We start from the raw sequence: 163432 nt of genomic DNA on the forward strand, positions 1-163432 counted from the left end.
CGAGCGCCGCACCCGCCGCTGGCAGACCCTCTGGCTGGACCACGGCACGGACCCGGCCGACGCGGACTACGTCTACGTCCTCATGCCGGGCGCTTCCCGCCGGGACGTCGCACGCCGCGCCGCCGACCGCCGCCGCCTCACGGTCCTCGCCAACGACGACCGCTGCCAGGCGGTCGCCGTCCCCCCGCTCGGCCTCACGGCCGCGAACTTCTGGCAGTCCGGCACGGCGGGCCCGCTCACCGCGACGGCGGGGGCGAGTGTGCTGATCCGCCGCAGGGGCCGTACCGCTACCCTCTGCGTGAGCGAACCACCGCGCACGGGAGAGCCCCTGGAGATCATCTGGGACCACCCGGTGCGGGCGACGGTACGGGCCGACGAGACGGTCGAGATCGTCGCGACAGGCCGCCGACTGCACCTCCGCGTCACTCCAGGGGTGGTATGTACCACCCATGAATGTGAGGTGACTCTCAGCTGACGGCTTTGTGCGACTCCTACAAGCATCAGGCCCCCTGAGCAGTCGAAATGGCTGCATGTGGTGAGGGTTCTGTTCAGTGCTACCAGGAAAACGCGTTGGAGACTGTACGGAGTCGACGGCTCGCAATCCTTGGTCGGCTTCGTAGAGTCGCTACATGACCGTTTTGGATGAGGCGCCGGGTGAGCCGACGGACGCGCGCGGGCGAGTGGCCGAACTGCACGAGATCCGTGCGCAGGCACTGGCCGGGCCGAGCGAGAAGGCGACGGCGGCGCAGCACGCCAAGGGCAAGCTGACGGCACGGGAGCGCATCGAGCTGCTTCTGGACCCGAATTCCTTCCGCGAGGTCGAGCAACTGCGCCGGCACCGGGCCACCGGCTTCGGCCTGGAGGCCAAGAAGCCGTACACCGACGGTGTCATCACCGGTTGGGGCACGGTGGAGGGCCGCACGGTCTTCGTCTACGCGCACGACTTCCGGATCTTCGGCGGCGCGCTGGGTGAGGCCCACGCGACGAAGATCCACAAGATCATGGACATGGCCATCGCGGCCGGTGCCCCGCTGGTCTCCCTGAACGACGGCGCCGGCGCCCGCATCCAGGAGGGCGTCAGCGCCCTCGCCGGGTACGGCGGCATCTTCCAGCGCAACACCAAGGCGTCCGGGGTCATCCCGCAGATCAGCGTGATGCTCGGCCCGTGCGCGGGCGGCGCCGCCTACAGCCCCGCCCTCACGGACTTCGTCTTCATGGTCCGCGACACCTCGCAGATGTTCATCACCGGCCCGGACGTCGTCAAGGCCGTCACCGGCGAGGAGATCACCCAGAACGGCCTCGGCGGCGCCGACGTGCACGCCGAGACGTCCGGTGTCTGCCACTTCGCCTACGACGACGAGGAGACGTGTCTCGCCGAGGTCCGCTACCTCCTCTCGCTGCTCCCGCAGAACAACCGGGAGAACCCGCCGCGCACCGAGTCCGGCGACCCCGCGGACCGCCGCGGCGACACCCTCCTCGACCTGGTCCCGGCGGACGGCAACCGTCCGTACGACATGGCCAAGGTGATCGAGGAGCTCGTCGACGACGGCGAGTGCCTGGAGGTCCACGAGCGCTGGGCGCGCAACATCATCTGCGCCCTGGCCCGCCTGGACGGCCAGGTCGTCGGCATCGTCGCCAACCAGCCCCAGGCCCTCGCCGGCGTCCTGGACATCGAGGCCAGCGAGAAGGCCGCCCGCTTCGTGCAGATGTGCGACGCCTTCAACATCCCGATCATCACCCTCCTGGACGTACCCGGCTTCCTGCCGGGCGTCGACCAGGAACACGGCGGAATCATCCGCCACGGCGCCAAGCTGCTCTACGCCTACTGCAACGCGACCGTCCCGCGCATCTCGCTCATCCTGCGCAAGGCGTACGGAGGTGCTTACATCGTCATGGACAGCCAGTCCATCGGCGCCGACCTCACCTACGCCTGGCCGACCAACGAGATCGCCGTGATGGGCGCCGAGGGCGCGGCCAACGTCATCTTCCGCCGTCAGATCGCCGACGCCGAGGACCCCGAGGCCATGCGGGCCCGCATGGTCAAGGAGTACAAGGCCGAGCTGATGCACCCCTACTACGCGGCCGAGCGCGGTCTGGTCGACGACGTCATCGACCCGGCGGAGACCCGCGAAGTCCTCATCCGCTCCCTCGCGATGCTCCAGACCAAGCACGCCGACCTGCCCTCCCGCAAGCACGGCAACCCGCCGCAGTGACCCGAGGAGCCACGTCCATGTCCACTGCCGACATCCGCGTCGAGAAGGGCCACGCCGAGCCCGAGGAAGTCGCCGCCATCACGGCCCTCCTCATGGCCCGCGCCGCCGCCCACCCCGCCGAGATCGCCCCGACCCACGGCGGCGGCCCCGTCCGCGCGGGCTGGCGCCGCCTGGAACGCGAGCCGGGCTTCCGAGCACCGCACAGCTGGCGCTGACCTGAGCCCACGAAGAGGCCCCCTCCACCAGGAGGGGGCCTCTTCGCATCGCACGGGCGCTGTATGACGCCGGGCGGGGCAACGTGCCCAGGGGCGCGGGGCTGTGTCGATGTGCGGCTCCGCCGCGTGGGCGCGACCAGCCACGGACCACCCGCACCCGGCAACGAACCGCCCCCGGCAGCCCGGTGGCCGCAGGGGGCGTCGCGCATGCCCGCAGGCTGCGCGCGGCTAGCGCAGCCGCGCCATCAGGGCATGCTCCACGAGAGTGATGAGCGCGGACTTCGCATCGGCCCGATGCCGCGCGTCCGTCGTGATGATCGGCGTGTCCGGACCGATCTGCAGCGCCTCCCGGACCTCGTCCGGGTTGTACGGCTGCTGTCCGTCGAAGCCGTTCAGCGCGATCACGAACGGCAGACCGCTGTTCTCGAAGTAGTCGACGGCGGGGAAGCAGTCGGCGAGCCGCCTCGTGTCGACCAGAACGATCGCGCCGATGGCGCCGCGCACCAGGTCGTCCCACATGAACCAGAAGCGGTCCTGGCCGGGCGTACCGAAGAGGTACAGGATCAGGTCCTGGTCGAGCGTGATGCGTCCGAAGTCCATGGCGACCGTCGTGGTCGTCTTGTCCCCCGTGTGGGTGAGGTCGTCGATGCCCGCGGACGCGGATGTCATCACGGCCTCGGTGCGCAGCGGATTGATCTCCGAGACGGCGCCGACGAACGTCGTCTTGCCCACGCCGAATCCGCCCGCCACCACGATCTTCGCGGAAGTGGTGGAGCGGGAAGGCCCTCCGCTAGAGCTTGCGAAGTCCACTGAGCACCCTTTCGAGCAGTGTCACGTCTGGCTGGCCGCCGGCGTTCTCGTCGCCGCCGGGCTGATGGATGGCGACCAGGCCCGCCTCCGCCAAGTCGGCGACGAGAATCCTGGCCACACCGAGAGGGATCGTCAGGAGGGCCGAGACCTCGGCCACTGACTTGATCTCCCGGCAGAGGTTGCAGATCCGCTGATGCTCGGGCAGCTGGCCCTGCATCTGGTGCGGCTGTGCGGTGGTGTGCACCAGCGCCTCGATGGCGAGCTGGTACCGCGGCCTGGTGCGGCCGCCCGTCATGGCGTACGGGCGCACCAGGGGGTTGTTCGACGCCCCGGCGGGCGCCGGCTCAGGGGTGCGGCGCTGCGGCTGCACGGGCTGAATACGCGGAGCGTGCGGCTGGTCGTACGGCGAAGGGCCGGGGCCCTGCGGCGCGTACGGCTGCCGGTGGCTCGGCACGGAGGGGTAGCCGTATCCGTTTGCCGAGCCGTCGTTCTGACCCTGGCCAGGGCCGTACGACCAGTTGCCCGAAGACGGACCGCCTGGGGGTGTTGCCACTTTTTCCTCCTCCGACTGTGCCTGGCATCCATCACTGTGGAGCCGCGTCCCGAAACTTTACGGCCACGGGACGCCAAAACGCACCGTCTGTCCTTTAGTTGAGAAGGCTCCCTTGGAGCTCAGCCCGCAGATCCGGCGTCAGAACCGTGCCCGCACGGTCCACCAGAAGGGCCATCTCGTACCCAATGAGACCGATGTCCGCCTCCGGGTGTGCGAGAACCGCGAGGGACGAGCCGTCGGAAATGGACATGATGAAGAGGAATCCCCGCTCCATCTCCACAACCGTCTGGTTCACGCTGCCGCCCTCGAAGATGCGCGAGGCACCGGCGGTCAGCGAGGTCAGGCCGGAGGCGACGGCCGCGAGCTGATCGGCACGGTCGCGCGGGAACCCTTCGGACATCGCCAGAAGGAGTCCGTCGGCGGAGACCACCACCGTGTGGGACACCCCCGGGGTGTTGTCCACGAAGTTGGTGATCAACCAGTTCAGGTTCTGCGCCGCCTGGCTCATCGGGCTCACACTAACGCTCCTGGTTGTAGGTGCTGTCAGGACCACGGTGTTCATTCCTTGTGTCCTGGCCGTTCGTTTCACTGCCTGCGCTGCGGCCCCGTTCGACGCCGCGCCGCAGGTTGCTCAGCCTGCCCCGGACGTCCTCCGGGGCGCGGGAGACCTGTGGGCCTCCCTGGGGAGTGGTTTCGGCGGCGCCCTCGACCAGGTTGGCCTTGGGTACCCGTCGCGGCAGGCCCGAGGAGGTCACCCCGCCCGCCTTGGGCTTGCGCAGCGCCGAGGCCTGCTGCCAGCGGTCGTCGTTGGCCGACCGCCAGTTGTCCGGGCCACCCGCCTCCGGGGCGGCGGCCGGCGCCTCCTGGCCCGCGCGCCCCGCGTCGCCCGCGCCGCTCGCGGTGGATCCGCGGCGGGGAAGACCGGCGTCGGTCATCTGGTGGGCGGCGGAGGGGGCCGGACCCGGACGGTCGAAGCCTACGCGGTCCGCCTCGTTCACGTCAGCGGCCTGCACGGATTCCGCCTCCGGAGCACCCGCGGGGTACTGGTCCGGATAGCCGTTCTGGTAGCCGTCCTGCTGGGGCCAGTCGTCCTGGTAGCGCCGCTGCTCGAAGGCCGAGTAGGCCTCCTGGGCGCCGGCGCCCGCCGACTGGTGCCCGTTGCGGCTCTGCTCCGCAAAGGAGGGGTCCGGGTAGCCGCCGCCCGCCGGGTAACCCTCGCCCTGCGGCATGCCGCCGCCCGGCGCGTAGTACTGCTCGTCGTACGACGTCTGCTGCTGATCGGCGTACGACGATCGCTGGTCGTACCCTCCGGCCTGTCCGGTCTGCTGCTCCTGGTAGCCGCTCTGACCCTGGTCGTACACCGGCTGCTGTCCGGTGAACTGGTCCTGGTACCCGGGCGTCGCGGCCTCCTCGCGGCCGCCGTGGTCCGCCGGACCGGGCAGCTCGGGGTTCGACTGGGCCTCCAGGGCCGCGCGGCGCTCCTCGCGCATCAGCGAGCGGCCGACCGGGTCGAGCTCGCGTATGTCGTCGGGGACCTCGGCGTACCGGCTGTCGTCGAAGCCCAGCTCGGCGGCGGTCCGCATGGGCTGACCGACCTGACCGAAGCTCTCGCCGCCCTGGAAGTTCTGCTCCGGGATGATCTGCGAGACCGTGAACTCGTCACGCGGCTGCTGCTCGCCACCGCCACCGTGCGTGATGGCGTCCGGGAGCATGACCAGCGAGGTGGTGCCCGCCTGCTCGCCGGAGGGGCGCAGCTGGACGCGGATGCCGTGCCGGTCCGACAGCCGGCCGACCACGAACAGGCCCATGCGCTGCGAGATCGCGGCGTCCACGGTCGGCGGGTTGGCCAGCTTGTGGTTGATGTCCGCGAAGTCCTCGGCGGTCAGGCCGATGCCCTTGTCGTGGATCTCGACCATCACGCGGCCGTCGGGCAGCCGGGTCGCGGTGACGCGGACCTTGGTCTGCGGCGAGGAGAACGTCGTCGCGTTCTCCAGCAGCTCGGCCAGCAGGTGCACGAGGTCGGTCACGGCGCGGCCGTGGATCTCGGCCTCCGGGACGCCGGACAGCTCGATGCGCTCGTACTGCTCCACCTCGGAGGAGGCGGCGCGCAGCACGTCGACCAGCGGCACCGGCTGGTCCCAGCGGCGGCCGGGCTCCTCGCCGGCGAGGACCAGGAGGTTCTCGCCGTTGCGGCGCATACGGGTGGCGAGGTGGTCCAGCCGGAAGAGGTTCTCCAACTGGTCCGGGTCGGCCTCGTTGTTCTCCAGGTCGGTGATCAGGCTCAGCTGGCCCTCGATCAGCGACTGGTTGCGGCGCGACAGGTTGGTGAAGATCGCGTTGATGTTGCCCCGCAGCAGGGCCTGCTCGGCGGCGAGCCGGACCGCCTCGCGGTGCACCTGGTCGAAGGCGCGGGCGACTTCGCCGATCTCGTCGGTCGAGGTGATCGGGATCGGCTGGACCCGGGTGTCGACCCGGCCGGGGTCGGTACGGGAGAGCTGGTCGACCAGCATCGGCAGGCGCTGCTCGGCGATGCCGAAGGCGGCGTTGCGCAGCTGGCGCATGGAGCGGCTCATCTGGCGGGCCACCATGCCGGCCAGGATGAACGCGGCGAGCAGCGCGATGACGACCGCGGCACCCGTGATGTAGGCGTCCCGCTCGGCGTCGTCCGCGATCGTGGACGCCTCGGACACCGCCTTGTCGGCCAGGTCCGACTCGATCTTCTGGTACGCGTCGAACTTGAGGGTGTTGACCGCCCACCAGTTTTCCGGCGTGATGCCCTGCTCGGCCAGGTCGGCCCGGGCACTGGGGTCCGTCGAGTCCAGCCGGGCCAGCTCCGAGATCATCGTCGTCGGGTTGGCCGGCGGCGGCACGTAGTCCGGGTCCTTGGCCTTGGCCTCCTTGGCCATGGCCGCCCCGTCCGTCTTGAGCTGCGCCTCGGCGTCCTCGAGCTTCTGCGCGTCCGCCTCGGTACCGCCGCCGATGTACTCCTCGATGGCGATGCGCTCCAGGTAGGCGTACGAGGAGAGCGCGACGCGCTGGCTGGCGAGGTGGCTGGGCTCCGGGCCCGGCTTGACCAGCATGTGCATACCGATGGAGCGCTCCAGGGAGAGCGCCGCCTTGGTCAGCGAGATCGCGTAGACGGTACGGCCGTAGGAGGTGATGTTGCCGGTGCCCAGACCGAGCTCGTTGGCGAACTCCATCAGGGGGTGGGCGATCCCGGTGTAGCCCTCCTCGGTCTCCACGCCCTTGAGTTTGGAGGTGTACGCGGCCACGCGCAGCGTCTGGAGCTTGGGCTCCTGCTCGCGGAACACCTTCAGCCGGCGCTCCAGGCCCGCCTTGCCGGGCATGTCCTGGGCGGCCTCGTCGAACGCGTCGGCCGCCTCGTCGGTCGCCTGCCGGGCCTTGGTGACGGTCGCGTCCTCCTGGCCCTTGCCCTGCAGCAGCGGGGCGGCCGTGAGGTCGCGCTCGTTGTAGAGGGCGTTGGCGTAGCCGAGGGAGGCGCGCACCAGGCGCGCGGTGCTCTCGGCGTCCTCGGCGTCCGACCAGGTGTCGATCGAGCTCTTCACCTGGAAGCCGCCCATGACGAGGCCGACCAGCACGGGGATGAGCAGGATCGCGTTCAGCCGGGTGGTCACCCGCCAGTTGCGCGGGGAGAAACGGCCGCCGCTCGGGGCGGGTTCGGCCTTGGTTTCCGAAGCGGGCACGGGGGCGGGCGCCGCTGTGCGCGGCGGCGGGGTGAAGTTGCCCCGGGCCGATGGCTCGGGACTGTTCTTGCTTCGCCTCACTCGACCAACAACCTCTCGGCGGTCGGCACCTATGTCGTGCCGCTGTGTCTCAGAGCCCAGTCCGTCATCGGGTACGCACTACTGCTGAGTACGTCTTTGACCATTGGGCAGTTCTGGCATTCCAGCACGGCGACCAGCGCTCTTCCAAACAGTGGAACGCGGGGGTTACACGTGATGTAAGGCCCGCGTAAAACGGTCATAAAGAGCGAGGCCCGTCAAAAGACGGGGCGTTCGTGCGCGCAGCGAGACCAGTTGACCGCGTCGCGTGTCGGTACCACCCGATTCCTCTGCCGAAACGTTATGAACGGCGGGGCCGACCGTGTCAAAGGACACAGTCGGCTCCGCCCCGCCTACGACAAGTGCCGTAGACCCCTGCCGACTTGGCCGCGGCCGCCCGCGGACCTACCGCAATCGTGCCATCAGCGCGTGCTCCACCAGCGTGATCAGCGCACTCTTCGCGTCGGCGCGGTGCCGGGCGTCGGTCGTGATGATCGGGGTGTCCGGACCGATCTGCAGCGCCTCGCGCACCTCGTCCGGGTTGTACGGCTGCTGGCCGTCGAAGCCGTTGAGCGCGACGACGAACGGCAGGCCCGAGTTCTCGAAGTAGTCCACCGCGGGGAAGCAGTCGGCCAGCCGCCGCGTGTCCACCAGCACCACGGCGCCGATGGCGCCGCGCACCAGGTCGTCCCACATGAACCAGAAACGGTCCTGGCCCGGCGTGCCGAACAGGTACAGGATCAGGTCCTGGTCGAGCGTGATGCGGCCGAAGTCCATGGCGACCGTGGTGGTCGTCTTGTCCCCGGCGTGCGTCAGGTCGTCGATCCCGGCGCTGGCGGAGGTCATCACTGCCTCGGTGCGCAGCGGGTTGATCTCGGAGACGGCGCCCACGAACGTGGTCTTGCCGACGCCGAAGCCGCCGGCCACCACGATCTTCGCGGAGGTGGTCGCCCGACCCCCGTCAGAGCTTTCGAAGTCCACTGAGCACCCTTTCGAGCAGTGTCACGTCCGGCGCACCGCCGTTGTTCTCGTCGCCGCCAGGCTGGTGAATCGCGACGAGCCCGGCCTCCGCGAGGTCCGCGACGAGGATCCGGGCCACGCCGAGCGGCATCGCCAGCAGGGCCGACACCTCGGCCACCGACTTCACCTCGCGGCACAGGTGGCAGATGCGCTGGTGCTCGGGAAGCAGCCCCATGAGCGCTGCCGGGTCGGCCGTCGTGCTGATCAGCGCCTCGATGGCGAGCTGGTAGCGCGGCCTCGTCCGGCCGCCGGTCATCGCGTACGGACGTACCAGCGGCTGGTCGCCCTCGTCCTCGTACGGCTCCGCGTACGGATCATGAGAGGCGGTGGGCGGGGTCATGAATCCTCCGGGCGGGACAGCAGGTTGGTCAGTCGTGCCGTCTGACGAGGCCGGTGGGGGGATTGTGGCGGCCGGACGGTGATTTGGTAACACGGGTGGTGCCGGGGCCGTTCAGTGGAGCAGACTTCCTTGCAGTTCAGCGCGCAGGTCGGGCGTGAGTACCGCCCCCGCGCGGTCGACCAGGAGTGCCATCTCGTAGCCGACGAGGCCGATGTCGCACTCCGGGTGGGCGAGGACGGCCAGGGACGAGCCGTCCGAGACGGACATGAGGAAAAGGAACCCGCGTTCCATCTCCACGACCGTCTGTGCCACGTTGCCGCCCTCGAAGATCCGGGACGCCCCGGCGGTCAGCGAGGTCAGCCCCGAGGCGACGGCCGCGAGCTGGTCGGCGCGGTCGCGCGGAAAGCCCTCCGACATCGCCAGAAGGAGTCCGTCGGCGGACACGACGACGGTGTGGGACACCCCTGGGGTGTTGTCCACGAAATTCGTGATCAACCAGTTGAGGTTCTGTGCCGCCTGGCTCATCGGGCTCAACTAACGCTCCTGCTGGTGAGTGGGCCGCGGATAGCTGCCGGTCTGGTTGGTCCCGGCCTGACGGCCCTGTGCGATTCCCCGACGGAGATTGGTCAGCCGGCCGCGCACTTCGTCGGGCGCACGCGATACCTGCGGACCGTTCTGGTGCGACTGCTGCTGAGCCGTGCCCGGGACGAGGTTTGCCCTGGGCACCCGGCGCGGCAGGCCGGATGTGGTGATCCCGCCGGCCGCCGGCTGCCGGACGCGCTCGGCCTGCCGGACGAGGTCGTCGTTCGGCGAGCTGCGCCAGGAGGAGGTGGCGGGCCGCTGAGGGGCTGCCGGGGTCTGGGGCTGGGGGGCCTGCGGCTCCGGGGCCGCGGCCGGGGGGCCCTGCTGGGCCCTCGCCTCGCGGTCGCCGTGGAACCAGTTGGTCTCCAGCGTGTCGTACAGCGGCGTACGTCCGTCACCGGGGCCGGAGGCAGGGGGCAGGGCCCATCCGTCACCCGGCCGCTGCGCGGCGGTGCCGTTGGAGTTCCCGTTGGTGTTCCCGCCCGCGGGCTCCTGGTGGGCCGGACGCTGCTGCGGGGCCGGCGGCTGCGGAGCGCCGAAGTCGTTCCCGCCGTGCGCGCCGTTGACCTGCGGGCGCTCGAACTGGCCCGTGGCGGCCGGGTTCTGACGCTCTGGCAGGCGGTGCTGCCCGGTCGAGCCGTTGTCGAAGCCCTGGGCGCTGGTGAACGGGCCGGTCGAGGCCGGGCTGGTCGGGCCGGCCTGACCGGGCTGTCCGCCGAAGACGTCCGAGCGGACGAAGGCTCCGCCGTTCTGCTGCGGGGCGGCCGCCTCGGGCCGCGCGAACTGGTCGTTCTGCGGGGCGGCGTGCATTCCGCCCTGGCCGTACTGGTCCTGGCCGGTCTGGTTCTGGCCGTACTGGTCCTGGCCCGTCTGGTTCTGACCGGTCTGGTTCTGGCCGGGCTGGTTCTGGCCGGGCTGGGCGAACCGCCCCGTGTTCTGCGGGTCGTCCCGACGAGGTGCCGGGGCGTCGAAGTCCGGGCGGGCGAACTCGGCCGTGGCACCGGGTCCCTGGGACTCACCGAGCCGGGGGACCGCCGGCATCTCTGCGGTCGAGCCCGGCCCCTGCCGGTCGTCGAAGCGCGGCGTGCGGTCCGTACGCGAGCTGTCCGACTCCTCGTGGCCGCGCGGGGCGTCCAGCGAGGCGCGCGGCACGGGCGGCTGTGCGTTCTCGTCGCTCCAGCTGGGTGTACGGGGCTGCGGGTTGCCGCCGGGCAGCTCGGCCCGCGGACCACCGCGCGGCGGCAGCTGCGGGCGACGGGCCTGCTCGGCGTCGCCGTTCCCGTTGCCGCGGCGCTTGCCGCGCTGCGGGGGCGCGGAGGGACCGCGTCCGCCGCCGAAGGCGTCCTGGCCGTCCTGCGGCGCGTTGCCCTGCGGGGGGTTGCCCTGCGGCGCGTTCATGCCCGCGGCCTGCAGGCCCTGCGGAGCACCGGGCGCCTGACCGGCACCGGCACCGGCACCTGCACCGGCGCCCGCGCCGGCCGGAGCCGGGCGGTTCTGCTGGTTCGGCCCCGCCGGGGACTGCGGCCCGCGCGCGCCGCCCGGCGCACTCGGGCGACCGCCCGCGTCACGCCCGGGCAGTGCGGCCCGCGGCCCCTGACCGGCACCGAGCCGGCCACCGCTCGGCGCACCGGCGCCGAGGGCACCGCCACCGCCGCCGCCGAAGGCACCGCCGCCACCGAGGGCGCCGCCGCCCTGGCCGCCACCACGCCGGGCCGCCGCGACACCGGCCGCGGCCTGCGCGGCGGCCGGACCGCCGTTGCCCGAGGCGGGCTGCCCCGGCTTGGGCTGCGGCTTGCGGCCGCCCTGGGCGACATCGACGGGCAGCATGACCAGCGCGGTCGTACCACCGGAGTCGGACGGGCGCAGCTGGATGCGGATGCCGTGGCGCTGCGAGAGGCGGCCGACCACGAACAGACCCATGCGGCGGGAGACGGAGACGTCCACGGTGGGCGGCGAGGCGAGCCGCTCGTTGATCGCGGCGAGGTCCTCGGGGGAGAGGCCGATGCCGGTGTCGTGGATCTCGATCAGCACGCGGCCGTCGGGCAGCGCGTGACCGGTGACCTTGACCTTGGTCTGCGGGGAGGAGAACGAGGTCGCGTTCTCCAGCAGCTCGGCGAGCAGGTGCACGAGGTCGTTGACCACGCGGCCGGCGACCTCGGTGGTCGGCACGGAGGACAGTTCGATGCGCTCGTACTGCTCCACCTCGGAGGCGGCGGCACGGAGCACGTCGACCAGCGGGACCGGACGGGTCCAGCGGCGGCCGGGCTCCTCACCGGCGAGGACGAGGAGGTTCTCACCGTTACGGCGCATGCGGGTCGCGAGGTGGTCGAGCTTGAAGAGCGAGGACAGCTGGTCCGGGTCGGCCTCGCGGGACTCCAGTTCGGAGATCAGCGACAGCTGGCGCTGGATCAGACCCTGGGAGCGGCGCGAGAGGTTGGTGAACATCGCGTTGACGTTGCCCCGCAGCAGGGCCTGCTCGGCGGCGAGGCGGACCGCCTCGCGGTGCACGTCGTCGAAGGCCGCGGCCACTCGGCCGATCTCGTCCCGGGAGTGCACGCCGACCGACTCCACCGAGGTGTCGACGTCCTGCGGGTCAGTCTCGGAGAGCTGCTTGACCAGCTCGGGCAGGCGGTCCTGGGCGACCTTGGTCGCGGTGTCCTCCAGGCGGCGCAGCGACCGGATCATGGAGCGGGCCACGACGAAGGCGCCGACCAGGGAGACGCCGAGCACGAGCAGGATCAGCACACCGGAGATGATCGCTTCGCGCTCCGACTCGCTGCGCAGCTCGCGGGCCTGCTGCTCCATGTCCTCCAGCAGCTTGAGCTCGATGTTCTTCATCTGCTGGATCTTGGTGGAGCTGTCGTCCAGCCAGTCCTGGTAGGACCGGGTCTTCAGGTCCGCCAGACCGTTGACCTGGCCGAGCGCGCGGCCGGCGTACTGGTCGGACGACTCGATCACCGGGTTGCCCTCGGAGATCGGCTTGAGGAGTTCCTCGGCGCCGTCGCCGTAGATGCTGGTGAAGCTGCGGACCTCGGAGGTCTGGCTCTGCAGCGCCGACTGGGCGTAGAGCCGGTCGTTCTCGGAAAGCTTGCCCTTGCTGGTGGTGTTCGCGGGCAGGGCGGCCGCCAGGACCGCGCGCTGGATCGACGCGTACTCCTTGGCCGAGGAGAAGGCCGACAGGGCGCGCGTGCGCTGGATCATGTCGGGGTTGCTGGTCGCCTCCGCCATGTCCTGCGAGAGGTCGAGCAGGTGGGTGATCAGGCGGTGGTACGCCTCGACGGTCTGGGTCGAGTTCTCCTTGGCCTGATAGGCGGTGCTGCGGATCTTGTTCAGGTCGTTCAGGTCGCTGGCGAGGCCGACGAGGCTGTCGCGGACGCCGACGAGGTTGCCGTCCTTGCTGGCGGCGTCGATCTCCTCGGAGCTGTCGAGGAAGTTCTTCAGGGCCCGGTCGGTCTTCTCCCGGTCGCCCTTGACGGCGATCGCGCTGGACGTCGAGCCGTGCGCCAGGGGACCGGCGGACTGGTCGCGCTCCTCCTGGAGCGCGGCGGCCAGCTCGGTGGCCTGCTTGGTCATCTCGGTCAGCAGCTTCATGTTGTCGAGCTGCTGGATGTCGTCCATCGACTGGTTGATGCGCAGCGCGCCCAGCGAGGTGGCCGCGACCACCGGAAGCGCGAGCAGCGACACCAGACGGGTGGAGATCCGCCAGTTGCGCAGGGCTATTCGCGGGCCGGGGCCGGTCGAGCCCTTGGACGGCTTCGCGGGCGGCTTCTGGCCGGCGGCGGACGACGTCCCGGCCTGACCGGGGCGGTCGCCGTTGTCGCCGGACTGGGCCTGGCCCGGGTTCTGGGCGTGCTGGGGCGAGGAGCTGACGGCCTTGGGGCCAGTCCCGCCGTGCTGCGGCTCCGGCTCCGCCGAAGCGCTGCCATCCCTCTTGAAACGTCCCTGCACTAGCGTCGCAACCTCTGGACCAGGCGCCCGTCCGCGTGAACGGCTGGGCACGGTGTCGGCGTCATAGGGGCGCCCTGAATACGCCCCCGTGGTGGTCGTGAGTGACCGGCGCTGGTTCCCCCATCTCGCCGCCGCTCGGCGCTGGTGTGCGCCCCCTGTGCGCCGGCTCGATCCCGCAGCGGTCCGTGGAATTCCAGCACAGTGCCGGATCTCCAACAAGGCCCATGGGTCGCCCCGTGACATAGATGACAGCACGTGAGGGCGGGGTCACCGGACGTAGAAAATGATCACCCGCAAAACGGACGTATGTCCGCGAGTCGGCGACACCAGGTAGGTGTCCCAGTCGACATGATCAGGAGCGGAATGATGGGTTCAGGTGGGCAATGTCGCTTTCGTCGCAGTGTTGCGTGAGCCTGAATTGACCGGTTTGACCCTTGATAAGTGAGCAAACTCACATGCAGATCAGGAGCCTCGCTCGGGTTGGCGGGGAATCCCATGTTTAGCCTGACGCTTTACAGAGAAGGCAAAACCGACAACCCGCGCCCTCGCAAGGGTTCTTGCAGCCCTCCGGCGCCCGGACACGACAGGGTCTCGTACAACCGTGAAGACGACGATGATGTTCCACAAGATCGCCAACCCGCGACGCACGACGCTGGCGCACCTCGACGGTGCCGACGACCTGCGGACGCCGGAGCAGCCGGAGCACGCCGTCGAGCTCCCCGCCCAGACCGCCAATCCCCGGCGCACGACGCTCATGGAGATCCCCGTCGCGGCCTCCGCCGCAGAGTAGTACGCCACCCGGCCGCCGGACGTTCAGGGCGGCCGTACGGGCACACGGGCGCCCGCGCGCCGAACCGCCGCCCCTCGGGGGCACGGAACGTATTGCGCGAGGCGCCCGCCCTCTGCCGCGTTAGCCTGGAGCGTCAGACTCCAGCCAGCTCAGCAAGGGGCCAAGCAACCCGTGCGCATCGCCAGGTTCTCCATCGACGGGAACGTCGCCTTCGGCGCGGTCGAGGGCGACCAGCCGGACCAGCTCGTCCTCGACATCATCAAGGGCATCCCGTTCGCGGACTTCGAGCTCTCCGGCACCAAGGTGCCCCTGAGCAAGGTGCGGCTCCTGCCGCCCGTACTCCCCAACAAGGTCGTCGCCTTCGGCCGCAACTACGCCGAGCACGCCCGCGAACTCGGCAACGAGGTGCCCGACGCCCCGTTCGCCTTCTTCAAGCCGTCCACCTCGGTCATCGGCCCCGGCGACGCCATCCAGTACCCCTCCTTCTCCGAGGAACTGCACCACGAGGCCGAGCTCGCCGTCGTCATCGGCCGCATGTGCCGCGAGGTCCCGCGTGAGCGCGTCAAGGACGTGATCTTCGGTTACACCTGCGCCAACGACGTCACCGCCCGCGACGTGCAGCGCCGCGAGAAGCAGTGGGCCAGGGCCAAGGGCTTCGACTCCTCCTGCCCGCTGGGCCCCTGGGTGGAGACCGACCTGGACCCGGCCGATCTCACCATCCAGCTCACGGTCAACGGCGGCCAGCGTCAGCTCGGCCGCACCAGCGAGATGATCCACTCGATCGAGGATCTGATCGTCAACATCTCCGAGGCGATGACGCTGCTCCCCGGCGACGTGATTCTCACGGGCACCCCGGCCGGCGTCGGCCCCCTCAACGTCGGCGACGAGGTCGCCGTCACCATCGAAGGCATCGGCACTCTCACCAACAAGGTTGTCAAGCGTGGCTAGCGCATCCGCCCCAGCAGTCCGTGTCCGTTTCTGCCCCTCGCCCACCGGCAACCCCCACGTGGGCCTGGTCCGCACTGCCCTGTTCAACTGGGCGTTCGCCCGGCACCACCAGGGCACGCTGGTCTTCCGCATCGAGGACACCGACGCGGCCCGCGACTCCGAGGAGTCGTACAACCAGCTCCTGGACTCGATGCGCTGGCTGGGCTTCGACTGGGACGAGGGCCCCGAGGTCGGCGGCCCGCACGCGCCGTACCGCCAGTCGCAGCGCATGGACATCTACAAGGACGTCGCGGCCAAGCTCCTCGACGCCGGGCACGCCTACCGCTGCTACTGCTCCCAGGAGGAGCTGGACACCCGCCGCGAGGCCGCCCGCGCCGCCGGCAAGCCCTCCGGCTACGACGGCCACTGCCGCGACCTGAGCGACGCCCAGGTCGAGGAGTACGTGGCGCAGGGCCGCGAGCCCATCGTCCGCTTCCGGATGCCCGACGAGACGATCACCTTCACGGACCTGGTCCGCGGCGAGATCACGTACCTCCCCGAGAACGTCCCGGACTACGGCATCGTCCGCGCGAACGGCGCCCCGCTCTACACGCTCGTCAACCCGGTCGACGACGCCCTGATGGAGATCACCCACGTCCTGCGCGGCGAGGACCTGCTCTCCTCCACCCCGCGCCAGATCGCCCTGTACAAGGCGCTGACCGAGCTGGGCATCGCCAAGGAGACCCCCGCCTTCGGTCATCTGCCCTACGTCATGGGCGAGGGCAACAAGAAGCTCTCCAAGCGCGACCCGCAGTCGAGCCTGAACCTCTACCGGGAGCGCGGCTTCCTCCCCGAGGGCCTGCTCAACTACCTCTCCCTGCTCGGCTGGTCGCTCTCCGCGGACCAGGACATCTTCTCGATCGAGGAGATGGTCGCGGCCTTCGACGTCGCGGACGTCAACCCCAACCCGGCCCGCTTCGACCTCAAGAAGTGCGAGGCGATCAACGCCGACCACATCCGCCTGCTGGAGGTGAAGGACTTCACCGAGCGCTGCCGCCCGTGGCTGAAGGCCCCCGTCGCCCCCTGGGCGCCGGAGGACTTCGACGAGGCCAAGTGGCAGGCGATCGCGCCGCACGCGCAGACCCGCCTGAAGGTCCTCTCCGAGATCACGGACAACGTCGACTTCCTGTTCCTGCCGGAGCCGGTCTTCGACGAGGCCTCCTGGAACAAGGCGATGAAGGAGGGCTCGGACGCCCTGCTCCGCACCGCCCGCGAGAAGCTGGACGCGGCCGACTGGTCGTCTCCCGAGTCCCTCAAGGAGGCGGTCCTGGCCGCCGGTGAGGCCCACGGCCTCAAGCTCGGCAAGGCCCAGGCCCCCGTCCGGGTCGCCGTCACGGGCCGCACGGTCGGCCTGCCCCTCTTCGAGTCCCTGGAGGTCCTGGGCAAGGAGAAGGCGCTGGCACGGATCGACGCGGCGCTGGCGAGGGCGGCGGCGTAACGCACGGATGCGTGAAGGGCGGCGGCCGCGAAGGCCGCCGCCCTTCGCCGTACCCGCCCGGGCCCCGCCGACCGGCGCCGCCGGCGTCGCCCCGGCAGACTGGACGCATGCGCCGTGAGGACATCGACCCACGCTTCTTCGGTGACCGGTTGGCCTACAACCGGGCGGTTGTCGTCGAACAGCCGCGGCGCTGGCTCGTGGTCGCGGGGCACGAGGCCCGGGACGACGAGGGCGGCATCGCCGCCGTGGGCGACATCCGCGGCCAGATCCGGCTGACGTTCCGGCGCCTGGGCGAAACCCTGCACACAGCCGGGTTCGCCCTGAGCGACCTCGTCCAGATCAGGATCTTCACCGTCGACATCGAGGCGGTGACGGCCAACTACGACGCCGTGCTGAGCGTGCTGGCCGAGGAGGACTGCCGTCCGGCCAGCCTGCTGGCCGAGGTCCGGGCCCTGTCCGATCCGCGGATGCTCATCGAGATCGAGGGCCTCGCCGCCCAGTAGGCGTCCGTCCGTCTCCCGGCCCGCTTCCCCACGCCCCGCTCGGGTGGACTGAAAGGCGCGGTCTCTCTCAGCCGACCTGATCCAAACGACAGGCCCTAGGCTGGGCCTCATGCCGATCGAAGCCGTGGTCTGGGACGTCGACGACACCCTCTTCGACTACACAACCGCCGACCGCGAGGGCATGCGCGCCCATCTGGTGGCCGAAGGGCTCCTCGCCGGGTACGGAACGGCCGAGGAGGCCCTCGTGCGCTGGCGGGAGATCACCGAGCAGCAGTGGGCCCGCTTCGCGGCCGGCGAAGTCGACTTCGTCACGCAGCGCCGCGACCGCACCCGGGTGTTCCTGGGCCGGCCGGAGCTGACGGACACCGAGGCCGACGACTGGTTCCAGCGGTACGTCACGCACTACGAGGCGGCCTGGTCCCTCTTCCCGGACGTGCTGCCCGTCCTCGACGCCCTCGCCGCCAGTCACCGGCACGCCGTGCTCTCCAACTCCAGCCTGACCGTCCAGGACCGCAAGCTGCGCGTCCTCGGCGTGCACGACCGCTTCGAGGCCATCCTGTGCGCCGCCGAGCTGGGCGTCTCCAAACCCGAGCCCGGGGCCTTCCTCGCGGCCTGTGACGCCCTCGGCCTCCCCCCGCGGGAGGTCGCCTACGTCGGCGATCACCCGGAGATCGACGGCCGCGGCGCAGCCGACGCCGGGTTGCTGTCGGTGTGGATCGACCGCGGCGGCGTGTACGCGACCGTCGACCCGCCCGTCGGGCCGCGCCGTATCGCCTCGCTCTCCGAACTCCCCGCGCTCCTCGGCGCGGATACCCGTTTTGGAGCCCCGTCCACCTTCGGGTAATGTTCTTCCTGCGCCGCCGAGGAGCGGGCCGAAAGGGCCGGGAACCGGAAGCGCAACGCTAGAACAAGATCCCCGCGGGGCTTGCGTTCCAGTGGCCTATGGTGTAATTGGCAGCACGACTGATTCTGGTTCAGTTAGTCTAGGTTCGAGTCCTGGTAGGCCAGCTCGCAGAGCTTATCTGCACCGCGGATCACATCCGCAAAGCCCCCGTTGTGTAGCGGCCTAGCACGCCGCCCTCTCAAGGCGGTAGCGCCGGTTCGAATCCGGTCGGGGGTACAGATCCTTCCCGCGAGGACAGCCGGGTCGCACCCGCTGTTCTTGATGCAGGATCGCTAGGGCCCCCGTTGTGTAGCGGCCTAGCACGCCGCCCTCTCAAGGCGGTAGCGCCGGTTCGAATCCGGTCGGGGGTACAAACTGGTCTAAACCACATTGGTCTATGGTGTAATTGGCAGCACGACTGATTCTGGTTCAGTTAGTCTAGGTTCGAGTCCTGGTAGACCAGCTCGGATCTGCGGCGGTGTAATATTCAACGCTCGCAAGATCCTCGCCCCCGTTGTGTAGCGGCCTAGCACGCCGCCCTCTCAAGGCGGTAGCGCCGGTTCGAATCCGGTCGGGGGTACGAGTCCGAAGGGGGCTCCCGCTCAGGCGGGAGCCCCCTTCGGCGTTCACTCGATGCCGTACCGCCGTGCCGACTCCTCCTCCTGGGCCAGCCGGTGCAGTGCCCGCAGCACCGGCTCGAAGAGCACCGCCGACGCGACCGCCGTCTCGACCTTCTCCGCCTCCGAGCCGTGGGTCTCCATGAAGTCCAGCTCCCGCCGGGCCACCTCGTGCATCAACTCCGCGTACGGTGCCATCAGTTCGGCGTCCCAGGGGTAGTCCAGCCGCCTCAGCGCGGCCACCGCCACCACCAGCGAGCGGTGCACGGGGGAGAGGGAGGCCAACTCCCGGGAGGTCTCCCAACCCAGCATCTCCAGCAACCGGTCCACCTCGACCCGTGCGGCGACCACGGACGGATCGTCCTCGTCCGGCTCGGGCCCCTGCGGCAGCGCCCACAGGGCGGCACCGAGCCGGACGGTCCGGCCCAGGGAGTCGTCGTCCACGTGGCCGAGCACCTCACGCGCCGTGGCCACCGGCACCTTGCCCACCTGGATCAGTGCCCGGACCAGGCGCAGCCGGCGCAGATGGTCCGCGTCGTACTCGGCCGTGGTCGCGTTGACCTGCCGGCCGGGCGGCAACAGGCCCTCCCGCAGGTAGTACTTGATCGTCGCGGTGGACACACCGCTGCGCTTGCTCAACTCGGCCAGCCGCATCCCTTGCGCCCTTCCTCGGATACCGGCACTATCCAAGCACGGGATCATTGGAGAGTTACGCTCACCAACAGGGGAGGCCTGGATGGCCGGCAAGTCGGGCACCGCGGTCCGCACCACCGCCGCGGCCGAGGGCGACGTGGTCGTACTGCTGATCGGCATGCGGATCAACCACTTCTGGGCGGTGCACCACTGGCTGCCGGTGCTGCTGGCCATGCCGCGCATGCTCCGCGAACTGGCGAAGAGCCCGGAGCGCGGTCTGCTGGGGCACGTCCTGCTGACGGCCTCGCCGCGGACGTACTACGTCGTCCAGTACTGGGAGTCCAAGGAGAAGCTCTACCGGTACGCCCACTCGCCCGACATGTTCCACCACCGGGCGTGGGCGGTCATCAACCGCAAGGAGCGGCAGGGCAAGGCGCGCGGGCACGTGGGGCTGTGGCACGAGGCGTACGTCGTGCCCGAGGGTTCGTACGAGTCGATCTACGCGGACATGCCGGCCTTCGGGCTGGCTGCGGCGCACGGACAGGCGCCGCTGGAGCGGCGTGGCAAGCGCGCCGAGGACCGGTTCGCGTACCGGTCGGGGGAGCGGGCGGCGTCCGAGGAGGCGTGAGGGCGGCCGGGCCCGCGGGAGACGTGAGGACGGGGAAGGGCCCGCCGCGGCGTTGAGGCGGGCCCTTCCCCGGTCACGTACCGAGGTGTGGGCGAGGTCAGCCCGTGCGGCGCAGGGCCTCGGAGAGGCGGCCGGCGGCGTCGATGATGGCCTGGGCGTGCATGCGGCCCGGGTGGCGCGTCAGGCGCTCGATGGGGCCGGAGACGGACACGGCGGCCACCACCCGGTTGGAGGGGCCGCGCACCGGCGCGGAGACGGACGCCACGCCCGGCTCCCGCTCGCCGATGGACTGCGCCCAGCCGCGGCGCCGCACGCCGGACAGGGCCGTCGCCGTGAAGCGGGCGCCCTGGAGCCCGCGGTGGAGGCGTTCGGGCTCCTCCCAGGCCATGAGGATCTGCGCCGAGGAGCCGGCCTTCATGGTGAGCGTGGAGCCGACCGGGACCGTGTCCCGTAGGCCCGAAAGGCGCTCGGCCGCGGCCACGCAGATGCGCATGTCGCCCTGGCGGCGGTAGAGCTGGGCGCTCTCGCCCGTGACGTCGCGCAGGTGGGTGAGGACCGGGCCCGCCGTGGCGAGCAGGCGGTCCTCACCGGCCGCCGCGGCCAGTTCGGCCAGGCGCGGGCCGAGAATGAACCGGCCCTGCATGTCGCGCGCCACCATACGGTGGTGTTCCAGCGCCACGGCCAGGCGGTGGGCCGTGGGTCGTGCCAGTCCGGTCGCACCGACCAACCCCGCGAGGGTGGCCGGGCCGGACTCCAGAGCGCTCAGGACGAGGGCCGCCTTGTCCAGAACGCCGACGCCGCTACTGTTGTCCATGAAACGATACTCCCGTCTCACTCTGTGAAACGCAAGTTCAATTTTCCGTGGAACCCGCCACTCTGGATGGCACGAAGTCACAACGGCCCGTGACGAATGGGCCTGGTGGCGGTTGCCCGGAAACACAGGGGTGAGGGCACCGCTTCCCCAAGATCTCTAGTTGGGTCGGCGCTTCGCCGTCGGCCGGAGGGAAAGCGATGGGTAGGACACTCGCGGAGAAGGTCTGGGACGACCATGTCGTCCGGCGCGCCGAGGGCGAGCCCGACCTCCTCTTCATCGATCTGCACCTGCTGCACGAGGTGACCAGCCCGCAGGCCTTCGACGGCCTCCGCAAGAGCGGCCGCCCGGTGCGCCGGCTCGACCTGACCATCGCCACCGAGGACCACAACACCCCGACGCTGGACATCGACAAGCCCATCGCCGACCCGGTCTCCCGGGCGCAGCTGGAGACCCTGCGCAAGAACTGCGCGGACTTCGGCGTCCGGCTGCATCCGCTGGGCGACGTAGAGCAGGGCGTCGTGCACGTCGTCGGCCCGCAGCTCGGCCTGACCCAGCCCGGCACCACCGTGGTCTGCGGCGACTCGCACACCTCCACGCACGGTGCCTTCGGCGCCCTGGCGTTCGGCATCGGCACCTCCCAGGTCGAGCACGTGCTGGCCACCCAGACGCTGCCCATGACCCGACCGAAGACCATGGCGATCACCGTCAACGGCGAACTGCCCGACGACGTCACGGCCAAGGACCTGATCCTCGCGATCATCGCCAGGATCGGCACCGGCGGCGGCCAGGGCTACGTCCTGGAGTACCGGGGCGAGGCCATCGAGAAGCTCTCGATGGAGGCCCGGATGACCATCTGCAACATGTCGATCGAGGCCGGCGCCCGCGCGGGCATGATCGCCCCCGACGCGACCACCTTCGCCTACCTCCAGGGCCGCCCGCACGCCCCCGAGGGCGCCGACTGGGACGCGGCGGTGGAGTACTGGAAGACGCTGCGCACGGACGACGACGCCGAGTTCGACGCCGAGGTGGTCATCGAGGCCGCCGAGCTGGCGCCGTTCGTCACCTGGGGCACCAACCCGGGCCAGGGATCGCCGCTGTCCGCCGCGGTCCCCGACCCGGCTTCGTACGAAGACGCTTCGGAGCGCTTCGCCGCCGAAAAGGCCCTGGAGTACATGGGGTTGGAGGCCGGGCAGCCGCTGCGCTCCATCAAGGTGGACACCGTCTTCGTAGGTTCCTGCACCAACGGTCGCATCGAGGACCTGCGAGCCGCCGCCGAGATCGTACGGGACCGCAAAGTCGCCGACGGTGTACGGATGCTGGTCGTACCCGGTTCCGCGCGGGTGGGTCTGCAGGCCGTCTCCGAGGGCCTGGACGTGGTCTTCAAGGAGGCCGGCGCCGAATGGCGGCACGCGGGCTGCTCGATGTGCCTGGGCATGAACCCGGACCAGCTGGCCCCGGGGGAGCGCTCCGCGTCCACCTCCAACCGCAACTTCGAGGGGCGGCAGGGCAAGGGCGGCCGCACCCATCTGGTGTCGCCGCAGGTCGCGGCCGCGACGGCGGTCCTGGGCCATCTGGCCTCCCCGGCCGACCTGACCGCCGCCGACGTCCCCACGCCCGCTGGAGTCTGAGAGTCATGGAAGCATTCACCACGCACACCGGCCGGGCCGTCCCGCTGCGCCGCAGCAACGTCGATACCGACCAGATCATCCCCGCCCACTGGCTCAAGAAGGTGACGCGGGACGGGTTCGAGGACGGGCTGTTCGAGGCCTGGCGCAAGGACCCGGAGTTCGTGCTCAACCGGCCCGAGCGGGAGGGCGCCACGGTCCTGGTCGCCGGCCCCGACTTCGGCACCGGATCGTCCCGTGAGCACGCCGTCTGGGCGCTGCAGAACTACGGCTTCAAGACCGTCGTCTCCTCCCGCTTCGCCGACATCTTCCGCGGCAACTCGCTCAAGAACGGCCTGCTCACGGTGGTCATCGACCAGAAGATCGTGGACGCGCTCTGGGAGCTGACGGAGAACGACCCGCAGGCCGAGGTCACGGTCGACCTCGAGGCCCGTGAGGTCCGCGCGGAGGGCATCACCGCCTCCTTCGAGCTGGACGAGAACTCCCGCTGGCGGCTGCTGAACGGGCTGGACGACATCTCGATCACCCTCCAGAACGAGGCGGACATCGCCGCGTACGAGGCGAAGCGCCCGTCGTTCAAGCCGCAGACCGTCCAGGTCTGACCCAGGGCCTTCTCAGAGGCGTCCCGCAAGGTCGAGTTTCGGCCACCCAACACCCCGGCTGTACCCCCGATCGGCCCGATCGGGGGTACGGCCGTTTCTGCTGCCGGCCGCGTGTGTGTGTCACGGCTGTGTCGCTCAACTCCCCACGTTAGAGGCGTGGTTGCCGGGGTACGCGAGTCACGGAGGCGCGGCTTCCGTGTGTGCTCGGAAGGCCGTTTGAGGCGGCAGTTGCCCCCTGCGCAGGCGACAACTCGCCCCAGATGGCACAATCTGTGCATGGAACACGACGGCCAACTCGAGCTCTATACGGCGGTCGCGGTCCGGCTCAAGGAAGCGCACACAAGAGTGCGCGCACTGCAAGTCCCGGAGGGCGTACGGATGGCGCTGACCCGGAAGCTGCTGGTCATTACGGCCGCGGCCAAACACGATCTCGCCGGTGCGGCAAGGCGCCTGGATCGGTTCACCGCCGACCTCGACGAGGGGCGATTCCCCGAAGAGGAAGGCTGAACAGGCCGGGACGGCCCGAGTCCGTTGCGGCACAAGGGTGATTAGCCCGTTTCGTGTTTGATTTGCGGTATATATCTGCCTAACGTGCGAAAAAGCTTGAACACATTCGTTCTGGCGATGTCTCCGAAGGGGAAGACGTGAACAAGGCGCAGCTCGTAGAAGCGATTGCCGACAAGCTGGGCGGCCGGCAGCAGGCCGCCGACGCTGTCGACGCGGTCCTGGACGCCCTCGTCCGTGCAGTGGTCCAGGGCGACCGGGTGTCGGTCACCGGCTTCGGTTCCTTCGAGAAGGTCGACCGTCCGGCCCGCTACGCCCGCAACCCTCAGACGGGTGAGCGGGTTCGGGTCAAGAAGACCTCCGTGCCGCGCTTCCGCGCGGGTCAGGGCTTCAAGGACCTGGTGAGCGGCTCGAAGAAGCTCCCGAAGAACGACATCGCGGTCAAGAAGGCCCCCAAGGGCAGCCTGTCCGGCCCGCCGGCCACCATCTCCAAGGCCGCGGGCAAGAAGGCCGCCGCCAAGAAGGCCACGGGCGCCGCGAAGAAGGCCACGGGCGCCGCGAAGAAGACGACCGGGGCGGCCAAGAAGACGACCGCGAAGAAGACCACCGGGGCGGCCAAGACGGCGACGGCGAAGAAGGCCCCCGCCAAGAAGTCCCCCGCCAAGACCACCACGGCGGCGGCGAAGAAGTCCACGGCCAAGAAGGCCCCCGCGAAGAAGGCGACCGCCAAGAAGGCCCCGGCCAAGAAGTCGACCGCCCGCAAGACCACCGCCAAGAAGGCCACCGCCCGCAAGAAGTAGCAGGTAGCAGCCGGAAGCAGCAGGCGACCAGGCACAGGGGCACTCACGCGCCGGGCCGGACTCCCTCTCGGAGTCCGGCCCGCGGCGTGTTCGGGGCCCGGGTCAGAACGTCTGGAGCGTCACCAGCGTGATCCGGCGCTCCGTGCCCGCGCCCTCGGTCTCGATCCGCACCCGTTGTCCGGGCCGCAGCAGTCTCAGGCCCCCCGCGTCGAACGCCGCCGCGTCGAAGGGCACGGGCGTGCCGTCGTCGAGCAGCACCTGCCCGCTGCGGCTTTCGGGGTCGTACGTGTATGCGGTCGCCTGCATGTCGGCAGCCTACTGCCCGGCGATCAGCAACCGCGCCGCCACCGCGGCCGTACGGGGCCCCACTCCCAACGCCAGCGCGATGCGCAGATCGCCCCCGGTGTCGACGTCCTGCCGTACGGAATCCACCGCGCCGAGGCGCAGTTCCACCGCGCCGGACGCGCGGTGCCGGGCCCGGGAATCCGTACCGAAAACGGGGGCCAATTCACGGCCGGGTCCCGCGGCCAGCAGGGTCGTTCCGATTCCGGCCGCGTCCGGCAGAAAAGCGCGCGGGAATTGTGACGCCGCCGCCAGGACCCGCGCCAATTCCGCCGGCCGCAGCGCGGGCAGATCGGCGTTGAGCGCGGCCACCGGGCTTTCGGGACGTGCCGCCCGTACCGCGGCCGCGCCGTGAGCCAGGGCGACGTTCAGGCCGCCGCCGGGCTCGTCCGGGACGACCCTCGCGCCCAGCGCCGCCAGCTCCCTTCCGGCGCGCGCGTCGTCCGTGACTACTGCCACATCCGCCACCGCCGGGCAGGCCAGCGCGGCTCCGACGGTGTCCTGGGCGAACGCCAGCGCGAGGTCCGGCCGTACCCCGCCGTCCGCGGTGTCCGACAGCCTGCTCTTGGCCCGGGCGAGGGGCTTCACGGGTACGACCAAGGTCCACTGCACGGGTGTTCCGTCCTTCTCTCGTCGCTGTCATTGTCACCTGGGGGACCTGGCGGTTCACTCTCCGGGGCGTACGGTGTTCTCGACAGACGGGCGGCCCGGGGCGACACTTGTCCGGCCCCAGGCCCTGGAGGAAAGGTGTCAGCGTGCCCCGCCGCAGAATCGGCTTCTGGTACCGCTTCGCCGCGGTGATCTGCAAACCGCCGCTGGTGGTTCTGATCAAGCGGGACTGGCGGGGAATGGAGAACATTCCGGCCGACGGTGGATTTATCACCGCCGTGAACCACAATTCGCACGTCGACCCCTTCGCGTACGCGCACTACCAGTACAACACCGGGCGCGTCCCGCGATTCCTGGCGAAGAGCGGCCTTTTCAAGAAAGGATTCGTCGGTGCCGCGATGCGGGGCACCGGACAGATCCCCGTCTACCGCGAGAGCACGGACGCGCTGAGCGCCTTCCGGGCCGCGATCGACGCCGTGGAGCGCGGAGAGTGCGTCGCCTTCTACCCCGAGGGCACCCTCACCCGCGACCCGGACGGCTGGCCGATGACCGCCAAGACCGGTGCCGCGCGCGTCGCCCTGCAGACCAAGTGCCCGGTGGTCCCGGTCGCCCAGTGGGGCTGCAACGAACTGCTCCCGCCGTACGCCAAGAAGCCCAGCCTCCTCCCGCGCAAGACCCACCGCGTGCTGGCGGGTCCGCCGGTCGACCTGTCGCGGTTCTACGACAAGGAGATGACCACGGAGCTCCTGAAGGAGGCCACCGAGGTCATCATGGCCGCCGTCACCCGCCAGCTGGAGGAGATCCGCGGCGAGAAGGCGCCCGAAACCCCCTACGACCCGCGCCGGGAGCGGATCGAGCAGCGGCGCCGGACCCAGGCACAGAACCTCCAGGCGCAGAAGCAGACACAGATCCAGCAGCCACAGATCCAGCAGACACAGAACCAGCAGGCGCCGAACGAGCAGGCACAGTCCCGGCAGTCGCAGCAGGCAGAAGGGCAGAGCACGTGAGCAACCCGGTCAAGGCGGCCGTCTTCGGCACCGGATCGTGGGGCACGGCCTTCGGCATGGTCCTCGCCGACGCGGGGTGCGACGTCACCCTGTGGGGGCGCCGCGCCGAACTCGCCGACGCCGTCAACTCCACCCGGACCAACCCGGACTATCTGCCCGGCGTGGAACTCCCCGCGGGCCTGCGGGCCACCACCGACGCCGCCGAGGCCGCGCGCGACGCCGACTTCACGGTCCTCGCGGTCCCCTCCCAGACGCTGCGCGCCAACCTCGCCGACTGGACGCCCGTGCTGGCGCCCGGCACGGTCCTGGTGTCCCTGATGAAGGGCGTCGAACTCGGCTCCGCGATGCGGATGAGCGAGGTGATCGACGACGTCGCCAAGGTCGGCGCCGAGCGCATCGCCGTGGTCACCGGGCCCAACCTGGCCCGGGAGATCGCCGCCCGCATGCCGGCCGCCGCCGTGGTCGCCTGCCCGGACGAGTCCGTCGCCCAGCGCCTCCAGACCGCCTGCCACACGCCGTACTTCCGCCCGTACACCAACACCGACGTCATCGGCTGCGAACTCGGCGGCGCCGTCAAGAACGTGATCGGGCTCGCCGTCGGCATCGCGGACGGCATGGGCCTCGGCGACAACGCCAAGGGCTCCCTCATCACCCGCGGCCTCGCCGAGACCACCCGCCTCGGCGTCGCCCTCGGTGCGGACCCGCTGACCTTCTCCGGACTGGCCGGTCTCGGCGACCTGGTGGCGACCTGCTCCTCGCCGTTGTCCCGCAACCACACCTTCGGCACCAACCTGGGCAAGGGCATGACCCTCCAGGAGACCATCGCGGTCACCAAGCAGACCGCCGAGGGCGTCAAGTCCTGCGAGTCGGTGCTCGATCTGGCCCGCAGGCACGGCGTCGACATGCCGCTCACCGAGACGGTCGTCGGCATCGTGCACGAGGGCAAGCCCCCGGTGGTCGCGCTCAAGGAGCTGATGTCGCGCAGCGCGAAGCCGGAACGACGCTGAGCGACGCCGGGCGGCACCGGAACGGAACCTGGACGTCCACCCGCGCCACGCGGCCCCGCCGACGCTGTCTCGCGGCCCTACGGGCGGGTACTCTCAACGCGATATGAGCACCGAGAACCTCCCCCAGAGCCCCGAGCAGCCGCCTCGCAAACCGCGTGTGGCCGTCGTGTTCGGCGGGCGCAGCTCCGAACACGGGATCTCCGTGGTCACCGCCGGCGCCGTCCTCGCGGCCATCGACCGGACGCGGTACGACGTCCTGCCGATCGGCATCACCAGGGACGGCCGCTGGGCCCTCACCGCCGACGAACCGGAACGCATGGCGATCACCGAACGCCGTACGCCCGACGTAGAGGAACTGGCCGAGTCGACCGAGGGCGGCGTGCTGCTGCCCGTCGACCCCGCCAACCGCGAGGTCGTCTACAGCGAACCCGGCTCGGTGCCCAAGGCGCTGGGTGAGGTCGACGTCGTCTTCCCCGTGCTGCACGGCCCGTACGGCGAGGACGGCACCCTCCAGGGTCTGCTGGAGCTGTCCGGTGTGCCCTACGTCGGCGCGGGCGTGCTCGCCTCGGCCGTCGGGCAGGACAAGGAGTACATGAAGGCGGTGTTCACCTCTTACGGGCTGAAGGTCGGCCCGTACGTGGTGATCCGGCCCCGCGAGTGGGAGCAGGACCGTTCCGGCGCCCGCAAGAGGATCGTGGACTTCGCCGGCGACCACGGCTGGCCCCTGTTCGTGAAGCCCGCGCGCGCGGGTTCCTCGATCGGCATCACCAAGGTCGACGACCTCTCCGGACTCGACGAGGCGATCGAGGAGGCCAGGCGCCACGACCCGAAGATCCTCGTGGAGGCGGCGCTGCGCGGCCGGGAGATCGAGTGCGGGGTGCTGGAGTTCGAGGACGGCCCCCGCGCCTCCGTCCCCGCCGAGATCCCGCCGCCCTCGGAGCACGCGTACTACGACTTCGAGGCCAAGTACATCGACTCGACGCCCGGCATCGTGCCCGCCCCGCTCACGCCCGAGGAGACCGCCGAGGTCCAGCGGCTCGCCGTCGAGGCGTTCGACGCGGCCTCCTGCGAGGGCCTGGTGCGCGCGGACTTCTTCCTCACCGAGGACGACGAGTTCGTGATCAACGAGATCAACACGATGCCCGGCTTCACGCCGATCTCCATGTACCCGCAGATGTGGCAGGCGAGCGGCGTGAGCTACCCGGAGCTGGTGGACCGGCTGGTCCAGGCGGCGCTGCGGCGGTCGACGGGACTGCGCTGACGTCCTGCTTCACGCACGGCCCGGAAGGCGGTCCCCTCGGGGATCGCCTTCCGCAGTATGATCAGCGGGTTTCCCCGGCCCACCACCCGTCGGTGGCAGCGCCTTGTCCGGGTTCCGGAACAGCTCGGTGACCTTGTGCCCGGGCCGGGAACCACCGCCGACCCGCTGTCGTCTGCTGAGGAGCAGCCTGCGGCGGCGATCAGCAGAGCGAGAGCGAGCGGGCGGAAGGGGGTCAGAGATGAACGACCGGGCAGGTCAGAGTACGGGTGATGCCGTCCACTTGCTGGACCTTGGCGACCACCATGCGACCCAGGTCGTCGACGGTGTCGGACTGGGCGCGGACAATGACGTCGTAGGGTCCTGTCACGTCCTCGGCCTGGATGACTCCAGGGATCTTGCTGATCGTCTCGGCGACGGTCGACGCCTTGCCGACCTCCGTCTGGATCAGGATGTACGCCTGTACCACGGAACCTCCAGAGCGGCCACGAGGATCATGTGGGGAAGAGGAACGCCACGGTATCGCGTCACCGCTCTTCGCGGGGAGACCCGCGGGGCGCGGGCCCCGCGCGCCGGGGTACCGCAATGACACGAGTTGACGATCACGCCGACCGCGGTGACGGTCATTTCGACCGTAACGAGGACAGAGATGACGCGCGACCGGGCACGGACAGGTACAGGGACGGAAGGGGAGCCAAGGCGATGAAGGGCACTGTTGGTGAGCTGGGGGAGTTCGGGCTCATCAGGGAGCTCACCTCCCGTCTCACCACCACCCCGGCGGTCCGGGTCGGCCCCGGCGACGACGCCGCGGTGGTGGCCGCGCCCGACCGCCGGGTGGTGGCCAGCACCGACATCCTCGTGGAGGGGCGGCACTTCCGCCGGGACTGGTCCACCGCGTACGACGTGGGCCGCAAGGCGGCGGCGCAGAACCTCGCCGACATCGCCGCCATGGGCGCCGTGCCGACCGCGCTGCTGCTCGGCCTGGTCGTACCCGCCGAACTGCCGGTGACCTGGCCGACCGAGCTGATGGACGGGCTGCGCGACGAGTGCCAGGTCGCGGGCGCCTCCGTGGTCGGCGGCGACGTGGTGCGCGGCGACACCATCACCGTCTCCATCACCGCGCTGGGCGACCTGCGCAACCAGGAGCCCGTCACCCGCGGCGGCGCCCAGCCCGGCGACCTCGTCGCGGTGACCGGCTGGCTCGGCTGGTCCGCGGCCGGGTTCGCCGTACTGTCCCGGGGCTTCCGCTCGCCGCGCGCCTTCGTCGAGGCCCACCGCCGCCCGGAGCCGCCGTACCACGCGGGACCGGCCGCCGCGGGCCTCGGCGCCACCGCGATGTGCGACGTGAGCGACGGACTGATCGCCGACCTGGGCCACATCGCGGAGGCCAGCAAGGTCAGGATCGACATCCGCTCCGGCCAGATCGACATCCCGTCCCAGATGAACGACATCGGCCAGGCCGTCGGCGTCGACCCCATGCAGTGGGTGCTCACCGGGGGAGAGGACCACGCGATCGTGGCCACCTTCCCGCCGGACGTGAAGCTGCCCGCCCGCTGGAAGGTCATCGGCGAGGTCCTCAACCCCTCCGCGCTGCCCCAGGTGACCGTCGACGGGGCGCCCTGGACCAGCAAGGGCGGCTGGGACCACTTCGGTGAGGACGTGGAGTCATGACACCGCCCCTGGTTCTCACCGTGGCCGGCTCCGACTCCGGCGGCGGCGCCGGCATCCAGGCCGACCTGAAGACGATGCTCGCCCTCGGCACCCACGGCATGAGCGTGCTCACCGCGGTGACCGCGCAGAACTCGCTGGGCGTGCAGGGCGCCTGGGAGCTGCCCGTGGACGCCGTGCGGGCCCAGTACCGCAGCGTCGTGGACGACATCGGCGTCCAGGCGGTCAAGACCGGGATGCTGTCCTCCGCGGAACTGGTCGAGGCGGTCGCCGAGTTGATCGGCGGCACGGACGCCCCGGCGGTCGTCGACCCGGTCGGAGTCTCCAAGCACGGGGACGCGCTGCTGGCCGCCTCCGCGTTGGACTCCGTACGCGCCAAACTGCTGCCGGCGGCGACCGTCGCCACGCCCAACCTCGACGAGGTCGGCCAACTCACCGGCGTACGGGTCGAGTCGGACACCGATCTGCGCCGGGCCGCGGCGGCCGTGCTGGAGTACGGGCCGCGCTGGGTGCTGATCAAGGGCGGCCACCTGGCCGGCGACGCCGTCGACCTGCTCACCGACGGCTCGGAGGAGCACTGGCTGAGCGCCCCGCGCCTCGACAACCGGCACACGCACGGCACGGGCTGCACCCTCGCGTCGGCCGTCGCCTGCGGTCTGGCGAAGGGGCGGCCGGTACCCGAGGCGGTCGCGGCGGCCAAGGAGTACGTCACCGGGGCGATCGCGGCCGGATTCGGGCTCGGCGCCGGCATCGGTCCGGTGGACCACGGCTGGGCGCTCGGGCGGGCCCAGGGCTGAGCGTCCGGGCGGGGTGGGCGCTCCCGCGTGAGGTGGAGGGCTACGGGGGCGCCGTCGACCGTGTGGGGCCAGGCCCTAGCGGCCGGGCAAGGTTTCCGGTACGGCAAAAAGCCGGCCCACCCGAGGTGGACCGGCTTCATGCAGCGGACCAGGCAGTGGCCGCGCGCTCAGCTGACGCGTCAGCGCGAGACCTTCCCGGCCTTGATGCACGAGGTGCAAGCGTTCACGCGCTTCGGCGTCCCGCCGACCACGGTACGCACACGCTGGATGTTCGGGTTCCAGCGACGGGACGTACGGCGGTGCGAGTGCGAGATGTTGTTGCCGAAGCTCGGCCCCTTGCCACAGACGTCGCAGTTGGCAGCCACGGGTCACTCCAAAGACTTCAGATGCACTTACGGTTGACCCCGGCATGCCGGGATCAAGGTTCCGGAGCCGCGAACGGTCCGGGGTCTGAGTGGCGGTGCCAGGGGGAAGAGCCCGATCGGGATCGGGCAACCGGAGCAGCATACAACGGCTGCTCCCGTACAACGAAACTACCATGGCAGCTCAGGGGCCCGCCCCCGGCCCTCTTCCGGTGGGCACCCTCCCAAGGTCTACGCTGCCTGCCACGTCCAGCAGCTCAGGGAGGCGCAGGTGGCGCAGGTGCCGCAGAGGTTCTTCGACGCTCTGGCGGTGCGTACCTGGTGCGGTCTGTCGCTGCGCGCGCTGGGACGGGCACGCGAGGAGATCGACGCGATCAACGTCTATCCGGTCGCGGACGGGGACACCGGCACCAACCTCTATCTGACCGTCGAGTCGGCCGTCGCCGCGGTGGAGGCGGTGTTCGCGGCGCACGCGGTGGACGCGGTGGACGCCGGGGAGCCGGACGCGGGCGGCGGGCCCTCGCTGGCCGATGCCGTGGGTGCCATGGCGCACGGCGCGCTGATCGGCGCGCGCGGCAACTCCGGGACGATCCTCGCGCAGCTGCTGCGCGGCATGGCCCAGGTGCTCACCGCCGGTGGTGAACCCGCTCACACCGATGGTCCGGGCCTGCGGCTGGCCCTGCGGCACGCGGCCGAATCCGCCCGGCAGGCCGTGGCCCACCCGGTCGAGGGCACCGTCCTGACCGTCGCCTCGGCCGCCGCCGACGCGGCGGACGACGCGGCCGACGGTACGGAGGGCGACTGCGCGGCGGTGGCCCGGGCGGCCTACGAGGGTGCCCGCGCGGCGCTCGCCGCGACCCCGGGCCAGCTGCCCGTCCTGGAGCGCGCCGGAGTCGTCGACGCCGGCGGACACGGCCTCGTGACGGTCCTCGCGGCCTTGGTGGAGACGTTCACGGGCCGTGCGCCGGATCCGAAACCGGTCGCCGTGCCGCACGCGCGCGTGGCGCACGGCGGCGAGACGGCCGGGGAGTGCGCCGCGGAGGACGACGAGAGCGGCCCGGCCTTCGAGGTGATCTACCTCCTGGAGGCCGGGGACGCGGCCGTGGCGCGGCTGCGGCAGCGGCTCGACGCCCTCGGGGACTCGCTCGTGGTGGTCGGCGGCGACGGACTGTGGAACGTCCACGTGCACGTCGACGACGCGGGCGCCGCCGTGGAGGCGGGCGTCGAGGCCGGGCGGCCGTACCGCATCCGGATCACCCACTTCGGGCACGGCGACGCGCACACCGCCGGAACCGGGCGCCCGCCCCGCGAGCGCACCCAGCGCGCCGTGGTGGCGGTCGTGCCGGGGGAGGGCCTGGCCGGGCTCTACACCGAGGCCGGCGCGACCACCGTGCTCGCGCGCCCCGGGGAACCGCCCGCGAGCGGGGAACTCGTCCAGGCCGTACGGCGGGCGCACGCGCGTGAGGTCGTCCTGCTGCCCAACGACGCCGAACTGCGCCACACCGCCGCCGCGGCGGCAGAGCAGGCCCGCACCGAAGGCATCCGGGTCGCCCTGATCCCGACCCGCTCCGCGGTCCAGGGCATCGCCGCGCTCGCCGTGCACGAGCCCGAGCGCCGCTTCGACGAGGACGTGGTGGCGATGACCTCGGCGGCCGGCGCCACCCGCCACGCCGAGGTCGCCGTCGCCGAACGCCAGTCGTGGACCACGGCCGGCATCTGCCAGGCCGGCGACGTACTCGGCCTCGTCGACGGCGACGTGGCCGTGATCGGCGCGGACGTCACGGAGGTCGCCGAGACCGTCCTGGACCGCATGCTCGCGGCCGGCGGCGAGCTGGTCACCCTGGTCCTCGGCGACGAGGCCCCCGAGGCCGTCACCGCCCACCTGGAGGCCCGCGTCCGCGAGGCGTATCTCGCCGTCGACACGGTGGTCTACCGGGGCGGCAGGCAGGGCGCGCTGCTGCTGATCGGTGTGGAGTAGGGCGGCCGGTACCGCCGGCTCCCCGGGAGGTGTGCGGCCGACAACGCCGGTTTCCGGGGAGGTGCGGGGCCATTGTCAGTGGCGTGGTGTGCAATGGATCTCGTGCCCGCACTGCGAGAACCCCTGAAGAAGGTACTCGGCCCCGCCACCGCGAAGGTGATGGCCGAGCATCTCGGCCTGCACACCGTCGGCGACCTCCTCCACCACTACCCCCGCAGATACGAGGAGCGCGGCCAGCTCACCCACCTCGCCGACCTGCCGATGGACGAGCACGTCACGGTGGTGGCCCAGGTCGCCGACGCCCGCCTGCACACCTTCGCCTCGTCGAAGGCGCCGCGCGGCAAGGGGCAGCGCCTCGAAGTGACCATCACGGACGGCCACGGCCGCCTCCAGCTGGTCTTCTTCGGCAACGGCGTCCACAAGCCCCACAAGGAGCTTCTGCCGGGCACCCGCGCGATGTTCGCGGGCAAGGTCTCCGTCTTCAACCGCCGACTGCAACTGGCCCATCCGGCGTACGAGTTGCTGCGCGGCAGTGGTGATGACGACGGGACCGAGAGCGTCGAGTCCTGGGCGGGCGCCCTCATCCCCCTCTATCCGGCCACCGCCAAGCTGGAGTCCTGGAAGATCGGCAAGGCGATCCAGACGGTGCTGCCCAGCGCGCAGGAGGCCGTCGACCCCCTCCCCGGCTCCCTGCGTGAGGGACGTGGCCTGGTCTCCCTCCCCGAAGCCCTCCTGAAGATCCACCGCCCGCACACCAAGGCGGACATCGAGGACGCCCGCGCCCGCCTGAAGTGGGACGAGGCCTTCGTCCTCCAGGTCGCCCTCGCCCGCCGCCGCCACGCGGAGACCCAACTCCCGGCCGTCCCCCGGAAACCGAGCCCGGACGGCCTGCTCACGGCCTTCGACGACCGTCTCCCCTTCACCCTCACCGACGGCCAGCGGAAGGTCTCCCGGGAGATCTTCGACGACCTCGCCACCGACCACCCGATGCACCGGCTGCTCCAGGGGGAGGTCGGCTCGGGAAAGACGATGGTGGCCCTGCGCGCCATGCTCGCCGTCGTCGACGCGGGCGGGCAGGCCGTGATGCTGGCGCCCACCGAGGTGCTCGCCCAGCAGCATCACCGGTCGGTCGTCGAGATGATGGGGGAGCTGGCCGAGGGAGGGATGCTCGGCGGCGCCGAACACGCCACCAAGGTGGTGCTGCTGACCGGCTCGATGGGCGCCGCCGCCCGCCGTCACGCCCTGCTCGACCTGGCCACCGGCGAGGCCGGCATCGTCATCGGCACGCACGCGCTGATCGAGGACAAGGTCCAGTTCCACGACCTCGGCCTGGTCGTCGTCGACGAACAGCACCGCTTCGGCGTCGAACAGCGCGACGCCCTGCGCGGCAAGGGCAAGCAGCCGCCGCATCTGCTCGTCATGACCGCCACGCCGATTCCGCGCACCGTCGCCATGACCGTCTTCGGCGACCTGGAGACCTCCGTCCTGGACCAGCTCCCGGCCGGCCGGTCCCCGATCGCCAGCCATGTCGTCCCGGCCGCCGACAAGCCGCACTTCCTCGCCCGGACCTGGGAACGGGTCCGCGAGGAGGTGTCCAACGGCCACCAGGCGTACGTCGTCTGCCCGCGCATCGGCGACGAGGGCGACGACCCGAAGAAGGGCTCCAAGCCGCCCACTGAGGGTGACGCGGAGAAGCGGCCCCCGCTCGCCGTCCTCGACGTCGCCGAGCAGCTGGCGAAAGGCCCGCTCCAAGGCCTCAAGGTCGAGGTCCTGCACGGCCGTATGCAGCCCGACGACAAGGACGCCGTCATGCGCCGCTTCGCAGCCGGGGAGACCGACGTCCTCGTCGCCACCACCGTCATCGAGGTCGGCGTCAACGTCCCCAACGCCACCGCGATGGTGATCATGGACGCCGACCGCTTCGGCGTCTCCCAGCTCCACCAACTGCGCGGCCGCGTCGGCCGGGGCTCCGCCCCCGGCCTGTGCCTGCTGGTCACCGAGATGCCCGAGGCGAGCGCGGCCCGGCAGCGGCTGGGCGCCGTCGCCGGCACCCTCGACGGCTTCGAGCTCTCCCGCATCGACCTCGAACAGCGCCGCGAGGGCGACGTACTCGGCCAGGCCCAGTCCGGCGCCCGCACCTCCCTGCGCGTCCTCGCCGTCATCGAGGACGAGGAGATCATCGCCGAGGCGCGGGAGGAGGCGGCGGCGGTGGTCGCCGCCGACCCGGAGCTGACCGGCCTGCCCGGGCTGCGGACGGCTCTCGACGCACTGCTGGACGACGAGCGGGAGCAGTACCTGGAGAAGGGCTGACAGACTGGGACCGGACACCGTCCGCACACCCGAGCACACCGACAAGGACCCGAAGATGACCCGCGTGATCGCCGGCAAAGCCGGCGGACGCCGCCTCGCCGTCCCGCAGGGAACCGGCACCCGCCCCACCTCCGACCGCGCGCGCGAGGGACTCTTCTCCACCTGGCAGTCCCTGCTCGGCGGCCCGCTGGACGGCGAGCGGGTCATCGACCTGTACGCCGGTTCCGGCGCCGTCGGCCTGGAGGCGCTGTCCCGGGGCGCGGGGCACGTCCTGCTCGTCGAGGCCGACGCCCGCGCCGTCCGTACGGTCCGGGAGAACGTCAAGGCGCTCGGCCTGCCCGGCGCCGAGGTCCGGGCGGGCAAAGCGGAACAGATCATCCGTACCCCGGCTCCGGCCGAGCCCTACGACATCGTCTTCCTGGATCCGCCGTACGCCGTCTCGGACGACGATCTTCGGGAGATCCTGCTCACACTCCGCACTCAGGGGTGGCTCACCGGGGAAGCGCTCGTCACCGTGGAGCGCAGCACCAGGGGTGGCGAATTCCGCTGGCCCCAGGGCTTCGACGCGATCCGGGCCCGTCGCTACGGCGAGGGAACGTTTTGGTACGGTCGCGCCGCCTCTACGTGCGAAGACGCACGATGACCGGACCGGAGAGCGAGGGAACTCAAGTGCGCCGCGCCGTCTGCCCCGGGTCGTTCGACCCGATCACCAACGGACATCTCGACATCATCGCCCGGGCCTCCAGCCTTTACGACGAGGTCTACGTCGCCGTGATGATCAACCAGGCCAAGAAGGGCCTGTTCGAGATCGAGGAGCGGATCGACCTCATCCGCCAGGTCACCGCCGAGTACGGGAACGTGCGCGTGGAGTCCTTCCACGGCCTCCTCGTCGACTTCTGCAAGCAGCGCGAGATCCCGGCCATCGTCAAGGGCCTGCGCGCGGTGAGCGACTTCGACTACGAGCTGCAGATGGCCCAGATGAACAACGGCCTCTCGGGCGTGGAGACCCTCTTCATCCCCACCAACCCCACCTACAGCTTCCTGTCGTCCTCCCTGGTCAAAGAGGTGGCGACCTGGGGCGGCGACGTCTCCCACCTCGTGCCGCCGCTGGTCCTCGAAGCCCTCTCCGAGCGCCTGAGGCAGGACTGACACCGCCCTCGTACAGCTGCCGGAGACTGACAAGCCGTCACCCGGTGTCCCCCGGACACCCCAGGGTCGTACAGTCGTCCCGTCCGTCTCCAACACAGCTGTAGAGAGTGGCGAGCACACGGTGGACGTGCAGAAGAAGCTCGACGAGATCAGCGCGATGGTCTCCGGCGCCCGCGCCATGCCCATGTCGGCCTCGTGCGTGGTCAACCGCGCCGAACTGCTCTCGATGCTGGAAGAGCTGCGCGCCGAGCTGCCCGGATCCCTCGCCCAGGCCCAGGAGCTGATCGGCGACCGCGACCAGATGGTCGCGCAGGCCCGCCAGGAGGCCGACCGGATCATCGAGAGCGCGCAGGCCGAGCGCGGTTCGCTGATCTCCGACACCGAGGTCGCCCGCCGCTCCCAGGCCGAGGCCGACCGGATCCTCGCCGAGGCCCGCCAGGAGGCCGAGGAGGTCCGCGCCGAGGCCGACGAGTACGTCGACTCCAAGCTCGCCAACTTCGAGGTCGTCCTCACCAAGACCCTCGGCTCCGTCGGCCGGGGCCGCGAGAAACTCCTCGGCACCGGACCCGGCCTCGACGAGAACGGCTACGAGGACGAGGACGCCCCCGAGCGCAGCCACGACCCGGAGACCCTGCGCCGCGACGCCGACACCTACGTCGACACGAAGCTCGGCGCCTTCGAGGCCGTGCTGGCCAAGACCCTGGACGCCGTCGGCCGGGGCCGCCAGAAGTTGCACGGCCGGATCGCGACCGACGACCTCGGCGCCCTCGCGGACGACATGAGCACCGTCCAGCACTCCAGCGACGCGGACTACCTCGCCGGCCTGGCCGGCCTCTCCGACGCCTCCGCCGGGCAGCCGCACCAGCGGGAGTACGGCGAGCAGCAGCCGGCAGCGGCACAGGTACCGGCGCAGGCCGTGCCGGAGATGCCGGCGCAGCAGCCGGCGTACGGCTACGCCCAGCAGCAGCCCGATCCCTACGCCGGCTACCAGCAGACCTACGGCGACCGGCAGGACCCGTACGGCTACCAGCAGCAGACGGCGGACCCGTACGCCTACCAGTACGACGCCCAGCAGCCGGCGTACGACGGCCAGCAGGGCTACGCCCAGCCCCAGCAGCCCCAGCAGGCTCAGCCGCAGGCACTCGACGAGACCAGCCTCTTCGACACCAGCATGATCAGCGCCGAACAGCTGAGGGCCTACGAACAGGGCCGCGGACTCTAGCCCCGGGCGTCGTCCCGGGCGTCGTCCCGGGCCGGATTGGGCCGAAAGCGAATGGTCCAGTATCCTGGCTCTTCGGTCGCGCGTACGTCCGCGATCGCCGCTGCCCGGGAACACCGAAGGGCGGCACCCCCACACTCACGAAGACCGAAAGCAGGAATGGTTCTGAACGCGCGCCTCGACCACCGCAACCCCCTCGTGTTCGACACACACGAGCTGGGACGGCGGCCCGGTGCGCTCCAGCGCCTGACCCGCACGGTCGACGCTCCCAAGGACTTCGGTATCCAGGGAGTCATCGGAGTACCGGAAGGCGCCCCGGTGGAACTCGATCTCCGGCTCGAGTCGGTCATGGAAGGGGTGCTCGTCACGGGCACCGCCCGTGCCAAGGCCGAGGGGGAGTGCGTAAGGTGTCTGGAGCCGCTCGAGCAGCAGCTCGAAGCGGACTTCCAGGAGATGTTCTCGTACCCTGACGCCGACGACCGGGGCCGCCCTGTGGCGGAGCCGGCCGACGACGCCGAGGAAGACGAGGACAGGCTCTTCGTCGAGGACGGACTGATCGGCCTCGAACCCGTGCTGCGCGACGCGGTGGTGCTCGCACTGCCGATGCAGCCGGTGTGCCAGGAAGACTGCCCGGGTCTGTGCTCCGAGTGTGGAGCACGCCTGGCGGACGACCCGGACCACCACCACGACGCCGTCGACATTCGTTGGGCGGCTTTGCAGGGACTCGCCGGTTCACTCGGAGACGGCGAGAAGGACGAGATGAGCGGCGCCGAACCTGGCGTCGACGAGAAGCAGGAGAAGTAGCCGTGGCTGTTCCGAAGCGGAAGATGTCGCGCAGCAACACGCGCCACCGCCGGTCGCAGTGGAAGGCTGCGGTCCCCACCCTGGTTGCGTGCGAGCGCTGCCACGAGCCCAAGCTGCAGCACATCGCGTGCCCGGCTTGCGGCACTTACAACAAGCGCCAGGTCCTCGAGGTCTGAGCGGCTGGTGAGAGGCACTGTGTCAGTCCCCAAGAAGGCGGAAGACGCCAAGGCGGACCCACCCGCCAAGAAGAAGGCGGACACCCAGGCCTCGTCCCACACGCTTCTGGAAGGGCGGCTCGGCTATCAGCTCGAGTCCGCCCTTCTGGTGCGTGCGCTGACCCACCGTTCCTACGCGTACGAGAACGGCGGTCTGCCGACGAACGAGCGGCTGGAGTTCCTCGGTGACTCCGTCCTCGGCCTCGTCGTCACGGACACGCTGTACCGCACCCACCCCGACCTGCCCGAAGGCCAGCTGGCCAAGCTGCGGGCCGCGGTGGTCAACTCGCGTGCGCTGGCGGAGGTGGGCCGCGGGCTCGACCTCGGCTCCTTCATCCGGCTCGGCCGCGGTGAAGAGGGCACGGGCGGCCGGGACAAGGCATCCATCCTCGCCGACACCCTTGAAGCGGTGATCGGCGCGGTCTATCTCGACCAGGGCCTCGACGCGGCCTCCGAACTGGTGCACCGCCTGTTCGACCCGCTGATCGAGAAGTCCTCGAACCTCGGCGCCGGCCTGGACTGGAAGACCAGCCTCCAGGAGCTCACCGCGACCGAAGGGCTCGGCGTCCCCGAGTACCTGGTCACGGAGACCGGCCCGGACCACGAGAAGACCTTCACTGCTGCCGCCCGCGTCGGAGGCGTCTCGTACGGCACCGGCACCGGCCGCAGCAAGAAGGAGGCGGAGCAGCAGGCCGCGGAATCCGCGTGGCGGTCCATCCGGGCCGCGGCGGACGAGCGCGCCAAGGTGACCGCAGCCGAAGCGGCGGCACAGCCCGCCGCCGAAGCGGCGGCACAGCCGAGCGCCGACGCCCCGTCGGCCTCCGCCTGATCCGTCCGATCCATCTGATTCATCGCACGTTCCGAACGCCCGCTCCACGCCAGGGGCGGGCGTTCGGCTCGTCCACCGGCCCATCCGAGGGGATGCCATGCCCGAGTTGCCCGAGGTCGAGGTCGTACGGCGTGGCCTGGAGCGCTGGGTCGCCCACCGCACCGTCGCCGACGCCGAGGTGCTGCACCCACGCGCGGTACGCCGGCACATCGCCGGCCCCGACGACTTCGCCCAGCGCCTCAAGGGCCACCGCATCGGCACGCCCAGCCGCCGGGGCAAGTACCTGTGGCTGCCCCTGGAGGACACCGGGCAGGCGATCCTGGCCCACCTCGGCATGAGCGGCCAGCTGCTGGTGCAGCCGCACGAGGCACCGGCCGAGAAGCACCTGCGCATCCGCGTCCGCTTCACCGACGCCCTGTCCACCGAACTCCGCTTCGTCGATCAGCGGACCTTCGGCGGCCTGTCCCTGCACGACACCACCCCCGACGGGCTGCCAGACGTCATCGCGCACATCGCCCGCGACCCCCTCGACCCGCTCTTCGACGACGAGGCGTTCCACCTCGCGCTGCGCCGCAAGCGCACCACGATCAAACGGGCCCTGCTCGACCAGTCACTGATCAGCGGCGTCGGCAACATCTACGCCGACGAGGCCCTGTGGCGCTCCCGCCTGCACTACGAACGCCCCACCGCGACCTTCACCCGCCCCCGCACCGCCGAACTCCTCGGCCACGTCCGCGACGTGATGAACGCGGCCCTCGCGGTGGGCGGCACCAGCTTCGACAGCCTCTACGTCAACGTCAACGGCGAGTCCGGCTACTTCGACCGGTCGCTCGACGCGTACGGCCGCGAGGGCCTGCCCTGCCGCCGCTGTGCCACACCGATGCGCCGCCGGCCGTGGATGAACCGCTCCAGCTACTTCTGCCCGAAGTGCCAGCGGCCGCCCCGCCCGGCCTAGGAGAGAACGCCTAGAGCTGCCGGGCGTCGTACCGCTCACGCGACGCGAGCACCTCGTCCATCCGCCCCTCCAGGCACTGGATGAGCGCGATCAGCCGCCCGGCCACCGCGTGTCCCAGCCCCGTGAGTTCGTAGTCCACGCGGGGCGGGTTGGTGGGCTGGGCCTCGCGGTGCACCAGACCGTCGCGCTCCAGCGCGTGCAGGGTCTGGGCCAGCATCTTCTCGCTGACGCCGTCGACGCGGCGCCGCAGCTCGTTGAACCGGAAGGAGCCCTCGTACAGCGCGCCGAGCGTCAGCGCGCCCCAGCGCCCCGTGACGTGCTCCAGGGTGCCGCGCGAGGGACAGGCCCTGGAGAACACGTCGTACGGGAGGTCCTGCTCCTCCGTGCGCTCCTGCGTGGTCGACATGCGCCCAGCGTACGTGAGCGCAGCGCTGAGCCGCAGGTCGCGCTGAGCCCCGGACAGCGCTCCGACGCTGCCCGGGGTACTGCTAGTAGCCGAAGAAGTGGTGGGCCGGGTCTCTGACCTGCGGCCACGTAATCGATCAACGCTGCGACCTGCGACTTAGCTGTCGGTGGTTGTCAGCGTTGGTCGTCGTTGAGCGCCCCCGCACGGCCCAGAGACGGCCCGAGCGGGGGTGTCGTGGCGTGCCCCTCGATGCTGTACCTCGCTGCCTGTACCAGTTAAAGCTTGATGAGGGTGGGGCGGGCGTCTGGGCGCCCGTACTCCAGGATGCGCGGCAGCACCTCACGCATGCGAGATAGGTCCGCCTCCGGCGCACGAAGCACTGCCTCGACGACAGGATCGGTCAAACCGAGACCGGCCAACGATGCAGGGTCCAAGGTCACCCGCAGTACATCGCCGCTCAGCTCTACTTCGCGTACGCAGCCGTAGGCGGTTCCCTGGTCAGGCGTGACAAGACAGTGGGTATCCATACCGAGGGACACTTCTTGGGCGCCGGGCTCGTCGAAGTCGCACATGAACAGCAGGGAGAAGCCGTCCCCGTCATCCGACTCGGCCAGGCCAGCCATCACGCAGTCATCCTCATCAGGGTCATCGAGCCCGCAAGCAACTTGTGCCGTGAATCTGTACGTCATGCACGAGTTTTAGCACTGGCGACCGATAGCCGTGATCACGAGCGACGCGAGGTCGGTGGAGCGGCTTTGGGCTGGAGCTGCTTTGGGGCGAGTGATCTTGGCCCCGTAAGCTGATGGCGAGTCGGGCAGTCTGTGGACCTGCCCGTTAAAGCACGACGTTGGGGCCAAGATCTTAGAGGCTCGCCCCAAAGTGGCTGCCTAAAGCCGTGGAGCCGACCGCCCCAGCCACAGAGGGGTTTCCCCATCCCACGCCCCCCGCAGTCGCCTGCGCGCCGCCGGGCGCGGCCAGCCGGGGCGAAGACAGGAGGCGGGCCGCGCCGCAGAGGCGGCGCGCTCCCGCGCCGTGCGCGGGGGCCTTGATGAGGTAGAGAAACCTGTAACTCGTGCCATGGCGGCTTCGTGCTTCCGGCTATGCGCGGTCCAGCTCCGATTGCAGGTCCTTAAGTACAGACTCAGGGTCCCCGTTGTAGACAAGGTGCGGCTCGTCGGGCTTTGGAGCCACGAACCGCTTGCGGTAGCGGATCAGGTCGCTTTCCGCGAAGTAGATCGAGTTCGGATCGTCCTCGTGCCGAGCATTGCGCTTGCTCACGCGGGACCACAGCTCTTCGTGACTGACCTCTAGGTAGACCACCACCGAGATCGCGCCACCTTCGGTAGCGACCGATCGCCAGTGGGCACGGTCTTCCGGCGTCCAGAAGCCATGGTCGACCACCACGTCGTGACCGGCTTGCAGCTCCTCGCGGAGCTGGACGGCAGTCTCTTCGAGGATCGGCCGCTCAAGGGTCGGGAACGTCCCTCGGGGGAAGTCGACTCCGTACACCCCATGTCGGCGGAACATCTCCTCGTCCGGGCAAAGTCTGACGAACCCTCGCGCTGTCAGCGCACGGGCCAGAGTCGTCTTCCCTGAGCCGGGAAGTCCCACCATGAGGACACAGAACGGTTGGCGAGCGCCGTTCACTGGGTGACTTCCGATTCCGTCTGCCACGTACGACCGGGGCCGCCCAGGTCGACGCCGTACTCAACGACGGAGCCTTCACTGTCGACGAACCTCGCAGTCATGACGACCACCGGGTCCCGCGGGGCCTTCTCGGGGTCCAGTTCCAACAGCTCCGCGTCCTCGGGAGTGAGCAGTCGAGCCGACGCGGTGTCGAACCGGTGCGTGATGGGGCGGCCCGTTGCCTGCGCGATGAGTTGCAGCGATGTCCCCCCGGTCAGTCGCTCGCTGCTCGTGAGCTGCGGAATCAGCTCTCCGTACCGGACGGGAATCCATGACGTCGAGTGCGCGACGATGCCGTGTCGGTCGCGGTAGACCCGGCTGCGCCGGATCACGTCCGAGCCGGGCTTGAGGTCCAATGCCTGGGCCACTTCTGCGGGCGCCGGCACCACCGAAGCCTGATGCGAGTCGGACCGTTCGCCGGTTCCCCAACTTGACCCGGTACGGCGGCCTCGGTCCTGACGCTGAGACCCGGAAGACATGGGCGCAGGGCGGTCCAGGACTTCGGTTCCGATGCCGTGGATACCCCTGACAAGCCCCTCGTTACGCAGCTTCCGCAACGCCTTCTCGGCAGTCGCGGCGCTGACGCTCCACTCCTGCGCGAGGGTCTTGATGCTGGGCAGAAGCGAGCCCGGCTGGAGTTCGCCGGACGTGATCAGCTCCGCGTAGTGGGCGGCAATCTGCGCATAGGGCGCTCGATTGTCTGCCTGGTCGGCCATTGCGTCAGCTCCCTTGTCTCAGTGGCTACTTCCCTAGCGTACCGCTTGACACCCTAAGATGCCCTAGGGAACCCTAGGGATGTAGCACCGCATGAATGAGAGATCCGGCACCACCAACGCCTGCCCAGGGACGGCGCCTCAACCGCCAAGAAGAACCGCCGCCCCTGGCTCCCTCGAAGGGAAGTCCCATCATGCCCGTGATGCCTGTTGGCTCGCACCCGGCGCGGTTACCCGCCCCGCTGTCCCGCCGTGAAGACGCCGTGGTCGTCCCTTCGCCGTGCTGGGCCTGCGGCGCGTCGGGAGGACTCGACTGGATCAACGTGGACGGCATCGGCGTCCTGTTTCACGGTCGGGAGCGCTGCCCGGTGGCCGTGCCCTTCGTCTGGAAGACGGGCAAACCGCTGGCTTCGCTCTCCGGGGCGGTGGCCGCATGACCTCCGCAACGATTACCGGGAATGAGCGGCTGCGTGGCGCCATGGTCGCCGCGAACGTCACGATCGAGGGTCTGGCCGATCACCTCGGCGTCGACCCGAAGTCGGTCGACCGCTGGCTGAACTCGGAGCGGACTCCGCACGCCCGCAATGCGGAAGCCGCCGCCAAGCTCCTCGGCGCGGACGCCTACCACCTGTGGCCCAAGCTCGTGGAGCGTCACCGCTCCGCCCCGACCGCTCAGGATGAGGTCGTCGCCTGCTACCCGATGCGCAGCACCGTCCCCTACGGTCTGTGGCGCTCTACCCTGGCCAACACGACCACGGTCATCGACCTGGCCGTGTCCAACCTGCTGTTCCTGGCCGACGCGGTCTGGGACCTGCCCACACTGCTGGCTGACAAGTCCGCCGCCGGTGTCCGGGTCCGCATCGTCACCCCGGAGAGTCCGGCCGGGCCGGTCACCGGACTGGGTGACGTGTTCCCCTCGCTGTTGGCGGTCCCCGGCCTGCGGCTGTCGACCCACCCCGGACTGCGGGCCGACGTGATGCGCGCAGATGATGACCTGCTGGTCACGACGCCGATCGACGGGCTCACCCCGGCTCTTGCTCCGGTCCTGCACCTGCGTCGCCTGGGGTCGGCCCCGATGGTCGGCGGCTACCTGGCCACCCTCGATCACCTCTACGCCACGGCCACACCGACCCGGCCCGCCACCTCGCACCTGCGGGCGGTGGCCGCGTGACGCACCTGCCCGTTCCCACGGCTGCCGTCGCTGACGTGGCGTCGGCCGTGGGCACCGACCCCCTGACCCTCGCTGACCTCCTGCGGGTCGCCAACGCTCCGGGCTTCGACCGCTGGCGCGAGCAGATCCGCCGCACGGGCGGCTGCTCCAACCCGATCCACCTGCAAGGTTCCACGGTCACCCGCGACGCCAAGACCGGTGACGTCCTCTACTCCTACTCCACGGAGCAGGAGCCGGGCGGACGCCTCCGGGTAGCCTGCGGCAACCGCCGGGCCTCCCGCTGCCCCGCCTGCGCCTGGACCTACGCCGGGGACACCTATCACCTGATCCGCGCCGGGATCACCGGTGATGAGGGCAAGGACGTGCCCGCGACCGTGCGGGATCACCCGCGCGTCTTCGCCACCCTCACCGCGCCCTCCTTCGGCCCGGTCCACAACCGGCCCGCCTCGGGACGTTGCCGCTGCGGAGCCCAGCACGCCGAGACTGACCCCGCCCTCGGCACCGCCCTGGACCCGAAGCGCTACGACTACGCCGGATCGGTGCTGTGGAACAACCATGCCGGGGACCTGTGGCGCCGCTTCACCGTCTACCTGCGCCGGGAGATCGCCGCCCGCGCGGGCATCACCCAAGCCGCCCTACGCGAGGAATGCCGGGTCTCCTTCGGCAAAGTCGCCGAGTTCCAGAAACGCGGGGCTGTCCACTTCCACGCCGTGGTGCGCCTCGACGGCCCGGACGGCCCCGACACCTCCCCGCCGGCGTGGGCCACCATCGCTCTCCTGGATGCCGCGATTCGGGCCGCCGCCGCCCGCGTCGCCGTACCGGTCCCGGCTGCCGGGGACTTCCCCGCCCGCACCCTGCGCTGGGGAACGCAGGTCGATGTCCAGCCCATCGGCGCCCTGGGCCACGAGGAACTGACCGAACAGGCCGTCGCCTCCTACGTCGCCAAGTACGCCACCAAAGCCGCCGAGACCACCGGCACCGTTGACCGCCGCATCGGGGAGCTGGCCGAACTCGACCGGCTCGACCTGCCCGCGCACACGCGGCGGCTGATCGAAGCGTGCTGCCTCCTCAATGACGCCTACCCGGATCGGCTGCTGGCCCGGTGGGCTCACATGCTCGGCTTCCGCGGGCACTTCTCCACCAAGTCCCGCCGCTACTCGACCACCCTGGGCGCCTTGCGTCAGACCCGCGCCGACTACCGCGCCCGCCAGGAACGCCGCGAACACGGGCTCTCCGAAAACCTCGATGACACCGAAGGCTCCACGTTCGTCCTCGCTCACTGGACCTACGCCGGACAGGGCCACTCTCCGGGTGAATCGTGGCTTGCCGCCTCCATCGCCCGAGACCTGCGCCTGAACCGCGAGACAGCACGCGAAGCAGTCGCTGACCTGCACGACATGGACGACATGGACGACATGGAGGTGTGGGCATGAAGCGCTCGCTGCCCGACCGCTACCTGACCCCGGTCGACCTGGCCGACCTCCTCGGCGTCCCGGTCGAGACCGTCTACCAGTGGCGCCGCAAGCAGACCGGACCGCGCGGTTTCCGTGTCGGCCGGCACCTTCGCTTCGACCCCGAAGACGTCCGCGTCTGGGTCGAGAACCAGATGGAAGAGGCAGCCTGATGGCCGGACACGTCCAAGACCGCTGGTACAAGGTCGAGGCCGACGCCGACGGTAAGACCATCAAGACCAAGACCGACCGCTTCGGCGTCGGCCTGCGCTACCGCGCCCGGTACGTCGGGCCTGACGGCTCCGAGAAGTCCAGGAGCTTCCCGGACAAGCAGAAGCGCAAGGCGGAACAGTGGCTCGCCAACATCGAGGCCGACATGTCGCGTGGCGACTACGTTGATCCGAACTCGGGGAAGGTCACGTTCGAGCAGTTCGCCACCGAGTGGATGGCAACACAGATCACGGACCCTCTGACCCGTGAGTCGGTCGAGAGTCGGCTACGGCTCCACGCGATCCCGCATCTGGGCACTCGGCCGATGAGTTCGTTCACGCCCTCGCATCTGCGCCTCTGGCTGCGCACGCTGGAAGACCGTGGGCTCTCGGCTGGCTACCGGCGCGGGATCTTCGCCCACGTCTCGACGGTGTTCACCGCCGCTGTGGAAGACCGGATCATCCGCGTGAATCCGTGCAGCGCGCGCTCGGTCAAGGCTCCGCGGCTTGAGCCGCGCAAGGTCAAGCCCTGGTCCGTCGGCAAAGTCACGGCAGTTCGCGCTGCCTTGCCCGACCGCTATCAGGCCCTGGTGAACGTGGCGGCCGGGCTTGGCCTGCGGCAGGGGGAGGCCTTCGGCCTGGCGGTGGAAGACGTCGACTTCCTTGGCGGTGTCGTGCACGTCGTGCGACAGGTCAAGCTGTTGCAGCGCCACCGGGCGGTGTTCGCTCCGCCAAAGAGCGGGCGAGAGCGTGACGTGCCGCTGCCGGAATCCGTCGCCTTCGCGTTGGCTGGTCACCTGAAGCGGCATCCAGCGACGAGGATCACCCTGCCGTGGAAGACGCTCGACGGTCCGCCGGTCACGGCCTCGCTGCTCTTCACCGGTACCGAGGGCCTGGCGCTGAATCGCAACCGCTTCAACGACCGTGTGTGGCGGCCAGCTCTCCGGGGTGCCGGCGTCGACGCTGACCGCAGCAACGGCATGCACGCCTTGCGCCACTTCTACGCGTCGGTGCTCCTGGACGCGGGGGAGAGCATCAAGGCTCTCAGCGAGTACCTGGGCCACCATGACCCCGGCTTCACCCTGCGCACGTACACGCACCTGATGCCGTCGAGCGAGACGCGAACCCGGGCCGCCGTTGACCGCGTCTTCGGGGATGAGGAGTCAGCGAGTGACGGCCCCGAGACGGCCCCGGGGGTCTCCTAGGTCTCTGACCTGCGGTTATCTCAGTAGCCGAAGTTCTGAGTCCACCACGGACCGCCGGAGCCGAAGTGGACTCCGACCCCCAGGGTCTGGAAGTCGCAGTTCAGGATGTTGGCCTTGTGGCCCGGGCTGTCCATCCAGGCATCCATCACGGCCTGGGCGTCGGCCTGTCCGCGGGCTATGTTCTCGCCGCCGAGGTTGCTTATCCCGGCCGCCTCGGCCCGGTCCCAGGGGGTCGCGCCGCTGGGGTCGGTGTGGTCGAAGAAGCCCTGCTCGGCCATGGCCTCACTGAAGTCCTCGGCCAGTTCGCGCAGCGCGCTGTTCGCGGCCACCGGGCTGCAGCCCGCCTTGGCCCGCTCGTCGTTGACGAGCTTGAGCACCTGGGCCTGGGCGACGGCCTCGTCCGACACGGCGGCGGGCGCGCTGGGCTGCCCGGGCTTCTTGTCGGCCGGACGCGAGGGCGTGGGCTTCGGCTTCGTGCTGGGGGTCGTCTCCGGCTTCTTCGTCTTCGCCGGCGTCTCGGCCGGGGCGGCTGGCTTCGACGCCGATGCCGAGGGCGAGGACGGCGCGGGGGAGGAGGACTCGGGCGAGGAGGACTCGGCGGACTCGGAGGGCGAGGAGGACTCGGCGGACTCCGAGGGCGACGACGACCGGTCGGTGCCGCGGCTCGTGGAGGCGTCGCCGCCGCGGTCGGCCTCTGCGCTGCCGGAGGTGCCGCCCTGCTCGGACGGGGTGTTCGTCGGGGCGTCCTGGGACTGCACCCGGTCGCCCCCGCCGCTGCCGCCCATCCGGTAGTTGTCGAGCCCGGGCACCGCGCCCGTGGCCACCGCCACCGTGCCGATGGCGACCGCGGCCGAGACACCGAGCAGCCCCGTGCGGACCGGGGTGACGCCCTTCTTCTTGCGGCGGCGGTGCGTGCCCGCGCGCTGCGGACCGTCGTCGGGGGAGAAACCGTCGCTCGGGAAGGGGACCGTGCGGCCGGCCCGCGGGTGGCCCTCGCCCCCGTCGCCGTCCGGGTCGTCCGGCGCGAACAGGTAGGCGTCGCTCTTGGCACGGACCTCGGCGTACGCCTCGGGGTTCAGGTAGGGCGCGATCCCCATGGTGGGGCGGGCGCCCGCGTCCGGGGCCTGCTGGTCACGGCCCTGTCCCGTCGTGCCGTCCGGCTGATGGCCCCCCGCGGCGCGGCCCGTGGCGGCGCGGCCGGCGGCGGAGCGTCGGTGGCGTCCCATGTTCTGGCCTTCCTCGTCCTCGCGCTGGACGTGTCCTCGCGGTCGACGTGTCCTCACGATCAACACGGAACTCACACGAACGAGTGAGTTTCAGGTGAGTTTCATTGGGTGGGGACGGTACCGCATGGCGCCAGGGGGTGAAGTGTCCGGCGAGACATTGACTGGTTAGGTTGCAGTCATGAGCGAGGATGTACGGCTGGTCGCGTGGGTGCGCGGACAGGTTCAGGGTGTGGGTTTCCGCTGGTTCACGCGGGCCAGGGCGCTGGAGCTCGGCGGGATGAGTGGCTTTGCTCTCAATTTGGCCGACGGGCGCGTCCAGGTCGTCGCGGAGGGCCCGCGCGAGCGCTGCGAAGGACTGCTCGACTGGCTGCACGGTGACGACACGCCCGGACGAGTGGACGGTGTCACCGAGATCTGGGACACACCCCGCGGGGGCTACGAGGGCTTCGCCATCCGCTGACACCGGACCGCGCGAAGGCCCCCCAGAGCCCGGTACGACCGTCCGGGGACAGGTGTCCGCAGTGGAAACGGGCAGGTGGTTGCCAAGAACGACGTGTCGTGGCAGGCTCCGCACGCAGGATGATCGCCACGCCCCCAGGGGCCCGCAGGAGTCGCCGCGTCGCCGCTTCCAGGCCGTGTGCCCCCGGGTCCCCGTCGATACGGGGCGTGATCGTGTTGACCGTCAAACTTTTTGGTGAGACGCTGAAAGCCCCGCGCACCTTAGCTGTTTGGCATGGTTGAACGGCAGGAAAAACTCCAAAGTGCCAAGCACCGCGGGTGCGATCCCTACACGACCCACACCGCTTCGGTCGGTCACTCATTGTGGAGGACCATCCATCATGGCAAAGGCGCTTCTCGGTTACGTCGGCGGCTCCGATCCTCGACTCCTCGCCGAGATGCGACGGCTCCAGCAGCGCGTCCAGGACCTGGAATCCGAGCTCGGACGGATCCAGGCGGAGAAGGACGCGTTGGCGGCTGCCGCTTCTCACGACAGGATCATGGAGAGCATGGAGAGCGTTGACGCACACCAGGCGGAGCCTGCGCTCACCTGATCACTGCATCGCTCCATCACGGCACGGCAGTGGTTGGGCCCGTCCGTACAACCGCTCAGGTGTCAGAGTCTGCAAGGGACGCTTCGGCGTCCCTTCTTTCTTTCCCGCCCCCGTCTTCGCCGTCCGGCCCGCCCGGTCCTCCCCCGCGCATCCTTTCACCCTCTTCAACGTCTGATGTGCCCTGCACGTTCACCGGTGAAACCGCGGTGGTTCACCGGTTCATGGAGTGAGACACCCGTGAAAGGTAGAGTCCGACGGCGTGCACCTGAAGGCCCTGACCCTCCGCGGGTTCAAGTCGTTCGCCTCGGCGACCACGCTCCGGTTCGAGCCGGGCATCACCTGCGTCGTCGGTCCGAACGGTTCGGGCAAGTCCAACGTCGTCGACGCGCTCAGCTGGGTCATGGGCGAACAGGGCGCCAAGACGCTGCGCGGCGGCAAGATGGAGGACGTCATCTTCGCCGGCACCACCGGCCGCCCGCCGCTCGGCCGGGCCGAGGTGTCGCTGACCATCGACAACTCCGACGGGGCCCTGCCCATCGAGTACGCCGAGGTCACCATCACGCGGATCATGTTCCGCAACGGCGGCAGCGAGTACCAGATCAACGGCGACACCTGCCGCCTCCTCGACATCCAGGAACTGCTCTCCGACTCCGGCATCGGCCGCGAGATGCACGTCATCGTCGGTCAGGGCCAGCTCGACTCCGTCCTGCACGCCGACCCGATGGGCCGCCGCGCCTTCATCGAGGAGGCCGCCGGCGTCCTCAAGCACCGCAAGCGCAAGGAGAAGGCGCTCCGGAAACTGGACGCGATGCAGGCCAACCTCGCACGCGTGCAGGACCTCACCGACGAACTGCGGCGCCAGCTGAAGCCGCTGGGCCGGCAGGCGGCGGTGGCGCGCCGGGCCGCCGTCATCCAGGCCGACCTCCGGGACGCGCGGCTGAGGCTCCTCGCCGACGACCTCGTACGGCTGCGCGAGGCACTCCAAGCCGAGATCGCCGACGAGGCCGCGCTCAAGGAGCGCAAGGAAGCCGCCGAGCGGGAGCTGGGCCGGGCGCTGCGCCGCGAGGCGGACCTGGAGGACGAGGTGCGCAGGCTCGCCCCGCGCCTCCAGCGCGCCCAGCAGACCTGGTACGAGCTGTCCCAGCTCGCCGAACGGGTGCGCGGCACGATCTCGCTGGCCGACGCGCGCGTGAAGAGCGCCACCTCCACGCCGCCCGAGGAGCGGCGCGGCCGGGACCCGGAGGAGCTGGAGCGCGAGGCCGCCCGCGTCCGCGAACAGGAGGCCGAACTCGAAGCGGCCCTGGAGGCGGCCGAGCACGCTCTGGAGGACACGGTCGCCCACCGCGCCGACCTCGAACGCGAACTGGCCCTGGAGGAGCGCCGCCTCAAGGACGCCGCCCGCGCCATCGCCGACCGCCGTGAGGGCCTGGCCCGGCTCAGCGGCCAGGTCGGCACCGCCCGCTCCCGCGCCGCCTCGGCCCAGGCCGAGATCGAGCGCCTCGCCGAGGCCCGGGACGAGTCCCAGGAGCGGGCCGCCGCCGCCCAGGAGGAGTACGAGGCGCTCCAGGCGGAGGTCGACGGGCTGGACGCGGGCGACCAGGAGCTGGGCGAGCGCCACGAGGCCGCCAAGCGGCAGCTGGCCGAGGCGGAGGCCGCCCTGAGTACCGCCCGCGAGGCGGCCACCGCGACGGAACGCGCGCGAGCCGCCACACAGGCCCGCCACGAGGCCCTCGCGCTCGGACTGCGCCGCAAGGACGGAACCGGCGCGCTGCTCGCCGCGAAGGACCGGCTCACCGGCCTGCTCGGCCCGGCCGCCGGGCTCCTCACTGTGTCACCCGGCCACGAAGTCGCCCTGGCCACCGCCTTCGGCGCCGCCGCCGACGCCCTCGCGGTGACGTCCCCCGCGGCCGCCGCCGACGCCATCCGCCTGCTGCGCAAGCAGGACGCCGGACGGGCCGCCCTGCTGCTCGCCGGCGCCCCCGACGACGTAGCGGAGGACCCGCGCAGCGAAGGGCCGCCGTACGCCGCCGACCTCGTCCGCGGTCCCGCCGACCTGATGCCCGCCGTGCGGCGGCTGCTGCGCGGGATCGTCGTCGTCGCCACCCTGGAGGACGCCGAGGACCTCGTCTACGCCCGGCCCGGGCTGACCGCCGTCACCGCCGAGGGCGACCTGCTGGGCGCGCACTTCGCGCAGGGCGGGTCCGCCGGGGCGCCCAGCCTGCTGGAGGTGCAGGCGTCCGTGGACCAGGCCGCCGCCGAGCTGGAGGAGCTGGGCGTGCGGTGCGAGGAACTCGCCGAGGCGCAGGACGCGGCCGTCGAGCGGCGCCGGGAGTGTGCCGCGCTGGTGGAGGAACTGGGGGAGCGGCGCCGGGCAGCCGACCGGGAGAAGTCGGCCGTCGCCCAGCAGCTGGGCCGGCTGGCGGGTCAGGCGCGGGGCGCCGCAGGAGAGGCCGAGCGGTCCGCCGCGGCGGCGGCCCGGGCGCAGGAGGCGCTGGACAAGGCGCTGATGGACGTAGAGGAGCTGGCCGAGCGGCTGGCGGTCGCCGAGGAGATGCCGGTCGAGGAGGAGCCCGATACCTCCGTGCGCGACCGGCTCGCCGCCGACGGCGCCAACGCCCGCCAGACCGAGATGGAGGCCCGCCTCCAGGCCCGTACCCACGAGGAACGGGTCAAGGGGCTGGCCGGCCGGGCCGACTCCCTGGACCGGGCCGCCCGCGCGGAACGCGAGGCACGCGCGCGTGCCGAACAGCGGCGGGCCCGGCTGCGGCACGAGGCGGCCGTCGCCGAGGCCGTGGCCGCCGGTGCCCGGCAACTGCTCGCGCACGTCGAGGTCTCCCTGACCCGCGCCGACGAGGAGCGCACCGCCGCCGAGGCCGCCAAGGCACGGCGCGAGCAGGAGCTGACCGCCGCGCGCACCGCCGGGCGCGACCTCAAGGCGGAGCTGGACAAGTTGACGGATTCAGTCCACCGGGGCGAGGTACTCGGCGCCGAGAAACGGCTGCGCATCGAGCAGCTGGAGACCAAGGCGCTGGAGGAACTCGGTGTGGAACCGGTGGGGCTCGCGGCCGAGTACGGCCCCCATCAAGAGGTGCCGCCCTCGCCCCCCGCCGAGGGCGAGGAGCTCCCGGACGATCCCGAGCACCCGCGCAACCTTCCCCGGCCCTTCGTACGCGCCGAGCAGGAGAAGCGGCTGAGGGCCGCCGAACGTGCCTACCAGCAGCTCGGCAAGGTCAACCCGCTGGCCCTTGAGGAGTTCGCGGCGCTGGAGGAGCGGCACCAGTTCCTCAGTGAGCAGCTGGAGGACCTGAGGAAGACCCGCGCCGACCTGCTCCAGGTCGTCAAGGAGGTCGACGAGCGCGTCGAGCAGGTCTTCACCGAGGCCTTCCGGGACACCGCCCGGGAGTTCGAGGGCGTCTTCAGCAGGCTGTTCCCGGGTGGTGAGGGGCGGCTGATCCTGACCGACCCCGACAACATGCTCACCACAGGGGTGGACGTCGAGGCCCGGCCGCCGGGCAAGAAGGTCAAGCGGCTGTCGCTGCTCTCGGGCGGGGAACGCTCACTGACCGCCGTGGCGATGCTGGTGTCGATCTTCAAGGCGCGGCCTAGCCCGTTCTACGTCATGGACGAGGTCGAGGCGGCGCTCGACGACACGAACCTGCAGCGGCTGATCCGGATCATGCAGGAGCTGCAGGAGGCCTCACAGCTGATCGTCATCACACACCAGAAGCGCACGATGGAGGTCGCCGACGCGCTGTACGGCGTGTCCATGCAGGGCGACGGTGTGTCGAAGGTCATCAGCCAGCGGTTGCGCTAGTTCCGGCCCGCTAATTTCAACTCTTGAACGAGTATCCCTCTTTTACGTCCTCAAACTCACAGCTCTCGCCCTATTGACTTCGAAACTTGAAGGCATAGTCTCTGCAACGTTGCTTTTACCTTCAGGTCCCTTCAATGGCACCTCGAAGGCGAACCACCCCGGCAGCGTTGCCGGTAGCCCGAGGAGTACACGTGGCCAGCACATCGCAGGCATCCACATCAGGAGCCAGGACGGCTCACCCCGAGCATCTCGGGCACGTCATCTTCATCGCGGCGGCGGCCGCGATGGGCGGTTTCCTGTTCGGCTACGACAGTTCCGTGATCAACGGCGCCGTCGAGGCCATCCGCGACCGCTACGACGTCGGCTCCGCGGTGCTGGCCCAGGTCATCGCCGTCGCACTGATCGGCTGTGCCATCGGCGCCGCGACCGCCGGTCGCATCGCCGACCGCATCGGCCGCATCCGCTGCATGCAGATCGCGGCCGTCCTCTTCACCGTCAGCGCCATCGGCTCCGCACTGCCCTTCGCGCTGTGGGACCTCGCCATGTGGCGCGTCATCGGCGGCTTCGCCATCGGCATGGCCTCGGTGATCGGCCCCGCCTACATCGCCGAGGTCTCCCCGCCCGCCTACCGAGGCCGGCTCGGCTCCTTCCAGCAGGCCGCGATCGTCATCGGCATCGCCGTGTCGCAGTTGGTCAACTGGGGTCTGCTGAACGCCGCCGGCGGCGACCAGCGCGGTGAGCTGATGGGCTTGGAGGCCTGGCAGGTCATGCTCGGCGTCATGGTCATCCCGGCGATCCTCTACGGCCTGCTCTCCTTCGCCATCCCGGAGTCCCCGCGCTTCCTGGTCTCCGTCGGCAAGCACGAGCGCGCCAAGCAGATCCTCGAAGAGGTCGAGGGCAAGGACGTGGACTTCGACGCCCGCGTCGCCGAGATCGAGCACGCGATGCACCGCGAGGAGAAGTCCTCCTTCAAGGACCTGCTCGGCGGCAGCTTCTTCTTCAAGCCGATCGTCTGGATCGGTATCGGCCTGTCGGTCTTCCAGCAGTTCGTCGGCATCAACGTCGCCTTCTACTACTCCTCGACGCTGTGGCAGTCGGTCGGCGTCGACCCGACGCAGTCGTTCTTCTACTCGTTCACGACGTCGATCATCAACATCGTCGGCACCGTGATCGCGATGATCTTCGTGGACCGCATCGGGCGCAAGCCGCTCGCCCTCATCGGCTCGGTCGGCATGGTGATCGGCCTGGCGCTGGAGGCCTGGGCCTTCTCCTTCGACCTGGTCGACGGCAAGCTCCCGGCCACCCAGGGCTGGGTCGCCCTGATCGCCGCCCACCTGTTCGTGCTCTTCTTCGCCCTGTCCTGGGGTGTCGTCGTCTGGGTCTTCCTCGGCGAGATGTTCCCGAACCGGCTGCGCGCCGCCGCGCTGGGTGTGGCCGCCGCCGCGCAGTGGATCGCCAACTGGGCCATCACCGCGAGCTTCCCGTCGCTGGCCGAGTGGAACCTCTCCGGCACCTACGTGATCTACACGATCTTCGCCGCGCTCTCCATCCCCTTCGTCCTGAAGTTCGTGAAGGAGACGAAGGGCAAGGCCCTGGAGGAGATGGGCTGACCGCCCGCCCCCGAACCCGGGGAGAAGGGCCAAGTCCCCGCTGCCCCTCTCCTCGTACCGTCCGCCGCCCCCGGCCCGGGTCACCACCCGGACCGGGGGCGGCGGTGTCGTACGTCCGTGCCCCGGCCTAGCTAGGGCCTGGCGTTCGGATCAGGTCGGCTGAGAGAGACTGCGCCTCTCGGCCCACCCGAGCGGGGCGTGGTGCGTGCGGCCGCAAGGCGGGGGAGGGCGGCAGGGCGGAGCCCTGGCAACCGACGACAACGCCGCGGACGCGCGTGCCACACCCCGCGACGCCGGCAAGATCCAAACGACAGGCCCTAGCTAGGCCCGGACGGCGTACCGGATGAGGACTCCGCCGCCTGTCTCAGGCGCCCCGGACCGTCCGGCTCCCGGGCGAGGACTTTCACCAGCGGGCTTCGGCAGGCTGAGGGCCGCAGGCGGGCGCGCCCCGGTGCGGGCCGAACCGCAGGCACCCCCAGTGCGGGGCGGACCCGCTCCCGCCGAGCCTCTCCGGGGCCGGCGGCAGCGGGGCGCCCCGCTGCGGGTGCCGCACGCGCGTCGCCCCCTCCCGCCGGCCTCGGAGAGGCTCGGCCCGGGAAGGGGCGACAGGGTGGCGCAGGGTCAGACGGTCACGGATTCGGACTGCTCCGCCCGCTCGGCCGGTGCCGTCGCCGGGACGACCACCGCCGGCTTCGGCAGTACGACGTACAGCAGGCCGGAGATGACGACCGTGGCGACCCAGCCGAGGCCGTACTCGCCGATGACGTTGTTCGCGGCGAGGGGGCCGGTGAACCAGTCGGACGTGGTGAACATCAGACCGGCGATAAGACCCACCGCCCAGGCGGCGACGGCGGCGGGGGAGAAGCCGCCGCGGTACCAGTAGGCGCTGGTGCGGCCGGTGTCGGCGAGGGCGTCGCCGTCGTACTCCTTGCGGCGCAGCATGTCCGCGCCGAAGACGCCGACCCAGGCGGAGAAGGCGACCGCGAGCAGCGACAGGAAGGCGATGAAGGAGCCCATGAAGCTGGTCGCCACCAGCATCAGCACACCGCCGAAGATCAGCGAGATCACGGCGTTGACCGAGACCGCCCAGTGCCGCGGGACCTTGAAGCCCAGGGTCTGCGCGGTGAAACCGGCCGAGTACATCGACATCGAGTTGATCAGGAGCATGCCGATCAGTGCGATCAGCAGGTACGGCACCGCGATCCAGGTCGGCAGGATCTCGCCGAGGAAGGAGACCGGGTCGGAGGCCGAGGCCAGGTCCGGTGTGGAGACGGCCATGACCATGCCCATCAGGACCATGGGCAGGACGACGATGCCGGCGCCGCCGATCGTCACGCCCACGATCCCCTTGGAGGAGGCCGTGCGCGGCAGGTACCGGGTGAAGTCCGGGGCGGACGGGATCCAGCTGACGCCCCCGGCCGCGATCAGGCCGACGCCGGTGATCATCGCGGCGACCGAACCGGCGGACCGGTCGAACACCGCGGACCAGTCGGTGTCGACGACCAGGTAGCCGAGGACCAGTACCGAGAAGGCGGCGAAGAGGTAGGCCGCGTACTTGTTGCACTTCTGTACGGCGTTGATGCCCAGCCCGGAGATCGCGAAGGTCGCCACGACGAAGGCGAGCAGCGTGGCCATGTCCAGCACGCTGTTGGCCCGGATGCCGAACACGATGTCCAGCACGGTGAGCAGGGCGTAGGCGCCGGTCACCGCGTTGATCGTCTCCCAGCCCCAGCGGGCGATCCAGATCAGCGAACCCGGCAGCAGATTGCCCCGCTGCCCGAAGACCGCCCGGGACAGCGCCATTCCGGGTGCGCCACCGCGCTTGCCGGCGATGCCGATCAGCCCGACCAGGCCGTAGGACAGGACCGGCGCGGCGGCCGCGACGACGAGCGCCTGCCAGAAGTTCAGCTGGTACGCCACGACGAGGCTCGCGCCCATCGTGAGCAGCAGCACGCTGATGTTGGCGCCGACCCAGGTCGGGAAAAGCTCGCGGGTCCGGGCGGTGCGCTCATGGTCGGGCACCTGCTCGATGCCACGTGTTTCCAGGGCGCCTTCGGTCTCGGCGGTCTTGCTCATGTGGGGGGTCCGTGCCTCGATCGTGGGAGAAGAGGGGTTGACGGGACTCTACGCGCGTTGACGTGGCCTCTTCCATCGTACTTTGATCCGACTCCTTCCTTCCAGGGGCCTTTGTCCTTTGGAGAAAGGCACAAGGGGGGTGCCCTCGGAGCCCATGGCTGATACTGGACGGGTTATGGAAATCGTCATCCTTGCTGTAGTCATCGCCGTGGTCGTGATCGGCGCGCTCGGCGGGCTGGTCATCGGCAGTCGCCGTAAGAAGCAGCTGCCTCCGCCGCCCCCCGCCACCCCCGACATCACCGCCCCTCCGGCCGAGCCGCACGTCGGCGACGAGGCCGAGACGCCGCGCGACGAAACGCGCCGGACGATAGAGGAGGTCGACCTCCCGGACGGCGGCACCGCTCCCGCCACCGTCGAGGAGCCGCCCGTCGTCGAAGAGCTCGAGATCCCGCAGATCGAGGTTCCCGAGCCCACCGCCGGCCGTCTGGTCCGGCTCCGTGCCCGCCTCTCCCGCTCGCAGAACGCCCTCGGCAAGGGCCTGCTCACCCTGCTCTCCCGGGAGCACCTCGACGAGGACACCTGGGAGGAGATCGAGGACACGCTGCTCACCGCCGACGTCGGCGTGCAGCCCACCCAGGAGCTGGTCGAGCGGCTGCGCGAGCGCGTGAAGGTGCTCGGCACCCGCACGCCCGACGAACTGCGCACCCTGTTGCGCGAGGAGCTGATCACCCTGGTCGGCCCCGACATGGACCGCGAGGTCAAGACCGAGCCGGCGAACACCAAGCCCGGCATCGTGATGGTCGTCGGGGTCAACGGCACCGGCAAGACCACCACGACCGGCAAGCTCGCCCGCGTCCTGGTCGCCGACGGCCGCAGTGTCGTCCTCGGCGCCGCCGACACCTTCCGTGCGGCCGCCGCCGACCAGCTGCAGACCTGGGGCGAGCGGGTCGGCGCCCACACCGTGCGCGGCCCGGAGGGCGGCGACCCGGCCTCCGTCGCCTTCGACGCGGTCAAGGAGGGCAAGGAGATGGGCTCGGACGTCGTGCTCATCGACACCGCCGGCCGCCTGCACACCAAGACCGGCCTCATGGACGAGCTCGGCAAGGTCAAGCGCGTCGTGGAGAAGCACGCGCCGCTGGACGAGGTGCTGCTCGTGCTCGACGCCACCACCGGCCAGAACGGCCTGATCCAGGCCCGGGTCTTCGCCGAGGTCGTCGACATCACCGGCATCGTGCTCACCAAGCTCGACGGCACGGCCAAGGGCGGCATCGTGGTCGCCGTGCAGCGCGAGCTGGGCGTGCCGGTCAAGCTGATCGGGCTCGGCGAGGGCGCGGACGACCTGGCGCCGTTCGAGCCGGCGGCGTTCGTGGATGCCCTCATCGGCGAGTGACGCTGCCGCCTGCCGGACTCCGGTGCGCGCGTCCCAGGACACGCGCCCGCGCGCGGAGAAGCGCCCGCCACCCTCGATGGGGGGCGGGCGCTTCGCTGTGTGTGGGTTGTGGGTTGTGGGTTGCGGGAGGCGGGAGGCGCGCGCCGGGCGGCGGTGGTGTGGACTGCCGCGTCCGGTGTGCGCCAAGGCGCGGGGCGCCGGGTGGTGGGCGCGCTGGCGTGGCGCGTGGGGCGCTGGGTGGTGGGCGTGCTGGCGTGGTGGGCGGGGCGCTGGTTGGCGGGCGCGCTGGTGTGGTCGCGAGCAGGGCAGGTAGGCCGGGCGCGGCAGGTGTGGTGCGTGTGCGTGAGGAACAGGGGCGTACGGGGAGGGAGAGACCGCGTGCCCTCCCGGCCGCCGGAGGTCTACGCCCGCGACCGATGGGCGACGTACGCCAGTGTCCCCAGCAGCAGCCGGGCCGCCGGCGGGTTGGTCGCCGAGTCGAGGGCCGGCGGACGCAGCCAGCGCACCGGGCCGAGGCCGCCGCGGTCGGAGGGCGGGGCGGTGACGTGCGAACCGGGGCCCAGCCCGCGCAGGTCCAGGGCGGACGGGTCGTCCCAGCCCATGCGGTAGAGCAGCCGGGGCAGCTCGACGGCGGCGCCCGGGGCGACGAAGAAGTGGACGCGGCCCTGCGGGGTCGCCGCGACCGGGCCGAGCGGGAGGCCCATGCGCTCCAGCCGGGCCAGCGCCCGCAGTCCGGCGGGCTCGGCCACCTCGATCACGTCGAAGGTCCGACCGACCGGCAGCATGACCGCGGCGCCCGGGAACTCGGCCCAGGCCTCGCTCGCCTCGTCCAGGGTCGCCCCGGCGGGCACCTCCGGCGCGAAGTCCAGCGGATGGGCACCCGGCGCGGGGCAGTCGCGCAGGCCGCACGAGCAGGCGCCGGCGGCGGCCCGCGCCCCCGGCACCACGGCCCAGCCCCACAGTCCGGTGAACTCGGCCACGGCGGTGCACTCCGACGCTCGACCGCGGCGGCGCGCGCCGGGCCGGATGTCGCGCATGCCCCGAGTGCTGCCGATGCCGATCGTGAAGCCCATGCCCCCTCCAACGGGTTCGACGCAGCGGCGGTTACGCAGCGGACGTGAAACGTGACTCTCTGCTTCCAACTCCCCAGTCCGGCGCGGTTCAGACAGCGTCCGGAAGCACTCCGGGTGGTGTGTTCGCCCGCGCACGCCCCGGTGTGCACCGTTGCACCGACTCCCGGTTGGCCTATGTCAAGTGAATCGCGTGCAGGCCACTGGGAGTTCATCCGAAGGGGTGGCGAATGGTGGCGATTCTGCAATCGCCATGGCTGGACGGGTGATCGTAGGATTACTTTGTGTGCATGGAGCCGTGGGGCACATGCACTTGTGGGTATGCCGGAGGCAACTCGGCTTTCCGTTCGAAGGGTGGCAACCACCGGACGGAGGGCCCCAACCACCGGCATTCTGATAGGGCTTGGCGCACTCGGCGACAGGTGGTCTCAGGGATGGGGGCGTTCCAGTGAGCGGCAACGGCGGAAGCGGTACGAGCGCGGGAAGCGCGTCGCCCGCTGACAAGCGCCCCAACGAGCTGCTCACCTCATGGTTCGCCCGCAGCGGCTGGTCCAAGGGAGAGCTGGCCCGCCAGGTCAACCGCCGGGCCCGCCAGTTGGGCGCCAACCACATCTCCACGGACACCTCACGAGTGCGCCGTTGGCTCGACGGCGAGAATCCGCGCGAGCCGATCCCGCGGATCCTGTCCGAGCTGTTCTCCGAGCGCTTCGGTGTCGTCGTCTCCGTCGAGGACCTGGGCCTGCGCTCCACCCGCCCGACGCCCTCCGCGACCGGCGTCGACCTGCCCTGGACGGGCCCGCAGACCGTGGCCCTGCTCAGCGAGTTCTCGCGCAGCGACCTGATGCTGGCGCGGCGCGGCTTCCTCGGGAGCTCACTGGCCCTCTCCGCGGGCCCGTCCCTCATCGAGCCCATGCAGCGCTGGCTCGTCCCCTCGCCGTCGGCCACCCCCGCCGGACGCGAGCCCGCGCCCGCCTCCCGCGCGCGTGGGCGCCTGTCCCGGCCGGAGCTGGACCTGCTCGAGTCGACCGCCGTGATGTTCCGCCGCTGGGACGCCCAGTGCGGCGGCGGCCTGCGCCGCAAGGCGGTGGTCGGCCAGCTGCACGAGGTGACCGACCTGCTGCAGGAACCCCAGACGGAGGCCACCCGGTCCAAGCTGTTCAAGGTCGCCGCCGAACTCGCCGAGCTGGCCGGCTGGATGTCGTACGACGTCGGGCTCCAGCCCACCGCGCAGAAGTACTTCGTCCTCGCCCTGCACGCCGCCAAGGAGGCCGGAGACCGGCCGCTCGGCTCGTACATCCTCTCCAGCATGAGCCGCCAGATGATCCACCTCGGCCGGCCCGACGACGCCCTGGAGCTGATCCACCTCGCGCAGTACGGCAGCCGGGACTGCGCGAGCCCCCGCACCCAGTCGATGCTGTATGCGATGGAGGCCCGCGCCTACGCCAACATGGGGCAGCCCGGCCGCTGCAAGCGGGCGGTGCGCATGGCCGAGGACACCTTCGCCGAGGCCGACGAGTGGGACGAGCCGGACCCCGACTGGATCCGCTTCTTCTCCGCGGCCGAGCTGTACGGGGAGAACAGCCACTCCTTCCGCGACCTCGCCTACGTCGCCGGCCGCAGCCCCGCCTACGCCTCGCTGGCCGAGCCGCTGATGCGCCGCGCGGTGGAGCTGTTCGCCAAGGACGACGAGCACCAGCGGTCGTACGCGTTGAACCTGATCGGCATGGCCACCGTGCACCTGCTGCGCCGCGAGCCCGAGCAGAGCACCGGCCTGGCCGTCGAGGCCATGCGCATCGCCAAGAAGGTCCGCTCCGAACGCGTCAACACCCGCATCCGCAAGACCGTCGACACGGCCGTACGCGATTTCGGCGACCTCGGTGAGATCGTCGACCTCACCGAGCGGCTCGCCGTCGAGTTGCCGGAGACCGCCGAAGCGGTCTGAAACCCACCAGCCCCGGCCGCGGCCGGCCCTCCCGAACTGCCCGACTCGGCTCCCCCATGCCAGGTCACTCGGAGGCCGCCGCGGCCGGTTCGTGTCCCGGTCGGGACGTTGCGCCACGATAACGACCGCCCGGCCCCGCATCCGGCAGTTCACCGACGCGTAACACGCACAGCGTCTTCGTCACGGCGGCGAAACAACGAGGGGCGTCCACCGAAACCGCGCTGCGCCAATCTCATGGCGCATAACCGGCCCACCCCTCATTCCGCTCAGGCTTCGCCCGCACGGGGCCGTACCAACGACGAGGAGACGCCGATGGCTCCAGCCATCACGCTCGCCGCAGAGACGGAGCTCTCTGCCGCCAACACGGGCTTCATGCTCATCTGCTCCGCCCTGGTGATGCTCATGACCCCGGCCCTTGCCTTCTTCTACGGAGGCATGGTCCGCGTCAAGAGCACCCTGAACATGCTGATGATGAGCTTCATCAGCCTCGGCATCGTCACCGTCCTGTGGGTGCTGTACGGCTTCTCCATGGCGTTCGGCACGGACACCGGCGGCATCGTCGGCTGGAACTCCGACTGGGTCGGCCTCAGCGGCATCGGCCCGGCCGAGCTGTGGGACGGCTACACCATCCCGGTCTTCGTCTTCCTGGTCTTCCAGTTGATGTTCGCGGTGCTCACGCCCGCCCTGATCAGCGGCGCCCTCGCGGACCGGGTGAAGTTCACGGCCTGGGCGCTGTTCATCGCCCTGTGGGCCACGATCGTCTACTTCCCGGTCGCCCACTGGGTGTGGGGCGCCGGCGGCTGGGCCTTCGAGCTGGGGGTCATCGACTTCGCCGGTGGTACCGCCGTGCACATCAACGCCGGTGCCGCCGCGCTCGGCGTGATCCTCGTCATCGGCAAGCGGGTCGGCTTCAAGAAGGACCCGATGCGCCCGCACAGCCTGCCGCTGGTCATGCTCGGCGCCGGCCTGCTGTGGTTCGGCTGGTTCGGCTTCAACGCCGGCTCGTGGCTGGGCAACGACGACGGCGTCGGCGCCCTGATGTTCGTGAACACCCAGGTCGCCACCGGCGCCGCCGTCCTCGGCTGGCTCGCCTACGAGAAGATCCGCCACGGCGCCTTCACCACGCTGGGCGCCGCCTCCGGCGCCGTCTCCGGCCTGGTCGCCATCACCCCGGCGGGCGGCGCGGTCTCCCCGCTGGGCGCGATCGCCGTCGGCGTCATCGCCGGTGTGCTGTGCGCCATGGCGGTCGGCCTGAAGTACCGGTTCGGCTACGACGACTCGCTCGACGTCGTCGGCGTGCACCTGGTCGGCGGCATCCTCGGCTCCCTCCTCGTCGGCTTCTTCGCCACCGGCAAGGGCCAGTCCGACGTCGCGGGCCTGTTCTACGGCGGTGGCCTGGACCAGTTCTGGAAGCAGTGCGCCGGTGTCTTCGGGGTTCTCGCCTACTCCCTGGTCGTCTCCGCCATCCTCGCCTTCGTCCTGCACAAGACGATCGGCATGCGCGTGCCGGAGGACGACGAGGTGGCCGGCATCGACCAGGCCGAGCACGCCGAGACCGCATACGACTTCAGCGGCGCCGGCGGCGGTGCCGCCCGGACGACCGCCACGCCGGCCGCCTCCGTGGCCGCGTCGGCCCAGAGCAAGAAGGTGGACGCATGAAGCTCATCACCGCCGTCGTCAAGCCGCACCGGCTCGACGAGATCAAGGAGGCCCTCCAGGCCTTCGGGGTCCACGGCCTGACCGTCACCGAGGCGAGCGGCTACGGCCGCCAGCGCGGCCACACCGAGGTCTACCGGGGCGCCGAGTACACCGTCGACCTGGTGCCCAAGATCCGCATCGAGGTGCTGGTCGAGGACGACGACGCCGAGCAGCTCATCGAGGTCGTGGTCAAGGCGGCCCGCACCGGCAAGATCGGTGACGGCAAGGTCTGGTCGGTTCCGGTCGACACGGCCGTACGGGTCCGGACCGGCGAGCGCGGCCCCGACGCGCTCTGAACAGCTTCGAAGCAGCTCTGTCGCAGCTCTGAGGCACGAGAACGGAACGGAGTCGCCGGGTGACGAGTACGGACGTGACGAAAGAAGCAGAGGACTCGGGACCCGGCGGCTACGCGGCGGCCCGGCTGCGCCTCCTCACCGAGGGGGCGCGGTCCGGGCCGCCGCGCCGTGCCGCCCTCGCCGGACTGACGGACGAGTGGCTGTCGGGCCTCTTCGCCGCCGCGGGCCCGCTCCGGGGGGTCTCCCTGGTCGCCGTCGGCGGCTACGGCCGCGGCGAGTTGTCCCCGCGCAGCGACCTGGACCTGCTCCTGCTGCACGACGGCGGCGACGACAAGGCGGTCGCCGCCCTCGCCGACCGCCTCTGGTACCCCGTCTGGGACCTCGGTCTCGCCCTCGACCACTCCGTGCGAACGCCGGCGGAGGCCCGCAGGACGGCGGGCGAGGATTTGAAAGTCCAACTCGGCCTCCTGGACGCCCGGCATCTCGCCGGCGACCTGGGACTGACCGCCGGGCTGCGCACCGCGGTCCTCGCCGACTGGCGCAACCAGGCCCCCAAGCGCCTCCCCGAACTCCAGGAACTCTGCGCCGAGCGGGCCGAACGCCAGGGCGAGCTGCAATACCTGCTGGAACCCGACCTCAAGGAGGCACGGGGCGGCCTGCGCGACGCCACCGCCCTGCGTGCCGTAGCCGCCTCCTGGCTGGCCGACGCCCCGCGCGAGGGCCTCGCCGAGGCCCGGCGTCGGCTGCTCGACGTGCGCGACGCGCTCCATCTGGCGACGGGACGGGCGACCGACCGGCTGGCGTTGCAGGAGCAGGACCAGGTGGCGGCCGAGGTGGGCCTGCTGGACGCCGACGCGCTGCTGCGGCAGGTGTACGAGGCGGCCCGCGTCATCTCCTACGCAGGCGACGTCACCTGGCGCGAGGTGGGGCGCGTACTGCGCTCGCGCTCCGTGCGACCGAGGCTGCGCGCCATGCTGGGCGGCGGGAAACAGGTCGCCGAGCGCTCCCCGCTCGCCGAGGGCGTCGTCGAGCAGGACGGCGAGGTGGTGCTCGCCCGCACCGCGCGCCCCGACCGCGACCCCGTGCTCCCGCTGCGTGCCGCGGCCGCCGCGGCGCAGGCCGGGCTCCCGCTCTCCCTGCACGCCGTACGGCGCCTCGCGGCCACCGTGCGCCCACTGCCCGCGCCCTGGCCCGCCGAGGCACGGGAGCAGCTGGTGACCCTGCTGGGCTCGGGCCGGCCCACCGTGGACGTCTGGGAGGCGTTGGAAGCCGAGGAGCTGATCACCCGGCTCCTGCCCGACTGGGAGCGGGTGCGCTGCCGCCCGCAGCGCAACGCCGTCCACCTGTGGACCGTCGACCGGCACCTGATCGAGACCGCCGTGCGCGCCTCCGGGTTCACCCGCCGCGTCCACCGGCCCGACCTGCTCCTGGTCGCCGCGCTGCTGCACGACATCGGCAAGGGCTGGCCGGGGGACCACTCCGTGGTCGGTGAGACCATCGCCCGGGACGTGGCCGCCCGCATCGGCTTCGACCGCGCGGACGTGAGCGTCATCGCCACCCTCGTACGCCACCACCTGCTGCTCGTCGAGACGGCCACCCGGCGCGACCTCGACGACCCGGCCACCGTGCGCGCGGTCGCCGAAGCGGTCGGCACGGAGCACACCCTGGAGCTGCTGCACGCCCTGACCGAGGCGGACGCGCTGGCCACCGGGCCGGCGGCCTGGTCGTCCTGGCGGGCTTCCCTCGTCGCCGACCTGGTGAAGCGCGTCTCGGCGGTGCTGGCGGGGGACCCGCTGGAGGAGCCCGAGGCCGCCGCGCCCACCGCGGAGCAGGAACGGCTCGCCGTCGAGGCGTTCCGCACGGGCGGGCCGGTACTGGCACTGCGCGCCCAGACCGAACCGCCGGCCGATCCGGAGAGTGCCGCGGACCCGAGACATGCGGCAGTCCTGGAGCGGGCCGCCGACCCGGAGCCCCTCGGCGTGGAGCTGCTGATCGCCGTACCGGACCAGGCGGGCGTGCTCCCCGCGGTCGCCGGGGTGCTGGCCATGCACCGGCTGACCGTCCGCACCGCCGAGCTGCGGTCCCATCCGCTGCCGGACGGCGTTGAGGGCTCCGTCCTGCTGCTGGACTGGCGCGTCGCCGCCGAGTACGGCTCCCTGCCCCAGGCCACCCGACTGCGCGCCGACCTGGTCCGAGCCCTGGACGGCACGCTGGACATCGCCGGGCGGCTCGCCGAACGGGACGCCGCCTACCCCCGGCGCCGGGGCGTGGAGCCGCCCCCGCCCCGGGTGACGGTCGCTCCGGCCGCGTCGCGGCTGGCCACGGTGATCGAGGTCCGCGCCCAGGACGCGCCGGGCCTGCTGTTCCGGCTCGGGCGGGCGCTGGAGGGGGCGGGGGTGCGGGTGCGGAGCGCGCATGTCAGCACGCTGGGGGCGAACGCGGTGGATGCCTTCTATGTGACGGGTCGCGGGGGTGCGCCGTTGCCGGGGGAGGAGGCGGTGTCCGTGGCCCGAGAGCTGGAGGAGTTGCTACGGGCGTGACCTTATGGTCGGTTCGTGCGTTTACCGGATGTGCTCTCCGCCGATGCGGGGATGGTCCGATGGGCAGCATGTGCAAGCTGCTCGGGATGCTGTGCTCCCCGCGCATGCGGGGATTCCAGTCCCTGCCCGCTCTCTGCAGCGGTCAGGGACGATTTGCTTGCGGGGCCGGATACCCTGGGAGGCGACCCACACCAACGCCGACGCGAGGACCTACGCCGCCGTGTTCGATACTCTCTCCGACCGCCTGTCAGCCACCTTCAAATCCCTCCGGGGCAAAGGACGGCTGACCGAGGCGGACATCGACGCCACGGCCCGCGAGATCCGCATCGCGCTCCTCGAAGCCGACGTGGCCCTGCCCGTCGTGCGTGCCTTCATCAAGAAGGTCAAGGAACGCTCCCTGGGCGCCGAGGTCTCCAAGGCGCTCAACCCCGCCCAGCAGGTCCTCAAGATCGTCAACGAGGAACTGGTCGGCATTCTCGGCGGTGAGACCCGCCGCCTGCGCTTCGCCAAGCAGCCCCCGACCGTGATCATGCTGGCCGGTCTGCAGGGTGCCGGTAAGACCACCCTCGCGGGCAAGCTGGGCCGGTGGCTCAAGGAGCAGGGCCACTCGCCGCTCCTGGTCGCCTGTGACCTCCAGCGCCCCAACGCCGTCAACCAGCTGAGCGTCGTCGCCGAGCGCGCCGGCGTCGCGGTCTACGCCCCCGAGCCGGGCAACGGCGTCGGCGACCCGGTGAAGGTCGCCAAGGACTCCATCGAGTTCGCCAAGTCCAAGGTCCACGACCTGGTCATCGTCGACACCGCCGGCCGCCTGGGCATCGACCAGGAGCTGATGCAGCAGGCCGCGGACATCCGCGACGCGGTCCGCCCCGATGAGATCCTCTTCGTCGTCGACGCGATGATCGGTCAGGACGCGGTCAACACCGCCGAGGCCTTCCGCGACGGCGTGGGCTTCGACGGCGTGGTCCTGTCCAAGCTGGACGGCGACGCCCGTGGTGGTGCGGCCCTGTCGATCGCCTCGGTGACCGGCAAGCCGATCATGTTCGCGTCGAACGGCGAGAAGCTCGAGGACTTCGACGCCTTCCACCCTGACCGGATGGCCTCCCGCATCCTCGACATGGGTGACCTGCTCACCCTGATCGAGCAGGCGGAGAAGACGTTCAGCCAGGAAGAGGCCGAGAAAATGGCCTCCAAGCTGGCGTCCAAGAAGGGCCAGGACTTCACCCTGGACGACTTCCTGGCCCAGATGGAGCAGGTCAGGAAAATGGGCTCGATTTCGAAGCTGCTCGGCATGCTTCCCGGCATGGGCCAGATGAAGGACCAGATCAACAACCTCGACGAGCGCGACGTCGACCGCACGGCCGCCATCATCAAGTCGATGACCCCGGCGGAGCGCCAGGAGCCGACACTCATCAACGGCTCGCGCCGCGCCCGTATCGCCAAGGGCTCCGGCGTCGACGTCAGCGCCGTGAAGAACCTGGTCGAGCGGTTCTTCGAGGCCCGCAAGATGATGTCCCGCATGGCGCAGGGCGGCGGTATGCCCGGTATGCCCGGCGTCCCGGGCATGGGCGGCGGCCCCGGCCGGCAGAAGAAGCAGCAGAAGAAGGCCAAGGGCAAGCAGCGCTCCGGCAACCCGATGAAGCGCAAGCAGCAGGAGCAGGAGGAGGCCGCCCGCCGCGCCGCGGCCGCGCAGAACGGCGGCGCCTTCGGACTGCCCCAGCAGGGCGGCCAGGACTTCGAGCTGCCGGACGAGTTCAAGAAGTTCATGGGCTGACGGTTCTCGGCTCGTAGGGCTGTACGGCGCTGGGGGCGTCCCCCACCACAGGGGCGCCCCCAGCGCCGTACACGCACATGCCCGGGTGGCTTTCCTGTCGTAACGTCCGGATATGACCAACCCGTCCCCGCCGCGCAAGGCCCCCGAGCCGCCCTGGCGCACCGAGGGCACGCCCGACGAGCCCCCCAAGCCGCCGTCCGGCGGCAGGAGGATGCGCGGGGGCTGGTGGAATCTGGCCCTGGCCGCGCTGATCGTCTTCCTCATCGCCAACCTCGTGCTCTCCTTCTTCAACGAGGGCGACGAGCCGACCGTCTCCTACACGGAGTTCAGCAAGCAGGTCGAGGCGGGCAACGTCAGCAAGATCTACGCCAAGGGCGACGCGATCCAGGGCCAGCTGAAGAAGGCCCGGGACAACCCCGAGGGCGACGGGACGTACACCAAGTTCACGACCGAGCGGCCGACCTTCGCGGACGACCAGCTCTGGGACGACCTGACGCGGAACAACGTCACCGTCACGGCCGAACCCGTCGTCCAGCAGCGCAGCCTCCTGGTCAACGTGCTGATCTCGCTGGCCCCGATGCTGCTCCTGGTGGTGCTGTGGATCTTCATCGCGCGGCGCATGAGGGGCGCGCTGGGCGGCGGCGCCGGCGGCATGCTGGGCCGCAAGGCGCCGCCCAAGCCGGTCGAGCTGGAGGCGGGTGAGCCGCGCACCACGTTCGCGGACGTCGCCGGGATCGACGAGGTCGAGGGCGAGCTGAGTGACGTCGTCGACTTCCTGAAGAACCCCGACGCGTATCGCCGCATGGGCGCCAAGATGCCGCGCGGCGTCCTTCTGTCCGGCCCGCCCGGCACCGGAAAGACGCTCCTCGCGCGTGCGGTCGCCGGCGAGGCGGGCGTGCCGTTCTTCTCGGCGTCCGCGTCCGAGTTCATCGAGATGATCGTGGGTGTCGGCGCCTCCCGGGTGCGGGAGCTGTTCGCCGAGGCCCGGAAGGTGGCGCCGTCGATCATCTTCATCGACGAGATCGACACCATCGGCCGGGCCCGCGGCGGCGGCTCCGGCATGGGTGGCCACGACGAGCGTGAGCAGACCCTGAACCAGATCCTCACGGAGATGGACGGCTTCTCGGGCGCCGAGGGAGTGATCGTCGTCGCCGCCACCAACCGCGCCGACATCCTGGACCCGGCCCTGACCCGTCCCGGCCGCTTCGACCGGGTGGTCAACGTCTCGCCGCCGGACCGGGGCGGCCGGAAGGCGATCCTGGAGATCCACACCCGCGAGATCCCGCTCGCCCCGGACGTCGACCTCGCCCAGGTCGCCCGTACGACCCCGGGCATGACCGGCGCCGAACTCGCCAACCTCGCCAACGAGGCCGCGCTGCTCGCGGTCAAGCGGAAGCAGGACCGGGTGACGCAGGCGAACCTCTCCGAGGCCATGGAGAAGGTCCAGCTGGGGGCCGAACGCCCGCTGGTGATGCCCGAGGAGGAGCGCCGGCGCACCGCCTACCACGAGAGCGGGCACGCCCTGCTGGGCATGCTGCAGCCGGGCGCCGACCCCGTTCGCAAGATCACCATCGTGCCGCGCGGGCGGGCACTCGGGGTGACGCTGTCGACGCCGGACGCGGACAAGTACGCGTACACACAGGAGTACCTGCGCGGTCGGATCATCGGCGCGCTCGGCGGCATGGCGGCCGAGCAGGTGGTGTACGACGTGATCACCACCGGCTCGGAGAGCGACCTCGAACAGGTCACCCGGATCGCGCGCGGCATGGTCGGCCGCTGGGGCATGAGCGAGCGGGTCGGCAGGCTGTCCGCCCTCCCCGGCGACGCCCAGCAGGCCTACGGGCTCGCCGCCGCCCCGGGGACCCTCGACGCCATCGACGGCGAGATGCGCCGGGTCGTCGACGAGTGCTACGCGGAGGCCGTCCGCAAGCTGCGCGACCACCGCGGGCAGCTCGACGCGCTGGCCGAGGCGCTGCTGGCGAACGAGACGCTGGAGGAGGCGGACGCGTACCGGATCGCCGGGATCACGCGGCCGGCGAAGGACGGCCCGGAGGCGTGAGGACCGTGCACCGCCGCTGCGGGGACTGCTGCTTCTGCTGCTTCTGCTACTTCTGCGGGAACTTCCAGACGTAGGGCTCGCCGTCCTCCTCGGACCAGTGCACCTCGACGCTGGTGGAGTTCGCGGGGATCACGTACGTCTCGCAGAAGACGTGGCTCTCACCCTGCTTCCAGCTCTCGACGTCGTAGGGGTCCTCGCAGCCCGGGGCGTCGTCGGAGGCGCCGATGAGGACGCCGCCGCGCTGCCCGTCGGCGAAGATCGTGGTGCCGTCGTGCACGTCGGAGCCCTCGGTGAGGGCCGGTCCGCTCTTGTGCGTGTACTTGACGTGCGCGACGGCCAGCACCTTGCCCTTGGCGTCCGCGGCGTCCGCCACCGCCTTCGCGGCCTCCGCCTCGGTACCGACCTCGACCTTCTGCGCCACGACCTCGTAGGTGACCTCGCCGGGGTCCTCCGCGACCTTCCCCGTCGCGCTCTCGCCCGTCGCCAGTTCGCCGCCCGAGGCCGCCTGGGAGGGGGAGGCAGAGGCCGAGGCCTCGGTGCTCGCCGGGCTCTTCGCATCGGTGTCGGCGTCGTCTCCGCCCCCGCACGCGGTGAGGGCCAGGGCGAGGACGGCGACGGGTGCGGCGACGCGCAGCGCGGTCTTGTGGTGCGGCACTACAGGCTCCTGTATGCAGATGTGTCAGTTCCCCCGAACGGTGGATCAGATTAGAGGTCCATGATCCACCAGGCGAAACCGCAGAAGTCCTGATCCGGCTTCTTCACAGGGTTCACACCTGCATCGGAAGAAGTCACTCAGGCTCCGCACACATCCGGTCAGAACCGGTCGTCAGGGGGTCCGGGCGATCAGATACCGGAACACGTTCGGCATCCACACGGTCCCATCCGGACGCTGGTGCGGATGCAGGGCTTCCGACAGCTCCTTGTCGACCTGTTCCTGGTCGGTCGCGGCGATCGCCGCGTCGAACAGCCCGGTCGACAACAGCCCGCGTACCGCGCTGCCCGCGTCGGCGTATCCGAAGGGGCATGCCACCCGTCCCGAGCCGTCCGGCCTGAGCCCGGCCCGCTGGGCGACCTCCTCCAGGTCGTCGCGCAGGGCGGGGCGCCAGCGGCCCGCGCCGCGCAACGGGTCCGCGAGTTTGGTGGCCACCCGCAGCACCGACGTCGTGGCGCACCGCTCCGGCGGGCCCCAACCGGCCAGCACCACGGCCGCCCCGCGCCCAGCGAGCGGTGTCGCCTGGGCGAGCAGCTCACCCAGCCCCTCCGAGTCGCCCGCGAGGCACCCGATGGGTTCGAAGGCGGTCACCAGGGTGAACGCCGGCACCGAGGGGTCCTCCACGTCCAGGGGCGTGCCCTCGACGATCCGTGGCGCGTCCGCCCGTGCCGCGTCCGCACGCGCGCGTGTGCTTCGCGACCCGGGGGCGTCGAGCGTCTCGGGGAGCAGGCGCCGCCGTGCCAGGGCCAGTCGTTCCGGTGAGCGGGAGTCGACCCCGGTCACCGCGGCGCCGCGCGAGGCGGCCATCAGCAGGGCCAGCCCGGAACCGCAGCCCAGCCCCAGCATCCTTGTGCCGCCGCCCACGTCCAGTCGCTCGAAGACGGCCTCGTAGAGCGGTACGAGCATCCGCTCCTGTATCTCGGACCAGTCACGCGCGCGTGCACGCAGGTCCACACGAGGCGTTGCCCCCGCGTGAGATGAGTGCTGCCGCACGAGCGTAGGTGTCATAGGAAAGCGCCCCAATCGACGAGTGTTGCCGCTGTGCCCGGTTCCATGGCCCCCGTGCAGTGCGCTCGCACTTCCCCCGTATGCCAGGAAACTCCGGGCTCGCCGTGGCGTCCAGTGGTAGCGGCGGCCGGTTTGCCGGACCCGCGCCCCAGTGGCGAGATTTCACTTCCCGGCAACGTGGGCCTGGCCGCGCGGTACTCCCGGTAGCCCCTTCCCGACCGCTGCGACGGATGGCCTGATCGTGACGCTCGGCGATGACAGCGGGTGGCGGTGACGCCGACGAGGCGGTTCCGGCCAAGGTCGGCGGGCCCGGCGACCGCCCCGCGGTGACGGGAGCGGGCAGGGCGTGGGGCGGTGCCGCACGCCGGTGGCACACCCGGTAACGTCGCACTCAGCGATGAGCGCATCGATGGGCCAATCGGGTGGCGCCCTTCCGGCGCGACAGTGACCGAAACGCCCCTTGCGCACGCGCGGGCCCCACACACCCCGGCGCGTGGACGGGGCCTACGCGCCGGCGCGTACGTCGGACTACGCACCAGCTTGGTATGAGCTGTGAGGCTTCTCCGCAGATCAGCGCACCCGCCCTCGTCGGGACGCATCAGGGGCAACTGACGGGTACGTGCAAATTATTTGGGATGCCCCGGAATAGGAACACAGCGGCACCCCGGCTCGTTGTCATTACGTGAGCACGACACCACCTGTTCTCGCCGCAGAGCTGGCGCAGGCGTGGGCCGACATTCAGCGGCACCACACCGAGCTGCCCGATCTTGCCGCGCCCGAGTCCCTGATCGGAGAGTCGTCGTCCGCGTGCGGGCACGCACTCTCCTTCGAACGACTGCTCCATGAGGCAGTCCACGGCATCGCCGCCGCGCGAGGAGTACGCGACACCTCCCGCGCGGGGCGCTACCACAACCGGCGGTTCCTCGCGATCGCGGAGGAGCTGGGCCTCGACCATCCCGAGGAGCCGCATCCCAGCAGCGGCTTCTCGCTGGTCACGCTCACCCCCGAGGCGAAGCGCCGCTACCGCCCGACGATCGAACGCCTCCAGCGCGCGCTGAAGGCGCACACCGCCGCGACGGCGACCGACACGGCCCGCAGCTTCCGCGGTCCGGCCGCCCGCCACGGCTCCTCCGGTGGAGGGGTGCGCGTGAAGGCCGTCTGCGACTGCGGACGCAACGTCCGGGTCGTCCCGTCGGTGCTGGCCCAGGCCCCGATCATGTGCGGCGGCTGCGGCAAGCCGTTCCGGATCCCGGAGGTGGTCGGCGCGGCGGCGAGCTGACGGTCCGGCTGCTCGTGGCAGCCGGATCCGGGCTCTGTCCCTCGGTCCACCCTCGGTTCCGAAGGGCCCGCCCGCGTGTGGCACAATGGCTAGCTGTACTCGACAGTCGCACAGGACCCCTCTCTCCTCCGGCTGACGCGTCCATCGGGCACTCGGGTACCGCAACCCCACGCGGCTCTCCCGCCGTGCCCAATCACGTCAAAACCAGGAGAACCCACTCCAGTGGCAGTCAAGATCAAGCTGAAGCGTCTGGGCAAGATCCGTTCGCCTCACTACCGCATCGTCGTCGCCGACTCCCGTACCCGCCGTGACGGCCGGGCCATCGAGGAGATCGGCAAGTACCACCCGACGTACAACCCGTCGGTGATGGAGGTCGACGCCGAGCGTGTCGCGTACTGGCTCCGTGTCGGCGCCCAGCCGACCGAGCCCGTGCTCGCCATCCTGAAGAAGACCGGCGACTGGCAGAAGTTCAAGGGCGAGCCCGCCCCGGCGCCGCTGCTGCAGCCGGCCGAGAAGTCGGCCCGTCCGTCCTTCGAGGCGATCGGTGGCGACGACGAGGGCAAGGGTGAGGCCATCACCCAGAAGAAGAAGGCCGACAAGAAGGACGAGGCTGCCGCCGAGTCCACGTCGACCGAGGCCTGAGCATGCTCGAGGAGGCTCTCGAGCACCTCGTGAAGGGCATCGTCGACAACCCTGACGATGTGCAGGTCGCCTCGCGCGACCTGCGTCGCGGGCGGGTGCTCGAGGTCCGGGTCCACCCCGACGACCTCGGGAAGGTGATCGGTCGCAACGGCCGCACCGCACGCGCCCTGCGGACCGTCGTGGGCGCCATCGGCGGCCGCGGTGTCCGCGTCGACCTCGTCGACGTGGACCACGTCCGCTGACGCCAAACGCAGCACCGGCTCGGGCCGGGGAGGGCCACTGGGCCGTCCCCGGCCCGTAGTCGTACGAGCCGTGACCGGCTCGTCGCAGTACCGACAGGAGATCAAGCACAGTGCAGCTGGTAGTCGCGCGTATCGGCCGCGCCCACGGAATCAAGGGCGAGGTCACCGTCGAGGTCCGCACCGACGAGCCGGAGCTGCGGCTAGGCCCCGGCGCCGTACTGGCCACCGACCCCGCCTCCGCCGGACCGCTCACCATCGAGACCGGCCGGGTTCACAGCGGCCGCCTCCTGCTGCGCTTCGCCGGCGTCCACGACCGCACCGGAGCCGAGGCGCTGCGCAACACCCTCCTGATCGCCGACGTCGACCCGGACGAGCGGCCCGAGGACGAGGACGAGTACTACGACCACCAGCTGATCGACCTCGACGTGGTGACCAAGGACGGTGACGAGGTCGGCCGGATCACCGAGATCTCCCACCTGCCCACGCAGGACCTGTTCGTGGTGGAGCGCCCCGACGGCAGTGAGGTCTACGTGCCGTTCGTCTCCGAGATCGTCACCGAGATCGACCTGGACGAGCAGCGCGCGGTCATCGACCCGCCGCCCGGCCTGATCGACGACCGCGCGGAGATCGCTTCCGCGCGGGACGCCGCCGCGGAGGACGCCGCCGGGGAAGAGGCGTAATGCGGCTCGACGTCGTCACGATCTTCCCCGAGTACCTGGAACCGCTGAACGTCTCCCTCGTGGGCAAGGCACGCGCGCGCGGACAGCTGAACGTCCACGTGCACGACCTGCGCACCTGGACCTACGACCGGCACAACACCGTCGACGACACCCCGTACGGCGGCGGACCCGGCATGGTGATGAAGACCGAGCCGTGGGGCGACGCCCTGGACTCCGTCCTGGCCGACGGCTACGAGACGGGCTCCGGTGAGCCCGCCCTGATCGTGCCCACGCCCAGCGGTCGGCCCTTCACCCAGGAACTCGCCGTCCACCTCTCCGAGCGGCCCTGGCTGATCTTCACGCCCGCCCGCTACGAGGGCATCGACCGCCGTGTCATCGACGAGTACGCGACCCGGATGCCCGTGTACGAGGTGTCCATCGGCGACTACGTCCTCGCCGGCGGCGAGGCGGCCGTACTCGTCGTCACCGAGGCCGTGGCACGGCTGCTGCCCGGCGTCCTCGGCAACGCCGAGTCCCACCGCGACGACTCCTTCGCCCCCGGCGCCATGGCCGGCCTGCTGGAGGGCCCCGTCCACACCAAGCCGCCGCAGTGGCGCGGCCGCGGCATCCCGGACGTGCTGCTCAGTGGCCACCACGGGAAGATCGCCCGCTGGCGCCGCGACGAGGCCCTGCGACGCACGACGGCCAACCGGCCCGACCTGATCGAGCGGTGCGACCCCAAGGCCTTCGACAAGAAGGACCGCGAGATGCTGTCCATCCTGGGCTGGGAGCCCGACCCGGACGGGGAGTCGTACGGCCGATTTTGGCGCAGGACGCCGGGCATGGAAGAATAGGGCGCTGTTGTGCGTCCGTCCGGAGCGCGCCCCTGCCACAGGGGGAGACGACGCCCGTCCCGACCCGCACGACCCTGATTCCGAAACACCTAGTTTCCGTTGATGACCTGTGGCATCAGCGAGGAAAGCAGACGAAATGTCTCACCTGCTCGACTCCGTCGACTCCGCGTCGCTGCGCAGCGACGTCCCGGCCTTCCGCCCCGGCGACACCGTCAACGTCCACGTCCGCGTCATCGAGGGCAACCGCTCCCGTGTGCAGCAGTTCAAGGGCGTAGTCATCCGCCGCCAGGGCGCCGGCGTGCGCGAGACCTTCACGGTCCGCAAGGTCTCCTTCTCCGTCGGCGTCGAGCGCACCTTCCCGGTGCACACCCCGATCGTGGAGAAGATCGAGCTCGTCACCCGCGGTGACGTCCGTCGCGCCAAGCTGTACTACCTGCGCGAGCTGCGCGGCAAGGCGGCGAAGATCAAGGAGAAGCGCGACAACTGAGCGCCCTCCGAGGTCCACACCGGGGCCGGATAACATCTGGCCCCGATGGACACCGAAGCACAGCCCACGGAGCGCGACCGCTCCTCCCGCCCTTCCGACTCCGAGCACCCCTCGGATCCGGAGGGCCCGGAGGAACGGTCGCGTTCCGCGTTCGCGGGGCGGATCACGGACTGGGTACCGGGCGGCCGGATCACCGTGACCCTCCTGAGCCTGCTGCTGTTCCTGCTGCTCCTCAGCAACTTCGTGCTGCAGCCGTTCCAGATCCCCAGCGGATCCATGGAGCGCGGATTGAGGATCGGTGACCGGGTTCTCGTAAACAAGTTGGCGTACCGTTTCGGGGACCGGCCGCAGCGGGGCGACATCGTCGTCTTCGACGGCACTGGGCTCTTCGGGCACGGCGACTACATCAAACGCGTTGTCGGTGTGGGCGGGGACCACGTGGTGTGCTGCGACAGGGAGGGGAGGGTCCAGGTGAACGGCCAGTCGGTCGACGAGTCGGCGTTCCTGTACCCCGGCGACCGCCCGTCCACGGTGCGCTTCGACGTCGTCGTCCCCGACGGCACCCTGTTCGTCCTCGGCGACCACCGGGCCGACTCCAGTGACTCCCGCGACCACCTGGGCTCGCCCGGCGGCGGCATGATCCCGGTGGACGAGGTGATCGGCCGCGCCGACTGGATCGTCTGGCCCTTCGACCACGCCACCCGCCTCGACCGCCCGGACGCCTACGCGCGCGTGCCGGACGCGGAGGCGGGCGAACCGGCCGGTGAGTCACGTCGGTCGGAGGGCGCCGATGGGTAGCCGGGGCAAACCGCGCGGGGCGCCCAGCAGCCCCACGGAGAACCTGCTGCCCACCGGCTCGCGGCGCACCTCCGCGCCGTCCGGCGGCCGGTCCCGTGCCGAGCGGCGCAAGCTGCAGCGCAAGGTCAAACGCCGCCGCAGGCGCGGCGCGGTCAAGGAGGTACCTCTTCTCGTCGGCGTAGCCGTTCTGATAGCGCTGGTGCTGAAGACCTTCCTCGTCCAGGCGTTCGTGATCCCGTCGGGCTCCATGGAGCAGACGATCCAGATCGGTGACCGGGTCCTGGTGGACAAACTCACTCCCTGGTTCGGCTCCGAGCCGCAGCGCGGGGACGTCGTCGTCTTCCGCGACCCCGGCGGCTGGCTCCAGGGAGAGCAGACCACCAAGAAGGACGACCCCGTCGTCATCAAGCAGGTCAAGGAAGGCCTCGCCTTCATCGGCCTGCTGCCGTCCGACGACGAGAAGGACCTCATCAAGCGGGTCGTCGGCGTGGGCGGGGACCGGGTCAAGTGCTGTGACACCCGGGGACGGGTCACCGTCAACGGCGTTCCACTGAACGAGAACTACCTCTATCCAGGAGACTCCCCGTCCAAGGCGCCGTTCGACGTCACGGTCCCCGAGGGACGGCTGTGGGTGATGGGCGATCACCGGTCCAACTCCGCCGACTCCCGCGCCCACCAGGAGACCGACTTCGGCACCGTCTCCGAGGACGAGGTGGTGGGGCGCGCCATGGTGATCGCCTGGCCGTTCGGTCACTGGACCACCCTGGACGAACCGAAAACGTATGCGTCCGTGTCCGACTCGGCCTCCGGTTCGACCGCCGCTCCCCGGCTGTCGCATAGGGTTGCCCCCGACGATCCGAACGCGATGATTCAGCTCCCGACCCCTGCGGAACTCCCGCTCGTTATGGGAGTGGTGGGCCTGCGCCGTGTACGGGGCAGGCGGCGGCAGAGAGTAAGGAGTTGGCGTGGGGGATGTGGCGGTTGGCGCACGGTCCGGACACGACGGCGAGGAGAACCGCGGACACCCCGTGGAGGCAGCCGGCCCGGTCGCGGACGGCGCCCCGGCCTCCGGGCACGACTCCGGGACCGAGGACGGCAGGGTGACGGACGAACACAGTGGGACCCAGGACGAAGGAGTGGGCGGGACGCCCCCGGCGACGCCCCCCGCGGCCAAGAAGCAGCGCTCCTTCTGGAAGGAACTGCCGATCCTGATCGGCATCGCGCTGGTGCTGGCGCTGCTGATCAAGACGTTCCTGGTCCAGGCGTTCTCGATCCCGTCCGCCTCGATGCAGAACACGCTCACGATCAATGACCGGGTCCTCGTCGACAAGCTCACCCCCTGGTTCGGCTCGGAGCCCGAGCGCGGCGAGATCGTCGTCTTCCACGACCCGGACGACTGGCTCGCGGGCGAGCCGACGCCCGACCCGAACGCGCTGCAGACGGTCCTCAGCTGGATCGGCCTGATGCCGTCCGCGGACGAGAAAGACCTGATCAAGCGCGTCATCGGGGTCGGCGGCGACACGGTCGAGTGCAACGAGACCGGTCCGCTCAAGGTCAACGGCAAAGCGCTGAACGAGCCGTACGTCTACCCCGGCAACACGCCGTGCAGCGTCGACGACCAGGGCGGCCAGTTCAAGGTCAAGGTTCCCGAGGGCTCCATCTGGGTCATGGGTGACCACCGGCAGAACTCCCGGGACTCCCGCTACAACCAGTCGGACAGTCACGGCGGCATGGTCCCGGTCAAGGAGGTCGTCGGCCGCGCCATCGTGATCGCCTGGCCGATGAACCGCTGGGACACCCTGCCGGTCCCGGACACCTTCGATCAGGACGGTCTGCAGGCCCAGTCGTCGGCCGCCGCCGCGCTGTCGGTCGCGCCCCAGGGCCTGGCCCTCGCCGGAGTCGTCCCGGTCGTCTGGTGGCGCCGCAGGCGCATGGCCCCCGCCAAGTCCCACTGAGACGCCCGGCCCCGCGCCGTACGTCCGTCACCGGGCAGTTCCTCCAGCCCCTCCCGGCCCCCGGGAGGGGCTGCCCCGTTCGGGTACCGCCGGGTAAGGTGCGGATCCATGGGTGGCGAGAGCACGACACGTACGGTCCCGCGGGGTGGCGGCGCGAACAAGGGCCCGGCGGGCAGCCGGACCGGGCAGCGGCTGTCCGGGCTCGCCGTGGCGCTGGGCCTGGTGCTGTTCCTCGGCGGCTTCGTCTGGGGAGCGGTGGTCTACCGCCCCTACACCGTGCCGACCAGTTCGATGACGCCGACGATCGACGCCGGTGACCGGGTGCTGGCGCAGCGCATCGACGGCACCGACGTCCGCCGCGGCGATGTCGTCGTCTTCAAGGACACGACCTGGGCCAACGCCCCGATGGTCAAGCGCGTGGTCGCGGTCGGCGGGGACACCGTCGCCTGCTGCCAGGAGGGCAAGCTCAAGGTCAACGGCAAGGTTGTCGACGAGCCCTACCTGCCCGCCGGTACGCCGGCCGAGATCAGCAACTTCCCGACCGTGACGGTCCCCGAGGGCCGCCTGTTCCTGCTCGGCGACGAGCGGGACAACTCCGTGGACTCCACCGCCCACCTCACCGACGCCGCCGGCGGCACCGTGTCGCGCGGTGCCGTGGACGCCCGCGTCGACGCCGTGGTCTGGCCCATGAACGGCATGTTGGAGCGGCCGACCGGCTTCGAGGCGCTGGGCGGCCTCTCCTCGCCGGGCCCGCTGCGGACGGTCGTCGCGCTGGTGATCGCCGGCGCCGTGCTGATCCTCGTCGGCGCCGCCTACGGCCCCTTCGCCAAGCGGGCCGCGGCCTCCCGTGCCCGCACCGGAACGAGGCCCAGCGGTGTCCGCTGAGGCGACCCGGGCCGGGCACGACTCCTACGAGGGCGGGCTGCGCAGGGTGGCCCGGGTGGTGCTGCTCGACCCCGAGGACCGCATCCTGCTGCTGCACGGGCATGAACCGGACGATCCGGCCGACGACTGGTGGTTCACCCCGGGCGGCGGCGTGGAGGGCGACGAGACCCGTGAGGAGGCCGCTCGGCGGGAACTCGTCGAGGAGACCGGCATCACCGACATCGAGCTCGGCCCGGTGCTGTGGCGGCGCAGGTGCTCCTTCCCCTTCGCGGGCCGCCGCTGGGACCAGGACGAGTGGTACTACCTGGCCCGTACGACCCAGACCGCGACCGAGGCCGTGGGGTTGACCGAACTGGAGCGACGCAGCGTCGCCGGAGCGCGCTGGTGGACGTGTCGGGAACTGACCCGGGCGCATGAGACGGTGTATCCGACCAGACTCGCCGAGCTGCTGCGCAAGCTGCTCGACGAAGGTCCCCCCGCCGGACCGGTGACCCTGGACACCGAAATCGTCTAGGGGCTCACGGGACTGGCGCACAATGGTGGGACCGCACGGCTGAAGGGGAACATGCCATGAGCGCCGAGGACCTCGAGAAGTACGAGACCGAGATGGAGCTCAAGCTCTACCGGGAGTACCGCGACGTCGTCGGTCTGTTCAAATACGTGATCGAGACCGAGCGGCGCTTCTACCTCACCAACGACTACGAGATGCAGGTGCACTCGGTCCAGGGTGAGGTGTTCTTCGAGGTGTCCATGGCCGATGCCTGGGTGTGGGACATGTACCGGCCGGCCCGGTTCGTGAAGCAGGTGCGGGTGTTGACGTTCAAGGACGTGAACATCGAGGAGCTGAACAAGAGCGATCTGGAGCTTCCCGGCGGCTGAGACTCGGCGAGAAACCGACAGATATCACTCGTGTGGGTGACAAGGTTGTCCACAGCCGCCTGACCGTCCACCAAGATCCAAAGGCTCGCTGAGCAGGCCTCATCGTTGGCGCCGGAGGTGGTGCCGACATGAACGCACAAGGTGCGCTGGGCAAGTACGGCGAGACACTCGCCGCCCGCAGGCTGACCGGGGCCGGCATGACGGTCCTGGAGCGCAACTGGCGCTGCGGCAGGACCGGCGAGATCGACATCGTGGCCCGGGACGGTGACGTCCTGGTGGTCTGCGAGGTCAAGACGCGCAGGGGCGGCTCCTTCGAGCACCCGATGGCCGCGGTGACTCCCGAGAAGGCGGAGCGGCTGCGGCGGCTCGCCGAGCGCTGGATCCAGACCCACGGAGGGGCTCCGCCCGGCGGAGTCCGCATCGACCTGGTCGGTGTCCTCCTCCCGCGGCGCGGTGCCCCCGCGGTCGAGCACGCGCGGGGGGTGGCGTGATGGGGTTCGCCCGTACGTGCTCCGTGGCGCTCGTCGGCGTCGAGGGCGTGGTGGTCGAGGTCCAGGCCGACCTCGAACCAGGTGTCGCGGCGTTCACCCTGGTCGGGCTGCCGGACAAGAGTCTGACCGAGAGCCGGGACCGGGTACGGGCCGCTGTGGTCAACTCGGGCGCCGAGTGGCCGCAGAAGAAGCTGACGGTGGGCCTCAGCCCCGCGTCGGTGCCGAAGAGCGGCAGTGGATTCGACCTCGCCGTCGCGGCCGCGGTCCTCGGCGCCGCCGAGCGCATCGATCCCCGCGTGCTCGCCGACATCCTGATGATCGGGGAGCTGGGCCTGGACGGACGGGTGCGGCCCGTGCGGGGCATCCTGCCGGCGGTCCTGGCCGCGGCGGAGGCCGGCTACGAACAGGTGGTCGTCCCGGAGTGCGCCGCTGCCGAGGCGTCCCTGGTGCCCGGAGTGTCGGTGCTCGGCGTACGCAGCCTGCGCCAGCTGATCGCCGTCCTCGCCGACGAGCCCGTTCCGGAGGAGGAAGCGGACCAGCGGGGTCGGCCCGACCCGCTCCTCGCCGGGCTGCGCATGCCCGGCACGGGCGCCGCCACCGGGATGCACAGCATGGGCGCGGCTCAGCAGGAACACGACATCGACCTCGCCGACGTCGTGGGCCAGACCTCGGCGCGCACGGCGGTCGAGGTCGCCGCGGCAGGCGGCCACCACCTGTTCCTCGAGGGGCCGCCCGGCGCGGGGAAGACCATGCTCGCCGAGCGCCTTCCCGCCATCCTGCCCCGGCTCTGCCGGGCGGAGTCGCTGGAGGTCACCGCGGTGCACTCGGTGGCGGGCCTGCTGCCGCCGGGCAAGCCCCTGATCGACGTCGCCCCCTACTGCGCACCGCATCACTCCGCCACGATGCAGGCCCTCGTCGGGGGCGGCCCCGGCATCGGGCGGCCCGGAGCCGTCTCGCTGGCACATCGAGGCGTCCTGTTTCTGGACGAGACCCCGGAGTTCAGCAGCCACGCGCTCGACGCCCTGCGCCAGCCGCTGGAGGCCGGGCACGTCGTCATCGCGCGCAGCGCTGGCGTGGTGCGGTTCCCGGCACGGTTCCTGATGGTGCTCGCGGCAAATCCCTGCCCGTGCGGACGGTTCTCGCAGAAGGAGGACCTGTGCGAGTGCTCGCCCTCGGCGATCCGCCGATACCAGGCCAGGCTGTCCGGCCCGCTGCTCGACCGGGTCGACCTCCGGGTCGAGGTGGAGCGGATCACGCGCAGCCAACTGGCGGGGGTCGATCCCCGAGGTGACACGACCGCGACGGTCGCCGACCGGGTGCGGGCCGCCCGGGACCGGGCGGCCGCGCGTCTCGCGGGCACCCCGTGGCGGTCCAACAGCGAGGTGCCCGGACGGGAGCTCCGCAGCCGCTGGTACGCGGCGCCCGGGGCGCTGGAGGACGCGGAACGCAGCCTGGAAAGGGGCGTCCTCACCGCCCGAGGCCTCGACCGCGTCCTGCGCGTCGCCTGGACCGTCGCCGATCTCGTCGGCCACGACCGGCCCGACGCGAGCGACGTCGCCCTGGCACTGCAACTGCGCACGGGGGTGCCGAGGGGCGTTCCCATGGCCCTTGGAGCGCTGACGTGACCGGGGGCGGCGCCATGGCCGGGGAGGACGCCATGGCCGGGGACGGCGCCGTCGCCAAGGGCGGTGAACCGGCTGCGGACGACGTCGTGATCAAGGACGACGCCGATGCGGCGGGCGACGTCGAGAACAGGGCGGACGCAGGATGGCGGGGCGACGCCGCTGATGGGGACGATGCCGTGCCCGGGGGCGACACCGCATCCCGGAGCGACGTCCTGACCGGGGACGACGGCGCGGCCCAGGACGACGCCGTGCCGTGGGACGACGCCGTGCCGCGGGGCGGTATCGCCATCAGGGGCGATGCCGTGAGCAGGCGCGACGGCCCGGGACGTGGAGACAGCCCGGCCCGTGGAGATGACCTAGCCCGTGGACACGACCTGGCCCGTCGAGACGTCCCGGCCCGTCGAGGCGACCCGGCCGGCTGCGACGTCGAGGCGTCGGGCGGCGAGCCGGCGGACGACGAGGTGCTCGGGCGGGTCTTTCTCACCCGGGTCGTCGAGCCCGGCGACGAGACCGGTGGACGGTGGGTGCGGGAGCGCGGAGTCGCGGACGTGGTGCGGCGGCTGCGTGCGGGCGGGCGTGCCCTGCCGGGGGTGAGCGAGAAACGGTGGGCCGGCCTGTGTGCCAGGGCGGGCCGGGCCGAGCCGCGCCGGGACCTCGCCGTCGCCAGGGCGGCTGGGGTGCGGTTCGTGGCTCCCGGGACGGCCGAGTGGCCGCGGCAGCTCGACGACCTCGGGGACGCCAGGCCCCTCGGGCTGTGGGTGCGCGGCAGGCCCAGTCTGCGTATGTGGGCGCTGAGGTCGGTGGCCGTCGTCGGAGCCCGCGCCTGCACCGAGTACGGCGCCCACATGGCGGCCACCCTCGCCGCCGGGCTCGCCGAACGCGGCTGGGTCGTGGTGTCCGGCGGCGCCTACGGGGTCGACGGCGCCGCCCACCGGGGCGCCCTCGGCGCGGGCGGCGCCACCGCAGCCGTCCTCGCCTGCGGCGTCGACCGCCCCTACCCGCCAGGGCACACAGGGCTGATCACCAGGATCGCGGAACAGGGACTGGTCGTCGGGGAGCTGCCACCGGGCGATCACCCGACGCCCAGCAGGTTCATCCTGCGCAACCGCGTGATCGCCGCGCTCACCCGCGGCACAGTGGTCGTCGAGGCCGCCTACCGCAGCGGCTCGCTGGTCACGGCCCGGGCGGCCCAGCGCCTCGGCCGGCACACGATGGGCGTGCCGGGGCCGGCCACCAGCGCGCTGTCGGCGGGGGTGCACGAGTTGCTGCGCGGCGACGCGGTGCTCGTCAGCGACGCAGCCGAGGTCGTGGAACTGGTCGGCGACATGGGTGAGCTGCCCCCGGACCGGCGCGGGCCAGTGCTCCCCACCGACCTGCTGGAACCCCGCACCCGCCAGGTGCTGGCCGGGCTCCCCGCACGTGGAGCGGCGGGGGCGGCCGAGGTGGCGCGACGCGCACAGACCACGCAGGACGACGCGATCGCGAGACTGTACGAGCTTCGAGCGCTTGGTTACGTCGAACGACACGGCGACGGCTGGAAGTTGACACGCCAGGCGATGATCTCGGTCCGCGGTGGCCGGAGCCCTTGTTGACCGACCGTGTTCGGCCGTCCGGGGGAACCCCGACGCCCTTGGGAATTCTGGCAGTTGGGGTATTCGAGTGATCACGCAGAGCGATCATCGTCCCCCCTGGAGGGCGTTCAGCGGAACGTATCTGCGTACGGGCCCACCCCGCTCTTCGCACACCGCGACTGTCCAGTCACGCTACGCTCACGAGGACCCCCACGCAGACAGCAGACCGGCGGCCTCACCAAGGCACACCAACATCACGGCAGAACGGCACAAGGCGACGAATGCCCCAGCACACCTCCGGGTCCGACCGGGCGGCGATCCCCCCAGCCGCCCGCGACGGTGGCAGCGTGCGACCGCCCGCCCCCTCGACGCTCGACGAGCTGTGGCGGTCGTACAAGGCGACGGGGGACGAGCGGCTGCGGGAACAGCTGATCCTGCACTACTCGCCCCTCGTGAAGTACGTGGCGGGCCGGGTGAGCGTGGGGCTGCCGCCCAACGTCGAACAGGCCGACTTCGTCTCCTCGGGGGTGTTCGGACTGATCGACGCGATCGAGAAGTTCGACGTCGACCGGGAGATCAAGTTCGAGACGTACGCGATCACCCGGATCCGGGGCGCGATGATCGACGAGTTGCGGGCGCTGGACTGGATCCCCCGGTCGGTCCGGCAGAAGGCGCGGAACGTGGAGCGCGCGTACGCGACGCTGGAGGCCCGGCTGCGCCGCACCCCGTCGGAGAGCGAGGTGGCCGTCGAGATGGGGATCGCGGTGGAGGACCTCCACGCGGTCTTCAGCCAGTTGTCGCTGGCCAACGTGGTGGCACTGGAGGAGCTGCTGCACGCCGGAGGTGAGGGCGGGGACCGGCTGAGCCTCATGGACACGTTGGAGGACACCGCCGCCGACAACCCGGTGGAGGTCGCCGAGGACCGGGAACTGCGGCGGTTCCTGGCGCGGGCGATCAACACGCTGCCGGAGCGGGAGAAGACCGTCGTCACCCTGTATTACTACGAGGGACTCACGCTCGCCGAGATCGGGAACGTGCTCGGCGTGACGGAGAGCCGGGTCAGCCAGATCCACACCAAGTCGGTGTTGCAACTGCGCGCCAAGCTGGCAGGCTTTGGTCGCTGACCTGGCCTTATGGCATGCGATCGACTCCTTCGGTGACCCTGTCGGCGGTCGTGCGGTCGGGTGAGTGACTCCCGTACCGGGTGGCGCGTCCGTAAAGTGGTGGCGTGCCAAGGATTCGAGCGGCCTCCGTGGCCGAGCACCGGTCGATGCAGCGTGCCGCCCTGCTGGACGCGGCACGCTCCCTGCTGTCCGACGGCGGGACGGAGGCGCTGACCTTCCCCGCCCTCGCCGAACGGACGGGTCTGGCCCGGTCGTCCGTCTATGAGTACTTCCGGTCGCGGGCGGCGGTCGTCGAGGAGCTGTGCGCCGTCGACTTCCCGGTCTGGGCCGCGGAGGTCGAGGCGGCGATGGAACGCGAGGCGGCCCCCGAGGCCAAGGTCGAGGCGTATGTGCGCAAGCAGCTCGACCTCGTCGGGGACCGGCGGCACCGCGCCGTTGTGGCCATCTCCGCGAGCGAACTCGACGCCGGCGCGCGGGAGAAGATCCGGGCGGCGCACGGCGGGCTGATCGCGATGATCGTCGAGGCGCTGGGGGAGATAGGGCACGGGCAGCCGCGGCTGGCGGCGATGCTGCTGCAGGGGGTCGTGGACGCGGCCGTGCGGCGGATCGAGCTGGGAGCGGCGGAGGAGCCGGCGGCGATCACGGAGGCGGCGGTTTCCATGGCGTTGCGGGGCGTTCGGGGCTGATCGCCGGGGGCGGTCGAGAACCTCGGCGTCTCTGGGGCGCGGTCTCTCGGTCACGGGACGAGTGCGCGGCCCGGCGGTCCGGGGTGCCGCTCGTGCCCACCCCTGCCATCCCTGCCACCTCTGCCACCTCTGCCATCCCTGCCACCTCTGCCGCGCTCGCGGCGCGACCGTCCGCGGGCTGCGGAAGCGGGACTCCGAGGACCGGCAGCAGCCTCGACGGGCCCCCGTCGAGCAGCCGCGGTGGGAGCAGGGACAGCGGGTCGAGATAGACGTCGCCCCGCAGCAGGCCCCAGTGCAGGCAGGCCGGGCAGTGGGAGCCCGTCGGCCGTACCGTGCCGAGTACCTCGCCCGCCGCGACCTCGTCTCCCTTCTTCACCGAGGCCTCGACCGGCTCGTACGTCGTCCGCAGTGGCGGATCACCCGTCCCCGTCAGTTCCAGCGAGACGACGCCCCTGCCCGCCACCTGCCCCGCGAACGACACCCTTCCCGCTGCCACCGCCCGTACCGGTGTCCCGTCCACCGCGGCGAGGTCCACGCCGCGGTGGCCAGGGCCGTACGGCGTCGCCGGAGGCTCCCAGCCCCGTAGGACCGCGGGCCGGGTACCGACCGGCCAGAGGCGGGCCACGGCCGGCACCGCCGGATCCAGGGCCCGCCCGGTGTCCGTGGCCGCCACCGCCACCGCCACTGTCGCCGTCGGCACCGCTACCGTCGCCGGTCGCGTCGCCCCCCTGGCCAGAACGGTCAGCAGCAGCACCACACACGTACACGCGCCCACACATCGCCTCGCTCGCATGTCAGAACCGTCCCGCACCAGGGCCGATAGCCGTCCGACCCTGTGGACCGCTTCCCGCTTGTGGACAGCCGCGTCACCCGGTACCCCGCGGGTCCCGTACACTTCTGATGGCGATCCGGGTCACCGGGTCGACTTCGCACGCCCCGACACGACGCCGCCCAAGGCTCGTGTCAGCGCCCCTCGGTCCCTAGTGGCACGGCGCATCGCGGGCGTCAGGCGCGGGAGCCGTCCGGCTACCGCGGCACAACCGAGAACTCGAGGAGATACGGCCATGGCCGTCGTCACGATGCGGGAGCTGCTGGAAAGCGGCGTCCACTTCGGTCACCAGACCCGTCGTTGGAACCCGAAGATGAAGCGGTTCATCTTCACGGAGCGCAACGGCATCTACATCATCGACCTGCTCCAGTCGCTGTCGTACATCGACCGCGCCTACGAGTTCGTCAAGGAGACCGTCGCCCACGGCGGCACGGTCATGTTCGTCGGCACGAAGAAGCAGGCGCAGGAGGCCATCGCCGAGCAGGCCACCCGCGTCGGCATGCCCTACGTCAACCAGCGCTGGCTGGGCGGCATGCTCACCAACTTCTCGACCGTCTACAAGCGCCTGCAGCGCCTGAAGGAGCTCGAGCAGATCGACTTCGAGGATGTGGCCGCGTCCGGCCTCACCAAGAAGGAGCTGCTCGTCCTCTCCCGCGAGAAGGCCAAGCTGGAGAAGACCCTCGGCGGTATCCGCGAGATGTCCAAGGTGCCCAGCGCCGTCTGGATCGTGGACACCAAGAAGGAGCACATCGCGGTCGGCGAGGCCCGGAAGCTCAACATCCCGGTCGTCGCCATCCTCGACACCAACTGCGACCCCGACGAGGTCGACTACAAGATCCCGGGCAACGACGACGCGATCCGCTCCGTCACCCTGCTCACCCGCGTGATCGCCGACGCCGTCGCCGAGGGCCTCATCGCCCGCTCCGGCGCCGCTGCCGGCGACAAGGGTGACAAGGCCGCCGGCGAGCCGCTCGCCGCGTGGGAGCGCGACCTGCTCGAGGGCGAGAAGGCCGAGAAGAAGGACGACGCCGAGACCGCCGAGAAGCCCGCCGAGGCTCCGGCTGCCGAGGCCGCCCCCGCCGCCGAGGCCCCCGCCGCCGAGGCTGCGGCCACCGAGGCCCCGGCCGAAGAGGCGCCCGCCGCCGAGGCTCCGGCCGCCGAGGGCGAGCAGGCCTGACCGTCCCGTCGGCGTCGACGGCGGGAGCGGTGACATGAGATCCGCTCCCGCCGTTCACCCGTAGGCCGGTGGAGGGACACGGACCTGCAGCTCCATGGAGGTCCGTGTTCCCGCAAGATCTTCGATCTTCCAGACTTCCAGAAAGATTCACAGACTCATGGCGAACTACACCGCCGCCGACGTCAAGAAGCTTCGTGAGCTCACCGGCGCCGGCATGATGGACTGCAAGAAGGCGCTGGACGAGGCCGACGGCAGCGTCGAGAAGGCCGTCGAGGCGCTCCGCATCAAGGGTCAGAAGGGCGTCGCCAAGCGCGAAGGCCGTTCTGCCGAGAACGGCGCCGTCGTCTCGATCATCGCCGACGACAACACCTCGGGTGTCCTCGTCGAGCTGAAGTGCGAGACGGACTTCGTCGCCAAGGGCGACAAGTTCCAGAACGTCGCCAAGGCCATCGCCGAGCACGTCGCCAAGGCCGCCCCGGCCGACATTGAGGCGCTCCTCGCCTCCGAGATCGAGCCCGGCAAGACCGTGCAGGCGTTCGTGGACGAGGCCAACGCCAACCTCGGCGAGAAGATCGTCCTGGACCGCTTCGCGCAGTTCTCCGGCGGCTTCGTGACCGCGTACATGCACCGCACGATGCCCGACCTGCCCCCGCAGATCGGTGTCCTCGTCGAGCTGGACAAGCAGACCGACGAGGCCGCTGCGATCGCCAAGGGCGTCGCCCAGCACATCGCCGCCTTCGCGCCGAAGTACCTCTCCAAGGAGGACGTCCCGGCCGAGGTCGTCGAGTCCGAGCGCCGCGTCGCCGAGGAGACCACCCGCGCCGAGGGCAAGCCCGAGGCCGCCCTGCCGAAGATCGTCGAGGGTCGCCTCAACGGCTTCTTCAAGGACGCCACGCTGCTGGGCCAGCCCTACGCGCTGGACAACAAGAAGTCCGTCCAGAAGGTGCTGGACGAGGCCGGTGTCACCCTGAAGCGCTTCTCGCGCATCAAGGTCGGCATCTGAGTCCGTACCGCGACGGACGCGCGACCCCGGTAGGGTCGACAGCAGTCGTCGGCGCCGTTCGCGTACGCCGTTGCGTACGCGCGCGTGGCGGCGGACGACAGCAGAACTGACGAGGAGGCCATTGCCGCGTATGGGATGCGAAACACGCCCCCACCGGCAGTGGCCTTCTTCGTGTGTGTGACCCACGTAAAAGAGGCGAGATCTCCATGACCACCAAGGCCGACAAGAGCGACGACGGCAAAGTTTGCGGCCGCTTCATGCTGAAGCTGTCCGGAGAGGCCTTCTCCGGCGGTGGGGGCCTGGGCGTCGACCCCGACGTGGTGCACGCCATCGCCCGTGAGATCGCGGCCGTCGTCCGGGACGGCGCGCAGATCGCGATCGTCATCGGCGGCGGGAACTTCTTCCGTGGCGCCGAGCTGCAGGTACGCGGCATGGACCGCGCCCGCTCCGACTACATGGGCATGCTCGGCACCGTGATGAACTGCCTGGCCCTCCAGGACTTCCTGGAGAAGGAGGGCGTCGACTGCCGCGTGCAGACCGCCATCACCATGGGCCAGGTCGCCGAGCCGTACATCCCGCTGCGCGCCGTGCGCCACCTGGAGAAGGGCCGCGTGGTCATCTTCGGCGCCGGTATGGGCATGCCCTACTTCTCCACCGACACCACCGCCGCCCAGCGCGCCCTCGAGATCGACGCCGAGGCCCTGCTCATGGGCAAGAACGGCGTGGACGGGGTCTACGACTCCGACCCGAAGACCAACCCGGACGCCGTGAAGTTCGACGCGCTCGGGTACGGCGAGGTCATCACCCGTGACCTGAAGGTCGCCGACGCGACGGCCGTCACGCTCTGCCGCGACAACAGCCTCCCGATCGTGGTCTTCGAGCTTCTGAAGGAGGGCAATATCGCCCGCGCCGTCAAGGGTGAGAAGATCGGCACGCTTGTGGGTGACCAAGGCAGCCGGGACTGACCGGAGAAGCACCCCCTGTCCGCGGACGCCACCTGTCCGGGGGACGGACGGGACGGGACCGGACCGGGGGATGGACAATGTCCCGCCGGTCGGGAACCGTGCAGGAAGAACGCGACGCAGCCGGCCGCCGGCCCGACAGGGAACCGCAGCCGGGCCTACTCAAGACACGCAGGAGCAAGTGGTGATCGAAGAGACCCTCCTCGAGGCCGAGGAGAAGATGGAGAAGGCCGTCGTGGTCGCCAAGGAGGACTTCGCCGCGATCCGCACCGGCCGTGCGCACCCGGCGATGTTCAACAAGATCGTGGCCGACTACTACGGCGCGCTGACGCCGATCAACCAGCTGGCCTCGTTCTCCGTGCCCGAGCCGCGCATGGCCGTGGTGACCCCCTTCGACAAGAGCGCCCTGCGCAACATCGAACAGGCGATCCGCGACTCCGACCTGGGCGTCAACCCGAGCAACGACGGAAACATCATCCGGGTGGTGTTCCCCGAGCTCACCGAGGAGCGCCGCCGCGACTACATCAAGGTCGCCAAGAGCAAGGCCGAGGACGCCAAGGTCTCGATCCGCTCCGTGCGCCGCAAGGCCAAGGACGCCATCGACAAGATGGTCAAGGACGGCGACGTCGGCGAGGACGAGGGCCGCCGCGCGGAGAAGGAGCTCGACGACACCACCGCCAAGTACGTCGCCCAGGTGGACGAGCTCCTGAAGCACAAGGAAGCGGAGCTGCTCGAGGTCTGATGAACGACTCTTCCTGGGGAGCGCCGCCACAAGCCGGGTACTGGGGGGCGTCCGACCAGGGGCCTGTCCAGGGGGCTGCCCCGGCGGGTCCCGCGTACGATGCGCACTACGCGCAGCAGACTCGCCCCATGCCCATCGTGCCCGACGTACCCGAACACGGCGGAGACCAGGATGACGGCCAGGGGGCCGCTCGGCTGAGCGGCCCCCTGTTCCGAGACGAGCCGTTCCGCGACGACACGTATCGCGGCGAGAATCCGTCGGCGCAGCCGTATGCGGCGGTGCCGCAGAATCCGGAGCCCATGCCCGACGTCCCCCAGCCGGCGCAGCCGCAGCCGCAGAAGAAGACCGCGGGGCGCGATCTGGGTGCCGCGATAGGGGTAGGCGTAGGGCTCGGCGCGGTGATCGTCGCGTCGCTGTTCGTCGTCAAGGCCGTCTTCGTCGGTGTGGTCGCGGTCGCCGTCGTGGTGGGCCTGTGGGAGCTGACCAAGCGGCTGGAGGAGCGCAAGGGCATCAAGGCGCCCCTCGTGCCGCTCGCGATCGGCGGCGCGGCGATGGTGGTCGCCGGGTACGTGCGGGGTGCCGAGGGTGCGTGGGTCGCCATGGCGCTCACGGCGCTGGCGGTCCTCGTATGGCGGATGACCGAGCCGCCGGAGGGCTATCTCAAGGACGTCACGGCGGGACTCTTCGCCGCGTTCTACGTGCCTTTCCTGGCCACGTTCGTCGCGATGATGCTCATGGCGGACGACGGTGCGTGGCGGGTCCTGGTCTTCCTGGTGCTGACGGTCGTCAGCGACACCGGCGCCTACGCCGTCGGCTGGCGCTTCGGCAAGACCAAGCTCGCCCCGCGCATCAGCCCCGGCAAGACCCGTGAGGGCCTGCTCGGAGCGGTGGCGTTCGCGATGGTGGCCGGCGCGCTGTGCATGCAGTTCGTGATCGACGACGGCACCTGGTGGCAGGGCCTGCTGCTCGGCCTCGCGGTCGCCGTCAGCGCCACGCTGGGCGACCTCGGCGAGTCCATGATCAAGCGGGACCTCGGCATCAAGGACATGGGCACGCTGCTCCCGGGCCACGGCGGCATCATGGACCGCCTGGACTCGCTGCTGCCGACGGCGCCGGTGGTGTGGCTGCTGTTGGTGATCTTCGTCGGGTCCGGCTGACGGCCCGGTCGTCTTCTTGGCGGGTAAGGCCCGCCGTCCCCTGGGCGGCGGGCCTTACCCGTGTCCAGGGCACAGCCGGTCACCGCACATACGGCGACAGCGGTCACCCGGCAGCGGTCAGGCGGCGCCGCAGCTCCGCCTCCGAGACGTCCTCGATGTGGGTCAGAAACACCCACATGTGGCCCGAAGGGTCCTTGAGGATGACGGTGCGGTCACCGTGGAACATGTCCTTCGGCGGCTGGAGGATCTCCGCGCCGGCGGCCTCTGCTCGCTCCGCCAGGCTGTCGACGTCCGGCACGAAGACGTGCAACGTGACGGACGTGCCTCCACCCAGCGAGGCCGGTGCGGCGAAGGAGGCGGCCTCCGCCTCGTCCCCGCTGGCGTCGCCCAGCATCAGGGTCGACCGCCCGATGGTGATCTCGGCGTGCATGACCCCACCGCCCGGGGCATCGATCCTGAAGTTCTCACGGGCGCCGAACGCCCGCTGGTAGAAGTCGATCGCCGCGGCGGCGTCGTCGACCATGATGTGCGGGATCACGGCATAGCGGTAGCGGTCGGGGATCTCGAAGTGGGCTGTGTGCTCGCTCATGGCGAACCTCCTCGAAGGGACGCTGATCGGTTCCTGGGGCTTTGAATGGAGCCTAAAAGCTCAAGTTTGGTTCAGGTCAAGCGTCGATGTGGCGCTGCTGGATCTGCCTGAACGGCACCCACAGGCCCTGCCTCGCCGGTCGAAGTCACAACGCCGATCCGGGCGCTCGGTCAGGCCAGGCTTGGCCGAGCGCACCCTCCGCCCATCCCGCGATCTCGCCCTGACGGAGCCCGCACCCGGCGCCCACGTCCACCATGGGCGCCGGTGGCGCTGGGGGAGTGCTGCACGGACCGCCTGAACCTGGGCGGGCAGCCACGGCACGAGGCCCGCACGTCACCGTAGATGTCCCGCGTGTAGCCGCCACTCACGGCCGCTCCTGCTCGGCGCTCCCGACTCCGAAGCGGTCCGCCAGCGTGGCGAAGAGGAGGGCAATGGAGGCGACCTGGCCGATCAGGGCGTCCAGCATCGGCGAGTCTTCCCGCTCATAGACGGCCAGCTCTGCCGAGAGCCCGCGTTGCTCCGCCTCGTACACGGCTCCGGAGTGATGAGCGACCAGCGCACCAGGCGCGCCGGCGCACCCAGCGATTCGAGGTGCCGGGCACCGTCAGCGGCACGGTTCAGACTTTCTCCCCGTCATCAAGGCGGCTCGCTCCGCTCCCCGCACGCGGCAATCGGCCACCTGACGCCAGCGAGGAGGTACATCGCGGCTGGAGCGGTCGGTTCCGTGGCTTTACGCAGCCACTTTGGCGCGAGCCTCGCAGATCATGGCCCAACGTCGTGCGAGTTACTCTCGGCGGACTCATGAGCGCGGTCCGCGATGGCAAGGAATCTGCTCTTTCTCCTTGACTCCGCAGCTTCCAGCAAGCCCGCCCATCCTGACCTGCCTTGGTCCCAGTACTGCTTCCCCACGTCGCCGCTGAAGAACGTTCTCAGGTTCACCTCCAATTGCGCTTCATTTACGTCTTCGGTAATGAACGAGGAGTAGTACCAAGAGAAAATAAGGTTGGCGAACATCAGCTGCCTGGATCTTTCGTTGCTCTCGTGGCTCGCGATGTCGCCCCAGCATTGAGCCAACGAAATATCGTTAATTGACATTCCGATCAGCTCTCGATGCTGTGCCCTCATGCTTTCATCCTGCGAAATCTTCATTTGCCGGGATTGGAATCTCAGTGCAGCCGCAACGACGGCAAGCGAAATTGTAGATATGATGAGCGATACAACTGTTGCTATCTCGTCCATATGCCGGTCCCCTTCTGTCCACGACTTCCGCACTCGTCACTGCCCAAGGTATGTGTCGCTTCAAACGATCAGCGTGGACAGCTGCCCTTCGTGGGCGTGTCACGCAGATGGACTGGGGATCGGCGGAAGGGGGATTACGTGTCTGTACCGGATACTCACGCGGTGGGGCCGTCGGCCTGGGCCGTCGCAAGGTTCGGGCAGCATGCCGGCGCGGTCGCCGCTGCCGTTCCAGAGCAGCTGGCCAAGGCGCACGCGAAAGCTCATGCCGCGCACCTCGCAGCAGGGCTGAGGAAGCGGAGTCCTTACGGGTCGCCCTGGCGAGGGAGCCGGGGGAGTCCGTGCGGGACGTCCGCGGGTACGAATATGCGGTGATCAACGGTACTCGCCGTCGGCCGTTGGGCGCACGGGCCGCAGTCACCGGACGAGCTGGGAGCCTCCATGTGACTCGTCTGTGTGTTCTTTGCTGCGGACGCCGAGAAGGGCAGCCACGTCATTGCCTGGTCGCTGCGGTCGTGTCGGCGGAGCCCTGGGCCGTCTCTGGGCCGTCCGAGGCCGCTCAGTGGTGACCGGAGGCGACTACTGACGACAGTCGTAGCGACCGACCCCCGCAGGTCACCCATGTGGATCTGCGACACTGGGAAGGTCATGCCTAAGCCCGGAGAACTCACATTCATCGCCCCCCGCGGAGCCAAGAAGCCGCCGCGGCACCTCGCCGACCTCACGCCCGCCGAGCGCAAGGAGGCCGTCGCCGCGATCGGCGAGAAGCCGTTCCGTGCGAAGCAGCTCTCGCAGCACTACTTCGCGCGGTACGCGCACGACCCCGAGCAGTGGACCGACATCCCCGCCGGCTCGCGCCAGGGGCTCCGGGAGGCGCTGCTGCCCGAGCTGATGTCGGTCGTGCGGCACCTGTCGACCGACCAGGGCACCACCCGCAAGACGCTGTGGAAGCTGTTCGACGGGACGCTCGTCGAGTCGGTCCTCATGCGCTACCCGGACCGGGTGACCATGTGCATCAGCTCCCAGGCGGGCTGCGGCATGAACTGCCCGTTCTGCGCCACGGGGCAGGCGGGCCTGGACCGGAATCTGTCCACCGCCGAGATCGTGCACCAGATCGTGGACGGGATGCGCGCCCTGCGGGACGGCGAGGTCCCCGGAGGACCGGCCCGGCTGAGCAACATCGTGTTCATGGGCATGGGCGAGCCCCTCGCCAACTACAATCGCGTCGTCGGTTCCATCCGGCGCCTCACCGACCCCGAGCCGGACGGACTGGGGCTCTCCCAGCGCGGCATCACGGTCTCCACGGTGGGCCTCGTGCCTGCCATACACCGCTTCACCGGCGAAGGCTTCAAGTGCCGTCTCGCCATCTCGCTGCACGCGCCCGACGACGAGCTGCGCGACACCCTCGTCCCCGTGAACACGCGCTGGAAGGTGCGTGAGGTGCTGGACGCCGGGTTCGAGTACGCGGCCACGTCCGGGCGCCGGCTCTCCATCGAGTACGCGCTGATCCGGGACATCAACGACCAGGCGTGGCGCGGTGACCGGCTCGGGCGGCTGCTCAAGGGCAGGCCCGTCCACGTCAACCTCATCCCGCTCAACCCCACGCCCGGCTCGAAGTGGACCGCGTCGCGGCCCGAGGACGAGAAGGCGTTCGTCGAGGCGATCGCGGCGCATGGTGTGCCGGTGACGATCCGGGACACCCGTGGGCAGGAGATCGACGGGGCGTGTGGTCAGCTCGCCGCGAGCGAGCGGTAACCTGACCGGCGTCGTACATCGTCGTACGACAGCTTCATAACTTCATACGGAAGTACGTCCGGAAGTACATCTTCATATTCCGACAGGGGAGCGCCACAGCGCTGAGAGTGCGGCACCGGCCGCAGACCCTCCGAACCTGGCCCAGGTCATTCTGGGTAGGGAGATCGGTCACCACTCGAGCTGTTGCGCCCTGCCCGGGACCCTCGCCAGGGGTTCCGGGCGGGGCCGCGTCTTCTCCTGGTCACCCAGGAGGAATTCAGTGAGCATCACCAAGAAGGCCACCGTCCTGGCCGTCGGGCTCGGCATGGTCGGCGGCCTGGCCGCCTGCGGATCGTCGTCCGACGGCGACAGCCAGGGCTCCGGCGACTCCAAGACCGTGACCCTCGTCAGCCACAACTCGTGGGCCGTGTCGAAGGACGTCCTCGCCGCCTTCGAGAAGAGCTCCGGCTACAAGGTCCGCGTCCTGGAGGACGGCGACGCCGGGCAGGCCGTCAACAAGGCCATCCTCACCAAGGACAACCCCCAGGGCGACGTCTTCTTCGGCGTCGACAACACGCTGCTGTCCCGCGCCCTCGACAACGGGCTGTTCCAGCCGTACGAGGCGAAGGGCTCCGACCAGGTCCTCCCCGAGTACCGGGCCGACCAGGACAAGCACCGGGTCACGCCCGTCACCACCGGCGACATCTGCGTCAACTACGACAAGGCGTACTTCAGCGAGCACGAGCTGACCCCGCCGGACTCCTTCGACGACCTGATCAAGCCCGAGTACAAGGACCTGCTCGTCACCGAGAACGCGGGCACCTCCTCGCCCGGCCTCGGCTTCCTGCTCGGCACCGCCGCCAAGTACGGGGACGACGGCTGGCAGGACTACTGGAAGAAGCTGAAGGCGAACGGCGTCAAGGTCGTCGACGGCTGGGAGCAGGCGTACAACGAGGAGTTCTCCGGTTCGTCCGGCGGCAAGAAGGCCAAGGGCGACCGCCCGCTCGTCGTCTCCTACGCCTCCTCCCCGCCCGCCGAGGTGATCTACGCCGATCCCCAGCCGGCCACCGCGCCGACGGGCGTCGCCACCGGCACCTGCTTCCAGCAGGTCGAGTACGCGGGTCTGCTGAGCAACGCCGGGAACACCGAGGGCGGCAAGGCACTGCTCGACTTCCTCATCGGCAAGCAGTTCCAGGAGGACATGCCGCTGAACATGTTCGTCTACCCGGTGCGGGAGGGCGCCGAGATCCCCGAGGCGTTCCGGAAGTTCGGGCCCGAGGCCGAGAACCCGCAGACCATGGACCCGGCGAAGATCGCCGACAACCGCGACCAGTGGGTCAAGTCGTGGACCTCACTCGTACTGAAGTAGGCAAGGCGAGGACTTCGCGCGGGAGCGCGGCGCGGCTGGCCCTGATGGCCGTGCCCGTCGCGTTCTTCGCGGTGTTCTTCGCCTACCCCGTCGCCGCGATCGTCGCGCGCGGACTGGAGATCGACGGATCCTGGCAGTTCGGACGCGTCGCGGACGTACTCGCCCAGCCCGACGTCCGGCACGTGCTGTGGTTCACCACCTGGCAGGCGTTGGCCTCCACCGCGCTCACCCTGCTGATCGCACTGCCCGGCGCGTACGTCTTCGCCCGGTTCGACTTCCCCGGCAAGCAGGTCCTGCGGGCCGTGGTGACCGTGCCGTTCGTGCTGCCGACGGTCGTCGTCGGTACGGCGTTCCTGGCGTTGGTGGGGCGCGGCGGGCTGCTCGACGAGCTGTGGGGCGTACGGCTGGACACCACCGTGTGGGCGATCCTGCTCGCGCACGTCTTCTTCAACTACGCCGTCGTCGTACGCACCGTCGGCGGCCTCTGGTCGCAGCTCGACCCGCGGCAGGAGGAGGCCGCGCGGATGCTCGGTGCCTCGCGGCTGAAGGCCTGGCGGCAGGTGACGCTGCCCGCGCTCGCGCCCGCCGTGGCCGCCGCCGCGCTGATGGTGTTCCTGTTCACCTTCACGTCCTTCGGCGTCGTCCAGATCCTCGGCGGACCCGCCTTCTCCACCCTGGAGGTGGAGATCTACCGGCAGACCTCCCAGATCTTCGACCTGTCCACGGCCGCCGTGCTGACGCTGATCCAGTTCGCCGCGGTGGCCGCCATCCTCGCCGTGCACGCCTGGACGGTACGGCGGCGGGAGACGGCCCTGCGGCTGGTGGACGCGGCCACGACCGCGCGCCGGCCGCGCGGGACCGGGCAGTGGGCGCTGCTGGCCGGGGTCCTGGCCACCGTCGCCGTGCTCCTTGTGCTGCCGCTCGCCGTGCTGGTCGAGCGGTCGCTCGGCGCACCCGGGTTCGGCTACTACCGGGCGCTGACCCGGGAGGACGGCGGCGCTTTCCTCGTCCCGCCGATCGAGGCCATCGGCAACAGCCTCCAGTACGCCGTCGCCGCCACCGCCATCGCCGTGGTGATCGGCGCGCTGGCCGCCACCGCGCTCACCCGCCGCGACGCGGGCCGCTTCGTACGCGGTTTCGACGCGCTGCTGATGCTGCCGCTCGGGGTGTCCGCCGTGACGGTCGGCTTCGGATTCCTGATCGCGCTGGACGAACCCCCGCTGGATCTCAGAGCCTCCTGGATTCTCGTGCCGCTCGCGCAGGCGCTGGTCGGCGTCCCCTTCGTCGTACGGACCATGCTGCCGGTGCTGCGGGCGGTGGACGTACGGCTGCGGGAGGCGGCGGCGGTACTCGGGGCGTCGCCGTGGCGGGTGTGGCGGGAGGTGGACCTGCCGATGGTGCGGCGGGCGCTGCTGGTCGCGGCCGGGTTCGCCTTCGCGGTGTCGCTCGGGGAGTTCGGGGCGACCGTGTTCATCGCGCGGCCCGACAACCCGACGCTGCCGGTGGCCGTGGCGCGGCTGCTGGGACGGCCCGGGGACATGAACTACGGCCAGGCGATGGCCCTGTCGACGATTCTGATGCTGGTGTGCGCCGTGGCCCTGGTGGTGCTGGAGCGGCTGCGGGCCGACCGGAGCGGGGAGTTCTAGGGGTGCGGGAGTTCTAGAGATGCGGGAGTTCCACGGATGCTGCTGAGCCTCGAAGGCGCGACCGTCCGTTTCGGCGGCCGGGCCGTGCTCGACGCCGTCGACCTGGGGGTCGCCGAGCACGAGGTGGTGTGCGTGCTCGGGCCCAGCGGCAGCGGCAAGTCGACGCTGCTGCGGGCGGTCGCCGGGCTCCAGCCGCTGGACGCCGGGCGGGTGACGCTGGACGGGCGGGACCAGTCCGGGGTGCCCGCGCACAAGCGCGAGGTCGGGCTGATGTTCCAGGACCACCAGCTCTTCCCGCAGCGCGACGTGGCCGGAAACATCGCCTTCGGACCGCGGATGCGTGGCGCCTCCCGCGCCGGACAGCGGGAGCGGGTGGGGGAGTTGCTGGAGCTGGTCGGGCTGCCGGGTGCCGCTCACCGGTCCGTCGCCGCGCTCTCCGGCGGTGAGCAGCAGCGGGTGGCGCTGGCCCGCGCCCTCGCGCCCCGGCCCCGGCTGCTGATGCTGGACGAGCCGCTCGGCCAGCTCGACCGCTCGCTGCGGGAGCGCCTGGTCGTCGAACTCCGGGAGCTGTTCGGCCGGCTGGGCACGACCGTGCTCGCCGTGACGCACGACCAGGGGGAGGCCTTCGCGCTCGCCGACCGGGTCGTGGTGATGCGGGACGGGCGGATCGCCCAGTCCGGGACGCCTCTGGAGGTGTGGCAGCGGCCGGCCGACGCGTTCGTGGCCCGCTTCCTCGGCTTCGACAACGTCGTCGAGGCGACCGTCGTGGGACAGGCCGCGGACACCCCGTGGGGCAAGGTACCGGTCCCCGAGGACGCCCCGCAGGGTGCCCGCACCCTGCTCGTCCGGCCCGCCGGGGTACGCATGGTGGCCGCCGACGAGGGCCTGCGCTGCACGGTCACCGCACGCACCTTCCGGGGCACCCACGTCGCCGTCCACCTCCAGCCCGAGGACGCGCCGCGCCTGGAGGCGGCGTGCGCGCTGCGGGCGGCACCGGAGGTCGGGGACGCGATAGGAGTGGAGTTCGACGTGGCGGAAATCGTCGTGCTCGGATGATCGCCCCGCTCGTAGGGTGAAGGCATGACACTCCTTGCGCATGACCGTTACTGCGATGAAATCGCCCACCAGGTGGGCCGGTTCGGCGCCGTGCTGTCCTCCGGCGCCGACCTGTCAGCCACTGTGCCGACCTGCCCGGACTGGACCCTGGAGGACCTGGTGCGGCACGTCGGCCGCGCCCTGCGCTGGACGGAGCTGATCGTCCGCACCCGCGCCGAGGAGGACGTCCCGTTGGACCGCGCGCCGGGATCCGAGGGTCCGCGGGCGACGGGGGACGCGGCCGCCCTGGAGGCGTGGCTGGCGGAGTCCGGCGAGGCGGTCGTGCGCGCGCTGCGGGAGGCCGGACCGGACGGGCGGGCGTGGTCGTGGACCGGGAACCACACCGCGGGCTTCTGGGCCCGCCGGATGACGCACGAGCTCGTCGTCCACGGGGCGGACGCGGCCCTCGCGGCGGGCCGGCCGTTCGAGGCGGTCGCCGCCGAGGTGGCGGCCGACGCGATCGAGGAGTGGCTGGAGATCGTGCGGTTCGTGCAGCGGGTCCTTCCGGACGGGCCGGTCAAGGGCCTGCGGGCGCCCGGCCGGAGCATCCACCTGCACGCCACCGACACCGCCGCGGACCTCGACGCCGAATGGCTGATCGAGCTGCCCGAGGAGGGCGTCACCTGGCGCCGCGGCCACGAGAAGGCGACCGTGGCCCTGCGGGGCCCGCTCACGGACGTGCTGCTGGCCTTCTACCGCAGGCTGCCGCTGGACACCCCCGGACTCCAGGTGCTCGGCGACCGCGAGCTGCTGGAACTCTGTCTGGAGAAGACGGCGTTCGGCTGAGGTGACGTGACGGTGGCCCGCCCCGGCCGGGGACGGGCCACCACTGCCGCGTACCGGTGAGCGAGGCGTCAGCGGTTGCTGTTCGCTCCGCGACGGCGCAGGCCGAAGAAGACCGCGGCGCCACCGATGGCGACCAGGGCCGCCGCGATGCCGGCGATCATGCCGGTGTTGGAGTTCGCGCCGGTCTCGGCGAGGTTGGACTCACCGGCCGCCGGGGACGGGGCGTTGTTGCTCGGCACGGCCGCCGGTGCGGTGCTCTCGCTCTGGGCCGGGGCCGGGGCCGACGTGGACGGTGCCGGGGTCGGTGTCTCCGTCTCCTCGGCCGGGGTGGAGGAACTCTCCGACGGGGTCGGCGTCGGTGTCGGCGTGTCCTCCGTCTCGCAGGGGGTCGACGGGGTCACGAGGTTCGGCTTGATGTCCTCGTCGACGTACTTGTCGGCCTTGACGTGGATGCGGTACTCGGCGTTCGGCTTCCAGTCCGCGGCGAAGGTGATGGTGCTGCCCTCGCGCGAGCCCTTGACCACCTGCTCGCCGATCTTCTCGGCGTCGGCGCCGTTGTTCTGCAGGTAGACGGTGACGGTGGCGGGGATGCCGGCGGGGTCCACGTCGGTGACGGTGATGACACCCTTGTCGCCTTCGCACTTGGCGGCGGCGGAGAACTCGCTGATGTCGCAGGCGAGCGCGTTGCCGGCGGCCCCGATGGCCAGGGCCACCGAGGCGGAGGCGACGCCGAGGGCGCGAACGCCACGACGGGATGCCGTGCTTCTGAGTATGGACAGGACTGCCACGTTTGTCCTTTACGGGAGCGCAGATGCGGGGGGTGGAGAGGGTGCTGACGCCTGATGAGCGGCATCAGCACACCCACGAGCCTCACTGGTCTATAAGCGGTGCATAAGCAGTGTCAACGCATATGCCGGCCAAGGGCGTTGGCTTTGCCGTCTTATTAACCGCCGAGACGTTTCAGCGCTCCGGGAGCCTCCTCGATCCGGTCGACGAGCGCGATCCGGGACTCCATCGTCCGTCCCCCGGCGAGCGACGTGAGCAGCGGCCACGCCGGCAGCTTCTCCGTCCAGTGCGCCCGGTCCACCAGCACCATCGGCGTGGGTTCGCCCCGCGACTCGTAGTAGTTCGGCGTCGCGTTGTCGAAGATCTCCTGTACGGTCCCGGCGGCGCCCGGCAGGAAGACCACGCCCGCGTTCGAGCGGGCCAGCAGGCCGTCCTCGCGGGTGGCGTTGGCGAAGTACTTGGCGATGTGCGCGGCGAAGGCGTTGGGCGGCTCGTGGCCGTAGAACCAGGTCGGGACACCGACCGAGGCGCCACCCCCGGGCCAGCGTTCGCGCACCTCGAACGCGGACCGCGCCCAGTCGGTGATCGACGGGGTGAACGACGCGACCTTGGCGAGGAGCAGCAGCGCGTCGTCCAGCATCCCGTCGTCGAACGGGGCCGCGTAGGCGCCGAGGTTCGCCGCCTCCATCGCGCCCGGACCGCCGCCGGTGGCCACGGTGAACCCGGCGCGGGCCAGTTCGCGGCCCAGGCGTGCGGCGCCCGCGTAGGACCTGGTGCCGCGCGCCATGGCGTGACCGCCCATGACGCCCACCACCGCGGCGCCGGTGAGGAGTTCGTCGATCGCGTCGGAGACGGCGTCGTCGTGGATCGCGCGCAGCATGGAGGCGAAGACGTCGCCGTCCGCCTTGGTCTGCTGGAACCAGTCGTGGGCGAGGGCGTCCGGTGTCGCCTCGTACCCCCCGTCCAGACGGGCGTACAGCTCGTCGGGGGAGTAGACGCGTCCGCGGTACGGATCGAAGGGCAGGCCCGGTATGGGCGGGAAGACCAGGGCGCCGGCGGCGCGCACCCGGGTGGCCGCCTCGGGTGCCATCGGGCAGCCGAGGAAGACGGCGCCCGTGGGGTCCGCGGACATCAGGGCGTCCGTGCGGGCCGTCAGATCGACGGCCTGGACGCGGTAGTGGGCGAGTGTGCCGTGCGCCGAGAGGACGGAGTCGAACTCGGCGAGGCTCTCGATCTCCCGGTCGTGGGAGGCGTGGTGGGACTGGAGCTGAGCCTGTGAACGGGCCTTGGGCCGGGCGGGTGTCGGATCCACCCGCCCATGCTAGGCGTGCGCCCGGCTCAGCCCTCGACCGCCGCCGGGTCCATCCACACGACCTCGAAGGTGTGGCCGTCGATGTCGTCGAAGGCCCGGCCGTACATGAAGCCGTGGTCCTGGGTCTCGCCGGATACCGAACCGCCGGCCGCGACCGCCTTCTCCACCAGCTCGTCGACCTTCTCGCGGCTCTCGGCGCTCAGCGCGACCAGCACCTCGCTGGACTTCGTCGAGTCCACGATCTCCTTCTTCGTGAACTGGCGGTACTTCTCCGGCGTGTGCACCATCACGACGATGGCCTCGCTCAGCGGGATCGACGCGGTGGTGTCGTCGCTGAACTGGGCGTTGATCTCGTAGCCGAGCCCGGTGAAGAACTTCTTCGAGGCGTCGAGGTTGTTGGTGGCCAGGTTCACGAAGATCATCTGCTGGTACATGAGGGCCTCTCCCGTCGGTGTCCTGCTGTTGTCATGCCGTTCGAAGGGTTAGACGGGGGCGGCGCGCGGAACTCATCGCGGGTTCGCGGATTTCTTCGAGAATTTTTTCTACGGGGATCGGCGGGGCTACGGGGGACCGGCGGGGGCGGTGCGTCAGCCGGCCAGCGGCAGCGATGCCAGCTGCGCGACGATCAGGGTCAGCGGGCCGAACAGCGCGAGCAGCGCGCCGGCGCGTACGGCGGCGGCCGCGCGCAGGGTGGCCGGGGGCGCGCCCAGCCGCAGCAGGGCGTCCGTCGTGTCGGCGCGGGCGTGTTTGGCCTCGACGGCCGCGGTGAGGAGGGTGGCCACCGTGCAGCCGGCCACGAGGAGGACGCCGAGGAGGCTCAGCGGACCGAAGTCCGGTCCGTCCGTGCCGTACAGGGCGGTCCCCGCGTAGGCCGCGGACATCACGGCGCAGACGACGCCGAGGGGGCGGCCGATGCGGTGCGACTCCTCCATCAGGACCCGGCCCGCCAGCAGGCGCAGGGCGCCGGGGCGGGCGGTCTGGAGCAGGCGGCCGCACAGGTGGGTGAGGCCGGGGCCGGCCAGGGCGAGACCCAGGACGGTGAGGGCCCAGCCGAAGAGGACGCCGGCGGAGGGGGTGGCGTCGGGGGCGGGGCCGGCCGTGTTGCCGGCGTAGGTCTCCACGGCGAGGCCTGCGGTGAGTACGGCGATGCCCCAAGGGAGGGTGGTGGTGTTCTGGGGGCTGGGGCTGGGGCTGGGGCTGGGGCTGGGGCTGGGGGTGGTGGTGGGAGTGGGGTCGGGTACGGCGGACGACGTGGGCTGGGTGCCGTCCGCTGTGGCTTGCGGGTGGGTGTCACTTGCCTGCGTCAGCAGGGCGCCGCCTGCGCCCACCCTCCCCCACTCTCGGCTTCGCTCGAGCGGGGGGTCCCCCACCGCCCCAGCGGCACGACTGCCCGCAGGCGGCGCGGCGGGACCGTCCGCAGGCGGGGCCGGGGCCGGGGCCGGGTCTGGGGCCGGGGCCAGGCGGGCGCCGTAGCGGCCGTAGGTGCCGAAGGTCTCGCGGGCCGCTCCCCAGCCGTACGCGCCGAAGCGTCCGTAGCGACGGGAGCCGGTGGGCGGGGTGGGCCTGGGCTCGCGGGGGCGCAGTGTGAGCGCCACGGCGGCCGACGCGGCGGCCGGAGTCAGGGCCAGCAGCGTCAGCGCCGCCGGGAAGGGGAGGGGCCGACCGATGGCCAGGGCGCCCGCCACGGTGCCGTCGAAGGGCACGCCGGTCAGGTCGCCGCGCAGGTGGAGGAAGACGAGCAGGGCCACCAGCGAGCCGAGCGCGCCGGTCAGGGCCGTGGTCGTCGCCGACACGGCCATCAGGCGGCCGGGACCCAGGCCGATCGCCGACAACCCCGGGCGGGGCCGGGTACCGGGGTCGGTGCGGGCCACGGCGACCGCGAGGTACACCGTGGCGGCGAGGGGCGCCGCGCACCAGGCCAGGCGGAGGGCGGAGGCGCCGGGCGTGCCCGGGTGGGTCATCGCGTGGCCGAGGGCGCACAGCAGCAGGAAGCCCGTACCCGCCGAGGCCACCGCGACCAGAAGTCGGCGCAGGTGGACGGGGAGGTGGGCGGCGCGGGTCAGGCGGAGAGCGAGCACGCCGCCCGGCCTTCCGTTCCGGGGGTCCCCGCGGCGCCGGTGGCTCCGGTGGCCACGGTCGTCTCGGCGACCGGCGGCAGGTGCACCGTCCGCACCCGCCGCCCGTCCAGCAGCGCCACCGTGCGGTCCGCCAGGGCGGCGGTCCGCGCGTCGTGGGTGGCGAGGAGGACGGTGATGCCGTGCGAGCGGGCCGCCGTGGTGAGTGTCCGCAGGACGTGGGCGCGGTCGGCGCGGTGCAGAGGGGCCGTCGGCTCGTCGGCGAAGAGGACCGCGGGGGTGACGGCGAGCGCGCGGGCGATGCAGACGCGCTGCCGCTCGGCCTGCTGGAGTTCGTGCGGGCGCCGGCGGGCCCTGTCGCCCACGTCGAGGCGCTCCAGCCACTCCAGGGCGGCGGTCTTGGCCCGGCGCCGGCCGGTGCCGCGCAGCATGAGGGGGAGGGCGGCGTTCTCCCAGGCGTTGAGCTCCGGCACGAGCGCGGGAGCGGGGTCGATCCAGCCGAAGCGGTCGCGGCGCAGTCGCTCGCGGCCGAGCGGGCCCATGGTGTGCATCGGCACGCTGTTGAACCACACCTCGCCCTCCTGCGGCCGGACCAGCCCGGACAGGCACCGCAGCAGCGTGGTCTTGCCACTGCCGCGCGGGCCGCTCACGGCGAGGATCTCGCCCTCGCGGACACCGAGCGACACGCCTTGAAGCGCGGGGGAGCCGTCGTGGTGCTGGAAGCGCAGGGCGCGGGCCCAGAGCACGTCGTTGTCCGGCGGGGCCTCCATGGGCGTACACCTCGGTTCTGATCCGTATTTCCCCGGTCGCGTCCCTCTTCCGGGGGAACGAAGGCGGGGCCGATCGGTCACTGGGCACGGTAAGGAGTCGCCGCGGGGGAAGCCGGACAGCACGCGGCCCCGGGCCGCCGTTCTCACTCGAACGGGCGGCATCGGGGCCGGTGATGATCATCCAGAAGGATGATCGGAACTCGGATCGGAACTCTGTCCGGATCAGAGCTTCGTCCACGCCTCCGTCAGCGTGGCGCGCAGGATCTGCTCGATCTCGTCGAAGGTCTCCTGGTTGGAGATCAGCGGCGGGGCGAGCTGGATGACCGGGTCGCCGCGGTCGTCGGCACGGCAGTACAGGCCGTTCTCGAAGAGCTTCTTGGAGAGGAAGCCGTACAGGACGCGCTCGGTCTCCTCGTCGGTGAAGGACTCCTTGGTGTTCTTGTCCTTGACCAGTTCGATGCCGTAGAAGAAGCCGTTGCCGCGGACGTCGCCGACGATCGGCAGGTCGAGGAGCTTCTCCAGGGTCGCGCGGAAGTTGCCCTCGTTGTCAAGCACGTGCTTGTTGAGGCCCTCGCGCTCGAAAAGGTCGAGGTTGGCGATGCCGACCGCGGCGGAGACCGGGTGGCCGCCGAAGGTGTAGCCGTGCAGGAAGGTGTTGTCACCCTTGTAGAACGGCTCGGCCAGGCGGTCCGAGATGATGCAGGCGCCGATCGGGGAGTAACCCGAGGTCATGCCCTTGGCGCAGGTGATCATGTCCGGGACGTAGCCGAACTTGTCGCAGGCGAACGTCGTGCCCAGGCGGCCGAAGGCGCAGATGACCTCGTCCGAGACGAGCAGCACGTCGTACTGGTCGCAGATCTCGCGCACCCGCTGGAAGTAGCCGGGCGGGGGCGGGAAGCAGCCGCCGGCGTTCTGCACTGGCTCCAGGAAGACGGCCGCGACGGTCTCCGGGCCCTCGAACAGGATCTGCTGCTCGATCTGGTCGGCGGCCCAGCGGCCGAAGGCCTCCGGGTCGTCGCCGAAGAGCGGGGCGCGGTAGATGTTGGTGTTCGGCACCTTGTGCGCGCCCGGGACGAGCGGCTCGAACGGGGCCTTCAGGGCCGGCAGGCCGGTGATGGACAGGGCCCCCTGCGGGGTGCCGTGGTAGGCGACCGCGCGGGAGATGACCTTGTACTTGGTCGGCTTGCCGGTCAGCTTGAAGTACTGCTTGGCCAGCTTCCAGGCGGTCTCGACCGCCTCACCGCCGCCGGTGGTGAAGAAGACCTTGTTGAGGTCGCCGGGCGCCTCGTCGGCCAGGCGCTCGGCCAGCTCCACGGCCTTCGGGTGGGCGTAGGACCACACCGGGAAGAAGGCGAGCTCCTGCGCCTGCTTCGAGGCGGTCTCGGCAAGCTCCGTGCGGCCGTGTCCGGCCTGGACCACGAACAGGCCGGCGAGACCGTCGAGGTAACGCTTGCCCTTGTCGTCGTAGATGTGGGTGCCCTCACCGCGGACGATGGTGGGGACGGGGGCGTTCTCGTACGACGACATGCGGGTGAAGTGCATCCACAGGTGGTCGTAGGCGGTCCTGCTGAGGTCCTTGGGGCTGTCGGTGCTCACGATTATCGGGTTCCCCACATATAGGTCTGCTTCTTGAGCTTCATGTAGACGAAGCTCTCGGTGGAGCGCACTCCGGGCACGGCCCGGATGCGTTTGTTGATGACGTCCAGAAGGTGGTCGTCGTCCTCGCAGACGACCTCCACCATCAGGTCGAAGGAGCCCGCGGTCATCACCACGTACTCGCATTCGGACATGGCCGTCACCGCGTCGGCGACGGACTCCACGTCGCCCTCGACACGGACGCCGACCATCGCCTGCCGGCGGAAACCCACGGTGAGCGGGTCCGTGACGGCGACGATCTGCATCACGCCCTGGTCGAGCAGCTTCTGGACGCGCTGGCGCACGGCCGCCTCCGACAGGCCCACGGCCTTGCCGATGGCGGCGTACGGCCGGCGGCCGTCCTCCTGGAGCTGCTCGATGATGGCGAGGGAGACGGCGTCCAACTGGGGACCGCCGTTCCTGGACTCGCGGGAGTCCTTCTGGTCTGCGCTTCGACTGGCCACGGCTTCACTGTGCACGACGTATCGACAGTTTCGCAAGGCCGGATCGATGAAATTCGTTGTCTGTGAGGTCTGACTCTACGGATTTCGCAACCTTGAGGTGGTCGGGGGTGTTGAAAACGTGGGGTCTCCGTCTAGGGTGGGTGTCTCAGTGTTCGGACAGCCGACAGCGGACAGCCGACAGCTGTGAGGCCCGGACACCGGGAGACCTGAAGTAGACACCGAACTTGGAGGGCCGGCAGTGAGCACCGAGCTGCGTCGTCTGCGCAATTACATCGACGGTGAGTTCCGGGACGCCGCCGACGGACGGACCACGGAGGTGGTCAACCCCGCCACGGGCGAGGCCTACGCGACCGCCCCCCTGTCCGGGCAGGCGGACGTGGACGCCGCCATGGCGGCCGCCGCCGCGGCCTTCCCGGCCTGGCGGGACCTGGTCCCGGCCGAGCGGCAGAAGGCCCTGCTGAAGATCGCGGACGCGTTCGAGGAGCGGGCCGAGGAACTGATCGCGGCCGAGGTGGAGAACACGGGCAAGCCCATCGGGCTGACCCGCTCCGAGGAGATCCCGCCGATGGTCGACCAGATCCGCTTCTTCGCGGGCGCGGCGCGGATGCTGGAGGGGCGCAGCGCCGGTGAGTACATGGAGGGCCTGACCTCCATGATCCGCCGTGAGCCGATCGGCGTCTGCGCGCAGGTCGCGCCGTGGAACTACCCGATGATGATGGCCGTGTGGAAGTTCGCCCCGGCGCTCGCCGCGGGCAATACGGTCGTCCTGAAGCCCGCGGACACCACCCCCGCGTCCACGGCCCTGATGGCCGACATCATCGGCTCGATCGTGCCCAAGGGCGTCTTCAACGTCGTCTGCGGCGACCGCGACACCGGCCGCCTGATGGTCGAGCACGAGACCCCGGCGATGGCCTCCATCACCGGCTCGGTGCGGGCCGGCATGTCGGTCGCCGAGTCCGCGTCGAAGGACCTCAAGCGCGTCCACCTGGAGCTGGGCGGCAAGGCGCCGGTCGTCGTCTTCGAGGACACCGACATCCCCAAGGCCGTCGAGGGCATCTCGGAGGCGGGCTACTTCAACGCCGGCCAGGACTGCACGGCGGCCACTCGCGTGCTGGTCCACGAGTCGGTCCACGACGAGTTCGTGAGCGCGCTCGCGAAGGCCGCGTCCGAGATCAAGACCGGTCAGCCGGACGACGAGGACGTCCTGTACGGCCCGCTCAACAACCCGAACCAGCTCAAGCAGGTCGCCGGGTTCATCGAGCGCCTGCCCGCCCACGCCAAGGTCGAGGCGGGCGGCCACCGGGTCGGCGAGAAGGGTTACTTCTACGCCCCGACCGTCGTCTCGGGCCTCAAGCAGGACGACGAGATCGTCCAGAAGGAGGTCTTCGGCCCCGTCATCACCGTCCAGTCCTTCCGCGACGAGGACCAGGCCGTCGAGTGGGCCAACGGCGTCGAGTACGCGCTGGCCTCCTCGGTGTGGACCAAGGACCACGGCCGCGCCATGCGGATGTCCAAGCGGCTGGACTTCGGCTGCGTGTGGATCAACACCCACATCCCGCTGGTCGCCGAGATGCCGCACGGCGGCTTCAAGAAGTCCGGCTACGGCAAGGACCTGTCCGGCTACGGCTTCGAGGACTACACGCGGATCAAGCACGTGATGACGTCGCTGGACGCGTGACGGACTTGCACGTGTGAGGCACCCGGCGTGCGCGCGGCCCCGGACGGGAACTCCCGTCCGGGGCCGTCGTGCGTAAACCGTGAACGTGGATCGGCAGCCATGGAACCGTGAACTCACCCCGGTCGACAGGGTGTCGGGCCTGGGCGGAGGCGCTCGACGCAGCGTCGATTGTCCCTGGCGGGGCGGGCGCGGCATCCTGCGGCCATGCCCTTGCTCTCGAAGACGCCCTCGCTCTCCCGCCGGACCCTGCTGCGCGGCCTGAGCGGCTCCGCCGCGGCCGGCGCGCTGGCCGGCTGCGGTGTGCCCGCCGCGTACGTCGCGCCGGGCGACCGCGCCGCGACCGACCGGTCCGCCACCGAGCAACGGCTGACCTGGGCGAACTGGCCGCTGTACATCGACACCGACGACGAGCACCCGAGCCGACGGCCCACGCTGGAGGCGTTCGAGAAGCGGTCGGGCATCTCCGTCGAGTACATCGAGGAGATCAACGACAACGACGAGTTCTTCGGCAAGATCAGCCCGTCCCTGATGAACCACCAGCCCACCGACCGCGACCTGATCGTCATCAGCGACTGGATGTGCGGGCGGTTCGTCCGGCTCGGCTGGGTGCAGGAGATGGACCGCTCCCGCCAGCCGAACGTCACCGAGTACCTCGACCCGCTGCTGCGTTCGCCCGCCTTCGACCCGGGCCGGAAGTTCACCGTGCCCTGGCAGTCGGGCATCACCGGCATCGCCTACAACCGCCGCAGGCTCGGCCGGGAGATCCGGCACGTGTCCGACCTGTGGGCGGGGGACCTCAAGGGCCGGGTGACCCTGCTGTCCGGCATGGACGAGGCGTTCGCGCTGCTGATGCAGGGCAACGGCGTGGACATCACCGACTGGACGGCGGACGACTTCCACACGGTCTGCGACCAGGTGGAGAAGCAGGTGGCCAAGGGCCAGATCCGCCGCTTCACCGGCAACGACTACATCAAGGACCTCTCCAGCGGGGACGTCCTGGCCTGCCAGGCGTACTCCGGTGACGTGATCCAGCTCCAGGCGGACGACCCGGACATCGAGTTCGTCGTCCCGGAGGAGGGCGCCGAGCTGTGGTCGGAGTCCCTGATGATCCCCAACCTGGCCCGTCACAAGGCCAACGCCGAGCGGCTGATCGACTACTACTACCAGCCGGAGGTCGCCGCCGAGCTGGCCGCCTGGGTCAACTACGTCTGCCCGGTCCCCGCCGCACAGGACGTGCTGGCCTCCTCCGACGACGAGGAGACCGCCGCCCTGGCCGAGGACCCGCTGATCTTCCCGGACGCGGCGATGCGCGAACGGCTCGCGATCGCGCGGGACATCGCGGCGGGGGAGCGGTCGGAGTTCGCCAAGCGGTGGAACGGGATCGTGGGGGTGTAGCAGACTGACCGGCGCGATGAATTCACCGGGCGATGAAAAGGTGGGCCGGGTGATGAAAAGGTGGGGATGGCGGTCACGCTCGGTCTGCCGGCGGCCTGGGCGCCGCACGACGCCGAGGAACTGGCGACCGTGCCGGGCTGGTGGCGGCGCAACCTGCCGCCCTGTGCGAGCGGTTCCCCACCGTGCCGGAGGCCGTGTGGCGGCGGGCCGAGCCGGCCGACGGGCGGGAGTTCGCCGTCGCGGTGGGGGTGATGGCCGCGGTCGTGGCCTCCGCGTCCGCCGCGGGCCGGCTGACCGGCGGCCGGTCGGCGGCGTACCGGACCGCGCTCAACGCCTTCGGTCTGCACGGCCTGGTCCACCTCGCCCAGGCGGGGCTGGTACGCGGCTACACGCCCGGGTCGGCGAACTCGCCCCTCGTCGTCGTCCCGTTCACCCTCTGGGCCCGCCACCGGCTGCGCCGCGCCGGTGTCCTGCGCGCCACGCGCCCGCGCGACCTCGCCGCGGGGTTCGGCCTCGCGGACGCGGCGGTGGTGGCTCCGCACGTGGTGGCGCGGCGGCTGACGGGGCCACTGCGCCGGCACGTTCCGGATCCGGGGTTCGGTTCCGGGTTTCGATTCCGGGTTTCGATTCCGGGTTTCGGTTCCGGCGGAAGGGTCGTTGATCACCCTTGGGTGCGGAAGTCCTCTACGGGAGACGGGGCTTGTGCGGGATCGACCGCCCCTACGGGGGCGGGCCGGTGACGGCGCCGCCGCGGTCACGCAGGGCGCACAGTACGTCGACGCGGTTGGTCGTGATCGAGTCGACGCCCAGGGCGATCAGCCGGCGCATGGAGCGCCGGGTGTCGGGGGTCCACACGGACAGCAGGCAGCCGTCGCCGTGGACGCGCTCGGCCAGCGGCTGGTCCACCAGCCCGAAGCGGTAGTTGAGCCAGCGCGGGCGGACCGCCGCCAGCAGGGCGGGGCGGGGCGGGGCCAGCGTCGTCCAGGTCAGTGCGATCTCGGCCGCCGGGTCGGCCGCCCGTACGGCGAGCATCGCGGCGGGGCCCGCGCAGTAGTACACGCGGTCCTGTGCCCCGCACTCGCGGACGACGTCCACGATGCGCCGGGCCGCCCGCTCGCCCGGCCCGCCCGGCAGGTCGAGCATCAGCCGGCTGCCGTCGGTCGCCGCCAGCGCCTCCGCCAGCGTCGGCACCCGGCCCGCCGTCAGGCCGCGCACCTCGTCCGCCGACAGCGAGAGCAGCGGACGGTCCTGCTCCCACAGGCGCGTGAGCGTCTCGTCGTGCAGCAGCACCGGCACGCCGTCCCGGGTGAGCCGTACGTCGATCTCGACCGCGTCCGCGCCGCGGCGCAGCGCGGAACGCAGCGAGTCGAGGGTGTTCTCGCGGAACAGATAGGGGTCGCCGCGGTGGGCCACGGCGGTCACCCGGCGCGGCGTGCTCACGAGGATGCGAGCCACGTCGAGGTGTACGTGTCGATCTCGTCCCGGAGGTCAGCCTTGCCCCGCGCGTCCTGGAACGACGACTCCACCGCGTTCTTCGCCAGGTCGGCGAGCCCGCGCTCGTCGAGGTCGAGGAGCCGGGCGGCGACGGCGTACTCGTTGTTGAGGTCGGTGCCGAACATCGGCGGGTCGTCGGAGTTGATGGTCACCAGGACGCCGGCGCGCGTGAACTCCTTGATCGGGTGCTCGTCCAGGGTGCGTACCGCGCGGGTGGCGATGTTCGAGGTCGGGCACACCTCCAGGGGGATGCGCCGCTCCGCGAGGTGCGCCAGCAGCTTCGGGTCCTGCGCCGAGCTGGTGCCGTGCCCGATGCGCTCGGCGCGCAGGTCGGTCAGGGCGTCCCACACCGTCTGCGGGCCGGTGGTCTCGCCGGCGTGCGGCACCGAGTGCAGACCGGCGGCGATCGCCCGGTCGAAGTAGGGCTTGAACCGCGGCCGCGCGACCCCGATCTCGGGTCCGCCGAGTCCGAAGGAGACCAGCCCCTCGGGGCGTACCCGGTCGTCGGTGGCGAGCCGCGTCGTCTCCTCGGCGGCCTCCGTACCGGCCTCGCCCGGAATGTCGAAGCACCACCGCAGTACGGTCCCGAAATCGGCCTCGGCCGCCTTGCGGGCGTCCTCGATCGCGTCCATGAAGGCGCCCTCGTCGATACCGCGCCGGGTGGAGGAGAACGGGGTGATGGTCAGCTCGGCGTACCGCACCCGCTGACGGGCCATGTCGCGGGCCACCTCGTACGTCAGCAGCCGGACGTCCTCCGGCGTGCGGATCAGGTCGACGACCGACAGGTACACGTCGATGAAGTGGGCGAAGTCCGTGAACGTGAAGTAGTCGACCAGGGCCTCGGGGTCGGTGGGAACCTTGGAGTCGGGGTGGCGCGCGGCCAGTTCCGAGACGATGCGCGGGGAGGCGGAGCCGACGTGGTGGACGTGCAGTTCGGCCTTGGGCAGTCCGGCGATGAAGGCGTGCAGGTCTCGCGGGACGTCGGGGTCGACGAGGTGCTCGGTCAAGGGTTCCTCCCCACAGCGGCGCCCCGGGCCGGTGCGGGCCGGCCGGGCGCGGGTGATCGGCTGATCGGTGACTCGGGATCATCGTAGGCCGGGCCCGTGGCGGGTGGCGACGGGCCGTAGCATGACGGGACGTTCGACAGAGGGGGGCCCGCCCATGCCCGACGACTCGCAGCCGCCGAGAGCCGACGCGCACACGCCGGAAGCTCCGGGGAACGATCCCGCGCCCCGGCCGGCTCCGCCCGGTGCCGCCGGTGCCGCCGGTGCCGCCGGTGACACGTGGTCGGCGACGGCCGGCGGGCACTCCGAGGGCATCGCGGACGCGATCCCCGGGGTCGGCCTCGACAAGCCGGGCACTCCGGGCACGCCGAGCGGGTCGGGTACGACGGACGCCTTGGCCGCGCCGGGGGCCTCGGGCACACCGGACCGCCGCGCCCAGCCGTCCCCGTCGCCGTCGCGCCCCGGGCCGGGCTTCGAGGACCGGCCTTCGGCGATACCCGGGCCGGGCCCGGACCCATGGGCGCCGCCGGTGGACGACGCCGTGCCGACGCCCGACGGCGGTTCCGGGGGCACCCTCGCGGCGAGCGGGGCCCCTCCGTGGTCGGCCCCGTCCGTCCACGACCAGCAGACGGTCACGTCCATGCCGGCCATGGACACCCCGCCGTGGGCAGCCCCGTCCGCCGCGACGCCGGCGAACGGCCCCGCCAACCCCTTCGCGCCGCCGGGCCCGACTGCCGCCGCTACGGGTGCGCCGAATCCCTTCGCGCCCCCGGGCCCGGCAGCCGCCACCGGTGCGCCCAACCCCTTCGCGCCCCCGGCCGCGACGCCGCCGTACGTCGACCGGGGGGCGGTCCCGCCGCCGCCCATCGCGCCCGACGGCCCCGGCCAGGTCCCCTACGGCTACCCCGGCCCGGGTGGGTACGGACACCCGGGCGGCCCGGCCGGATACCCCGGTGCGCAGCCGCAGGGCTACTTCGGCTGGCCCGGCATGGCGCCGCTGCCGAGCAACGGCATGGGCACGGCCGGCCTCGTCCTCGGCATCATCGCGGCCGTCGGCTTCTGCCTCTGGCCGCTCGCGATCGCCCTGGGCGTCCTCGCCGTCATCTTCGGCGGGCTCGGCCGTGCCAAGGCCGGTCGGGGCGAGGCCACCAACGGAGGCCAGGCCCTGGCCGGCATCATCTGCGGGATCGTCGGCATCGCCCTCGGCATCGGCTTCGGGCTGCTGGTGATCTTCGCGCCGTGAGCCCGGAGCGCTGGCTCCGGAGCGGTGAGGCCGGAGTCCGGAGCCCGGGGTGCTGACTTCGGAGCCCCGAGTCCGAAGTCCTGAGCCCGGAGTCCTGAGCCCGGAGCTTTGGCCCCGGAGCCTTGAGCCCGGAGGGCTGAGCCGTGAGCCATGAGGCCAGGGTCCTGGAGCCCGGAGCCTGGAGCTTTGGCCCCGGGTCCCGGAGCTTTGGCCCCGGAGTCCTGAGCCCAGACACCGCGCCGCGCACCGGGGGGCGGGCCCGCGCCCGCCTGCCGTCTGGCCTCCCGGCCTCCCCTTGCCGCCCCCGGGGCGGCCCGGCGGACCGGCCTGGTCCGCCGTCTGCTGCCGGGTCTCGTCGACCTGCCGCCTTCCGGCCTGGTCCGCCGTCTGCTGCCGGGTCTCGTCGACCTGCCGCCTTCCGGCCTGGTCCGCCGTCCGCTGCCGGGTCTCGTCGACCTGCCACCCTCCGGCCCGCCCGCCGTCCGCCCCAGGATCTCGCCGACCCGCCGCCCTCCGACCCGCCGCCCTCCGGCCCGCTCCCCCCGGGTCCAGCCGACCTGCCGCCCCCCGGCCACCGCCCCTCACAGCGCCAACCGATCCCCACGGCCGACGGTCCCTACGTGCCCCGCGCCAGCCCCTACGTGCCCCGCGCCAGCCCTGACGTGCCCCGCGCCAGCCCTGACGTGCCCCGCGCCAGTCCGGACGTGACCCGCACCAGTCCCGGGCCCGGGCTCAGCCGTCCGTCCGCAGTCGCTCCCGTGCCGCCATCAGCGCGAAACCCAGCAGGTTCGGCCCCCGCCACCGCTCCGGGTCCGTCGCCGCCTCGTCGTCCGCGGTCAGGCCGATGCCCCACACCCGGTCCACGGGACTCGCCTCCACCAGCACCCTCTCGCCCGTGTTCAGCAAGAACGCGCGCAGCGCCGGGTCCGAGGCGAACTTGTGGACGCTGCCCTCGACGACGATCCGGAACCGCTCGCGCTCCCATACCGCCTCGTCGAAGCCGCGCACCAGCCGCCCCGCCTTCTTCGCCTCCGCGGGATGATCAGCCGCGAGCACCCGTCGCTCGGCCTCCGCGTCCTCGAAGAGCCGGGCCTTGCCCGCCATCATCCAGTGCTCCGCGGTCGCGTACTCCACCCCGGCCACGGTGAACGGCGACGGCCACCACTGGCTCAGACAGCTCGGCCCGATCCGGCCGTCGGGGAGCGGCCGGTGCCCCCAGAAGCAGAGGTACTTGATCCGCGCGCCCGCCCGGACCTGCCCGATCAGCGACTCCCTGCTGCCGATGATCTCCACCGCCCCGGAATCCCGCACCCCCGTGTCCTTCTCCATGCACGCGAGTCTGGCACGCGCCACTGACACTACGTCCGGCCTTTTCCGTGGCGACTCGACACCTGGTCGACAGATTCCGTCGCGTAACCAAATGGCAACAACGGAATCACTTGTTGGGGGCCTAGTGCTCTGTCAGGATCGGCACTCACATCGAGCCTGAGCCACGCCGGCCCCCTTCACGGGGAGACCGAGGAGAGCCGACATGCACAACCCGGGCAACGCCACCCCGGACCGATTCCCGGCCCAGGGCCGCTTCGCGGACGGGGCCCAATACATCGCGGGCCGTCTGACGAAGGGCACCTCCGGACGCACGCACACGGTCGTCGACCCGGCGACCGGCGAGGATGTCCTCACCTACGAACTCGCCGGTGCCGACGACGTCGACGCGGCCGTCGCCGCCGCCCGGGAAGCGTTTCCCGGCTGGGCCGGCGCCACCCCCGGCGAGCGCTCCGACGCCCTGCACCGGTTCGCCGCCGTGCTCGCCGACCGCGCCGAGGACTTCGCCCGCGCCGAGTCCCTGCAGTGCGGGAAGCCGCTGAAGCTGACCCGTGAGTTCGACGTGCCGGGCACGGTCGACAACGCGGCCTTCTTCGCCGGTGCCGCCCGGCATCTGCAGGGCCAGTCGGCGGGGGAGTACTCCGGCGACCACACCTCGTACATACGCCGCGAGCCGATCGGCGTCGTCGGGTCCATCGCGCCCTGGAACTACCCCCTCCAGATGGCCGCCTGGAAGATCCTCCCGGCGATCGCCGCGGGCAACACCATCGTGCTGAAGCCCGCCGAGATCTCCCCGCTGACCTCCCTGATGTTCGCCCAGGCCGCGACCGAGGCGGGCATCCCGGACGGTGTGATCAACATCGTCACCGGCACCGGGCGGGAGGCCGGCGAGCACCTCGTCGGCCACCCCGACGTCGCCATGACCTCCTTCACCGGCTCCACCGCCGTCGGCAAGCGCGTCGCCGAGGTCGCCACGGCCACCGTCAAGCGCCTCCACCTGGAGCTGGGCGGCAAGGCGCCCTTCCTCGTGTTCGACGACGCCGACCTCGACGCCGCCGTCAACGGCGCGGTCGCGGGCGCGCTCATCAACACCGGCCAGGACTGCACGGCCGCCACGCGCGCGTACGTCCAGCGTCCCCTCTACGAGGCGTTCGTCGAGAAGACCGCCGCCCTCATGGACACCGTCCGGGTCGGCGACCCCTTCACCGCGGGAACCGACCTCGGACCGTTGGTCAGCCACGTCCAGCGGGACCGCGTCGCCGGCTTCGTCGACCGGGCGCGCTCCTACGCGCGCGTGGTGACCGGCGGCGAGGCACCGCAGGGCGACCTCGAGGACGGCGCCTACTACCGGCCCACCCTCATCGCCGACGCCGCGCAGGACAGCGAGGTCGTCCAGTCCGAGATCTTCGGGCCGGTCCTGGTCGTCCTGCCCTTCGACACCGACGACGAGGGCATCCGGCTGGCCAACGACACGCCGTACGGGCTCGCCGCCTCCGCGTGGAGCCGGGACGTGTACCGGGCGAACCGCGCCACCCGCGAGATCAAGGCGGGCTGCGTGTGGATCAACGACCACATCCCCATCCTCAGCGAGATGCCGCACGGCGGGTACAAGGCGTCCGGCTTCGGCAAGGACATGTCCGCCTACTCCTTCGAGGAGTACACGCAGGTCAAGCACGTCATGTTCGACAACACCGCGGTGGCGGCCAAGGACTGGCACCGCACCGTCTTCGGGGACCGATAGCCACAACGAGAGGCCGCCGACCACGGCCGACCCACCCGAAAGGGCAACCACGCGCATGAGGCAGTACGAGCCCGACCGCCTGTCCCCGGCCCAAGTAGCCGCCATGCGGCGCAGTCTCACCAGCGGCAGGGCCGCCCTCACCCGCCGCTCACTGCTGCGCGCCGCCACGGGCGGCGCGCTCGCGGTCGGCGGCCTCGGGACGCTGAGCGCCTGCGGCATCCCGGCGGCCGGCAAGACCGAGGGCGGCGTCTCCTCCGAGGACCGGTCGAAGGAGGAGAAGGAGGTCTCCTTCTCCAACTGGACCGAGTACATGGACGTCGACGACAGCGGCAACCGGCACCCGACACTGGTCGCGTTCACCAAGCGGACCGGCGTCAAGGTCAAGTACACCGAGGACATCAACGACAACAGCGAGTTCTTCGGCAAGATCCAGCCGCAGCTCGCCGCGGGCCAGGAAACCGGCCGCGACATCATCGTGCTCACCGACTGGCTGGCCGCCCGGCTGATCCGCCTCGGCTGGGTCCAGAAACTGGACCCGGCCAACCTGCCGCACGCCTTCGCCAACCTGTCGCCCCAGTTCCGCGACGTCGACTGGGACCCGGGCCGCGCCTATTCCTACCCCTGGCAGGGCATCTCGACCGTCATCGCCTACAACAAGAAGGCGCTGGACGGCATCGAGGTCAAGACGGTCTCCGACCTGCTCGACAACCCGAAGCTCAAGGGACGCGTCGGCTTCCTCACCGAGATGCGCGACACCGTCGGCATGATGCTGCTCGACATGGGCAAGGACCCGGGCCGGTTCTCCGACGACGACTACGACGCGGCGATCGCCCGCCTCCAGAAGGGCGTCGACCGCGGCCAGATACGCCGCTTCACCGGCAACGACTACACCGCCGACATCACCAAGGGCGACTTCGCGGCCTGTCTGGCCTGGGCCGGGGACGTCGTCCAGCTCAAGGCGGACAACCCGGACGTCGACTTCGTCATCCCGGACAGCGGATACATCACGTCGAGCGACAACATGCTGATCCCCAACAAGGCGCGGCACAAGACGAACGCCGAACGGCTCATCGACTACTACTACGAGCCGGGCCCGGCCGCGCAGCTCGCCGCCTACATCAACTACGTCTGTCCCGTCGAGGGCGTGAAGGCGGAGCTCGCGAAGATCGACCCGGACGCGGCGGACAACCCGCTGATCATTCCCGACAAGGCCATGCAGGCCCAGTCCCGTGCCTTCCGCTCACTGAGCCCGAAGGAAGAGACGGCCTACGAAGAGAAGTTCGCGAAGCTCACTGGGGCGTGACGACGATGAAGACCACCACAGACTCGACGGAGCACGGCGGGGACGTCCGCCTCTCCGGCATCAGCAAGACCTACGGCTCCTTCACCGCCGTGCACCCGCTCGACCTGACCGTGCCCCAGGGCTCCTTCTTCGCCCTGCTCGGCGCCTCCGGCTGCGGCAAGACCACCACCCTGCGCATGATCGCCGGACTGGAGGAGCCCAGCGGGGGCACCGTCCACCTCGGCGACCAGGACGTGACCGCGCTCCCGCCGTACAAACGGCCGGTGAACACGGTCTTCCAGTCCTACGCCCTCTTCCCGCACCTCGACATCTTCGAGAACGTCGCCTTCGGCCTGCGCCGGCGCGGCATCAAGAGCGTGAAGAAGCAGGTCGGGGAGATGCTCGACCTGGTCCAGCTCGGCGAGCAGGCACGCAAGAAGCCGCACCAGCTCTCCGGCGGCCAGCAGCAGCGCGTCGCGGTCGCCCGCGCCCTGATCAACCACCCCAAGGTGCTGCTCCTCGACGAACCGCTCGGCGCCCTCGACCTCAAGCTGCGCCGCCAGATGCAGCTGGAGCTCAAGCGCATCCAGACCGAGGTCGGCATCACCTTCGTACACGTCACGCACGACCAGGAGGAGGCCATGACCATGGCCGACCAGGTCGCCGTGATGAACGCCGGCCGCGTCGAGCAGCTGGGGGCCCCCGCCGACCTGTACGAGAACCCGCGGACCACCTTCGTCGCCAACTTCCTGGGCACCTCCAACCTGATCGAGGCCGAGGTCGACACCCGCAGCGGCGACGACGTCGTCGTGAAGGCGGCCGGCGACAAGCTGGTCCTGCCCGGCGCCCGCTGTTCCGCGCCGGCCAAGGCGGGCGGCAAGGTCCTGGTCGGCGTACGCCCGGAGAAGATCAGCCTCACCCACGCGGACGACGCCGGCTCCGTCCCCGAGGGCCGCAACCGCATCACCGGCAAGATCAGCAGCACCAGCTTCATCGGCGTCTCCACGCAGTACGTCGTGGACTGCGCGGCCTGCCCCGAGTTCGAGGTGTACGCCCAGAACATCGACCGCGACGCCCGCCTCGCCCCCGGCGCCGACGTCGTCCTGCACTGGAACCCGGCGCACACCTTCGGCCTGGACGCCGCCCAGGACATCGACGCGGGCGTGGCCGAGGGCGAGGCCTCCTGATGTCCACCCTCACCGAGGCGCCACCGCCCCTGTCCCCGACCGCGCCCGAGAAGAAGCCCCCGCGCAAGCGGGGCCGCTGGACGCCGTACTGGCTGCTGCTGCCCGGCATCCTGTGGCTGGTCGTCTTCTTCGCGGCGCCGATGATCTACCAGGCCTCCACGTCCGTGCAGACGGGCTCCCTGGAGGAGGGCTACAAGGTCACCTGGCACTTCGCCACCTACTGGGACGCGCTGTCCGAGTACTGGCCGCAGTTCCTGCGCTCGGTCGCCTACGCCGCCTCCGCGACCGTGCTGTGCCTGGTGCTCGGCTATCCGCTCGCCTACCTGATCGCCTTCCGCGCGGGCCGCTGGCGCAACCTGATCATGATCCTGGTGATCGCGCCCTTCTTCACCAGCTTCCTGATCCGCACCCTGGCCTGGAAGACGATCCTCGCGGACGGCGGACCGGTCGTCGGTGCCCTCAACACGCTGCACGTCCTGGACGTCACCAGCTGGCTCGGCTGGACGGCCGGCGACCGCGTGCTGGCCACACCGCTCGCGGTGGTCTGCGGTCTGACGTACAACTTCCTGCCCTTCATGATCCTTCCGCTGTACACGTCGCTGGAACGCATCGACGGACGGCTGCACGAGGCGGCGAGGGACCTGTACGCCAAGCCGTCCACGGTCTTCCGGAAGGTCACCTTCCCGCTGTCGATGCCGGGCGTCGTCTCCGGGACGCTGCTCACCTTCATCCCGGCGACCGGTGACTACGTCAACGCGTCCCTGCTGGGTTCGGCCGACACCGGAATGATCGGCAACGTGATCCAGTCCCAGTTCCTACGGGTGCTGGACTATCCGACGGCGGCGGCGCTCTCCTTCATTCTGATGGCCGCGATTCTCGCCATGGTCACCATCTACATTCGCAAGTCCGGGACGGAGGATCTGGTTTAAATGACCCTCGTCAACTGGTTCAAGCGCAATCTGGTCGTGATCGCCGGACTGCTCACGCTCGCTTATCTCCTGCTGCCCAACGTCATCGTCACGGTGTTCTCGTTCAACAAACCGAACGGGCGCTTCAACTATGAATGGCAGCAGTTCTCCACGGACGCCTGGAAGGACCCGTGCGGCGTCGCCGGACTGTGCGGCTCCCTGTCGCTGAGCCTCCAGATCGCCTTCTGGGCGACGCTCGGCGCCACCGCCCTGGGCGCGGCGATCGCCTTCGCGCTGGTCCGCTACCGCTTCCGGGCACGCGGTGCGATCAACTCGCTGATCTTCCTGCCGATGGCGATGCCCGAGGTCGTGATGGCCGCCTCGCTGCTCACCCTGTTCCTCAACATGGGCGCTCAGCTGGGATTCTGGACCATCCTGATCGCCCACATCATGTTCTGCCTCAGCTTCGTCGTGACGGCCGTCAAGGCGCGCGTGATGTCGATGGACCCGAGGCTGGAGCAGGCGGCGCAGGACCTGTACGCCGGCCCCTTCCAGACCTTCGTCCGGGTCACGCTCCCCATCGCCGCCCCCGGAATCGCCGCCGGCGCGCTGCTCGCCTTCGCGCTCTCCTTCGACGATTTCATCATCACCAATTTCAACGCGGGTTCCACCGTCACCTTCCCCATGTTCGTCTGGGGGTCGGCCCAGCGCGGAACGCCCGTTCAGATCAACGTCGTCGGTACGGCCATGTTCGTCATCGCCGTACTGTTCGTTCTGGCCTCCATGGTCATCGGCAACCGCCGAAATCGCCGCAAGGCGTAAACGCACCAGTGCATTAATGCATCAGTAGGGAGTTGAAATCATGGCCCCGAGCGCCATGAGCCGCAGCAACGACTGGACGAAATCCCTCTCCGACGCCCAGCCGGTCGCGTACTGGCTGGACGACCCCGGCCGCCCCCGCCCCCAGCCCGCCCTGACCGGCCCGGAGACCTGCGACCTGCTGGTCGTCGGCGGCGGCTACAGCGGACTGTGGACCGCGCTGATCGCCAAGGAGCGCGACCCGGGGCGGGACGTGGTGCTGCTGGAGGGCCGCGAGGTGGGCTGGGCCGCCTCCGGCCGCAACGGCGGGTTCTGCGCCGCCTCCCTCACCCACGGCCTGTCCAACGGCCTCACCCGCTGGCCGGACGAGATCCACCGGCTGGAGGAACTGGGCGCCCGCAACCTCGACGCGATCGAGGCGGCGGTCGCCCGCCACGGTCTCGACTGCGACTTCGAACGCACCGGCGAGATCGACGTCGCGACCGAGGAGTACCAGGCCAGGGAGCTCAAGGACTGGTACGAGGAGATCCGCGCCAAGGGCCTCGCCGACGGAGTCGAGTACCTGGACGCCGAGGCCGTACGGGAACAGGTCGACTCCCCGACCTTCCGCGCGGGCCTGTACGACCGCCGGGGCGTGGCCATGGTCAACCCCGCCAAGCTCGCCTGGGGCCTCAAGCGCGCCTGCCTCGACCTCGGCGTCCGCGTCTACGAGAACACCCCGGCGCTCACCCTGAAGCCCTACGGCGTCGGCATGGCCGTACGCACCCCGTACGGCGGGGTCCGCGCCGGCACCGTCGCGCTCGGCACCAACATCTTCCCGAACCTGGTCAAGCGGGTGCGCTCGTACACCGTCCCGGTCTACGACTACGCCCTGATGACCGAGCCGCTCACCGACGCGCAGCTCGTGTCGATCGGTTGGCAGAACCGGCAGGGCCTCGGGGACAGCGCCAACCAGTTCCACTACTTCCGCCTCTCCGCCGACAACCGGATCCTGTGGGGCGGCTACGACGCGATCTACCCGTACGGCGGCCGGGTGCGCGCCGAGTACGACGACCGCCCGGAGACCTACGCCAAGCTCGCCGGGCACTTCTTCACCTGCTTCCCGCAGCTGGAGGGCGTCCGCTTCACGCACGCCTGGGGCGGCGCGATCGACACCTGCTCCCGCTTCTCGGCGTTCTTCGGCACCGCGCACCAGGGGAAGGTGGCGTACGCGGCCGGGTACACCGGCCTCGGCGTGGGTGCCACCCGGTTCGGCGCCGAGGTAATGCTCGACCTGCTGTCGGGGGAGCGCACCGAGCGCACCGAACTGGAGATGGTCCGCAGGAAGCCGCTGCCGTTCCCGCCCGAACCCTTCGCCTGGACCGGCATCGCGCTCACCAAGTGGTCGCTGGCCCGCGCGGACGCACACGGCGGCCGGCGCAACCTGTGGCTGCGGACCATGGACAAGCTGGGGCTCGGCTTCGACAGCTGAGCCGCCCGCCGTGCGCGGGCGTGTGACCCGGTTCACCCCAACGAGGCGCCGCAACCCGCGTAATGCCTGCCGGGAAACCTCCCTCTCCTTCGTGACGCACCCCGCGTCCACGAGTGAGAGGGAGGTCTTCACATGCCTGGTGCGAAGACGGCGGTCGCGTGGCTGGCATCCGTCGCACCGGATCCCGAGTCCTGTCGGCGGGAGTGGGAGCGCAACCCCCTGGGGGTCGCGCTGCTGCCCGCCGGCAAGGTCTGGGACGTGCTCATCCTGCCGAGCAGGCTCGGCTATCCGACCCTCGACGTGCTCTCCCGCGTCCTGGACCAACCCGGCCCGGTGCTCGTCGACTTCGGCGACGCGCGCATGGGCTTCTTCGTGCCGGCCGGCACGGCGGCCCGCTGGCTGGGCACCGGCGTCCGGACGGCCGGACTCGGCACCTGGATCGTGGTGCCGTACCCGGGAGGTCTGGCGTACCCGGCAGGCCGGTCGTCCGGCGGAGTCCGCTGGCTGATCCCGCCGGACGGGACCGGCACTCTCACCGACCCGTCGCTCCTCGAACTGGCGATGCACGAGGCGGCGGCGAATCTCGCGGTGGAGGGGGAAGGAGGGTGAGCCGAGTTCTGCAAGAGGCGAGGGGCAGTCGAGGTTGGGGAGGTATGTGGCCAGGCCGGTCGGAGGAACTGCCGGTTCGGTGACAGCGGAGTCGGCCACTCGTTCGGGTGAGGACAATCGTATTCACTGGGGGAACGGGAGAGAAAACATAAGGTCGTCGGTATGTCGCGTGTCCGGATGTACCCGACGAGCGAGCAGGTGGGCGTCATGCTCGGACACTGCGCGCACGCCCGGTACGTGTGGAACCTGGCTGTCGAGCAGCACGCGCACTGGTGGCCGGGACGGAGGTCCGCACCGGGCTTCGCGGAGCAGTGCCGCCAGCTCACTGAGGCGCGCCGGGACAATGCGTGGCTTCGAGCGGGGAACGCGGATGTGCAGCAGCAGGCGTTGCGGGATTTCGCCAGGGCCAAGAACGCCAAGTTCGCGTCCGGGTTCGGTGCGCCGAGCTGGCGGAAGAAGCTCGTGCATGAGGGTTTCCGGGTGATCGGTACTGACCGTGTCCCTGAGCGTGAGCCGGACGGTACGCCGAAAGTGAACGCCAAGACAGGCCGGCAGGTCATGGCCCGGTCGGTGGTGGTGCAGAAGGTGAATCGGCGCTGGGCGCAGGTGAAGGTGCCAGGCTGCGGCTGGGTTCGTTTTCGTCTTACCCGGCGCAAGTTGCCCTCGGCGAAGACCTTCCGGATCACGTTCCGCAATGATCAGTGGCACATCGCCTTTGCCGTGATCCCGGAGCCGCTCACGGCGCCCGACGCGGACACGGTCGTCGGCATCGACCGGGGCGTGACCATTACCGCGGCCCTGTCGGACGGGCGGCAGTTGAACTGCCCGCAGCTGAGCACTCGGGAGCGCGCGCAGGTCCGCAAGCACCAGCGGCGCGCGGCCCGCGCGCCCAAGGGCAGCGATCGCAGGCGAGCCGGGAACGCGAAAGTCGCAAAGCTGAAAGCCCGGGAGGCGGACCGGCGCAAGGACTGGTGTGAGAAGACCTCGACGATGCTTGCCCGCACTTACGGCTTGGTGCGGTTCGAGAAGCTGAACGTCAGGAACATGACCGCTTCCGCGAAGGGGACGACTGAGCGGCCCGGCAGGCAAGTTCGGCAGAAGGGCCGGGTCGAACCGGGTCATCCTCGTCCAAGGCTGGGGTCTGTTACGCCGTCGTACCGCTGAAAAGGCACCTGGCCGGGTCGAGGATGTACCCGCCCCGTACACCTCTCTGCGGTGCAGCGCCTGCGGGTGGATCGAGAAGAACTCGCGCAAGAGCCAAGCCGAGTTCGTCTGCGTGTCCTGCGGGTTCGCCTGCAACGCCGATGAGAACGCAGCAGTCAATGTCGCGGCAGGACAGGGCGGGATTCCCCGCCCCCGGCGGGCAGCCGGTGCCGGAGGGGTGACAGCGGTCATCAGCCGTTCGAGCGCCCGTGAACCTCAACCCACCTGGGCTGGAATCCCCCTCTTCCAAGAGGTGGAGGATGTCAAATCGCCATGACCGACATGCTGCTCACCGGCTTCCCCGTCGCGGGCGACGCGAACAACGTCTTCCCGCCGCTGCGCCCGGACCAGGTCGCGATCGGCATACCGGCCTCCACGAACGCCGGCAACGGCCACGTCTCCCCGGCCGAGGTCACCAAGGTCCTGAACTGCCTGACCAAGAAGACCGACTGCGGCTCCTACGCGACCCACGGCACCTGGCCGGCCCTGCGCGGCCTGATGACGTGGTCGATCAACTGGGACCGGTACGGGAACTGGGAGTTCCAGAAGAACTTCGACGCCTACTTCGGCTGACCGGCAGCGAGCTGCCGCGGATCACCAGCGACACCCCGGCCAGCAGCGCCGCCCCCAGGCACCAACTGGCCACCACGTCCAGCGGCCAGTGGTAACCCCGGCGCACCAGCCCGTAGGAGGCACCGAGGACGAGGACCGCGCAGAGCGCGACGAGCGCACGGCGGACGGCCGGCGAGCGCAGCAGTCCGAGGAGCAGCAGCGTCGCCGCGCCGTACGCGACGACCGCGGTGGCGGTGTGACCGGAGGGGTAGTAGCCGACGGCCGGAGGCACCGCCGGGGTGCCGGGGCGGTCGGTCCACGCCTTCAGCGGGGCGACCAGCGCCGGCACCAGGACCATCGCGAGGGCCCCGGCGAGGGGCGGCAGCCACCAGCGGTCCATACCTCCGGCGCGGCCGTGCCACGCGACGTACGCGAGCGCGACGGCGAGGACGGGTACGGCCACCTGCACGTTGCCGAGGTCGGCCAGCAGCTCGGAGAGCCGGTCGGGGTGGACGAGCGCCCTGCTCAGCCGCTCGTCCACGCCGATCAGCGGGCCGTCGGCGAGGACCTGCCAGGTGATCAGGGCGAAGAGGAGGAGCGGGACGGGCAACCCGACGAGGACGGGGAGCGCGCGAGAAGGCGAGGCGGGCATGACGCCCAGCTTTCCAGGCCCGTCGACGCGCGAACACCGAAGGGCCGGCACAAGGGGGGGAGTGTGCCGGCCCTTCGGTGAACCGCCGTCCCGGGTGCCGAGGCGGCCGTCCTGACCGGAACGCCGCGCGCCCCGGGGGGTTTGGGGCGGGCGACCGTCCGATCGGTGAGGAGACCCGGAACCCTTGGGTTCCGGTTGTGTGCGCGAGGCACTACCAGGTCGAAGCTGGGGAGGCCCCGGCCTGAGATTCCGCCCACAGTCCCCTGTGGGCGGGTGTATCTCTCATCTGCGTAGAACCTACGACAGGGGGTGGGCTCAGGACAGGGGCATCGGCGTCCTGTCATCCACCTCGCACACGTTCTTCACACGCTCTGCGGTTCGCCGCGCCAGGCGTGCCAAACGCGGCTCAGATGCGCGTTCGGGCGCTCGCGCAGGTGACCGCTCAGGCGCTCCCTCGGGCGGCCCTTCACCTGCTCGTTCAGATGCGGGCGAAGCCCTGCTCGATGATGTCGAGGCCCTCGTTCAGCAGGTCCTCGCCGATCACCAGCGGCGGCAGGAAGCGCAGCACGTTGCCATAGGTGCCACAGGTCAGGACCAGCAGGCCCTCGGCGTGGCAGGCCTTGGCGAGCGCGGCGGTCGCCTCCGGGTTCGGCTCCTTGGTGTCGCGGTCCTTCACCAGCTCGACCGCGATCATCGCGCCGCGGCCCCGGACGTCGCCGATGATGTCGAACTTCTCGGCCATGGCGGTGAGGCGGGACTTCATGACCGCCTCGATGTTCTTGGCCTTGGCGTTGAGGTCCAGTTCCCTCATCGTCTCGATGGCGCCGAGCGCGCCCGCGCAGGCCACCGGGTTGCCGCCGTAGGTGCCGCCGAGGCCGCCGGAGTGCGCGGCGTCCATGATCTCGGCGCGGCCCGTGACGGCGGCGAGCGGCAGACCGCCCGCGATGCCCTTCGCCGTGGTGATCAGGTCCGGGACGATGCCCTCGTCCTCGCAGGCGAACCACTGGCCGGTGCGGCAGAAGCCGGACTGGATCTCGTCGGCGACGAAGACGATGCCGTTGTCCCGGGCGAACTGGCTGATGGCGGGCAGGAAGCCCTTGGCCGGCTCGATGAAGCCGCCCTCGCCGAGCACCGGCTCGATGATGATCGCGGCCACGTTCTCCGCGCCGACCTGCTTGGTGATCTGGTCGATGGCCTGGGCGGCGGCCTCCGGACCGGCGTTCTCCGGGCCGGTGGGCCAGCGGTAGCCGTAGGCGACCGGGACGCGGTACACCTCGGGCGCGAACGGGCCGAAGCCGTGCTTGTACGGCATGTTCTTCGCGGTCAGCGCCATCGTCAGGTTGGTCCGGCCGTGGTAGCCGTGGTCGAAGACGACGACCGCCTGCCGCTTGGTGTACGCACGGGCGATCTTGACGGCGTTCTCGACCGCCTCGGCGCCGCTGTTGAACAGGGCCGACTTCTTGGCGTGGTCGCCCGGTGTCAGCTCGGCCAGCGCCTCGGCGACCGCGACGTAGCCCTCGTACGGCGTCACCATGAAACAGGTGTGGGTGAAGTCGGCGAGCTGCGCGGAGGCCTTGCGCACGACGGCCTCGGCGGAGGCGCCGACGGAGGTCACCGCGATGCCGGAACCGAAGTCGATCAGGCGGTTGCCGTCGACGTCCTCGATGATGCCGCCGCCCGCGCGCGCGGTGAAGACGGGCAGGACGGAGCCCACACCCTGTGCGACCACGGCCGTGCGGCGGGCCTGCAGCTCCTGCGACTTCGGGCCGGGGATGGCGGTGACGACGCGGCGCTCCTGCGGAAGTGCGGTCATGGGGGCTCCTGGGTCTTGCGCGATCTGCGGGATCTTACGGACGCTTGTCTTCTTTTCTCGCAGGCTAGGACCGGGAGAGGGGGGCTGGCATGCTCCATGTGGGCGTTGTCGGTGGTGTCGGTTGTCCGCGATGGACATGTGGTGGACGTGGCGACACAGGGACACATCGACGCGGGCCCGGCCGCGTAAGCGGTGAACTCCCCTTGGGAGGGCGTTAGATTGGCTCGCTGATGGTGGACGGAGCGGCTGGTCAGGGGGCAAGGGCGATGGACAGCGACGGGAACCGGGACGCGCGGGGTACGCATGCGAATCCTGTGCCGCGTCCGGCGGGGCCTCCCGAGGTGCCGTCGGTGCCGCCGCGACCGGTGCGGGCGCCGGGGACGCCGGGCGTGCCGCCGCTGCCCGACGGCTCCGCGTTCCTGTCCTGGCTGCGCACCCCACGCCCGGAGGCATTGCCCGGCGTGTGGCGGTTCGGGCACCGGCCGCGGCCGGAGGAGGAGCCCGAGCGGGTGCCGGGGCGGCAGCTGCTGAGCGGGGCGGTGATCGCGTTCCTCGTCGGCTGGCTGATCTGGTCGCTGCTGTGGAACGGGTACCTGGGCGGCTGGTGGCTGCTGCCCCTGTACGCGATGGTCCCGGACTCCTGGGCCGAGCCGCACAGCTTCGGCTCGGTCGTGGTCGTCTACGCCTACTACGTCCTGATCGCCGGCATGATCATGGTCGGTGTCGGCAGGCTCGGCCGCTGGAGCGAGATCTGGCGGCGCTACGGGCCACCCGCCTGGCGCCGCGCCGCCCCGGGCAGCGGCCCTCCGCCCGCTCCCGAGGAGGACCCCGCCGCCTGGCCCGAGCTGCGCGCCGCCGGTGCCCACGACGCCGCCGAACGGCTCGCCGCCGAGGCGCGCCAGGGGCTCATGCGGGACGTCGACCACGCCCGCATCACCCGCGCCTGGCAGGGCGTGCAGCGGGGCCGGCACAGCCTCGCCACCTTCACCGGCGCGGTCCTCAGCCACGGCGCCGGCGCCTGTCCGCACCCCTCCGGCGCCCGCGACCTGCCCGCCCGGCAGGCCAGGCACGACCTCGTCACCGGACAGGTGCGGATCGGCACGGCCGCCGACGACGCCCGCAACCCCTACGCCTACCGCGGCACCGGCCTCGCCCTCGGTCCCGACCTGCTCGGCACCTCCCTGCTCGCCGTCGGCCCGGCGGGCTCCGGCAAGACCGGCAGCGTCGTACGGCCGCTCACCGAGTCGCTGTGCCTGCACGCGCTCGCCGGGCGGGCCGCGGTCGTCGTGGTCGGCGCCGCGGGCGCGGACCTGGGCCCGGCCGACGCCTACGACGTCGTCGTACGGATCGGAAACCCGGACTCCGTGTACGACCTCGACCTGTACGGCGGTACGACCGACCCGGACGAGGCCGCGGTCGTGCTCGCCGAGGCCCTGGCCGGAGACCTCGCCGAACCCCACCCGGGCAGCGACACCCGCCGCTCCACCACCGTCCTCGCCCAGCTCCTCGGCCCCTTCCGCGCGGTGCACGGACGCTTCCCGGGCGTACCGGAGCTGCGGCAACTGCTCGACGGAACGCCCGGACCGCTGGCCGAACTGCGCGAGGGACTGCGGGCGGCCGGGCGGGACTCGCTGCTGCGCGAGCTGGACGCGCGCGAGCGGCAGATGGGCCGCCCCGGGGACGTGGGCGGCGTGCTGGCCGACCGGGTGGCGCTGCTGGACCGGCCCGCCTTCGCCTCCTTCTTCGACACCTCGGGGCAGTCCCGGCCGTTCTCGCTCAAGGCCCTCGACCATCCGGTGCGGGTCCGCATCAACCTGCCCCAGCGCGGCCACGCCGACGCCTCGCGGATGCTGGCCCGGCTGATCCTCGCCCAGTTCACGGCGAGCGTGTCGGTGCGGGAGGACCGGTCGCTGTTCGCCTGCCTGGTGCTGGACGACGCGAGCGGCGTGGTCACGCCCGAGGCGGTACGGGGCGTGCAGCGCCTGCGCTCCGCGGGCGCCGGGGTCGTACTGACCCTGCGCACCCTGGACGACGTACCGCGCCCGTTGCGCGGGCCGCTGCTCGGGTCCATCGGCTGCCGGATGGCGCTGTCCGGGCTCACCCCCTGGGACGGGCAGGACTTCGCCGAGGTGTGGGGCAAGGAGTGGACCGAGGCCCGGGACGTCACCGACCGGCAGATCATCGCCGAGACCCCCGCGGGCAAGGCCGTCCACATGGTGCGCCGGGTGATCACCGGGAAGGCGCCCACCGCGCGGGCGGTGACCGTGCGGCAGGTCGAGCGCGAGCGCTGGTCGGCTTCCGAGCTGGCGCACGCCGTGCCCGCGGGGCACGCGGTGCTGTCGCTGACCACGGTCAAGGGCGAGCACGCGCCCCCGCTCCTGGTGGACCTGCGCGGGTGACCTGTCCGGGGCGGGCGCCCGGGGACCGTACAGTGAGGCAGAATCGACACAGGTCGTTCATACGCGGCGGCCAAAAGATCACAGGTGCCTCACCGTACGCCCACCACCCCACCCACGCATACCGAAGGCCCAAGCCCCCATGCCCCCCACGCTCGCCTCCCTCGTCCACCACTCCGCGCTCAAACTGACCGTGCGCGCGGGCGAGGACCGCCTCGACGTGCCGGTGCGCTGGGCGCACGTCAGCGAGCTCGCCGACCCCGTGCCCTACATGGAGGGCGGGGAGCTGCTGCTGATCACCGCGCTCAAGCTGGACGCCGGGGACCCCGAGGTGATGCACCGGTACGTGAAGCGGCTGGCCGGCGCCGGAGTGGTGGGGCTCGGATTCGCCGTCGGGGTCAACTACGACGAGATCCCCGAGGCACTGGTCGAAGCGGCCCGCAAGGAAGGGCTGCCGCTGCTGGAGGTGCCCCGCCGCACCCCCTTCCTGGCCATCAGCAAGGCCGTGTCCGCCGCGATCGCCGCCGACCAGTACCGAGCGGTCACCGCGGGCTTCGCCGCCCAGCGCGAGCTGACCAAGAAGGCGCTCACCGACGGCCCCGAGGGGCTGCTGGCCGCGCTCGCCGCGCAGGTGGACGGCTGGGCGGCGCTGTACGACGCCTCCGGCGCGGTCGTCGCCGCCGCGCCGGAGTGGGCGGGCCGCAGGGCCGCGCGGCTCACGGCGGACGTGGAGCGGCTGCGGGAGCGCCCCGCCCCGGCCTCCTCCGTCGTCGGCGGAGCCGAGCACCCGGAACACCCCGAGAACGCCGACCGCGTCGAACTCCACTCCCTCGGCACCTCCCGCAGGCCCCGCTCCGCGCTCGCCGTGGGCACCGCCGCCGCCCTCGGCACCGCCGAGCGGTACGCCGTCCACTCCGCCATCGCCCTGCTGACGCTCACCACGGAACGCTCGCGCTCCCTGCACGAGGCCGGACTGCGCATCGACGCCGCCGTACTGCGCATGCTGCTGGCCGGCGAACCGGACCACGCGCGCACGGTCGCCGGGGGCCTGTACGGCGACCTGCTGGACGCGCCCTTCCGGATGATCGTCGCCGAGTCGGCGTCGGCGTCCGCCGCGCGGGCGCACAACGGGCCGCACGCGCGCGTGCCCGCCGCCAAGACCAGGCCCTCCGCCGCCGCGCTGGCCGCCGCCGACACCGACGGCGACCCGCTCGGCGCGCTCGCCGAGGTCGTCGAGTCCGCGGCGGCCCGGTCCGGTGAGGCGGTCCTGGTCGTCCCCGAGGGCGAGCGGCTGGTGGTGCTGGCCACGGACGGGGGCGCGGCGGTCGCCGCCTGCGTCGAGTACGCCTCGGCGCTGGAGTCCGGCCGCCCGGCACCGGAGCCGACGGCGGGCGGCGACGAGGAGGGCCTGGTCATCGGCCTGTCGGCGCCATCAGGGCCCATCGCCGCGTCCGCCGCCTACAAGCAGGCCGAGCAGGCCCTGTCGGTGGCCCGCCGGCGCGGACGCGTCTGTGTGGAGCACGAGCACCTGGCGGCCGGGTCGGTCCTTCCCCTCCTCGCCGACGACGCGGTACGCGCCTTCGCCGACGGCCTGCTGCGGGCGCTGCGCGATCACGACGCCACCGGCCGGGGCGACCTGGTGGCCTCCCTGCGCGCCTGGCTCTCCCGCCACGGCCAGTGGGACGCTGCGGCGGCCGAACTCGGCGTCCACCGGCACACGCTGCGCTACCGGATGCGGCGGGTGGAGGAGATCCTGGGCCGCTCCCTGGACGATCCGGACGTGCGGATGGAGCTGTGGCTGGCCCTGAAGGCGACGTCGACCGAATAGCCGGTCCGACGTCCACCGACCGGCCGGACGGCGTCCACCGACCAGCCCGTCCGGCGTTCGAGGACGAGGCCGTCCAGGCCGATAGCGGGGTCTGGGGGCGCAGCCCCCAGGGACGGGACGGGGCGGCGGGGGCGAAAACCCTCCACAACCCGCCCCCAGCGCCCACCCCAGCCGCCCACGCCACCCACGCCAGCCCCGCACCTGGCCACAACGTCGAATCCCTCACCCCCACCACTACGACTCGGACAAACGCCCCTCCCCGCGCCCCGCCCTACCGTGGAGCCGCAACCCCCGTACACACCCACACCACCCCCAACGCGGAAGGGCCGGAACGCCACAATGACTTCCACCCACGCCTTCTGGCTCGCCGGCCGCCAGGCCACCGGCGAGGCCACCTTCGACGTCACGTCCCCCTGGGACGGCAGCCAGGTCGGCACGGTCAGCCTGCCGACCGACGCCCAGGTCGAGGAGGCCGTGGCCGCCGCGTACGCCGTACGGGACGAGTTCGCCGCCACCCCCGCCCACGCCCGCGCCGCCGCCCTGGACCACGTCAGCCGACGCCTGGTGGAGCGCACCGAGGAGATCGCCCGCCTGATCTCCGCCGAGAACGGCAAGCCCGTCAAGTGGGCCCGCGGCGAGGTCGGCCGCGCGGTGTCCGTCTTCCGCTTCGCGGCCGAGGAGGCCCGCCGCTTCAACGGCGGCGAGGCCCAGCGCCTCGACACCGACGCGGGCGGCCAGGGCCGCCTCGCCCTCACCCGCCGCTTCCCCAAGGGCGTCGTCCTCGGCATCGCGCCGTTCAACTTCCCCCTCAACCTGTGCGCCCACAAGATCGCCCCCGCGATCGCGGCCGGCGCGCCGATCATCCTGAAGCCGGCGCCGGCCACCCCCCTCTCCGGCCTGATCCTCGGCGATCTGCTCGCCGAGACCGAGCTGCCCGCCGGTTCGTGGAGCATCCTCCCGGTGTCCAACGACCGCATGCCCGCCCTCGTCCAGGACGAGCGCCTGCCGGTCATCTCCTTCACCGGCTCCGAGACGGTCGGCTACGCGATCATGGACTCGGTCCCGCGCAAGCACTGCACCCTGGAGCTGGGCGGCAACGGCGCGGCCGTCGTCCTCGGCGACTGGGCGAGCGACGAGGACCTGGACTGGGCCGCGACCCGCATCGCGACCTTCTCCAACTACCAGGGCGGCCAGTCCTGCATCTCCGTGCAGCGCGTGATCGCCGACGCCGCCGTGTACGACCGCCTGCTGCCGCGCGTCGTCGCCGCCGTCGAGGCCCAGGTCACCGGCGACCCGAACGACGACGCGACGGACGTCGGGCCGCTGGTCAGCGAGGCCGCCGCCGAGCGCGTCGAGTCCTGGGTCGACGAGGCCGTCGCCGCGGGCGCCACCCTCCACACCGGTGGCAAGCGCGACGGCGCCTCCTATGCCCCGACCGTCCTCACCGACCTCCCGGCCGACACCACCCTCGCCTGCGAGGAGGTCTTCGGCCCCGTCCTCAGCGTGCAGAAGGTGAACGGCGAGGCGGAGGCGTTCGCCGCCGTCAACGACTCCAAGTACGGCCTCCAGGCAGGCGTGTTCACCCACGACCTCCAGACCGCCTTCCGCGCCCACCGCGCCCTCGAGGTCGGCGGCGTCGTCATCGGCGACGTCCCCTCCTACCGCGCCGACCAGATGCCGTACGGCGGCGTCAAGCAGTCCGGCGTCGGCCGCGAGGGCGTGAAGTTCGCGATGGACGACTACACCTACGAGCGGGTGCTGGTCCTGACGGGGCTCGCGCTCTGACCGGAGCCACACCGTAGAAGGCCGACGGCCCGAGCCCACTGTGCGGGGGTTCGGGCCGTCGGCGCGTACCGGCGTGCTGACCGTCGTCGCCACCGGCACGGCTTCCCCCCGGACCGGGCCGGAGCGCCGAGCGCGGGACGGGCAACGGCCCTGGCACACCCCCTATGTGTGCTGTCCCGGGACAGCACACCTAGCCCCCCACCAGAGCGGCCACCAGCCGGTTCATGGCCGGCCGTGGGTCGGGGGAGCCCGGCCAGCCGGTCATGAGCAGGTGGTGCGCGGTGCCGACGACGGCGAGTGCCACGGTGCGCGGGTCGACGGAGTCCGGCAGCCGTCCGAGGTCTCGCTCGGCGTCCAGATAGTCGGCTATCGCCTCCTGGATCGCGGCGAAGCCGGGGCCACCGTCCTTCATGGCCTCGCGGACGCGTGAGGCCGCCGCCGGACGTGTCATGACCAGGCCCGACAGGGCGGGGCCGCCGCCCTCGAAGAGCGAGCGGGCGACGGCGTCGAGGTTTCCGGCCACCGTGCCCCGTCCGGCGAGCCCCGTCATGGCCCGCGCCTTCTCCGTCGTCCGGGCGAAGCGGTCGAGGCAGAGTTCTGCCACGAACTCGTCGAGCCCCGCGAAATGCGTGTGCAGCAACCCCTTGGCGCATCCCGCCTCAGCGGTGACGGACCGGCTGGTGAGCGCGCCGGGCCCGTCCCGCTCCACGATCCGTTCGGCGGCCGCGAACAGTCGCTCGCGCACGTTCGGCGTCGCCACTCCACGGGGTGCCATGGCCCTCTCTTCCTTCCGGCGTTCGGCGCCGTGAGCGGCGCGACCCTCGGATCGTAAGGGGATTGCCAGTATGGGCGCACGCCCATACTGTTTGGGCAAGCGCCCATACTCTCTGGGTGAACGCCCATTCTTCGTTCCGTACGGCATACGGGAGGCACTCGTGTCGGAGATCGTCAACACCGAGCAGGCACAGGCGTGGAACGGCCCCGAAGGCGCCCACTGGGCGCGCAACCAGGACCGGTGGAACGCCGTGAACGAAGGCTTCAACGAGCCGCTGCTCGACGCCGCAGGACTCACCGGGGGCCACCGGACCCTCGACATCGGCTGCGGCTCCGGGCAGACCACGCGCCTCGCCGCCCTCCGGACACCGAGAGGCGGCGCCACGGGCCTCGACCTGTCCGGCCCCATGCTGGCCGAGGCACGGTCCCGGGCGGCACGGGACGGCGTCGCGAACGTCACCTTCACGCAGGGCGACGCACAGGCGCACCCCTTCGAGCCGGGCTCGTTCGACGCGGCGATCAGCCGCTACGGGGTGATGTTCTTCTCCGACCCCGAAGCGGCCTTCCGCAACATCGGGCGCGCGCTGCGACCCGGCGGACGCCTGGCGTTCGTCTGCCCGGCCGAGCCCTCGCTCAACGGCTGGGTGACGGCCATGGCGGTCCTGCGCGAGATCCTGCCGCTCGGTGACTTCGACACGCCGGGGCTGCCCGGCATGTTCTCCCTGGCGTCCCCGGACCGGATCCGCGCCGTCCTCGCCGCGGCCGGGTTCTCCGGCGTGGCCGTCGATCCGGTCGAGGCGTACGGGGCATGGGGGCGCGGAGCCGACGACGCGGCGGAGTTCCTGCTGAACACCGGGCCAGGCCGCCATTTCCTGAGCCAGGTCGGCACACCCGCGCAGGTCCGCGCCCGCCGCGCGCTCACCGACCATCTGCGCGGCTACGAGGCGACTGACGGCACGGTCCGGCTGCGCAGCACGTCCTGGCTGGTCACGGCGGACCGCCCGACAGCCAGGCCCTAGGGGTGTCGTTCGGATCCTGCCGGGGTCGCGGGGCGTGGCACGCATCCGCGGCGTTGTCGTCGGTTGCCAGGGCTCCGCCCTGTCGCCCTCCTCCGCCGTGCGGCTGCACGCACCGCGCCCCGCTCGGCTCCGTTGCCAGGCGCCGTCCCTTGGAACCGACCTGATCCGAACGACACCCCCTAGGAGCCCGGGGCAGTCCCCGCCGGCCGGGAGAGCAGGTCCCGCAGCGTCGCGCAGGACTGGTCCCAGGTCCATTCCGTACGCACCCAGTGCCGTCCCCTCCGGCCCATCTCGCGGGCGAGCCCGGGGTTGCGCAGGAGCCTGATCAGGCGGTCCGCCGTCGCCGCCACCGAGCGGCCGTCGACGACATGCCCCGTCTCGCCGTCGCGCACGGCGTCCGGGGCGCCGCCCGAGTCGCCCGCCACGACCGGCAGCCCGGACGCGGCGGCCTCCAGGTAGACGATGCCCAGGCCTTCCACTTCCAGGCCGCGCCTGCGCGTACGGCAGGGCATCGCGAAGGCGTCGGCCGCGGCGTAGAACGGCGGGAGCGCGTCGTGCGGATGGCCACCGGCGAAGACGACCGAGTCCAGTACCCCCTCGCACAGGGCCAGTCGACGAAGCGCCGGGGCGTACGGGCCGTCGCCGGCCAGGAGCAGGACGGCGTCGGGGACCGCCCTGCGCACCCACGGCAGCGCCCTGATCAAGGTGTCCTGCCCCTTGCGCGGGACCAGCCTGGCAGCGCAAAGGATCACCGGGCGGTGGCCCAGGCCGTACCTGGCCCTGATCGGGCCGCCGTCCAGGGCCGGACGGAAGACCGTGGTGTCCACGCCGGGGACCAGGCGAGCGGTCCGGGTCCCGGGCGCGAGGGCCGCCTCGATGGGGCCCCTGGTGCTCGCGCCCAGCCAGGTCAGCGTGTCCACCTCCGCGCCGATGCGGTGCAGCAGGCCCCGGGTGCCGGGGGTGCGGGCCCACCACACCTCGTGGCCGTGGGTGGTGGCGACGGCGGTACGGATACCCGCCGTACGCCGGAGCCGGCCGGCCATCAGCCCGAGGGGCGCCGCCGCGCCGAACCACACCCGGTCGCAGCCGTATCGGCGGGCCACGGACGCGGCGTGTGCGGTGGTGCGGGGCGTGGGCAGGAGGGTGCGGGCCCGGTGGCGGACCACCGGGTACGGGAAGGGGCCGCCGGGTTCCGCCGAGGCCTCCGGTGCCTCCGGTGGCGCGGGTGCTGTCGGTGCCGAGGTGAACACGACCACCTCGTCGGGCGGGAAGCGGTCGGCCAGTTCCCGGACGAAGGTCTCGATGCCGCCCCGCCCGGGCGGGAAGTCGTTCGTGACGATCAGGGTGCGGGCGGGGGACTTGACCGTCATGCGAGGGCCGCCTCGCGCGCGGAGGGGAGCACTGCGGTGGCACGACCCGCCGACCGGTGGGCCAGTGCGCCCAGCACCAGCGGATAGACCAGGTAGCCGAAGCGCGTCGCCGGCATCAGAGCCGTCGCCAGGCCCAGGCCGAGCGCGAGTCGCCCGGCTGCCGCCCGTACCGTCGACGGAGGGCGCACCGCCAGCGAGAGGGCGATCAGCAGCGCGCCCACCGAGAGGAGCGCGACGGTGATCACCGTGCCGCCGGGGACGTGCACCGCCAGCAGATGTCCGGGCAGCGGACTCGCGGCGGGGGAGGCGGTGGCGGTCAGGCCGAACGGGAAGGCGACGACGTTCCGGTAGAAGCCGGCGGGGTCGGCGAGGGCGAAGGGCAGTACCGCCGCCGTCGCGGTGGCCAGGCCCACGGCCGCGCACCGCAGCGCGGGCCGGCCACCCCGGCGTACGGCGATCAGGGCGAGGGCCACGGGAAGCGCGGGCCAGGCGGTCCACTTGAGGGCGGCGGCGGCTCCGAGCGCCAGGCCCGCCCGGCCCGGACGCCCCTGCCCGGCGAATGAGACGCCGAGGCACATCAGGCCGACCACCGGCAGATCGATCCCGCCCACCGCGAGGGGCAGCGCGATCAGTGGGCAGGCGAGCAGCCGGGCGCGGTGCAGTCCGGCGGCGGCGAGGGACGCGACGAACGCGCCGCCCAGCCACCAGCGGGCGTCCCCGGGCAGCACGCCGAACAGCGCCATCCCGGGCAGGTAGGGATTGAAGTCGGCCACGGCCGCGGGGTCGGCGACGTACGGGCTGCCCGTCGTGAGCAGCAGACGCCCCGACCGTTCGACGACAGCGACCTCCAACTGCCCGAGCCCCGCCGCCACCAGGCCGACGAGCGGCAGCACGACGGCCCCCAGCACGGCGACCGACCGGGCCGCGCGGAGCGGGACGGAGCCGGACGTCAGGAACGCCGCGACCGCGTACCCCACGCCCGCCACCCACCCCCACACCCGGTGCGGCCCCAAGCCGGACACCATCGCGAACCCCGGCGCGACGACCGCGCACCCGGTCCACGCGTACCGTTCGACGCGCCTGGCGGCGTACTTCGCGGCATGCTCCTCAAGGGTCTTCCTCATGTCCGTCGACGCTAGGAACCCGCAGGCCGGACGGCGTCAACCGAGGCTCCGCACCTGGGACTCAACCCGTGGTACGACTCCCGCCCGCAGACTCGACCCGAGCGGTGACGCGCGCCTGTGCCCCGGCCGGGATCATGGGCGCATGAGTACGTCGCTGCAGCGGCGGTTCCGCGCCTGGATCGCCGCACCCGCCTATCCCTGGGCCACCGGCGGTGTCCTGACCGCCGGAGCGGTCACGGAGCTGATCGTCATTCCCGGGTCCGTGACGACCGCGGTCGGGGTGCTCGTGTCCGCCGCCTCGCTGATGTGGCGGCGGTCCTTCCCGCCGGTCGCGATGCTCACGGTCGCTGCGGGGCTCCTCGGGTTCGCCGGGGACGTCAACCTGTACCTCTCGATCATGGCGAGCGGACTGGTCGGTTGCTACTCGCTCGGCCGGCACCGGGTACTGCACCCCGCCGTGACCGTCGCGGGCGGCGCGCTCGGCGCCCTGTGCGTGAACCTGGTGCACATCAACACCTGGTCGCGGATGGAGCTGCCGGTGCCCGCGCTCTGGGAGAAGGGCTCGCTCAGCCTGTTCGCCGAGTCGTTCCTGCTGACCGTGGTCATCTTCGGGGCCGTGATGATGGGCGACGCGGTCCGCTCCCGGGAGGAGACCCGTACCGAACGGCATCTGGCGCAGGCCCAGTTGATCGCGATGGAGCGGCAGCAGGCCGCCGAGGCCGAGCGGGCCGCCATCGCCCGCGAGCTGCACGACATCGTCTCGCACTCGGTGTCGATGATCGCCGTCCAGGCCGAGAGCGCCACCTACACCACACCCGGACTCACTCCCGAAGGCCGCGAGGGCTTCCAGCAGATCGCCGCCACGGCCCGCTCCTCGATGGCAGAACTGCGCCGTCTCCTCGGCGTCCTGCGCACCTCCGAGGGCGATAGGGCCCTCACCGCCCCGCAGCCGACCCTCGACCACCTCGCCGAACTGGTGGAACAGCACCGGGCGGTGGGCGGCGTGGCCGAACTGAAGGTCACCGGGGAGCGGGTGGCGCTGCCCGCCGCGTGGGAGCTGTCCGCCTACCGGATCACCCAGGAGGCGCTGACCAACGCACGCAAGCACGCGCCCGGCGCCCGTACGGTGGTGGAGGTCGACTACGGCGCCGACCGGCTGCTCACGCTGCGCGTCCGCGACGACGGACCCGCGCCGGGCGCCCGTCCGGACACGGGCTCCGACTCGGGCCCCGGCACCGGCACTGGCACCGGCACTCGCTCAGGCTCCGCGTGCGGTCCCGTCTCCGCTCCCGGCACGGGCCACGGTCTGACCGGGATGCGGGAGCGGGCCGCGCTGGTCGGGGGCCGGCTCAGCGCGGGCGCGGTACCGGACGGCGGTTTCCTGGTGGAGGCGGAACTCCCCTGGGGGACCGGGTGACACCCATGGCGCGGGAAAAGGAGACACACGTGATCAGGGCACTGGTCGCCGACGACCAGGCGGTCGTACGCACCGGCTTCGTGAACCTGCTGGGCACCCAGGAGGACATCGAGGTCGTCGGCGAGGCCGAGGACGGTGCGCAGGCGGTGCGGATCGCCGCCGAGACCCGGCCCGACCTCGCCCTCCTCGACATCCGGATGCCGCACAAGAACGGAATCGAGGCGGCCCGCGAGATCGTCGCCGCGTCCGGCGGCGCGACGAAGGTCCTGATGCTGACGACCTTCGGCCTCGACGAGTACGTGTACGACGCGCTCGCGGCCGGGGCGGGCGGCTTCCTGCTCAAGGACGCCACCTTTCCCGAACTGCTGCACGCGGTCCGGGTGGTGGCGGACGGCAACGCCCTGCTCTCGCCCGAGATCACCAAGCGGCTGATCGCCGAGTTCGTCCACGCGCGCGTGTCACGGCTGCCCGTCCACGCGGCGGACGACCTCACGGCCCGGGAGACGGAGGTGCTGACCCTGATCGCGCGGGGTCTGTCCAACGCGGAGATCGCGGGCCGCCTCACCATCACCGATCACACGGTGAAGACCCACATCAACCGGCTGTTCGCCAAGCTGGAGCTGCGCGACCGGGCCCAGGCCGTGATCGCCGCCTACGAACTGGGCCTGGTCCGGGCGGGCGGCGAGTCGGGGGCCCGGCACCGGTAGACACGCGCCGGTACCGGGCCCCGTCCTCATGCCGGCTTCCTCCGGACCCTCAACCGGGGAAGCCGACGTGCGCGAGCCGCAGAGAGCCGCGCAGTCCGATGCGGAGATCGTGAACGCCCTCGGCGGTCAGCGGGGCACCGAGTTCCACGTAGTCGTACGGTCCCGGTGTGGGCGCGTCCGGTGACAGCACCGCCAGCACCGGGCCGCCGTCGAGGGCGATCTCCACGGTGCCCTCGTTCCCCGCCACCGCCACCGTCACCCCGGTGACTCCGGGGCCGAAGTCGCAGCCGCGGTAGAGCAGTTCGCCCACGCCGCCCGCCACCGGCGTCACCGCGTCGCCCGTGAGCCTGGTCCGGTCGACGATCTCCGTGCCGCTCTGCTCGTCGAAGTCGGCGGCCGCCAGGCCGCGTTCGCGGACCGGGCGCGGCGTGGCGGGCTCGCCGTCGAGTGTCACGGTGACCGACAGGCGTACGTCCTCGCTGGAGGCACCCGCCAGCAGGGCGTACGGGCCCGGCTCCAGCCGCCACCGGTCGTGCGCCACGTCCCAGAACGCGAAGGCGGACAGCGGGAGTTCGAAGGACACCGGCACCGTGGCCCCCGGGGCAAGAGTGACGCGGCGGTGGGCCAGCAGTTCGCGGCGCGGGCGCGGGACCGACGGGGCTTCGGCGCGGACGTAGAGCTGGACCACCTCGTCGGCGGTGACGTCTGCCGTGTTGGTGACCGTGAAGGACACGGACACCTCCCCGTCCGCCACCCGCGCCGCCGGGTCCGCGTACGAGAAGGACGCGTACGACAGACCGTGCCCGAAGGGGAACAGCGGCGTCCCCTCGAAGTACAGGTAGGTCTGACGGCCGCCGATCACGTCGTAGTCGAGCAGGTCCGGCAGGTCGGCGTCGTCGGCGTACCAGGTCTGCGGGAGCCGCCCGGCGGGGGAGACGTCCCCGGCGAGGACCCGGGCCAGCGCGGTGCCGGCCGCCTGTCCGCCGTGCGCGGTCCACAGCACCGCAGGGAGCACCTCCGCGTCGAACGCGTACGGGTAGGCGGACACCAGCGCCAGCACGGTGCCCGGGTTGGCGGCGCGAGCCGCGCGCAGCAGGCGTTCCTGGTGGGCGGGCAGCCGCAGCGTCGTACGGTCCTCGGTCTCCCGGCCGTTGATGTGCGGATCGTTGCCCGCCACCACCACGACCACGTCCGCCTCCGCCGCCACCCGCGTCACCGCGTCCTCGCCGCGCTCGGTGACGACCAGCTCGAAGACCTCCGGGGCCTCGTGGCCCAAGGAGGTCTCCGAGGAGGTGTCCGAGGCGGCAACCTTCACGCCGTCGGCGGCGACATGGACGTGACGACCCGTCCCCGTGTGCCGGAGGAGGTGCCCGCTCCCGTGGGGTTCCAGGCGGAACGTCTCCTGCACGACCCAGCCGCCGGGCTGGTCGGCGGAGGCCCGGAGGTAGCCGTCCTCGGCGACCGAGAGGTAGCGGCCGTCGGGTGCGCGCAGGGTGAGGACGCCCTCGCCCCAGTCGACGAGCGCGAGTTCGGTTCCGGCGGCGTCGGTGGTGAGGGGCGGCAGGTCGGTGCGGCCGGCCAGCAGGGCCGGGTCGAGGGCGCCCTCGGTGCCGCGCGCGTCGTCGGGGGAGCCGTCCGACGGGAGCACGTGCAGGAACGTACCGGCGGAGGTCTTCAGCCGGACCCGGTCCACGCCCTCCGCGAAGCTCACCCGCTCGGCGCCGAACCGCTCGTACAGGCCGCCCAGCGGGGTGGAACGGTGGATGAGCGTGCCGCTGTACCAGTCGAGCTTGCACTCGTCGGCGAGCAGCCCGACGACCGCGACACGGGTGCCGGGGGCCAGCGGCAGCACGCCGTCGTTCTTGAGCAGGACGACCGCCTGCTCGGCCGTCTCCAGAGCCAGCGCCCGGTGCTCCGGCGTGTCGAAGTCGGCGGCCGCGGTGTCCGCGGTGACGGCGTACGGGTCGTGCTCCGGGTCGAACTCGCCGAGCCGGAAACGGACCGACAGCTGCCGGCGCACGGCCGCGTCGATGTCGGCCTCGGTCAGCAGGCCCTGGTCGAGGGCGCCCCGTACGCGGGCGACGATCTTCGAGGAGTCCGTGCCGTGGTCGGTGAAACTGTCCACCCCGGCCCGCAGCGCGGCGGCGGTCGCCTCCTCGTGGGTGTCGAAGTAGTGCTCGGAGTCGACCAGGTTGGAGGGGGCGCCCGCGTCCGAGCAGACCAGGAGATCATCCTCCGTCCAGGCGCGCAGATGCCGGTTCAGGTACGGGGAGACGTGGTTGGGGCGGCCGTTGACCAGGTTGTACGCCGGCATCACCCCGGCCACCGCGCCCGCCTCGACCGTCTCGCGGAAGGCACGCAGGTCGTACTCGTTCAGGACGCGGGGGCGGACGGACGCCGAGGACGTGTCCCGGTCGGTCTCGTTGTTGTGCGCGAGCCAGTGCTTGAGGACGGGCGCCGTGCGCCAGTACGTCGGATGTTCGCCGCGCAGGCCGCGGGTGTAGGCGGTGGCGATGGCCGAGGTGAGTCTCGGGTCCTCGGAGTAACCCTCCTCGTTCCGGCCCCACAGGGGGTGGCGCAGCAGGTTCACGGTCGGGGACCAGACGTTGAGGCCGACGCGGCCGTCGCGGGCGCGCATCGCCCGTGCCTCCCTGGACACCGCTTCGCCGACCCGGCGCACCAGGTCCTCGTTCCAGGTGGCGCCGATCCCCACGGCCTGCGGGAACACGGTCGCCGGTCCCATCCAGGCCACGCCGTGCAACGCCTCCTGGCCGGTGCGGAAGGCGGCGATGCCGAGCCGTTCGACGGCGGGCCCGAACTGGTGCAGGAACCCGGTCTTCTCGTCGAGCGTGAGCCGCGACATCAGGTCGTCGACGCGCTTCGCGAACGGCAGACGCGGATCACGGAACGGCGGCGTGGGCGGCGTGGGTGCGGTCACGTGGAGTTCCCCTTGCGATGGAGCGACGAGGCGCTTTCGAAGCGCTTCGATGCTCAGTCGATCCGGGGGTGGGTGTCAAGCCACTTGGTGGCACCACCTCCGACTTCTCTTCGCAACCCGGGCGTTACATGAGCCGGTTCGGCCACTCCTGTCTCCCCGATACCTCGGAGGAATTCTGGAGTCGACTCTTGTGCACCCCCAGGCGTTCACTTAACCTCGCAGCAACATCGAAGCGCTTCGACTACGAGGCTCCCACCCGGAAGTGCACCTGGTGCGCCCGGTGCACCTCGAGGTGTGCGACGGAAACCGGGCAGTCCTCCGAAGACCGCTTCAGCTCAGCCAGTTCCACTCGAGACACCGCAGCCGACGGCCACCGCCGGGTGTCCTGGTGCGCCACGAAGGGTTGACGCAATGACGCCGAACGCCGCCTCCGGACCCAGCCGGAGAAAGTTCCTCGCCTCCACGGCGGTCGCCACCGCAGCGGTGGCGGGAGGGATGCCGCTGCTCTCCGCCTGCGGCGGATCCGAGGGCGGCTCGAGGGACGGCACCACGTCGGACAAGGACGCCAAGGAGTTGCTGCCGGCGTTCGTGGCCAGCAACGTGGTCGCGCCGGACATCCCCAGCAAGAACGGCTCCTCGATCGGCTTCACCAGCAAGCTGGACCTCGCGGACCTGAAGACCTCGGTGCCCGAGAAGCTCGGCAAGGGCGGCGAGGTCACCATCATGTCGCCGTTCTGGGGCTCTCCGCCCGGCGGCGGCAACGCCTACTACCGGGCGATGAACGACATGATCGGCGTCGACGTCCGGTGGCAGAACCAGGACGGCAACACCTACGAGCAGAAACTCGGCGCGGTCCTCGCCTCCAGCGACGTCCCGGACGTGGTGGTCGTCCCGAGCTGGAACATGAACGGACGGATACCCAGCGCCATCACGGGCAAGTTCGCCGACCTCGGCCCCTACCTGTCCGGGGACGCGGTCAAGGACTACCCGAACCTCGCGGCGATCCCGACGGACGCCTGGCGGCGCTCCATCTTCGGCGGCAAGCTGCGCGGCCTGCCGCAGCCGGCCCCCTACGTCACCGGCATCGTGCCCCTCTACCGCAAGGACGTCTTCGAGAAGGAGGGGTACGAGGTCCCTCGCTCGACGGACGAGTTCATGGCGCTGGCCAAGGACATCACCAACGCCAAGGCGAAGCGGTGGGCCTGCCTGGACATGAAGTGGACCGCCTTCCAGGCCTTCGGCGTGCTCTCCGGCAGCGAGAAGCCGCTCGGCTGGAACCTCGTCGACGGCAAGATGGTGTACCGCGTCGAGACCGACGAGTACCTCGAGGCGCTGGAGTGGACCCGCAAGCTGTTCGCCGCCGGCGTCGTCCACCCGGACGCCAAGCTGGGCAAGAGCCAGGCCACCGACCCGGGTCCGAAGTTCGCGGCGGGCGAGTTCCTCATCTACGCCAACAACATCTCCCAGTGGTGGAGCCGCACCGCGGAACAGGCCGTGCAGAACCCGGAGTTCCAGGTCTGGGGCATGGACGTCTTCAGCCACGACGGCGGCGACCCGACCCTGTGGGCCGAACAGCCCGCCGGCATCTTCGCCTTCGTCAACAAGAAGGCGTCGAAGGACGTGATCCGCGACGTGCTGGCCGTCGCCAACGTCACCGCCGCGCCGTACGGCACCAAGGAGTACATGGCCACCAACTACGGCGTGGAGGGCACCCACTACACCGTGAAGGACGGCGTCCCCACCAAGACCGAGCAGGGCAACATCGACGTGATGAACGCCTACGTGATGGTCGCCAGCCCCGCACCGACCACCGCGCACCCCGACTTCCCCGAGGTCGCCAGGGGCCAGGTGGAGTGGCAGCAGCGGATGGGCGCCTTCACCAAGAAGTCCGCCTTCTACGGCATGCAGATCACCGAACCCACCCGCTACACCAACCTCTCCAACGACTTCGAGCAGCTCGAGGACGACATCGTGCGCGGCCGCAAGAAGGTCAGCGACATGCAGCAGGCCGTCTCCGACTGGCGGAGCAAGGGCGGCGACGAACTGCGCGACTGGTACAAGAAGCTGCTCGACGACAGCGGCTCCGCGGCGAGCTGACCGGCACCGAGGCAAGGAGAACGGCCGTGTCCCACAGCACGGTGCCTCGGAGCAGGGCCGAGGCCGAAGCGACGGAGAAGACCCCCGTGGCGCCCGACGGGGCCACCGGTACCGGGAGGAAACCACCCGCCGGAAAGCTGAGCCTGCGGCTGAGGTTCCGGCGCGACCGCGCGCTGCTGCTGATGACGCTGCCGGCCGTGCTGCTGGTGCTGCTCTTCAACTACGTGCCGATCCTCGGCAACGTCGTCGCCTTCCAGAACTACGACCCCTACGTCAGCGACAACGGGATCGTCTCCATCCTGCACAGCCCGTGGGTGGGGCTGGAGAACTTCCAGCGCATCTTCGAGGACTCGGCCTTCTGGAACGCCGTACAGAACACCCTGGTGCTGTTCTTCCTCCAGCTGGTGCTGTACTTCCCGATCCCCATACTCCTCGCGCTCCTGATCAACAGCGTGGTCCGGCCCCGGGTGCGGGCGATCTCGCAGGCCATCCTCTACCTGCCGCACTTCTTCTCGTGGGTGCTGGTCGTCGCCGTCTTCCAGCAGCTCCTCGGCGGCGCCGGGCTCCTGTCCACGCTGCTGCGCGACCACGGGTACGACGGGCTCAGCGTCATGACCGACCCCGACACCTTCAAGTTCCTGGTCACCGCGCAGAGCGTGTGGAAGGACGCGGGGTGGGGGATCATCGTCTTCCTCGCCGCGCTGGCCTCGGTCAGCCCCGACCTGTACGAGGCGGCGGCGATGGACGGCGCCAACCGCTGGCGCCGCATGTGGCACGTCACGCTGCCCGCACTGCGCCCGGTGATCGCCCTGCTCCTGGTGCTGCGCGTCGGCGACGCCCTGACCGTCGGCTTCGAACAGATTCTTTTGCAACGCGACGCCGTCGGCCCGGGAGCGGCGGAGGTCCTGGACACCTTCGTGTGGTGGAACGGGGTGCGCAACCAGGACTTCGGCTTCGCGGCCGCGGCGGGGCTCGTCAAGGGCGTCATCAGTCTCGGCCTGGTCCTGATCGCGAACAAGGTGGCCCATCTGATGGGCGAGCAGGGGGTGTACAAGAAGTGACCGCCGTCATCGACAAGCCCGCACGCACGCCCGGCCGCTGGGCGGCCCCGCCCCGGCCGGTGTGGGAGGAGAAGGCCGGCCCGGCCGGGCTCGCGGCCAAGGGGCTGGTCCTGCTCCTCGCCTGCCTGGCCATCCTGTTCCCGCTGTGGATCGTCGTGGTCACCAGCCTGTCCACGCGCAAGGCCATCGACGAGGCCGGCGGTCTGGTGATGATCCCGACGGACGTCACCTTCGTCGCCTACCAGGAACTGCTCAGCGGCGGCCAGGTCACCCGCGCGGCGGCCGTCAGCATCGGCGTCACCCTGGTCGGCACGCTGTTCTCGATGGCGGTGTCGGTGCTGTGCGCCTACGGACTGTCCCGCAGCGGGTCCCTCGGCCACCGCTGGGTCCTGATGGTCCTGCTGGCCACCATGTTCTTCAGTGCCGGCCTCATCCCCACCTACCTGCTGGTGCAGTCGCTGGGACTGACGGACAGCTATCTCGCGCTGATCCTGCCCAGCGCGATCAGCGTCTTCAACATCCTGGTGCTGCGCGGCTTCTTCATGGGCATCTCCCAGGAACTGATCGACAGCGCCCGGATCGACGGCGCCGGCGACTTCCGCATCCTGTGGCGGATCGTGATGCCCCTGTCGCGGGCGGTCCTCGCGGTGATCACGCTGTTCTACGCCGTCGGGTACTGGAGCGCCTGGTTCAACGCCTCCCTGTACCTGAACGACCAGGACATGATGCCCCTCCAGAACGTGATGATCCAACTGGTGCAGAAGCAGGAGGCGCCGGTCGGCCTCGGCCAGGCGATCAAGACCGGTGAACTGTCCGGTCTCGCCGTGCAGATGGCCGTGATGGTCATGGCCCTGCTGCCGGTGGCCGTGCTGTCGCCGTTCGTCCAGCGTCACTTCAAGAAGGGGATGCTCACCGGGGCGGTCAAGGGCTGAGGCCCCGGGGGCCGGTGTGGTCATTTCGGCTGTCGCGTCGTAGTGGCTCCTCGCGCCCCCGCGGCGGAGCCGCACATCCGCACAGCCCCGCGCCCCTCGGGTTTCTCCATCCTCCGCCCACCGCAGAACGAGGTATGTCATGCACGCGTTCCCCCCGAGCCGGCGTGCTGTACTCGCCGCAACCGCGACCGCCGCCGCGCTCACCGCCCTTCCCCTCGCTCCCGGCCGCGCCCGAGCCGCCGAGGAGACCGGGGAAGCCCGCCCCTACCGCTGGCGCAACGTCGTCATCGGCGGCACCGGATTCATCACCGGCGTCCTGTTCCACCCCCGTGTCCGGGGGCTCGCCTACGCCCGTACCGACATCGGCGGCGCCTACCGCTGGGACGACCGGGCCGCCCGCTGGGTGCCGCTCCTGGACCACCTCGGGTGGGACGACTGGAACCTCCTCGGTGTCGAGGCGATGGCCGTCGACTCCGCCCACCCGGACCGGCTCTACCTGGCCTGCGGCACCTACGCGCAGGACTGGGCGGGCAACGGCGCGATCCTGCGCTCCGACGACCGGGGCAGGACCTGGCGGCGCACCGACCTCACCGTGAAGCTCGGTGCCAACGAGGACGGCCGGGGCACCGGCGAGCGGCTCCTGGTCGACCCGCGCGACAGCGACACCCTGTGGCTGGGCACCCGGCACGACGGCCTCTGGAAGTCGACGGACCGAGGCGCCACCTGGGCCCCCGCCACCGGCTTCCCGGCCGCCCCGAGCGCCACCGGCCAGGGCGTCACCCTCCTCGTCGCCGCCCGCCGCACCGTCTACGCCGGCTGGGGCGACGCCGGCGGCACCGCGCCGAACCTCTTCCGCACGCCCGACGGCGCCACCTGGCAGCCCGTCCCCGGGCAGCCCTCCGGCACCGCGGCCAAGGTCCCGATACGCGCCGCGTACGACCGGCACACCCGTGAGCTGTACGTGACGTACGCCGACGCGCCGGGCCCGAACGGCCAGTCCACCGGGAGCGTGCACAAGCTGCGCACGGTGAACGGCCGTTGGACCGAGGTCACGCCCGTGCGGCCGGGCGGGACGACCGGCGACGGGTCGGCCGACAACTTCGGCTACGGCGGCGTCGCCGTCGACGCCCGCCGCCCCGGCACCGTCGTCGTCTCCACCAACAACCGCTGGGCGGCGGTCGACACCCTGTACCGGACCACCGACGGCGGCCGCACCTGGACGTCCCTGAAGGACTCGGCTGTCTTCGACGTGTCCGAGACTCCTTTCCTCAAGTGGGGCGAGGACGTCCCGAAGTTCGGCTGGTGGATCCAGGCCGTGGCCCTCGACCCGTACGACTCCGGGCACCTCGTCTACGGCACCGGCGCCACCCTCTACGGCACCCGCGACCTCAGACGCTGGGCCCCGCAGATCCGCGGCCTGGAGGAGACGTCCGTGACCCAGCTGATCTCGCCCCCGGTCGGGGGAGCGCACCTGCTCAGCGGGTCGCGGGACATCGGCGTGATGTACCACGAACGGCTCACGGCGTCTCCGGCGGGCGGCATGGCGACGAACCCCGTGTCCGGGTCGGCGACGGGACTCGCGCAGGCGGCGGGCAGACCGGCGTACGTCGTGCGGGCGGGCTGGGGCGAGAACGGCAACGGCGCGTACTCCCACGACGGCGGACGGACCTGGGCGCCCTTCGCGGCCCAGCCCGACATCGCCGAGAACGCACCGGGACCGATCGCCACCAACGCCGACGGCAGCGTGCTGCTGTGGTCCTTCGTGCACTGGGACGGCACGAAGTACGTGGCTCACCGCTCGGCGGACAACGGCACGACCTGGTCCGAGATCCCCTCCTTCCCGAAGGGCGCCACGCCGGTCGCCGACCCGGCCGACCCGACGCTCTTCTACGCATACGACACCGACACGGGAACGCTACTCGCCAGCACTGACAGTGGCCGCTCCTTCACCCACCGTGCGACCGGACTGCCCGCCGGAGACGCCCAGTTCAAGCTGGTCGCGGCGCCCGGCCGGTCCGGCGACCTGTGGCTGAGCACCAAGTGGAACGGCCTGCACCGCTCCACCGACGGCGGCGCCACCTTCACCAAGGTCGACAGCTGCTGGGCCTCGTACACCCTCGGCTTCGGCAAGGCCGCCGACGGCGCCGGCTACCCGGCGATCTACCAGGTCGGCTCCACCGAGGCCATCACCGCCGTCTACCGCTCCGACGACGAGGCGAAGAGCTGGACGCGGATCAACGACGACCACCACCAGTGGGGCTGGACCGGCGAGACGATCACCGGCGACCCCCGCGTGCACGGCCGCGTCTACCTCGCCACCAACGGACGCGGCATCCAGTACGGGGAGCCCCGCTGATGCCCAGCCTGTCGGACACCACCCGCCACCGCATCCTCTACGGCGGCGACTACAACCCCGAGCAGTGGCCCGAGGAGACCTGGCACGAGGACGTCCGCCTGATGAAGGACGCCGGAGTCAACTCCGTCACCCTCGGCGTCTTCTCCTGGGCGAAGCTCGAACCACGCCCCGGCGTCCGCGACTTCGCCTGGCTGGACCGCGTGATGGACCTGATGCACACGAACGGCATCGGCGTCGTCCTCGCCACCCCCACCTCCTCGCCCCCGCCCTGGCTGGGCCGGCTCCACCCGGACACCCTGCCCCGCGACGAGGACGGCCGCACCGAGTGGTGGGGCGGCCGGCAGCACTTCTCGCACTCCAGCGCCACCTACCGCCGCCACGCCGCCGCCATCACCGAGGCCCTGGCCGCCCGCTACGCCGGCCACCCCGCCCTCACCATGTGGCACATCAACAACGAGTACTGCACCTACGACCACGGCGACGAGGCCGCCACCCGCTTCCGCCGCTGGCTCCAGGACCGCTACGGCACCCTCGACGCCCTCAACACCGCCTGGGGCACCGCCTTCTGGAGCCAGGGCTACGGCGACTGGGCGGAGATCCTGCCGGCCCGCCGTGCCCACTACCTGAAGAACCCGACCCAGGTCCTCGACTTCCGGCGCTTCACCTCCGACATGCTCCTGGAGTGCTACGCCGCCGAACGCGACATCGTCCGCCGCCACACCCCGCACCTGCCGGTGACCACCAACTTCATGCCGCTCTGGTCCGGCCAGGACGCCTGGCGCTGGGCCGAGGAGGAGGACGTCGTCTCCGTCGACCTCTACCCCGACCCGCGCGACCCCTTCGGCGCCCAGGAAGGCGCCCTGGTCCAGGACATGACCCGCTCCCAGGCGCGCGGTCCGTGGATGCTCATGGAACAGGCGGCCGGGCCCGTCAACTGGCGCGGCGTGAACCACCCCAAGCCGCGCGGCCTCAACCGCCTGTGGTCCCTCCAGGCCGTCGCCCGCGGCGCCGACGCCGTCTGCTACTTCCAGTGGCGCCAGTCGAGGCAGGGCGCCGAGAAGTTCCACTCCGGGATGGTCTCCCACGCGGGGGCGCAGGGCCGTACGTACCAGGAGGTCAAGCAGCTCGGCGCCGACCTCGCGAAGCTCGGCCCGCACGCGGCGGACGCCACGATCACCGCCGACGTCGCCGTCCTGCACGACTGGCACTCCTGGTGGGCCGGCGCCCAGGACGGCCGCCCCTCCACCCGCTTCGACTACCCCGACGTCCTGCGCGCCTGGCACCGCGCACTGTGGGAAGCCCACCTCACCACCGACTTCGCGCACCCGGAGCACGACCTGACCCCGTACAAGGCGGTCGTCGTACCCCAGCTCTACGCGCTCACGGACGCGGCCGTGGACAACCTCCTCGCCTTCGTCCGCGGCGGCGGCACCCTCGTCTGCGGCTTCCTCACCGGCGTCACCGACGAGGACGACCGGGTCAGGCCCGGCGGCATGGACGCCCGGCTGCGCGAGCTGTTCGGCATCCGCACCCTGCACGAGTGGTGGCCCCTGGAGGCGGACGAGACGGCCGCCTGCGACGACTTCCGGGGCACCCTGTGGTCGGAGGAGATCGAGCCCGACGGCACCGCCACCGAGACCGTCCGCTACAAGGGCGGCGAGCTGGACGGACTCCCGGCCGTCCTGCGCAAGGGCAGCGCCTGGTACCTCTCGACCCTCCCGGAGCCGGACGCGCTGCGCGACCTGCTCGCCCGCATCGCCGCCGACGCGGGCGCCCGCCCCGTGCTCGACGGGCTCCCGGCCGGCGTCGAGGCCGTACGCCGCGGCGACCTGCTCTTCCTCCTCCACCACGGCCGCGACCCGGTCACCGTCGACATCCCGGGCACCCACCGCGACCTGCTGACCGACGCGAGCGTCACCGACCGCGTCACCCTCGGCCGCTACGGCGTGGCGGTCCTCACGGAGCAGGCCTCATGACCAGTACGCCGGTACACGGCACCTGGGAGCCCGAGCCCGCCGCCCGCTGGGAGGACGCCTTCCTGAGCGGCAACGGCCACCACGGCGCCCTCGTGTTCGGCGATCCGAACGCCGACCGGGTCATCGTCACCCACCACACGCTCGTCCGCCCGAACGGCGACGACGGACACCGCCGCCCGCCCCGGCTCGCCGCCGAACTCCCCGCCCTCCAGGACCGCCTGCTGGCCGGGGACACGACCGCCGCCGAGGGATTCACCGACGGCCGTCCGACGCGATGGGTACGCCCCTTCCACCCGGCCTTCCAGCTGCGCCTGAACAGACCGCCCGGGGACACCCACGCCGCCTACCGCCGCTCCGTCGACTTCACCACCGGCGAGACGACCGCCACCCGCTCCACCTGGACCAGCCGTGTCTTCGTCTCCCGCGCCGACGACGTGATCGTCCAGCACGTCACCGCCCCGGACCTCACCCTCGACCTGTCCCTCGACCCCCGTCTCCCCGGCGCCCCCGCCGGGCTGGGCGTCGGCCACGGCGCCGCCCTCACCCCCGAGGGCGCCCTGCTCAGCCTGCGCGCCCGCTACCCCGGCAGCGACCTGGCGTACACCGGCGTCACCCTGGTCGCGGTCACCGGCGGCACCACGAAGCTGGTTCCGCCCGGCGTACTCGTCGAGGGCGCCACGGAGGTACTGCTCCTCACCCGGGTGCGCCGGCACACCGGCGAGCTGGACGTGGTCACCGAGGGCCGGGCCCTGCGCGACCTGCCGGACGGGACGTCGTACGAGGGCCTCCTCGACCGCCACCTCGCCCTCCACCGCACCGCCTACGACCGGGTCACCCTCGACCTCGCCGCCGACCCCGCCGAACGCGCCCTGCCGGGCTCCGCGCTGCTCGAACGCCCCGGCGGCACCGCCCTCCTGGAACGCCTCTTCGCCGCCGGCCGCTACCACCTCCTGTCGGCCAGCGGCCTCCTCCCGCCCCGCCTGACCGGCTTGTGGACCGGCGACTGGAACACCGCCTGGTCCGGGGCGTTCACCACCAACGCCAACCTCAACCTCCAGACCGCCTCCGCCGCGGCCGCCGCCCTCCCCGAGGTCACCGAAGCCCACGCCGCCCTGGTCCACGGGCAGCTCCCGGACTGGCGGGACAACGCCCGCGCGATCTTCGGCACCCGAGGCGTCGTCGCGCCGTCGCACACCGACGGCGAGTCCGGGCACGCGTACCACTTCAGCCGCGAGTACCCGCTCCACCTGTGGACCGCGGGCGCCGACTGGCTGCTCAAGCCCCTCGTCGACCACGACGAGACCCGCGGCGACCGCGACCCCCGCACCACCGCCGCGCTCGCCGAAGTCGCTCTGTTCTACGAGGACTTCCTCACCCGGACCGACGACGACGGACACGCGGTCGTGGTTCCCTCCTACTCACCCGAGAACCGGCCCGCCAACGCCAGTTGGGGCACCGTCAACGCGGCCATGGACCTCTCCGCCGCCCGGCACGCCCTGCTGACCGCCGCCGACCGCCACCCCGAGCACGCCGACCGCTGGCGCGCGCTCGCCGACCGCCTCCCACCCCACCGGACCAACGCCGACGGCGCCCTCGCCGAATGGGCCCGGCCCGGACTGGAGGACAACTACGACCACCGCCACCTCAGCCACCTCTACGGCGTCTGGCCGCTCGACGAGATCAACCCGTACGACACCCCCACCCTCGCCGAGGCCGCCCACCGGGCCCTCGCACTGCGCGGCGCCGAGAACGATTCCGCCCACGGCCACCTCCACCACGCCCTGATCGCGGCCCGCCTCCGGGACGCCGAACGGGTCGCCCACGCCCTCGGCCAGGTGCTCGACGGCGACTTCTTCCACCCGTCACTGATGAGCGCGCACTACCCCCACCGCGACGTGTACAACGCGGACGCCGCGCACGCCCTCCCGGCCGTGCTCCTGGAGATGCTCGTGCAGTCCACCCCCGACCGGCTGGTCCTGCTCCCCGCGCTCCCGGGGAGCTGCCGCGAGGGCCGGCTCACGGGCGTACGCACCCGGTTCGGAGCGGAACTCGACCTCACCTGGACGGCCGACGGCGCCGCGACGGCCGTCCTGCGCCCGGGCCGCACCCACCGCATCGAACTGAGGACTCCCTCCGGCGCCGAGCCGCTCGACCTGGCCGCCGGAGAGGACCGCGTCATCAGCGTCAAGGCGCGGTAGCAGCACCGCAACTCCCCCCACCCATGGAAGGAACCCCATGGCACCACGCACCCGCACCCTGACCGCCCTGCTGGCCCCGGCCCTCGCCCTCGGCGCCACCGTCGGCCTCGCCTCCGCCCCCGCCCAGGCCGCCGTCTGGAACACCTGCGACCAGTGGGGCAACACGAGCCTGAACGGCTACACCCTCTACAACAACATCTGGGGCTCCGGCGCAGGCAGCCAGTGCGTCTGGGCCAACTCCGGCACCAACTGGGGCGTCTGGGCCGACCACCCGAACACCGGCGGCATCAAGTCCTACCCGAACGCCAAGAAGGTGATCAACAAGCCGATCGCCTCCCTCGGTTCGCTGAGCAGCAGCTACAACGTCACGGTCCCGTCGTCCGGCGCGTACAACACGTCGTACGACATCTGGGACACGGACTACGACTACGAGATCATGCTCTGGGTCAACCACAACGGGGCCGTGGGCCCGCTCGGCAGCCCGCAGGGCTCGGTCACCCTCGGCGGCCACTCCTGGAACGTCTACAAGGGGGACAACGGCGCCAACGAGGTCTTCTCGTTCCTGCGCACCTCGGACTCGAACTTCGGCACCGTCGACATCCTGCCGATCCTGAAGTGGATCAAGGACACCAAGGGCTGGATGGGCAACGAGACCATCGGTGACGTGCAGTTCGGCTACGAGATCACCTCGTCCGCCGGCGGCCTCGACTTCCGTACCAACAACCTGACGGTCAGCGGCGGCTGACCCCGCACCGCAGCACGGCCGAGGGGCCGGCCCCGCCCGGGACCGGCCCCTTCGCTCACCCCGCGCTCACTCCGCGACCGGCAGCCGCGCCCCGTCCCGCAGGAACAGCGGGATGCGGTCCAGCGGCGCGTCCACCGTCACGGTCGCCCCGCCCTCGTACGTCTCACCCGTCCACGCGTCCGTCCACCGCGCGCCCGCCGGAAGGTACGCCGTCCGGACGGTGGCGCCCGCCGTCAGTACCGGCGCGACCAGCAGGTCCCGGCCGAAGAGGTAGGCGTCGTCCACCGGCCAGGCCGCCGGGTCGCCGGGGAACTCCAGGAACAGCGGCCGCATCACCGGCAGCCCCTCCTCGTGCGCCTCGCGCATGACGTCGAGCACGTACGGCTTCAGCCGCTCGCGCAGCCGCAGGTACTTCCCGAGGATCGGGTACGCCTCCTCGCCGTACGACCACACCTCGTTCGGGCCGCCGGTCATGTCCGGGCCCAGCGGCATGCCCGGGTCGCGGAAGCCGTGCAGCCGCATCAGCGGGGACAGCGCGCCGAACTGGAACCAGCGGACCAGTACCTCGCGGTACGCCGGGTCGTCCGGGTCGCCGCCGTGGAAGCCGCCGATGTCCGTGTTCCACCACGGGATGCCCGACAGGGCGGTGTTCAGACCGGCCGCGATCTGGCGGCGCAGGGTCGCGAAGTCGGTACCGATGTCGCCCGACCACAGGGCGGCGCCGTGGCGCTGACTGCCCGCCCACGCCGAGCGGTTGAGGGTGATCACCTCGTCCACGCCGGCGGCGCGCAGGCCCTCGTCGAAGGCGCGGGAGTTCTCGGTCGGGTACATGTTCCCGACTTCCAGGCCCGGTCCCGCCCAGTAGCGCAGGTTCTCCGGGAAGCCGGGCTTCAGCTCGGGCTCGCAGGCGTCCAGCCAGAAGGCGGTGATGCCGTACTCGTCGAGGTAGTTCTCCTTGATCTTCGACCACACGAAGTCGCGGGCCTCGGGGTTGGTGGCGTCGTAGAAGGCCACCTGGACCGTCGACGCGACCTCCTTGTCCGGCCAGTCGGCGTGCGCCATCGGGCCGTACTGGGTGCCGATGAAGTAGCCGCGCTGTTCCATGACCGGGTGGTTCTCGCTCAGCGGGGACACCGACGGCCAGACGCTCACCACCAGCTTGATGCCCAGCTCGTCCAGCTCACGGACCATGGCCGCCGGGTCCGGCCACTCGGCGGGGTCGAACTTCCACTCGCCCAGGTGCGTCCAGTGGAAGAAGTCGCAGACGATGGCGCCGATCGGCAGGCCCCGGCGCTTGTACTCCCTGGCGACGGCCAGGAGTTCGTCCTGGGTGCGGTAGCGCAGCTTGCACTGCCAGAAACCCGCCGCCCACGCGGGCAGCATCGGCGTACGGCCGGTCACCGCGCTGTAGCGGCGCTGCGCGTCGGCCGGGGCGCCCGCCGTGATCCAGTAGTCGATCTGCCGGGCGGAGTCGGCGACCCAGCGGGTGCCGTTGTGAGCCAGCTCCACGCGGCCGATGGCCGGGTTGTTCCACAGCAGCGTGTAGCCGCGGCTGGAGGTGAGGACCGGGATGGAGACCTCGGCGTTGCGCTGGACCAGGTCCACGACCAGGCCCTTCTGGTCGAGACGGCCGTGCTGGTGCTGGCCGAGGCCGTACAGCTTCTCGTCGTCGTAGGCGGCGAACCGCTGCTCCAGCCGGTGGTGCCCGCCTCCGACCGCCGTGTACAGGCGCGGGCCGGGCCACCAGAAGTGGGCGGGTTCCTCGGCCAGCAGTTCACCGCCGTCCGCGGTCCGTACGAAGCGCACCTGTCCCTCGGGGCCGACCTCCACGGTCAGCGCCCCGACGGTCAGCGAGCCGTGCCCGTCCTCGATCTTGACGGCACTCTCGGTCGCCGGCGCCTCGGTGAGGAGTGCTCCCGGCAACCCCTCCAGCACCGGGCCGCCGATCCGGGCCCGGACCCGGACCGCGTCCGGCCCCCACGCCTCGATCCGGACGGTCTCCTGACGGCCGCTCCACTCCAGCGCACCGTCCCGCTCGCGGAACGTTCCGACGGTGGGGGAGGACTGGGCGAGGCTGACCTTTGGCTGTATCTCGGCAGGCTGGTTCACGGAGGCGGCTCCTGGGGGAGTGCGGGAGAACGGGGAGCTACTGAGAGAGCAGGGAGTCACTGGGAGAGCAAGGGGTCACTGAGAGAGCAGAGAGCTATTGGGGGAGCAGAGAGCGACTGGGAGAGCGGAGAGCGACTGGGAGAGCGGAGAGCTATGACCCGGTGGGCGCCGGCCCCGAGCTGGCCCGGACCGTCAGTTCCGGTGCGAGCAGCACGACCTCGTCGCTCCCGCGCCCGTCGAGCTTGGCGACCAGCTGCTGCACGGCATGCCGGCCCATCTCCTGCGCGGGCACGGCGACCGACGTGAGCCGCACCGAGGCCTGGGTGGCGACCTGCTCGGGGCAGACTGCGACCACCGACACGTCCTCCGGGACGGCCCGGCCCTGCTGGCGCAGCAGGGCGAGCAGCGGCTCGACCGCTGACTCGTTCTGGACGACGAACCCGGTGGTGTCCGGGCGTTCGTCGAAGACGCGGGCGAGGGTCGCGGCCATCGCGTCGTACCCGCCCTCGCAGGGGCGGTGCAGCAGCCGCAGTTCCAGCTCCCGCGCGCGGGTGCGCAGCCCGTCGAGGGTGCGCTCGGCGAAGCCCGTGTGCCGTTCGTAGACCGCGGGCGCCTCGCCGATGACCGCGATGTCGCGGTGTCCCAGCTTCGCCAGGTGCTCCACGCACAGCGCGCCGGTCGCCCGGAAGTCGAGGTCGACGCAGGTCAGCCCGGTGGTGTCGGCGGGCAGGCCGATCAGCACGGACGGCTGGTCGGTGCCGCGCAGCAGGGGCAGCCGCTCGTCGTCGAGTTCGACGTCCATGAGGATCATCGCGTCGGCGAGCCCGCTGCCGGTGACGCGGCGCACCGCGTCGGGGCCCTCCTCGCCGGTGAGCAGCAGGATGTCGTACCCGTGGGTGCGCGCACTGGTCGCGACCGCGATGGCGATCTCCATCATCACCGGGACGTACATGTCCGTGCGCAGTGGGATCATCAGGGCGATGATGTTCGACCTGCTGCTGGCCAGGGCGCGGGCACCCGCGTTCGGGTGGTAGCCGAGTTTCCGGATGCTCTCCTCGACCCGCTGCCGGGTGGTGGTGGAGATGGACCGCTTGCCGCTGAGGACATAGCTCACCGTGCTCGCCGAGACTCCGGCGTGCTGGGCGACCTCGGCGAGGGTGACCATCCAGCTCTCCAAGCTTTGTGAAGCGCTTCGACAGCGCGCGGGGTGGACGGGGGTGGGTGAGGGTGGTTCGACAGTAACCTCAGTGAGGGTGGGTGTCCATAGGTTGTCGAAGCGCTTCGACACCTTTCTTTCCCGCCGTCCTTCTGCCGTTCTCCCTCCGGGGCATCGGCCGAACGGCCGCACGGAGGGTGGTGGGACCGCCCGGGATCGGGTACATACGATCGGGTAGCACCGACTAGTAACGTACGTCCGCGACTTCGCGGTATGACGAACCGTCGCGATCTTCGTGGACGTACTTCCCCCCGATGCCGATTCGCGGCGAGGTGAGCCTCATGTCCGCACCAACCACCCCCTCCTCCCGATCCACCGTCACCGAACGTGAGGCCCGCGAGGTCGCGGAGGCGGCCCGGGAACAGGACTGGCGCAAGCCGAGCTTCGCCAAGGAGCTGTTCCTCGGCCGCTTCCGCCTCGACCTCATCCACCCCCACCCGCTCCCGGCCGACGAGGACGTCCAGCGCGGCGAGGAGTTCCTCGCCAAGCTGCGCGACTTCTGCGAGACGAAGATCGACGGGTCCGTGATCGAGCGCGACGCGCGGATCCCGGACGAGGTGATCACCGGGCTGAAGGAGCTGGGCGCCTTCGGCATGAAGATCGACACCAAGTACGGCGGCCTCGGCCTCACCCAGGTCTACTACAACAAGGCCCTCGCCCTGGTCGGATCCGCGAATCCCGCGATCGGCGCGCTGCTCTCCGCCCACCAGTCGATCGGCGTGCCGCAACCGCTGAAGATGTTCGGCACGCAGGAGCAGAAGGACACGTTCCTGCCGCGCTGCGCCCGCACCGACATCTCGGCGTTCCTGCTGACCGAGCCGGACGTCGGCTCGGACCCGGCGCGGCTGGCCACCACCGCCGTCCGGGACGGCGACGACTACGTCCTCGACGGCGTCAAGCTGTGGACGACCAACGGCGTCGTGGCCGACCTGCTCGTCGTGATGGCCCGTGTCCCGAAGTCGGAGGGCCGCAAGGGCGGCATCACCGCCTTCGTCGTGGAGGCCGCCTCCGAGGGCGTCACGGTCGAGAACCGCAACGCCTTCATGGGCCTGCGCGGCCTGGAGAACGGCGTCACCCGCTTCCACCGCGTCCGCGTCCCGGCCGCCAACCGCATCGGTCCGGAGGGCGCCGGCCTCAAGATCGCCCTCACCACCCTCAACACCGGCCGCCTCTCGCTGCCCGCCATGTGCGTCGGCGCCGGCAAGTGGTGCCTGAAGATCGCCCGCGAGTGGTCGGCGGTGCGCGAGCAGTGGGGCAAGCCGGTCGCGCTGCACGAGGCGGTCGGCTCGAAGATCTCGTTCATCGCGGCGACGACCTTCGCCTTGGAGGCGGTCCTCGACCTCTCCTCCCAGATGGCCGACGAGGACCGCAACGACATCCGCATCGAGGCCGCCCTCGCCAAGCTCTACGGCTCCGAGATGGCCTGCCTGATGGCCGACGAGCTGGTCCAGATCCGCGGCGGCCGAGGCTTCGAGACCGCGGCCTCCCTCGCCGCCCGCGGTGAGCGCGCGGTGCCCGCCGAGCAGATCCTGCGCGACCTGCGCATCAACCGGATCTTCGAGGGCTCCACCGAGATCATGCACCTGCTGATCGCCCGTGAGGCCGTCGACGCCCACCTCTCGGTCGCCGGCGACCTGATCGACCCCGACAAGACCCTGTCGGACAAGGCGCGGGCGGGCGCGCAGGCCGGCGTCTTCTACGCCAAGTGGCTGCCGAAGCTGGTCGCCGGGCCCGGCCAGCTCCCGCGCTCCTACGCCGACTTCCACCCGACCGGTCACCCCGACCTGTCCGGACACCTCCGCTACGTCGAACGCACCGCCCGCAAGCTCGCCCGCTCCACCTTCTACGCCATGTCCCGCTGGCAGGGCCGGATGGAGACCAAGCAGGGCTTCCTGGGCCGGATCGTCGACATCGGCGCCGAGCTGTTCGCGATGAGCGCCGCGTGCGTGCGCGCCGAGCACCTCCGCGCCGAGGGCGGCCACGGCCGCGAGGCCTACCAGCTCGCCGACGCCTTCTGCCGCCAGGCCCGCATCCGCGTCGAGGAACTCTTCGGCCGCCTGTGGACCAACACCGACGACCTCGACCGCAAGGTCGTCAAGGGCGTGCTGGGCGGCGCCTACGAGTGGCTGGAGCAGGGCGTCGTCGACCCGTCGGGGGACGGCCCCTGGATCGCGGACGCCGCCCCGGGCGAATCACGGCGGGAGAACGTCCACCGTCCCATCCGGTAGACCGGCCGCACGCCAGGACCTTCCCGGGGCCGCCCCAGCCGGGCCGCGGCCCCGGGAAGGCACCGCGACACCCGTGCGAGGGACGCGCTGTCCTCCCGGCGGGCGGTTGCGGCAACAATGGGGGGATGAGCGACAGTCCAGCCCCACTCGCCGACCCCCACCTCGTGTACGACCCGGTGGCGGGCGACGGCCCGAAGGACGTGGTGATCCTCGGGTCCACCGGGTCGATCGGGACCCAGGCCATCGACCTCGTGCTGCGCAACCCGGACCGCTTCCGGGTCACCGCCCTGTCCGCCAACGGCGGCCGGGTCGCCCTCCTCGCCGAGCAGGCGTACCGGCTGAAGGCGCGGACCGTCGCCGTCGCCCGCGAGGACGTCGTACCGGCGCTGCGGGAGGCGTTGAGCGACCAGTACGGCAGTGGGGAGCCGCTCCCCGAGATCCTCGCCGGACCCGACGCGGCCGCCCAGGTCGCCGCATCCCACTGCCACACCGTCCTCAACGGCATCACCGGCTCCATCGGGCTGGCACCGACCCTGGCCGCCCTGGAGGCGGGCCGCACCCTCGCGCTGGCCAACAAGGAATCGCTCATCGTCGGCGGCCCGCTGGTCAAGGCCCTCGCCAAGCCGGGGCAGATCATCCCGGTCGACTCCGAGCACGCCGCCCTCTTCCAGGCGCTGGCCGCCGGCACCCGCGCCGACGTGCGCAAGCTGGTCGTCACCGCGTCCGGCGGCCCGTTCCGGGGGCGGACGAAGGAACAGCTGGCGGGCGTCACCGTCGAGGACGCCCTCGCCCACCCCACCTGGGCCATGGGCCCGGTGATCACGATCAACTCCGCCACTCTCGTCAACAAGGGCCTGGAGGTGATCGAGGCCCACCTGCTGTACGACATTCCCTTCGACCGCATTGAGGTGGTCGTGCACCCGCAGTCGTATGTCCACTCGATGGTTGAGTTCACGGACGGATCGACACTGGCCCAGGCGACGCCGCCCGACATGCGCGGGCCCATCGCCATCGGCCTCGGCTGGCCCGAACGCGTCCCGGACGCCGCCCCCACCTTCGACTGGAGCAAGGCGTCGACCTGGGAGTTCTTCCCGCTCGACAACGAGGCCTTCCCCTCGGTGAACCTGGCCCGGCACGTAGGGGAGCTCGCGGGCACGGCCCCGGCGGTGTTCAATGCCGCCAACGAGGAGTGCGTCGAGGCGTTCCGCTCCGGCGCGCTGCCGTATCTCGGGATCATGGAGACCGTCACGCGGGTGGTCGAGGAACACGGCACCCCCCGGGCGGGAACCTCGCTCACCGTCGCGGACGTCCTCGAAGCGGAGACCTGGGCACGCACCCGGGCCCGGCAACTGGCGGCACAGACGGCGGAGGCCCGTGCATGACGACCCTGATGTTCATCCTCGGCATAGTCGTCTTCGCGGTCGGCCTGCTGTTCTCCATCGCCTGGCACGAGCTGGGGCACCTGTCCACCGCCAAGATGTTCGGCATCCGCGTGCCGCAGTACATGGTCGGCTTCGGGCCGACGCTCTTCTCGCGGAAGAAGGGCGAGACCGAGTACGGGGTCAAGGCCATTCCGTTCGGCGGCTACATCCGCATGATCGGCATGTTCCCGCCCGGCGCCGACGGCCGGCTGGAGGCACGCTCCACCTCGCCCTGGCGCGGGATGATCGAGGACGCCCGCTCGGCCGCCTTCGAGGAACTGCAGCCGGGTGACGAGAAGCGCCTGTTCTACACGCGCAAGCCCTGGAAACGGGTCATCGTGATGTTCGCGGGCCCGTTCATGAACCTCATCCTCGCGGTGGTGCTGTTCCTCACCGTCCTGATGGGCTTCGGCATCTCGCAGCAGACCACCACCGTCAGTTCGGTCTCCCAGTGCGTCATCTCGCAGAGCGAGAACCGCGACGACTGCACCAAGTCCGACCCGGCCTCCCCGGCCGCGGCGGCCGGTCTCCGCGCGGGCGACAAGATCGTCGCCTTCGACGGCGTACGGACCGACGACTGGGACAAGCTGTCCAACATGATCCGCGCCAACCCCGGCGAGAAGGTGCCGGTCGTCGTCGAGCGCGGCGGCCAGGAGGTCACCCTCCAGGCGACCATCGCCACCAACCAGGTCGCGAAGAAGGACGGAAACGGACAGATCGTCGAGGGCGAGTACGTCACCGCCGGCTTCCTCGGCTTCAGCGCCGCCACCGGTGTGGTGAAACAGGACTTCGGCCAGTCCGTGACCTGGATGGGCGACCGGGTCGGGGACGCCGTCGACTCGCTGGCCGCGCTGCCGTCCAAGATCCCCGCCCTGTGGGACGCGGCCTTCGGCGACGGACCACGCGAGGCCGACTCCCCGATGGGCGTCGTCGGCGCCGCCCGCGTCGGCGGCGAGATCGCCACCCTGGACATCCCGCCCACCCAGCAGCTGGCCATGTTCGTCATGCTGGTGGCCGGCTTCAACCTCTCCCTGTTCCTCTTCAACATGCTCCCGCTGCTGCCGCTCGACGGCGGCCACATCGCGGGCGCGCTGTGGGAGTCGCTGCGCCGGAACGCGGCCAAGGTGCTGCGCCGGCCGGACCCGGGGCCGTTCGACGTGGCGAAGCTGATGCCGGTGGCCTACGTGGTGGCGGGCATCTTCGTCTGCTTCACGCTGCTCGTCCTGGTGGCGGACGTCGTCAATCCGGTACGAATCAGCTGAGATGTCGATGGTCCGGGCAATCCGGAGGGTTCGGAAGGAACGCACAACCGCAACGATCCGATGAGAAGCCCGATCCGGGGAGCATGTCCCTCCGGGTCGGGCTTCACGCCGGTCACCCGGCAGATGGACGCCAAAGGGTGTACTCCCCGTACGCCGTGTGCCTGGCGTTCACGTGGGTGCCGTAATCTCGAAGGCCGGAGCCCGCCGCTGAACGGGGCCGGACCTTGATCCACGACTTGGGGTTGCACAGCAGATGACTGCGATTTCTCTCGGCATGCCGGACGTTCCGACCAGGCTCGCGGAGCGCCGCAAGAGCCGTCAGATCCAGGTCGGGCCCGTGGCGGTGGGCGGCGACGCCCCCGTGTCGGTGCAGTCCATGACCACGACCCGTACGTCCGACATCGGCGCGACGCTCCAGCAGATCGCCGAGCTGACGGCGTCCGGCTGCCAGATCGTCCGTGTGGCCTGCCCGACGCAGGACGACGCCGACGCTCTCTCCGTGATCGCGAGGAAGTCGCAGATCCCGGTGATCGCGGACATCCACTTCCAGCCCAAATACGTCTTCGCCGCGATCGAGGCGGGCTGCGCGGCGGTCCGCGTGAACCCCGGCAACATCAAGCAGTTCGACGACAAGGTCAAGGAGATCGCCAA

At 71.2% G+C, this 163432-nt stretch carries 141 protein-coding genes, 5 tRNA genes, 5 pseudogenes and 1 riboswitch (1 of these 152 running past the window's edge); of the genes and pseudogenes, 106 read left to right on the plus strand and 45 right to left on the minus strand.

What is annotated here, in order from left to right; translation table 11 throughout:
* From ACFW48_RS24265 to ACFW48_RS24275, 3 genes are all read left to right on the plus strand, one after another.
* Positions 1-475, plus strand: partial view of a polysaccharide lyase 8 family protein gene (locus tag ACFW48_RS24265; protein ID WP_386317820.1) — the end only. 1898 nt of this gene lie to the left of the window's left edge; the window shows 475 of its 2373 coding nt (coding positions 1899-2373); the start codon falls outside the window, past its left edge; its stop codon occupies positions 473-475.
* Between the two features lie 154 nt (positions 476-629).
* A complete protein-coding gene (locus ACFW48_RS24270; RefSeq protein WP_386317822.1) occupies positions 630-2213 on the plus strand; it encodes an acyl-CoA carboxylase subunit beta in 1584 nt (527 codons plus the stop codon).
* Positions 2214-2230: 17 nt separating this feature from the next.
* Positions 2231-2428, plus strand: coding sequence for an acyl-CoA carboxylase subunit epsilon (locus ACFW48_RS24275; RefSeq protein WP_386317823.1), 198 nt, complete (start codon positions 2231-2233; stop codon positions 2426-2428).
* 228 nt (positions 2429-2656) lie between these two features.
* Here ACFW48_RS24275 and ACFW48_RS24280 read toward each other — a convergent pair whose 3' ends face one another.
* From ACFW48_RS24280 to ACFW48_RS24315, 8 genes are all read right to left on the minus strand, one after another.
* Entirely contained in the window at positions 2657-3238 is a 582-nt protein-coding gene (locus ACFW48_RS24280) for an ATP/GTP-binding protein (protein ID WP_009314218.1), read from the minus strand.
* Entirely contained in the window at positions 3219-3791 is a 573-nt protein-coding gene (locus ACFW48_RS24285) for a DUF742 domain-containing protein (RefSeq protein ID WP_053137547.1), read from the minus strand. The genes ACFW48_RS24280 and ACFW48_RS24285 overlap by 20 nt, the downstream gene beginning before the upstream one ends.
* Before the next feature lie 94 nt (positions 3792-3885).
* Entirely contained in the window at positions 3886-4299 is a 414-nt protein-coding gene (locus tag ACFW48_RS24290; RefSeq protein ID WP_004983065.1) for a roadblock/LC7 domain-containing protein, read from the minus strand.
* 10 nt (positions 4300-4309) lie between these two features.
* Positions 4310-7576, minus strand: coding sequence for a nitrate- and nitrite sensing domain-containing protein (locus ACFW48_RS24295; RefSeq protein ID WP_386317825.1), 3267 nt, complete (start codon positions 7574-7576; stop codon positions 4310-4312).
* A 402-nt stretch (positions 7577-7978) separates the two neighbouring features.
* Positions 7979-8554, minus strand: a complete 576-nt coding sequence (locus tag ACFW48_RS24300) for an ATP/GTP-binding protein (RefSeq protein WP_055421789.1) — start codon at positions 8552-8554, stop codon at positions 7979-7981.
* On the minus strand, positions 8535-8933 hold the full coding sequence (locus ACFW48_RS24305) for a DUF742 domain-containing protein (RefSeq protein WP_003973454.1): 399 nt from the start codon (positions 8931-8933) through the stop codon (positions 8535-8537). The genes ACFW48_RS24300 and ACFW48_RS24305 overlap by 20 nt, the downstream gene beginning before the upstream one ends.
* A 111-nt stretch (positions 8934-9044) precedes the next feature.
* Positions 9045-9458, minus strand: a complete 414-nt coding sequence (locus tag ACFW48_RS24310) for a roadblock/LC7 domain-containing protein (RefSeq protein WP_003973453.1) — start codon at positions 9456-9458, stop codon at positions 9045-9047.
* Positions 9459-9467: 9 nt separating this feature from the next.
* Entirely contained in the window at positions 9468-13463 is a 3996-nt protein-coding gene (locus ACFW48_RS24315) for a nitrate- and nitrite sensing domain-containing protein (RefSeq protein ID WP_386317828.1), read from the minus strand.
* 601 nt (positions 13464-14064) lie between these two features.
* Between ACFW48_RS24315 and ACFW48_RS24320 the strand changes: the two genes are divergently transcribed.
* The 10 genes from ACFW48_RS24320 to ACFW48_RS24365 all read left to right on the plus strand — a co-directional run bounded on the left by ACFW48_RS24320 (position 14065) and on the right by ACFW48_RS24365 (position 18644).
* Entirely contained in the window at positions 14065-14253 is a 189-nt protein-coding gene (locus ACFW48_RS24320; RefSeq protein ID WP_386318034.1) for a hypothetical protein, read from the plus strand.
* Positions 14254-14424: 171 nt separating this feature from the next.
* Entirely contained in the window at positions 14425-15201 is a 777-nt protein-coding gene (locus ACFW48_RS24325) for a fumarylacetoacetate hydrolase family protein (protein WP_019328732.1), read from the plus strand.
* The gene (gltX, locus tag ACFW48_RS24330) at positions 15194-16678 is read left to right on the plus strand and encodes a glutamate--tRNA ligase (RefSeq protein ID WP_386317830.1); all 1485 of its coding nucleotides are present in this window, start codon (positions 15194-15196) and stop codon (positions 16676-16678) included. Before ACFW48_RS24325 ends, gltX begins: the two co-directional genes overlap by 8 nt.
* 107 nt (positions 16679-16785) lie before the next feature.
* The gene (locus ACFW48_RS24335; protein ID WP_386317832.1) at positions 16786-17181 is read left to right on the plus strand and encodes a Rid family hydrolase; all 396 of its coding nucleotides are present in this window, start codon (positions 16786-16788) and stop codon (positions 17179-17181) included.
* A 109-nt stretch (positions 17182-17290) separates the two neighbouring features.
* Complete coding sequence (locus ACFW48_RS24340) at positions 17291-18025, plus strand: HAD family hydrolase (protein ID WP_386317834.1); 735 nt, start codon at positions 17291-17293, stop codon at positions 18023-18025.
* 92 nt (positions 18026-18117) lie between these two features.
* A tRNA-Gln gene (locus ACFW48_RS24345) sits at positions 18118-18189 on the plus strand.
* Positions 18190-18228: 39 nt separating this feature from the next.
* Positions 18229-18301, plus strand: a tRNA-Glu gene (locus ACFW48_RS24350).
* Between the two features lie 61 nt (positions 18302-18362).
* Positions 18363-18435: transfer RNA gene (locus ACFW48_RS24355), tRNA-Glu, on the plus strand.
* 20 nt (positions 18436-18455) lie between these two features.
* Positions 18456-18527 (plus strand) — tRNA-Gln (locus ACFW48_RS24360).
* Positions 18528-18571: 44 nt separating this feature from the next.
* A tRNA-Glu gene (locus ACFW48_RS24365) sits at positions 18572-18644 on the plus strand.
* Between the two features lie 46 nt (positions 18645-18690).
* Here the strand turns inward: ACFW48_RS24365 and ACFW48_RS24370 are convergent.
* Positions 18691-19335: a MerR family transcriptional regulator gene (locus tag ACFW48_RS24370; protein WP_386317836.1), complete on the minus strand. Its 645-nt coding sequence runs from the start codon at positions 19333-19335 to the stop codon at positions 18691-18693.
* 82 nt (positions 19336-19417) lie between these two features.
* On the opposite strand from ACFW48_RS24370, the gene ACFW48_RS24375 reads away from it, so the two are divergent.
* On the plus strand, positions 19418-19942 hold the full coding sequence (locus ACFW48_RS24375; protein WP_386317838.1) for a DUF4188 domain-containing protein: 525 nt from the start codon (positions 19418-19420) through the stop codon (positions 19940-19942).
* A 97-nt stretch (positions 19943-20039) separates the two neighbouring features.
* On the opposite strand, the gene ndgR is transcribed toward ACFW48_RS24375, so the two are convergent.
* Positions 20040-20756, minus strand: coding sequence for an IclR family transcriptional regulator NdgR (gene ndgR, locus ACFW48_RS24380; RefSeq protein WP_121749358.1), 717 nt, complete (start codon positions 20754-20756; stop codon positions 20040-20042).
* A 197-nt stretch (positions 20757-20953) separates the two neighbouring features.
* Here ndgR and leuC point away from each other — a divergent pair, with 197 nt between their 5' ends.
* From leuC to ACFW48_RS24400, 4 genes are all read left to right on the plus strand, one after another.
* Entirely contained in the window at positions 20954-22384 is a 1431-nt protein-coding gene (gene leuC, locus ACFW48_RS24385) for a 3-isopropylmalate dehydratase large subunit (RefSeq protein ID WP_386317841.1), read from the plus strand.
* 5 nt (positions 22385-22389) lie between these two features.
* Positions 22390-22983, plus strand: a complete 594-nt coding sequence (gene leuD, locus ACFW48_RS24390) for a 3-isopropylmalate dehydratase small subunit (RefSeq protein WP_386317843.1) — start codon at positions 22390-22392, stop codon at positions 22981-22983.
* Between the two features lie 276 nt (positions 22984-23259).
* Positions 23260-23490 carry a hypothetical protein gene (locus tag ACFW48_RS24395; protein WP_121749361.1) on the plus strand — a complete coding sequence of 77 codons (231 nt, stop codon included), beginning with the start codon at positions 23260-23262 and terminating at the stop codon, positions 23488-23490.
* A gap of 137 nt (positions 23491-23627) precedes the next feature.
* Entirely contained in the window at positions 23628-24287 is a 660-nt protein-coding gene (locus ACFW48_RS24400; protein ID WP_386317845.1) for an HU family DNA-binding protein, read from the plus strand.
* 102 nt (positions 24288-24389) lie between these two features.
* Here ACFW48_RS24400 and ACFW48_RS24405 read toward each other — a convergent pair whose 3' ends face one another.
* Positions 24390-24593, minus strand: a complete 204-nt coding sequence (locus tag ACFW48_RS24405; protein WP_386317847.1) for a hypothetical protein — start codon at positions 24591-24593, stop codon at positions 24390-24392.
* A gap of 9 nt (positions 24594-24602) precedes the next feature.
* On the minus strand, positions 24603-25241 hold the full coding sequence (gene cofC, locus ACFW48_RS24410; protein WP_386317849.1) for a 2-phospho-L-lactate guanylyltransferase: 639 nt from the start codon (positions 25239-25241) through the stop codon (positions 24603-24605).
* Between the two features lie 143 nt (positions 25242-25384).
* Here cofC and ACFW48_RS24415 point away from each other — a divergent pair, with 143 nt between their 5' ends.
* From ACFW48_RS24415 to ACFW48_RS24425, 3 genes are all read left to right on the plus strand, one after another.
* Positions 25385-26245, plus strand: coding sequence for a lysophospholipid acyltransferase family protein (locus tag ACFW48_RS24415; protein WP_386317851.1), 861 nt, complete (start codon positions 25385-25387; stop codon positions 26243-26245).
* Positions 26242-27252, plus strand: coding sequence for an NAD(P)H-dependent glycerol-3-phosphate dehydrogenase (locus tag ACFW48_RS24420; RefSeq protein WP_386317853.1), 1011 nt, complete (start codon positions 26242-26244; stop codon positions 27250-27252). Before ACFW48_RS24415 ends, ACFW48_RS24420 begins: the two co-directional genes overlap by 4 nt.
* A 103-nt stretch (positions 27253-27355) precedes the next feature.
* Positions 27356-28513 carry a D-alanine--D-alanine ligase family protein gene (locus ACFW48_RS24425; protein WP_386317855.1) on the plus strand — a complete coding sequence of 386 codons (1158 nt, stop codon included), beginning with the start codon at positions 27356-27358 and terminating at the stop codon, positions 28511-28513.
* 232 nt (positions 28514-28745) lie between these two features.
* Here the strand turns inward: ACFW48_RS24425 and ACFW48_RS24430 are convergent, their stop codons facing one another.
* Positions 28746-28979 (minus strand): Lrp/AsnC family transcriptional regulator, encoded by a 234-nt coding sequence (locus tag ACFW48_RS24430; RefSeq protein ID WP_053137604.1) that lies wholly within the window; start codon positions 28977-28979, stop codon positions 28746-28748.
* A 233-nt stretch (positions 28980-29212) separates the two neighbouring features.
* Between ACFW48_RS24430 and ACFW48_RS24435 the strand changes: the two genes are divergently transcribed.
* Together ACFW48_RS24435 and thiD are read left to right on the plus strand one after the other, a co-directional pair.
* The gene (locus ACFW48_RS24435; RefSeq protein ID WP_121749368.1) at positions 29213-30181 is read left to right on the plus strand and encodes a thiamine-phosphate kinase; all 969 of its coding nucleotides are present in this window, start codon (positions 29213-29215) and stop codon (positions 30179-30181) included.
* Positions 30178-30975 (plus strand): bifunctional hydroxymethylpyrimidine kinase/phosphomethylpyrimidine kinase, encoded by a 798-nt coding sequence (thiD, locus tag ACFW48_RS24440; protein ID WP_386317858.1) that lies wholly within the window; start codon positions 30178-30180, stop codon positions 30973-30975. Before ACFW48_RS24435 ends, thiD begins: the two co-directional genes overlap by 4 nt.
* 179 nt (positions 30976-31154) lie before the next feature.
* On the opposite strand, the gene rpmB is transcribed toward thiD, so the two are convergent.
* Positions 31155-31340 carry a 50S ribosomal protein L28 gene (gene rpmB / locus ACFW48_RS24445; RefSeq protein WP_013000438.1) on the minus strand — a complete coding sequence of 62 codons (186 nt, stop codon included), beginning with the start codon at positions 31338-31340 and terminating at the stop codon, positions 31155-31157.
* A gap of 268 nt (positions 31341-31608) precedes the next feature.
* Between rpmB and ACFW48_RS24450 the strand changes: the two genes are divergently transcribed.
* The 9 genes from ACFW48_RS24450 (at position 31609) to mutM (ending at position 40796) form a co-directional block, all read left to right on the plus strand.
* Positions 31609-33315, plus strand: a complete 1707-nt coding sequence (locus tag ACFW48_RS24450; protein ID WP_386317860.1) for a DAK2 domain-containing protein — start codon at positions 31609-31611, stop codon at positions 33313-33315.
* A gap of 93 nt (positions 33316-33408) precedes the next feature.
* Positions 33409-35625, plus strand: coding sequence for an ATP-dependent DNA helicase RecG (gene recG, locus ACFW48_RS24455; RefSeq protein ID WP_386317862.1), 2217 nt, complete (start codon positions 33409-33411; stop codon positions 35623-35625).
* Between the two features lie 55 nt (positions 35626-35680).
* Complete coding sequence (gene rsmD / locus ACFW48_RS24460; protein WP_386317864.1) at positions 35681-36268, plus strand: 16S rRNA (guanine(966)-N(2))-methyltransferase RsmD; 588 nt, start codon at positions 35681-35683, stop codon at positions 36266-36268.
* Positions 36269-36294: 26 nt separating this feature from the next.
* On the plus strand, positions 36295-36774 hold the full coding sequence (gene coaD / locus ACFW48_RS24465) for a pantetheine-phosphate adenylyltransferase (protein WP_386318021.1): 480 nt from the start codon (positions 36295-36297) through the stop codon (positions 36772-36774).
* Positions 36775-36895: 121 nt separating this feature from the next.
* Complete coding sequence (locus tag ACFW48_RS24470; protein ID WP_386317866.1) at positions 36896-37996, plus strand: cell division initiation protein; 1101 nt, start codon at positions 36896-36898, stop codon at positions 37994-37996.
* 156 nt (positions 37997-38152) lie between these two features.
* Positions 38153-38797: a YceD family protein gene (locus ACFW48_RS24475; RefSeq protein WP_386317868.1), complete on the plus strand. Its 645-nt coding sequence runs from the start codon at positions 38153-38155 to the stop codon at positions 38795-38797.
* A gap of 2 nt (positions 38798-38799) precedes the next feature.
* Positions 38800-38973: a 50S ribosomal protein L32 gene (gene rpmF, locus ACFW48_RS24480; RefSeq protein ID WP_006139588.1), complete on the plus strand. Its 174-nt coding sequence runs from the start codon at positions 38800-38802 to the stop codon at positions 38971-38973.
* A gap of 7 nt (positions 38974-38980) precedes the next feature.
* Complete coding sequence (gene rnc, locus ACFW48_RS24485; protein ID WP_310871012.1) at positions 38981-39841, plus strand: ribonuclease III; 861 nt, start codon at positions 38981-38983, stop codon at positions 39839-39841.
* 97 nt (positions 39842-39938) lie between these two features.
* Positions 39939-40796, plus strand: coding sequence for a bifunctional DNA-formamidopyrimidine glycosylase/DNA-(apurinic or apyrimidinic site) lyase (mutM, locus tag ACFW48_RS24490; protein ID WP_386317871.1), 858 nt, complete (start codon positions 39939-39941; stop codon positions 40794-40796).
* A gap of 10 nt (positions 40797-40806) precedes the next feature.
* Here the strand turns inward: mutM and ACFW48_RS24495 are convergent, their stop codons facing one another.
* From ACFW48_RS24495 to ACFW48_RS24510, 4 genes are all read right to left on the minus strand, one after another.
* Positions 40807-41202, minus strand: a complete 396-nt coding sequence (locus ACFW48_RS24495; protein WP_386317873.1) for a winged helix-turn-helix transcriptional regulator — start codon at positions 41200-41202, stop codon at positions 40807-40809.
* A 275-nt stretch (positions 41203-41477) separates the two neighbouring features.
* Positions 41478-41891 carry an Imm10 family immunity protein gene (locus ACFW48_RS24500; protein ID WP_383557285.1) on the minus strand — a complete coding sequence of 138 codons (414 nt, stop codon included), beginning with the start codon at positions 41889-41891 and terminating at the stop codon, positions 41478-41480.
* 409 nt (positions 41892-42300) lie between these two features.
* Positions 42301-42876, minus strand: a complete 576-nt coding sequence (locus tag ACFW48_RS24505; RefSeq protein WP_386317875.1) for an AAA family ATPase — start codon at positions 42874-42876, stop codon at positions 42301-42303.
* Complete coding sequence (locus tag ACFW48_RS24510) at positions 42846-43604, minus strand: GntR family transcriptional regulator (RefSeq protein ID WP_386317877.1); 759 nt, start codon at positions 43602-43604, stop codon at positions 42846-42848. The genes ACFW48_RS24505 and ACFW48_RS24510 overlap by 31 nt, the downstream gene beginning before the upstream one ends.
* 191 nt (positions 43605-43795) lie before the next feature.
* Between ACFW48_RS24510 and ACFW48_RS24515 the strand changes: the two genes are divergently transcribed.
* From ACFW48_RS24515 to ACFW48_RS24535, 5 genes are read left to right on the plus strand one after another with little or no spacing between them, the layout of a single operon-like run.
* Positions 43796-44038, plus strand: coding sequence for a hypothetical protein (locus ACFW48_RS24515; protein WP_383557278.1), 243 nt, complete (start codon positions 43796-43798; stop codon positions 44036-44038).
* A complete protein-coding gene (locus ACFW48_RS24520) occupies positions 44035-44772 on the plus strand; it encodes a helix-turn-helix domain-containing protein (RefSeq protein WP_386317879.1) in 738 nt (245 codons plus the stop codon). Before ACFW48_RS24515 ends, ACFW48_RS24520 begins: the two co-directional genes overlap by 4 nt.
* Entirely contained in the window at positions 44769-46205 is a 1437-nt protein-coding gene (repSA, locus tag ACFW48_RS24525; protein ID WP_386317881.1) for a replication initiator protein RepSA, read from the plus strand. The genes ACFW48_RS24520 and repSA overlap by 4 nt, the downstream gene beginning before the upstream one ends.
* Positions 46202-46396, plus strand: a complete 195-nt coding sequence (locus tag ACFW48_RS24530; RefSeq protein ID WP_383557269.1) for a helix-turn-helix transcriptional regulator — start codon at positions 46202-46204, stop codon at positions 46394-46396. Before repSA ends, ACFW48_RS24530 begins: the two co-directional genes overlap by 4 nt.
* Complete coding sequence (locus tag ACFW48_RS24535; RefSeq protein WP_383557266.1) at positions 46396-47637, plus strand: tyrosine-type recombinase/integrase; 1242 nt, start codon at positions 46396-46398, stop codon at positions 47635-47637. The genes ACFW48_RS24530 and ACFW48_RS24535 overlap by 1 nt, the downstream gene beginning before the upstream one ends.
* A gap of 20 nt (positions 47638-47657) precedes the next feature.
* Here ACFW48_RS24535 and ACFW48_RS24540 read toward each other — a convergent pair whose 3' ends face one another.
* The gene (locus ACFW48_RS24540) at positions 47658-48863 is read right to left on the minus strand and encodes a CAP domain-containing protein (protein WP_386317883.1); all 1206 of its coding nucleotides are present in this window, start codon (positions 48861-48863) and stop codon (positions 47658-47660) included.
* 178 nt (positions 48864-49041) lie between these two features.
* On the opposite strand from ACFW48_RS24540, the gene ACFW48_RS24545 reads away from it, so the two are divergent.
* The 4 genes from ACFW48_RS24545 (at position 49042) to ACFW48_RS24560 (ending at position 55339) form a co-directional block, all read left to right on the plus strand.
* Positions 49042-49323 carry an acylphosphatase gene (locus tag ACFW48_RS24545; RefSeq protein WP_064730025.1) on the plus strand — a complete coding sequence of 94 codons (282 nt, stop codon included), beginning with the start codon at positions 49042-49044 and terminating at the stop codon, positions 49321-49323.
* 379 nt (positions 49324-49702) lie between these two features.
* Positions 49703-49915 carry a hypothetical protein gene (locus tag ACFW48_RS24550; RefSeq protein WP_030188592.1) on the plus strand — a complete coding sequence of 71 codons (213 nt, stop codon included), beginning with the start codon at positions 49703-49705 and terminating at the stop codon, positions 49913-49915.
* Between the two features lie 259 nt (positions 49916-50174).
* The gene (gene smc, locus ACFW48_RS24555) at positions 50175-53729 is read left to right on the plus strand and encodes a chromosome segregation protein SMC (RefSeq protein ID WP_386317885.1); all 3555 of its coding nucleotides are present in this window, start codon (positions 50175-50177) and stop codon (positions 53727-53729) included.
* 191 nt (positions 53730-53920) lie between these two features.
* The gene (locus ACFW48_RS24560) at positions 53921-55339 is read left to right on the plus strand and encodes a sugar porter family MFS transporter (protein WP_386317887.1); all 1419 of its coding nucleotides are present in this window, start codon (positions 53921-53923) and stop codon (positions 55337-55339) included.
* A gap of 621 nt (positions 55340-55960) precedes the next feature.
* On the opposite strand, the gene ACFW48_RS24565 is transcribed toward ACFW48_RS24560, so the two are convergent.
* Positions 55961-57415, minus strand: a complete 1455-nt coding sequence (locus ACFW48_RS24565; RefSeq protein ID WP_386317889.1) for a cytosine permease — start codon at positions 57413-57415, stop codon at positions 55961-55963.
* A 175-nt stretch (positions 57416-57590) separates the two neighbouring features.
* Between ACFW48_RS24565 and ftsY the strand changes: the two genes are divergently transcribed.
* The gene (gene ftsY / locus ACFW48_RS24570) at positions 57591-58805 is read left to right on the plus strand and encodes a signal recognition particle-docking protein FtsY (RefSeq protein WP_386317891.1); all 1215 of its coding nucleotides are present in this window, start codon (positions 57591-57593) and stop codon (positions 58803-58805) included.
* Positions 58806-59206: 401 nt separating this feature from the next.
* On the opposite strand, the gene ACFW48_RS24575 is transcribed toward ftsY, so the two are convergent.
* Positions 59207-59878, minus strand: a complete 672-nt coding sequence (locus tag ACFW48_RS24575) for a bifunctional DNA primase/polymerase (RefSeq protein WP_386317893.1) — start codon at positions 59876-59878, stop codon at positions 59207-59209.
* 445 nt (positions 59879-60323) lie between these two features.
* Between ACFW48_RS24575 and ACFW48_RS24580 the strand changes: the two genes are divergently transcribed.
* From ACFW48_RS24580 to ftsH, 6 genes are all read left to right on the plus strand, one after another.
* Positions 60324-61817 (plus strand): hypothetical protein, encoded by a 1494-nt coding sequence (locus ACFW48_RS24580; protein WP_386317895.1) that lies wholly within the window; start codon positions 60324-60326, stop codon positions 61815-61817.
* A 312-nt stretch (positions 61818-62129) separates the two neighbouring features.
* On the plus strand, positions 62130-63476 hold the full coding sequence (locus ACFW48_RS24585; protein ID WP_386317897.1) for an ammonium transporter: 1347 nt from the start codon (positions 62130-62132) through the stop codon (positions 63474-63476).
* Positions 63473-63811 carry a P-II family nitrogen regulator gene (locus tag ACFW48_RS24590; protein ID WP_019328769.1) on the plus strand — a complete coding sequence of 113 codons (339 nt, stop codon included), beginning with the start codon at positions 63473-63475 and terminating at the stop codon, positions 63809-63811. Before ACFW48_RS24585 ends, ACFW48_RS24590 begins: the two co-directional genes overlap by 4 nt.
* A gap of 59 nt (positions 63812-63870) precedes the next feature.
* Entirely contained in the window at positions 63871-66351 is a 2481-nt protein-coding gene (locus ACFW48_RS24595) for a [protein-PII] uridylyltransferase (protein WP_386317899.1), read from the plus strand.
* Positions 66352-66571: 220 nt separating this feature from the next.
* Positions 66572-68122 (plus strand): signal recognition particle protein, encoded by a 1551-nt coding sequence (ffh, locus tag ACFW48_RS24600; RefSeq protein ID WP_386318023.1) that lies wholly within the window; start codon positions 66572-66574, stop codon positions 68120-68122.
* A 112-nt stretch (positions 68123-68234) separates the two neighbouring features.
* Positions 68235-70181 carry an ATP-dependent zinc metalloprotease FtsH gene (gene ftsH / locus ACFW48_RS24605; protein WP_386317901.1) on the plus strand — a complete coding sequence of 649 codons (1947 nt, stop codon included), beginning with the start codon at positions 68235-68237 and terminating at the stop codon, positions 70179-70181.
* Positions 70182-70227: 46 nt separating this feature from the next.
* Here the strand turns inward: ftsH and ACFW48_RS24610 are convergent, their stop codons facing one another.
* Together ACFW48_RS24610 and ACFW48_RS24615 are read right to left on the minus strand one after the other, a co-directional pair.
* Positions 70228-70836, minus strand: a complete 609-nt coding sequence (locus ACFW48_RS24610) for a hypothetical protein (protein WP_386317903.1) — start codon at positions 70834-70836, stop codon at positions 70228-70230.
* A 171-nt stretch (positions 70837-71007) separates the two neighbouring features.
* Positions 71008-71901, minus strand: a complete 894-nt coding sequence (locus ACFW48_RS24615; protein WP_386317905.1) for a class I SAM-dependent methyltransferase — start codon at positions 71899-71901, stop codon at positions 71008-71010.
* Positions 71902-72583: 682 nt separating this feature from the next.
* On the opposite strand from ACFW48_RS24615, the gene ACFW48_RS24620 reads away from it, so the two are divergent.
* The 17 genes and pseudogenes from ACFW48_RS24620 (at position 72584) to ACFW48_RS24700 (ending at position 86078) form a co-directional block, all read left to right on the plus strand.
* Positions 72584-73180, plus strand: coding sequence for a hypothetical protein (locus ACFW48_RS24620; protein WP_386317907.1), 597 nt, complete (start codon positions 72584-72586; stop codon positions 73178-73180).
* A 222-nt stretch (positions 73181-73402) separates the two neighbouring features.
* Positions 73403-73822, plus strand: a complete 420-nt coding sequence (rpsP, locus tag ACFW48_RS24625; RefSeq protein WP_121749394.1) for a 30S ribosomal protein S16 — start codon at positions 73403-73405, stop codon at positions 73820-73822.
* A gap of 2 nt (positions 73823-73824) precedes the next feature.
* Positions 73825-74064, plus strand: a complete 240-nt coding sequence (locus ACFW48_RS24630; protein ID WP_005479813.1) for an RNA-binding protein — start codon at positions 73825-73827, stop codon at positions 74062-74064.
* 110 nt (positions 74065-74174) lie between these two features.
* Positions 74175-74744 carry a ribosome maturation factor RimM gene (rimM, locus tag ACFW48_RS24635; protein WP_386317909.1) on the plus strand — a complete coding sequence of 190 codons (570 nt, stop codon included), beginning with the start codon at positions 74175-74177 and terminating at the stop codon, positions 74742-74744.
* A complete protein-coding gene (gene trmD / locus ACFW48_RS24640; RefSeq protein WP_386317911.1) occupies positions 74744-75577 on the plus strand; it encodes a tRNA (guanosine(37)-N1)-methyltransferase TrmD in 834 nt (277 codons plus the stop codon). Before rimM ends, trmD begins: the two co-directional genes overlap by 1 nt.
* Positions 75578-75713: 136 nt before the next feature.
* Positions 75714-76064: a 50S ribosomal protein L19 gene (gene rplS, locus ACFW48_RS24645; protein WP_030041016.1), complete on the plus strand. Its 351-nt coding sequence runs from the start codon at positions 75714-75716 to the stop codon at positions 76062-76064.
* 45 nt (positions 76065-76109) lie between these two features.
* Complete coding sequence (lepB, locus tag ACFW48_RS24650; RefSeq protein ID WP_386317913.1) at positions 76110-76862, plus strand: signal peptidase I; 753 nt, start codon at positions 76110-76112, stop codon at positions 76860-76862.
* A pseudogene (lepB, locus tag ACFW48_RS24655) lies at positions 76855-77937 on the plus strand (signal peptidase I); the annotation flags it as partial. The gene lepB (ACFW48_RS24650) and the pseudogene lepB (ACFW48_RS24655), both read left to right, overlap by 8 nt.
* Positions 77828-78817: a signal peptidase I gene (gene lepB / locus ACFW48_RS24660; protein WP_386317915.1), complete on the plus strand. Its 990-nt coding sequence runs from the start codon at positions 77828-77830 to the stop codon at positions 78815-78817. The pseudogene lepB (ACFW48_RS24655) and the gene lepB (ACFW48_RS24660), both read left to right, overlap by 110 nt.
* A gap of 108 nt (positions 78818-78925) precedes the next feature.
* The gene (lepB, locus tag ACFW48_RS24665) at positions 78926-79702 is read left to right on the plus strand and encodes a signal peptidase I (protein WP_386317917.1); all 777 of its coding nucleotides are present in this window, start codon (positions 78926-78928) and stop codon (positions 79700-79702) included.
* Entirely contained in the window at positions 79692-80216 is a 525-nt protein-coding gene (locus tag ACFW48_RS24670; protein ID WP_386317919.1) for an NUDIX hydrolase, read from the plus strand. The genes lepB (ACFW48_RS24665) and ACFW48_RS24670 overlap by 11 nt, the downstream gene beginning before the upstream one ends.
* A gap of 56 nt (positions 80217-80272) precedes the next feature.
* A complete protein-coding gene (locus ACFW48_RS24675; RefSeq protein ID WP_003965949.1) occupies positions 80273-80581 on the plus strand; it encodes a DUF2469 domain-containing protein in 309 nt (102 codons plus the stop codon).
* 128 nt (positions 80582-80709) lie between these two features.
* Positions 80710-81072 carry a YraN family protein gene (locus ACFW48_RS24680; protein WP_386317922.1) on the plus strand — a complete coding sequence of 121 codons (363 nt, stop codon included), beginning with the start codon at positions 80710-80712 and terminating at the stop codon, positions 81070-81072.
* A complete protein-coding gene (locus ACFW48_RS24685; protein ID WP_386317924.1) occupies positions 81072-82697 on the plus strand; it encodes a YifB family Mg chelatase-like AAA ATPase in 1626 nt (541 codons plus the stop codon). Before ACFW48_RS24680 ends, ACFW48_RS24685 begins: the two co-directional genes overlap by 1 nt.
* 461 nt (positions 82698-83158) lie before the next feature.
* Positions 83159-84289 (plus strand): DNA-processing protein DprA, encoded by a 1131-nt coding sequence (gene dprA, locus ACFW48_RS24690; protein ID WP_386318025.1) that lies wholly within the window; start codon positions 83159-83161, stop codon positions 84287-84289.
* 260 nt (positions 84290-84549) lie between these two features.
* Entirely contained in the window at positions 84550-85392 is an 843-nt protein-coding gene (whiG, locus tag ACFW48_RS24695; protein WP_055421734.1) for an RNA polymerase sigma factor WhiG, read from the plus strand.
* 128 nt (positions 85393-85520) lie between these two features.
* Positions 85521-86078, plus strand: coding sequence for a TetR/AcrR family transcriptional regulator (locus tag ACFW48_RS24700; RefSeq protein ID WP_386318027.1), 558 nt, complete (start codon positions 85521-85523; stop codon positions 86076-86078).
* 178 nt (positions 86079-86256) lie between these two features.
* On the opposite strand, the pseudogene ACFW48_RS24705 reads toward ACFW48_RS24700, so the two are convergent.
* Positions 86257-86871: pseudogene (locus ACFW48_RS24705) on the minus strand (M23 family metallopeptidase); the annotation flags it as partial.
* Positions 86872-87142: 271 nt separating this feature from the next.
* On the opposite strand from ACFW48_RS24705, the gene rpsB reads away from it, so the two are divergent.
* The 5 genes from rpsB to ACFW48_RS24730 all read left to right on the plus strand — a co-directional run bounded on the left by rpsB (position 87143) and on the right by ACFW48_RS24730 (position 91948).
* The gene (gene rpsB, locus ACFW48_RS24710) at positions 87143-88084 is read left to right on the plus strand and encodes a 30S ribosomal protein S2 (protein WP_386317926.1); all 942 of its coding nucleotides are present in this window, start codon (positions 87143-87145) and stop codon (positions 88082-88084) included.
* 157 nt (positions 88085-88241) lie between these two features.
* Positions 88242-89087 (plus strand): translation elongation factor Ts, encoded by an 846-nt coding sequence (gene tsf, locus ACFW48_RS24715; RefSeq protein WP_386317928.1) that lies wholly within the window; start codon positions 88242-88244, stop codon positions 89085-89087.
* Positions 89088-89293: 206 nt separating this feature from the next.
* Positions 89294-90052 (plus strand): UMP kinase, encoded by a 759-nt coding sequence (pyrH, locus tag ACFW48_RS24720; protein ID WP_386317930.1) that lies wholly within the window; start codon positions 89294-89296, stop codon positions 90050-90052.
* Positions 90053-90233: 181 nt separating this feature from the next.
* On the plus strand, positions 90234-90791 hold the full coding sequence (gene frr / locus ACFW48_RS24725; RefSeq protein WP_210960347.1) for a ribosome recycling factor: 558 nt from the start codon (positions 90234-90236) through the stop codon (positions 90789-90791).
* Positions 90791-91948 (plus strand): phosphatidate cytidylyltransferase, encoded by a 1158-nt coding sequence (locus ACFW48_RS24730; RefSeq protein ID WP_386317931.1) that lies wholly within the window; start codon positions 90791-90793, stop codon positions 91946-91948. The genes frr and ACFW48_RS24730 overlap by 1 nt, the downstream gene beginning before the upstream one ends.
* 103 nt (positions 91949-92051) lie before the next feature.
* On the opposite strand, the gene ACFW48_RS24735 is transcribed toward ACFW48_RS24730, so the two are convergent.
* The 3 genes from ACFW48_RS24735 to ACFW48_RS24745 all read right to left on the minus strand — a co-directional run bounded on the left by ACFW48_RS24735 (position 92052) and on the right by ACFW48_RS24745 (position 93776).
* On the minus strand, positions 92052-92537 hold the full coding sequence (locus tag ACFW48_RS24735; RefSeq protein ID WP_386317932.1) for a VOC family protein: 486 nt from the start codon (positions 92535-92537) through the stop codon (positions 92052-92054).
* Between the two features lie 364 nt (positions 92538-92901).
* On the minus strand, positions 92902-93069 hold the full coding sequence (locus ACFW48_RS24740) for a hypothetical protein (protein ID WP_386317933.1): 168 nt from the start codon (positions 93067-93069) through the stop codon (positions 92902-92904).
* 230 nt (positions 93070-93299) lie between these two features.
* Positions 93300-93776, minus strand: a complete 477-nt coding sequence (locus tag ACFW48_RS24745) for a DUF6082 family protein (RefSeq protein ID WP_386317934.1) — start codon at positions 93774-93776, stop codon at positions 93300-93302.
* 645 nt (positions 93777-94421) lie between these two features.
* Here ACFW48_RS24745 and rlmN point away from each other — a divergent pair.
* The 5 genes from rlmN to ACFW48_RS24770 all read left to right on the plus strand — a co-directional run bounded on the left by rlmN (position 94422) and on the right by ACFW48_RS24770 (position 100403).
* On the plus strand, positions 94422-95528 hold the full coding sequence (gene rlmN / locus ACFW48_RS24750) for a 23S rRNA (adenine(2503)-C(2))-methyltransferase RlmN (protein ID WP_386317936.1): 1107 nt from the start codon (positions 94422-94424) through the stop codon (positions 95526-95528).
* Between the two features lie 74 nt (positions 95529-95602).
* A riboswitch (TPP riboswitch) is annotated at positions 95603-95708 on the plus strand.
* A gap of 79 nt (positions 95709-95787) precedes the next feature.
* The gene (locus tag ACFW48_RS24755; protein WP_386317938.1) at positions 95788-96876 is read left to right on the plus strand and encodes a thiamine ABC transporter substrate binding subunit; all 1089 of its coding nucleotides are present in this window, start codon (positions 95788-95790) and stop codon (positions 96874-96876) included.
* Positions 96852-98522, plus strand: coding sequence for an ABC transporter permease (locus ACFW48_RS24760; protein WP_386317940.1), 1671 nt, complete (start codon positions 96852-96854; stop codon positions 98520-98522). The genes ACFW48_RS24755 and ACFW48_RS24760 overlap by 25 nt, the downstream gene beginning before the upstream one ends.
* A 36-nt stretch (positions 98523-98558) precedes the next feature.
* Positions 98559-99578 (plus strand): ABC transporter ATP-binding protein, encoded by a 1020-nt coding sequence (locus tag ACFW48_RS24765; RefSeq protein ID WP_386317942.1) that lies wholly within the window; start codon positions 98559-98561, stop codon positions 99576-99578.
* A 24-nt stretch (positions 99579-99602) separates the two neighbouring features.
* Complete coding sequence (locus tag ACFW48_RS24770; RefSeq protein WP_386317944.1) at positions 99603-100403, plus strand: maleylpyruvate isomerase family mycothiol-dependent enzyme; 801 nt, start codon at positions 99603-99605, stop codon at positions 100401-100403.
* Between the two features lie 68 nt (positions 100404-100471).
* Here the strand turns inward: ACFW48_RS24770 and ACFW48_RS24775 are convergent, their stop codons facing one another.
* The 7 genes from ACFW48_RS24775 to ACFW48_RS24805 form a co-directional block, all read right to left on the minus strand.
* On the minus strand, positions 100472-101191 hold the full coding sequence (locus ACFW48_RS24775) for an LAETG motif-containing sortase-dependent surface protein (protein ID WP_386317946.1): 720 nt from the start codon (positions 101189-101191) through the stop codon (positions 100472-100474).
* Between the two features lie 155 nt (positions 101192-101346).
* On the minus strand, positions 101347-102501 hold the full coding sequence (locus ACFW48_RS24780; RefSeq protein ID WP_386317947.1) for an LOG family protein: 1155 nt from the start codon (positions 102499-102501) through the stop codon (positions 101347-101349).
* A gap of 26 nt (positions 102502-102527) precedes the next feature.
* Positions 102528-102935, minus strand: coding sequence for a VOC family protein (locus ACFW48_RS24785; RefSeq protein WP_386317948.1), 408 nt, complete (start codon positions 102933-102935; stop codon positions 102528-102530).
* 153 nt (positions 102936-103088) lie between these two features.
* The gene (locus ACFW48_RS24790) at positions 103089-104579 is read right to left on the minus strand and encodes a hypothetical protein (protein WP_386317950.1); all 1491 of its coding nucleotides are present in this window, start codon (positions 104577-104579) and stop codon (positions 103089-103091) included.
* Positions 104561-105346, minus strand: coding sequence for an ABC transporter ATP-binding protein (locus ACFW48_RS24795; protein WP_386317952.1), 786 nt, complete (start codon positions 105344-105346; stop codon positions 104561-104563). The genes ACFW48_RS24790 and ACFW48_RS24795 overlap by 19 nt, the downstream gene beginning before the upstream one ends.
* Positions 105347-105568: 222 nt before the next feature.
* The gene (locus tag ACFW48_RS24800; protein ID WP_386317954.1) at positions 105569-106942 is read right to left on the minus strand and encodes an aspartate aminotransferase family protein; all 1374 of its coding nucleotides are present in this window, start codon (positions 106940-106942) and stop codon (positions 105569-105571) included.
* A gap of 2 nt (positions 106943-106944) precedes the next feature.
* Positions 106945-107460 (minus strand): Lrp/AsnC family transcriptional regulator, encoded by a 516-nt coding sequence (locus tag ACFW48_RS24805; protein ID WP_210960361.1) that lies wholly within the window; start codon positions 107458-107460, stop codon positions 106945-106947.
* Between the two features lie 223 nt (positions 107461-107683).
* Here ACFW48_RS24805 and ACFW48_RS24810 point away from each other — a divergent pair, with 223 nt between their 5' ends.
* The 3 genes and pseudogenes from ACFW48_RS24810 to ACFW48_RS24820 all read left to right on the plus strand — a co-directional run.
* On the plus strand, positions 107684-109123 hold the full coding sequence (locus ACFW48_RS24810; RefSeq protein ID WP_386317957.1) for a gamma-aminobutyraldehyde dehydrogenase: 1440 nt from the start codon (positions 107684-107686) through the stop codon (positions 109121-109123).
* A gap of 204 nt (positions 109124-109327) precedes the next feature.
* On the plus strand, positions 109328-110518 hold the full coding sequence (locus ACFW48_RS24815) for a spermidine/putrescine ABC transporter substrate-binding protein (protein WP_386317959.1): 1191 nt from the start codon (positions 109328-109330) through the stop codon (positions 110516-110518).
* Positions 110519-110584: 66 nt separating this feature from the next.
* Positions 110585-111081 (plus strand): annotated as a pseudogene (locus ACFW48_RS24820) (HXXEE domain-containing protein); the annotation flags it as partial.
* A gap of 157 nt (positions 111082-111238) precedes the next feature.
* On the opposite strand, the gene ACFW48_RS24825 reads toward ACFW48_RS24820, so the two are convergent.
* Together ACFW48_RS24825 and ACFW48_RS24830 are read right to left on the minus strand one after the other, a co-directional pair.
* Positions 111239-111958 carry a glycerophosphodiester phosphodiesterase gene (locus ACFW48_RS24825; protein WP_386318029.1) on the minus strand — a complete coding sequence of 240 codons (720 nt, stop codon included), beginning with the start codon at positions 111956-111958 and terminating at the stop codon, positions 111239-111241.
* A pseudogene (locus tag ACFW48_RS24830) lies at positions 111955-113159 on the minus strand (adenosine deaminase). The gene ACFW48_RS24825 and the pseudogene ACFW48_RS24830 overlap by 4 nt, the downstream one beginning before the upstream one ends.
* A 14-nt stretch (positions 113160-113173) precedes the next feature.
* Here ACFW48_RS24830 and ACFW48_RS24835 point away from each other — a divergent pair.
* Entirely contained in the window at positions 113174-114259 is a 1086-nt protein-coding gene (locus tag ACFW48_RS24835) for a DUF4190 domain-containing protein (RefSeq protein WP_386318036.1), read from the plus strand.
* 732 nt (positions 114260-114991) lie between these two features.
* Here the strand turns inward: ACFW48_RS24835 and ACFW48_RS24840 are convergent.
* Complete coding sequence (locus ACFW48_RS24840) at positions 114992-115588, minus strand: NADAR family protein (RefSeq protein WP_386317961.1); 597 nt, start codon at positions 115586-115588, stop codon at positions 114992-114994.
* 202 nt (positions 115589-115790) lie between these two features.
* Here ACFW48_RS24840 and ACFW48_RS24845 point away from each other — a divergent pair, with 202 nt between their 5' ends.
* From ACFW48_RS24845 to ACFW48_RS24890, 10 genes and pseudogenes are all read left to right on the plus strand, one after another.
* Positions 115791-117326 carry a gamma-aminobutyraldehyde dehydrogenase gene (locus ACFW48_RS24845; protein WP_386317962.1) on the plus strand — a complete coding sequence of 512 codons (1536 nt, stop codon included), beginning with the start codon at positions 115791-115793 and terminating at the stop codon, positions 117324-117326.
* 55 nt (positions 117327-117381) lie between these two features.
* On the plus strand, positions 117382-118629 hold the full coding sequence (locus tag ACFW48_RS24850) for a spermidine/putrescine ABC transporter substrate-binding protein (protein ID WP_386317964.1): 1248 nt from the start codon (positions 117382-117384) through the stop codon (positions 118627-118629).
* Between the two features lie 5 nt (positions 118630-118634).
* Positions 118635-119795, plus strand: a complete 1161-nt coding sequence (locus tag ACFW48_RS24855; protein WP_386317966.1) for an ABC transporter ATP-binding protein — start codon at positions 118635-118637, stop codon at positions 119793-119795.
* Complete coding sequence (locus tag ACFW48_RS24860; protein WP_375920823.1) at positions 119795-120724, plus strand: ABC transporter permease; 930 nt, start codon at positions 119795-119797, stop codon at positions 120722-120724. The genes ACFW48_RS24855 and ACFW48_RS24860 overlap by 1 nt, the downstream gene beginning before the upstream one ends.
* Positions 120725-121525, plus strand: a complete 801-nt coding sequence (locus ACFW48_RS24865; protein ID WP_386317968.1) for an ABC transporter permease — start codon at positions 120725-120727, stop codon at positions 121523-121525.
* Positions 121526-121565: 40 nt separating this feature from the next.
* Positions 121566-122993: an NAD(P)/FAD-dependent oxidoreductase gene (locus ACFW48_RS24870; RefSeq protein ID WP_386317970.1), complete on the plus strand. Its 1428-nt coding sequence runs from the start codon at positions 121566-121568 to the stop codon at positions 122991-122993.
* Positions 122994-123125: 132 nt separating this feature from the next.
* On the plus strand, positions 123126-123602 hold the full coding sequence (locus ACFW48_RS24875) for a hypothetical protein (protein WP_386317972.1): 477 nt from the start codon (positions 123126-123128) through the stop codon (positions 123600-123602).
* A gap of 162 nt (positions 123603-123764) precedes the next feature.
* Positions 123765-124766, plus strand: coding sequence for an RNA-guided endonuclease InsQ/TnpB family protein (locus ACFW48_RS24880; RefSeq protein ID WP_386317974.1), 1002 nt, complete (start codon positions 123765-123767; stop codon positions 124764-124766).
* 46 nt (positions 124767-124812) lie between these two features.
* On the plus strand, positions 124813-125082 hold the full coding sequence (locus ACFW48_RS24885) for a zinc ribbon domain-containing protein (protein WP_386318031.1): 270 nt from the start codon (positions 124813-124815) through the stop codon (positions 125080-125082).
* Positions 125058-125378: pseudogene (locus tag ACFW48_RS24890) on the plus strand (chitinase); the annotation flags it as partial. The gene ACFW48_RS24885 and the pseudogene ACFW48_RS24890, both read left to right, overlap by 25 nt.
* On the opposite strand, the gene ACFW48_RS24895 reads toward ACFW48_RS24890, so the two are convergent.
* Complete coding sequence (locus tag ACFW48_RS24895; protein ID WP_386317976.1) at positions 125317-126009, minus strand: phosphatase PAP2 family protein; 693 nt, start codon at positions 126007-126009, stop codon at positions 125317-125319. The pseudogene ACFW48_RS24890 and the gene ACFW48_RS24895 sit on opposite strands and share 62 nt — an antisense overlap.
* Positions 126010-126487: 478 nt before the next feature.
* The gene (gabT, locus tag ACFW48_RS24900; protein ID WP_386317978.1) at positions 126488-127822 is read right to left on the minus strand and encodes a 4-aminobutyrate--2-oxoglutarate transaminase; all 1335 of its coding nucleotides are present in this window, start codon (positions 127820-127822) and stop codon (positions 126488-126490) included.
* Between the two features lie 266 nt (positions 127823-128088).
* On the opposite strand from gabT, the gene ACFW48_RS24905 reads away from it, so the two are divergent.
* The 3 genes from ACFW48_RS24905 to ACFW48_RS24915 all read left to right on the plus strand — a co-directional run bounded on the left by ACFW48_RS24905 (position 128089) and on the right by ACFW48_RS24915 (position 133831).
* Entirely contained in the window at positions 128089-130221 is a 2133-nt protein-coding gene (locus tag ACFW48_RS24905) for an ATP-binding protein (protein ID WP_386317980.1), read from the plus strand.
* A gap of 139 nt (positions 130222-130360) precedes the next feature.
* Entirely contained in the window at positions 130361-132046 is a 1686-nt protein-coding gene (locus tag ACFW48_RS24910; RefSeq protein WP_386317982.1) for a PucR family transcriptional regulator, read from the plus strand.
* A 339-nt stretch (positions 132047-132385) separates the two neighbouring features.
* Positions 132386-133831, plus strand: a complete 1446-nt coding sequence (locus ACFW48_RS24915) for an aldehyde dehydrogenase family protein (protein WP_386317984.1) — start codon at positions 132386-132388, stop codon at positions 133829-133831.
* A gap of 190 nt (positions 133832-134021) precedes the next feature.
* Here the strand turns inward: ACFW48_RS24915 and ACFW48_RS24920 are convergent, their stop codons facing one another.
* Positions 134022-134606 (minus strand): TetR/AcrR family transcriptional regulator, encoded by a 585-nt coding sequence (locus ACFW48_RS24920; RefSeq protein ID WP_386317986.1) that lies wholly within the window; start codon positions 134604-134606, stop codon positions 134022-134024.
* A 160-nt stretch (positions 134607-134766) separates the two neighbouring features.
* Between ACFW48_RS24920 and ACFW48_RS24925 the strand changes: the two genes are divergently transcribed.
* Positions 134767-135624 carry a class I SAM-dependent methyltransferase gene (locus ACFW48_RS24925; RefSeq protein WP_386317988.1) on the plus strand — a complete coding sequence of 286 codons (858 nt, stop codon included), beginning with the start codon at positions 134767-134769 and terminating at the stop codon, positions 135622-135624.
* 179 nt (positions 135625-135803) lie between these two features.
* Here the strand turns inward: ACFW48_RS24925 and ACFW48_RS24930 are convergent, their stop codons facing one another.
* Positions 135804-136994, minus strand: a complete 1191-nt coding sequence (locus ACFW48_RS24930) for a glycosyltransferase family 4 protein (protein WP_386317990.1) — start codon at positions 136992-136994, stop codon at positions 135804-135806.
* Positions 136991-138118, minus strand: coding sequence for a glycosyltransferase 87 family protein (locus ACFW48_RS24935; RefSeq protein ID WP_386317992.1), 1128 nt, complete (start codon positions 138116-138118; stop codon positions 136991-136993). Before ACFW48_RS24935 ends, ACFW48_RS24930 begins: the two co-directional genes overlap by 4 nt.
* Before the next feature lie 142 nt (positions 138119-138260).
* Here ACFW48_RS24935 and ACFW48_RS24940 point away from each other — a divergent pair, with 142 nt between their 5' ends.
* Both ACFW48_RS24940 and ACFW48_RS24945 read left to right on the plus strand, forming a co-directional pair.
* The gene (locus ACFW48_RS24940; RefSeq protein ID WP_386317994.1) at positions 138261-139535 is read left to right on the plus strand and encodes a sensor histidine kinase; all 1275 of its coding nucleotides are present in this window, start codon (positions 138261-138263) and stop codon (positions 139533-139535) included.
* A 5-nt stretch (positions 139536-139540) separates the two neighbouring features.
* Positions 139541-140242 carry a response regulator gene (locus ACFW48_RS24945; protein WP_386317996.1) on the plus strand — a complete coding sequence of 234 codons (702 nt, stop codon included), beginning with the start codon at positions 139541-139543 and terminating at the stop codon, positions 140240-140242.
* A 49-nt stretch (positions 140243-140291) separates the two neighbouring features.
* Here ACFW48_RS24945 and ACFW48_RS24950 read toward each other — a convergent pair whose 3' ends face one another.
* Entirely contained in the window at positions 140292-143180 is a 2889-nt protein-coding gene (locus ACFW48_RS24950) for a glycoside hydrolase family 3 C-terminal domain-containing protein (RefSeq protein WP_386317998.1), read from the minus strand.
* 411 nt (positions 143181-143591) lie between these two features.
* Here ACFW48_RS24950 and ACFW48_RS24955 point away from each other — a divergent pair, with 411 nt between their 5' ends.
* The 7 genes from ACFW48_RS24955 to ACFW48_RS24985 all read left to right on the plus strand — a co-directional run bounded on the left by ACFW48_RS24955 (position 143592) and on the right by ACFW48_RS24985 (position 154545).
* Positions 143592-145277, plus strand: coding sequence for an extracellular solute-binding protein (locus ACFW48_RS24955; RefSeq protein ID WP_386317999.1), 1686 nt, complete (start codon positions 143592-143594; stop codon positions 145275-145277).
* 26 nt (positions 145278-145303) lie between these two features.
* Positions 145304-146338, plus strand: a complete 1035-nt coding sequence (locus tag ACFW48_RS24960; RefSeq protein WP_386318001.1) for an ABC transporter permease — start codon at positions 145304-145306, stop codon at positions 146336-146338.
* Positions 146335-147270 carry a carbohydrate ABC transporter permease gene (locus ACFW48_RS24965; protein WP_055421692.1) on the plus strand — a complete coding sequence of 312 codons (936 nt, stop codon included), beginning with the start codon at positions 146335-146337 and terminating at the stop codon, positions 147268-147270. Before ACFW48_RS24960 ends, ACFW48_RS24965 begins: the two co-directional genes overlap by 4 nt.
* Positions 147271-147409: 139 nt before the next feature.
* On the plus strand, positions 147410-149626 hold the full coding sequence (locus ACFW48_RS24970; protein ID WP_386318003.1) for a 1,4-beta-glucanase: 2217 nt from the start codon (positions 147410-147412) through the stop codon (positions 149624-149626).
* Positions 149626-151602 (plus strand): beta-galactosidase, encoded by a 1977-nt coding sequence (locus ACFW48_RS24975; protein WP_386318005.1) that lies wholly within the window; start codon positions 149626-149628, stop codon positions 151600-151602. The genes ACFW48_RS24970 and ACFW48_RS24975 overlap by 1 nt, the downstream gene beginning before the upstream one ends.
* Positions 151599-153800 carry a glycoside hydrolase N-terminal domain-containing protein gene (locus ACFW48_RS24980; protein ID WP_386318006.1) on the plus strand — a complete coding sequence of 734 codons (2202 nt, stop codon included), beginning with the start codon at positions 151599-151601 and terminating at the stop codon, positions 153798-153800. Before ACFW48_RS24975 ends, ACFW48_RS24980 begins: the two co-directional genes overlap by 4 nt.
* A 37-nt stretch (positions 153801-153837) precedes the next feature.
* Positions 153838-154545: a hypothetical protein gene (locus tag ACFW48_RS24985; protein WP_386318008.1), complete on the plus strand. Its 708-nt coding sequence runs from the start codon at positions 153838-153840 to the stop codon at positions 154543-154545.
* A gap of 66 nt (positions 154546-154611) precedes the next feature.
* Here ACFW48_RS24985 and ACFW48_RS24990 read toward each other — a convergent pair whose 3' ends face one another.
* Both ACFW48_RS24990 and ACFW48_RS24995 read right to left on the minus strand, forming a co-directional pair.
* A complete protein-coding gene (locus ACFW48_RS24990) occupies positions 154612-156654 on the minus strand; it encodes a TIM-barrel domain-containing protein (RefSeq protein WP_386318010.1) in 2043 nt (680 codons plus the stop codon).
* Between the two features lie 151 nt (positions 156655-156805).
* Positions 156806-157819, minus strand: a complete 1014-nt coding sequence (locus tag ACFW48_RS24995; RefSeq protein WP_386318012.1) for a LacI family DNA-binding transcriptional regulator — start codon at positions 157817-157819, stop codon at positions 156806-156808.
* Between the two features lie 332 nt (positions 157820-158151).
* On the opposite strand from ACFW48_RS24995, the gene ACFW48_RS25000 reads away from it, so the two are divergent.
* From ACFW48_RS25000 to ACFW48_RS25015, 4 genes are all read left to right on the plus strand, one after another.
* Positions 158152-160098 carry an acyl-CoA dehydrogenase family protein gene (locus tag ACFW48_RS25000; protein WP_386318014.1) on the plus strand — a complete coding sequence of 649 codons (1947 nt, stop codon included), beginning with the start codon at positions 158152-158154 and terminating at the stop codon, positions 160096-160098.
* A 125-nt stretch (positions 160099-160223) separates the two neighbouring features.
* Positions 160224-161480: a 1-deoxy-D-xylulose-5-phosphate reductoisomerase gene (gene dxr, locus ACFW48_RS25005; RefSeq protein WP_386318016.1), complete on the plus strand. Its 1257-nt coding sequence runs from the start codon at positions 160224-160226 to the stop codon at positions 161478-161480.
* 8 nt (positions 161481-161488) lie between these two features.
* Entirely contained in the window at positions 161489-162781 is a 1293-nt protein-coding gene (locus ACFW48_RS25010) for a M50 family metallopeptidase (RefSeq protein ID WP_386318033.1), read from the plus strand.
* A 253-nt stretch (positions 162782-163034) separates the two neighbouring features.
* Positions 163035-163432 (plus strand): flavodoxin-dependent (E)-4-hydroxy-3-methylbut-2-enyl-diphosphate synthase (locus ACFW48_RS25015; protein ID WP_386318017.1); only part of this gene is annotated, 398 nt, incomplete at its 3' end.

Origin of the sequence: Streptomyces sp. NPDC058812 (assembly GCF_042744565.1) — a bacterium.
GTDB classification, from domain to species: domain Bacteria; phylum Actinomycetota; class Actinomycetes; order Streptomycetales; family Streptomycetaceae; genus Streptomyces; species Streptomyces thinghirensis.

Excerpts from the sequence above, each read along its gene's own strand:
- ACFW48_RS24270 (WP_386317822.1), top strand. The coding sequence starts at position 630 with ATGACCGTTTTGGATGAGGCGCCGGGTGAGCCGACGGACGCGCGCGGG.
- ACFW48_RS24275 (WP_386317823.1), top strand. The coding sequence starts at position 2,231 with ATGTCCACTGCCGACATCCGCGTCGAGAAGGGCCACGCCGAGCCCGAG.
- ACFW48_RS24290 (WP_004983065.1), bottom strand. The coding sequence starts at position 4,299 with ATGAGCCAGGCGGCGCAGAACCTGAACTGGTTGATCACCAACTTCGTG.
- ACFW48_RS24305 (WP_003973454.1), bottom strand. The coding sequence starts at position 8,933 with ATGACCCCGCCCACCGCCTCTCATGATCCGTACGCGGAGCCGTACGAG.
- ACFW48_RS24310 (WP_003973453.1), bottom strand. The coding sequence starts at position 9,458 with ATGAGCCAGGCGGCACAGAACCTCAACTGGTTGATCACGAATTTCGTG.
- ACFW48_RS24335 (WP_386317832.1), top strand. The coding sequence starts at position 16,786 with ATGCGCCGTGAGGACATCGACCCACGCTTCTTCGGTGACCGGTTGGCC.
- ACFW48_RS24340 (WP_386317834.1), top strand. The coding sequence starts at position 17,291 with ATGCCGATCGAAGCCGTGGTCTGGGACGTCGACGACACCCTCTTCGAC.
- ACFW48_RS24370 (WP_386317836.1), bottom strand. The coding sequence starts at position 19,335 with ATGCGGCTGGCCGAGTTGAGCAAGCGCAGCGGTGTGTCCACCGCGACG.
- ACFW48_RS24375 (WP_386317838.1), top strand. The coding sequence starts at position 19,418 with ATGGCCGGCAAGTCGGGCACCGCGGTCCGCACCACCGCCGCGGCCGAG.
- ndgR (WP_121749358.1), bottom strand. The coding sequence starts at position 20,756 with ATGGACAACAGTAGCGGCGTCGGCGTTCTGGACAAGGCGGCCCTCGTC.
- leuC (WP_386317841.1), top strand. The coding sequence starts at position 20,954 with ATGGGTAGGACACTCGCGGAGAAGGTCTGGGACGACCATGTCGTCCGG.
- leuD (WP_386317843.1), top strand. The coding sequence starts at position 22,390 with ATGGAAGCATTCACCACGCACACCGGCCGGGCCGTCCCGCTGCGCCGC.
- ACFW48_RS24395 (WP_121749361.1), top strand. The coding sequence starts at position 23,260 with ATGGAACACGACGGCCAACTCGAGCTCTATACGGCGGTCGCGGTCCGG.
- ACFW48_RS24405 (WP_386317847.1), bottom strand. The coding sequence starts at position 24,593 with ATGCAGGCGACCGCATACACGTACGACCCCGAAAGCCGCAGCGGGCAG.
- ACFW48_RS24425 (WP_386317855.1), top strand. The coding sequence starts at position 27,356 with ATGAGCACCGAGAACCTCCCCCAGAGCCCCGAGCAGCCGCCTCGCAAA.
- ACFW48_RS24435 (WP_121749368.1), top strand. The coding sequence starts at position 29,213 with ATGAAGGGCACTGTTGGTGAGCTGGGGGAGTTCGGGCTCATCAGGGAG.
- thiD (WP_386317858.1), top strand. The coding sequence starts at position 30,178 with ATGACACCGCCCCTGGTTCTCACCGTGGCCGGCTCCGACTCCGGCGGC.
- recG (WP_386317862.1), top strand. The coding sequence starts at position 33,409 with ATGGATCTCGTGCCCGCACTGCGAGAACCCCTGAAGAAGGTACTCGGC.
- rsmD (WP_386317864.1), top strand. The coding sequence starts at position 35,681 with ATGACCCGCGTGATCGCCGGCAAAGCCGGCGGACGCCGCCTCGCCGTC.
- ACFW48_RS24475 (WP_386317868.1), top strand. The coding sequence starts at position 38,153 with ATGGTTCTGAACGCGCGCCTCGACCACCGCAACCCCCTCGTGTTCGAC.
- mutM (WP_386317871.1), top strand. The coding sequence starts at position 39,939 with ATGCCCGAGTTGCCCGAGGTCGAGGTCGTACGGCGTGGCCTGGAGCGC.
- ACFW48_RS24495 (WP_386317873.1), bottom strand. The coding sequence starts at position 41,202 with ATGTCGACCACGCAGGAGCGCACGGAGGAGCAGGACCTCCCGTACGAC.
- ACFW48_RS24500 (WP_383557285.1), bottom strand. The coding sequence starts at position 41,891 with ATGACGTACAGATTCACGGCACAAGTTGCTTGCGGGCTCGATGACCCT.
- ACFW48_RS24510 (WP_386317877.1), bottom strand. The coding sequence starts at position 43,604 with ATGGCCGACCAGGCAGACAATCGAGCGCCCTATGCGCAGATTGCCGCC.
- ACFW48_RS24515 (WP_383557278.1), top strand. The coding sequence starts at position 43,796 with ATGCCCGTGATGCCTGTTGGCTCGCACCCGGCGCGGTTACCCGCCCCG.
- ACFW48_RS24520 (WP_386317879.1), top strand. The coding sequence starts at position 44,035 with ATGACCTCCGCAACGATTACCGGGAATGAGCGGCTGCGTGGCGCCATG.
- ACFW48_RS24530 (WP_383557269.1), top strand. The coding sequence starts at position 46,202 with ATGAAGCGCTCGCTGCCCGACCGCTACCTGACCCCGGTCGACCTGGCC.
- ACFW48_RS24535 (WP_383557266.1), top strand. The coding sequence starts at position 46,396 with ATGGCCGGACACGTCCAAGACCGCTGGTACAAGGTCGAGGCCGACGCC.
- ACFW48_RS24540 (WP_386317883.1), bottom strand. The coding sequence starts at position 48,863 with ATGGGACGCCACCGACGCTCCGCCGCCGGCCGCGCCGCCACGGGCCGC.
- ACFW48_RS24545 (WP_064730025.1), top strand. The coding sequence starts at position 49,042 with ATGAGCGAGGATGTACGGCTGGTCGCGTGGGTGCGCGGACAGGTTCAG.
- ACFW48_RS24550 (WP_030188592.1), top strand. The coding sequence starts at position 49,703 with ATGGCAAAGGCGCTTCTCGGTTACGTCGGCGGCTCCGATCCTCGACTC.
- ACFW48_RS24565 (WP_386317889.1), bottom strand. The coding sequence starts at position 57,415 with ATGAGCAAGACCGCCGAGACCGAAGGCGCCCTGGAAACACGTGGCATC.
- ftsY (WP_386317891.1), top strand. The coding sequence starts at position 57,591 with ATGGAAATCGTCATCCTTGCTGTAGTCATCGCCGTGGTCGTGATCGGC.
- ACFW48_RS24575 (WP_386317893.1), bottom strand. The coding sequence starts at position 59,878 with ATGGGCTTCACGATCGGCATCGGCAGCACTCGGGGCATGCGCGACATC.
- ACFW48_RS24585 (WP_386317897.1), top strand. The coding sequence starts at position 62,130 with ATGGCTCCAGCCATCACGCTCGCCGCAGAGACGGAGCTCTCTGCCGCC.
- ACFW48_RS24590 (WP_019328769.1), top strand. The coding sequence starts at position 63,473 with ATGAAGCTCATCACCGCCGTCGTCAAGCCGCACCGGCTCGACGAGATC.
- ftsH (WP_386317901.1), top strand. The coding sequence starts at position 68,235 with ATGACCAACCCGTCCCCGCCGCGCAAGGCCCCCGAGCCGCCCTGGCGC.
- ACFW48_RS24615 (WP_386317905.1), bottom strand. The coding sequence starts at position 71,901 with ATGACACCTACGCTCGTGCGGCAGCACTCATCTCACGCGGGGGCAACG.
- ACFW48_RS24630 (WP_005479813.1), top strand. The coding sequence starts at position 73,825 with ATGCTCGAGGAGGCTCTCGAGCACCTCGTGAAGGGCATCGTCGACAAC.
- trmD (WP_386317911.1), top strand. The coding sequence starts at position 74,744 with ATGCGGCTCGACGTCGTCACGATCTTCCCCGAGTACCTGGAACCGCTG.
- rplS (WP_030041016.1), top strand. The coding sequence starts at position 75,714 with ATGTCTCACCTGCTCGACTCCGTCGACTCCGCGTCGCTGCGCAGCGAC.
- lepB (WP_386317913.1), top strand. The coding sequence starts at position 76,110 with ATGGACACCGAAGCACAGCCCACGGAGCGCGACCGCTCCTCCCGCCCT.
- lepB (WP_386317917.1), top strand. The coding sequence starts at position 78,926 with ATGGGTGGCGAGAGCACGACACGTACGGTCCCGCGGGGTGGCGGCGCG.
- ACFW48_RS24675 (WP_003965949.1), top strand. The coding sequence starts at position 80,273 with ATGAGCGCCGAGGACCTCGAGAAGTACGAGACCGAGATGGAGCTCAAG.
- ACFW48_RS24680 (WP_386317922.1), top strand. The coding sequence starts at position 80,710 with ATGAACGCACAAGGTGCGCTGGGCAAGTACGGCGAGACACTCGCCGCC.
- ACFW48_RS24685 (WP_386317924.1), top strand. The coding sequence starts at position 81,072 with ATGGGGTTCGCCCGTACGTGCTCCGTGGCGCTCGTCGGCGTCGAGGGC.
- whiG (WP_055421734.1), top strand. The coding sequence starts at position 84,550 with ATGCCCCAGCACACCTCCGGGTCCGACCGGGCGGCGATCCCCCCAGCC.
- rpsB (WP_386317926.1), top strand. The coding sequence starts at position 87,143 with ATGGCCGTCGTCACGATGCGGGAGCTGCTGGAAAGCGGCGTCCACTTC.
- tsf (WP_386317928.1), top strand. The coding sequence starts at position 88,242 with ATGGCGAACTACACCGCCGCCGACGTCAAGAAGCTTCGTGAGCTCACC.
- pyrH (WP_386317930.1), top strand. The coding sequence starts at position 89,294 with ATGACCACCAAGGCCGACAAGAGCGACGACGGCAAAGTTTGCGGCCGC.
- ACFW48_RS24730 (WP_386317931.1), top strand. The coding sequence starts at position 90,791 with ATGAACGACTCTTCCTGGGGAGCGCCGCCACAAGCCGGGTACTGGGGG.
- ACFW48_RS24735 (WP_386317932.1), bottom strand. The coding sequence starts at position 92,537 with ATGAGCGAGCACACAGCCCACTTCGAGATCCCCGACCGCTACCGCTAT.
- ACFW48_RS24745 (WP_386317934.1), bottom strand. The coding sequence starts at position 93,776 with ATGGACGAGATAGCAACAGTTGTATCGCTCATCATATCTACAATTTCG.
- rlmN (WP_386317936.1), top strand. The coding sequence starts at position 94,422 with ATGCCTAAGCCCGGAGAACTCACATTCATCGCCCCCCGCGGAGCCAAG.
- ACFW48_RS24765 (WP_386317942.1), top strand. The coding sequence starts at position 98,559 with ATGCTGCTGAGCCTCGAAGGCGCGACCGTCCGTTTCGGCGGCCGGGCC.
- ACFW48_RS24770 (WP_386317944.1), top strand. The coding sequence starts at position 99,603 with ATGACACTCCTTGCGCATGACCGTTACTGCGATGAAATCGCCCACCAG.
- ACFW48_RS24785 (WP_386317948.1), bottom strand. The coding sequence starts at position 102,935 with ATGTACCAGCAGATGATCTTCGTGAACCTGGCCACCAACAACCTCGAC.
- ACFW48_RS24795 (WP_386317952.1), bottom strand. The coding sequence starts at position 105,346 with ATGGAGGCCCCGCCGGACAACGACGTGCTCTGGGCCCGCGCCCTGCGC.
- ACFW48_RS24815 (WP_386317959.1), top strand. The coding sequence starts at position 109,328 with ATGCCCTTGCTCTCGAAGACGCCCTCGCTCTCCCGCCGGACCCTGCTG.
- ACFW48_RS24835 (WP_386318036.1), top strand. The coding sequence starts at position 113,174 with ATGCCCGACGACTCGCAGCCGCCGAGAGCCGACGCGCACACGCCGGAA.
- ACFW48_RS24840 (WP_386317961.1), bottom strand. The coding sequence starts at position 115,588 with ATGGAGAAGGACACGGGGGTGCGGGATTCCGGGGCGGTGGAGATCATC.
- ACFW48_RS24845 (WP_386317962.1), top strand. The coding sequence starts at position 115,791 with ATGCACAACCCGGGCAACGCCACCCCGGACCGATTCCCGGCCCAGGGC.
- ACFW48_RS24850 (WP_386317964.1), top strand. The coding sequence starts at position 117,382 with ATGAGGCAGTACGAGCCCGACCGCCTGTCCCCGGCCCAAGTAGCCGCC.
- ACFW48_RS24855 (WP_386317966.1), top strand. The coding sequence starts at position 118,635 with ATGAAGACCACCACAGACTCGACGGAGCACGGCGGGGACGTCCGCCTC.
- ACFW48_RS24860 (WP_375920823.1), top strand. The coding sequence starts at position 119,795 with ATGTCCACCCTCACCGAGGCGCCACCGCCCCTGTCCCCGACCGCGCCC.
- ACFW48_RS24865 (WP_386317968.1), top strand. The coding sequence starts at position 120,725 with ATGACCCTCGTCAACTGGTTCAAGCGCAATCTGGTCGTGATCGCCGGA.
- ACFW48_RS24870 (WP_386317970.1), top strand. The coding sequence starts at position 121,566 with ATGGCCCCGAGCGCCATGAGCCGCAGCAACGACTGGACGAAATCCCTC.
- ACFW48_RS24875 (WP_386317972.1), top strand. The coding sequence starts at position 123,126 with ATGCCTGGTGCGAAGACGGCGGTCGCGTGGCTGGCATCCGTCGCACCG.
- ACFW48_RS24880 (WP_386317974.1), top strand. The coding sequence starts at position 123,765 with ATGTCGCGTGTCCGGATGTACCCGACGAGCGAGCAGGTGGGCGTCATG.
- ACFW48_RS24895 (WP_386317976.1), bottom strand. The coding sequence starts at position 126,009 with ATGCCCGCCTCGCCTTCTCGCGCGCTCCCCGTCCTCGTCGGGTTGCCC.
- gabT (WP_386317978.1), bottom strand. The coding sequence starts at position 127,822 with ATGACCGCACTTCCGCAGGAGCGCCGCGTCGTCACCGCCATCCCCGGC.
- ACFW48_RS24905 (WP_386317980.1), top strand. The coding sequence starts at position 128,089 with ATGGACAGCGACGGGAACCGGGACGCGCGGGGTACGCATGCGAATCCT.
- ACFW48_RS24910 (WP_386317982.1), top strand. The coding sequence starts at position 130,361 with ATGCCCCCCACGCTCGCCTCCCTCGTCCACCACTCCGCGCTCAAACTG.
- ACFW48_RS24915 (WP_386317984.1), top strand. The coding sequence starts at position 132,386 with ATGACTTCCACCCACGCCTTCTGGCTCGCCGGCCGCCAGGCCACCGGC.
- ACFW48_RS24920 (WP_386317986.1), bottom strand. The coding sequence starts at position 134,606 with ATGGCACCCCGTGGAGTGGCGACGCCGAACGTGCGCGAGCGACTGTTC.
- ACFW48_RS24930 (WP_386317990.1), bottom strand. The coding sequence starts at position 136,994 with ATGACGGTCAAGTCCCCCGCCCGCACCCTGATCGTCACGAACGACTTC.
- ACFW48_RS24935 (WP_386317992.1), bottom strand. The coding sequence starts at position 138,118 with ATGAGGAAGACCCTTGAGGAGCATGCCGCGAAGTACGCCGCCAGGCGC.
- ACFW48_RS24940 (WP_386317994.1), top strand. The coding sequence starts at position 138,261 with ATGAGTACGTCGCTGCAGCGGCGGTTCCGCGCCTGGATCGCCGCACCC.
- ACFW48_RS24945 (WP_386317996.1), top strand. The coding sequence starts at position 139,541 with ATGGCGCGGGAAAAGGAGACACACGTGATCAGGGCACTGGTCGCCGAC.
- ACFW48_RS24955 (WP_386317999.1), top strand. The coding sequence starts at position 143,592 with ATGACGCCGAACGCCGCCTCCGGACCCAGCCGGAGAAAGTTCCTCGCC.
- ACFW48_RS24970 (WP_386318003.1), top strand. The coding sequence starts at position 147,410 with ATGCACGCGTTCCCCCCGAGCCGGCGTGCTGTACTCGCCGCAACCGCG.
- ACFW48_RS24975 (WP_386318005.1), top strand. The coding sequence starts at position 149,626 with ATGCCCAGCCTGTCGGACACCACCCGCCACCGCATCCTCTACGGCGGC.
- ACFW48_RS24980 (WP_386318006.1), top strand. The coding sequence starts at position 151,599 with ATGACCAGTACGCCGGTACACGGCACCTGGGAGCCCGAGCCCGCCGCC.
- ACFW48_RS24985 (WP_386318008.1), top strand. The coding sequence starts at position 153,838 with ATGGCACCACGCACCCGCACCCTGACCGCCCTGCTGGCCCCGGCCCTC.
- ACFW48_RS24995 (WP_386318012.1), bottom strand. The coding sequence starts at position 157,819 with ATGGTCACCCTCGCCGAGGTCGCCCAGCACGCCGGAGTCTCGGCGAGC.
- ACFW48_RS25000 (WP_386318014.1), top strand. The coding sequence starts at position 158,152 with ATGTCCGCACCAACCACCCCCTCCTCCCGATCCACCGTCACCGAACGT.
- dxr (WP_386318016.1), top strand. The coding sequence starts at position 160,224 with ATGAGCGACAGTCCAGCCCCACTCGCCGACCCCCACCTCGTGTACGAC.
- ACFW48_RS25010 (WP_386318033.1), top strand. The coding sequence starts at position 161,489 with ATGTTCATCCTCGGCATAGTCGTCTTCGCGGTCGGCCTGCTGTTCTCC.